The organism is Tahibacter soli, from assembly GCF_025717065.2.
Lineage (GTDB): Bacteria > Pseudomonadota > Gammaproteobacteria > Xanthomonadales > Rhodanobacteraceae > Tahibacter > Tahibacter soli.
Window position 1 is genome coordinate 454,349 of record NZ_JAOVZO020000003.1, and the last position, 230,686, is coordinate 685,034.

General features: G+C 68.0%; 198 protein-coding genes, 2 tRNA genes and 2 pseudogenes (1 of these 202 only partly in view). 112 read left to right on the forward strand and 90 right to left on the reverse strand.

Features of this window, described 5'->3' with window-relative positions:
• The 6 genes from OD750_RS04475 to OD750_RS04500 all read left to right on the forward strand — a co-directional run.
• On the forward strand, positions 1–5 hold the 3' portion of the coding sequence (locus OD750_RS04475; protein ID WP_263545096.1) for a PadR family transcriptional regulator. 361 nt of this gene lie to the left of the window's left edge; only the last 5 of its 366 coding nucleotides appear in the window; its start codon lies beyond the left edge, outside the window; the stop codon is at positions 3–5.
• On the forward strand, positions 2–895 hold the full coding sequence (locus tag OD750_RS04480; RefSeq protein WP_263545097.1) for a sensor domain-containing protein: 894 nt from the start codon (positions 2–4) through the stop codon (positions 893–895). Before OD750_RS04475 ends, OD750_RS04480 begins: the two co-directional genes overlap by 4 nt.
• Before the next feature lie 60 nt (positions 896–955).
• Positions 956–2,272 carry an MFS transporter gene (locus tag OD750_RS04485; RefSeq protein WP_263545098.1) on the forward strand — a complete coding sequence of 439 codons (1,317 nt, stop codon included), beginning with the start codon at positions 956–958 and terminating at the stop codon, positions 2,270–2,272.
• A 109-nt stretch (positions 2,273–2,381) separates the two neighbouring features.
• Entirely contained in the window at positions 2,382–4,847 is a 2,466-nt protein-coding gene (locus OD750_RS04490; RefSeq protein WP_263545099.1) for a TonB-dependent receptor plug domain-containing protein, read from the forward strand.
• Positions 4,848–4,902: 55 nt separating this feature from the next.
• The gene (locus OD750_RS04495; protein ID WP_263545100.1) at positions 4,903–5,256 is read left to right on the forward strand and encodes a hypothetical protein; all 354 of its coding nucleotides are present in this window, start codon (positions 4,903–4,905) and stop codon (positions 5,254–5,256) included.
• A 54-nt stretch (positions 5,257–5,310) separates the two neighbouring features.
• Positions 5,311–6,258, forward strand: coding sequence for a peptidylprolyl isomerase (locus OD750_RS04500; protein ID WP_263545101.1), 948 nt, complete (start codon positions 5,311–5,313; stop codon positions 6,256–6,258).
• Between the two features lie 12 nt (positions 6,259–6,270).
• On the opposite strand, the gene OD750_RS04505 is transcribed toward OD750_RS04500, so the two are convergent.
• The 3 genes from OD750_RS04505 to OD750_RS04515 all read right to left on the reverse strand — a co-directional run bounded on the left by OD750_RS04505 (position 6,271) and on the right by OD750_RS04515 (position 10,894).
• Positions 6,271–8,661, reverse strand: a complete 2,391-nt coding sequence (locus tag OD750_RS04505) for an ATP-binding protein (RefSeq protein WP_263545102.1) — start codon at positions 8,659–8,661, stop codon at positions 6,271–6,273.
• A 206-nt stretch (positions 8,662–8,867) separates the two neighbouring features.
• Positions 8,868–10,112 (reverse strand): polyhydroxyalkanoate depolymerase, encoded by a 1,245-nt coding sequence (locus tag OD750_RS04510; RefSeq protein ID WP_263545103.1) that lies wholly within the window; start codon positions 10,110–10,112, stop codon positions 8,868–8,870.
• A 140-nt stretch (positions 10,113–10,252) separates the two neighbouring features.
• Positions 10,253–10,894 (reverse strand): TetR/AcrR family transcriptional regulator, encoded by a 642-nt coding sequence (locus OD750_RS04515; protein WP_263545104.1) that lies wholly within the window; start codon positions 10,892–10,894, stop codon positions 10,253–10,255.
• 114 nt (positions 10,895–11,008) lie between these two features.
• Between OD750_RS04515 and OD750_RS04520 the strand changes: the two genes are divergently transcribed.
• A complete protein-coding gene (locus OD750_RS04520) occupies positions 11,009–11,413 on the forward strand; it encodes a VOC family protein (protein WP_336407548.1) in 405 nt (134 codons plus the stop codon).
• 51 nt (positions 11,414–11,464) lie between these two features.
• Here OD750_RS04520 and OD750_RS04525 read toward each other — a convergent pair whose 3' ends face one another.
• From OD750_RS04525 to OD750_RS04535, 3 genes are all read right to left on the reverse strand, one after another.
• Positions 11,465–12,928, reverse strand: coding sequence for an FAD/NAD(P)-binding protein (locus OD750_RS04525; protein ID WP_263545105.1), 1,464 nt, complete (start codon positions 12,926–12,928; stop codon positions 11,465–11,467).
• 188 nt (positions 12,929–13,116) lie between these two features.
• On the reverse strand, positions 13,117–15,477 hold the full coding sequence (locus OD750_RS04530) for an ABC transporter permease (protein ID WP_263545106.1): 2,361 nt from the start codon (positions 15,475–15,477) through the stop codon (positions 13,117–13,119).
• A complete protein-coding gene (locus OD750_RS04535; protein WP_263545107.1) occupies positions 15,470–16,165 on the reverse strand; it encodes an ABC transporter ATP-binding protein in 696 nt (231 codons plus the stop codon). Before OD750_RS04535 ends, OD750_RS04530 begins: the two co-directional genes overlap by 8 nt.
• A 211-nt stretch (positions 16,166–16,376) precedes the next feature.
• Between OD750_RS04535 and OD750_RS04540 the strand changes: the two genes are divergently transcribed.
• From OD750_RS04540 to OD750_RS04555, 4 genes are read left to right on the forward strand one after another with little or no spacing between them, the layout of a single operon-like run.
• The gene (locus OD750_RS04540) at positions 16,377–16,940 is read left to right on the forward strand and encodes a hypothetical protein (protein ID WP_263545108.1); all 564 of its coding nucleotides are present in this window, start codon (positions 16,377–16,379) and stop codon (positions 16,938–16,940) included.
• Positions 16,937–17,980 carry a sensor histidine kinase gene (locus OD750_RS04545; RefSeq protein ID WP_263545109.1) on the forward strand — a complete coding sequence of 348 codons (1,044 nt, stop codon included), beginning with the start codon at positions 16,937–16,939 and terminating at the stop codon, positions 17,978–17,980. The genes OD750_RS04540 and OD750_RS04545 overlap by 4 nt, the downstream gene beginning before the upstream one ends.
• Complete coding sequence (locus OD750_RS04550) at positions 17,977–18,717, forward strand: LytR/AlgR family response regulator transcription factor (protein WP_263545110.1); 741 nt, start codon at positions 17,977–17,979, stop codon at positions 18,715–18,717. Before OD750_RS04545 ends, OD750_RS04550 begins: the two co-directional genes overlap by 4 nt.
• Before the next feature lie 50 nt (positions 18,718–18,767).
• Positions 18,768–19,646, forward strand: coding sequence for a hypothetical protein (locus OD750_RS04555; protein ID WP_272841786.1), 879 nt, complete (start codon positions 18,768–18,770; stop codon positions 19,644–19,646).
• A 19-nt stretch (positions 19,647–19,665) separates the two neighbouring features.
• Here the strand turns inward: OD750_RS04555 and OD750_RS04560 are convergent, their stop codons facing one another.
• From OD750_RS04560 to OD750_RS04580, 5 genes are all read right to left on the reverse strand, one after another.
• The gene (locus tag OD750_RS04560; RefSeq protein ID WP_263545112.1) at positions 19,666–22,293 is read right to left on the reverse strand and encodes a serine/threonine-protein kinase; all 2,628 of its coding nucleotides are present in this window, start codon (positions 22,291–22,293) and stop codon (positions 19,666–19,668) included.
• 221 nt (positions 22,294–22,514) lie between these two features.
• Positions 22,515–22,691 (reverse strand): hypothetical protein, encoded by a 177-nt coding sequence (locus OD750_RS04565; protein ID WP_263545113.1) that lies wholly within the window; start codon positions 22,689–22,691, stop codon positions 22,515–22,517.
• A 177-nt stretch (positions 22,692–22,868) separates the two neighbouring features.
• Positions 22,869–23,099: a hypothetical protein gene (locus OD750_RS04570; protein ID WP_263545114.1), complete on the reverse strand. Its 231-nt coding sequence runs from the start codon at positions 23,097–23,099 to the stop codon at positions 22,869–22,871.
• A gap of 81 nt (positions 23,100–23,180) precedes the next feature.
• Positions 23,181–23,585 carry a hypothetical protein gene (locus tag OD750_RS04575; RefSeq protein WP_263545115.1) on the reverse strand — a complete coding sequence of 135 codons (405 nt, stop codon included), beginning with the start codon at positions 23,583–23,585 and terminating at the stop codon, positions 23,181–23,183.
• Between the two features lie 86 nt (positions 23,586–23,671).
• Positions 23,672–23,992, reverse strand: coding sequence for a hypothetical protein (locus OD750_RS04580; RefSeq protein ID WP_263545116.1), 321 nt, complete (start codon positions 23,990–23,992; stop codon positions 23,672–23,674).
• A 423-nt stretch (positions 23,993–24,415) separates the two neighbouring features.
• Between OD750_RS04580 and OD750_RS04585 the strand changes: the two genes are divergently transcribed.
• Complete coding sequence (locus OD750_RS04585) at positions 24,416–24,916, forward strand: hypothetical protein (protein WP_263545117.1); 501 nt, start codon at positions 24,416–24,418, stop codon at positions 24,914–24,916.
• Positions 24,917–24,973: 57 nt separating this feature from the next.
• Positions 24,974–25,495 carry a hypothetical protein gene (locus OD750_RS04590; RefSeq protein WP_263545118.1) on the forward strand — a complete coding sequence of 174 codons (522 nt, stop codon included), beginning with the start codon at positions 24,974–24,976 and terminating at the stop codon, positions 25,493–25,495.
• A 148-nt stretch (positions 25,496–25,643) separates the two neighbouring features.
• Here the strand turns inward: OD750_RS04590 and OD750_RS04595 are convergent, their stop codons facing one another.
• Complete coding sequence (locus tag OD750_RS04595) at positions 25,644–26,165, reverse strand: EF-hand domain-containing protein (RefSeq protein WP_263545119.1); 522 nt, start codon at positions 26,163–26,165, stop codon at positions 25,644–25,646.
• Between the two features lie 642 nt (positions 26,166–26,807).
• Here OD750_RS04595 and OD750_RS04600 point away from each other — a divergent pair.
• Positions 26,808–27,026, forward strand: coding sequence for a SymE family type I addiction module toxin (locus OD750_RS04600; protein ID WP_263545120.1), 219 nt, complete (start codon positions 26,808–26,810; stop codon positions 27,024–27,026).
• A 686-nt stretch (positions 27,027–27,712) separates the two neighbouring features.
• Here OD750_RS04600 and OD750_RS04605 read toward each other — a convergent pair.
• From OD750_RS04605 to OD750_RS04655, 11 genes and pseudogenes are all read right to left on the reverse strand, one after another.
• Positions 27,713–27,931 carry a SymE family type I addiction module toxin gene (locus OD750_RS04605; protein WP_263543094.1) on the reverse strand — a complete coding sequence of 73 codons (219 nt, stop codon included), beginning with the start codon at positions 27,929–27,931 and terminating at the stop codon, positions 27,713–27,715.
• Between the two features lie 353 nt (positions 27,932–28,284).
• Positions 28,285–30,003, reverse strand: a complete 1,719-nt coding sequence (locus tag OD750_RS04610; RefSeq protein WP_263543095.1) for an AIPR family protein — start codon at positions 30,001–30,003, stop codon at positions 28,285–28,287.
• Between the two features lie 256 nt (positions 30,004–30,259).
• The gene (gene cydC / locus OD750_RS04615; protein ID WP_272841788.1) at positions 30,260–31,756 is read right to left on the reverse strand and encodes a thiol reductant ABC exporter subunit CydC; all 1,497 of its coding nucleotides are present in this window, start codon (positions 31,754–31,756) and stop codon (positions 30,260–30,262) included.
• Complete coding sequence (gene cydD, locus OD750_RS04620; protein ID WP_263543096.1) at positions 31,753–34,089, reverse strand: thiol reductant ABC exporter subunit CydD; 2,337 nt, start codon at positions 34,087–34,089, stop codon at positions 31,753–31,755. Before cydD ends, cydC begins: the two co-directional genes overlap by 4 nt.
• Before the next feature lie 28 nt (positions 34,090–34,117).
• Positions 34,118–34,234, reverse strand: coding sequence for a cytochrome bd-I oxidase subunit CydX (cydX, locus tag OD750_RS04625; RefSeq protein ID WP_263543097.1), 117 nt, complete (start codon positions 34,232–34,234; stop codon positions 34,118–34,120).
• Positions 34,235–34,246: 12 nt separating this feature from the next.
• Positions 34,247–35,401 (reverse strand): cytochrome d ubiquinol oxidase subunit II, encoded by a 1,155-nt coding sequence (gene cydB, locus OD750_RS04630; protein WP_263543098.1) that lies wholly within the window; start codon positions 35,399–35,401, stop codon positions 34,247–34,249.
• Between the two features lie 10 nt (positions 35,402–35,411).
• Complete coding sequence (locus OD750_RS04635; protein WP_263543099.1) at positions 35,412–36,965, reverse strand: cytochrome ubiquinol oxidase subunit I; 1,554 nt, start codon at positions 36,963–36,965, stop codon at positions 35,412–35,414.
• 479 nt (positions 36,966–37,444) lie between these two features.
• Positions 37,445–38,203 carry a hypothetical protein gene (locus OD750_RS04640; protein WP_263543100.1) on the reverse strand — a complete coding sequence of 253 codons (759 nt, stop codon included), beginning with the start codon at positions 38,201–38,203 and terminating at the stop codon, positions 37,445–37,447.
• Between the two features lie 316 nt (positions 38,204–38,519).
• Positions 38,520–38,966, reverse strand: a complete 447-nt coding sequence (locus OD750_RS04645; protein ID WP_263543101.1) for a hypothetical protein — start codon at positions 38,964–38,966, stop codon at positions 38,520–38,522.
• Between the two features lie 85 nt (positions 38,967–39,051).
• Positions 39,052–39,348 carry an EF-hand domain-containing protein gene (locus OD750_RS04650; RefSeq protein WP_263543102.1) on the reverse strand — a complete coding sequence of 99 codons (297 nt, stop codon included), beginning with the start codon at positions 39,346–39,348 and terminating at the stop codon, positions 39,052–39,054.
• Between the two features lie 193 nt (positions 39,349–39,541).
• A pseudogene (locus tag OD750_RS04655) lies at positions 39,542–41,636 on the reverse strand (DEAD/DEAH box helicase).
• Positions 41,637–41,809: 173 nt separating this feature from the next.
• On the opposite strand from OD750_RS04655, the gene OD750_RS04660 reads away from it, so the two are divergent.
• The gene (locus OD750_RS04660; protein WP_263543103.1) at positions 41,810–42,736 is read left to right on the forward strand and encodes a lipase family protein; all 927 of its coding nucleotides are present in this window, start codon (positions 41,810–41,812) and stop codon (positions 42,734–42,736) included.
• 202 nt (positions 42,737–42,938) lie between these two features.
• Here the strand turns inward: OD750_RS04660 and OD750_RS04665 are convergent, their stop codons facing one another.
• Both OD750_RS04665 and OD750_RS04670 read right to left on the reverse strand, forming a co-directional pair.
• A complete protein-coding gene (locus OD750_RS04665; RefSeq protein ID WP_263543104.1) occupies positions 42,939–43,313 on the reverse strand; it encodes a hypothetical protein in 375 nt (124 codons plus the stop codon).
• Between the two features lie 26 nt (positions 43,314–43,339).
• Positions 43,340–44,035, reverse strand: a complete 696-nt coding sequence (locus OD750_RS04670; RefSeq protein ID WP_263543105.1) for a phosphatase PAP2 family protein — start codon at positions 44,033–44,035, stop codon at positions 43,340–43,342.
• Between the two features lie 39 nt (positions 44,036–44,074).
• Between OD750_RS04670 and OD750_RS04675 the strand changes: the two genes are divergently transcribed.
• Positions 44,075–45,310, forward strand: coding sequence for a winged helix-turn-helix domain-containing protein (locus tag OD750_RS04675; protein WP_263543106.1), 1,236 nt, complete (start codon positions 44,075–44,077; stop codon positions 45,308–45,310).
• Here the strand turns inward: OD750_RS04675 and OD750_RS04680 are convergent.
• Entirely contained in the window at positions 45,307–45,759 is a 453-nt protein-coding gene (locus OD750_RS04680; protein ID WP_263543107.1) for a hypothetical protein, read from the reverse strand. The genes OD750_RS04675 and OD750_RS04680 overlap by 4 nt on opposite strands.
• Positions 45,760–45,872: 113 nt before the next feature.
• Between OD750_RS04680 and OD750_RS04685 the strand changes: the two genes are divergently transcribed.
• Positions 45,873–46,433: a hypothetical protein gene (locus OD750_RS04685; protein ID WP_263543108.1), complete on the forward strand. Its 561-nt coding sequence runs from the start codon at positions 45,873–45,875 to the stop codon at positions 46,431–46,433.
• Positions 46,434–46,443: 10 nt separating this feature from the next.
• On the opposite strand, the gene OD750_RS04690 is transcribed toward OD750_RS04685, so the two are convergent.
• The gene (locus tag OD750_RS04690) at positions 46,444–46,887 is read right to left on the reverse strand and encodes a DUF6265 family protein (protein ID WP_263543109.1); all 444 of its coding nucleotides are present in this window, start codon (positions 46,885–46,887) and stop codon (positions 46,444–46,446) included.
• Positions 46,888–47,018: 131 nt separating this feature from the next.
• Here OD750_RS04690 and OD750_RS04695 point away from each other — a divergent pair, with 131 nt between their 5' ends.
• The 4 genes from OD750_RS04695 (at position 47,019) to OD750_RS04710 (ending at position 49,313) form a co-directional block, all read left to right on the forward strand.
• Positions 47,019–47,549, forward strand: a complete 531-nt coding sequence (locus OD750_RS04695) for a YkvA family protein (RefSeq protein ID WP_263543110.1) — start codon at positions 47,019–47,021, stop codon at positions 47,547–47,549.
• Between the two features lie 63 nt (positions 47,550–47,612).
• A complete protein-coding gene (locus tag OD750_RS04700) occupies positions 47,613–48,182 on the forward strand; it encodes a GNAT family N-acetyltransferase (RefSeq protein ID WP_263543111.1) in 570 nt (189 codons plus the stop codon).
• Between the two features lie 74 nt (positions 48,183–48,256).
• Positions 48,257–48,745, forward strand: coding sequence for an FKBP-type peptidyl-prolyl cis-trans isomerase (locus tag OD750_RS04705; protein ID WP_263543112.1), 489 nt, complete (start codon positions 48,257–48,259; stop codon positions 48,743–48,745).
• 13 nt (positions 48,746–48,758) lie between these two features.
• The gene (locus OD750_RS04710; RefSeq protein WP_263543113.1) at positions 48,759–49,313 is read left to right on the forward strand and encodes an NADPH-dependent FMN reductase; all 555 of its coding nucleotides are present in this window, start codon (positions 48,759–48,761) and stop codon (positions 49,311–49,313) included.
• 231 nt (positions 49,314–49,544) lie between these two features.
• On the opposite strand, the gene OD750_RS04715 is transcribed toward OD750_RS04710, so the two are convergent.
• Together OD750_RS04715 and OD750_RS04720 are read right to left on the reverse strand one after the other, a co-directional pair.
• Positions 49,545–50,027, reverse strand: a complete 483-nt coding sequence (locus tag OD750_RS04715) for a C40 family peptidase (protein ID WP_263543114.1) — start codon at positions 50,025–50,027, stop codon at positions 49,545–49,547.
• Positions 50,024–50,590 (reverse strand): N-acetylmuramoyl-L-alanine amidase, encoded by a 567-nt coding sequence (locus tag OD750_RS04720; protein ID WP_263543115.1) that lies wholly within the window; start codon positions 50,588–50,590, stop codon positions 50,024–50,026. Before OD750_RS04720 ends, OD750_RS04715 begins: the two co-directional genes overlap by 4 nt.
• A gap of 75 nt (positions 50,591–50,665) precedes the next feature.
• On the opposite strand from OD750_RS04720, the gene OD750_RS04725 reads away from it, so the two are divergent.
• From OD750_RS04725 to OD750_RS04735, 3 genes are all read left to right on the forward strand, one after another.
• The gene (locus OD750_RS04725) at positions 50,666–51,217 is read left to right on the forward strand and encodes an alpha/beta hydrolase (RefSeq protein WP_263543116.1); all 552 of its coding nucleotides are present in this window, start codon (positions 50,666–50,668) and stop codon (positions 51,215–51,217) included.
• Complete coding sequence (gene rlmKL / locus OD750_RS04730; RefSeq protein WP_263543117.1) at positions 51,214–53,346, forward strand: bifunctional 23S rRNA (guanine(2069)-N(7))-methyltransferase RlmK/23S rRNA (guanine(2445)-N(2))-methyltransferase RlmL; 2,133 nt, start codon at positions 51,214–51,216, stop codon at positions 53,344–53,346. The genes OD750_RS04725 and rlmKL overlap by 4 nt, the downstream gene beginning before the upstream one ends.
• Positions 53,347–53,449: 103 nt before the next feature.
• Positions 53,450–53,857 carry a hypothetical protein gene (locus OD750_RS04735; RefSeq protein ID WP_263543118.1) on the forward strand — a complete coding sequence of 136 codons (408 nt, stop codon included), beginning with the start codon at positions 53,450–53,452 and terminating at the stop codon, positions 53,855–53,857.
• 110 nt (positions 53,858–53,967) lie between these two features.
• On the opposite strand, the gene OD750_RS04740 is transcribed toward OD750_RS04735, so the two are convergent.
• Entirely contained in the window at positions 53,968–54,339 is a 372-nt protein-coding gene (locus OD750_RS04740; RefSeq protein WP_263543119.1) for a DUF6491 family protein, read from the reverse strand.
• A gap of 105 nt (positions 54,340–54,444) precedes the next feature.
• Here OD750_RS04740 and OD750_RS04745 point away from each other — a divergent pair, with 105 nt between their 5' ends.
• Positions 54,445–55,095, forward strand: a complete 651-nt coding sequence (locus OD750_RS04745) for a class I SAM-dependent methyltransferase (RefSeq protein ID WP_263543120.1) — start codon at positions 54,445–54,447, stop codon at positions 55,093–55,095.
• On the opposite strand, the gene OD750_RS04750 is transcribed toward OD750_RS04745, so the two are convergent.
• The 5 genes from OD750_RS04750 to OD750_RS04770 form a co-directional block, all read right to left on the reverse strand.
• Positions 55,092–55,505: a hypothetical protein gene (locus OD750_RS04750; protein WP_263543515.1), complete on the reverse strand. Its 414-nt coding sequence runs from the start codon at positions 55,503–55,505 to the stop codon at positions 55,092–55,094. The two genes, OD750_RS04745 and OD750_RS04750, sit on opposite strands and share 4 nt — an antisense overlap.
• Positions 55,506–55,569: 64 nt before the next feature.
• Positions 55,570–55,851, reverse strand: a complete 282-nt coding sequence (gene minE / locus OD750_RS04755) for a cell division topological specificity factor MinE (protein ID WP_263543121.1) — start codon at positions 55,849–55,851, stop codon at positions 55,570–55,572.
• A gap of 2 nt (positions 55,852–55,853) precedes the next feature.
• Positions 55,854–56,666, reverse strand: a complete 813-nt coding sequence (minD, locus tag OD750_RS04760; protein WP_263543122.1) for a septum site-determining protein MinD — start codon at positions 56,664–56,666, stop codon at positions 55,854–55,856.
• Between the two features lie 40 nt (positions 56,667–56,706).
• Positions 56,707–57,477 carry a septum site-determining protein MinC gene (minC, locus tag OD750_RS04765; RefSeq protein ID WP_263543123.1) on the reverse strand — a complete coding sequence of 257 codons (771 nt, stop codon included), beginning with the start codon at positions 57,475–57,477 and terminating at the stop codon, positions 56,707–56,709.
• Between the two features lie 4 nt (positions 57,478–57,481).
• Entirely contained in the window at positions 57,482–58,096 is a 615-nt protein-coding gene (locus OD750_RS04770; protein WP_263543124.1) for a GNAT family N-acetyltransferase, read from the reverse strand.
• A gap of 201 nt (positions 58,097–58,297) precedes the next feature.
• On the opposite strand from OD750_RS04770, the gene OD750_RS04775 reads away from it, so the two are divergent.
• From OD750_RS04775 to OD750_RS04825, 11 genes are all read left to right on the forward strand, one after another.
• On the forward strand, positions 58,298–59,464 hold the full coding sequence (locus tag OD750_RS04775) for a sensor histidine kinase (RefSeq protein ID WP_263543125.1): 1,167 nt from the start codon (positions 58,298–58,300) through the stop codon (positions 59,462–59,464).
• The gene (locus OD750_RS04780; RefSeq protein WP_263543126.1) at positions 59,461–60,102 is read left to right on the forward strand and encodes a response regulator; all 642 of its coding nucleotides are present in this window, start codon (positions 59,461–59,463) and stop codon (positions 60,100–60,102) included. Before OD750_RS04775 ends, OD750_RS04780 begins: the two co-directional genes overlap by 4 nt.
• A 374-nt stretch (positions 60,103–60,476) precedes the next feature.
• Positions 60,477–61,730 carry an SRPBCC family protein gene (locus OD750_RS04785; RefSeq protein WP_263543127.1) on the forward strand — a complete coding sequence of 418 codons (1,254 nt, stop codon included), beginning with the start codon at positions 60,477–60,479 and terminating at the stop codon, positions 61,728–61,730.
• A gap of 292 nt (positions 61,731–62,022) precedes the next feature.
• Positions 62,023–62,961, forward strand: a complete 939-nt coding sequence (locus OD750_RS04790) for an ABC transporter ATP-binding protein (protein ID WP_263543128.1) — start codon at positions 62,023–62,025, stop codon at positions 62,959–62,961.
• A complete protein-coding gene (locus OD750_RS04795; RefSeq protein ID WP_263543129.1) occupies positions 62,958–63,692 on the forward strand; it encodes an ABC transporter permease in 735 nt (244 codons plus the stop codon). The genes OD750_RS04790 and OD750_RS04795 overlap by 4 nt, the downstream gene beginning before the upstream one ends.
• 11 nt (positions 63,693–63,703) lie before the next feature.
• Complete coding sequence (locus OD750_RS04800; protein ID WP_263543130.1) at positions 63,704–65,551, forward strand: Gldg family protein; 1,848 nt, start codon at positions 63,704–63,706, stop codon at positions 65,549–65,551.
• A gap of 16 nt (positions 65,552–65,567) precedes the next feature.
• Positions 65,568–66,767 carry a DUF4340 domain-containing protein gene (locus OD750_RS04805; protein WP_263543131.1) on the forward strand — a complete coding sequence of 400 codons (1,200 nt, stop codon included), beginning with the start codon at positions 65,568–65,570 and terminating at the stop codon, positions 66,765–66,767.
• A 175-nt stretch (positions 66,768–66,942) separates the two neighbouring features.
• Positions 66,943–67,320 carry a DUF423 domain-containing protein gene (locus OD750_RS04810; RefSeq protein ID WP_263543132.1) on the forward strand — a complete coding sequence of 126 codons (378 nt, stop codon included), beginning with the start codon at positions 66,943–66,945 and terminating at the stop codon, positions 67,318–67,320.
• Positions 67,321–67,491: 171 nt separating this feature from the next.
• Entirely contained in the window at positions 67,492–70,353 is a 2,862-nt protein-coding gene (locus OD750_RS04815; RefSeq protein ID WP_263543133.1) for a penicillin acylase family protein, read from the forward strand.
• 78 nt (positions 70,354–70,431) lie between these two features.
• The gene (locus OD750_RS04820; RefSeq protein ID WP_263543134.1) at positions 70,432–71,112 is read left to right on the forward strand and encodes a DNA-3-methyladenine glycosylase family protein; all 681 of its coding nucleotides are present in this window, start codon (positions 70,432–70,434) and stop codon (positions 71,110–71,112) included.
• Positions 71,113–71,276: 164 nt separating this feature from the next.
• On the forward strand, positions 71,277–72,887 hold the full coding sequence (locus tag OD750_RS04825) for a tetratricopeptide repeat-containing sulfotransferase family protein (protein ID WP_263543135.1): 1,611 nt from the start codon (positions 71,277–71,279) through the stop codon (positions 72,885–72,887).
• A gap of 35 nt (positions 72,888–72,922) precedes the next feature.
• On the opposite strand, the gene OD750_RS04830 is transcribed toward OD750_RS04825, so the two are convergent.
• Positions 72,923–74,545, reverse strand: a complete 1,623-nt coding sequence (locus OD750_RS04830; protein WP_263543136.1) for an insecticidal delta-endotoxin Cry8Ea1 family protein — start codon at positions 74,543–74,545, stop codon at positions 72,923–72,925.
• Between the two features lie 111 nt (positions 74,546–74,656).
• Complete coding sequence (locus tag OD750_RS04835; RefSeq protein ID WP_263543137.1) at positions 74,657–75,247, reverse strand: M15 family metallopeptidase; 591 nt, start codon at positions 75,245–75,247, stop codon at positions 74,657–74,659.
• A 115-nt stretch (positions 75,248–75,362) separates the two neighbouring features.
• On the opposite strand from OD750_RS04835, the gene OD750_RS04840 reads away from it, so the two are divergent.
• Together OD750_RS04840 and OD750_RS04845 are read left to right on the forward strand one after the other, a co-directional pair.
• The gene (locus OD750_RS04840) at positions 75,363–78,185 is read left to right on the forward strand and encodes a TonB-dependent receptor (RefSeq protein WP_263543138.1); all 2,823 of its coding nucleotides are present in this window, start codon (positions 75,363–75,365) and stop codon (positions 78,183–78,185) included.
• Between the two features lie 14 nt (positions 78,186–78,199).
• Positions 78,200–79,276, forward strand: coding sequence for a phytase (locus OD750_RS04845; protein ID WP_263543139.1), 1,077 nt, complete (start codon positions 78,200–78,202; stop codon positions 79,274–79,276).
• Here OD750_RS04845 and OD750_RS04850 read toward each other — a convergent pair.
• The 4 genes from OD750_RS04850 to OD750_RS04865 form a co-directional block, all read right to left on the reverse strand.
• Positions 79,273–79,659 carry a hypothetical protein gene (locus tag OD750_RS04850; protein ID WP_263543140.1) on the reverse strand — a complete coding sequence of 129 codons (387 nt, stop codon included), beginning with the start codon at positions 79,657–79,659 and terminating at the stop codon, positions 79,273–79,275. The two genes, OD750_RS04845 and OD750_RS04850, sit on opposite strands and share 4 nt — an antisense overlap.
• A 28-nt stretch (positions 79,660–79,687) precedes the next feature.
• Entirely contained in the window at positions 79,688–80,416 is a 729-nt protein-coding gene (locus tag OD750_RS04855) for a hypothetical protein (RefSeq protein WP_263543141.1), read from the reverse strand.
• An 81-nt stretch (positions 80,417–80,497) separates the two neighbouring features.
• Entirely contained in the window at positions 80,498–80,677 is a 180-nt protein-coding gene (locus OD750_RS04860; protein ID WP_263543142.1) for a type II toxin-antitoxin system antitoxin, read from the reverse strand.
• 7 nt (positions 80,678–80,684) lie between these two features.
• Positions 80,685–81,551 (reverse strand): SPFH domain-containing protein, encoded by an 867-nt coding sequence (locus OD750_RS04865; protein WP_263543143.1) that lies wholly within the window; start codon positions 81,549–81,551, stop codon positions 80,685–80,687.
• A 133-nt stretch (positions 81,552–81,684) separates the two neighbouring features.
• On the opposite strand from OD750_RS04865, the gene OD750_RS04870 reads away from it, so the two are divergent.
• From OD750_RS04870 to OD750_RS04880, 3 genes are read left to right on the forward strand one after another with little or no spacing between them, the layout of a single operon-like run.
• On the forward strand, positions 81,685–81,939 hold the full coding sequence (locus tag OD750_RS04870) for a hypothetical protein (protein ID WP_263543144.1): 255 nt from the start codon (positions 81,685–81,687) through the stop codon (positions 81,937–81,939).
• Positions 81,936–82,223 carry a type II toxin-antitoxin system RelE/ParE family toxin gene (locus OD750_RS04875; protein WP_263543145.1) on the forward strand — a complete coding sequence of 96 codons (288 nt, stop codon included), beginning with the start codon at positions 81,936–81,938 and terminating at the stop codon, positions 82,221–82,223. Before OD750_RS04870 ends, OD750_RS04875 begins: the two co-directional genes overlap by 4 nt.
• Positions 82,190–83,365, forward strand: coding sequence for an NAD(P)/FAD-dependent oxidoreductase (locus tag OD750_RS04880; protein ID WP_263543146.1), 1,176 nt, complete (start codon positions 82,190–82,192; stop codon positions 83,363–83,365). The genes OD750_RS04875 and OD750_RS04880 overlap by 34 nt, the downstream gene beginning before the upstream one ends.
• Here OD750_RS04880 and OD750_RS04885 read toward each other — a convergent pair.
• Together OD750_RS04885 and OD750_RS04890 are read right to left on the reverse strand one after the other, a co-directional pair.
• Positions 83,326–84,282 carry a hypothetical protein gene (locus OD750_RS04885; RefSeq protein ID WP_263543147.1) on the reverse strand — a complete coding sequence of 319 codons (957 nt, stop codon included), beginning with the start codon at positions 84,280–84,282 and terminating at the stop codon, positions 83,326–83,328. The two genes, OD750_RS04880 and OD750_RS04885, sit on opposite strands and share 40 nt — an antisense overlap.
• Positions 84,279–85,718 (reverse strand): transglutaminase-like domain-containing protein, encoded by a 1,440-nt coding sequence (locus OD750_RS04890; RefSeq protein ID WP_263543148.1) that lies wholly within the window; start codon positions 85,716–85,718, stop codon positions 84,279–84,281. Before OD750_RS04890 ends, OD750_RS04885 begins: the two co-directional genes overlap by 4 nt.
• 120 nt (positions 85,719–85,838) lie before the next feature.
• Here OD750_RS04890 and purT point away from each other — a divergent pair, with 120 nt between their 5' ends.
• Genes purT through OD750_RS04905 form a run of 3 tightly spaced genes read left to right on the forward strand, consistent with a single transcriptional unit; the run spans position 85,839 to position 88,826 of the window.
• The gene (purT, locus tag OD750_RS04895) at positions 85,839–87,020 is read left to right on the forward strand and encodes a formate-dependent phosphoribosylglycinamide formyltransferase (protein ID WP_263543149.1); all 1,182 of its coding nucleotides are present in this window, start codon (positions 85,839–85,841) and stop codon (positions 87,018–87,020) included.
• Positions 87,021–87,045: 25 nt separating this feature from the next.
• Positions 87,046–88,557, forward strand: a complete 1,512-nt coding sequence (locus OD750_RS04900) for an FMN-binding glutamate synthase family protein (RefSeq protein ID WP_263543150.1) — start codon at positions 87,046–87,048, stop codon at positions 88,555–88,557.
• Positions 88,554–88,826, forward strand: a complete 273-nt coding sequence (locus OD750_RS04905; protein WP_263543151.1) for a hypothetical protein — start codon at positions 88,554–88,556, stop codon at positions 88,824–88,826. Before OD750_RS04900 ends, OD750_RS04905 begins: the two co-directional genes overlap by 4 nt.
• Before the next feature lie 308 nt (positions 88,827–89,134).
• On the opposite strand, the gene OD750_RS04910 is transcribed toward OD750_RS04905, so the two are convergent.
• The 7 genes from OD750_RS04910 to OD750_RS04940 all read right to left on the reverse strand — a co-directional run bounded on the left by OD750_RS04910 (position 89,135) and on the right by OD750_RS04940 (position 95,147).
• Entirely contained in the window at positions 89,135–89,419 is a 285-nt protein-coding gene (locus OD750_RS04910; RefSeq protein WP_263543152.1) for a hypothetical protein, read from the reverse strand.
• A gap of 75 nt (positions 89,420–89,494) precedes the next feature.
• Complete coding sequence (locus OD750_RS04915) at positions 89,495–90,229, reverse strand: arginyltransferase (RefSeq protein ID WP_263543153.1); 735 nt, start codon at positions 90,227–90,229, stop codon at positions 89,495–89,497.
• A gap of 35 nt (positions 90,230–90,264) precedes the next feature.
• Positions 90,265–90,747: a DUF421 domain-containing protein gene (locus OD750_RS04920; protein WP_263543154.1), complete on the reverse strand. Its 483-nt coding sequence runs from the start codon at positions 90,745–90,747 to the stop codon at positions 90,265–90,267.
• 19 nt (positions 90,748–90,766) lie between these two features.
• Positions 90,767–91,219 carry a hypothetical protein gene (locus OD750_RS04925; RefSeq protein WP_263543155.1) on the reverse strand — a complete coding sequence of 151 codons (453 nt, stop codon included), beginning with the start codon at positions 91,217–91,219 and terminating at the stop codon, positions 90,767–90,769.
• Positions 91,216–92,097, reverse strand: coding sequence for an acyl-CoA thioesterase II (gene tesB / locus OD750_RS04930; RefSeq protein ID WP_263543156.1), 882 nt, complete (start codon positions 92,095–92,097; stop codon positions 91,216–91,218). Before tesB ends, OD750_RS04925 begins: the two co-directional genes overlap by 4 nt.
• A gap of 49 nt (positions 92,098–92,146) precedes the next feature.
• Positions 92,147–92,806, reverse strand: a complete 660-nt coding sequence (locus tag OD750_RS04935) for a DUF502 domain-containing protein (RefSeq protein ID WP_263543157.1) — start codon at positions 92,804–92,806, stop codon at positions 92,147–92,149.
• Positions 92,807–92,828: 22 nt separating this feature from the next.
• A complete protein-coding gene (locus OD750_RS04940) occupies positions 92,829–95,147 on the reverse strand; it encodes a bifunctional serine/threonine-protein kinase/formylglycine-generating enzyme family protein (protein WP_263543158.1) in 2,319 nt (772 codons plus the stop codon).
• 165 nt (positions 95,148–95,312) lie between these two features.
• Here OD750_RS04940 and OD750_RS04945 point away from each other — a divergent pair, with 165 nt between their 5' ends.
• Complete coding sequence (locus OD750_RS04945) at positions 95,313–95,933, forward strand: P-loop nucleotide/nucleoside kinase family protein (protein WP_263543159.1); 621 nt, start codon at positions 95,313–95,315, stop codon at positions 95,931–95,933.
• Positions 95,934–95,956: 23 nt separating this feature from the next.
• On the opposite strand, the gene OD750_RS04950 is transcribed toward OD750_RS04945, so the two are convergent.
• The 4 genes from OD750_RS04950 to trxA all read right to left on the reverse strand — a co-directional run bounded on the left by OD750_RS04950 (position 95,957) and on the right by trxA (position 101,495).
• Entirely contained in the window at positions 95,957–98,689 is a 2,733-nt protein-coding gene (locus OD750_RS04950; protein WP_263543160.1) for an Ig-like domain repeat protein, read from the reverse strand.
• Positions 98,690–98,732: 43 nt separating this feature from the next.
• Positions 98,733–100,019 (reverse strand): TolB family protein, encoded by a 1,287-nt coding sequence (locus OD750_RS04955; protein ID WP_263543161.1) that lies wholly within the window; start codon positions 100,017–100,019, stop codon positions 98,733–98,735.
• Between the two features lie 80 nt (positions 100,020–100,099).
• Positions 100,100–100,549: a DUF4442 domain-containing protein gene (locus OD750_RS04960; RefSeq protein WP_263543162.1), complete on the reverse strand. Its 450-nt coding sequence runs from the start codon at positions 100,547–100,549 to the stop codon at positions 100,100–100,102.
• Positions 100,550–100,637: 88 nt separating this feature from the next.
• Complete coding sequence (gene trxA / locus OD750_RS04965; protein WP_263543163.1) at positions 100,638–101,495, reverse strand: thioredoxin; 858 nt, start codon at positions 101,493–101,495, stop codon at positions 100,638–100,640.
• A 304-nt stretch (positions 101,496–101,799) separates the two neighbouring features.
• Here trxA and OD750_RS04970 point away from each other — a divergent pair, with 304 nt between their 5' ends.
• Together OD750_RS04970 and OD750_RS04975 are read left to right on the forward strand one after the other, a co-directional pair.
• Positions 101,800–102,426: a hypothetical protein gene (locus OD750_RS04970; protein ID WP_263543164.1), complete on the forward strand. Its 627-nt coding sequence runs from the start codon at positions 101,800–101,802 to the stop codon at positions 102,424–102,426.
• Positions 102,423–102,635 (forward strand): helix-turn-helix transcriptional regulator, encoded by a 213-nt coding sequence (locus OD750_RS04975; protein ID WP_425508207.1) that lies wholly within the window; start codon positions 102,423–102,425, stop codon positions 102,633–102,635. Before OD750_RS04970 ends, OD750_RS04975 begins: the two co-directional genes overlap by 4 nt.
• Positions 102,636–102,643: 8 nt before the next feature.
• Here the strand turns inward: OD750_RS04975 and OD750_RS04980 are convergent, their stop codons facing one another.
• From OD750_RS04980 to OD750_RS04990, 3 genes are all read right to left on the reverse strand, one after another.
• Positions 102,644–102,934 (reverse strand): type II toxin-antitoxin system RelE/ParE family toxin, encoded by a 291-nt coding sequence (locus tag OD750_RS04980; RefSeq protein WP_263543165.1) that lies wholly within the window; start codon positions 102,932–102,934, stop codon positions 102,644–102,646.
• 15 nt (positions 102,935–102,949) lie between these two features.
• Positions 102,950–103,219, reverse strand: a complete 270-nt coding sequence (locus tag OD750_RS04985; protein ID WP_263543166.1) for a type II toxin-antitoxin system ParD family antitoxin — start codon at positions 103,217–103,219, stop codon at positions 102,950–102,952.
• A 110-nt stretch (positions 103,220–103,329) separates the two neighbouring features.
• On the reverse strand, positions 103,330–104,628 hold the full coding sequence (locus OD750_RS04990) for a metal-dependent hydrolase family protein (RefSeq protein ID WP_263543167.1): 1,299 nt from the start codon (positions 104,626–104,628) through the stop codon (positions 103,330–103,332).
• Between the two features lie 205 nt (positions 104,629–104,833).
• Between OD750_RS04990 and leuS the strand changes: the two genes are divergently transcribed.
• The 11 genes from leuS (at position 104,834) to tldD (ending at position 120,141) form a co-directional block, all read left to right on the forward strand.
• Positions 104,834–107,575: a leucine--tRNA ligase gene (leuS, locus tag OD750_RS04995; protein WP_263543168.1), complete on the forward strand. Its 2,742-nt coding sequence runs from the start codon at positions 104,834–104,836 to the stop codon at positions 107,573–107,575.
• Between the two features lie 11 nt (positions 107,576–107,586).
• Positions 107,587–108,075: an LPS-assembly lipoprotein LptE gene (locus tag OD750_RS05000; protein ID WP_263543169.1), complete on the forward strand. Its 489-nt coding sequence runs from the start codon at positions 107,587–107,589 to the stop codon at positions 108,073–108,075.
• 169 nt (positions 108,076–108,244) lie between these two features.
• Positions 108,245–109,264 carry a DNA polymerase III subunit delta gene (holA, locus tag OD750_RS05005; RefSeq protein ID WP_263543170.1) on the forward strand — a complete coding sequence of 340 codons (1,020 nt, stop codon included), beginning with the start codon at positions 108,245–108,247 and terminating at the stop codon, positions 109,262–109,264.
• Positions 109,265–109,268: 4 nt separating this feature from the next.
• Positions 109,269–109,904 (forward strand): nicotinate-nucleotide adenylyltransferase, encoded by a 636-nt coding sequence (nadD, locus tag OD750_RS05010; protein ID WP_263543171.1) that lies wholly within the window; start codon positions 109,269–109,271, stop codon positions 109,902–109,904.
• A 486-nt stretch (positions 109,905–110,390) separates the two neighbouring features.
• On the forward strand, positions 110,391–110,753 hold the full coding sequence (rsfS, locus tag OD750_RS05015) for a ribosome silencing factor (protein ID WP_263543517.1): 363 nt from the start codon (positions 110,391–110,393) through the stop codon (positions 110,751–110,753).
• Positions 110,754–110,799: 46 nt separating this feature from the next.
• Complete coding sequence (rlmH, locus tag OD750_RS05020) at positions 110,800–111,270, forward strand: 23S rRNA (pseudouridine(1915)-N(3))-methyltransferase RlmH (RefSeq protein WP_263543172.1); 471 nt, start codon at positions 110,800–110,802, stop codon at positions 111,268–111,270.
• Between the two features lie 26 nt (positions 111,271–111,296).
• The gene (locus OD750_RS05025; RefSeq protein WP_263543173.1) at positions 111,297–111,866 is read left to right on the forward strand and encodes a Maf family protein; all 570 of its coding nucleotides are present in this window, start codon (positions 111,297–111,299) and stop codon (positions 111,864–111,866) included.
• A 330-nt stretch (positions 111,867–112,196) separates the two neighbouring features.
• A complete protein-coding gene (gene rng / locus OD750_RS05030) occupies positions 112,197–113,684 on the forward strand; it encodes a ribonuclease G (protein ID WP_263543174.1) in 1,488 nt (495 codons plus the stop codon).
• Between the two features lie 27 nt (positions 113,685–113,711).
• Entirely contained in the window at positions 113,712–117,560 is a 3,849-nt protein-coding gene (locus OD750_RS05035) for a YhdP family protein (protein WP_263543175.1), read from the forward strand.
• Between the two features lie 181 nt (positions 117,561–117,741).
• Positions 117,742–118,566 (forward strand): spherulation-specific family 4 protein, encoded by an 825-nt coding sequence (locus tag OD750_RS05040; protein WP_263543176.1) that lies wholly within the window; start codon positions 117,742–117,744, stop codon positions 118,564–118,566.
• A gap of 132 nt (positions 118,567–118,698) precedes the next feature.
• The gene (gene tldD, locus OD750_RS05045; protein WP_263543177.1) at positions 118,699–120,141 is read left to right on the forward strand and encodes a metalloprotease TldD; all 1,443 of its coding nucleotides are present in this window, start codon (positions 118,699–118,701) and stop codon (positions 120,139–120,141) included.
• A 9-nt stretch (positions 120,142–120,150) separates the two neighbouring features.
• On the opposite strand, the gene yjgA is transcribed toward tldD, so the two are convergent.
• Positions 120,151–120,690 carry a ribosome biogenesis factor YjgA gene (gene yjgA, locus OD750_RS05050; RefSeq protein ID WP_263543178.1) on the reverse strand — a complete coding sequence of 180 codons (540 nt, stop codon included), beginning with the start codon at positions 120,688–120,690 and terminating at the stop codon, positions 120,151–120,153.
• A gap of 37 nt (positions 120,691–120,727) precedes the next feature.
• Between yjgA and pmbA the strand changes: the two genes are divergently transcribed.
• Both pmbA and OD750_RS05060 read left to right on the forward strand, forming a co-directional pair.
• Positions 120,728–122,080 (forward strand): metalloprotease PmbA, encoded by a 1,353-nt coding sequence (gene pmbA, locus OD750_RS05055; protein WP_263543179.1) that lies wholly within the window; start codon positions 120,728–120,730, stop codon positions 122,078–122,080.
• Positions 122,081–122,259: 179 nt separating this feature from the next.
• Complete coding sequence (locus tag OD750_RS05060; RefSeq protein WP_263543180.1) at positions 122,260–122,748, forward strand: transcriptional repressor; 489 nt, start codon at positions 122,260–122,262, stop codon at positions 122,746–122,748.
• 54 nt (positions 122,749–122,802) lie between these two features.
• Here the strand turns inward: OD750_RS05060 and OD750_RS05065 are convergent, their stop codons facing one another.
• Complete coding sequence (locus tag OD750_RS05065) at positions 122,803–123,576, reverse strand: hypothetical protein (RefSeq protein WP_263543181.1); 774 nt, start codon at positions 123,574–123,576, stop codon at positions 122,803–122,805.
• Between the two features lie 113 nt (positions 123,577–123,689).
• Here OD750_RS05065 and OD750_RS05070 point away from each other — a divergent pair, with 113 nt between their 5' ends.
• Entirely contained in the window at positions 123,690–127,583 is a 3,894-nt protein-coding gene (locus OD750_RS05070) for an EAL domain-containing protein (RefSeq protein ID WP_263543182.1), read from the forward strand.
• 157 nt (positions 127,584–127,740) lie between these two features.
• Here OD750_RS05070 and OD750_RS05075 read toward each other — a convergent pair whose 3' ends face one another.
• Entirely contained in the window at positions 127,741–129,756 is a 2,016-nt protein-coding gene (locus OD750_RS05075; protein ID WP_263543183.1) for a TonB-dependent receptor, read from the reverse strand.
• A 120-nt stretch (positions 129,757–129,876) separates the two neighbouring features.
• On the opposite strand from OD750_RS05075, the gene OD750_RS05080 reads away from it, so the two are divergent.
• The 4 genes from OD750_RS05080 (at position 129,877) to OD750_RS05095 (ending at position 132,467) form a co-directional block, all read left to right on the forward strand.
• Positions 129,877–130,344 (forward strand): MerC domain-containing protein, encoded by a 468-nt coding sequence (locus OD750_RS05080; protein ID WP_263543184.1) that lies wholly within the window; start codon positions 129,877–129,879, stop codon positions 130,342–130,344.
• A 124-nt stretch (positions 130,345–130,468) separates the two neighbouring features.
• Complete coding sequence (locus OD750_RS05085) at positions 130,469–131,089, forward strand: class I SAM-dependent methyltransferase (RefSeq protein ID WP_263543185.1); 621 nt, start codon at positions 130,469–130,471, stop codon at positions 131,087–131,089.
• 58 nt (positions 131,090–131,147) lie between these two features.
• On the forward strand, positions 131,148–132,194 hold the full coding sequence (locus tag OD750_RS05090; protein WP_272841794.1) for a cation diffusion facilitator family transporter: 1,047 nt from the start codon (positions 131,148–131,150) through the stop codon (positions 132,192–132,194).
• A gap of 84 nt (positions 132,195–132,278) precedes the next feature.
• Positions 132,279–132,467: a 30S ribosomal protein THX gene (locus OD750_RS05095; RefSeq protein ID WP_263543187.1), complete on the forward strand. Its 189-nt coding sequence runs from the start codon at positions 132,279–132,281 to the stop codon at positions 132,465–132,467.
• A gap of 79 nt (positions 132,468–132,546) precedes the next feature.
• Here the strand turns inward: OD750_RS05095 and hutI are convergent, their stop codons facing one another.
• Positions 132,547–133,776 carry an imidazolonepropionase gene (gene hutI / locus OD750_RS05100; RefSeq protein WP_263543188.1) on the reverse strand — a complete coding sequence of 410 codons (1,230 nt, stop codon included), beginning with the start codon at positions 133,774–133,776 and terminating at the stop codon, positions 132,547–132,549.
• Between the two features lie 104 nt (positions 133,777–133,880).
• Here hutI and OD750_RS05105 point away from each other — a divergent pair, with 104 nt between their 5' ends.
• The gene (locus tag OD750_RS05105) at positions 133,881–135,248 is read left to right on the forward strand and encodes a formimidoylglutamate deiminase (RefSeq protein ID WP_263543189.1); all 1,368 of its coding nucleotides are present in this window, start codon (positions 133,881–133,883) and stop codon (positions 135,246–135,248) included.
• Between the two features lie 3 nt (positions 135,249–135,251).
• Here the strand turns inward: OD750_RS05105 and OD750_RS05110 are convergent, their stop codons facing one another.
• Entirely contained in the window at positions 135,252–136,529 is a 1,278-nt protein-coding gene (locus OD750_RS05110; protein ID WP_263543190.1) for an alkaline phosphatase family protein, read from the reverse strand.
• A gap of 107 nt (positions 136,530–136,636) precedes the next feature.
• On the opposite strand from OD750_RS05110, the gene hutU reads away from it, so the two are divergent.
• Positions 136,637–138,307: a urocanate hydratase gene (gene hutU, locus OD750_RS05115; RefSeq protein ID WP_263543191.1), complete on the forward strand. Its 1,671-nt coding sequence runs from the start codon at positions 136,637–136,639 to the stop codon at positions 138,305–138,307.
• Positions 138,308–138,367: 60 nt separating this feature from the next.
• Here hutU and metH read toward each other — a convergent pair whose 3' ends face one another.
• From metH to OD750_RS05130, 3 genes are all read right to left on the reverse strand, one after another.
• Entirely contained in the window at positions 138,368–141,037 is a 2,670-nt protein-coding gene (metH, locus tag OD750_RS05120) for a methionine synthase (protein WP_425508217.1), read from the reverse strand.
• A 176-nt stretch (positions 141,038–141,213) separates the two neighbouring features.
• Positions 141,214–142,305 carry a homocysteine S-methyltransferase family protein gene (locus OD750_RS05125; protein WP_263543192.1) on the reverse strand — a complete coding sequence of 364 codons (1,092 nt, stop codon included), beginning with the start codon at positions 142,303–142,305 and terminating at the stop codon, positions 141,214–141,216.
• Between the two features lie 17 nt (positions 142,306–142,322).
• Entirely contained in the window at positions 142,323–143,249 is a 927-nt protein-coding gene (locus tag OD750_RS05130; protein ID WP_263543193.1) for an ArsR/SmtB family transcription factor, read from the reverse strand.
• Between the two features lie 117 nt (positions 143,250–143,366).
• On the opposite strand from OD750_RS05130, the gene OD750_RS05135 reads away from it, so the two are divergent.
• Positions 143,367–144,122: a carboxylesterase family protein gene (locus tag OD750_RS05135; protein ID WP_263543194.1), complete on the forward strand. Its 756-nt coding sequence runs from the start codon at positions 143,367–143,369 to the stop codon at positions 144,120–144,122.
• A 90-nt stretch (positions 144,123–144,212) separates the two neighbouring features.
• The gene (locus OD750_RS05140) at positions 144,213–145,373 is read left to right on the forward strand and encodes an acyl-CoA dehydrogenase family protein (protein WP_263543195.1); all 1,161 of its coding nucleotides are present in this window, start codon (positions 144,213–144,215) and stop codon (positions 145,371–145,373) included.
• 65 nt (positions 145,374–145,438) lie between these two features.
• On the opposite strand, the gene OD750_RS05145 is transcribed toward OD750_RS05140, so the two are convergent.
• A complete protein-coding gene (locus tag OD750_RS05145) occupies positions 145,439–149,134 on the reverse strand; it encodes a hypothetical protein (RefSeq protein ID WP_263543196.1) in 3,696 nt (1,231 codons plus the stop codon).
• Positions 149,135–149,487: 353 nt separating this feature from the next.
• Here OD750_RS05145 and OD750_RS05150 point away from each other — a divergent pair, with 353 nt between their 5' ends.
• Positions 149,488–150,663: a low temperature requirement protein A gene (locus tag OD750_RS05150; RefSeq protein WP_263543197.1), complete on the forward strand. Its 1,176-nt coding sequence runs from the start codon at positions 149,488–149,490 to the stop codon at positions 150,661–150,663.
• 128 nt (positions 150,664–150,791) lie between these two features.
• On the opposite strand, the gene OD750_RS05155 is transcribed toward OD750_RS05150, so the two are convergent.
• Genes OD750_RS05155 through OD750_RS05165 form a run of 3 tightly spaced genes read right to left on the reverse strand, consistent with a single transcriptional unit; the run spans position 150,792 to position 156,047 of the window.
• Positions 150,792–153,941, reverse strand: a complete 3,150-nt coding sequence (locus OD750_RS05155; protein WP_263543198.1) for a multidrug efflux RND transporter permease subunit — start codon at positions 153,939–153,941, stop codon at positions 150,792–150,794.
• A gap of 10 nt (positions 153,942–153,951) precedes the next feature.
• Positions 153,952–155,121, reverse strand: a complete 1,170-nt coding sequence (locus OD750_RS05160; protein WP_263543199.1) for an efflux RND transporter periplasmic adaptor subunit — start codon at positions 155,119–155,121, stop codon at positions 153,952–153,954.
• Positions 155,118–156,047 carry a TetR/AcrR family transcriptional regulator gene (locus OD750_RS05165; RefSeq protein WP_263543200.1) on the reverse strand — a complete coding sequence of 310 codons (930 nt, stop codon included), beginning with the start codon at positions 156,045–156,047 and terminating at the stop codon, positions 155,118–155,120. The genes OD750_RS05160 and OD750_RS05165 overlap by 4 nt, the downstream gene beginning before the upstream one ends.
• Positions 156,048–156,054: 7 nt before the next feature.
• Here OD750_RS05165 and OD750_RS05170 point away from each other — a divergent pair, with 7 nt between their 5' ends.
• From OD750_RS05170 to OD750_RS05220, 11 genes are all read left to right on the forward strand, one after another.
• A complete protein-coding gene (locus OD750_RS05170) occupies positions 156,055–156,471 on the forward strand; it encodes a hypothetical protein (RefSeq protein ID WP_263543201.1) in 417 nt (138 codons plus the stop codon).
• A 112-nt stretch (positions 156,472–156,583) separates the two neighbouring features.
• On the forward strand, positions 156,584–161,539 hold the full coding sequence (locus OD750_RS05175) for an NAD-glutamate dehydrogenase (RefSeq protein WP_263543202.1): 4,956 nt from the start codon (positions 156,584–156,586) through the stop codon (positions 161,537–161,539).
• Between the two features lie 136 nt (positions 161,540–161,675).
• The gene (locus OD750_RS05180) at positions 161,676–162,440 is read left to right on the forward strand and encodes an NAD kinase (RefSeq protein WP_263543203.1); all 765 of its coding nucleotides are present in this window, start codon (positions 161,676–161,678) and stop codon (positions 162,438–162,440) included.
• Between the two features lie 152 nt (positions 162,441–162,592).
• On the forward strand, positions 162,593–164,089 hold the full coding sequence (locus tag OD750_RS05185) for a S8 family serine peptidase (protein WP_263543204.1): 1,497 nt from the start codon (positions 162,593–162,595) through the stop codon (positions 164,087–164,089).
• Positions 164,090–164,279: 190 nt separating this feature from the next.
• Positions 164,280–165,776, forward strand: a complete 1,497-nt coding sequence (locus OD750_RS05190; protein WP_263543205.1) for a S8 family serine peptidase — start codon at positions 164,280–164,282, stop codon at positions 165,774–165,776.
• 89 nt (positions 165,777–165,865) lie between these two features.
• Complete coding sequence (locus tag OD750_RS05195; protein WP_263543206.1) at positions 165,866–166,792, forward strand: 5'-nucleotidase; 927 nt, start codon at positions 165,866–165,868, stop codon at positions 166,790–166,792.
• A 7-nt stretch (positions 166,793–166,799) separates the two neighbouring features.
• Positions 166,800–167,777: an SEL1-like repeat protein gene (locus OD750_RS05200; RefSeq protein WP_263543207.1), complete on the forward strand. Its 978-nt coding sequence runs from the start codon at positions 166,800–166,802 to the stop codon at positions 167,775–167,777.
• Positions 167,774–168,667, forward strand: coding sequence for a hypothetical protein (locus OD750_RS05205; RefSeq protein WP_263543208.1), 894 nt, complete (start codon positions 167,774–167,776; stop codon positions 168,665–168,667). The genes OD750_RS05200 and OD750_RS05205 overlap by 4 nt, the downstream gene beginning before the upstream one ends.
• A 10-nt stretch (positions 168,668–168,677) precedes the next feature.
• Positions 168,678–169,715 (forward strand): hypothetical protein, encoded by a 1,038-nt coding sequence (locus OD750_RS05210; protein ID WP_263543209.1) that lies wholly within the window; start codon positions 168,678–168,680, stop codon positions 169,713–169,715.
• 69 nt (positions 169,716–169,784) lie between these two features.
• On the forward strand, positions 169,785–170,285 hold the full coding sequence (locus tag OD750_RS05215) for a hypothetical protein (protein WP_263543210.1): 501 nt from the start codon (positions 169,785–169,787) through the stop codon (positions 170,283–170,285).
• Positions 170,286–170,295: 10 nt separating this feature from the next.
• Entirely contained in the window at positions 170,296–170,799 is a 504-nt protein-coding gene (locus tag OD750_RS05220) for a hypothetical protein (protein WP_263543211.1), read from the forward strand.
• Positions 170,800–170,809: 10 nt separating this feature from the next.
• Here the strand turns inward: OD750_RS05220 and OD750_RS05225 are convergent, their stop codons facing one another.
• The gene (locus OD750_RS05225) at positions 170,810–171,637 is read right to left on the reverse strand and encodes a polysaccharide deacetylase family protein (protein ID WP_263543212.1); all 828 of its coding nucleotides are present in this window, start codon (positions 171,635–171,637) and stop codon (positions 170,810–170,812) included.
• Positions 171,638–171,785: 148 nt separating this feature from the next.
• Between OD750_RS05225 and OD750_RS05230 the strand changes: the two genes are divergently transcribed.
• From OD750_RS05230 to OD750_RS05255, 6 genes are all read left to right on the forward strand, one after another.
• Complete coding sequence (locus OD750_RS05230) at positions 171,786–172,958, forward strand: acyl-CoA dehydrogenase family protein (protein WP_263543213.1); 1,173 nt, start codon at positions 171,786–171,788, stop codon at positions 172,956–172,958.
• 37 nt (positions 172,959–172,995) lie between these two features.
• Positions 172,996–174,063: a hypothetical protein gene (locus OD750_RS05235; protein WP_263543214.1), complete on the forward strand. Its 1,068-nt coding sequence runs from the start codon at positions 172,996–172,998 to the stop codon at positions 174,061–174,063.
• A 31-nt stretch (positions 174,064–174,094) separates the two neighbouring features.
• Positions 174,095–174,634, forward strand: a complete 540-nt coding sequence (locus OD750_RS05240; protein ID WP_263543215.1) for a GNAT family N-acetyltransferase — start codon at positions 174,095–174,097, stop codon at positions 174,632–174,634.
• Between the two features lie 11 nt (positions 174,635–174,645).
• Positions 174,646–175,251 carry a glutathione S-transferase family protein gene (locus tag OD750_RS05245; RefSeq protein ID WP_263543216.1) on the forward strand — a complete coding sequence of 202 codons (606 nt, stop codon included), beginning with the start codon at positions 174,646–174,648 and terminating at the stop codon, positions 175,249–175,251.
• A gap of 166 nt (positions 175,252–175,417) precedes the next feature.
• The gene (locus OD750_RS05250) at positions 175,418–177,682 is read left to right on the forward strand and encodes a thiamine pyrophosphate-dependent enzyme (RefSeq protein ID WP_263543217.1); all 2,265 of its coding nucleotides are present in this window, start codon (positions 175,418–175,420) and stop codon (positions 177,680–177,682) included.
• A gap of 126 nt (positions 177,683–177,808) precedes the next feature.
• Entirely contained in the window at positions 177,809–178,711 is a 903-nt protein-coding gene (locus tag OD750_RS05255) for an adenylate/guanylate cyclase domain-containing protein (protein ID WP_263543218.1), read from the forward strand.
• 150 nt (positions 178,712–178,861) lie between these two features.
• Here OD750_RS05255 and ybeY read toward each other — a convergent pair whose 3' ends face one another.
• The 5 genes from ybeY to OD750_RS05280 all read right to left on the reverse strand — a co-directional run bounded on the left by ybeY (position 178,862) and on the right by OD750_RS05280 (position 182,574).
• Entirely contained in the window at positions 178,862–179,323 is a 462-nt protein-coding gene (ybeY, locus tag OD750_RS05260) for an rRNA maturation RNase YbeY (protein ID WP_263543219.1), read from the reverse strand.
• A complete protein-coding gene (locus OD750_RS05265; RefSeq protein ID WP_263543220.1) occupies positions 179,323–180,183 on the reverse strand; it encodes an SMP-30/gluconolactonase/LRE family protein in 861 nt (286 codons plus the stop codon). The genes ybeY and OD750_RS05265 overlap by 1 nt, the downstream gene beginning before the upstream one ends.
• A 3-nt stretch (positions 180,184–180,186) precedes the next feature.
• Positions 180,187–181,158: a PhoH family protein gene (locus tag OD750_RS05270; RefSeq protein ID WP_263543221.1), complete on the reverse strand. Its 972-nt coding sequence runs from the start codon at positions 181,156–181,158 to the stop codon at positions 180,187–180,189.
• Between the two features lie 47 nt (positions 181,159–181,205).
• Positions 181,206–181,778, reverse strand: a complete 573-nt coding sequence (locus tag OD750_RS05275) for a porin family protein (RefSeq protein WP_263543222.1) — start codon at positions 181,776–181,778, stop codon at positions 181,206–181,208.
• A gap of 238 nt (positions 181,779–182,016) precedes the next feature.
• Positions 182,017–182,574 (reverse strand): porin family protein, encoded by a 558-nt coding sequence (locus tag OD750_RS05280; RefSeq protein ID WP_263543223.1) that lies wholly within the window; start codon positions 182,572–182,574, stop codon positions 182,017–182,019.
• 308 nt (positions 182,575–182,882) lie between these two features.
• Here OD750_RS05280 and OD750_RS05285 point away from each other — a divergent pair, with 308 nt between their 5' ends.
• Together OD750_RS05285 and OD750_RS05290 are read left to right on the forward strand one after the other, a co-directional pair.
• Positions 182,883–183,656 (forward strand): ABC transporter ATP-binding protein, encoded by a 774-nt coding sequence (locus tag OD750_RS05285; RefSeq protein WP_263543224.1) that lies wholly within the window; start codon positions 182,883–182,885, stop codon positions 183,654–183,656.
• A pseudogene (locus OD750_RS05290) lies at positions 183,653–184,288 on the forward strand (ABC transporter permease); the annotation flags it as partial. The gene OD750_RS05285 and the pseudogene OD750_RS05290, both read left to right, overlap by 4 nt.
• Before the next feature lie 374 nt (positions 184,289–184,662).
• Here the strand turns inward: OD750_RS05290 and OD750_RS05295 are convergent.
• Genes OD750_RS05295 through OD750_RS05305 form a run of 3 tightly spaced genes read right to left on the reverse strand, consistent with a single transcriptional unit; the run spans position 184,663 to position 188,176 of the window.
• Entirely contained in the window at positions 184,663–186,081 is a 1,419-nt protein-coding gene (locus OD750_RS05295; protein WP_263543226.1) for a right-handed parallel beta-helix repeat-containing protein, read from the reverse strand.
• Positions 186,082–186,092: 11 nt separating this feature from the next.
• Positions 186,093–187,637 (reverse strand): hypothetical protein, encoded by a 1,545-nt coding sequence (locus OD750_RS05300; RefSeq protein WP_263543227.1) that lies wholly within the window; start codon positions 187,635–187,637, stop codon positions 186,093–186,095.
• 5 nt (positions 187,638–187,642) lie between these two features.
• Positions 187,643–188,176: a hypothetical protein gene (locus tag OD750_RS05305; RefSeq protein ID WP_263543228.1), complete on the reverse strand. Its 534-nt coding sequence runs from the start codon at positions 188,174–188,176 to the stop codon at positions 187,643–187,645.
• A 128-nt stretch (positions 188,177–188,304) separates the two neighbouring features.
• Between OD750_RS05305 and OD750_RS05310 the strand changes: the two genes are divergently transcribed.
• On the forward strand, positions 188,305–188,868 hold the full coding sequence (locus OD750_RS05310; RefSeq protein ID WP_263543229.1) for an ECF-type sigma factor: 564 nt from the start codon (positions 188,305–188,307) through the stop codon (positions 188,866–188,868).
• Between the two features lie 68 nt (positions 188,869–188,936).
• Positions 188,937–191,228, forward strand: a complete 2,292-nt coding sequence (locus OD750_RS05315; RefSeq protein WP_263543230.1) for a serine/threonine-protein kinase — start codon at positions 188,937–188,939, stop codon at positions 191,226–191,228.
• On the opposite strand, the gene miaB is transcribed toward OD750_RS05315, so the two are convergent.
• Positions 191,225–192,556, reverse strand: a complete 1,332-nt coding sequence (gene miaB, locus OD750_RS05320; protein WP_263543231.1) for a tRNA (N6-isopentenyl adenosine(37)-C2)-methylthiotransferase MiaB — start codon at positions 192,554–192,556, stop codon at positions 191,225–191,227. The two genes, OD750_RS05315 and miaB, sit on opposite strands and share 4 nt — an antisense overlap.
• A gap of 316 nt (positions 192,557–192,872) precedes the next feature.
• On the opposite strand from miaB, the gene OD750_RS05325 reads away from it, so the two are divergent.
• Complete coding sequence (locus OD750_RS05325; protein ID WP_263543232.1) at positions 192,873–193,829, forward strand: lytic transglycosylase domain-containing protein; 957 nt, start codon at positions 192,873–192,875, stop codon at positions 193,827–193,829.
• Between the two features lie 54 nt (positions 193,830–193,883).
• Here the strand turns inward: OD750_RS05325 and OD750_RS05330 are convergent, their stop codons facing one another.
• Positions 193,884–195,059 (reverse strand): S1C family serine protease, encoded by a 1,176-nt coding sequence (locus tag OD750_RS05330; protein ID WP_263543233.1) that lies wholly within the window; start codon positions 195,057–195,059, stop codon positions 193,884–193,886.
• 290 nt (positions 195,060–195,349) lie between these two features.
• Here OD750_RS05330 and petA point away from each other — a divergent pair, with 290 nt between their 5' ends.
• From petA to OD750_RS05355, 5 genes are all read left to right on the forward strand, one after another.
• Complete coding sequence (gene petA, locus OD750_RS05335; protein ID WP_263543234.1) at positions 195,350–195,952, forward strand: ubiquinol-cytochrome c reductase iron-sulfur subunit; 603 nt, start codon at positions 195,350–195,352, stop codon at positions 195,950–195,952.
• The gene (locus OD750_RS05340) at positions 195,952–197,199 is read left to right on the forward strand and encodes a cytochrome b (RefSeq protein ID WP_263543235.1); all 1,248 of its coding nucleotides are present in this window, start codon (positions 195,952–195,954) and stop codon (positions 197,197–197,199) included. Before petA ends, OD750_RS05340 begins: the two co-directional genes overlap by 1 nt.
• 7 nt (positions 197,200–197,206) lie before the next feature.
• On the forward strand, positions 197,207–198,028 hold the full coding sequence (locus tag OD750_RS05345; protein ID WP_425508218.1) for a cytochrome c1: 822 nt from the start codon (positions 197,207–197,209) through the stop codon (positions 198,026–198,028).
• Between the two features lie 136 nt (positions 198,029–198,164).
• Positions 198,165–198,788 carry a glutathione S-transferase N-terminal domain-containing protein gene (locus OD750_RS05350; protein WP_263543237.1) on the forward strand — a complete coding sequence of 208 codons (624 nt, stop codon included), beginning with the start codon at positions 198,165–198,167 and terminating at the stop codon, positions 198,786–198,788.
• On the forward strand, positions 198,781–199,200 hold the full coding sequence (locus OD750_RS05355) for a ClpXP protease specificity-enhancing factor (protein ID WP_425508208.1): 420 nt from the start codon (positions 198,781–198,783) through the stop codon (positions 199,198–199,200). The genes OD750_RS05350 and OD750_RS05355 overlap by 8 nt, the downstream gene beginning before the upstream one ends.
• Before the next feature lie 8 nt (positions 199,201–199,208).
• Here OD750_RS05355 and OD750_RS05360 read toward each other — a convergent pair whose 3' ends face one another.
• Positions 199,209–199,568 carry a DUF3301 domain-containing protein gene (locus OD750_RS05360; protein WP_263543238.1) on the reverse strand — a complete coding sequence of 120 codons (360 nt, stop codon included), beginning with the start codon at positions 199,566–199,568 and terminating at the stop codon, positions 199,209–199,211.
• A 144-nt stretch (positions 199,569–199,712) separates the two neighbouring features.
• Between OD750_RS05360 and OD750_RS05365 the strand changes: the two genes are divergently transcribed.
• The gene (locus OD750_RS05365; RefSeq protein ID WP_263543239.1) at positions 199,713–202,283 is read left to right on the forward strand and encodes a bifunctional serine/threonine-protein kinase/formylglycine-generating enzyme family protein; all 2,571 of its coding nucleotides are present in this window, start codon (positions 199,713–199,715) and stop codon (positions 202,281–202,283) included.
• Between the two features lie 166 nt (positions 202,284–202,449).
• A complete protein-coding gene (locus OD750_RS05370; protein ID WP_263543240.1) occupies positions 202,450–203,253 on the forward strand; it encodes an FHA domain-containing protein in 804 nt (267 codons plus the stop codon).
• 102 nt (positions 203,254–203,355) lie between these two features.
• Here OD750_RS05370 and nadC read toward each other — a convergent pair whose 3' ends face one another.
• From nadC to OD750_RS05385, 3 genes are all read right to left on the reverse strand, one after another.
• Positions 203,356–204,213 (reverse strand): carboxylating nicotinate-nucleotide diphosphorylase, encoded by an 858-nt coding sequence (gene nadC, locus OD750_RS05375; protein WP_263543241.1) that lies wholly within the window; start codon positions 204,211–204,213, stop codon positions 203,356–203,358.
• 25 nt (positions 204,214–204,238) lie between these two features.
• On the reverse strand, positions 204,239–206,611 hold the full coding sequence (locus OD750_RS05380) for a DUF1631 domain-containing protein (RefSeq protein ID WP_263543242.1): 2,373 nt from the start codon (positions 206,609–206,611) through the stop codon (positions 204,239–204,241).
• Positions 206,612–206,878: 267 nt separating this feature from the next.
• On the reverse strand, positions 206,879–207,145 hold the full coding sequence (locus OD750_RS05385) for a Trm112 family protein (protein ID WP_263543243.1): 267 nt from the start codon (positions 207,143–207,145) through the stop codon (positions 206,879–206,881).
• A 63-nt stretch (positions 207,146–207,208) separates the two neighbouring features.
• On the opposite strand from OD750_RS05385, the gene purE reads away from it, so the two are divergent.
• Both purE and OD750_RS05395 read left to right on the forward strand, forming a co-directional pair.
• Positions 207,209–207,715 carry a 5-(carboxyamino)imidazole ribonucleotide mutase gene (gene purE, locus OD750_RS05390; protein ID WP_263543244.1) on the forward strand — a complete coding sequence of 169 codons (507 nt, stop codon included), beginning with the start codon at positions 207,209–207,211 and terminating at the stop codon, positions 207,713–207,715.
• Positions 207,712–208,836 carry a 5-(carboxyamino)imidazole ribonucleotide synthase gene (locus OD750_RS05395; RefSeq protein WP_263543245.1) on the forward strand — a complete coding sequence of 375 codons (1,125 nt, stop codon included), beginning with the start codon at positions 207,712–207,714 and terminating at the stop codon, positions 208,834–208,836. Before purE ends, OD750_RS05395 begins: the two co-directional genes overlap by 4 nt.
• A gap of 49 nt (positions 208,837–208,885) precedes the next feature.
• Here the strand turns inward: OD750_RS05395 and sodB are convergent, their stop codons facing one another.
• Positions 208,886–209,464, reverse strand: a complete 579-nt coding sequence (sodB, locus tag OD750_RS05400; protein ID WP_263543246.1) for a superoxide dismutase [Fe] — start codon at positions 209,462–209,464, stop codon at positions 208,886–208,888.
• Between the two features lie 127 nt (positions 209,465–209,591).
• Here sodB and grxD point away from each other — a divergent pair, with 127 nt between their 5' ends.
• From grxD to OD750_RS05435, 7 genes are all read left to right on the forward strand, one after another.
• Positions 209,592–209,909 (forward strand): Grx4 family monothiol glutaredoxin, encoded by a 318-nt coding sequence (gene grxD / locus OD750_RS05405; RefSeq protein ID WP_263543247.1) that lies wholly within the window; start codon positions 209,592–209,594, stop codon positions 209,907–209,909.
• A gap of 1 nt (position 209,910) precedes the next feature.
• Positions 209,911–210,672 carry an SDR family NAD(P)-dependent oxidoreductase gene (locus tag OD750_RS05410; protein ID WP_263543248.1) on the forward strand — a complete coding sequence of 254 codons (762 nt, stop codon included), beginning with the start codon at positions 209,911–209,913 and terminating at the stop codon, positions 210,670–210,672.
• 28 nt (positions 210,673–210,700) lie between these two features.
• Positions 210,701–211,303, forward strand: a complete 603-nt coding sequence (locus OD750_RS05415; protein ID WP_263543519.1) for a YhgN family NAAT transporter — start codon at positions 210,701–210,703, stop codon at positions 211,301–211,303.
• A gap of 111 nt (positions 211,304–211,414) precedes the next feature.
• Complete coding sequence (gene olsF / locus OD750_RS05420) at positions 211,415–213,139, forward strand: bifunctional ornithine lipid synthase OlsF (RefSeq protein ID WP_263543249.1); 1,725 nt, start codon at positions 211,415–211,417, stop codon at positions 213,137–213,139.
• Between the two features lie 281 nt (positions 213,140–213,420).
• Entirely contained in the window at positions 213,421–216,588 is a 3,168-nt protein-coding gene (locus OD750_RS05425; RefSeq protein ID WP_263543250.1) for a TonB-dependent receptor, read from the forward strand.
• A gap of 262 nt (positions 216,589–216,850) precedes the next feature.
• A complete protein-coding gene (gene ppnN, locus OD750_RS05430) occupies positions 216,851–218,248 on the forward strand; it encodes a nucleotide 5'-monophosphate nucleosidase PpnN (RefSeq protein ID WP_263543251.1) in 1,398 nt (465 codons plus the stop codon).
• 91 nt (positions 218,249–218,339) lie between these two features.
• A tRNA-Asn gene (locus tag OD750_RS05435) sits at positions 218,340–218,415 on the forward strand.
• Positions 218,416–218,546: 131 nt separating this feature from the next.
• Here the strand turns inward: OD750_RS05435 and OD750_RS05440 are convergent.
• Positions 218,547–219,101, reverse strand: a complete 555-nt coding sequence (locus OD750_RS05440; RefSeq protein WP_263543252.1) for a GspH/FimT family pseudopilin — start codon at positions 219,099–219,101, stop codon at positions 218,547–218,549.
• Positions 219,102–219,297: 196 nt separating this feature from the next.
• On the opposite strand from OD750_RS05440, the gene uvrB reads away from it, so the two are divergent.
• On the forward strand, positions 219,298–221,328 hold the full coding sequence (gene uvrB / locus OD750_RS05445; RefSeq protein WP_263543253.1) for an excinuclease ABC subunit UvrB: 2,031 nt from the start codon (positions 219,298–219,300) through the stop codon (positions 221,326–221,328).
• Between the two features lie 150 nt (positions 221,329–221,478).
• Here uvrB and OD750_RS05450 read toward each other — a convergent pair whose 3' ends face one another.
• The 3 genes from OD750_RS05450 to OD750_RS05460 form a co-directional block, all read right to left on the reverse strand.
• The gene (locus tag OD750_RS05450; protein ID WP_263543254.1) at positions 221,479–222,495 is read right to left on the reverse strand and encodes a hypothetical protein; all 1,017 of its coding nucleotides are present in this window, start codon (positions 222,493–222,495) and stop codon (positions 221,479–221,481) included.
• A gap of 1 nt (position 222,496) precedes the next feature.
• On the reverse strand, positions 222,497–223,921 hold the full coding sequence (locus OD750_RS05455; protein ID WP_263543255.1) for an MBOAT family O-acyltransferase: 1,425 nt from the start codon (positions 223,919–223,921) through the stop codon (positions 222,497–222,499).
• Positions 223,922–223,994: 73 nt separating this feature from the next.
• Positions 223,995–224,069: transfer RNA gene (locus OD750_RS05460), tRNA-Val, on the reverse strand.
• Between the two features lie 231 nt (positions 224,070–224,300).
• On the opposite strand from OD750_RS05460, the gene OD750_RS05465 reads away from it, so the two are divergent.
• Positions 224,301–226,430, forward strand: coding sequence for a TonB-dependent receptor plug domain-containing protein (locus tag OD750_RS05465; RefSeq protein ID WP_263543256.1), 2,130 nt, complete (start codon positions 224,301–224,303; stop codon positions 226,428–226,430).
• 37 nt (positions 226,431–226,467) lie between these two features.
• On the opposite strand, the gene OD750_RS05470 is transcribed toward OD750_RS05465, so the two are convergent.
• Positions 226,468–227,616 carry an alpha/beta hydrolase-fold protein gene (locus OD750_RS05470; RefSeq protein ID WP_263543257.1) on the reverse strand — a complete coding sequence of 383 codons (1,149 nt, stop codon included), beginning with the start codon at positions 227,614–227,616 and terminating at the stop codon, positions 226,468–226,470.
• 316 nt (positions 227,617–227,932) lie between these two features.
• Here OD750_RS05470 and thrS point away from each other — a divergent pair, with 316 nt between their 5' ends.
• Both thrS and infC read left to right on the forward strand, forming a co-directional pair.
• Positions 227,933–229,837, forward strand: a complete 1,905-nt coding sequence (gene thrS / locus OD750_RS05475) for a threonine--tRNA ligase (protein WP_263543258.1) — start codon at positions 227,933–227,935, stop codon at positions 229,835–229,837.
• A gap of 44 nt (positions 229,838–229,881) precedes the next feature.
• A complete protein-coding gene (gene infC / locus OD750_RS05480; protein WP_263543520.1) occupies positions 229,882–230,418 on the forward strand; it encodes a translation initiation factor IF-3 in 537 nt (178 codons plus the stop codon).
• Positions 230,419–230,686 lie beyond the last annotated feature (268 nt).

A 230,686-nucleotide genomic window follows, 5' to 3' on the forward strand; every position in this document is an offset into this window, starting at 1 on the left:
CATGACCCGCCCCACGCCGCGCACCATCGACGAATACCTGGACGATCTGCGTGCCGCGCTGCGCGGCGAGGATCCGGCGCTGATCCAGGACGCGCTGTACGACGCCGAAGAACACCTGCGCGCCGAGTTCGCCGAAAACCCCGGCGTCGATCCGGCCGAACTGCTCGCGAAAATCTCCACGAGCTACGGCGCGCCGGACGAAGTCGCCGAGATCTACCGCGACAAGGAGATCGTCGTCGAACGCGCGCTGCGGCCGCCGCCGCCGGTGCCGCGCACGTCGGCGCTTGGCCGCTTCTTCGGCGTCGCGACCGATCCGCGCGCGTGGTCGGCGCTGTTCTACATGCTGCTGGCGCTGCCGACCGGCATCTTCTATTTCGTCTGGACGGTCACCGGCCTGTCGCTGTCGTTCGGCCTGATGATCCTCATCATCGGCATTCCGTTCGCCGCGCTGTTCCTCGCGACCGTGCGCGCGCTGTCGCTCGTGGAGGGCCGCATCGTCGAGGTCATGCTCGGCGAGCGCATGCCGCGGCGTCCGCTGTACGTGCAGCGCAACGTGCCGTTCGTCGAACGCGTCAAGACGATGTTCACCGACCCGCGCACGTGGAGCACGATGCTGTACATGCTGCTGCAGCTGCCGCTCGGCATCTTCTACTTCGTGCTGTTCGTCACGATGCTGTCGGTGGGCCTCGCGCTGGCGTTGAACCCCATCGTCTACGCGACGGTCGGCTTCGGGCTGATCGACATCAACGGCCAGTTCTGGGTGCCGCCGCTCGCGCTGATGCCGTTCACGATCGCGCTCGGCATCGCCATGCTGTTCGGCCTGCTGCATCTTGCGCGCGGCATCGCGAAGTTCCAGGGCGCGCTCGCGAAAAGCCTGCTGGTGCCGGCGGGGTAGGGCTTGTGGGGGTGCCACGCGTCGCGGCAATCTAACGAATTGCCGCGACGCGAGGTTCTCGTGGATTCCAGCCCGACCGCTCCCGCCGACATCGGCACCGCACGCCGCCTGCGTTCGATCTTTTCCGGTTCCGTCGGCAATCTCGTCGAGTGGTACGACTGGTACGTCTACGCGACGTTCTCGTTGTATTTCGCGCCGGCGTTCTTTCCGCAGGCTGACGCGACCGCGCAGCTCATGAGCAGCGCCGCGGTTTTCGCGGTCGGGTTCTTCATGCGGCCGATCGGCGCGCTCGTGCTCGGCTACTACGCCGACCGCCACGGCCGCAAATCCGCGCTCGTGCTGTCGGTGCTGATGATGTGCGGCGGCTCGCTGATGATCGCGCTCACGCCGGGCTACGCGACGATCGGCGTCGCAGCGCCCGCGCTGCTGCTCGTCGCGCGCCTGCTGCAAGGCCTGTCGGTCGGCGGCGAGTACGGCACGTCGGCGACGTATCTGTCGGAGATGGCGACGAGCCGGCATCGCGGCTTCTGGTCGAGCTTCCAGTACGTCACGCTGATCATGGGGCAACTGCTCGCCCTCGCGGTGCTGATCGCGCTGCAGCACGTATTTCTGACCGAGCGGCAGTTGCACGACTGGGGCTGGCGCGTTCCGTTCGTGATCGGCGCGATCGCGGCGCTCGTATCGCTGTATCTGCGGCGCAGCATGCTCGAAACCGAATCGTTCGAGGCGGCCCAGCGCGCACGCACGCAGCGCCCCGACCTGCTGCGCGAACTCTTCAAGCATCCGCGCGAAATCGCGACGGTCGTCGGCCTGACGATGGGCGGCACGCTCGCGTTCTACACGTACACCACGTACATGCTGAAGTTTCTCGTCAACACCGCGGGTTTCGCCAAGGACGTCGCTTCGCTCGTGTCGGCGGCCAGTTTGTTTATTTTTATGCTTTTGCAGCCGGTGGTCGGCGCGTTGTCCGATCGTATCGGCCGGCGACCGCTGCTGATCGCGTTCGGCGTGCTCGGCACGCTCTGTACGGTGCCGATCTTCCATCTGCTGGCCGACGGCGCGACGCCGTTCGAAGCGTTCGCGCTGATCCTGATCTCGCTCGTGATCGTCAGCGGCTATACCTCGATCAACGCGGTGGTCAAGGCCGAGCTGTTTCCGGTCGGCGTACGTGCGCTCGGCGTCGGTCTGCCGTACGCGCTGGCCGTTTCGCTGTTCGGCGCGACGGCCGAGTACTTCGCGCTGTGGTTCAAGCAAAGCGACAACGAGGCCGGTTTCTACTGGTACGTCACCGCGTGCATCGCGGTTTCGCTGCTCGTGTACCTGTGGATGCCCGACACGCGGCGCACCTCGCGCATCGACCGCGACGCGCGCACCTGAACCGGCCGTACGCCCGATCTGCGACCGCGTTCGCTTCCTCCGTCCTCGCGCGTTCAAGGCCGTTCACGATAAGCTAACAAAGTTTTAATCAATCGGAGGAGGACCGATCATGGGAAAGTCACGTTTGTGGTTGGCGCTGGCTGCAGCCGGCGCGTTCGGGGGAATCGCGTTCGCGTCGGGCGCGCACGCCGCGGAAGCGGCGGCGGATGTCGCGGCGGACGTCGCAGCGCAGGATCAGGCCGGGTCGAAAGGGGAAACGACCGAGCTTGAGGCGGTGTCGATCGTCGGTTCGCGCCGCTACGGCCGCACGTCGGAAACCGAAACGCCGGTGCCGGTCGACGTCATTCCGATGGAGAAGGCGTCGACGCAGGGTCCGCAGTTCGATCTCGCGCAGACGCTGCAATACGTCGCGCCGTCGTTCAATTCGACGCGCCAGACCGGCGCCGACAACGCCGACCTGATCGACTCGGCCGCGCTGCGCGGCCTGGGTTCCGACCAGACGCTCGTACTCGTCAACGGCAAGCGCCACCACACGACCGCGCTCGTGAACCTGTTCGGCGCGCGCAACCGCGGCAATACCGGCACCGACCTCAACACGATTCCGCTGCTCGCGATCGAGCGCGTGGAAATCCTGCGCGACGGCGCCGCCGCGCAGTACGGCTCCGATGCGATCGCCGGCGTCATGAACCTCGCGCTGAAGAAGAACGCCGGCTGCGAAGGCGTCGCCGGCTACGGCCAGTACTCGCGCGGCGACGGCGACAACTACCAGCTGTCGAGCTACTGCGGCTTCGAAACCGGCAACGGCGGCTCGATCGGCATCACGGGCGAATGGCTCAAGCGCGGCCGTTCCGACCGCTCCGAAAAAGACAGCCCGCGCATCATTGGCGATACCAAGGTGGACAATCGCACTTTGTTCATCAATGGCGAAGTGCCGCTCGGCGAGGCCGCGAACTTCTACTTCACCGGCGGCCTGCAGAATCGCGACGCGTCGTCGGCCGCGTTCGCGCGCGGCGGCATCGGGTCGGACGACATCCCGTCGCGCAACTCGGCCGCGATGTACCCCGACGGCTACGTGCCGTTCATCAACGGCGAAATCGAAGACCGCTACGCGATCGTCGGCGCCTGGGGCAAGCTCGGCGAGTGGCGCGCCGATCTTTCGCAGACCTACGGTTACAACGAGCTCAACAACGACATCAGCAACACGATGAACGCGTCGATCGCGAACCAGGACCGCATCGACGGCGGCCCGGGCATCAGCGCGACGAAGTTCTACGCCGGCGGCTTCTCGTTCCGCCAGTACACGACGAACCTCGATTTCACGCGCTACTTCGATTCGATCATGGCCGGCACGAACGTCGCGTTCGGCGCCGAGCGGCGCAACGAGAACTACCGCATCTTCGAAGGCGAGCGCGGCTCGTGGGTCGACGAGGACGGCGCCGGCGACGAATTCGGCAACAACGGCAATGCCGGCAGCCAGGGTTTCCCGGGTTTCCAGCCGGGCGACGTGACCGACAAGAGCCGCAACAGCTGGGCGGTCTACGGCGACGTCGAAGTGAACTGGACCGACCGCTTCATGACCGACATGGCCGTGCGCTACGAGGACTACAGCGACTTCGGCAAGACGACGACCGGCAAGATCGCCGCGTCGTTCCGCGCGACCGACACGTTCCTGCTGCGCGGCTCGGCCTCGACCGGCTTCCGCGCGCCGTCGCTGCAGCAGCGCTATTTCTCGTCGACGTTCACCGACTTCATCAGCGGCCAGCCGGTCGACGTGGTGCTCGCGCCGAACGGCGGCGAACTCGCGAACCTCGCCGGCATTCCGGCGCTCAAGGAAGAAACGTCGACGAGCTACACGCTCGGCTTCACCTGGAACCCGATCGAGAATCTCACGCTGACGCTCGACGGCTACCGCATCCTGATCGACGACCGCATCGTCCTGTCGGGCCGCTTCGATTCGGAAGATCCGGAGATCGATCCGGCGCTCGCGGCGGCGCTGCGCAGGCTCAACGTCGGCCAGGCGCAGTTCTTCGTCAACTCGGTCGACACGCGCACGCAGGGCGTCGACCTCACGCTAGCGCACAATACCGAAGTCGGCGGCGGCGAGCTGACGACGTATCTCGCGCTCAACCACGGCTCGACCAAGGTCACCGCGATCCATGCGCCGCCGGTGTTCGCGGGCCGCGAGGACATCCTCCTGTCCGAGCGCGAGCGCCTCTTCATCGAAGAAGGCGCGCCGAGCACGAAGGCCACGCTCGCGTTCGACTACACGATCGGCAAGTGGAATCCGAACCTCAAGATCATCCACTTCGGATCGCAGACGCTCGGAACGTTCACGGGCAGCGCCGGCCCGGACGGCATCCCGAACGCGCACTACGCGCCGAAGACGTCGGCCGACGTCGCGCTGACCTACAACTTCACCGAAAACGCGAAGCTCACGGTCGGCGCGGCGAACATCTTCGACGTGTTCCCGACGCGGCAGAACCCGGACGAAACCGACAACGGCTTCCGCTACGACAGCGTGCAGTTCGGCTTGAACGGCACGTCATACTTCGCGCGGTTCTGGATGAAGTTCTGAGTTTCGCCCGCGTCTTCCCGTTCGGACGGGAAGGCGCGGGTTCCTGGAGACGACGATGACGGATACCACGGAGCCCGGATCGCCCGAACCGTCGCGATCCCACCTGGCGGGCTTGAGTTTTCTGAGCCTCGTCATTCCGTTGTGGATGGGCTCCCTGTTCGGCCTGTTCTGGCTCGGCCTGCCGACGCTCGTATTGGCGATCGCGCACCGCGTGCTCGCGTCGAAGCGTTGGATCGGCGACAAGACGCACTGGACGTTCGTCGCGACCGCATGGCTGTCGCAGCTCGTGCCGCTGGCGATCGGTTTCGCGACGGTCAATCCGATCGGCAGCTTCATCGTCTGGCCCGCGGCGTCGTTGATCGTCGTCGGCATCGGTGCGGCGGTCGCGATGCATCTCGACGACGAGTGATCGCGCCGCGCGCGCGGCATACACTCACCGCTCCCGACCGAGCGGAGCGAAACGATGTCGATCAAGGCGCGCCCACTTCCCCTGATGCTGGCGCTCGCGCTCGCGGGTGCCGCGCACGCGGCCGACGAACCCGCGGCCAAGCCGAAGACGATGGCCGACATCGTCGCCGAATCCAAGCCCGGCGACTGGCGCGCGCTCGACCCGCAGAACGTGCTGTACGTCGACTTCGAAGGTCTCAAGCGCGTCGTGATCGAACTGGCGCCCGCGTTCGCGCCGAAGCATGTCGAGAACATCCGCGCGCTGGCGCGCGAGTCGTACTTCGACGGCCTCGCGCTCGTGCGCGAGCAGGACAACTACGTCGCGCAATGGGGCGATCCGGACGGCGAAGATCCGGCCAAGGTCAAGCCGATCAAGACCGCCAAGAGCAAGCTCGACGCCGAATTCGCGCGCAGCGACCGCGACCTGCCGTTCGCCGTGCTGGCCGACGGCGACGTGTACGCGCCGGAAGTCGGCTTCTCCGGCGGCTTTCCGACCGCGCGCGACGCGAAGAACGGGCAGGCCTGGCTCGCGCACTGCTACGGCATGGTCGGCGCGGGCCGCGGCGACACCGCCGACAGCGGCAACGGCGGCGAACTCTACGTCGTGATCGGCCATTCGCCGCGCCACCTCGATCGCAACGTCACGCTCGTCGGCCGCGTGGTGCAGGGCATCGACCAGCTCTCGTCGCTGCCGCGCGGCACCGGCGCGCTCGGATTCTACGAAGCGCCGGCGAAAGGCCCGACGCTGACGCGCGTACGGCTCGCGGCCGACGTGCCTGCGGCCGAACGCGTCGACTACGAGGCGCTGCGCACCGACACCGACACGTTCAAGGCGCTCGTCGACTCGCGCCGCAACCGGCGCGAATCGTGGTTCCTGACCCCGGTCGGAAAAATAGAACTGTGCAATGTGCCGCTGATCGTGCGCGAGAAGGCGAAGGCGGCGGCGAAGGACGCGAAAAAGTAGGACTGACGCAGCTCAGCTCGCGACGGTCGCCGCAGGCGTCGTCGCGCTGCCGTCGCGTGCTTGCGCCGCGACCGGCCGCGCGGTACTGCCGAGCAGCGCGCCGAGTTCGTTGAGCGGCATCGGCTTGCGCACCCATTCCACCTGCCAGTCCGGCGGCGGGCGGTCGTGCGGGCCGTACGGCGCCGAGGCGCTGTGGATCAGGCAGCGCGGCAGCGGCAGTTCGAGCGCCTCGCACGACTCCCGCACGCGGCGGATCAGGTCGATGCCCGATTCGCGCTCCAGGTGCAGGTCGACCAGGAGCGTATCGGGCGCGAAATCGCGCCACGCCTCATACGCCTCGTCGACCGTCGCGGCCACGCGGTGCTCGACGCCGAGCGACTCGAGCTGCATGCCGAGCAGGTCGCGTATCGTCTCGTCGTCGTCGACGAGCAGCACACGCACGAACGCGTTGCCGGCGGTCGCGGACGGAACGACCGGCGCCGGCGCCGGCGCGAATTCCAGCGAAAACGAGAAACGGCTGCCTTGCCCCGGTTGCGTATCGAGCGACAGGCGTCCGCCGAGCTTGTCGACGAGCTGGCTCGCGATCGCGAGGCCGAGGCCCGCGCCGCGCCGGCCGGTTTCGGTGTCGCCGCGCTCGAACGGCTTCAGCACCCGCGCGATGTCCGCGGCGTCGATGCCGGGGCCCGAGTCGCTGACCGCGAAATGGATGCGGCCGTCGCCGCCGGTGTGCGCGTCGAGCCGCACGTGGCCCGCGGCGGTGAACTTGACGGCGTTGCCGAGCAGGTTCGCCAGCACCTGATGCAGGCGCGCCGCGTCGCCCACGACCCAGGTCGGCAGGCGCGGATCGCCGTGCAGCGTGAGGCTCACCGGACGGCCCGCGACTTCCGCCTGGAACAGGCACACGACGTTGGACAGCAGATGCGGCAGGTCGAACGGCAGCGCGCGCAGTTCGACGCGGTCGAGCGCGAGCCGCGCATGGTCGAGATAGTCGTCGGCCGTGCGTACGAGGCCTTCGCTTGTCGTACGCGCGGTTTCGAGCAGACCGCGCAGGCGCGGATTGGCGATGTGCGGCAGCGTCATGTCGATCAGGCCGCAGACCGCCGCGAGCGGATTGCGCACCTCGTGCGCGGCCATCGCGAGCATGTCGGCGCGCGCGCGCGACAGCGCCGACAGCGCGCCGTTCAGGCGCTTGAGCCAGCGCAGACGCAGCCAGATCACCGCGACGAGCAGCGCGGCCATCGCCAGCGACGCGACGAGCGCCAGCGCGTACAGGCGCGTGCGCGACTGCGCGTGGGCCTGCGCCGACTCGGCCGCGACCAGGCGCAGATTGGTCAGTTCGCCGTCCTGCTTGAGTTCGTGGATTTCGCGTTCGCGCACTTCCGCGCCGTACTGCGCTTCGAGTTCGGCGACCGCGCGCGCGACTTCGACGCCCGACAGCCGCGCGTTGAGCGCGATGAGTTCGCGCGACGCGGCGAGCGCGAGCGCCGTGTTGCCGGCTTCTTCGGCGATGCGCGCCTTCGCGTCGAGCAGTTGCGCGGTGAGACGGCCGAGTTCGAGACGGCGGCTGTCGCCGAGCGCGTGGTCGAGTTCGCGCAGCGCCTCGTCGCGCCGGCCGAGCGCGGCCAACGCGCGCGCGATGTGGTGGCGCGAGGAGATCGTCGCGGTCAGCTTGCCCGCCGCGACCTCGTGCGCGAGCGCGCCGCGCGCCGCGGCCAGCGCGTGCGTCGCGTCGCCGCCGTCGAGATAGAGCGAACTCAACGCGTCGTCTAGCAGCGCCACGCCGCCGTCGCTGCCGAGCGTCGCGAGGCGGGCCCGCGCCGACTGCGCGAGCGCGATCGCCTCGGTGCGGCGGCCGAGTTCGCGGTACAGCCATTGCATGAGGTATTCGCCGTGCGCGCGGTCGAACTCGCGGCCGAGCGCAGGCCACGCGGCGTACGCGCGCTCGCAGTGCGCCTGCGCCTGCGGCGCGCTCTGCGCGACGAGCAGCAGCTGGCAGATTTCGCTGTCGGCGAGCGCGCGCCAGTACGGATCGTTCAGCGCGCGCAGACGCGCGGCGGCCGGCTGCGCGAGGTCCAGGCCCTGCTTGACCTGCTCGCGCTCGATCAGCGCGTGCGCGCGCAGGAGGTCGGCGAGCGGCGACGCGCCGGGGAGACCGTCCGCCTGTCCCAGGCGATCGAGTTCGAGCGCGACGTCCTCGACCCGCGGCGACGACAGCGTCAGCGCGGCGCGGCCGGCGTACCACAAGGCGGCCTGCCGCTGCGCCGGGTCGGTCGACGGCGCCGTGCCTCGTTCGAGCGCATCGCGCGGGCGGTCCAGCGCGAGACCTTGCAGCGGCGACGACGGCAGCGGAGCGACCCCGGTCAGGCCGAACAGCAGCATCGTGGCGGCGGCGGTGAGGTTCATTCGCTCCTGGCGTTCGAGGGCGTCAACGTACGCAACGGTGCGGATGAAACGCCGCGCCGTGCCGTTTTGCTAAAAACGCATTTTGCACGCGTTGTAGCGGAAAGTACATTTTTTTGCGTGAGGCGGCGGTGATCCTGGAAAAAGCCGCGTCCTCGCTTAATGCATCTTTGCGCACGAGCGGCGCCGAGCGCCGCTCGTGCGCGGTTCTAGCTATTGTGCGCCGCGATAAACGCGCGCACGTCGGGGTAGACCACGTCGCGCCAGCGCCGGCCGCTGAAGATGCCGTAGTGGCCGGCGCCCTTCACCGTCAGATGCCGCTTGTGCTCGTCCGGCACGCCGCCGCACAGGTCGTGCGCGGCTTCGGTCTGGCCGAGACCCGAGATGTCGTCGAGCTCGCCTTCGATCGTGAACAGCGCGGTCGTCGTGATGTCGGCCGGGCGCACGCGGCTGCCCGCGACGTCCCACTGGCCGCGCGGCAGCAGATGCTGCTGGAAAACGGTCTTGATGGTGTCGAGGTAGTACTCGGCCGGCATGTCGAGCACGGCGTTGTACTCGTCGTAGAACTTGCGGTGCGACTCGGCGTCGTCGAGGTCGCCCTTGAGCAGGTCCTCGTAGAAATCCCAGTGCGAACTCAGGTGCCGGCCCGGGTTCATCGCGATGAACCCCGCGTGCTGCAGGAAGCCCGGATAGACGCGGCGGCCGTGGCCGGGATAGTTCGGCGGCACGTCGTGGATCACGTTCGTTTCGAACCACGACAGCGGCTTGGTCGTCGCGAGGTCGTTCACCTGCGTCGGGCTGCGGCGCGTGTCGATCGGACCGCCCATCATCGTCATCGAGCGCGGCGTGGTTTCGCCGGCCGACGCCATCAGCGAGATCGCCGCGAGCACCGGCACGGTCGGCTGGCACACCGAGATCACGTGCAGGTTCTTCGCGCCGATGTGGCGGATGAACTCCCGGATGTAGGCGACGTAGTCGTCGAGGCGGAACGCGCCCTGTTCGACCGGCACCATGCGCGCGTCGATCCAGTCGGTGATGTAGACCTTGTGATCCTGCAGCAGCGTGCGCACGGTGTCGCGCAGCAGCGTCGAATGGTGACCCGACAGCGGCGCGACCACGAGCACGACCGGGTCGTCCTTGAGGTCGGCGACGGTCGCCGGATCGTCGCTGAAGCGCTTGAAGCGGATCAGGTTGCAGAACGGCTTGGCCAGCGCGCGGTATTCGACGATCGGCACGTTGTGGCCGTGCGCGTTGACGCTGCCGATGCCGAACTGCGGCTTTTCGTAGTCCTTGCCGAGCCGGTAGATCAGCTCGTAGCCCGCCGCGATGCGCGGCGCGCCCGGAAACTGCGACAGCATGCTGCCCTTGGCGCTCCACATCTTGGCGCCGGCTTCGGCGAAATACACCAGCGGGCTCATGAGCGAACGCTGGAATTCGTGCAGGTGATACAGCATGCGGATACGACTCGTTGTGCGTTGCGGAATTCTAAGTCCAAGCAAGCTTCATACCGTGGTGCCGAACGTCACTTCGTGTGTCATCTCTATGCAAGTACGAAGTTTTTCGACAAATGCCGCCGGAATGTGCGCGCGCTCACTCAACCATTCGTCGAAAGTCCGCGTAAAGCGTCCTTGAAGATGCGCGCGACCGCGGCCGCGTCGAGCGGGGCATGTCCGAGCAGCAAGCGGAAAAACAGGGGGCCGTAGATCAGATCGAGCGCCACGTCGACGTCGAGATCGTCGCGCAGTTCGCCGTCGGCGACGGCCTGCGCGAGCAGCGCGCGGCCTTCCTCGCGCCGCGCCAGCACGAAATGGTTGCGGAACGCCTTGGCGAGTTCGCTGTTCGCGTCGGCCGAGGCGATGAGGCTCGCCGCGCTGCGGCCGGTCGGCGTCGCGAACACGTCGGCCACGTCGGTCAGCTGCCGGCGCAGGCTCGCGAGCGCGGAGCGTTTGCGCGGCGAAGCCGGCGGCGGCGCGGGCTCGCTCATCAGCGCGGCCATCGCGACGGCGTGGCGGTCGGGCCACCAGCGGTACACCGTCGGCTTGCCGACGCCGGCGCGCGCGGCCACCGCTTCCATCGTGACGCCGGAAGGACCGGCTTGCGCGATCAGTTCGCGCGCGGCGCGCAGGATCGCCTCGCGCGCCTGCGTGCTGCGCGGCCGGCCGCGGGCGCGCGGCGGTGTTGCGGCGGCGATCGGTTCGGCGGTGTCGACAGAGGGCGGCTTGACGGGCTTAGGCATTTTTGAAACGATACGTAACGTAATTCAACCGCGACCAGTTTATCCGAGGAGACGAACGATGACTACGCCAAGGGCATTCCCGCCGGCTACCACACGCTGACGCCGTACCTCATCGTGCGCGACGGCGCGCGCGCGATCGACTTCTACGCCGCCGCGTTCGGCGCGAAGGAACTGTTCCGCCTCGCCGACAAGAACGGCAAGGTCGGCCACGCCGAACTCGAACTCGGCGATTCGCGCTTCATGCTGGCCGACGAATTTCCGGACTTCGGCGCGCTCGCGCCGCCGAGCGTCGGCGGCACGCCGGTCTGCCTGCACGTCTACGTCGCCGATGTCGATGCGGCTTTCGCGCGGGCCGTCGCGGCCGGCGCGACCGAACTGCGCGCGGTCGCCGACCAGTTCTACGGCGAGCGCCGCGGCATGCTCGCCGACCCGTTCGGGCACAAGTGGTCGCTCGCGACGGCGGTGCGCGACGTGTCGCCGGAAGAAATGCAGAAGATCTGGAGCGAGACGACGGCCTAGCCGTCGCAGCAGCCGCAGCCGCCGCGCCGTTGCGGCGCGGCGGCGCAAGACTCATTGCGCGTAGGTCACCGGCTCGCTCGACCGCGACGCCCACCGCGAAACGAGACGCGACGTGCGCTCGGTTTCGGCCTGCGCCGCGCAATGCTGAAACACCTGCACGGCGATGCGGCGCGCCTGCTGGCGGATTTCCGGAATGGCCGTCGACTCCCAGTCGCGGCCGCGGCACAGCGCGCCGAGCGTCCACAGCGCCTCGCGCGGCGACAGGCGGCCCTGCGCGTCGGTGACGAGGCCGAGGCCGAGCGTATCGGGCGCGGCGAGACCGCCGTCGACGAGCGAGCGCACGAGCGGATGGCGCGTCGCGCGCGTGTCGGTGTCGAGTCCGACCGCCTGCAGCACGAGATCGAAGCTTTCGACCTTCGGCGCTTCGGCGTCGTGCGTCGGGCCGGTCGTGTACGCGAGGATCGGCCGCTTGTTCTTGCCGACGTGGAACGAGGCGATGCGGCCGGCGCGCACCTCGATGCGGCGATCGGCGATGAGTTCGACCATGCGCCGCGCGACCTGCGGCGGCATGCGATGGCGCCCGCCGTCCCAGATGCCGCGCAGGTGGCGCAGGAAGCGGCGGCGGTCGCCGGCGTCGAGCAGGCGCCACAGCTCGGGCGTCGTATGGCGCAGGCTGTCGACGACCGTGCGCCAGTCGTCCGCCTCGTCGCAATGCTCGCGCACGAGCCGCGCCCAGCGGCGCAGATTCGGGTCGGCGCGCAGTTCGTCGACGAGCCCTTCGAGCCCTTCGGTCGGCGCCTTCGCTTCGCCGGTGTGCGCGGCCGGCAGCCGGCCGCGGCGCGACAGCAGCGTCACGCGCACCTGCGGCCAGCGCTCGGTGACGCTGAGCGCGAGATCGACTGCCGAAAGGCCGGAGCCGACAATCAATACTTTGCGCAAACGTTCAAAAGACAGCGTATTGCCGGACAGCCACTGCCACGGATCGAGCACGTAGCGGCCCGCGTCGATCAGTTCGTCGCGCGCCTGCGGCAGCGGGCGGCTCGGCAGCGCGCCGGTGGCGACGACGACGACGTCGGCGCGCGTGGGATAGCCGGTCGTGTCGGTGAGGCGGTAGCCGCCTTCCGGATCGGCGGTCACGCGCTCGATCTCGGTGCGCAGGCGCGATACGCGGATGCCGCGAAACGACGCGCCTTCGAGCGCGCGCGACACGCGCGCCTCGAGATAGTCGCCGTAGAGGCGGCGCGGCAGGAAATCGCCGGCGCGCGCGTCGGGCAGGTGCTGGCGCGCGAACTCGAGAAACTCGGTGGGCTCGGGGGAGTTGAGGCCCATCGCGGTCGCGCGCACGTTGAGCAGGTGCTCGTCGACCGGAGTTCCGTAGGCGACGCCGCGCGTGCCGCCGCGCGTACCGGAATACCAGTTCAGCTCGGCGGGCATGCCGACGCCATGCTCGAGCAGTTCGGTGATGACGAAGGCGGCGGCGGCGCCGCCGCCGATGATGGCGACTGTCGTTCCCACGGGTAGATCCTCTCGGATGGCTGGTGTGGCTCGGTGGTCGTCGACGCGGGTGTCCGCGTCGGTGCTACGACACCATTCGCCCGGTTAAACGGTTGCTAAATGTCGGCGAGACACCGGCGGCACGGTCATGGCGCGTATTTGTTTCGATATGACGTTTCGGTCGGTCGCGCCGCATTGTCCCGTCGCGGCTAGGCGTGGCCGAGCGCGCGCGCCGCCGGCATCCGCACCGCGCGCCGCGCCGGCCAGGCGCACGCGACGATCGACACGACGCCGAGCATCGCCGCCCACGCGAACGCGCCGTCCGCGTTCGGCCACGCGCGCATCGGCACCGCGAACATCACACGGCCGAACGCGTCGGCGAGCGCGTAGCCGATCGGCATCGACAGCGCGAGCGACGCGAGCCACGCGAGTGCGCAGACAACGAGGCCTTCGGCCTGCACGAGGGTCATGATCGCGCGGTCCGACGCGCCGATCGCACGCATCACGCCGATTTCGCGCGTGCGTTCGAGCACGCCGAGGCTCATCGTCGACGCAAGACCGATGCCGCCGATCGCGATCATCGCCCACGCCATGACGCCGAGAAACTGCACGACCATCAGCAGGTGATCTTCGAACACGCGCCGCGTCTCGCGCATGACCTCGCTGCCGGCGACCGCGAAGCCCGCGCCGTCGAGCGCCGCGCGCAGGCGCAGTATCGTGTCGAGCTGCGCCGCCGGTTCGCTCGACGCGAGCTTCACGAGCAGCGTCGAGGCGAGAACGCCGCCGCGTGCGGCATCGAGCGCCGCGGCGGGCGCGTACGCGAGCGCCTGCGGGCCCGCGTCGACGACGCCGACGACGCGCCAGCGCGTCGGCTTGCCGTCGATCTGCAGTTCGACCTCGGCATCGAGTTGAATCAAAGGCTCGTTTTTCAGCAGTCGGCGGCTCACGACGAGCGCGTTGCCGTCGGTCGCGCCCAAGCCACGGCCGCGCTCGACCGACAGCGCGAGCAGCGGCGATTCGGCCGGCAGGCCGACGAGCGCGAACGCGTCGCCGTCGAGGCCGTCGGCGTGCCGCAGCACGCCGCGCGCCTTCGCGAGCGCCTGCACGCCGGCGACGCCCGGCACGGTCGCGGCGGCGGCTTCGAGCCGCGCCGCTTCCGCGTCGTCGACGAGGCGCAGCGACGCGTCGTAGCGATGGCCGGCGAACAGGTGCGCGACCGACGCACGCACGCCGCTCGCGAGATTGGCGGCGCCGAGGTACACCGCGCCGCCGGCCGCGAGCGCGAGGACCGTCAGCACCATGCGCGCGCGGCGGCGAAACGCGTTGCCGATCGAGAGGCGCAGCGGCCGTCCGACGAACGGCAGCGCGAAACGGCGCCGCACGACGCCGCCGTCGGCGGCGATGCCGGCGTCGCGCAACGCGTCGGCGGCGCGCATCCGGCTCGCGCGGGCGACCGGCAGCGCCGCGGCCGCGACCGGCAGCAGGCAGCCCGCGGCGAACTGCAGCGCGAGCGCCCACGCGGGAATCGCCGTATCGCCGAGCGGAAAATTCAACATGTCGAGTTTCATCGCCGCGTACGGCCGCGCGATCGCGACCGCGAGCGGCAGCGCGACGAGCGATGCGGCAACGCCGAGCGCGAGCGCGAAGCCGGCGTACAGCGCGGCGATGTCGCCGGGCGACGCGCCGAGCACCTTCATCACGCCGATCTCGCGCGTCTGCGCGGCGAGCATCGCCGCGACGAGATTGACGACGAGCAGCGCGCAGACGACGAGCGTCAGCACCGCGAACGCGCCCTGCGTCAGCGCCAGCGAGTCCATCTGCGCCGCGTGCGCGTGCTCGCCGGGCACCGGCACGTCGATGCCGGTCACGCGGCCGCCGGCCGCTTCGATCGACGCCTTCGCGGCGACCGCGACGCGGCGCACGGCGTCGCGATCGAGCGCGTCGCGCACGACGAACTGCACCTCGTCGAAGGTCGCCGGCACGCGCAGCCGCGCGAGCGTCGCCGGCGTCGCGAACGCGTACACGACGTGATCCATCCAGCCCGGCGGCAGGCTCACGTCGCGCACGATGCCGGCGACGGGCAGCGCGACCGCGTCGTTGCCGCCCGCGGAGAGCCGCAGTGTACCGCCGAGCGCGGCGCCGGAGAATTCGAGCGACGAGCGTTCGAGCACGATTTCGCCGTCGCGCGGCGGCCACGCGCCCTCGTCGGGCAGCAGCCGGCCGATGCCGGACGCGTGCCAGTCCGACAGCGCGAACACCTGCGCGCGCGTGCGCCGTCCGTTCGCGTCGGCCGTCGCGAAGACGACGCGCCGCGCGCGCACGGCGGCGATCGCGGGCAGGTCGCGCACGCGCGCCAGCAGCGCGTCGTCCACGCGCTCGACGCGCAGCGTCGCCGACACCGGACGGCTCGCGAGGAACGTCTGCGCGGTCACGCGCTGCACGAGCGCCCACGACGCGAGCAGCGCGCCAGCGCCGGCGAGGCCGACGACCATCGCGACGATCGCGAGTGCCGTGCGCGCCTTGTGCAGCGACGCGTCGCGCAGCATCTTGCGCCAGCGCGGGCTAAGCATCGATGCGTTCCTCGCGCACGATGCGGCCGTCGGCGAGCGAGACCGAACGCGTCGCGTAGGCGATCGCGCGCGGTTCGTGCGTGACCATCACAACGGTCAGACCGTCGCGTACGAGGCCGGCGAGCCCTTCGAGCAGCGACTGCGCGGTGCGCGAATCGAGATTGCCGGTCGGTTCGTCGGCGAGCAGCAGCGGCGGATCGTTCGCCAGCGCGCGAGCGACCGCGACGCGCTGCTGCTGGCCGCCCGACAGCGCCTGCGGCAGCTTGTCGGCCTGATCGGCCACGCCGAGCCGGTCGAGCAGCGCGAGCGCGCGGTCGCGACGCGCGGGCGACGTGCCGCGGCGCGCGAAGTCCATCGGCAGCATCACGTTCTCGAGCGCGGTCAGCGTCGGCAGCAATTGGAAGAACTGAAAAACGATACCGACGCCGCGGCCGCGCCAGGCGGTCAGCGCGCGTTCGCTCGCGGCGCCGAGATCGTGCCCGTCGACGACGATGCGTCCGCGCGTGGCGCGGTCGATGCCGCCGAGGAGATTGAGCAGCGTCGACTTGCCGCTGCCCGACGCGCCGACGACGGCGACGAAGTCGCCGCGGTCGATCGCAAGGTCGATGTCGGCGAGCGCGTGGAAGTCGCCGGCGGGGGCGGGGTAGGTCTTGCCGATGTTTTCGAGGGTGATGAGGGGCGTGGGCATGGGGTTTCCGCGGCGAGTTTTCTGTCTTTGCCCTTGCTCGTCATCCCAGCGAACGCTGGGATGACGAGCGAGGGAAGCGAGCATCAGCCTAAGCCCCGCCGCACACCCCCGCGCGCCATTCGCACCCCCCATGCGACCATTCGGCGAAACCGCGCGGCACGCCGCAACGCCGCTGGCATCCTCGCGCCGTCACCCTCGACGGAGCGCCCGCATGCGCCGCCTCTTCGCATTCCTGCTGTGCCTGTTCGCCCCGCTCGCCGCCTGCGCGCAGTCGCCCGCGCCCACGAACGCGCCCGCCAATGGTTTCGACTTCCTGATCGGCGAATGGTCGCTCGACGTGCGCGTGAAGGTGTCGGGCCTCGCCGCGTGGATCCACGGCACGCCGAAGCTCACCGGCACGCTGCGCGCCTGGCGCACCGCCGACGGCATCGACGACGAGCTGCGCATCGTGGACGCCTCGGGCAATCCGCGCTCGACGACGCGCTCGCGCCGCACGTTCGACGCGGCGACCGCGCGCTGGAGCATCGCGAGCCTCGACCCCTATGATGCGCGCGACGGCGCCGCGAGCGCCCGGCTGGAGGACGGCGAGATGCGCGTGGAAGGCAGCTATCGGAAGGGCGACGCGCGAACGCTGACGCGAACGCGCTACTACGCGATCGCGCCCGATGCGTTCCGCCTGCGCCAGGATCGCTCGACCGACGACGGCGCGACCTGGGACGAAGGCGCGTTCGAATACGACGCGAAGCGCATCGCGCCGGCGGCGGCGCCGCGTTGAACGAGCTGCCGCGCGGCTGGGTGTGGCTGCACCTCGCGGTCGCGTGGCTGCCGATGTGGGCGCTGTTCACCGCGCTCATCATGAGCGCGCACGATCTTCCGGTCGTACCCGCGGCGATCGGCTCGCTGCGCATGATCGTGCCGGGTGCCGCGCTCGGCATCGCCGTCTACCGCTTCACACTGCGCACGCCGTGGCCGCATCCGTTCCGCCTGCGTTTTCTCGGCCTGCATCTGGTCGCGGCGCTCGTCTATTCCGGCGTGTGGTTCGCGCTCGTCGTCGCGATCGACAGCCTCGTCGCGCACCACGTGACGCTGAGCGGCCCCGGCCCCGCCGCGTTCCTGATCGTCGGCGTGTGGCTCTACCTCGTCGTCGCCGGCGTCGCCTACGCGAACCGCGCCGCGCAGCGCGCGGCACAGCTCGAAGCGTACGCCGCGCGCGGGCAGCTCGCGCAATTGCGCGCGCAGCTGCATCCGCATTTTTTGTTCAACACGCTGCATACGATCGTGCATCTCATTCCCACCGCGCCGCGCGACGCGTCGCGCGCCGCCGAAAAACTCGCCGACGCGCTGCGCGCCGTGATCGAGGAAGACCGCGACGTCGTGCCGCTCGCCGACGAACTCGCGTTCGTCGAGCGCTACCTCGACATCGAACGCGTGCGCTTCGGCGACCGGTTGCGCGTCGATCGCGACATCGACGCCGCCGCGCTGCCCGCGCTCGTGCCGTCGTTCGCCGCGCAGACGCTCGTCGAAAACGCCGTGCGCCACGGCGCCGCGCCGAACGTCGGCGCGACGACGATTCGCATCCTTGCGCGTGCGACGAAGACGACGCTGACGCTCGACGTGTACGACGACGGCGCCGGCGCGCACCCCGACGACGTCGCGAACGCGAGCGGCACCGGCATCCGGCGTCTGCGCGAACGCCTGCGCTGGACGTTCGGCGAACGCGCGCGCCTCGATGTTGCCGGCGCGCCGGGCGCGGGCTTTCGCGCGACGCTCGTGCTGCCGCTCGTCGTCGACGCCGATGCGTTGGAGCGCGCGTGAACGACGCGCGCGTCACCGCGCTCGTCGCCGACGACGAAGCCGTCGCGCGTGCGGGTCTTTCGCGCCTGCTCGACGAGATCGACTGGCTGCGAGTGATCGGCGAGGCGGCGAACGGCATCGATGCCGCGAACGCGATCGACGTGTTGAAACCCGACCTCGTTTTTCTCGACATCCAGATGCCGGGCCTGCTCGGCACCGACGTGCTGCGGCGCGTGCGCCACCGGCCGCACGTCGTGTTCACGACCGCGTACGCGCAGCACGCCGTGACCGCGTTCGAACTCGGCGCGCTCGACTATCTGTTGAAGCCGTTCGGCGAGGAACGCCTCGGCGCGACGCTCGAGCGCGTGCGCGCGGCGTTCGGCGAACCGCACACGGCGTTCGACCGCCTCGGCGAAGCGCTCGGCCGGGCGCCGATGACGCGCTTGTTCGTGCGCAACGGCCGCGCGATCGCGCCGCTCGCGGTGAGCGCGATCGTGCGCTTTGAAGCGGTCGGCGACTACATCGCCGTGCACGCCGGCGGCGCGCCGCATCTCGTGCACCTGTCGCTCGGCCAGCTCGAAGAACGCCTCGATCCGTCGCGTTTTTTGCGCATTCATCGCGCGCATCTCGTCAATCTCGACCACGTCGCCGCGTTTCGCCGCGGCGCCGACGGACAGGTGCGCGCCGAACTGCGCGACGGCACGCAGCTGCCGGTCAGCCGCGCGAAAGCGCGCGAGCTGCGCGATCTGGCCCGATAGCGTCAAGGCCGTCGACCCGACGTGGCCCTGTTTTTCGCCGAATTGCGATAATGACGGGTTGCGGCAATCGGCCGCAGCTTCAGGGGAAGCAAATGCATCGTTCTTTGATGGGCATGTTCTTGTTCACGGCACTGGCCGCGTCGCAGCTCGCGCAGGCGGCCGACTATTGCGACGTCAGCCTGGACGATTGGTCCGGGAGCGGAATCGAGTGTCACCAGTCGCGGGCGTCGCTGGCAGCGCCGCCGACGGACGGCGGGCCGGCGGGTCAGCGCGTTCCGGGCCTGCCGAACTACGCCGATCTCGACCTGTCGCCGTATCAGGCGGGCCGGTTCTCGCAGCTGCGGTTCGAGCTCGACTTCGAATGGCTCGGCCTGCAGCCGCCAAGCGACAATACGCGCTACGACTACACCCGCATCGACGTGCTGGAGTTCGGCGTCAGGTCGGAAAGCTTTTTGCCCGGCGAACCCGTGGACTATCGCGTGCTGGTCGTGAGCATGGTGCGTCCGTTCGGTTCCAATGCGTATACGCTGGAGTTCTCGTGGCGCGATCCGGCGGCTGCCGACGCGATCAATACCACCGGCGAAGTGAACGCGGCGGTGGCGCAGCTCAACGGCACGGAAAGCAAGATCACGGTGCAGATCGACCCGCTCGTCGACGAGAGCGACTGGTCGAGCCTGAACCTCCGGGTCTGGGCCCGGCAACCGGGCGTCGACCCGGTCTCGAACGTCGGCTTGCTGCCCGGCAGCGACGATCGCTACGTCGAGCCGGTCTACGACAACCCGGCAGGCTTCGTCATGCCCGAGAGGCCGCTGCTGTCGCTCGTGCGCCCATGGAACCTGCGCAGCGGCGTGATCGGCGGCGACATCCGCCGCGCAGGCATGCGGACGGATTTCATTTTCTACCTGCCGTACGTCGATCAGGGCGAGTGAGCCGCGCAGGCGCGGCGCGTCAGCGGCCTTTGCATTCGTTCAGGCGCTGCGCCTGCGGCAGCTCCCTGGCGACGCGGTCGGTCACGGCGATCGCCGCGTCGAGCCGTTCGCGCGCGCCCGGCCGGCCGAGCGCGAGCGCGACGCAGGCCAGTTCGCCGCGCGTCAGCGCGATGTCGATGCCGCGCGGCGCGGCGATCGCCTCGAACGCGGGCAGCGCGAGTTCGAGCGCGGCCCGGGCTTCGGCGTAGCGGCCGGCATCGCGTAGCGCCGATCCGAGCACGAGCCGGTAGTTCGCCAGATTGACGTGGCCCGGCGGCAGCAGCTTGACCGAGACGTCGACCGCGCGCGCGAAATGCGCGCGCGCGGCTTCGGGCTTCTTCAACCGCAGCAGCAGCAGCAGGCCGACGTTGTAGTGCGCCGCCGCAGCCTGCGCGCTGTCGTCGCCGAACACGGCGCGCCGCACCGCGAGCACGCCTTCGAACAGCGACAGCGCCCGGTCGTATTCGCCCTGCGCCTGAACGATCGTCGCGAGCGTGTTCATCGCGTTGGCCGTCTGCGTCGCGCGTTCGCCGTAGATCTTGCGGTAGAGATCCAGCGCCTCGGCGGCGTACGTCTCGGCGCGCGCGTAGTCGCGTTTGTTGCGCGCGATCAGCGCAAGACCGTTGAGCGTCTCGCCGACGATGGGGTCGTCCGGCGCGAAGCGCTGCCGTTCGCGCGGCAGGTTGTCGAGCATCACGCGCTCGGCTTCGTCGACGTCGCCCAGCACGCGCAGGTTGCCGGCGATCCGCGACGCGAGCCGCAGCGTGCGGACGTCGTCGGGTCCGGCCGCAGCCGACTGCAGCGCGAGCGCCTCGCGCCACAGCGGCAGCGATTCTTTCGGCCGCGCAAGCCCGTTGAGTGCCGTGGCCCGGACGCCGAGCAGCGCGATACGCGCGTCGCCGTCCGGTGCGAGCGCCTGCGCGCGGTCGGCCAGCTTCATCGCCTCGTCGTACCGCGTGCGCCGGGTCTCGATCGTCGCGAGCTGGATCAGACTTGCCGCACGTTCGGCGTCCGATGCCGGCGGCGCCGCTTCGCGCAAGTCCGACGCCTCGTGCGCCGCCGCCTCGGCGCCGTCCATGTCGTCGAGCGCGAGCGCCGCTTCGGCGATCGCGGCGAGCAGTGCGGCCTTGAGCGGCGGCTGTTCGCCGAGCGCGCCGCGCAACTGCTCGCGACCGCGCTGCAGGAGTTCGCGCGCCGTCACGTCGCGTCCGCGCGCCTGCTCGGGCATCGACGATTTGAACAGGCCGATCATGAAGTCGGTCACCTGCTGGGCGCGCGCGCGTTCGAACTGTGCCTGACGCTCGCGCTGCTGCGCCACGTCGCGTTCGTGCGCCAGCCGTTCGTTCTGCCGCAGCGTGACCGCCGCGAAACCGACGATCAGCGCCAGAATTGCCGAAGTGAACAATGCGGCAAGCGCGTTGCGCAGCAGGAACCGCGCGGCGCGATAGCCGCGTTCACCGCGCCGCGCGTCGACCGGCTGCAGTGCGAGATGACGCGCGACGTCGGCGTCGAGCTGTTCGACCGATGCGTAGCGTTGCTGCGGCGATTTTTGCAGCGCGCGTGCCGCGATCGCGTCGATGTCGCCGCGCACGCGGCGTCGCAGCGCGGCGGCGGACAGTCCGCCGCGGCGTTTCGCCGCGTCGTCGTCGATCGCATCGCCCGGCAGCAGCGGCGGGTCTTCGAGCACCTGGCGCCGCAGCGCGGTCAGATCGCCGGGCGCGGCCTCGAACGGCAGCCTGCCGCCGGCGAGTTCGCACAGCAGCACGCCGAGCGCGTACACGTCGGTCGCGACGCCGCCCGATTGCCCGAGAAACTGTTCCGGCGCGGCCGACTGCGGCGACAGAAACCGGCTCTCGCCGGTCGCCGCGTCGGCATCGAGCGTCGTGGCGATGCCGAAGTCGAGCAGCTTCGGCAGGCCACCCTCGGTCATGAGGATGTTGGCGCTCTTGAGGTCGCAGTGAACGATCAGGTTCGCATGCGCGTACTGCACCGCGGCGCACACCTCGCGAAACAGCGCAAGGCGCGCGGCGAGCGGCAGCGCGCGGCGGTCGCAGTACGCGACGAGCGGCTCGCCGCGCACGTATTCCATCGCGAAATACGGAATGCCCGACGCGTCTTCGCCGGCATCGATGAGGCGCGCGATGTTCGGATGTTCGAGCGCCGCGAGCAGGCGGCGTTCGCGCGCGAGACGCGCCGACGCCTCGGCGTCGAGATGGCCGTGCGCGACGAGCTTGAGCGCCACGCGCTGCGACACCGTGCCGTCGTCGCGTTCGGCGAGATACACGACGCCCATGCCGCCGCGGCCGATTTCCTCGACGACCGCGAACGCGCCGAAGCGCTGCCCCGGCTTCACCTCGGGCATCAGCCGGACGATCGCCTCGCCGAAGCTGCGCGCGAACGGATCGTTCTGCGTATCGGGCAGCGCGTCGCTCGCCGCGAGCAGCGCGTCGACCGCGCGGCGCAGCGCGGCATCGTCGCCGCAGCGCGCGTCGAGCAGCGCGGCGCGCTCGGCGGCGGGCAGCGCGACGGCGGCGTCGAACAGCTCGCGCGCGCGCCACCACAGCGCGGTGCTCGTGGAAGAGAGGGAAGGGGCGGGCGGTGTCGACATCGGCGGCTCGGCGGTGCGCGTGCGGCCGTGAGGCGGGCCGGCTCGGGGTGGCGCAGATTTAGCGAACGCGTCGGTGGATTGCAAGGTTCGGTACGGGCGCCGCTCGTGCGTCGCAATTTGTGCGGATTCGCCGTGCCGCCGGGCAAAAACGCGAACGGCGCGGGGTTCCGCGCCGTTCGCCGGTCACGCCGCGTGGCGCCGGCGTCGATCGCGGCCGGGCGCTACAACCCTCGCACGCGGCAGGCGACGAGCAGGAGGCCGAAGCCGACGATCCACGACCACGTGGCCGCCGGCTGCGGCACGCGCACGACGCCGAACTGCGCCACGAGCGCGACGATGAACAGAACGAGACAGATGATCCAGACGATCAAGGTAGGTGCGTTGCCGACATTGCGCATGGTGTTCCCCTGTGGAATGGACAGCGACGACCGTCGCGGCGGCGATGCCGCAAACGGGACAATGCGATAAGCGCGGCGCGTGCCTGACGGCCCCCTGCGCCGCGTCGGATGGTCTGCCTGCCGCTCGACCCTGTCAATTCGCGCCGCGACATGATCGACCGGCCGCGCCCGGCGAGTTCAGTCGATGATCCACAATGAGAAAATATCGTTGGTATCGGCGATCGTATTGTTCGTCAGCGCCTCGAGCGTGATCGTGTGCGGGCCGGGGCCGAGGTCGACCGGGAAACTCGCCGGCAGCGCCAGATGCTGGCTCACGTTGTTGAAAAACAGCGGCACGTCGCCGAGCAGGTTGCCGTCGAGGTAGACGTTGACGCCGGCGAAGCCGGGGCTGTTGCTCCGGGCTTTCATTCGATTCTCCGTCGATGGCCGATCGCGATGCAGGGTCGGATTCGATCGAGCGCAAACCGGGCCGCGAAAAGCTCGCGGTTGTCACTTGTCCCAATTGCCCTCACGCTCGACGATTTCGATACCGCCGATCGCGCGAACGGCGCTTTCGAGTGCCCTGGCGAGTTTGAGCGTTTCGGCGTCTTCGGGCTGGCCGGTCAGGCGTGCCCACAGGCCCCGTTTCGACGCGATGCTGGCCGTCCACAACGCCTCGCGCGGAACCTTGCTGGGTACGGTGACAAATACGGTGATGACCGGCCCTTTCGGCCGTGCCGAAACCTGGATGTCCCATAGCGGCGACAGGTCGACCACCTTGACGTGGGCGTAGCCGACCTTGCGCAGTTCCGCGGCGATATCTTCCGCGAGCGGTCGGCCGGGCAGCACGTCGCCGTTGCCCGCATCGACGTCGGCGGGGTGCTTCGCCGATCGCAGCGTCAGTTCGTAGTCCACGAGCACCTCGTTGATATATCCCGCACCGCAGTCTTGTCGACGGCGTCGCGGCATTCAAGAGGGTGCGTCGTGAGCGATCGTTCGGCTCAGTCCTCGCGCCAGACCACGACGTAGTCGCTGTCGTCGGCCGCGTCGAGCTGCGCGCGCCATTCGCGACGTGCGCCGGGCAGGCGCTCGACGATCGTGTCCATCGCCGCGTCGAATCCGGCGAATCCGGCGTCGAGCCCGAGCACGTGCCCCGACTGGTGCTCGACGTCGATGCGCACCGACTGGTGCGTCACGTAGTCGACCCGGTACGCGACGATGCCGACGATTTCGCTCCACGGCATCCACATGCGCCGGCCGTCGTGCAGATGAACCCAGACTTCGCGCGCATTCGCGCCGGTCGTCGTCGTTGCGTCGGACATGGCGTTCTCTCGTCGAGCGATGCGTCGCCATTGTCGAGCGGCGAGGCGACGGCGCGGGATCGTCGAGCGAGCGTTGCGGATACGACGGTTGCGGATTCGCTGAGATCGGCGCGGTCGCCAAGGCGCATGACGGACAAGATCCGGCCTTGGCGGAGCCCTGTCGTCGATCGCCATCCCGACGAGCCAGCAACCAGCATCCCAATCGCGCAATCAGTCCGGTCGCGAGTATTCATACGACGTTCCAGCCGAGGGAGGAGGCACCCAGAGGATGTCCGTCCAGCAGCAAACCATGGATAGTAGTCACCCGGGGCAACCACACTGGGAGGCTGGCGCAGTAAAAACGGACCCTGCTACGGGCGCGGCGCGAACAAACAAGCATGGTCGTCCGATGTTGAAGAACGGGAAATCCAAGGTTGACTACTAATGACGTCCGAATCTCTCGCACAAAAACTGCGGCGCAACCTCCATCTAAAGGAGTATCTCGCCGAACTGGGCGCGCTGACGGGAAGAACAGTTTACGAGCGCGAGCTGAGCGGCATCGAAGAAGTTGTCGCAACACGTGAAGCGGCACAAAAGTTTCGTATCCAGCAGTCTGATCGTGTCGAAATTCCATTCTCGGGCAGGCGTTCGGAGCGGTTTGACGCGTTCGTTCGACAATTGTACGAAGCAAATCCGCGTCGGGTTTCGATATGGACCCCCCGGACGATCGATTGCGGAATGATCTTCGCGCCGTCCATCGCATCTATAAATTTCGATTTCGATTTTTCGATCAACGATGACGGAATCATCTCGTTCTTGACAGAAGATATTGCCGATTATCTCTTGCTTGAATTCTCGGAGTCGAGCGACGGTGGAAAAATTCTTCAAGTCGAGACTGGCGGGGCTCATTGGTCGCCGGTCGCCTTCGAAGAGTCCAATTTATGACCGAAATTCTACTTGGCATCCAGTGGTCGATGCTGCGCCGCTGACCGGAAGGCAGTCTTGGCGATGGAAGCCATGACTGAGCGAAGATCGCGATTATTGAAAGAGCGGGAACTCGCTCGGCTTCGCGATGTTCATGGCACACGGCTGGTGTCGCTGCTCTCGCAGGGCTTGCGAATGCCGTTTTCGTTGGATGACTTCCGTCTTGGCATTTCACCGCCCTGGACTGCATTCTGGTCGGGAAGAACCGAGGACACGCCCGGCCTGGTGGCTGCATATATCGACAGGGGCACCGCGATTCGGCTGCTATCGTGCATGGAGAGAAGCGAAATAGAAAAGAGGGGGTGTCTGGGGATTCTGAACAACGAATATATTGGTATTTGTGAGGTGTCGGAAATCAACCTGGTCGATCTGTTGAGTGCTGCCGACTTGACCAACGAGTCCGTTGCTTTTTATCCCGCCGATGCCGAAGGCGCGATCATCGTGGATTGTTATCGAAGTGGAGCCGGCGAACCGTACAGCGTTCTGGTCCAGGGGCCGGATATGACGGTGAGCCTGCGAAATTGTTTCCGGCTGAAATGACCGCATGCGTTCGAGTCTGGCTCGAATCTCCGAAGAGAAGTGACGTAGCGGGCGACAACGGAACAGCGGGCGCTGATCGGGTGCTCGGAACCCGGCAAAGCAAAGCCCCGCCGTAGCGGGGCCTTGTTGACGTAGCACGGGCGATACGTCAGCGCTGCGCCGTTGCCTTCGGCGCGTCGGCGAGGCTGCGGTCGACCTCGCCCGGTTCGATCTTGCCGTTGCCGTTCGTGTCGGCCTTCTTGAAGCCTTCGCGGACCTGCTTCTGCGTCATGCCTTTCTTCGCCGTCTTCGCCCACGCCTGCGTTTCGGCGAGCGAGACCGTGCCGTTGTGGTTCTTGTCGATCGTGTCGAACTTCGCGCGCCACGCCTCCGCCTCGGACTGTGCGGGCGGCGCGGCGCTCGTCGCGCGCAGCGCTTCGGTCAGCGCGTTGCCGGTGAGCGTGCCGCAGCTCGGGTCGCCATTGCCGCCGGAGGGCGGCCGGCGGCAGCCGCCGTCGCAATTGCCGCAGAACACGTTGCACGGGCCGTAGCCGCAGCATGGCGTGCCGCTCGTGCAGTCGGCGCAGTAGCCCCACGCGTTGGCCTCGCACTGCGCCGCTGCATTGCCCGGCGCGAACAGAAATACCGCGGCGATCCAAGCGATCGCGCGGAGGTAGCGTTGCAGGTTCATGAGTCATCCCCCCAGGAGTTGTCGTCTGATGCCGTCCCGCGCGGCATCGCCGTTGCCGGTCGTTCGCCGCCATCGCGGCCGGTCGGCAATGGTGCCTATCGGAATTTGCTGGGGGAGACTGTCAGCGGGGTGGGGCAGGCATTCGCACGCCCTCCCGTTGGTCAAGAACGGCGTACCCCTTCGCTGCGCGAGTCCCTGCTGTCGCCTTTGCCCTGCTGCGCTCTCGCTCGTCATCCCAGCGAAAGCTGGGATCCAGCCCTTGTTTTCGACGCCTAAAAGCTGGATTCCAGCTTTCGCTGGAATGACGAGCTGTTGCGTGGCCTGTCGACAGAGCCGTCATACCGGCGGAGGCCGGTATCCAGCTTCTATGCCTCGTACGAAGCCAAAGCTCGCAGCGTGTCGGTCAATACCGTTGTTCGCTGCGGTCGTCGCAGTGTAGCCCCGTGCTCGGTTCGTCAAGGACTGCGCAAGTTCGCTGCGCGAATCCTTGACGAACCTGCGCGCGGGGCTCTGAAAGGTCGCCCGCAGCGACCAATCGCCGAAAGCTACAAAGCAAGAAGCGGTGATCGCTCGGGCAAGCGCGAACGGCGCGGCACCACCCGCGCCGTTCGCTAACCAAAACCCACTGAAAGGAAGTGGATCATGGCCAAGCCCAAGCCTACCGCAGCCCATCCCATACGCATGAGCCTGCACGTCTCGGCGCTGTACTACCCGCCGCTCGCCCACAAGCCCTACGCCGACGCCCGCTACGTGCCCTACATCCGCCTGCGCGGCCACTGGCTCGCCGCCGCCGGCTTCTCGCCCGCCGACACGCTCGACGTCGTCGTCACGCCCGGCAAGATCGTCATCACGCGCGTCTAGCGCCACCGCACCGGCAGCCCCGTTCGCGGGGCTGCCTGCGCGTGCGTCTTCCGCACGCCGCAACACCAAACGTCGCCGTATCTCGGCGTGTTTCGCCGCCAAAACCTTGCGTTGAGCGGCTATCACATTCCGTTGAGTGAAAATCAGCGATCGTCGAGCAGTCGATCACGCACCCTCGGCTGACAATCAGTCACGCGCGGGTAATCGCCGGTCGACCGCCGCCAGATGCTGCATGACGCGTCGGGTGATTTTTGCCGGGCGTCGGGAAGTTTTCACTCACGCGCCATTGCCGACCGCTCGCGCGCCGCCGCGCCGCGCTCACGGCCGGGTGATGCGCCACGCAATGGAAAGTGAAAATCACGCAGCGATGACTGCTGGTCGGTCAACGCTGTTTTTCGACGCGAAAAGGCTTGCCGGGCGACGCGAAAAGGTTGGCCGGGTAGCGGCAGGACATCGTACGGGGGCGGAAGCCTTGGATCGACGGATGGCGGCAGAGGCTGTGCGGTGGGCATCGGTCTCGAACCGTTCGCTTGTCCTGTCCGTGCCGAACGGGTCGGAGACCGATGCGCGGGGCGCGATAGCTGCCAACGCGACGTGCGACACGATCGTTCGCTCGTCGCCTGCGATCGAAGGCATCGATGCGCCGAAAAGACGCCGGCCGCGCGAGGCGGCCGGCGGTACGGCGGCTAGGCGCGGGTCAGGACGATGCGGCCCGACTCGACGCGAACGGCGAGGCGGTCGTGCGGCGAGAAGCCGGCCGCGGACAGCCAGAGGCCGCGCAGGCGGATATACGGAACGAGACGCGGCGGGGCGTACAACGCGCGGTCGAGGGCGGGGTAGCAGAGCGTACTGACGTGAATGTGCTTCGGTGCGGCGGCGGGTGCCGTAAGCTTGCGCTTGGTCATAATCCACCTGTGGAGTAAGTGGGTTGTGATTAGCGAACGGCGTGGTTGCTGCCGCGCCGTTCGCGCTTACCCAAGCGGCGCTTTTTGCTTTCAGCTATTGATCTGAAGCTTTCGAGCGATTGGTCGCTGTGGGCGACCTTTCAGAGCACCGAGCGGAGGCCTGTCAAGGATTCGCGTAGCGAACTTGCGCAGTCCTTGACAGGCCGAGCACGGTGCTAGCCTGGGACGACCGCAGCGAGCAATTTCTATTGCGGCATGAGAACTGTTTCGCTCTCACCCTGTGTTGAAGTTCGGTATGTCCAGGAGGTATGCCAAATAATTCTAGAGACACTCGCCATCTGATAAAGAATGAGTCAAGACACTCCAACGGTTTGCAGCTTTGCGAGCTTCCACGTTGAAACCTTTGTCATGCGCAGGGCTAAAATTCTTTTGAGCTTGTCAAGGAATGGCTTCGCACGAAGGACATTTCTCGGGCTCGCTGCTGCGTCATCTGTAGTTACGATATTTACGGCTATTTCGGAATATAGTTCCATCGCTTTTTTTGCATATTTGACAATGGAGTTTCTAAATTCCTCCCCGTCCATCCGTTTCAGATTCAGCTTGCTAAGGTCTGAGCCGGATTGTTCAACAATGGTATTGGCGACAAAGATGCCCCAGGGTGTTCCGTGAATTCCCAGTATGGCTTTCATGGTCGGATCAATAGTGGCATCACATGCTTCAAGAAGGGCGGCGCGTTCTAGTTCAACTTCCTGCGCCAGCAGCCAAGCAAGCAGCACTCTTTCGGGCTTCAGGCCGCGTGGGAAGATCGTCTTGTATGATCGATCGAAGAGCTCGGCTTTCTTGGCGACAGCTTCAAGAACTGTGTCTTCTGACATGGCTGCGAGATATTGAGTAATTCTGTCTAGATCGATTCTCTTTGGGTTCTTAAGAACTTTGGCGCCCTCTTGTTTTGGAGCGTAAGAATATCCAATTGCGGAGAATGCACTTCTTAGGCCTTCTTGAATGGGGTCGAGCAGTCTAACTGCAGATAGTTTCACTGGGTTCTGCGTATTGTTGAATCTGACTATGTCGGTTAGTAGTGCCTTCTTGGCGCCTACGACGCGAACGAGCACTTGAGCTAGCCCGGCATCCTTCATTGCGTCAATTGCACGTGAAAGACTTACTGTGGTTTGACAGCCATTTACGACCGAAAAGCGACGGATGAGGTAGGTCGTGTCGGATACCCACTCAAAGCTATCGGCTACGATTGTTATGCCGTTGTTGAGCGCCCAAAAGTCACCAGGCCTCGCTTGAGCAGTTTCAACTATTTTTTCGTTAATGCCGCCCTTTCGTTGTCCAATAAAAAGTCGAACGTTGCCCTCAAAAAGACGGTTCTGATACGTGCTGTGCAGTCGGGCTAGTTCAAACGCTGAAACAGCGCCGACAATAGCTTGGCCAAAGCTGCCTTTGACTTCTGCGACAGCTCCGCTGAACGAAATTTGGTCTTCCGGGACATTTCGATCTGCGGCTCGAGCAATAAGAAACTTGTCATAAAGCGATTCTTGTGTTTCGTAGAAGAACGTTGATTCGGAGCCGTAGGTTTTCGATCGAACTGTTGCTTCCCGTTGCCGCGCAATTTGATCTGACCTAGCCGCAAGTGTAACCAAGCCAAAAACCAACGAGTAACCGCTGGGTGTCACCTCTACGAGCCGTTCGTAGATATCGGTTCGGCCCGCGTGTTTGAAGGATATTGGGTCCTTAACATTCGCTACGGCGGCAATAAGAGCATTCCATTTCTTAATGCCAGCGCTTCTTTCCGCTCGATCAGATACGTATCCCTGCAAAACATATATGATCTCTTGGTCGTCATCGACGTGGATGAAATCACATCCGCCGTCTTCGGGGCCATCGACTGACGCAGCGTCAATAGCTTCGTCTTCGTCTATTCCCAGTAAGGCTGTGGCGTACCAAGCAGCAATGGCGCGGTCGCGAGTTATGCCGCTACGCTTTGCTATTGCGTCGATCGCTACGAGTAGCTCCTTTCGAGGATCGCTCCCAATGGGTTTTTCTGAGGTGAGAGAGGCAGTGGTCATTTCGATTCTATCCTCATCTGCTGGCGAAGAAATTCACGGCTGTTGGTCTTGGGTTCTAGGGTCGCACGCGCCGTTTTTGAGCGAGGGATGAGTCATTGTTGAAAAACTGCGCGTTCGATATTGAATTTTTACCATACGCCAATTGTTTCGTGGCTGGAAAAACCGTCGATGGATAAATGACTAAAGACGATTGCTGTCCTGACCCACGCCTCTACTCCGTACGTCACAAAGTTCCGTGTTACATCATCCAAGCCGGCTAGCGGTTCGTCGAGAATGCAAACTGACGGTGGACGCAATAACGTCCTCGCCAACGCCACCCTCCGCGCCTCCCCCCGGAAAGTCCCAAGCCATACTCCCCAATCACCGTCTCAAACCCCTCCGGCAGCCTTTCAAACCACTCATCCAACGCCACAGCTGCCAGCACCGCCCGCAACCTCTCATCGTCCGCCTCCGGATCGCCAAGCTTGAGGTTCTCCCGTAGCGTCGCCGCGAACAAATGCGGTCTTTGCGGCAGGTACGCGATGCGCTTGCGCAGTTCCGCTTCCGGGTAGTCGCGCAGGTCCATGCCGTCGAGTTCGATCGTCCCTTCGTCCGGGTCGCGCTCTCGCACCAGCAGCGACGCCAGCGTGCTTTTGCCGATGCCTGATCGCCCCGTGATCGTCACGCGGCTGCCCGGCGCGATTGTCACGGTGAGGTTGTCGATCACCACGCCTCGGCCCGGGTACGAGAACGTCACGCCTTTCAGCCGGATTTCGCCGCGCGGTTCTGGTAGCGGTTTCGTCGCCGTGGCCGGGAACGTCACCGCCGGCGGCGTGTCGAGCAGCGTCTGCAATCGGTTGCCCGCGGCTTTCGCGCGGTGCCAAGCGATCCATGCGCCCGTTGCTGGCGCGAGGGCTTCGAGTGTTGCGAGCGCGCCGAGGACGACCGCCACGCGCCACATCGGCGGTATGTCGGCGCCGCCGAATGTCAGCGCCGCCCACGCCGACATGCCGACCAGTGCGACGACGATCGCCTGGCCGAACGATTCGCGCAGGCGCTGGCGGAATTCGGCGTCGACCACGGCGCGGTCCTGCCGTTGCCAGTCCTCGCGCCAGCGCGGCCACGCGCCGGTCAGCGACAGCGTCGTGAGGCCGCGCAGTGCATCGACCAAGCCGTCGCGGCGTTGTGCCGCCGCGGCGAGCAGCGCGGTGCTGTCGGCGGCGGCGCGCCTCGCCGTGAGCATCGGCGCGAGCACCGCGGCGGCGATCAGCGGCGGGGCGACGAGCGTCGCGTAGCCGCCGCCGGCGATGGCGGCGACCGTGATCGCGCCCGTGGCGACGACCGCGCTGCCGACCAGCGGCAGGCCGGCGCGCAGCGGCGATTCGTTGAGCGTGTCGACGTCGCGCACGATGCGTTGCAGCAGGTCGCCGTCGCGCCAGCGGGCGAGGGGTTCGGGGGCGAGGGCGGTGAGTCGTCGGTACACGGCCACGCGCACGTCGGCGGCGATGCGCAGCACGGCGTCGTGCGCGACGAGGCGTTCGCCGTAGCGCGCGACGATGCGCACCAGCGCGAACGCGCGGATGATCGCGCCGGGGCGGAAGATTTCGAAGGTGGCGGCGGTGCCGGCGATTCCCGCGATGGCGGTGGACGTGATGAAGGCGCCGGAGTAGGCGATCAGGGCCCAGCTGGCGCCTAGGCCCAGGGCGGTGAGTAGCGCCGCGAGGGCGAGCATGCGGGCGTGGCGGTGGATCAGCGGGGCGAGGCGGAGCGTCATGGGTTGTGGCGCTCGCGCGGCTCGGTGAGGCGGCCTTGGACCAGGACGAGTTCGCGGTCGATCCAGGCTGGGGTTTCGGCGTGGGTGGCTAGGAGGACGGTGATGCCGTGAGTTGTCATCTCGGCGGATGCCGGGGGCTGATTGGCTTGGCGAGCTGCGACTTGCTTGCGGTGAACGCGGATGATTTTGGATGCGGCGAAAACCGAGACTCGACGCGATCCCGTGCGTCGCCCCCTCATCCCAGCCTTCTCCCCCAACGCGGTTGGGGGAGAAGGAGTCGAGGGTTTCTGCGTTGCGTCGTACGGCCCCTCTGAGGCGAAAACCGAGACTCGACGCGACCTCGCGCGTTGCCCCCTCATTCCGGCCTTCTCCCCCGACGCGGTTGGGGGAGAAGGAGTCGAGGGTTTCGGCGTTGCGTCGTACGGCCCCTCTGAGGCGAGAACCGAGACTCGACGCGACCTCGCGCGTTGCCCCCTCATTCCGGCCTTCTCCCCCAACGCGGTTGGGGGAGAAGGAGTCGAGGGTTTCTGCGTTGCGTCGTACGGCCCCTCTGCGGCGAGAACCGAGACTCGACGCGATCCTGCGCGCCGCCCTCTCATTCCAGCCTTCTCCCCCAACGTGGTTGGGGGAGAAGGCGTCGAGGGTTTCGGCGTTGCGTCGCTCAAGCCCTCTCCCCCAAGCTCGCTTGGGGGAGAGGGTTGGGTGAGGGGGCGGCGTCGAAGTCTTCGTTGCGGCCGGGGTGACGAGCAAGCACCCAGCGTCGCAACGAGCGTCTCCGCCGTCTCCGCATCCAGATGCGCCGTCGGCTCATCGAGCAGCCATACATCGGCATCGCGCACCAGCGCTCTTGCGAGCGCCACGCGTTGCAGTTGCCCGCCCGACAGCGAGCCGTCCGCTTCGCCGATCACGCCGTCGGCGCCGCGTGGCAATGCGGCGATCACTTCCGCCAGTCCCGCGCGTTCGATCGCCGTCTCGAAGCGCGACGCATCGACGTCGGCGCCGAGCAGCACGTTTTCGCGGATCGACCGCCGGAACCATTCCGGCCGCTGGTCGAGCCACCCGAGCCGCCGCCACCACGCCGCGCGGTCGAGCTGCGCGAGGTCGACGCCGTCGATGCGCACCGTGCCCGACGTCGGCCTCGCAAAGCCCGCGAGCAGCGCGAGGACCGAGCTCTTGCCCGCGCCGCTCGCGCCGCGCAGCGCCACGCGTTCGCCGCGCGTGATGCGGAAGCTCACGCCGTCGAGCGCGACGCGGCCGTCGGCGTGCCTCAGCGTGACGTTGTCGAATTCGATCGCCGGTGCGTCGTCGCGCGGCGTCGCCGTTGCCGCGCCTTGCGGCCTTGGCGGCGCCGCGGCGAGCGCCGCGCCGATCGCGTCGGCGGCGGCCACGGCGTCGGCGCGCGCGTGGTAGTCGGCGCCGAGTTGTCGCAGCGGCGCGTAGAACTCCGGCGCGAGCAGCAAAATGAACAATGCGCTGCGCAGGTCGATCGCGCCGTAGTGGCCCGTGTCGAACCGCCCGAGCAGCGCGAGGCCGAGGTACAGCGCGACCATCGCGATCGCCGCCGACGCGAAGAATTCGAGCACCGACGACGACAGGAACGCGAGCCGCAGCACGCGCAGCATGCGGCTGCGGTATTCGTTCGCGCCGTCGGCGAGGCGCTGCACGCCGACGTCGGCCGCCGCGAGCAGGCGCAGTGTCGGCAGGCCGCGCACGAGGTCGAGAAAGCGTCCGCCGAGCCGCGCGAGCGCGTCGGCCTGTTCGCGGCTCGCGGCGGCGGCGCCGTAGCCCACGAGCGTCATGAACAGCGGAATCAGCGGCGCGGTGAGCGTCAGCAGCAACGCGGCGAGCCAGCTGTGCGGCAGCACGAGCGCGACGATCGCGAGCGGCACGACGACGGCCACGATGCGTTGCGGCGCGTAGCGCGCGACGTAGCCATCGAGCGCGTCGACCTGTTCGATCGCGAGCGTCGCGAGTGCGCCGTCGTCGCCGAGCCGCGCGCGCAGCGGGCCGAGGCGTTCGAGCGCGTCGAGCACTTCGGCGCGGGCGTTCGCGCGCACGACGATCGCGGCGCGCGCGCCGGCCCAGTCGCGCGTCGCATGGCACGCGCCGCGTGCGAGCACGGCGGCGAGGGCGAGCCATGGCGTCGATGCGGCGATGTCGTTGCCGGCAATCCATGCCTGCGCCGCTTGCGCGACGAGGTACGCGAACGCCGCATACGACAGCGAGGCGGTGACGCCCGCGACGATCGCGAGCCACGACCACTCGCGCACGGCATGAAGATGGCGGCGCAGCCAGCGCGCGGCGGCGGCGTCGCGGTCGGCGGCGGCGCTCATCGCGCGCCGCGCCGGGTAGTGCGATCGGTCACTTCGGCGGCGTTTCTTCGTCGGCCGGATAACCCTGGAACTCCAGCCACATCGCATTGATGATCGCCGCGAACGACGCCATCAGCACGCCCAGTATCCACGCGAAATACCACATCGTCGCGACTCCTCAGTAATGGGTATGCGAACCGCGCACGTCTTCGATCGTGACCGGCCCGCGCATCACGCGGAACACCCAGCTCGTGTACGCGATGATCAGCGGCAGGAAGATCACGGTCATCCAGAACATCCAGCGCAGCGTGAGCTGGCTCGACGTCGCGTCCCACACGGTGAGGCTGTGGCTCGGGTTGAAGCTCGACGGCATCAGGAACGGGAACATCGCGACGCCGGCCGTGGCGATCGTCATCGCGACCGACGTGGCCGTCGCGATGAACGCGCGGCCGGGGCGCTTGTCGGCCCAGCGCCAGCCGAGGAACGCACCGGCGAAGCCGAGCGCGGGAATGACCCACAACAGCGGCATCGCGCGGTAGTTCGTGAACCACGCGCCGGCTTCGCGCACGGCGGTTTTCGCGAGCGGGTTCGACGCGCCTTCGGGGCCGGCGAACTGCGTGATGCGATAGCCGTCGATGCCGAAGGCGAGCCACACGCCGGCGAGCGCGAACGCGACGGCGTAGACGAGCGCCGCGATGCCGAGCCAGCGCCGCGCGCGGTCGCGCACGACGCCGACGGTCTTCAATTGCAGGAACGTCGCGCCGTGCATCACGAGCATGGCAAGGCTCACGACGCCGCACAGCAGGCCGAAGGGATTGAGCAGCCCGAAGAAGCCGCCGTCGTAGTGCACGCGCAGGTCGTCGGCGTAGTGCAGCGGCACGCCCTGCAGCAGATTGCCGAACGCGACGCCGAACACCAGCGACGGTACGAAGCCGGCGATGAAGAGGCACCAGTCCCACGTGCCGCGCCAGCGCGGATCGGGTAGCTTGCTGCGGTAGTCGAAGCCGACCGGGCGCAGGATCAGCGCGAACAGCACGAGGATCAGCGCGACGAAAAATCCGGAAAACGCGGCGGAATACACGAGTGGAAACGCCGCGAAGATCGCGCCGCCGCCGAGGATGAACCACACCTGGTTGCCTTCCCAGGTCGGGCCGACCGCGTTGATCGCGACGCGGCGCTCGTCGTCGTCGTGCGCGATGAACGGCAGCAAGGTGCCGACGCCGAGGTCGAAGCCGTCCATCACGGCGAAGCCGATCAGCAGCACACCGAGAAACAGCCACCAGATCACGCGCAGCGTGTCGTAGCTCATGAGGTACGCGAAGAGTTCGGTCATGGCGGTGTCCTCAATACGCCGCGGCGGGGGCGGTGTGGCCGGCCGGCGCTTCGTCCGGGCCTTTGCGCGCGAACTTCACCATCAGGTACATCTCGACGACGAGCAGCGCGGTGTACAGCAGCACGAAGCCGGTGAGACTGAAGATCAGATCGCCGACCGTCAGCGACGACACGCTCATCCACGTCGGCAGCACTTCGGCGACGGTCCACGGCTGGCGCCCGAGTTCGGCGACGAGCCAGCCCATTTCCGAGGCGATCCACGGCAGCGGCGTCATCAGCACCGCGAGCTTGAGCACCCAGCGCTGGCGCATGATCGCGCGGCGCGACGCCGACACCAGCGCGATGACGAATCCGACGAGCATCAGCACGCCGCAGCCGACCATGATGCGGAACGCCCAGAACAGCGGGGCGACGGGCGGAATGGCGTCTTTTACCGCTTTCTGGATTTGTTCCTCGGTCGCGTCGACGACGTTCGGCGCGTGGCGCTTGAGCAGGAGGCCGTAGCCGAGATCGTCCTGCACGGCCTTGAACGCTTCCTTCGCGGCCGCGTCGGCCGGGTTCGCGCGCAGGTGTTGCAAGGCGGCGTAGGCCTTCATGCCGCCGCGGATGCGCGTTTCGTGTTCGTTCGACAGGTCTTTGAGGCCCGTCACCTTCTCGTCGAGCGAGCGCGTGGCGATGAGGCCCATCATCCACGGGATTTCGATCGCGTGGGTGGTGCGCATGTTGTCCTGGTCGATCGCACCGACGAGCGTGAACGGCGCCGGCGGCGGATGCGTTTCCCACATTGCCTCGATCGCGGCGAGCTTCACCTTCTGCACGTGGCCGAGTTCGTAGCCGCTTTCGTCGCCGAGCGTGATGACCGACAAGGTGGAGGCGAGGCCGAACGCCGCGGCGATCGCGAACGAGCGCTGCGCGAACGCGACGTGGCGCTTCCTGAGCAGGTACCACGCACTGATGCCGAGCACGAAGCACGAGCCGGTGACGTAGCCCGCCGACACCGTGTGCACGAACTTCACCTGCGCGACGGGGCTGAAGAACACTTCGGCGAAGCTCGTCAGTTCCATGCGCAGCGTTTCGTGGTTGAACTCCGCGCCGACCGGATACTGCATCCAGCCGTTCGCGACGAGTATCCACAATGCGGAAAAGTTCGATCCGAGCGCGACGAGCCAGGTGACCATCAGGTGCTTGACCTTGGACAGTCGATCCCAGCCGAAGAAGAAGAGGCCGACGAACGTCGATTCGAGGAAGAAGGCCATGAGGCCTTCGATCGCGAGCGGCGTGCCGAAGATGTCGCCGACGTATTGCGAGTAGTACGACCAGTTCGTGCCGAACTGGAATTCCATCGTGATGCCGGTGGCGACGCCGAGCGCGAAGTTGATGCCGAACAGCTTGCCCCAGAACTTCGTCATCTCGCGGTAGATGGGGTTGCCGGTCATGACGTAGACCGATTCCATGATCGCGAGCAGGAACGAAAGGCCGAGCGTCAGCGGCACGAACAGGAAGTGGTACAGCACGGTGACGGCGAACTGCAGGCGGGACAGATCGACGAGCGTGTCGGAGATCATCGGCGGGCGCCTCCGGGCGGGTATTCGAGTGCGGCCGGCGGACCGCGCGGCCCGTCGGGAAAGTGCGCACTCGTACAATTAGCACCGCGTGAAGACGATGTCGATGCGTTGCGACGTTTCGCCACGTTTGGGGGAGGCGGAGACGGCACGTTTCGGGAGCGACGGGGTGTCCGGACGAAGACATTGCGTCGATCAAGACGTCGAGTCGATGAAGACGTCGCGCCGTCTACGAAGCCGTCATCCCAGCGCAAGCTGGGATCCAGCCTTTGCCCTCGCTCGTCATTCCGTCGGAGGCCGGACTGCGTAGGCATGGATGCGAAGCGAACATTCGCGTAGCGAATGGGCCGGAGGCCGAACCGCGGAAGCGGTGAGTAATTCAGCTTCCAGCGTTCGGTGTTTACTGAAGCCGAAAAGGTGGATCCCAGCTTTCGCTGGGATGACGGGCAAAAAAACAGGCAAAACAGCCGGGCAGAAAGAAGCTACGCGACGACCGCCCACCCCGCGGCATCCAGCGCCGCATTGACGATCCGCGTCGTCACGCGCGCCCGGTTCATCAGAATGTCGGCGAACAGCAGCGCGACGATCGCGAGCCACGCCGCGTACGCGAAGCCGAGGAAGTCGTTGAAGACGATCGTGTGCAGCCAGTTCTGCTTGAACAGATACAGCGAGCCGACGATGACGACGGCGCCGACGATCGCGATCGCCGGCAATACCGTCTGCAACGCCGCACGGCGCCGCGCGACCGCCGTCAGGGCGAGCAGCGCGAACGCGACGGCGTTCGTGCCGGTGAAGATGCGGAATTCGCGCATGAGGCTCGCCGACACGTGCGCATACGTCGATTCGAGCAGGCTTGCGAGCCGTGTGCGCACTTGCAGGAGCGAGGCGAGGTGTTCGTTCGCGGACGCGCGCAGGTAGTCGGCGATGCGCTTGCGGCATGCGCAGTCCGGGTCGAGCATGTTGGCGACGATGCCGGCGATTTTCGCGGGCACCTCGTCGCGCAGCGCGCGGCGCGCCTCGTCGACGTCGACGTCGGTTTTCGCGAGCGCGCGTTCGGCGAATGCCCCGATGCGCGAGTTCGTCAGTGCGTCGATCTTCTGCCCGACACGGCGTTCGATTTCGAGCCGCACGATGTCGCGCGCGCCGCGTTCGATCGCGAGCGGGTTCGCGTACGACAGCGCGAAGAGGCCGCCGAACAGCGCGGCGCAGACGAGGCCGACGATCAGGATGAGGCGGTGCATGCGCGACGTTCCCCGGATTGGTCCGATGCAGGGATGCGCGGGGGATGCTCGGGGTTCAAACGGACGAGTGTCAAACGCGGACGAAAACCAGAACTCGACGCGATCGTGCGCGCCGCCCCCTCAACCCAACCTTCTCCCAACGCGGTTGGGGGAGAAGGAGCCGAGGATTCGGACGTCGCGCCGCTTGAGCCCTCTCCTCCAAGCTCGCTTGCGGGAGAGGGTTGGGTGAGGGGGCGACGCCGAACTCTTCGTTGTGTCGTCGGAAAATTCGATCGCCAGCGCTGCGCGCATGACGAGTAAAACGGTATCGATCGCGTCAGATCATCGTCTGCGCCGGATAGATCAACCGCTCGATCGCCAGCGGCAGGTAGCGCCGCGCGAAGATCGGATGGTGGCGCTTGATCACCGCCATGATGCGCTGGCAGTCGTCGTCGGTCGGCGCGTGCGCGAACAGGAACGCGCCGCCGCGCCGCGCGAGCTTGAGGTCGTCGTCGATGTAGCCCGCTTCGGTGCCGATCGACTTGGCGAGGTGCATCTTGAAGCGTTCGAACAGGCCCGCGTCGTCGACCGACTCGAGCCGGTTGACCACGAAGCTGCCGGAGGCCGCGCGCACTTCGTCCGGCGCGATGCCGTGTTCGACCAGCGCGGCTTCGGTCGCTTCGGCGTGATCGAGATTGTCGAAGCCGGCCACGATGTAGTGGCGCGGATAGAACATGCCGAACGACGTGTCCGATTCCTTGAAAAAATCCCAATGGGCTTTCATGGCGGTCTCCACGTTGCGCGCCCGCGCCAGCGGGCGAGGGGCCGCGGCGCCGGCGCGCCGCGGCAGCGGGTCAAAGTCTACTCGCTCAGCGTTTCTCGTCGGTGTACTTCTTGAACTCGTCGCCCGAGAGCTTGCCGTCGCTGTTCTGGTCGAATCGCGCGAACTTGCCCTGCAGTTCGTGGCCCTGCGGGATTTCGCTCTTGTCGACGAAGCCGTCCTGGTTGCGGTCGAGCTGCGCGAGCGAGACGAACGCGTCGGGCTCGACCGGCGGATCGAGCTTCGCCGGCGGCGGCGTGGCCGCCTGCGCGAGCGCGCCGCCGGCCGCCGCGGCGAAAGCGATTGCGATGATGACGTTGCGTAGCGTTGTCGGTCGGGTGCGCATGGCGGTACCTCTCGTCGGAGTCGGTATCGGTCATGACGCAGGGGACATGCCAGAACGCGGCGCCGTCGGCGCGACCGTCCGCAAACGCCCGCTGCGCCTGGTTTTCGGCGCCCGCGTGTCGTGCGCGGTCATACCGCGTCGCTCGCTCACCGTGCAACGGTGCGCGAGCGTGTCGGGCAGGTTGCCCGGACGGTCAGCGCTGCTTCGGCGGCGGCTTGCGGCCGCCCTGTGGGCGCGGCCGATCGCCTTGCGGACGCGGCCGATCGCCCGACGGACGCGGCCGGTCGCCCTGCGGCTTGAAGCGCGGCACGAACTTGTCGCGGTGCTGCGCGTCGGGTTCCTCGCCGGCGCGCGTGATGCGCAGCTGCTGGCCCGACACCCACACCTTCTTGAGGTGCTTGAACACGTCGCCCGGCATGCCCTGGGGCAGGTCGATCATGCTGTGGTCGTCGCGGATGTCGATGCGGCCGATGTTCGCGCTGTCGAGCCCGGCTTCGTTCGCGATCGCGCCGACGATGTTCGCCGGCTTCACGCCGTGCGCATGGCCGACTTCGATGCGGAACGTCTCCATGCCCTGTTCCTGCCGGCGCGGGCGCTCCGGACGATCGGAACGCTCCGGTCGCTCGGCGCGTTCCGGACGCGGCGCGCGTTCGCGCGGCGGCGCTTCGCGCTGTGCGGGCGCGGGCACGTCGAGGCGCTCGATGCGATGCGCCGGTTCGCGCGGCGCTTCGGCGCGCGGCTCGTGACGCGGCTCGTGGTGCTGCGGCGCGGGTGCCGGTTCGGCGCGTGCCGGCGCTTGCACTTGCGGCTGCCAGGTCGGGCGCGGCGTCGCGGCGTTCGAGCCGTCGCGCTGGCGGTCGGGGCGGCGGTCGTCGCGCGGCGCACGCGGGCGGTCGTCGCGCTCGCGCCGCTCGCTCCACTTTTCGCGTTCGTTGCGCTCGAATTTCTTTTCCGGCTCGAGCAGGAGCGGCACGTCGCCCTGCGCGAGCTTCGCGAGCGCGGCGGCGATTTCGAGCGCCGGCACGTCGTGGTCCTGCTCGTACTGTTCGATCAGCTGCTGGAAGAACTCCAGGCCGCCGCCGGCGCGCGCGTCGGAGATGCGCTGCTTGAACTTCGCGATGCGCTGGTCGTTCACCGCCTCGACGGTCGGCAGCGTCATCTGCTCGATCGGCTGGCGCGTCGCGCGCTCGATCGCGCGCAGCATGCCGCGTTCGCGCGGCGACACGAACAGGATCGCCTCGCCGCTGCGACCCGCGCGGCCGGTGCGGCCGATGCGGTGCACGTAGGCCTCGGTGTCGTACGGGATGTCGTAGTTGAGCACGTGGCTGATGCGCTCGACGTCGAGGCCGCGCGCGGCGACGTCGGTCGCCACGAGGATGTCGACCTGGCCGTCCTTGAGGCGCGCGATCGTGCGCTCGCGCTGCTGCTGCGGAATGTCGCCGTTGATCGCGGCGGCCGAAACCCCTCGCGGCGAGCTTTTCGGCGAGTTCTTCGGTGGCCTGCTTGGTACGCGCGAATACGATCATCGCGTCGAAGGTCTCGGCTTCGAGGATGCGCGTCAGCGCGTCGAGCTTGTGCACGCCGCTGACGCCCCAGTAGCGCTGGCGGATGTTCGCGGCGGTCTGCGTCTTGCCCTTGATCGTGACTTCGGCGGGGTCTTTGAGGTGGTTCTGCGCGATGCGGCGGATCGGCGCCGGCATCGTCGCGGAGAACAGCGCGACCTGGCGCGTCGGCGGCGTCTTTTCGAGCACGGCCTCGACGTCGTCCACAAATCCCATGCGCAGCATCTCGTCGGCTTCGTCGAGCACGAGCACGGCGAGCTCGGACAGGTCGAGCGTGCCGCGGTTCAAGTGGTCGATCACGCGGCCCGGCGTGCCGACGATCACCTGCACGCCGCGCTTGAGCGCATGCAGCTGCGGGCCGTAGCCCTGGCCGCCGTAGATCGGCAGGATCGTGAAGTTCGGCAGGTGCACGGCGTACTTCGTGAACGCTTCGGCCACCTGGATGGCGAGTTCGCGGGTCGGCGCCAGCACCAGCGCCTGCGGCAGGCGCTTGTTCGGATCGAGCCGGGCGAGCACGGGCAGCGCGAACGCGGCGGTCTTGCCGGTGCCGGTCTGGGCCTGGCCGAGCACGTCGCGGCCGGCGAGCAGCGGCGGGATCGTGGCGGCCTGGATCGGCGACGGCGACTCGTAGCCGACGTCGTCGAGCGCGCGGATCAGCGCCTCGGGCAGCGCCATTTCGCGGAAGGTCGGTTGAGCCGGCGCGGGGTTTTCGGTTTCGTCGTTCATGGGCAGGCTCGGAAGGAATGGGGTCTATTGTCGCACGCCGCCCCTCAAACCCGTATTCCGCGGTCTTCACGCGGCCCATGGCGTCTCACAAAGGAACAATGCGGCGCTGCTATAGTCGCGCGGCTGCCGTACGCGGGGCGGCGGCTTCCCCACGTCAACAAAGGAAGCTCACGATGACTCTCGTCTTCACTCCGGGCGGCGATGCCGTCGCCGCGGTCGGCGTCACGCTCGCGTCGATGGCCTACGCGGCCGATCGCGAAACGATCGCGAACCTGCTCGCCGACGCGTCGCTGTCGACCGGCGGCGCCTGGTCGCTCGCGTGGTACGCGGCGGATTCGGCGAACCAGGTGTACGTCGCGCAGGACGCGTCGACCGGCCAGTACGCGATCGCGATCCGCGGCTCGATCACCGATCCGCACAGCGAGGCGTTCTGGGACGACTGGTTCAAGCAGGACCTGCGCGTGTTCAAGATGACCGACTGGACCTACGGCGGAGCGCCGGACGGCGCGAAGATCTCGAACGGTTCGAACGACGGCCTTGCGAGCCTGATCGGCCTCGTCGACACCTCGCTCAACCAGACGCTGCAGCAGTTTTTCGCGGCGAACGCGCCGACGCAGATCACGGCGGTCGTCGGCCACAGCCTCGGCGGCGCGCTCGCGACGGTGCTCGCGCCGTGGCTGCAGCAGCAGTTTTCGTCGGCGCCGATGTTCTGGCCGGTGACGTACGCGGGACCGACCGCCGGCAACGCGGTGTTCGCCGGCTGGCTCGAAAGCGACTATGCGATGACGACGAACCGCTACTTCAACGTCAACGACGTGGTGCCGCACGGCTGGTGGGACGTCGACTGGATCAAGTCGTCGTTCCAGTCGACCGGACCGTATTTTCCGCTCGAGCTGGTGCCGTTCGTCGATGCGATCAACGAACTGCTGATCCATGACGGCGACGACTACACGCAGCCGGGCGCGGGCACGGCGTTGACGAATCCGGTCGTGGTCAACATCAGCTGGTTCGCCGATGCCGGCGACCAGCATTCGTGCAGCGGCACCTACGTGCCGCTGTGCGGGGCGGTGAGTTTCAACAACGGGTCGAGCGGGAACTGAGGCGATAGAAGTTGCCTCGCCCGCAACGAAGATCTCGACGTCGCCCCCTCACCCAGCCCTCTCCCCCAACGCGGTTGGGGGAGAGGGCTCAAGCAGCGGCGTCGGTGCTTTGCTCCCTCTCTCCCAAGCTTGCTTGGGGGAGAGGGCCGGGGTGAGGGGGATGCGCGAACGATCGCCTCGTGCCCGGCTTTTCGCGAGTGCGCTACGGCCGCGACGACAGCGTCAACGCCACCGCGCCGGCGAGGAGCAAAGCTTCGAGCGCCGCGACGCCGAGGATCGTGCCGCTGACCGGCCAGTGCATCGCCATGCCGATCGCGCGGAACAGCACGAGCCCCGCGTACAGGCACAGCGAAAACATCAGCGCGACGCGCTGCGCCTGCGGGCTCGCATAGGCCGCCCACGCGTAGAACGCCGCGACGCCGAGCTCGAGGCCGGCGTAGACCGTGAAGAACTCGACCTTGCCCGAGGCGTCGCCCGACAAGCCCAGCGATGCCGCGATCTTTGCCGGCGCGACGGCCGACATGACGCCGAACACCGCATAGATCACCGCATTCGCCCACAGGTACACGACGAGCATTGCGTTCTCCACGAGTGGAAACGTCGTCAGTGTATCCCGGCCTCGCGCAGTTCGCGTTGCGCGGCCGTGAAATCGGCGCGGAACGCCGCGTCCGCCTGCAGCCGCTGTGCGATCAGCGTGCCGGCGATCGCGCCGGCCGTGACGTCGGTCGGGTAGTGCACGCCGTTGACGACGCGGTTCCAGGCGAAGCGGTCGGCGCGCGCGAAGATCGCGTCGCGCCGGCCCGGCAGGAGATCGGCGAGCACGATCGCGTACAGCCGCGCGAGCGTGCCGTGGCCGCTCGGATACGTATCGCCGTCGGGCCGCGACAGCGGTTCGACCGCGCTCGACGCGACGAACGGCCGCGCGCGGTGCCAGTGTTCCTTGGCCGGGTTGACGACCGGACCGATCGATTTCGTCAACCGGCCGAACAGGCGCGCGGTGAGCGGCAGCCTGTCGGCCGCGAAGCCGTCGCCCAGCACATCGGCGAAGCGGAACACGGTGGCTTCGGCGTCGGCCTGCGCCGATGCGGCTTCGGCGGCGCTGCGTGCGCGCTGCGTTGCGAGCACCGCGTCGAGATCGGCCTTGCCGGCCGGGGTGTCGGGCGCGGGCGGCGGCGGCAGCAGGCGGGTGAGTTCGATGCCGCCCTGCACCACGTACGGCTCGGGCGCATCGCGTGCGGCGGCGGGCGCGGCAGCGAGCAGCAGGCAAACGAAATAGGACAAAAATGGGCGCTTGAACATGGCACGATTCCGGTTCGATCCTCACCAATGCATGCACTTATGACCGAACTGTCGCTGTCGCTCAAGCAGGCCCGCCTCGTGCACCTCGCGGCGCAAGGTCTGCTCGCGAAACCGCGCGGCGCGACGCGCGCCAAGCTCGTCGACGCGATCGCGCGCATGCAGCTCTTGCAGATCGACACGATCCACGTCGTCGCGCGCAGCCCGTATCTGACGCTGTTCTCGCGCCTGGGCGCCTACCCGAACGCGTGGCTCGACGAGGCGCTCGCGCGCGGTCAACTCTTCGAGACGTGGTCGCACGAGGCGTGTTTCGCGCCGATCGGCGACTACGCGCTGCATCGCGACCATCGTCCGGCGCGCGCGGGCCACTGGGCGATGCGCCACGCGCAGCGCGTGCGCGACGAGCATCGCCAGGAAACCGACGCGCTGCTCGCGCGCATCGCCGAGCAGGGGCCGGTGAAGTCGTCCGACTTCGAGCGCCCCGAAGGCGCGACCGGCGGCGGCTGGTGGGGCTGGAAGGCCGAAAAGAAGTGGCTCGAAGCGCTGTTCGGCGTCGGCGAGCTGATGATCGCGCGGCGCGAGCGGTTTCATCGCGTGTACGACCTGCGCGAACGCGTGCTCGCGGCGGCCGGCGTCGACGATGCGGCGCTGCCGGCGCGTTCGACCGGCGCGATCAGGCGCGAGCTGATCGCGCGTTCGGTGATGGCGCTCGGCGTCGCACCGGCGCGCTGGATCGCCGACTACTACCGGCTCGGCAAGCAGATCGCCGAGGCCGAACTCGCGCCGCTCGTCGAGGCGGGCGAACTCGAGCGCGTGACGGTCGAGGGCTGGGACAAACCCGGCTACGTGCATCGGGCGAACCGCGAAACCGCGCAGCGCGCGGCCGACGGGCGCCTGCGCGCGACGCACACGACGCTGCTGTCGCCGTTCGATCCGGTGGTGTGGGATCGCGACCGCGCGCTCGCGTTCTTCGATTTCGACTACCGCATCGAGTGCTACACGCCGGAACCGAAACGGCGCTACGGCTATTTCGTGCTGCCGATCCTGGATCGCGGCCGGCTCGTCGGCCGGCTCGACGCGAAGGCGCATCGCAAGGACGCGGTGTTCGAGTTGAAGGCGATCTTTCTCGAAGACGGCGTGCGCGTCGACGACGCGCTCGTCGGCGCCGTCGCGACCGCGATCGCCGAATGCGCGCAGTGGCACGCGACGCCGGCGGTGCGCATCGCGCGCAGCGAGCCGCGCGAACTGGCGGCGGCGCTGCGCTCGGCGTTGCGCTAGAAGAGATCGAACGTCAGACCTTCGCGTTCGTTATCCCAGATCGTGCTGAAGACCCACCAGCGCGCGCCGTCGTGGAACAGCTGTATCGAGTTCGCGCCGCGCTTGATCACGTGCGGCGAGTCGGGCGACGTGCGCGCCTCGTAGCGGCTCCACACGTGCGCGACCTGGCCGAAGCGCTCGACGCGCTGCGCCGTTTCGATCTCGTGGAAATCGTTCGCGGCGAAGAACGGCGCGACGTTCTCGATGTAGGTGTCGTTGTCGAACACCTGCGCCTCGATGCGGCCGTCTTCGTGCACGACGGTGCGCAGGCTGCGCGCGCCGGGCCAGTGCAGGAAGCGGAAGCGCTCCCAGTCGCGCGGCGCGCCGGCCGCGCCGGAGATGCAGGCGTAGATCGCCGGGATGAGGGTTTCGATGCGTTCGGCGTCGCGTTGCCAGTCGGCTCGGGTCATGACGGTTCTCGGCGCGGATGGAGGGCCGAGTCTGCGAGTCGCGACGCCGCCGCCGCCTGTGCGGAAAGTCGCGGACGTGCGACGATGACGCGATCGGACCACCGGAGCGGGCGATGAACGCATTGTGCAGAATGCTGGTTTTTGCAGGGCTCGTCGCCGCATGCGCCGCGGCCGTCGCGGCGGAGCCGGAACTGAAGAAGCTGCGCATTCCGGCAACCGCGCGCGTCGGCAGCGACGAGGTCGGCGCGCCGGCCCAGTTCGAACTCGTGTGCCACGGCGCGAAGAACGGCGCGCTGAGCCTCGCGCTGATCCTGTCGTCGCCCGATGCGATCAAGACGTTTCCGCTGCCCGACTTCGAAGGCCCGGACGGCATCGGCGAATCGAACGACGTCGCGCGCTGGGGCGTCGATACGCGCGGCGACGCGGTGCAGGCGTCGGGTTCGATCGGCGGCTGGTACGGCGTCGACGGCGACGGTTTTTTGCTGTCGCGCTCGGAGCGCGCGCACAAGGCGACGCCGCTCGCGACGATCGTCGCGGCGATGGGCAAGCCCGAGGCGAAGCGGCTGCGGTTGTCGGTGGCCTCGCCCAAGGGCGGCGAAGCGCTGCAGGCGCAGGCGTCGCTCGACGGGCATCAGGCCGATCTGGCGGCGACCGCCAAGGCTTGCCTGCCGTAGAACGGCCGCGCTATTTCGCGCGCTCGTAGTGCCAGTCCTCGCCCTGGAGCTTGCCGTCGACGGTGCCTTCGGTGCGCGCGTCGAGACGATCGGCGCCGGCGCGGCGATAGATCACGCGCTGCGGAAAGTCGTGCTGCGGGTTTTCGAACGTGACACTGTCGGCCTCGACCTTGATCGCGGCGAACTCGGTCGGCGCCGCGCCGCGCGGCTGCGCGACGAACACCAGCGCGTCGCCGCGCGCCTCGATGCGCAGGAATTCGAAGAACGGCTTCCTGCCGCCGACCGTGCGGCCGGCGCCGACCATGAGCCCGTCGGCCGGCGCGAGCCAGATTTCCTCGGTCGTGGTTTTGCCGTTCGAGGTCTTCCAGTGGCCGGCGAGCCACGCCGGCAGCTCGGCCGCGTTCGCGGCGATACCGGCAAGGAGGAGGGCGATAGCTGCGGCAGTGCGGATCATGGCGGCCCCGGCGATGTCGAAACGCGCGGCGATTATGCGCCGTCGCCGCGCCCGACGGGCCGATGGCCGCTCCGACCCCCGGCCTTTGACGCGGCGCAACGTGCCGCGTAGCCTCGCGCGCCGGGGACATCATGCGCATCACTTTCGAACTCGAACCGACCGACATCGCCCGTTTCCACGAAGCGCTCGCGCGCGCCGAACGCCTGGCGCACACGATGGACGAATGCGACATCGTCGAAACGGCCAAGGACGCGCTCAACGCGCTGCCGATCGGCGGCGCGCCGAGCTACGTGCGCGTGCGCCTGACGGCCGTGCAGCGCATGATCCTGATGCTCGAGGACGAGGAGTGGGGCCTGCCGTCCGCCGAGCGCGGCGAGGTGCTGCGCACGCTCGTCTACTTCGCCGATCCCGAGGACATGATTCCCGACCACGTCGAGGTGATCGGCCTGCTCGACGATGCGATCATGCTCGAACTGTTGCTGCGGCGGCTCAAGCACGTGCTGCAGGCGTACGACGATTTCTGCGCGTTCCGGCGCGCGTACGCTCAGGCGACCGACGCTGCCGCGCGGCACGAGCGCGGCACCGCCCTGGCGCGCAAACGCGACGCGCTGCGCGTTCGCATGCGCCGCAGGCTCGAAAAAATCGAGGCCGCGCGTCCGTAAGCGGTGCCTCGTTGCGTTGTAACGTCCAGGCTGCGATCCCCTGCGCACCGAACCTGGCCGACCATGAGCGATAACGATACGTCCGAGCGCCGCGACGCGGCCGCGCGCTACACCATCCGCGCGGCGCGCGAAGACGAGGCGCAGCGCCTGTCGACGCTGATGCGCGCCTGTTTTCTTGCCGCCTACCGCGATTCGGCGACGCCGGAAAACATCGCCGCGCACCTGGATCGCAGCTACCGCACCGATCTGCAGGCCGCCGAGCTCGCGCGGCCGCAGCGGCGCACGCTCGTCGCGGAAGCCGACGGCGCCTGGGCCGGCTACGCGCAGGTCGATTTCGCGACCGACCCGCCGGTGCCGCTCGACGTTTCCGGCGCCGTGCAGCTGTCGCGCATTTACCTCTTGCCCGAGCACCACGGCACGGGCCTCGCCGCGCGCCTGCTCGGCGCGGTACGCGACCTCGCGGCCGGCCAGGGCGCCGGCGCGTGGTGGCTCACGGTGTGGAAGGAATCGCCGCGCGCGATCGCGTTCTACCGGGCGCAGGGCTTTCGCGAGGTCGGCGAATGCACGTTCCTGATCGGCGACGACCCGCAGGTCGACTACGTCATGGTCGGGCCGATCAGGCCGGCGGGCTGAGCCCGCCCGGCGCGTCGGATGACGCGGCGGGCCGGGGCCGCTAACATTCGCGCCCCGAATTGAAGGCAACGTCCATGATCGCCGAGAAAGACAAGATCGTCAGCTTCCACTATTCGCTTACCGACGAGAGCGGCGAAGTGGTCGACTCCTCGCAGACGCGCGGCGTGCCGCTGTCGGTGCTGCTCGGCCACGGCAACATCATCCCGGCCATGGACAAGGCGCTCGTCGGCAAGACCGCCGGCGACAAGTTCGAAGTGGTCGCGGCGCCGGACGAGGCCTACGGTCCGCGCAACGACGACGCGAAGCAGCGCGTGCCGAAGAAGTACTTCCAGAACGGCGCGAAGCTCAAGGCCGGCGACGTGACGGTGCTGGCGTTGAAGCAGGGCGGCCAGCGCGTCGTGACCGTGCTGAAGGTCGGCATGACCGCGATCGACGTGGATCTCAACCATCCGCTCGCGGGCCAGACGCTGAAGTTCGACGTCGAGGTGGTGTCGGTGCGCGATCCGGACGAGAGCGAGCTCGCTCACGGTCACGCGCATGGCGACGGCGGCGCAGGGCATTGACGGGAGAAATCGCATGAGCACGATCCGCGTACTCGGCATCTGCGGCAGTCTGCGCAAGGGTTCGTACAACCGCATGCTGCTCAAGGCGGCCGGCGAGGAACTGCCCGAAGGCATGACCCTGACGACGGCCGACATCGCCGGCATTCCGGCGTACGACACCGACGTCGAGGGCAATCCGCCCGAATCGGTGAAAAAGCTCAAGGCGCAGATCCGCGAGGCCGACGCGCTGCTGATCGTTTCTCCGGAGTATAACTATTCCATTCCGGGACATTTGAAGAACGCGATCGACTGGGCGTCGCGTCCGCCGCAGGAAAGTCCGTTCCGCGACAAGCCGCTGGCGATCATGGGCGCAAGCATCAGCGCGCTCGGCACCGCGCGCATGCAGTATCACCTGCGCCAGGTCGCGGTGTTCCTCGACATGCACGTGCTGAACAAGCCCGAGGTCATGGTGGCCGGCGCGCAGGACAAGTTCGACGCCGACGGCAAGCTGACCGACGCCAAGACGCGCGAAATCGTGCACAAGGCGATGGTCGCGCTCGGCGAGTGGACGAAGCGGTTGAAGGTTTGACGTCGCGCTGAAAGCTGACGCTCCCTCTCCCCCGCAGGCTTGCGGGGGAGAGGGCCGGGGTGAGGGGGAGAGCGCTGCGCATTTCGTCGAGTTCGAGGAAGTGCCTGGCGTCACCCCCTCACCTGACGTACATGGATGTACTAATGCCGCGGGCGCAGGATGCGCACGAGCGGCCAACCCTCTCCCCCAAGCGAGCTTGGGGGAGAGGGCTTTGAAAGCATGTCGCGACTTTCAACGAAAAAGTCGTTTCGCCCCGTCGTAGTGCTGGCGCCAGTAATCCCCGTCCAGCGCATCGAGCCGCACCGTGCCGCCGCTGTTCGGCGCATGCACGAATCGCCCTTCGCCGATGTAGATGCCGACGTGGCTGACGCTGCCGCCGTCGCGGAAGAACACGAGATCGCCCGGCATCAGCTTGCCGCGGCTGATCTTGGGCGCCTTGAGTTCGCTGATCGCCTCGGCACTGCGCGGCAGCTTGACGCCGGCGACGTCGGCGAAGATGTAGCCGATCAGGCCGCTGCAGTCGAAGCCGGTCTGCGGCGTGTTGCCGCCGTAGCGGTACGGCGTGCCGACGAGGCTGATCGCGCGGAACAGCACTTCGTTCGCCGTCGCCTCCTGCGCCGGCGTATAGCCTTCGAACTTGACCGCCTTGCGTCCGCACGCGGCGAGGAGGCTCGCGGCGAGCGCCAGCGCGCACCAGCGCAGGATCGTCGTCACGGCACGGGGCTCAGGCGTTCGAGTCCGCTCGGTGCCAGGCGCGGCCACGGAAAGAGCGGACCCGGATCGCGCTTGCGCCTGACCGTCACGGCGGCGTCGTCGCTCGCCGGCACGTCGGCGGTGTCGAGATCTTCGTGGCCGGCGACGTAGCGCAGGTTCGGCAGGTCGCGGCGCAGCTGTCCGATCAGCGCGAGCAGCGCGCCGATCTGCGCCTCGGTGTACGGCTCGGTCATCGCCTGCCGGCGCGAGTCGAACCAGTCGGGCCAGCGGCCGCGGTTGACGAGTTCGACGCCGATCGAGCGTTCGTTGTAGCCGCGCGTGTGATGCGCGATGCGCGTCGGCGCGACGTAGCGATACAGCGCGCCGTCGCGATCGATGTAGTAGTGGCCGCTGTTGCCGCCGCCCGATTCGTACAGCACGCGCTCGCCGTACTCGCGCGCGGTGGCGAGGTCGGGCAGCTCGGTGCAATGGATGACCAGGAGGTCGACGGCGGCGGCGGGACGTGCGGCGAGCCGTGCTTCGTACGGCAGCGGGGCGGCGTGGATCGGCAGGTCGACGGGCATGCGTGCGAGTCTCGCAGATGGCCGCGGCGCTGCCAACGCGCTAGCATGCGCCCGCTTCGCCTCGCGGAAACCCCCATGAAAGGCCACGTCATCCTCTCGCACGGCTCCGACAGCGGCCCGGACGCGACGAAAGTGTCGGCGCTCGCGCAGGTCGCCGAAAGCTGCGGCTGGCGCGCGAGCCGGCCGGACTATCGCGATCTCGACGCGCGCGGCATGGTCGCCTGCGTCGCGCCGCGCATCGCACGCCTGCGCCACAAGGTGCGGCCCGGCGAGCGCACGGTGTTCGCCGGTTCGAGCATGGGTTCGTTCGTGTCGGGTCTCGCGTCGCTCGAAACGACGATCGACGCGCTGTTCCTGCTCGCGCTGCCGTTGGAGATCCCCGGCTACGGCGCGTTCGACGCCTCGCGCGTGCCGACGTGGATCGTGCACGGCTGGAGCGACGAGCTGTGCCCCGCGTCCGAGGTCGTGACGTTCGCGCGCCAGCGCCGCGCCAATCTCCTGATGCTGGCCGATACGCATCGCCTGGCCGATCACCTCGAGCTGATCGGCGACCATTTCCGCGCGTTCCTGCGCGCCGTCGAAGCCGAGCCCGATCTCGCTTCGCTGCCGGATATCGAACAGACGTGAATTTTTTCGCCACCTGCCCGAAAGGGCTCGAATACCTGTTGCGCGACGAACTCGCCGCGCTCGGCGCGAGCGACGCGCGCGAAGCCCTGGCCGGCGTGCATTTCGCCGGCGATCTCGCCGTCGCTTATCGCGCGCTGCTCTGGTCGCGCCTGGCCAGCCGGATACTGATGCCGATCGCGCAGTTCGACGCGCCGGACGGCGAAGCGCTGTACGAAGGCGTCGCCGCGGTCGATTTTTCCGCGCACCTGGGCGAGACCGCGACGTTCGCCGTCGACGCGAACGGTTCGACCAAGGGCATCACGCACACGCACTACGCGGTGCAGCGCGTGAAGGACGCCGTGGTCGACCAGTTCCGCCGCCGCTCGGGCGAGCGGCCGGCGATCGACACGGAACGGCCGGCGGTGCGCCTGAACCTGCTGCTGCGCCGCGAGCGCGGCACGCTGTCGCTCGATCTTTCCGGCGCGCCGCTGCACCAGCGCGGCTGGCGCGACGGACACGGCAAGGCGTCGCTCAAGGAAAACCTCGCGAGCGCGATGCTCGTGCGCGCGCACTGGCCGAAGATCGCCGCGGACGGCGGCCCGCTGGTCGATCCGATGTGCGGCTCGGGCACGCTGCTCGTCGAAGGCGCGTGGATGGCCGCCGACGTGGCCCCCGGCTGGAAGCGCGAGTACTACGGTGTCGCCGGCTGGCTCGGCCACGATGCGGCGTTGTGGAAGACGCTGCGCGACGAGGTCGACGAGCGCGCGCAGACGGGCCTGGCGAAGCTCGACGCGCGGTTCTTCGGCTTCGACCAGGACCCGGCGGTGCTCAACGAGGCGCGTCACAACGCGCAGCGCGCGGGCGTGGCCGGCTTTCTGCACCTGGGCCGGCAGTCGCTGTCGCATCTGAAGCGCACGCAGGAATGCGTGCGGCCGGGCCTCGTCATCGTCAATCCGCCCTACGGGCAGCGCCTGGGCGAGCGCGACGCGCTCGTGCCGCTGTATCGCGAACTCGGCGAGAAGCTCGCGGGCGAGTTCGCCGGCTGGCGCGCGAGCGCGATCACGTCCGAGCCCGATCTCGGCCGCGCGATCGGGCTGCGCGCCGAGAAAAAGTACGCGCTGTACAACGGCGCGATCGAGTGCCAGTTGTTGAATTTCGATCTTACGGTTCAAGAGCCAACGGAGCCGCGCGTGCCGAAGCCGCTGTCGCCCGGCGCGCAGATGCTGAAGAACCGCATCGAGAAGAACCGCAAGCACCTGAAGAAGCGCGTCGAGCGCGACGGCGTCGAATGCTATCGCCTGTACGATGCCGACCTGCCCGAATACGCCGCCGCGATCGACGTCTACGGCGAGTATCTGCACATCCAGGAATACCAGGCGCCGTCGAGCATTCCCGAAGAAACCGCGCGCACCCGCTGGCGCGAGATCGTGCGCGTCGCCGGCGAAACGCTCGGCGTGCCGCGCGAGAAGATCGCGCTCAAGCAGCGCTATCGCGCGAAGGGCGGCGAGAAATACGGCCGCATGGACCAGCGCGGCGAATTCGTCGAAGTCGGGGAGGGCGGTCTGCGCTTTCTCGTGAACCTGTGGGACTACCTCGACACCGGTCTGTTTCTCGATCACCGGCCGCTGCGCGCCCGGGTGCGCGAACTCGCGCGCGGCAAGCGATTTCTGAACCTCTTCTGCTACACCGGTTCGGTCAGCGTCTACGCCGCGGCCGGCGGCGCGGCGGCGACGACGAGCGTCGATCTGTCGAATACGTATCTCGAATGGGCGTCGAGCAATCTCACGCTGAACGGGTATGCCGGACCGCCGCACCGGCTCGTGCAGGCGGACGCGCAGGCGTTCGTCGACCACGATCGCGGCGTCTACGATCTCATCTTCGTCGACCCGCCGACGTTCTCCAATTCCAAGCGCGCCGACGATTTCGACGTCCAGCGCGACCACGTGCGCCTGCTCCTGGCCTGCGCGCGGCGGCTGGCGCCGGGCGGCCTGATCCTTTTTTCGAACAATTACCGGCGCTTCGAGCTCGATGCCGTGGCGCTGTCGTCGCTCGCGGTGCGCGACATCAGCGCGGCGACGATCCCGTTCGATTTCGAGCGCGACGCGAAAATCCACCGCGCATGGGAACTGCGTCACGCGTCCGGGGCGTAGCGGTCCGCAAATCTGAACGAAACTCGCCGCCTGACGGACCCCGTAAGCGGCGATTCAGCCGCGCGACCGCAGCATGGACTCGCAACTTCCGCAGGCCACGACCATGAATGCCACTACTCGCAAACTTCTCATCGCCGTTTTCGCCGTCGTCGCGTTCGCGCTGACGCCGTCCGCCTTCGCTCGCGACCATTATTCGATCTCGATCGGCGGCCCGGGCTACGGCGTCAGTTACTCCAACCACCACGGTGGTCACTGGGGCGGTTGGGTGTCGGGCGGTTATGGCTACTACGACGGTCCGTACCGCTATTCGTCGTACTACGCACCGGTCTACTACCCGGCGTATCGACCGTATCCGCGATACCGCACGGTGGTCTACGAACGGCCGGTCTACCGCTACTACGATCGTTACGATCGCTATGACCGCTACGACCACCGCGATCATCGCCGTCACGACCGCTACTACGATCGCGACCGCCACTACAGCCACCGCGATCGGTACTACGACCGCTAAAGGTTCAACGGTCCCACGCCGGCGGACTCGCCCCTTCCCCTTGGGCACCGCCGGTAACCGGAACCCCGCCGCCTTTCCCCTGAGGCGGCGGGGTTCTTCTTTTCCGAGGTTTACTTTTTCGCGTCGCGCGCGGCCCGTTCCGCGTCGCGGAACGCCTCCTTGTCGATGACGTCGATGCGCGCGATCGGACACGGCACGCCGTCGTCGCCGACGATCGCCTCGTTCGCGTCGCCGCAGGCGCGGTCGAGCGCGTTGTTGAGCCGGAAATGCAGCGCCGCGCCCTTGCCGAAACGCGGACATTGCGCGCTGGCCATCGTCACGCGGTAGTAGTAGCGGTCGGCGCGCAGCACGAGGCCGTCGGCGCCCGTCGCGTACCACTCACCGACGCGGTCGGGCCGCAGGCATTGCGCGTACGGCAGGCGCTCGGACGCGCGGGCCGGGGCGGCGACGAGTGCGAGCAGCGCGATAACGAGCGTTTTCATGGGGATGCTCCGTCAAAGGAAGAACAAGACGGCACGGCCCGTCAAGCCGTCGCGCCGCCGCCGCCCGCCATGGTACAAAGGGCGCCGCTCCTGCCGGACCCTCGCATGCACGACCGCGCCAAACCCGCACGCGGACCGAACGGTCCGTCGCCGACGCTGACCTTCTTCAAGCAATGGTTGAAGAATCCGCTGTCGGTAGCGGCGTTGTCGCCGTCGAGCCGCCAATTGGCGCGCCTGATGGTGCGCGAGCTGCCGAAGGATGCCGAACGCGTGGTCGAACTCGGCGGCGGTACGGGCGTCTTCACGCAGGCAATGCTCGAACACGGCATCGAGCCCCAGCGGCTGATGGTCGTCGAACTGAACGCGGAACTGCATCAGTTCCTGCACCAGCGCTTTCCGGACGTCCGCGTCGTCTGCGGCGACGCGCGGCAGCTGCCGGCGCTGGTCGACGAGCACCGCTTCGGCGACAGCCCGGTCGACGCGATCGTGAGCGGCCTGGGCCTCCTGTCGATGCCCAAATCGCTGCAGCGCGAGATTCTCGAAGGCGCGTTCGCGGTACTGCCGCCGGAAGGCCGCTACATCCAGTTCACGTACGGTCCGGTGAGCCCGGTCGGGCGCGAGATCCTCGACGATCTCGGCCTCGTCGTGCGCCGCGGCGGCTTCGCGTGGTGGAACATCCCGCCGGCCTCGGTGTTCGTCTACACCCGTTCGCGCTCGAAGCCGATTCATCCGGTGCGCGCGAAGGACAAAACCTAAAGCAATCCTCGCTCGACCAGCCACGCGCGCGCGTCTTCCGCGTCGCGCTCGAACCACGCGCGCGTCGAACCGAGGCGGTAGGTGTAGCCCCAGGCGTCCATGTCGCGCATCAGCCGATCGCTGCCGACGTCCGGCAGCTCACCCGCCAGCACGATCTGCAGATAGCACGTGGCGTCCTCCTCGGCGACCGAATCGGTCGCGTCGGTGTGCACGAGTGCGCGCCGCTCCGGCGGCAGCACGATGAGATGACAGGCCTCGTGCAGCAGCGAGTGCACCGGCGTGTCGCCGCGCGCGTAGACGGTCGTGCCGATGATGCCGGCCTCAGGCTCGCCCCAGAAGCTGCCGGGTATCGGCGCGCCGTCGGGCACGATCCGAAGCGCCAGCGCGTGCCGCCCGAGCAGCGCCGCGATCGCGGCAAGATCGGTCTGCGCGAGCGTCGTTACCGCCGCCGCGTCGTGCGCCTCGCCCACGCGTTCACACTTCGCCGGCGGCCGCGGGCGCCTGGCTCTTGTCCGGCAGCGTCACGGTGAGTTCGAGCACGTCGTGTTCGCCTTCGTGTTCGACCTTGATGTCCACCGCGTCCTGATCGACGTTGACGTACTTGCGGATCACTTCGAGCAGTTCGCGGCGCAGCAGCGGCAGGTAGTCGGGGCTGCCGCGCGCGCTGCGCTCCTGCGCGACGATGATGCGCAGGCGCTCCTTGGCGATCGTCGCGGTGTTCTTCGGGCGGGCGCGCAGGAAATCGAAAATACCCATGCTCAGCTCCCGAACAGTCGAGACAGGATGCCCTTCTTCGGTACGTCGAGGAATCGCATCGGACGTTCCTGGCCGAGCAGGCGCGCAACCGCGTCGTCGTAGGCGAGGCCCGCGTGCGAGGTCTCGTCGAGAATCACCGGCACGCCGGCGTTGGACGCGGCGAGCACGCCTTCCGATTCGGGAATGATGCCGAGCACTTCGATGCCGAGAATTTCCTTGACGTCCTCGATGCTCATCATGTCGCCGCTGGCCACGCGCGCCGGGTTGTAGCGCGTCAGCAGCAGGTGCTGCTTGACCGGATCGCCGCCGGCCTCGGCGCGGCGCGTCTTGGACGACAGGAGGCCCAGAATGCGGTCGGAGTCGCGCACCGACGACACTTCGGGATTGACCACGACGATCGCGCGATCGGCGAAATACATCGCCAGGAACGCGCCTTTTTCGATGCCGGCCGGCGAATCGCAGACGACGTAGTCGAAGCCTTCGTCCCGGAACTCGTTGAGCACGCGCTCGACGCCGTCCTTGGTCAGCGCGTCCTTGTCGCGCGTCTGCGACGCGGCGAGCACATGCAGATTTTCGAAGCGCTTGTCCTTGATCAGCGCCTGCTTGAGCGTGCATTCGGCGTGGATCACGTTGACGAAGTCGTACACGACCCGGCGCTCGCAACCCATGATGAGGTCGAGATTGCGCAGGCCGACGTCGAAGTCGATGACCGCGACCTTCTTGCCGTGCCGGGCCAGGCCGACCGCGATCGACGCGCTGGTGGTGGTTTTGCCGACTCCGCCCTTGCCGGAAGTGACGACGATGAACTCAGTCAATGCTCTCTCTCCGTGTGGCTCTTGATGACGCTCCGCACCCTTAGCCGAGCCTGGCCAGGTGCAGTTTCTCCCCCTCCAGCCACGCCTGCACGGGCTTGCCGCGCAGATCCGCCGGAATGTCTTCGAAGACGCGATAGTGGCCGGCGATCGACACCAGTTCGGCCTGGAAATCCTGGCAATAGATGCGCGCGGTCGCGTCGCCCTGCGCGCCGGCGATCACCTTGCCGCGCAGCGGCGCGTAGACGTGCACCGAGCCGTCGGCGATCACTTCGGCGCCGTTGCCGACCATCGCGGTGATGACGAGGTCGGTGCCGCGCGCGTAGATCTGCTGTCCCGAGCGCACCGGCTGCGACTGGTGCTGACCGGCCGCGTTGCCCGTGCCGCGCGACGGCGGAGGCGGCGTACGGCGCTCCTCGCGCGGCGCGCGCGATTCGGGCGGCGGCGTCGGCGCGTGCGCGGCGTCGCCCGGCTCGTACGCCGCGCGGAATTTCGCGAACAGCGGCAGATCGAGCGACTGCGCCAGGTTTTCGTTCTCGCTCGTGCCGTAGGCGAGGCCGACCGGCAGCATGCCCGCGTCGCGGATCGTCGCGAGCACGGCGCGGACGGTTTCGACGGGCGGCAGCGCGGGCAGATGCGACAGGTCGAGCACGACCGGGGCGCGGCGGAACAGCTGCGGAGCGGTGTCGACCTTGTGCGCGAGTTCCTGCGCGAGCGCGGCGAGGTCCAGGTGCTTGATGCGCAGGTTGGCGATGCCGACCTGTCCGAACTTCAGTTCGCCGACCGGCTCGGCCGCGGGCATCACCTTGGCCATGCGGTCACTGACCGCCTGCCGCGCGGCGCGGCGACGGCGGGCCGCTGCGCGGGCGCTCGGCCAGCCACGGCTGGTTCGGCAGCTGCCCCGTCGGGCCGTTCAGGTAGGTGTCGCGGACATAGGCGTAGCTGGGAAGATCCTTCGCCAGCAGGCTCACGCGCTTGCCGACGCCCGGCATGATCTGCTGCCCCACCTCGTGGAAGCCGTAGGTGCCGTGGAACAGCACCGAGACGTCGTCGCGCGGCTCCAGGAACACCTCGCACGAGAGCACCGGCACGCGCACTTCGGCGTAGCTCGTGGCGTCGGCGTAGAACACGCGGCCGAGGCCGAGGCCGCGGTACGGCTTGGCCACGACGATGCGGTCGATGTACACGAACGCCGGATAGCGTTCGCGAAACCAGAGGAAATTCGCGCTTTCGTAGTCGTTGTTTTCGCGCAGTGCGATCAGGAAGCCGGCGATGTGGCCGTCGACTTCGGCGACCCGGAAATATTCCGCATTGTCGAAAAAGCGACTGACCTTCGCGGTGTCCAGCGGCAGAATCGTGGGGCCGGCGGCGTTATTCAATGCAAGGACGTGATCCAGCTCGTGCTCGCGCACGTCGCGGATGGCGATGGCCATTCGTTGCTCCAGCGGTATTGCGGGGCGGCCCGGTTCGGCGCCCACCGATCGGCGGATTATCGCACGGGGGCAGGGCTCAAGCCATTGCGCGGCGCGGCAGATCGGGTTAAGGAATCGTAAGCGCCGCGCCCGCCGCCCGTTGCCCGCGCCGGATGACTTTCAACAGTTGCCCTTGGCGCCGGCGCGCCTATGATCGGGGCCATGCCGATTTCCCAGTTCAACCACATCCGCCTGCTGCGCTACGCGGGGCTGTTCACGTATCTGTGCGTCGGCGTGCCGCTGTTGCGCTACAACACGCTGCTCGACGAGATGTTCGAACGGCAGCGGCCGCCGGCCTATCTCGTCTACTGGCTGCTGTGCTACCTCGTGTTCGGCGTCGTCTACTGGCTCCTGACGCACCGCCTGGGCAGCGCGCGCGTGTCGCCGCTGAAGATCGCGCTGCTCGCGGTCGTCGTCGCGGCGGCCGTCGCGGTCGGCTGGTTCAGCCAGAGCGGCCTGTCGGCGCTGCTGCTGGTGGTCGTCGCGGGCCTCTTGCCGTGGATCTTGCCGCTGCGCGTCGCGATGATCTGGGCGATATTGCAAAATTATCTTTTGGTGCCCGGCTTCGCGAGCATTCCCGGCTGGACGGTGACCGAGGCGCTGCTGCAGGCGAGCATGTACCTGGGCCTTTCGGTGATGACGTTCTTTACGTCGGTGGTCGCCAAGCAGCAGGCAGAGGCGCGCGACGAGCAGCGCCGGCTCAACTCCGAACTGCGCGCGACGCGCGCGCTCCTGGCCGAATCGAGCCGCATCGCCGAGCGCCTGCGCATCGCGCGCGAGCTGCACGATCTCGTCGGCCATCACCTCACCGCGCTGAGCCTCAATCTTGAAGTGGCGAGCCACCTCGTGCACCAGCCGGCCCAGGAACACGTGCGCAAGGCGCAGTCGGTCGCCAAGCTCTTGCTGACCGACGTGCGCGAAGTGGTCAGCCAGATGCGCGAGGACGACGCGATCGACCTCACGCAGGCGCTGCAGACGCTGATCGAGGGCGTGCCGCAGCTCGACATCCGGCTCGAACTTCCGCCGCGCTTCTCGGTCGACGATCCGCGCCGCGCGCAGGTGCTCTTGCGTTGCGCGCAGGAGATCATCACCAATACTGTTCGCCATTCGGGCGCCGACACCTTGTGGCTGCGCTTCGAACTGGCCGACGGCACAGCGGTCATCCGCTCGCGCGACGACGGTCGCGGCGCGGAAGGCCTCAAACCGGGCAACGGACTTTCCGGCATGCGCGAACGTCTTGCGCAGTTCGGCGGTCGCCTCGACATCAACACCGCACGGGACCAGGGGTTCGCACTGAACGCCTGGCTGCCGCTGGAGACGACGACATGATTTCGGTTTTGCTGGTGGACGATCAAACGCTGGTGCGGCAGGGTATCCGGAGCCTGCTCGAGCTTTCCGACGACATCCGCGTGATCGCCGAGGCCGCCGACGGCGCGCAGGCGGTGCAGATGATTCCGCAGGCCAAGCCCGACGTCGTGCTGCTCGACCTGCGCATGCCCGGCATGAGCGGCATCGACGTGCTCAACACCTTGTCGCAGAGCAACCAGCTGCCGGCGACGATCATCCTGACGACGTTCGACGACGACCAGCTCGTGCTGGCCGGACTGAAAGCCGGCGCGCGCGGCTATCTGCTCAAGGACGTCTCGCTCGACCAGCTCGTCGACGCGGTCAAGGCCGTCGCCGCGGGCGGATCGCTCGTCGCGCCGGTGGTGACGCAGCGTCTGCTGTCGGGCCTCGAGCGCATGCACAACGAGTTCGTCAGCCTCGACCGGCCCGATCCCCTGACCGAGCGCGAGACGGAAATCCTGCGCCTGATGGCCGGCGGCTACAGCAACAAGGAAATCGCCAATTCGCTCGGCGTCGCCGAGGGCACGGTGAAAAATCACGTGTCAAATATTCTTTCCAAGCTCGGCGTGCGCGACCGGACCCGCGCGGTGCTCAAGGCGTTCGAGCTCGGCATCGTCTGATCGACTTCTTCCAGGCGGGGCGCGTCGCGCCCCCGACGAAAGTCCGGCGTTGCCGCGATTGCGGACCCGCGCGGGCGCCCGGGCGCCGCGCGGACGAACGTTTTTCGCCCCCTTGCGGGTTTTGGTTGCGCATCAGCCACTTGGCGCCGCCGCGTCGGCGCCGTCGCGTTCCGCGGCGCCCCAAATAACGATCCGTTCAGGCCGTGGTAAGTGATAGCCAATGCCTTACGGAGCAAGTACCATGCGCGACTCGGCGTCGCCTGTGCGCCGCGTCTGCGTGCGCGTCACGGGCGAGCTTTCTGATTCAGCCATCGATAGCGGCGACGGTCCGTCGGGCCGGCTTTGCGAAGAAGTAAGTCCTGGAGACATCTGGAATGACGCGTATTCTTGAATTCATTGTCGCCGCGGTCATCGTGTTCGTGCTGGCGGTCGTTTTCGGCCTGCTGCTGCCGTCGCACGGGCACGTCGAACGTTCGATCGACGTGAGCCACAACATCCGCCACGTCAACGACATGCTGATGAATTTCCGCCGCTTCCCGGAATGGGGTGCGCTGCGCCTGATGGACCCGCGCACGCAGTTCACGCCGGAAGGCCCGGATTTCGGCGTCGGCGCGAAGCTCGGCTTCCGCAGCGCCGAAGAATCGATCGGCACCGGCAGCTATGAAATCGTGTCGAACGAACCCGACTCCAAGATCGTGTGGAACATCACGAACGACTGGAAGGGCACGAACAAGGCCTACACGATCACGCTCGAGCCGCAGAAGAACGGCCGTATCGTCAAGGTCACCTGGGCCTACGACGTCGACTTCGGCAACGACCTGATCGCGCGCTATTCCGGCCTGTACCTGCACGGCGCGCCGGACCGCCAGATCCAGGCCAACCTCGGCAGCCTGCAGTCGCAGCTCGCGGTGATCCCGAACGTCGACTACACCCAGACCGACATCTTCATCGCCGACGTCGCCGCGCAGCCCGCGCTCGTCGTGCAGACCACGTCGCCGCGTTCGCTCGACGAGGTCGACTTCGCCACGTCCAAGGCGATGGAAGAAATGCAGGCGTACATGAAGAAGAACGGCCTGACCGCCGCCGGCCCGCGCAGCGTCGTGACGGTCGAGTGGGGCGACGAGAACTACACCTTCGACGTCGTGCAGCCGATCGACAAGGGCACCCTGACGATCGACAAGAAGGACTACACGATCGGACCGGCCGTGCCGCCGCCGGCCACGCCCGAACCGGAGATCGCGCCGGCCGAAGGCAGCGCGCCGCCGCCGCCGCCGCCGGAACTCAAGCCCGGCGAGCTCGACAAGAAGGGCAACCTCATCGTCGCCGGCAACATCCGCGCGCGCACCACGTACGCCGGCAAGGCGCTCGTGACGACGTGGGTCGGCAGCCCGGCCGGCCTGCCGCTGATGCGTCTTGCGCTCAAGGCCTTCGCGCTGTCGCGCGGCTACAAGTTCAACGACAACGTCAACAAATACTACGACCAGCTGCTGACCGACCCGGCGACCACCGCGCAGGACGAGCAGCAGTTCAAGGTGTTCCTGCCGATCACCGACAACGTCGCGGCGAACGAACCGCCGCCGCAGCCGGCCGCCGAACAGGTGCCCGCCGCCGCCGGCGGCGCGCACTGACGCGACGCCCCACGCGCATGGAAAAAACCCCCGCACCGCGGGGGTTTTTTTGCCCGAACGCCCGGGTTCGCGCAAACGCCGGAGTCCGGGAACTTATTCTTAACTTTGCTGTACATTCCGACGCGCTCCCGTTCGCCCGCGCAAGGCCAGCCGCCTTGCGCCGCGCGTGGCGGGGTTCTCGCACCGGCCGCGGATCCGGCCGGTTTCAAACGTCGCCGTTCCTCGCCGCGCATGCTGTTGCAGCGCGCGCGGCGGAGCGGCTTGCACCTTAAGACGTACCGGTGAAGAGACGATGATCGAAACCACACAACTGACGAAGCGCTACGGCAACCTGACTGCCGTCGACGGCATTTCGTTCAAGGTCGAGCCGGGGCAGGTGCTCGGCTTTCTCGGCCCGAACGGCGCCGGCAAATCCACCACGATGAAGATGATCGCGGGCTTTCTCGCGCCGACCTCCGGCGGCGCGAAGGTCTGCGGCTACGACGTCGAGAGCCAGCCGATCGAAGCGAAGCGCTCGCTCGGCTACCTGCCGGAAGGCGCGCCGAGCTACGGCGAAATGACGCCGCGCGCGTTCCTCGAATTCATCGCCGACGTGCGCGGCATCGCCGGCGACGCGCGCAAGCGGCGCCTCGACGACGTGATCGGACGCCTGCAGCTCGAAGGCGTGCTCGCGCAGCCGATCGACACGCTGTCGAAAGGCTTCAAGCGGCGCGTCGGACTCGCACAGGCGATCCTGCACGATCCGCCGGTGCTGATTCTCGACGAGCCGACCGACGGCCTCGATCCGAACCAGAAGCACGAAGTGCGCGCGCTGATCAACGCGATGTCGCACGACAAGATCATCGTCATCTCCACGCACATCCTCGAAGAAGTGCACGCGGTGTGCACGCGCGCGGTGATCATCGCCGGCGGCAAGCTGCTCGCCGACGCGACGCCGGCCGAACTCGAAACGCGCTCGCGCTACCACGGGGCCGTGTCGCTCACGGCGACGAACACCGGCGAGGCGCGCGCCGCGCTCGCGCGCGTGGCCGACATCGAGTCGATCGAGATCGACCCGCAGGATCACCGCATCACCGCGTTTCCGAAGAAGGGCCGGGCGATCTTCGTCGCGGTCAGCGACGCGCTCAAGGCGCAGAACGTGACGGTCAGCGAACTGGCGCTCGAAGCGGGCCGCCTCGACGAAGTGTTCCGCACCATCACGCAGCCGCAGATCAAGGGAGGCCGCGCATGAATCCGATCGCCACCGTGTTCCGGCGCGAACTGAAAGGCTATTTCGCGACGCCGGTCGCCTACGTGTTCATCGTGATCTTCCTGATACTCGCCGGTTCGCTGACGTTCTACTTCGGCGGCTTCTACGAACGTGGACAAGCGGATTTGTCGGCGTTCTTCATTTATCACCCGTGGCTGTACCTGTTCCTCGTGCCGGCGATCGCGATGCGTCTGTGGGCCGAGGAGCGCAAAAGCGGCACGATCGAGCTGCTGCTCACCCTGCCCATCACGATGTTCCAGGCCGTGCTCGCGAAGTTTCTCGCCGCGTGGGCGTTCGTCGGCATCGCGCTGGCGCTGACGTTTCCGATCTGGATCACCGTCAACTATCTCGGCGATCCCGACAACGGTGTGATCTTCACCGGCTACGTCGGCAGCTTTCTGATGGCCGGCGCGTTCCTCGCGATCGGCTCGTGCCTGTCGGCCGCCACGCGCAACCAGGTGGTCGCGTTCATCCTGACCGTCGTTGCGTGTTTCCTGCTGCTGCTCGCGGGCTTTCCGCTCGTGCTCGGCTTCTTCCAGACGATCCTCCCCCAGGGCGTCGTCGACGCGATTTCCGGGCTGTCGCTCTACGCGCACTTCGACGCGATTTCCAAAGGCGTGCTCGACCTGCGCGACATCGTCTACTTCGTGCTCACGATCGGCGCCTGGCTGTACGCGACCGCGATCGTGATCGATTTGAAGAAGGCCGACTAAGGAGCGCTCCCATGGCATTGAACCGCAAAACCCTGACCGGCAGCGCCCTCTTCATCCTCGCCCTGCTGTTCGTCGCCGTCCTGCTCGTGAGCAACGCGCTCTTGCGCGGCGCGCGCGTGGATCTCACGCAGAACCGGCTGTACACGCTGTCGGAAGGCACGCGCAACATCCTCACCAAGCTCGACGAGCCGGTAAACCTGTACTTGTACTATTCCGACAAGGCGACGCAGAACCTGCCGCAGCTGCGCGCGTACTACCAGCGCGTGCGCGAACTGCTCGAGGAAATGGCCGCGCGTTCGAACGGCAACCTGCGCCTGTCGGTGATCGACCCGCTGCCGTTCTCCGAAGAGGAAGACGCCGCCGCCGGCTACGGCCTGCAGGCCGTGCCGATCGACGCGAACGGCGAGAAGGCGTTCTTCGGACTCGCCGGCACCAACTCGACCAAGGGCCAGGCGATCATTCCGTTCTTCCGCCCGGACAAGGAAGCGTTCCTCGAGTACGACATCGCCAAGCTCGTGCACGACCTCAACACGACGAAGAAACCCGCGATCGGCCTGTTGTCGAGCCTGCCGCTGGCCGCCGGCTTCGATCCGGCCACGCGCCAGATGCGCGAGCCCTGGGCCGTGTACCAGGAACTGTCGCAGCTGTTCGAGGTGCGAGCGTTGAACGCGGCGCAGCTCAAATCGATCGACAAGGACATCGACGTCCTCATCGTCGTGCAGCCGAAGGATCTCTCCGACGACGCGCAGTACGCGCTCGACCAGTTCGTGCTGCGCGGCGGCCATCTCATGGTGTTCGTCGACCCGAGCGCGGAGCTGGACGATTCGGGCGCCGATCCGCAGAACCCGCAAGCCGCGATGATGGCCGACAAATCGTCCGACCTGCCGAAACTGTTCAAGGCGTGGGGCGTCGACTACGCGCGCGACAAGGTCGTGCTCGACCGCGCGCGCGCGCTGCAGATCAGCGGCCCGGACGGCGCGCCGGTGCGTCATCCGGGCATCCTCGGACTGACCAAGGCCGACCTCAGCCGCGACGACGTCATCACCGCGAATCTCGAGACGATCAACGTATCGAGCGCGGGCTATTTCGAGCTCGCGAAGGAGTCGACCGCCAAGCTCGTGCCGTTGATCCAGTCGAGCACCGATTCGGCGACCACCGGCGCCGACCGGCTCAAGTTCATGCCCGATCCGGCGACGCTGCTCAACGGCTTTGCGCCGACCGGCACGCCGTTCGTCGTCGCCGGCAGGCTCGAGGGCAAGTTCAAGACCGCGTTCCCGGAACGCAAGGACGAGGGGCATCTCGCCGAGGCGAAGGAAGCGAACGCGATCCTGCTCGTCGCCGACACCGACGTGCTGTCCGATCGACTGTGGGCACAGTCGACGAATTTCATGGGGCAGCGCCTCCTGACCGCGTTCGCGAACAACGGCGATCTCTTCATCAACGCCGTGGACAACCTCACCGGCGACACCGATCTGATCTCGATCCGCGGTCGCGCGACGTCGCAGCGGCCGTTCACGAAGGTCGAAGAGCTCAAGCGCTCGGCCGACATCGCGATGCGTTCGCAGGAGCAGAAGCTGCAGGGCGAACTGTCCGAGACCGAGCGCAAGCTGACCGAGCTGCAGAGCGCCAAGAGCCAGGACCAGCAGATGGTGCTCAGCCCCGAGCAGAAGGCCGAACTCGACAAGTTCATGAAGCGCAAAGTGGAAATCCGCAAGGAACTGCGCGAAGTGCGGCGGCGGCTCGACGCCGACATCGAGTCGCTCGGCACGCGGCTGAAGTTCTACAACATCCTCCTGATCCCGATCCTGCTCGTCCTCGGCGCGCTCGGTTTCGCGGCATGGAAGCGGCGCGCGGCCTGACGCGCAAGGAGCACTCATGAATCACATGAACCAGAAAACCGTTCTCGGCCTCGGTGTGGCGGCCCTCGCCGCGATCGCGATCGCCGCGGCGATCACCAGCGCGCGCAAGCCGGCGAGCGAAGCGACGCGCCCGGCCGACGCCTACGCGCTGCCGGAACTGCGCGATCATCTGAACGACGTGAAATCGCTGAGCGTGACCGGTGCGGGCAACCAGCTCGTCGTCACGGTCGAGAAGGGCGACAAGGGCTGGACGGTCAAGGAGCGCGGCGGCTACGCGGCCGACGTCGGCAAGGTGCGCGAGTACCTCACCAAGCTGTCCGAGGCGAAGCTCGTCGAGGCCAAGACGTCGAACGACAAGCGCTACGACGACCTCGGCGTCGGCGACGTCGGCGAGGCGGGCGCGAAGGGCATGCTCGTCGCGCTCGACGGGCTCGGCAAGCCGGTGCAGCTGATCGTCGGTTCGATCGCCACGCGCGGCGACGCGACGTTCGTGCGTCGCGCCGGCGACAAGCAGAGCTGGCTGGCGCGCGGCGCGCTCGTGCCGGACAAGAACACCGCGATGTGGCTGGCGAAGACGATCGCCGACGTGCCGGCGACGCGCGTGAAGGAAGTGACCCTGACGCGTCCGGACGGCAAGCGGCTGCGCGTGTACAAGGACGGGGAGGGCGACGCGAACTTCAAGGTGGCCGACGTGCCGAAAGGCCGCGAGCTGTCGTCGGAGTTCGCCGCGAACAGCGTCGGCACGACGCTCGCGGGGCTCAACCTCGAAGACGTGACGCCCGCCGCCCAGGCCGCACCGCCCGCAGACGGCAAAGTGAACAAGGCGAGTTTTGTCACATTCGACGGCGTGAGCGTCGCGATCGAGGCGTGGAAGGACGGCGAGAAGCACTACGCGCGCATCGTGCCGTCGTTCGACGCGGCCGCGGCGGACGCCGCGATCGCCGCGGCGCAGGCGAAAGCGAAGGCCGAGTTCGACGCAAAGCCCGCGCCGGCCGAGGGCGCTGCCAAGCCGGAGCCGCCGCTCGCGGTGTCCGACCCGGCCAGGGACAAGGAACAGCGGCTCAAGGCGCTCGGCGACGAAGTGGCGCAGATCAATGCACGCACCGAAGGCTGGACGATCGTGCTGCCGCAGTACAAGTTCGCCAATATCGACAAGTCGGTGGACGATCTGCTCAAGCCTTTGGAAGAGAAGAAGGCCGAGGCGAAGAAGAAGTAGTCGCACGGGCGGGCGCCGTACCTGCGGCGCCCGCTTTTGTCCTGCCTGCTTTTTGCTCGCTTTTTTGCTCGTCATTCCAGCGCAAGCTGGAATCCAGCTTCTGACTTTGTAGGCCGAAGAGCAAAGGCTGGATTCCAGCTTGCGCTGGAATGACGGCAATGGGAGACATCGCGTCATGTTCGAATCGCCACATAAGACGCTCGGCGCCATCGCCGCCATGCTCGGCGCCATCGCCGTCGCCCTCGGCGCCTTCGGCGCGCACGCCTTGCGCGGCACGCTCGACCCCGCCGCGCTCGCGATCTGGCAGACGGCCGTCAGTTATCTGTTCTGGCACGTGCTCGCCGCGCTCGCCGCGCTGCATGCGGGCGACGCGGCGAAGGCCGCCCGCATCGCCGCCGCGCTGCTCCTCGCCGGCGCGATCGTCTTCAGCGGATCGCTGTTCGCGCTCGCGCTCGGTGCGCCGCGTTGGTTCGGCGCGATCACGCCGGTCGGCGGCACGCTGCTCATTGCAGGCTGGATCGCGCTCGCGGCGCATTATCTGCGACGCGCATAAAGGCGTTATCGGATTATCGAATCGCGTTCGCCGCCGATCACGCAAAAAGACGGCGTTTAAAGCGCTTTCGCCGGTACTTTCGTCCTATCCCGAATTCCTTTCCGTACGGGTATAGAATCCCGTTACGCCGCAACTCCAATTACATAAGCGGCTCAATCAGGAGGGAATATCATGCAGCACGCGTGTACTCCGCGCGGCCGTTCCGGCCGTCTCGCTCTGGCCCTTGGCATCGCGCTCGCTGGCGCGGCCGTCCAGGCCGCCGAACCGATCAAGATTCCGCAGCTCAAAGGGCCGGCCAGCATCGCCTACGACGCCGAAGGCATACCGCTGATCAAGGCGTCGAACGAATACGACCTGGCGTTCCTGCAAGGCGTCGCGCACGCGCGCGACCGGTTCTTCGAGATGGACTTCAATCGCCGCGGCGCCAGCGGCACCGTCGCCGAACTCGTCGGCCAGAGCGCGCTCGCCAACGACGTGCAGACGCGCACGCTCGGCCTGCGCCGCGCCGCGTGGGCGACGTGGCAGGCCGCGAACGCCGACACGCGCGGCTGGCTCAAGGCCTACGCCGACGGCGTGAACTGGTGGCTGTCGACGACGCCCGCGCTGCCGCCCGAATACGCCGCGCTCGAAATCACGAAGGTCGAGCCGTGGTCGCCCGTCGACACGCTCGTAATCGGCAAGGCGCTCGCGTTCCAGCTGTCGTTCGACCTCGACATCCAGCAGACGCTCGAAGTCGGCGGCTACCAGCAGGCCGGTCAGGCCGCCGGTTTCGACGGCTCGGTGCTGTACTTCGGCGATACGCATCGCTTCGCGCCGCCGGACGATCGCGTGACGATCGCCAACGCCGCGCAGAACGCGGCGGAGTCGCCCGAGATCGCCAAGTCCGGCAGCGGATTCGGCATGCCGGCGATCGACGCCGAAACGCTCGAGCTCGCACGCGCCTATCGCGACAAGATCGCCGACCATCCGCTGATCGCGCCGCACCTCAAAGCGCGCGAGAACCGCGCCGGCAGCAACGAATGGGTGGTCGCGGGCTCGCTCACGCAGTCGGGCAAGGCGATCCTGTCGAACGATCCGCATCTGTCGCTCGCGCTGCCGTCGGTGTTCGTCGAACAGCACATCGTGAGCGAAAGCCCCGCGATCAACGCGACCGGCGTCACCGTGCCCGGCGCGCCGGGCGTCATCCAGGGCTGCAACGACCGCATCTGCTGGGGCACGACGACCAATCCGCTCGACGTCACCGACGTGTTCAAGGAGACGCTCAAACTCAACACCTACGGCCTGCCTTACGCGATCGTGCGCAGCAACGGCGCCGAGGAGCCGGTCGACTGGGTGTTCCAGAATTTCTATGTGAACAAAGTCGGCGACGGCCAGGCGGACAATCTCGCGCGCGACAACTCCATCGGCTACACGAACGGCGCGGTCACCGTGATCGTTCCGCGCCGCAACAACGGCCCGATCGTGCAGCTGTCGGGCAACACCGGCCTGTCGGTCGCGTACACGGGCTGGGGGGCGACGTTCGAACTCGAGTCGTTCCGCCGCATCAACCGTTCGCAGAATCGCGCCGAGTTCGAAGACGCGCTGACGTATTTCGACGTCGGCTCGCAGAACTTCGCCTACGCCGACGTCGACGGCAACATCGCCTACTACACGAGCGCCGAAGCGCCGGTGCGCACCGACCTGCAGACCGGCAACGCGCCGGGCGGAGGCATTCCGCCGTGGCTGATCCGCGACGGCACGGGCGCGCTCAAGCACGACTGGCTGCCGGTCGCGAACCGCCAGCCGAACCAGGCCGTGCCGTTCGAAGTGCTGCCGATCGCGGAAATGCCGCACATCGTGAATCCGGCGTCGGGCTATGTCGCGAATGCGAACAACGACCCGATCGGCACGACGCTCGACAACAACCCGCTCAACCAGGTGCGCCCGGGCGGCGGCCTGTACTACCTCAACTTCAACTACTCCGCCTATCGCATGGGTCGCATCGACCGCGTGCTCGACGACTATCGCTCGCGCGGACAGAAGGTCACGCCGGCCGACATGCAGAAGCTGCAGGCCAACAACCAGCTGATGGACGCCGAACTCGTCGCGCCGCATCTCGTGCACGCGCTCGAACGCGGAACGGCCGGTGGCGCGTGGGCGCCGCTTGCGGCACTCGCGAACGACGCGGCGGTCGAACAGGCCGTCAAGCGCATCGAGGAATGGAACTACGCCACGCCGACCGGCATCGCGCAGGGCTACGATCCGGGCGACAACCCGGCGTCGCTGCCGCAACCGACCCAGGCCGATATCGACGCGAGCGTCGCGGCGAGCCTGTTCGCCGTGTGGCGCGGGCAGGCGATCAAGAACACGGTCGATGCGACGCTGACGAAGGTCGGTCTCGGCAGCGCGCTGCCGGGCGGCGACGATGCGTATGCGTCGCTCAAGTTCCTGTTGGATAACTTTCAACTTCTGCGCGGCAAGGGGCTTTCGGGCGTGAACTTCTTCGCCGTGCCCGCGTCGGTCGGCACGCCGCCGACGCCCGAAGACGCGCGCGATTTCCTGCTGCTCAAGAGCATGCAGGACGGCCTCGCGCGCTTCGCGAGCGACGACTTCGCGCCGGCGTTCGGCAAGTCGACGAACCAGGAGGACTACCGCTGGGGCAAGCTGCATCGCATCACGTTCCGCCATCCGCTGGGCGGACCGTTCAACCTGCCGGGCGCCAATCCCTACGGCTTCGCCGATCTCGGCCCCGGCCTGCCGGGCGTCGCGCGTTCGGGCGGCTTCGATGCGGTCGACGCTTCGAGCCACAACGCGCGCGCGAGCGGTCTCAACGACTTCACCTTCGGCAGCGGCCCGGCTCGGCGCTTCGTCGGCGAAATGCAGACGAAGATCGCGGCGTCGGAGATCATCCCGGGCGGGCAGAGCGCGGTGCTCGGCAGTCCGTTGTACGCGAGCCAGCTCGGCCGCTGGCTGACGAACAACTACCATCCGCTGATCGTCAACCAGGCCGACGCGACGGCCGCTTCGCCGAACGTCACCAACTACGTTCCGTGATCGCTGCAACGCGGCGCGCGGACTTTCCGCGCGCCGCGTTGCACAATGGCGCCTGTTTCTCCACGTGCGTCGCCCGGCATGCCTCTGATTCCCCGCGGCTTCGACATCGCCGCCGCACGACGGCACCTGCGCCGTCGCGATCCCGCGCTCGGCGGCTGGATGCGCCGCATCGGTCCTCTCGAACACGATTTCGAACGCCGCTTCGATCCGGTCGACGCGTTGGCGCGCGCGATCCTGTACCAGCAGCTGTCGGGCCACGTCGCCGGCGCGATCGTCGCGCGCGTCGAGGCGCGCATGCCGCGCGCGGGCGTGCTCGACGCCGACGGCATCGCCGCGCTCGCCGACGACGATCTGCGCGCGTGCGGCGTGTCGCGCAACAAGATCGCCGCGATGAAGGATCTCGCCGAGAAGGCGCAGGCCGGCGTCGTGCCGACGTCGCGCAGGCTCGGCTATCTCGACGACGAGGCGATCGTGGAATCGCTGACGCAGGTGCGCGGCATCGGACGCTGGACCGTGCAGATGCTCCTGATGTCGCGCCTGGGCCGGCCCGACGTGCTGCCGGTGCACGATCTGGGCATTCGCAAGGGCGCGCAGATCCTGCGCGAACTCGATACGATGCCGACGCCCGACGAGACGCTCGCGATCGGCGAGGCATGGGCGCCTTATCGCAGCCTCGCGAGTTTTTATCTGTGGCGCATCGTGTCGACCGCGCAGGCCGACGCGAAACCGGCGAAGGCCGTGAAGCGCTCGCAGGACTGATGCTCCCTCTCCCCCAAGCTCGCTTGGGGGAGAGGGCCGGGGTGAGGGGGCGACGCATCGCACTTCGTCGAGATCGGCGCAGCGCACGGCGTCGCCCCCTCACCCAACCCTCTCCCCGCGCGAGCGCGGGGGAGAGGGCTTACGATCGACGACGCGAATATCGGATGACAATACCCGCACATCAACTCGACGCCGCGATCGGCGAACTGAAGACCGCGCTCGCGGCCGGCCATGTCGCGCCGGCCGTGCAGCGCATCGTCGCGTTTCTCGACGACGGCGGCGCGGATGCGCAGCAGTGGATGCTCGGCGCGCACGAAGTCTCGCGTTTCGTGCAGCCGCTGGCCGCCGCGCACGTGCTCGAACGCGGGCTCGTCCGCTGGCCCGCGTCGACGGACATGCGCTACCTGCTCGGCAACGCGCTGCGCGCCGGCGGTCGCACGCGCGAGGCCGAACAGGCGCTGCGCGCCGTGATCGCGGCCGAGCCCGCGCATGCCGACGCGCCGGTGTCGCTGGCGTTCCTGTTGCGCGAGCAGGGACGGCTGTCGGCTGCCGCGCAGACGATCGTGACTTTGTGGAAACGGCAGCCGCGCACGCGCGACGGCGACTATCGCGCCGTCAAGTTTCTGCAGGAATGCCACCGGCACGCCGACGCGGAAGAACTCGCCGAGCCGATTCTGGCCGCGCATCCGCGCGACGCCGAACTCCTCGCGCTGCTCGGCGAGAACGCGCTCCTGCTCGGCCGCTTCGGCAGCGCGCAGCGCCGCCTGCGTGCGGCGGTCGAGATCGATCCGCAGCAAGCGGCGGCGTGGCTGCGGCTGGCGCACACGCATCGCTTCGCCGCGGGCGACGACGACGATCTGGCACTGCTGCGCGCCGCGCAGGCGCGCGGCGACCTTGCCGACGAGGCGCGTGTCTGCGTCGAATTCGCGCTCGGCAAGGCATACGACGATCTCGCCGAACGCGAAGAGGCCGTGCGCGCGTGGCGCGCGGCGAACGCGCGCCGGCGCGCCGCGAGGCCGTGGGACGCCTACGGCTGGGCGCGTTTCGTCGACGCCCAGCGCAGCGCGCCGCCGCTGCCGGCCGTCGCCGCCGATCCGTCGACGACGCCGGTGTTCATCGTCGGCATGCCGCGTTCGGGCACGACGCTCGTGGCGAGCCTGCTCGGCCGCAACCGCGACGTGAAAAACCGCAACGAACTGAACTGGATCGCCGCGCTCGCGGCGAATCTCGGCGCGACGCCGGCGCCCGCCGCGCTCGCATCGGCCGGCGCGCTGTATCGCGCGCACCTCGTGCAGGACGACGAGCCCGCACGCTGCCACGTCGACAAGAATCCGCTGAACTTCCGGCATCTGCGCCTCGTCGCGGCGATGCTGCCTAACGCGAAGATCATCCACTGCCGCCGCGATCCGCTCGACACGGCGCTGTCGCTGTGGAGCCAGCACTTCGCGCACGACGACATGCGCTGGGCGTACGACTTCGGCGACATCGCGGCCTACTGGCGCGGCTATCAGGCGCTGATGGGGCATTGGCACGAAACGCTCGCCGTGCCGGTCTTCGATCTCGACTACGAGGCGATGGTCGCCGACTCCGGCGCGACGCTCGCGCGGCTCGCGGCGTTTCTCGGCATCGGCGACGCGCAGCGCGATGCGGCGGCCGGCGAGGCGATCGCCACCGCGAGCGTGTGGCAGGCGCGCCAGGCGGTGTACGCAAGTTCGGTCGGGCGCTGGCGCGCGTACGAGGCGCTGCTGCCGGAGCTGTCGCTCGCGTTCGGCTGACGCGGCCGCCGCGCGCGACGGCCGCGTCGAATGTTTCAGGCTTTGTTCAACCGCTCGTAGTAGTCCGCGAGCGGCGTGAACGCGACGTACATTTCCGACATGCGGTTCGACAGCCGCACCGCGCCGACGCGGTGGTCGGGGTAACTCGCGTATTGGCGGATCTCGCCGGGACCGTGCTTGCCGAATTCGTGCTGCTGGCCGTTCGACAGGTGCAGGCGGATCGCGAACAGGTCGAAGTTCCACCACGTCTCGATCGCTTGAAGATGCACGCCGTCGGGAATCGTCACGACGTGCTCGGTGCCGCCCTGCGTATTGCCGAACCAGCGACCGCCGTCGCGATCGAATTCGAAGCACAGCGCGTCGATGCGGTCGTGCGAGCGCACGCGCACGGCGCGCAGCTTGCCGGGACCCTGGCGTTCGGAATCGCCGAACGCCATATCGTGTTCGTTGCCGACCATGTACGACAGGCCCGCGTAGGGGCCGGTCCACACCACGCGGTCGAGCGCGATCGGCTTGTCGTTCTCGCGGCCCGGATACATGCGCGACCAGAGTAGCGCCGGATCGTACGCCTGCGCGAGCATCTCGCGCTCGTAGGCGCTTCTCGCCTGCGCCTGGTAGAAGTCGACGCAGACCTTCGCCGGTCCCTGTTTGATCTGGCTGCGGCCGGTGTAGCTGAAGGAATGTACTTCGCGCGTGACGAGATCCTTCAGGTAGTAACCGTAGGTTCGGCCGCTGTGACCGAGTTCCTCGAGCTGTTGCTGCTCGGCGCGCCACTTCAGTTCGCCCGGTATCGCGATCGCGCCGACGAAATTCTGGTACTCCTTGATCTGCGCGTCGAGGTTGGCGAGAAAACGCGCCTTGCCCGCTTCGTCGCCGTAGATTTCCTTCGTGAACACCGCGCGCTCGCGCAACAGGCTCAGGTGCATCGTGGCGAGGTCGATCGCGAACGTCAGCGTGCCGGGCGTGTAGGTCGACTTGATGAAGCGGTCGACCACCGCGTTGAAGTCGTGCACGGCGTTGTCCATCGCGCGTTCGCGCAGCTTCGGCGTTTCGGCCTTCTGGTATTCGACGAGGTTGCGGCGAACGCCGGCGAGCGTGTCGGCGAGCGTGCGCAGGTCGTACGAATCGATGACGCCCTGCACCCAGCGGCGCATGCGATCTTCCGATTCGCGCAGCAGCGCCTCGGGCGAGCGCTTATCGTCGGGCCACAAGAGGCCGAGCACGAATTCGACCGCGCCGCCGACCGTCGGAATCTTGCCGGCGGCGGTCATGAAGATCGTGCGGATGATCATGTTGTCGCTCATGCGGCCGGCGTGCGAGTCGAGGAACGTCGCGGCGTCGGCGCCTTTCTTGCGGAACTCGTCGGCCGGGCCGATCACGAGCTTCTTGTCGTTCGTCACCGTCGCCGAACGCGCGGTCTCGACGACTTCGGGCTCGGTGAAGCGCGTGCCGCCGAAGCCCAGCGTCGGCAGCGACTCCCAGAAGCCGAGCTTGAGCTTGGCTTCCGGCACGTCGACGTCGACCGACTTGCCGGATTCGATCTCGCCTTCGAGATCGCGCAGGCAGCTGCGACACAGGTTGTCGTTGGTGTTGTACGCGGCCCAGAAGAGTTTCTTCGTCGACTGGTTCTTGATGCTCCACATGACCTTGCTGCGCATGCTCGCTCTCCTCGTGATGGGACGGGAGAACGCGCGCGACGATCCGACCCGCGCAGCGAAACCGCGGGCGTCCCCCCGAGAGATAAAAGCGAAAAATCTACCTTGCGCGAATCACACGCGCCGGCGGTGCCAGCACCAGTGCCACGGCTCGTAGGCGATGGCGTGCGGGTTGCCGCGCGGATACGACAGGGCGAAGCCGTAGCCGCCGGCATGGCGCACGAGCCACGCGAACGCCGGCGAGCGCTCGAACTCCTCTTCGAGCACGGCGAAGCCCGGTGTCGTGACGTCGAGCGCGCGACCGCTGTGATGTTCGCTGTAGCCTGGCGCCGCGCTCACCTTGAGGATGTCGGCCATCGCAAGGCCGCGCGCGACCTTTCGTTCGATGATGCCCACCTGGTATTCGACCGAGCGGAACGCGGAGACGACCTGCAGTTCGACGAGTCCTTTCGCGGCGTCGGCGCGCATCGCGAACCACGCGCGCGCGGCGTCCGGGATGAGCCATTGTGGACGTTGGGAAATGTCGTAGCCGATGAACGCGAGCGTCCGCGGTTCGGCGACGATCCGCAATCCTCGCTCGCGGCCGTAGCCGCGCGGCACGCCCATCTGCCGCGACCGCGCGACGAGTTCGCGGCGCCGCGCCGTATCGGCGGTCGCGGGCGGCGCGACGTCGGCGGGCGGGGCGGGCAGGTGTACGCGTTTCATCGCGCGAGCGTAGCAGAGCGCGGTCCCGTCGGGTCCGCCGCGTGTGCAATGCGCGTGTCACGAGAGCTTCATGCGCACGGCCTAGCTTCCTCCGCCTTTATGCCCGGGGGTTGCCATGAATCGTTCCGTCGCCGCGCGTCGTCCGCGCCGCCGCGTGTTGTGCCTGTCCGTCGTGCTCGCCCTGGCCTGCGCCGCGCCGGCGTTCGCGGCGACCGTCAGCGGCCGCGTCACCGACGCGAGCGGCGACGTCGGCTTCAAGGGCGCGCGCGTGCGCCTCGTCGAACTCGGCCGCGACGCCGCGACCGGTCGCGACGGCCGCTTCTCGTTCGACGGCGTCGCGCCCGGGCGCTACGAGCTGACGGTCGAATACGTCGGCGCGCCGCCGCACCGGCAGACGATCGAGGTCGGCGGCGACGAGGCGAATCTCGGCCTCGTGCGCGTCGGTGCCGACGTCGCGCGGCTCGACAACATCCTCGTCGTCGGCCAGGCCGCGGGACAGGCGTCCGCGATCAACCAGCAGCGCGCCGCGGACACGATCAGGAACGTCGTGTCGGCCGACGCGATCGGGCAGTTGCCCGACCAGAACGTCACCGAGGCGCTGCAGCGCATCCCCGGCGTCTCGATCACGCGCGACCAGGGCGAGGGCCGCTACGTCGTCGTGCGCGGCGTCGATCCGAATCTCAACGCGGTCAGCATCGGCGGCGTGCGCGTGCCGGGTCCGGAAGGCGATGGCCGACAGATCCAGCTCGACGTGGTTCCGTCGGAACTGCTCGCCGCGATCGACGTCGACAAGACCGTGACGCCCGACATGGACGCCGACGCGCTCGGCGGCTCGATCGATATCAAGACGGTGTCGGCGTTCGACCGCGCGGGCGACTCGCTCAAGGTCAAGGTCGAAGGCGGCTGGAACGACAACGCGGAAAAAGGGAGCCCGAAGGCGTCGGTCGGCGGCACCCGGCTGTTCAGCGTCGGCGACGGCGAACGCAACTTCGGCGTCGCGTTCGCGGCGAACTTCAATCGCAGGCACCTCGCGACCGACAACGTCGAAACCGACGGCGGCTGGAGCGAATACGAAGCCGCCGACGGCAGCACCGGTCTTGCGCCGGAGACGATCGAGCAGCGCGCGTACACGTCGATCACGCGCACGCGCGAGGCGTACGCGCTGAACCTCGACTACCAGGCGGGCGACACGACGACGCTGTACCTGCGCACGCTGTATTCGGCGTTCAAGGACCAGGAGGAACGTCAGGCGAACGCCTACGTGTTCGACGACGGCGAGGCGCTGTCGTCGGCGAACGGCGGCGCGCTGTTCGGCGACGGCGCGCGCATCGACAAGACGCTGAAGCTGCGCAGCGAAACCGCGCGCATCCGTTCGTACGACTTCGGCGGACGTACCGAGACGGGTCCCTGGGCGCTCGACTACGGCGTCGCGTTCTCGTCGTCGGACGAGCACGAGCCCGACCGCATCGACGCGACGTTCGAAGGCGAGGAGACGGACGTCGGCTTCGCCGGCGCCTCGCATCCGACGCCTTTCCTGTATGCGCGAGATCCGTCGTTCGCCGCCGACGCGGGCAACTACACGCTCGACGAACTGACGATCGAGCGCAACTACACGCACGACGAGGAGCGCCAGTTTCGCGTCAACGTGCGCCGCGAATTCGACGCCGGCGCGCCGGCGTGGATCAAGTTCGGCGCGAAGGCGCGCCATCGCGAGAAGAGCGGCGACACGAACGCGAGCACGTACGAAGGCTTCGGCGACGACGACGTGACGCTCGCGCAGCTCGCGCGCGCCGGCATCGTCTCGCCGTTCGGCGCGTTCGGCCCCGGCATCGCGCCGCGCGGCCTGCGCGATCTCATTCGCGCGTCGGGCGGCGGTTTCGAACTCGACGAAGCGGCGACGCTCGAGGATTCGCGCGGCGGCGACTTCACGCTGCGCGAAAACGTCGACGCGACCTACCTCATGGGCGGCGTCGATCTCGGCGACGCGCGGCTCGTCGGCGGCGTGCGCGGCGAGCGCACGCGCTTTCGCGCGCTCGGCAACCGCGTGCTGATCGACGACGACGCCGACCTGCCGACGATCGTGCCGCAGACGTTCTCGCGCAGCTATACCGACTGGCTGCCGAACCTCAATCTGCGCTACGCGCTCGACGACGAATGGCTGCTGCGCGCGGCGTACACGCAGAACGTCGTGCGCGCGAACTTCGCCGACCTCGCGCCGGCGGCGGTCGTGGAGATCGAGCACGACGGCGACGAGATCGAGCGTCAGGGCGAGTTCGGCAACCCCGCGCTCGATCCGTACCGTTCGCGCAATCTCGACGTGTCGATCGAGTGGTATCCGGACGACGCGCTCGGCGTATTCACGGTCGGCGCATACGCGAAACGGATTCGCGATTTCGTCGTGCGCGCCGATCTCGCCGGCAGCGGCGACTATGCCGACTACGACGAGGCGATCGTGCCGATCAACGGCGATACCGCGAAACTCTCCGGCATCGAATTCGGCTGGACGCGTCGTCTCGGCGACGTCGCACCGTGGCTCGACGGTCTTCTGATATCCGCGAACGCGTCGTTCTCGCACAGCGAGGCGCAGCTCGCCGGCCGCGACGGCGACCTGCAGCTGCCGAACCAGTCCGACCGCAACGCCAATCTCGTGCTCGGCTACGAACGTCGCGGGCTCGACCTGCGACTCGCCGCCGCGTACATCGGCAAGCGGCTCGTGCGCGTCGACCACATCGCCGACGAGTCGCTCGACGTGTTCGAAGCGCCGCATTTCCAGGTCGATTTCACGGCGAAGTATCGCTTCGACCCGCAGTGGCAGGCCTACCTCGACGTCGCGAACGTCACCGACCGGCCGCTGCGCGAGGCGTATCGCAACGGACTGCTGTCGCGCTACGAGCGCTACGGGCGTACCGTGCAGGTCGGCGTCGAGGCGGAGTTCTGACGATGGGCGGCGGAATGAAAAAAATCGCGTTGTCAACAATGCTGCTGCTCGGTGCGTGCGCGGGCCATGCGCCTCGCACCGCGGCGCCCCGCGCGGTCGAACCCGTCGTCGCCGAAGCGTGGATGAGCGCGGCCAGGCTCGCCGACAACATCGACTCGGTGGCCGTGTGGCACGCGCCGGACGGCGCGGTGCGCGTCTACGCGAGCGCGAAGAAGACCGACCGCGTCGTCGTGTTCGACGCGGCGGACGGCCGCGAGATCGGTTCGATCGGCGCGAGCGGCGCGGCGCCGGGGCAGCTGTCGCGGCCGAACGGCGTTGCGATCGTCGACGACCGCCTGTACGTCGTCGAGCGCGACAACCGTCGCGTGCAGGCGTTCGCGCTGCCGGGCGGCGAGCCGATCGGCCATTTCGGCGGCGGCGATCTCGTCAAACCCTATGGCGTGTGGATCGATGCGCGCGGCGAGCGCCTGCGCGTCTACGTGACCGACAACTACGAAACCGCGGCGGAAACGACGCCGCCGCCGGCCGAGCTCGGACGGCGCGTGCGCGTGTACGACGTCGCGCGCCGCAATGCGTTCGACGCGAAACTCGTGCAATCGTTCGGCGCGACGTCGGGCGATGCGATCCTGCGCGTCGTCGAATCGATCGCGGGCGACCCGGCGTACGATCATCTCCTGATCGCCGACGAGGAACTCGCCGGCGGCAGCTTTACGCAATTGTATACGTTGCGCGGCGAGCCCGCGCAGCGCAAGCTCGGCGTCGAGGCGTACCGGCACCAGGCCGAAGGGCTCGCGCTGTACGCGTGCGACGACGGCGACGGCGTGTGGATCGCGTCCGACCAGGACCCGCGCGAACAGCGGTTTCTGGCGTTCGATCGCAGGACGCTCGCGTTTCGCGGCGCGTTCAAGCCTGCGAAGACGCGCACGACCGACGGTATCGCGATCGACCGGCGCGCGAGCGCGCGCTTCCCGGCCGGCGCGCTGTACGCGCAGCACGACAATCGCGCGGTGGCGGCGTTCGACTGGCGCGACGTCGCGCGCGCGCTCGGCGTGCGCGACGACTGCGTGGCCGCCGCACGAGAGCGTCTTTAGCCGAGAGGCGGCGTCATGTACACCGTGACGCCGCCGCAGGACTGGGCTGCTTCGGGTGCGGCTTCGATGACCACGAAATAGCGCTCGTGCTGGAGCTGCACGAATTCGCCGGTGCCGGCGCCCGACGCGTCGAGGTACTGGCAACGCGTCAGCGGTCCGGGCGGCTCGTTGCAGATGGCTACGACGATGTCGAAGCCCGCCACCGGCTGGAATACGTAGTTCGCCCACTGTGTCGGCGCGGACGACCGGTCGACCTCGAACACGACGTCGTCGGACGCGAGCCGTATCGCGCCGGCGTCGAGTTCCGTGACGGTGTTCGTGCCGCAGGTGTCATAGTGCTGGACGGTCTGCCCGTTTGCGGCGGATGCGACCAGTAAAAGCATGCAGGCGATCAAGCGCATGTCGGTGGTCTCAATCGAAATGGTCCCAGAACAGGTATTCGTCGACGCGGATGTCGGTGAACACGATGTCGCGATCGCCTTGCCGCGTGTTGAACGGCGCGGTACTGGAGAATTCGCCGAGCGCGATGCCCGCAATCGCCTGCCATGGCGCGTTGTCGACCGCGAGCGAGCCTGTAGGAGGATCGTCGAAGCCCGCATTGATCCAGTAGCGCACGATGCCCGACGCGCCGACGATCGCTTCGAGCGCTACGTCGATCGAGCGCGACGACAGTATGCCGCTTCGATGCAGCAACAGATCCTCGTTGGCGGCTCTGCTCGCGACCAGCGCAGCGGTCTCGCTCGACCCCGGGTTGGACCAGGCAATCCCGAATCGCGCGATCGCCGCCGTTTGCAAAGGCTCGTCGGGTGCAGCGGAGGCAACGAGGCTCAAGAGCGTCGTGGACTGCAGCGGCGTCATGGCGTCGAGGCCGGAAAAATCGACATGGAAACTGGCCCGCATTCGCTTGCGCGGTTCGGCGACGATGCCTGCCGCATAGGCGCCGCTCGCCGAGCGACCGCTGTTGTCGATACGCGTGCGCAGGCCGCAGTTCGTGCCGGCCGCACCGGTCCACTCGCTGAAACCCTGGACGTTGCCGAGATAGGACAACGGCGCCGGCAGCGTGCACGTTTGTGCAATCGCGGAAATAGGAGCCAGAAGCAGCGCGGCGAAAACCGTTCGTAGCAAAGCGGTCGAAGTCATCGGTGCCATACCCTGAATGGCGTCGCGTCGATTCTTCGTCGCATGGCATGGCGCTGTCAATGTACAGACGGCGCACTTTGTCTAGTCTTTCGTCGCGGATTTTGTGGATTCGGCCTTGATCCGCCCGTTCTTGCGCAGCGCCTCGCGCAGCACGTACTCGATCTGCGCGTTGAGCGAACGCAGTTCGTCGTCCGCCCAGCGCTGCATCGCGTCGAGCACCGGCGCGCTGATGCGCAGCGGGTAGGCCTTCTTGTCGTTCACGCCGGCCTCAGTGGTGCAGCGTGCCGGTGTTGACGACCGGCTGGGTCGAGCGCTCGCCGCACAGCACGACGAGGAGGTTCGACACCATCGCCGCCTTGCGCTCTTCGTCGAGCGTGACGACGCCGCGCTTGCTCAACTGGTCGAGCGCCATCTCGACCATGCTGACCGCGCCCTCGACGATGCGCGACCGCGCCGCGATGATCGCGCCGGCCTGCTGACGCTGCAGCATCGCCTGCGCGATTTCCTGCGCGTAGGCGAGATGGCTGATGCGCGCCTCGACCACGTCGACGCCGGCCCGGGCCAGACGCTCCTGGATCTCGTCGCGCAGATGCGCGTTCACTTCCTTGCCGTGGCTGCGCAGCGACGGCGAATCGGTGTCGTGGGAATCGTACGGATAGCGCGTGGCCATCTGGCGCAGCGCCGCTTCCGACTGGATGTGCACGAAGTTTTCGTAGTCGTCGACCTGGAACACGGCCTCGGCGGTGTCGACCACCTGCCAGACGACGACCGCGGCGATCTCGATCGGATTGCCGTCGTTGTCGTTGACCTTGAGCTTCGACGATTCGAAGTTGCGCACGCGCAGCGATACGTCGCGCTTGGCGTAGAACGGGTTGGTCCAGCGCAGCCCTTCTTCGCGCACGGTACCGACGTAGCGGCCGAACAGCTGCATCACCTTGGCCCGGTTCGGCTGTACCTGGAAGAAGCCCTTGCTCAGGAACGCCAGCAGCACGAACAAGGCAATGCCGAGCAGGGGGCCGCCCGGCGCGCGGCTGCGGGCGCCGTCGATGAACAGCCAGATCGCGAACGCGTAGGCGGCGATGAGCGCGAACAGCAGCGGAATGCCGGACAGGGATCGGGAGATTCTTTCGTTCATGGGGGCGGCTCCGTGGTGTGTGTAAGAACGATATCAATTTGATATCAGATTTGGAAGCGCGCCCGGACGCCGGCGAATAGACGACGCGGGAAAAACAATGGAGTGCGATGCGCCCGGCAACAGGAGTCCTGCGATGGCCGGCCGAGCCCTGAAGAACGAAATCAACGCGATCGTCGACGCGCTGCCGGAAACGGCGACGCTCGCCGACGTCGTCGAAACGCTGCAGGCGCGTCAGATCGTGGCGGTCGAAGACCGCGACCTCGCCGCGCAGGAGCGCGATCCGGAATCGGCGCTCAATGCCGCGCTGCTCAAGGCCGTACAGGCGCTCGACGCGGGCCTCGGCATCTCCCACAACGACGTGCTGCGTCGGTACGCGCTTACTGCATGACGCTTCTGTGGTCGCCACCGGCACTGGGCGACCTCGAAGCGATCCGCAACTACCACCTCCAGCAACATTCGGTACCCACTGCCGAGCGCGTCGTCGCTCGGATCGTCAATCAGGCCACGCGCCTCGTGGTGTTGCCGCAGGCCGGCCAGCGTGTGCGCTCGCCGGTGGTGGTCGACTTACGGCGCATGCCGGTAAAGCCTTACTGGATCTACTATCGTCACTTTCTCGACGACGTGGAAATCCTGCGGATATGGCACTACCGCAAGCATCTGCTGATTCTCTGAACGCATCGGGCGATCCGGTCTGGCGCGATCCGCAGGCGGCGCGGCTGCCGGCGCTCGATGCCGACATCGACGCCGACGCCTGCGTCGTGGGTCTCGGCGGCAGCGGCCTCGCCGCCATCGAGACGTTCGTCGACGCGGGCCTCGATGTCGTCGGCATCGATCGCGACGACATCGCCGCCGGCGCGGCCGGCGCGAACGGCGGATTCCTGCTGGCCGGCCTCGCACAATTCCATCACGACGCGGTGCGCCGCTTCGGCCGCGAGCGCGCGCTCGGCATCTACCGCCTGACCTGTGCCGAACTCGAGCGCGTGTACGCCGCGTATCCGTCGTCGACGCGCCGCACCGGTTCGCTGCGCATCGCCGCCGACGCGGCCGAAGAAAGCGATTGCGCGACGCAGATCGACGCGATGCTCGCCGACGGCCTGGCGGTCTCGGCGTACGACGGCCCGGACGGTCGCGGCCTCGTCGTTCCCGGCGACGGCGCTTTCCAGCCGGCGCTGCACTGGCGGGCGGTCGCACGAAGCCTCGCCGTGCGCGGCGCGCGGCTGTTCGGCGATGCGGCGATGACGTCGGTCGAAGCCGGCCTCGTACATACGCGACAGGCGCGCGTGCGCGCGCCGATCGTCGTGATCGCCATCGACGGCGGGCTCGAGGCCGCGCTGCCGTCGCTGGCCGGCCGCGTGCGTTCCGTGCGGCTGCAGATGCTTGCGACGGACGCCGCTCTGGAATGTTCCATTTCGCAACCTGTGTACTTTCGCCACGGCCACGACTATTGGCAGCAGCTGCCGGACGGGCGCATCGCGCTGGGCGGCGGCCGGGACGTCGGCGGCGACGGGGAATGGCAGGCCGGACCCGGTGTGTCGACGCCGGTGCAGCGGCATCTGGAGACGCTGCTGCGCGAACGTCTCGGCGCGCGCGCGCCGATCGCGCATCGCTGGTCGGCGGCGGTCGCCTTCACGGCCGATGGCCTGCCGGCGTTCGGCGAGCATCTGCCCGGCGTGTTCGTGACCGGTGCGTACAACGGCACGGGGAACATCTTCGGCGGACTATGCGGTCGCGCGCTCGCGCATCTGGCGCTCGGCGAGCGCACGCAGCTGGCCGACTATCTGCTCGAAGGTCGCGCGACCGATTTCCAGTCGTAGCGGATCAGCGGCGCGGGCCAGCGTTCGCCGGTGACGTACAGGTGCGTGCCGCTCGCGTCGAAACCGATCGCTTCGCCCTGCGGCAGTCCGGCGATCGGCAGCACCTGCGGTTCGGTCGCGAACGCCTGCGCCCAGCTTTGCCCCGGCGCGCGCGCGTACAGCCAGACCGCGCGATACGTCAGCACCGCGGCCTGCGAGCCCGTCCGGTCGATCGACAGCCCGGTCGGCTGACGCGGGCGCACGCGCAGGCTCGCCGGCGGTTCGGGCTCGTTCGACGCGGGAACGCGCAGCGGGCCGAGCGCGACGGCGGTCGCTTCGCCGTCGCTGCGCAGCGGCACGCGCCACAACATCGGCGGGTACGTGCGCTTGGTGACGATCAGCGCCTGCCCGGCGTCGGCGTCGATCGCGAGCGCTTCGGCGTCGTGCGGCGCGTCGGCGTAGCGAAAGCGCGTGCGCCACGCGATCTGCGCGCGCCGCTCGACCGGCGCCTGCGCGGTCGCGCCGGCGATATCCGGTTCTTCGATCACGACGATCTCGACGCGCGGGCGCACGCCGCCGTTGTCGCCGATGTCGCCGATCGCGAGATACGCCTTGCCGTTCTCTTCGAAACTCGCGACGTCTTCCCAGTCGACGGGCTTCTTCGTGCCTTTGACGGCGTACCCGTCGACCATGACGCGCGCGACGACGGCGCCGGTCGAATCGATCGCGAACAATTCGGCGCGATCGCCCGAGTCGTTGTGCACCCAGTAGCGGTCGGCCGCGCGGCGCGACGCCGTCAGGCCGCTGATTTCCGCGAGCCGCGCATCGCGCACCAGCCCCGCGATCTGCGGCATCTCGCCGAACGTCGCCGCCACGGCGGGCATGGCGGCCAAGCTTGCGCCGGCGACCACGGCGCGCGCGATCGTCGCCCGGTTCACGGCGTGGCTTCGACGCTCTGCAGTTCGAGATTGCCGAGCGTCGAGACGCCCGCGTAGAAGCGCCACGGATCGCCGTCGCCGGCGCCGAGCGCGATGTGGCCGGCGTCGAAGCCGTTGAGCGCCGCATCGAAACTCTGCCAGCGATCGCCGATCCACGCCGTGACCCACGCGTGCGGCACGAACACGCGGTCGGCGCCGCCGAAGCTCGACGTGTAGGCGAGCCCGTCGACGACGCGCGTCGGAATGCCGAGCGAGCGGCCGAGCGCGGCGAGCAGCAGCGCGTGCTCGGTGCAGTCGCCTTCGCGCGTCTTGAGCGTTTCGAGCGCCGACGCGTAGCCGACCGAGAGGTTCTTGTCGTCGATGTAGCCGCGCACGTACGACTCGAGCTGCCGCATGCGCTCGACGTCGGTCTTCGCGCCCTGCGTCGCGGTTTTCGCGAGCGCGACGATTTCCGGCGCGTCCGACTGCAGCCACGCGTTCGGCGCGCGGTCGGCCGCGACGGGTTTGGCGTTGCCGCCCGCGGCCGGTTTCGCCGCGATCGTCACTTCGATGCGCTCGCCGTTGCGCGCGACGCGCTGCTCGTCGGTCGTCGGCAGCTCGAGCTTGCGCGTCTTGTCGCGCGGTGCGAGCGTGTAGCGCAGTCCCGACTTGAGCGCGTCCGGTTCGAGCGCGCGCGGCGCCTTGAGCAGCGCGTTCGTCAGAAGGTCGGCGCTCTGGTTCGGCGCCTGCGCGCAGGCCTTGTCGCACGCGAGCATTTCGAGCTTCATGCCGAGCAGCGGCATGACCATCTTTTGCACATTGTACTTTTCATCAATCCACGACACCGCGCTGATCGGCATGCCGGGCACGGCCATGTCCTGTTCGACGCGCACGAGTTCGCGGCGGCCGCCGGGCAGGTCGACGCTTTCGCGCCGGCCGATGCGCTTGGACACTTCGATCGCCTGCAGTCCCGACGGCTGGAACGCCAGATCCTTGTACGTCGTGCCGGGCGCGATGCCGCGCTTGAGCGCGACGAGGCGCAGGCCTTCGACGAGCAGCGCGCCCTTCGGCCACGGAACGGTCTTTTCCTGGTTCGCGCCGCCGACCTGGCTCACGACCTTGATCGCGTCGCCGTCGATCTTGCCCTGCGTGACGGTTTCGATGCCCGAGAGTTTCGACGCCGAACGGAACGACAGCGGCTTGCCGTCGGCGCTTTCGGTCACGCTTTCGGTCGTGACGATGCCGATGCCGATGCCGCCGCGGTCGATGCGCACGTCGAGCGTCTGCGTCGTGACGACGCTGCCGTCGCGCTCTTCGCGCAGGTTGTTCATCGAGCCGATCTTGCGGCCTTCGAGCGTGACGCTCATCCAGGTTTCTTCGCGGGGCGCCGCCTGCACCGATACGGTGTGTGTCAGGCCCGCGGCGGCGAGCAGGGCGACGATGAGATACGAGCGCATGAAGATCCCTTGCGTGAGTTCGCTGCGGCGACCTTACCGAGGTTCGCCGATCGAAGTCGAGCGACCGGCGGGCGATTCGCGAAGTTCCCGTACAATGCCCGCTTCGTTTCGGAGGACCGCATGAAACCGTTTGGAACGCCGCATACCGCGGGCGCGGTGCGCCTGATGCTGCTCGGCTCGGGCGAACTCGGCAAGGAAGTCGCGATCGAGGCGCAGCGCTACGCCGTCGAAGTGATCGCGGTCGACCGCTACGCGAACGCGCCGGCGATGCAGGTCGCGCATCGCAGCCATGTCATCAACATGCTCGACGGCGACGCGCTGCGCGCATTGATCGAACGCGAGCAGCCCGACCTCGTCGTGCCCGAGATCGAAGCGATCCACACGCCGACGCTGGTCGAGCTCGAAGCGAACGGCCTGCGCGTGATTCCGACCGCGCGCGCGGCGTGGCTGACGATGGACCGAGAAGGCATCCGTCGTCTCGCGGCCGAAACGCTCGCGCTGCCGACCTCGCCGTACCGGTTCTGCTCGACGCACGATGAATTTCGCGACGCGGTCGCCGCGCTCGGCGTTCCGTGCGTCGTCAAGCCGGTGATGAGTTCGTCGGGCAAGGGCCAGAGCGTGATCCGCCACGATGCCGACGTCGACGCCGCGTGGGACTACGCACAGTCCGGCGGCCGAGCGGGGCAGGGGCGCGTGATCGTCGAAGGCTTCGTCGAATTCGACTACGAAATCACGCTGCTGACCGTGCGCCACCGCGACGGCACGGGCTTCTGCGAGCCGATCGGGCATCTGCAGGTGGACGGCGACTATCGCGAGTCGTGGCAGCCGCAACCGATGTCGGCGCTCGCGCTCGATCGCGCGCGGCACATCGCGCGCGTCGTCACCGACAACCTCGGCGGCCACGGCGTGTTCGGCGTGGAACTCTTCGTGCGGGGCGACGAAGTGATCTTCTCGGAAGTGAGTCCGCGCCCGCACGACACCGGCCTCGTCACGCTGATTTCGCAGGAGCTGAGCCAGTTTGCGCTGCATGCGCGCGCGATACTCGGCCTGCCGGTGCCGGCGATCCGCCAGCTCGGGCCGTCGGCGTCGTGCGCGGTGCTCGTCGAGGGCGACGGCGCGGGTCCGACGTATCGCGGCGTCGCCGAGGCGCTCGCCGAGCCCGACACGATGCTGCGCCTGTTCGGCAAGCCGGAGGTGCGCGGCCGGCGCCGCATGGCGGTGACGCTCGCGCGCGACGCCGACGTCGACGCGGCGCGCGCGAAGGCGAGGCGTGCGGCACAAAAAATCATTGTGGATATTTGAAGCGGCGCTGCGGAGGCATTGACCGATGCAAGCAGGACTCTCGGGGTGGGTGCTCGGCACGATCGAGCTGATGTCGGCGCTGTTCCTGCTCGTGGTCGGCACGGTCGTGCTGGCGACGCTCGTGTTCTTCGTCGTCGACCGCAATCAGACGCGCAGCGCCGTGCTGCGCAACTATCCGGTCATCGGCCGCTTTCGCTACTGGTTCGAGCACCTCGGCGAATTCTTCCGCCAGTATTTCTTCGCGATGGACCGCGAGGAGCTGCCGTTCAACCGCGCGCAGCGGCAGTGGGTCTATCGCGCCGCGAAGGACGTCGACAACACGCGCGCGTTCGGCTCGACGCGCGATCTGAAGCCCGAAGGCACGGTGTTCTTCATCAACACGGCGTTTCCGACGCTCGATGAGGATGCGGTCGAGCCCGAGCCGCTCGTGATCGGTCCCTACGCGCGCGAGCCGTATCGGCACGCGGCGTTCTTCAACGTGTCGGCGATGAGCTTCGGCGCGATCTCGGCGCCGGCCGTGCGCGCGCTGACGCGCGGTGCGAAGATGGCCGGCGTGTGGGTCGACACCGGCGAGGGCGGCCTCGCGCCGTACCACCTGGAAGGCGGCTGCGACATCGTGTTCGAGATCGGCACGGCGAAATACGGCGTGCGCACCGACGACGGCCGGCTCGACGACGCCAGGCTGCGTGCGGTCGCGGCGCATCCGCAGGTGAAGATGATCAACGTCAAACTCGGACAGGGCGCCAAGCCGGGCAAGGGCGGCGTGCTGCCGGGCGCGAAGGTGACGCCGGAAATCGCGGCGATCCGCGGCATTCCGGTCGGCGCCGACTCGATCAGCCCGAACCGGCATCCGGAAATCGCGAACGTCGGCGAGCTGCTCGACATGATCGCGCACATCCGCGACGTCACCGGCAAGCCGACCGGCTTCAAGGCGCCGCTCGGCGACGTCGACTGGATTGCGCAACTTTGCGACGAAGTGCACAAGCGCGGCATCGAGAGCGCGCCGGACTTCATCGTCGTCGACGGTTCGGAAGGCGGCACCGGCGCGGCGCCGCAGTCGCTGATGGACGGCGTCGGCCTGCCGCTGCGCGAGGCGCTGCCGCTGCTCGTCGATACGCTGATCCGCGCGAACTTGCGCGAACGCATCCGCGTCGTGTGTTCGGGCAAGTGCATCACGCCGTACGAAGTGGCGTGGGCGCTCGCGATGGGCGCCGACTTCGTCAATTCGGCGCGCGGCTTCATGTTCGCGCTGGGCTGCATCCAGGCGCTGCAGTGCAACCGCAACACGTGTCCGACCGGCATCACGACGCACGATCCGCGGCTGCAGCGCGGCCTCGTGGTGACCGACAAGGCCGAGCGCGTCGGCCACTACGCGGCGAACCTGATGCGCGAGGTCGGCATCATCGCGCACGCGTGCGGCGTGCGCGAACCGCGGCAGCTGCGGCGCTGGCATGCGCGCGTGGTCGGCGACGACGGCCTTTCGCGTAGACTCGACGAACTCTATCCGTATCCGCCGAGCGCCGGAGCCTCGCAGTGACCGAAACGTCGTCCTATGCCGTCTACCTTTTTCCGCAGGCGCTCGAAGCGCTCGGCGAACCGATCAAGCCGTACGTGCAGGAAGGTCCGGGTGGCACACATATCGTCTGCGCCGAAATCGACGTATCGGGACCGCTGTTCGGCCTGACCCTGACCGGCCGCGATGCGCAGGGGCGCTCGAGCGAACTCGAAATCATGATCCCGCACGCGATGGTGAAGCTCGTGATGTCGATCCACAGCGAGCACGGCTTCGGGTTCAAGCAGGCGTGAGCCGGCGGCCCGGTTTTCGGGGTTTCCGAATCTGAAAAACGGCGACGCAGGCCGCCCCCCGGCAAGCCTGCGTCGTGATGTTCCCCGCCCGCTGTTCCTGGGTCGCACTCGAAAGGTCTGGCGAGAGAGGGCGCCGCCCTCTTCCATGCCGGGGTCAGGCGCGGTCCCGAACGACACCCTCTCACGCCAGACCTTTCGACGGGCGCTCCTCGCCCGTCGGTTACCCAGAACGTAAAAGGGCGCCGAAAACGAACACGGCAGGTACAGTGTTTCGGTTTCGTTCAGGTTGGCCCGCCCGAATGGCGTGCTTACGGCATTGCCGCGGCGTCGATGCGATCGAGCTGAACGACGATGCGGCCGTATTCCTGGCTCTTGAGCTCCACCGTCTTGTTCGACGTGCAGCCGACGACGAGACCGCCGATCTTTTCGCCGTTCACGAACAGCGTGACGCCTTTCTTCGAATCGTGGCTCTGTTTGAGGATCGACGCCCACGCGCCGCCGCACTGGTCGATCGCGGGTTCTTCGGCGGCGTGCGCGACGGGTACGGCGGCGGCAACGAGAACGAAAAGGGTTGTGCGCAACGGTCGGTTCATGGCGGCTCCAAGGATGTCGGAACGACAAACGGCGGGCGACCGGCGGACCGAACACGCTATCGGGCCGCGCGGCGATCAGTCTTCCGCCACCGCCGTTTCGGCGTCGTCCGCCAGATCGACCCATTGCCCGCCGCGCACGACCTGCAACGGCCGGTACAGCCGCTTGTAGTCCATTTTGGGGTGCCCGGCGATCCAGTAGCCGAGATACAGGTGCGCAAGACCCGCGCGCCGCGCCCAGGCGAGCTGCTGCAGGATCGCGAACGTGCCGAGTCCGCGCGCGGTCTCCGCCGGATCGTAGAACGTGTACACGGCCGACAGGCCTTCGGCGCAGACGTCGGTGACGGCGACGCCGAGCAGCCGGCCGTCCTTGCGCAGCTCGAGAAACCGCGTCGGGCTCCAGTGCGTGTAGAGAAACCGCGCGAAGTCGTCGGGCGCGGGATGGTCCATGCCGCCGTCGGCGTGGCGCGCGTCGAGGTAGCGGCGGTACAAATGGAAGTATTCGGCCGTATAGGCGGCCGGAACGTCGGCGACCGCGAGGTCGGCGTTGCGCGCCAGACACCGGCGCTGGCTGCGGTTCGGCACGAACGCGGCGGCCGGCACGCGGCACGGCACGCAGGCGCGGCACTGCGCGCAGTGCGGGTGGTAGACGTGGCCGCCGGCGCGACGAAAGCCGCGCGTCAGCGCAAGGCCGTAGATTGCCGCGAGATTCGGCGCGCTCGGATCGATCACGAGGTTCTGCGCGCTGCGGTCGGCGTAGTAGCCGCAGTCGTGCGGCAACGTCTGGAAGAGGCGTACGACCTCGGATTTCATGCGCGCAGATTACGACAGTTCGCGTAGTCGTGCCGTCAGCGCGGCGCCGGCGCCGCGTCGCGCTTTTTGACCGAGATCGCGCCGTTGGTTTCGAGCACCGCCAGCTCGATCTCGTCGACGCCGAAACAGCCCGCGCGGCGCAGCGCGGCGTGCAGCTCGGCGTCGGAAATCTGGTTCTTGGCGAGCGCCTCGTGCAGCACGCGCCCGTGCAGCACCAGGAGTTCCGGGCTGCCTTCGATCACGCGCTCGATGCGCGGGCTGTAGAGGCTCAGGGCGCCGAACAGGTAATTCCAGCCGACCAGTACCGCCGCAACGATGAGTCCGCCCAGGAGCGAGTTGTCCGGCCCGAGCATCGCGTTCTGCACGGCGTTGGAGATGATGAGGAGCAGCAGGAGATCGAACGGCGTGAGCTGGCCGACCTGGCGCCGGCCGATCAGGCGGATCATCGCGAACAGCGCGAGAAACACGACGCTGCCGCGAATCACGAGCTCCCACCACGGCACGGACAGGGTCCACATGGCGCGCTCCTCGTCGGCGTTACTGCACCTTGACCGGGATGACCTCGCGCTTGGGCGGCTGCGGCTTGTCGCCGTACACCTGGCAGCTCTTGAGCGCGAGCATGACCGACATGATACCGACCACGGCGAGCGCGGCCATGCGCGCGCGGCTCGCGACCGAGCGGTGGCGCGCCGGGCCGTAGGGGCGCGTGGTTTCTTCGCGCAGCGTGGGAATCTCGTCGCTGTAGCGCGTCGGCGGCTCGATGCCGGCTTCGCGCAGAAGCTCGCGCGCGCGCGTCTGGTCGTTCGCGTTGACCACCCACACCTGCGGCCACGACGCGACGTCCGGCCGCTGGCTGTAGCTGAACTTCTTCCAGTCGGCACCCTTGTACGAGCTGCGATTGGATACCGTGGTTTCGATGGCGTGCGTGTTCAGAAGCTCGACCACGCGGTCGATGTTCTCGTTGCGCAGCGAGGTGTAGACCTGTCTCATGCTTTGCGTGGCTCCACCGGCGCGAGCCGGATCAGTCCTTCCTGCGCGGTGCTCGCGACGAGCACGCCCTCGCGCGTGTAGATCATGCCGCGCGACAGGCCGCGCGCGTTCTGCGCGCTCGGGCTGTCGCACGAATACAGCAGCCAGTCGTCGACGCGGAACGCGCGATGGAACCACAGCGCGTGGTCGAGGCTCGCCATCTGCACGTTCGGCTGGAAGTACGAGATGCCGTGCGGAAACGTCGCGGTGCCGACCAGATGAAAATCGGACGCGTAGGCGAGCATCGCGCGGTGCAGGTCGGGCGCGTCCGGCGCGCGGTCGGACAGGCGAAACCACACCTGCTGATACGGCGGCCGTTTCGGCGGGTTGAACTCGTTGCGCGGATACACCGGCCGGAACTCGAACGGACCTTTCATGCCGAGCCAGCGTTGCAATTTGACCGGAATCTTCGCGAACTCCTCCGGCGGTATCGGCTCGGGCGGATGCAGGTCTTCGGGCATCGGCACCTCGGGCATCGACAGCTGGTGCTCGACGCCCGGTTCTTCGATCTGGAACGACACGGTGCACACGAAAATCGGCTGGCCGTGCTGGACCGCGACGACGCGGCGCACCGAAAAGCTGCTGCCGTCGCGCGTGCGTTCGACCGAATAGACGATCGGCGCGTCGATGTCGCCGGCACGCAGAAAATACGCGTGCAGCGAATGCGCGTAGCGCGGGCCGTCGACGGTTTTCTGCGCGGCCGACAGCGCCTGGCCGAGCACCTGGCCGCCGAAGACGTACTTCGTGCCGATGTCGCGGCTCTGGCCGCGGAACAGATTGTCCTCGAGCCGTTCGAGCGCGAGGAGGTCGATCAGTTCGTGAACGACGGGGCTGGTCATGGGCGGTTTCAAACGAAAGGGCCGCGCATTATACGGGCGAGTATCGCCGTCAGGGCTTGGCGGCGTCGCCGTCGATGCCGGGCAGCGGGGTCTCCGGCGCCACGGCGCCGACCGACAGCACGAACGCCATCGCCTGATCGACGCTCCAGTCGGTCGCGGTGAGCTTCGCCAGCGGTACGATCTCAAGATAGCCGCCGGTCGGATTCGGCGTCGTCGGCACGTAGACAGCGGCCATTTCGCGGCCGTCGGCGTCCGCGAACACGCGCGTGACGAAGCCGATCGTTTTCAATTCCGGCGACGGAAAGTCGATCAGCACGACACGCTGCGTGCCGTTCGGCTTGTTCTGCAGCATCGCCATCAGTTTCTTGGTGCCGCCGTAGACCGAGTGCACGAGCGGGATGCGCTCCATCATGCGGTCGAACGCGGCGAGCAGGCGCTGGCCGATCACGCGGTTGGCGACGAGGCCGACGACGTACAGGGTCACGATCGTCGCGACGAAGCCGATGATCGAGATCACCCACGGCGAATCGAACACCGCGGCGGCGCGCGGGAAGATCGCGCCGAGTCCGAGCAGCATCGGTTTGATGATCGGCGTGCCGAATTCCGACAGCAGCGAGACGACGAAGCGGAATACGAGAAACGTGATCCACAACGGAACAATGGTAAGAATTCCGGTGATCAGGTAACGCTGCAGATAAAGCGGGCGCATAAGTCCTTGCCGGTTTTGCGTATCAGCGCGTCGATGCGGTCATCGTCGCCGGAAAGCTCTCGGCGGTGACTTCGCGCAGCACGCGAAAGCCGATCGTCGTATAGCCGATATCGGGGTTGCCGGCGCCGCGGCGCGTGAGCGCCTCGTCGTCGGGACCGTCGCGCCACGACGTGCCGCGGAAGATGCGTTCGGGGCAGGCGTCGGCCTGCATCAGCCGCGCGACCGGCGCGCCGACGCCGCAGTCGAGCGTCCACTCGCCGACGTTGCCGGCGAGGTCGTAGATGCCGAGCTGGCTCGGATGGTAGCGGCCGACCGGCGCGGTATGCGGAAATCCGTCGCTGCACTTGTAGCGGCTCGTGAACGCGATCAGGCGCGAGCCCATGCTCGCGTCGGCGACGTTGCCGAGCTTGCACGCGTCGCCGCGGCCGATGCCCTGCGCCGCGTGCAGCCACTCGGTTTCGGTCGGCAGGCGGTACGTGGCGCCGGTTTCCTTGCTGAGCCAGCGCGCGTAGGCGTGCGCGTCGAGCCAGCTGACGCAGACGGCCGGTTCGTCGTCGCCCTGGCTGAAATCGGGATCGCGCCAACTCAGGCTCTTGAGCCGCGACAACGGCCGCATCGGCTCGCGGCAGCGCGCTTCGGGGCGGCCGGTCGCCCGCGCGAACGCGGCGTATTGCGCCTTCGTCACCTCGACGCGGCCGATCGCGAACGGATGGTCGAGCAGACGGCTGCCGTAGCTCGCCGGCACGAAGACGAGCGCGGGGCCGCCGGCATCGGACACCGGTGCGCCTTCGTTCGGCAGCGCCGAGAGCTGCGTTTCGGCGTCGCGCCACGCGGCGAGCAGTTCGGGCTGGTCGGCGCCGAGCGCCTCGGCGTACGGTTGCAGCGCGGCGACGGTGCCGCGGTCGAGCGCCTTGCGCGCGGTGTCGAGCCGCGTGTCGAACGCGGCGCGTCGCGCGACGAGGAAGTCGTTCCATGCGGGCGTGCCGACGAGCGATGCGCGTTCGGCGAGCATGCGCGCCTGCTGCTGACCTTCGCGCACGGCGTCGAGATTGTTCTTGCGCAGCGCGGTGTCGACGTTTTCGCCGAGCGACTTGACGATGTCGGCGACGCCTTGCGCCGCGGCCGGATTGGCCGGTTCGAGCGCGAGCACCGCGAGATAGTCTTCGGCCGCGTTGTCGCCGGCCGGCGCGATCAGCTTCGCGGCCTTGGCGCGCGCGGCTGCCGATTCGAGCTTCGCGGCGATCTCCTTGGCGCGCTGCTCGGCCGCATCGGGGCCGGCGGGCGGGGCGGCGGGCGGCGGCGTCGCGGCGGCCGGTTCGTCGTCGCGGATCAGGCGCTGCAGCAGGCTCGACGGCGCGGCGGCGGCGGTCGGATCGGCGGGGTTCTGTGCGGCGGGCCACAACAGCATGCCGAGGAGTACCGCTGTGCCGGCGACGGCGCTGACGCCGACCCACAGGCTGGCCGGCACCGCCGCGAGCTTTTCGCGCCAGCCGGCTTCGGGCGGCGGACGGCGCTTGCGGCCGTCGAGTTCGTCCTCGACCTCGTCGAGCGCGGCGAGCATCGCGTCGGCGTTCTGGAAGCGGTCGTTCGGGTCTTTCGCCAGCGCGCGGTCGACGAGCGACTGCCATGCGCGCCGCTTCGGCGGCAGGCGCGGCACGTCCTGCTCGACGTGCGCGAGCGCGACCGAGAGCGCGTCCGGGCCGTGGAACGGCAGATCGCCGGTCAGCATCTCGTAGGCCATCACGCCGAGGCTGTAGAGGTCGGAGCGCCCGTCGATCGCAAGACCGCGCGCCTGCTCCGGGCTCATATAGCCGGTCGAACCGAGCGTCGCGCCTTCGCGCGTCATGCGGATGTCGCTGTGACGCGCAAGCGCGATGCCGAAGTCGGCCAGCAGCGGGCGGTCGAGCTTGTCGAACAGCACGTTTTCGGGCTTGACGTCGCGATGCACGATGCCCTGTTCGTGCGCGTAGGCGAGCGCCTGCGCGAGGCAGCGCAGCACGTTCAGCGCGCCGCGCTGGTCTTCGGCGAATCGCCGCGCCGAAAGGTCGCCGTTGGGTAGATAGGGAAGTGTGTAATAAAGCTGGCCGGTCGAGGCGCGGCCCACTTCGTAGATGCTGACGATGTGCGGATGGTCGAGCCGCGCGATCGTGCGCGTTTCGTTTTCGAAGCGCCGGATCAGCTCTTCGCTCGGCGTGCGCTCGGCGGCGAGCACCTTGACGGCCACCTGCCGGCCGAGCGACGTCTGCGTCGCCAGATACACGGTGGCCATGCCGCCCTGGCCTATCTGGCGCACGATGCGGTAGCCGGGAATGTCGAACGGGGTGCCCGCTGCGGCGGCCATCGGTGTCGATTCGGGTCGAGTTGGCTGCGTATTCTATCGGAAGCGCAGCTGAACGCCGTGCGCAACGTTCGATATATGGCCGATCGCGATGACGCGCGAGGCGCAAGCGATTCGTTGTGAACCCGTTCGCTGGCGAACGCAACCGCCGCGTGGCAGGCTAGGCCAATGACCATGCCGACGCCCGTGCCCCAATCGCGCTCGATCACCGCGCCGCCGCCGTCCCGTGCCGTCGCGCCGGGCCGGCGTCTCGTGGTGGCGCTGATCGGCCTGCCCGGCGCCGGCAAGAGCGTCGTGGCGCGTGCGATCGCCGACCAGCTCGGCCTGCGCCGCGTCGACCGCGACGCGATACGCCACGCGATGTTTCCGCGCTGCAGTTATAGCTTCGTGGAAAAGCGCGCATCGTTCCGCGCGCTGCTGCTGGCGCTCGAGATGAACTGCATGCTCGGCGAATCGACCGTGATCGACGGCTGCACGTTCTCGCGCCGCTCCGATCTTGAGCGCGTCGACCAGATCGTGCGCGCCCAGGGTTTCCAGGCGATACCGGTGTTTCTCGACTGCCCCTCCGACGTCGCGCGCGCGCGCATCGAACGCGACGTCGCCGAAAACCGGCATCTCGCGCGCGACCGCACGCCGGACGTCGTCGCCGAAGTGCTCGCGCGCATGGAACCGCCGCCGCCGGGTTCGCTGACGATCGACGCGACGCTGCCGGCCGCCGAAGTGTGCCGGCTCGCGGTCGAGTCGGTCGCCGCGCTCGCCGGCATGGCGCTGCCGCGCAGGCCGGCCTAGGCCCGCGCGGCACGCGGCACGCCTCAGCGCGTGCGTTCCACCGCGAACGCCGGATCGAAATACAGCGACTGCGGATTCGCCGTGACGACGCCGCTCGCGACCGACGTGTCGCGCCAGACCAGCGCCTCGCCGTTCACGGTGTCGCGCCAGACGAGCTGGCCCGAGCCGTAGTCGGCGTTGCCGCGACGGCCGAACTGCACCGCGCCCGGCGTCGTCCAGTCCGGTGCCGGCAGCGCGCCGCGGATGTCGCGCACGATCCGGCCCGAGTCCATCACGCCGATGACGACCGACCCGCTCGCGACGTCGAGCCAGACGAGATCGTCGTAGCCGTCGGCGCCGATGTCGGCCGCCGCGACGAGCGCATGGCCGGCCGGCGGCTTCACGCGATAGCGCGCGAGCGGCTTGACGTCGTCGCCCATCAGCCAGATCTCGACCTCGTTCGCGCCGGGATCGAGCCAGGCGAGATCCGCGTGGCCGTCGCCGTTGAATTCGCCGGACAGAATGAAACGGTATTCGGGATTGACGTCGATCGCCTCGCGGCGCTCGCATACGTCGACGACGAAGATGCAGCGCACGAGCGCGTAGCGCAGGTTCGCGTCGCGCACGATCGCGTCGGCGCGGCCGTCGGCGTCGAACTGCAGCAGATCGAGGATCGCAGCGCCGGCGCCGACGGCCGACGACGTCGCCGTGCTGCGCGCGCCGAGCCCGTCGACGAGCACGTACGCGCCGCCGCGGTCGCGCACGAGCACGCGGTCGAGCCGGTCGCCGCCGAAGCGGTCGGCGTCGATCCACGTATCGTCCGTATTGGCCGGGAAGCGCCGCCAGGTGCGCATCGGCGCGACGTAGTGCTCGCGATCGCCGCTCGCGAGATCGCGCCGCACCGGCGCCGAGATTTCCGGATCGAACAGCGCGACCGCCGGGCGGAACACCACGACCGTCTGCACCACGGAACTCGCCGGCGTGTGGAAGCGGTCGCCGGAATATTCCGCGACGATCGCGTAGCGGCCCGCGTTGACGAACCAGCCCGGCGGCGGCGTCGGCAGCGACGCCTGGCCGGACTGCAGCGCGACGCGGCCGAGCGTCTGCCGGCCGGCGGCCGTGTCGACGCTGAACGTCACCTCGCCGGTCGGCACGCGCGAGCCGTTGCCCGTCACCGTGGCTTCGATGCGCAGCGACGTGTCCATCGCCGGAATCGGCGAGACGTATTTCGGCATCTTGACGTCCGGCACGATGGCGGCCTGGAGCGTCGCGCAGTTGGCGAGTTCCGACGTGTTGCCGGTGGCGGTGTTCGTCGCCGTCGCGCTGACCACGTCGCCGGGTCTGAGGCCGCCGAACGGCGCGTTCTGCACGCCGGCCGAGAACGCCGCGTGGCCGGAACCGTCGGTGCGAATCGTCGTGCGGCCGAGCGGGAACTCCGCGACGCCGCCCGCGGGCCGGCAGGCCGCGCCGAGAAAAAATTCGATCGTATATTCGTTGTCGGGCTCGGAGTCGAGCACGCCTTCGATGCCGCCGGCGGTGGAGGCGAAGGCGAGCTGCGGCTTGTTCTGCAGCGCGTTCGGGCCGGCGTCCCGGTCGAGCGGATCGTTCGCGAGCGGCGCGAAATTCGCGTTCGCGTCGAGCCCGATCGCTGCATACGCCACCTCGTAGAAGAGGTTGCCGGACATGAGATTGCCTTCGCCCGCGAGCGTCGGCGCGGACGACCGCGCGTCGCCGAGCAGGATGCCCGCGTTCGCGCGGTGCACGAGGTTGTCGCGGATGCGGTTGCGCGACGCGTCGCGGCTCAGGCGGATCGCGACGTCGACGTAGGGCAGTGACGTCATCCACACGTCGCGGCCGAAGATGTTGCGGTCGATCGCGTTGTTCACGGTGGGGTTGCTGGTGCCGAGGAGCACGATCGCCTCCTCGAGCGTGTGCGCGAACAGGTTGTCGGCGATCGTCGAATCGCGCAGACCCAGGAACGACTTCTGCACCGCCGCGCTGTACATCGCCAGGAGGCCCTGCGGCGGGTTGAACGCGATCGCGCCGGAGATCAGGCCGTTGCCGATGATCGCGGAATTGAGGTCGCCGATGCCGTCGCGCGTCATGCCGATCCAGTTGTTGCGCACGACGTGCCCGGTGCCGACGATCATGATCGCGCTGGCGGTGGTGCCGTTGATGACGTTGCCGTCGGACGACGCGGCGCCGCCGATGGTGACCTTGTCGCACGCGAGCGCGGCGATGCCGACGCCGTCGTAGCGCTCGGGCGTGCCGTCGGCGTGCAGGCCGATCAGGTTCGCGGCGACGCGCACGTCGTTGGCGAGCACCCAGATCGCGGGCTGCGGCGACGACGTGCCCTGGCCGCCGGTGATCGCAAGGCCGCTCACGGCGCTGCGTTCCGAGCCGCGGATGAACAGCAGCGCGCGCTCCGCCTTCGGCGCGACGTTGATCTCGATCTTGTAGGTGCCGTTGCCGACCGCCGTCGGCCCCACGGCGCCGCGCTGCGTGAAGCCGCGGATGATCACCGGCGTCGCGATGTTCGGCAGCGGCGTGGCGAGCGGGATCGTGAACGGGCCGGTGCCGGCCGACGCCGGAATGGCGAAGTCGATCGTGGTGCGATCGGCGTTCGCGTTGGCCGCGTCGATGGCCGCGCGCAGCGTGCCGGGCCCGCTGTCCGCGGCGGACGTCACCACGACGCGGCTTTGCGCGTATGCGCCGGCCGATGCGAACAGGACGGCGAGCGCACAGGCTCGCGCGACCCTGCGAAGAAAAGTGGACATCTGGAATCCTCCCTGGTGAGTGCTAGTAGCCTGTAACGGGCCACTATTCGAAGTCGTCGAAAAAAATGCGGTCGTTGCCCGGCGTGCCGAACCAGAACACGTCGGCGACGCCGTTGCCGTCGCCGGCGACGAGGTTGGCGGCCTGCGACTCGAACGCGATCACGGTGCCGTCCGCGCCGATGCCGATGCCGCCGCCGCTCGCGCCGGCGCCGGGCACAGCGGGGTTCTGCGCATCGCGGCTGAGCAGTTCCGGCGCCGTGGCGCCCGACGGCCAGCGCCACGCCTGCGCGGGCGTCGGCGCGGTCATGTCGCAGATCATCACGACGTCGCCGGTGTCCGCGATCTTCGGCGCGCGGCACCCCGTCGCGTTCGGCGCGAGCGGGCGCGGCACGGCGACGAGCGCGCCGTTCGTGCGGTCGAGGCGGAACACGCGGCTCGTCGCGCCGGTCACGAGGTTCGACGCGAACGAACGGAAGACGACGTAGCGGCCGTTCGACGAAATCGCGGCCTGATCGGACGGACCGGTTCCCGCCGCACCGCTCGCGTTGCGGCTCACGAGCGACGTCGTTGCGGTGCCTCGGTCGCGCAGATAGACCTGCTGCACGCCGCCGGCAAGGCCCGCGACCATGTTCGACGCGGCGCTCGCGAACGCGACGTAGCGCGCGTCGTCGCTCAGCGCCTGATTCGACAGCGCGACCGCGTTGTCGTCGGCGAACGCGCCCGACGCGTTGCGGCTGGCGACGTCGAGCGAACCGGTTTGCATGTCCTTGACGAAGATGTCGGCGCGGTCGTTGTCGTCGCCGGTGACGAGCGCGTTGGCGAACGACTGGAACGCGACGTAGCGGCCGTCTGCCGACATCGACGGAAATCGCGACTGGTCGCCGCCCGGCGTGCCGCTCGCGCTCTGGCTTGCGCGCGCGACCGCGCCGGTCGCGCGGTCGACGCGCAGGATCTGCAGGCCGGCGGGCGACGGTCCGAGATTGCCGGCAAGGCTTTCGAACGCGACGTAGCGCCCGTCGCGCGACGCGACGGGCAGGAAGCAGTTGCCGTCGGCGACGGTGCCGGTCGTCGGATTGCGGCTGACGAGCCGGATCACGGCGCCGTCGGGGTCGTACGCGTAGACGTTCAGCGCCGCACCGGCTGCCGCGCCGAGATTGTTCGCCGTGGTGGTGAAGACGAGGAGGCCGCCGTTCGCCGCGACGGCAGGGTCGCGCAGCAGCGCGTTCGGTTCGGCGCCGCCCGCGCCGAGTACGCGATGCGGGGTTTGCGCATCGGCCGCGTTTGCGGCAAATGCGACGATCGCGACAAACGCGCGAAAGTGTCGCTGCACGGTATTCTCCGGGCCGCATCAGGGAGCGGCCTGCACTGACGACCCATTACGCAGTGCGGCGGAAAAAACCCGAATCGATGCTAGCTTTCCTTCTTGCGGCGCACGTAGAGCTGCTTGCGCACGCGCGCGACGACGGTGCCGTCGGCGGTTTTCACGTCGACGTCGAACCAGCGCAGATACTTTTCGCCGCTCGCGGTCGCGGCGCGCAGTTCGTCGAGCACGGCGTCGTCGACGCGAAATTCGGCGTACACGTCGGCGCGGCCCGGCGATACGAAGTCGATCGTGCCGGCCTTGTCCCAGACGATGTAGTCGCGGCCGAGGCAGTGCATCACGAGGATCATCCAGAACGGATCGGTCATCGAGAACAGGTTGCCGCCGAAGTGCGTGCCGACGTAGTTGCGGTTGTAGCGGGCGAGCTTCAGGCGCACCCGCGCATAGCGCCAGTCCGGCGCGATTTCCTGTACGCGGATGCCGGCGAACAGGAACGGCGGCCAGACATTGAAGAAGCGGCGTAGCGTGGAGGCTTTCATGGGCGGGCGAGGGCTTGCGATCGCGCGGCATGCGCCGCGCGATCATGCGTTCGTCGAGGCGAGCAGATGCTCTATCGCGACGGGGCGATCAGAACAGCACCGACGCCATCTTGCGGCGGTACGCGCCGACGAGATCGGCGTCGTCGAGCACGTTGAACGCCGCGATCAGGCGCTTCTTCGCCTGACCTTCGTTCCAGTCGCGCTGCGCCTTGAGGATGTGCAGGAATGCGTCGAGCCCGCCTGCGGCGTCGCCGCCGAGCAGCAGGCGAACGCCGAGCAGGTCGCGGGCGGCATGGTCGCCGGCGTCGCGCGCGATGCGTTCGCGCAGTTCGGCGAGCGGCGGCGCGCCGTCGAGCGCGCGTGCGAGGTCGAGCTGGCTGCGCAGGCGCGTCGCCTTCGAATCGGTCGCGTATTTCGGCGGCAGGTTGTCGAGTTCGGCTTCGGCCGCCGCGGCGTTGCCGGCCTGCATCAGCGCGAGGGCGAGGTCGAGCTTGAGCTCGCCGTTGTCGGGTTCGGCGGCGATGGCCTGCTGCAGACGCGCGATCGCTTCGACCGGCGTTTCGTCGTCGAGCGGTTCGGGTTCGTCGGCGGGCGGCTCGCCGGCGGCGATGCCGTTGCGCTTCAGGAATTCGCGCACCTGCGATTCGGGCAGCGCGCCGGAAAAGCCGTCGACGAGCTGGCCGTCCTTGACGAGCACGACCGTCGGCAGCGACCGGATGCCGAAGATGCTCGCGATCTGACCTTCCGCGTCGGTGTCGACCTTGGCCAGGCGAAAGCCGCCGGCGAATTCGTCGGCGAGCTTTTCGAGCACGGGACCGAGCTGGCGGCACGGCGCGCACCACGCGGCCCAGAAATCGACCAGCACCGGCTGCGTCAGCGACGCCTTGATCACGTCGGATTCGAAATTGGTCTGGGTCGCGTCGAAAACGTAGGGGGACTCGGCCATGTATTGCTCCTGGGAGAGATTGCCGCGAGATAGATGCGGAAGGTTACGCGATCAAGGCGGCCGGGAGCGCGAGGTCGCGATCCTGGGTGTCCCGAACTCTCGCGACGTCGCGATCCTGGGTGTCCCGAACTCTCGGGTGTCCAGTTTTGGCGGGGTGTCCCGAGATTCCGGATGTCCGTTTTTGGCATCCAGGTTCGGCGGGGCCGGAATCTTGGCTGTCCAGTTTCGTCCGTTGTCCGCTTTACACGACTAAATGCAATGTGTAGATTACATTTAGTTCGCTGAAACTGACATGGAGAGCGCCGTGCCGACCGCAAAGAACCGCATCGTTGCGTTGATCCTGCTCGCGCCGATCGCGCTCGGGCTGATGTTCGTCGGTCCGTCGCAGGTGCTCGGTATCGATACGGGCCTCTTCGGCGGCACGCTCGTGCTCGCCGTCGGGTGGGCGACGCTGTACGGCTGGTGGCGCGTCGCCGACGAGGCCGACCGGCTGTTCTCGCGCAGCGAACTGTTCGCCGGCATCGGTTTCACGTTCACGCTGGCGATCGCCGTGGTGTTCTTCTGGAAATTCCGTGCGCTCGGCTGGAACGTCGAGTCGTTTTCGGAGGCCGGGCGCTCGCTCGGCCGCGCGATGGTCATGCTGCTGATCGCCTGGGCCGTGTTCCGCTCGGTGATCGAACAGCGGCGCGGCGCGCAGGTCGAACGCGACGAGCGCGACCGCCAGATCCAGGCGAGCGCGCAGTCGCACTCGCATACCGCGCTCGTGGTGCTCGTGATCGCGCTGATTCTCCACCTCGGGCTGTTTCCCGAGCGCTTCGTCTCGCCGGTCACCGGCCCGAACGTCGCGCACTGGCTGATCGGCGCGCTGATCGTCGCCTCGCTCGCCGAATACGTATCGACGCTGCTGCAGTACCTGCGCGACCGCGCATGAGCGCCGGCGCGATCCGCAACGACATCCGCCGGCTGCGCTTCGAACACGGCGAGATGACGCAGGAGGAACTCGCGAAGCGCTGCGGCGTCACGCGGCAGACCGTGATCGCGCTGGAAGCGGGGCGCTACGCGCCGTCGCTGGAGCTGGCGTTTCGTATCGCGCGGGCGTTCGGGGTGGGGGTCGAGGGCGTGTTTCGCTGGGAGGAGTAGGCGGCTCGCTATTCGAAGAATTCGTCGACATCGCGAGCGCCATGCACCACGCGTACGATCTGGACACCGCCGTCCAGATGCCGGTGCAATACCTGGTACGCCCCGACCGGCCAACTTCGTACGCCCTCGCCGATTTCGGGGCGCGCAAAGCTGATGCCGGGAAACTCCGCGAGCCGCTCGCAACTGGCGGCGATCTCGCGCAGCTGCCGGTTCGCGGCCTGCGGGTTGTCTTCCGCGATGTAGTTCCAGATTTCCTGTAGATCAGCTTCGGCACGGTGCGTAATGAACACCTTGGCCATGTCGCCGTCCTTGCGTCATTCCTTCTTCAGCGCCTCACTCGCGCGTTTGATCACGGTTTCGATATCCAGCTCCCCGGCGGAGCCGCTCGCGATGCCCTCGTCCCACAGCTGACGCAGGCGATCGAGCGCCGCCTGCTTCTTTGCTTCGCGTTCCTGCCACAGGCGCATTGCGTCGCGTACGACTTCGCTCTGCGTCGCGTAAGCGCCGCTCGCGACGGCGCTGCGCATCGCGCTGGCGTGCTCCGGTGTCAGGACTACGGTGGTTTTTTCGACGCGGGTAGCCATCGACGTGACCTCCTGCTGCAGTGGTAGGCATTATGCATACCGGCAGCAGGCCAGACAATCGCCGCGCGCAAACTTCTTGGCCGGTCACGTGCAGGCGTGCGGCGGTCGTTTTACAGCGACTTGTAAACCACCCCGTCCTTCATCACGAAGCTCACGCGCTTCATCGCGGTGATGTCGTCGACCGGATTGCCCGGCACCGCCACGACGTCGGCGTACTTGCCGGCTTCGAGCGTGCCGAGGTCGGCGCTGACGCCGAGGAGTTCGGCCGCGTGCGTCGTCGCGGCCTGCAGCGTGAACATCGCCGGCATGCCGGCTTCGACCATCAGCTCGAATTCGCGCGCGTTCTGACCGTGCGGAAACACGGCGGCGTCGGTGCCGAACGCGATCTTGACGCCGGCCTTGTACGCCGCGCCGGCCGTGCCCTTGATTTTCGGACCGATCGCGAGCGCCTTGGGCCGCACGATGGCGGGGTAGTAGTCCGGCTCGGCGCTCGCCTTTTCGCTGACGAACGTGCCGGCGCTGATCGTCGGCACGTACCACGTGCCGTTCTTCTTCATCAGCGGAAACAGCTCGGCGTCCATGTAGGTGCCGTGCTCGATCGACGTCACGCCGCCGAGGATCGCGCGGCGCATGCCTTCCTTGCCGTGCGCGTGCGCGGCGACGATGAAGCCGTAGTCCTTCGCGGTGTCGACGATCGCCTTAACCTCTTCGATCGTGAACTGCGGGTTGTCGCTGCTTTTCGCGTACGACAGCACGCCGCCGGTCGCCGTGATCTTGATCAGGTCCGAGCCGTCCTTGTAGCGCGCCCGCACGGCCTTGCGCGCGTCGTCGACGCTGTTGACCACGCCGTCGTCCGGACCCGGATCGGGCAGGAGCCCGTGGCGCGCGCCGTTGGTCGGATCGCCGTGACCGCCGGTGCTCGCGATCGACTTGCCGGCCGTGAAGATGCGCGGCCCCTTGAGCAGGCCCTGGTTGACCGCGTTGCGCAGCGAGATCGACACGCCGTCGGTGTCGCCGAGGTCGCGCACGGTCGTGAAGCCCGCGAGCAGCGTGCGCTCGGCGAACACGCCCGACTTGAATGCGATGTCGGCGTCGTTGAGCCGGAAACCCTCGGCGTACGAGTCGCGGCTCGTTTCCGACGTCAGGTGCGTATGCATGTCCATCAGGCCCGGCAGGCACGTTGCGCCGGGCAGGTCGACCGTCTTTGCACCGTCCACCGCAACGCGGCCCGGTTTGACTTCCCGGATGCGCCGCCCTTCGACGACGACCGTATGCGCGCCGAGCACCTTGCCCGCGGCCGTATCGACGAGATTGGCGCAGTACAGCGCCGTGACGGGATCGGCCGCGAAAACGGGCGCGGCGGCGAAGGCGCTGGCGGCGAGGACGCAACGGACGAACGGCTGGCGCATGGCGACGGACTCCGGGGGGATTCGCCGATCATGGCACGGCGTTTGGATCGTGCATCTGTGCCTTTAGGCACGGTTCGAACCCGTCCGGCGCATGACCCGGCGGCGGCGCCCGGCTTGGCGTACATGCTGCGCTGCGGTAGTCTCGCGCGCCTATCCTTATGATCTTGCGGCGCCGATTCGCGGCCCGCGGCCGACTGCCCATCCCATGCACGAAACCTACGAACCCGCAGCGGTCGAAGCCGCAGCGCAGAAATTCTGGACCGACACCCGCGCCTTCGAGGTGAAGGAAGATCCGTCCAAGCCGAAATACTACTGCCTGTCGATGCTGCCGTATCCGTCCGGCGCGCTGCACATGGGCCACGTGCGCAACTACACGATCGGCGACGTCATCAGCCGCTATCAGCGCATGCAGGGCAAGAACGTGCTGCAGCCGATGGGCTGGGACGCGTTCGGCCTGCCCGCCGAGAACGCCGCGATCAAGAACAACACCGCGCCGGCGAAGTGGACCTACGCGAACATCGAGCACATGAAGGCGCAGCTCGGCCGCATCGGCTTCGCCTACGACTGGTCGCGCGAAGTCGCCACGTGCAAGCCCGAGTACTACCGCTGGGAACAGCAGATGTTCACGCGGCTGTTCAAGCAGGGCCTCGTGTACCGCAAGAACAGCGTGGTCAACTGGGACCCGGTGGACCACACCGTGCTCGCGAACGAGCAGGTCATCGACGGCCGCGGCTGGCGTTCGGGCGCCATTGTGGAAAAGCGCGAAATTCCGCAGTGGTTCCTGAAGATCACGGCGTACGCCGACGAGCTGCTGAACGAGCTCGACCGCCTGCCGGGTTGGCCGGACATGGTCAAGACGATGCAGCGCAACTGGATCGGCCGGTCCGAGGGTCTCGAAATCCAGTTCGGCGTCGACGGCGAAGCCGAGCCGCTCACGGTGTTCACGACGCGGCCCGACACGCTGATGGGCGCGACGTTCGTCTCCGTCGCGGCCGAGCATCCGCTCGCGCTGAAAGCCGCCGCGAACAATCCCGAACTCGCCGCGTTCATCGAGGAATGCCGCCACGGCGGCACGGCCGAGGCCGAACTCGAAACGCAGGAAAAGAAGGGCGTGTTCACCGGCATCTTCGCCAAACACCCGGTCACCGGCGACGACGTGCCGGTATGGGCCGCGAACTTCGTGCTGATGGGTTACGGCACCGGCGCGGTCATGGCGGTGCCGGGCCACGACGAGCGCGATTGGGAATTTGCGAAAAAGTACGATCTGCCGATCGCGATGGTCGTCGTCAACGACGACGTGCACGACGCGATCCTGGAACTGAAGCGCGACGTCGCCGCCGGCGGCGACGCGATGAGCGCGGCCCTGGGCGGCAGCGGTGCGCGCGACGTGTACGAGCCGGGCGCGGCCGTGCAGATGATCGAAGAATTCCAGCGCCGCCTCGCCGAAGAGGGCGCGTATACCGAGCGCGGATTCCTCGTGAACTCGGGCGAATACGACGGCATGGACTACGACCAGGCGTTCGCCGCTCTGGCCGAGCGCTTCGAGCGCGAAGGGCGCGGCGCGCGGCGCGTCAACTATCGCCTGCGCGACTGGGGCGTGAGCCGCCAGCGCTACTGGGGCTGTCCGATTCCGATCGTGTACTGCGCGCATTGCGACGCCGTGCCGGTGCCGGAGGACCAGTTGCCGGTCGTGCTGCCCGAAGACGTCGCGTTCTCGGGCGTGCAGTCGCCGATCAAGGCCGATCCGGAGTGGCGCAAGACGACGTGTCCGCAGTGCGGCGGCCCGGCCGAACGCGAAACCGACACCTTCGACACGTTCATGGAGTCGAGCTGGTACTACGCGCGCTACACGAGCCCCGGCGCGAACGCGCAGGTCGACGAGCGCGCCAACTACTGGCTGCCGGTCGACCAGTACATCGGCGGCATCGAGCACGCGATCCTGCACCTTCTGTACTTCCGCTTCTATCACAAGCTGATGCGCGACGCGGGCCTCGTGCAGTCGGACGAACCCGCGACGAACCTCCTGTGCCAGGGCATGGTCGTCGCCGAAACGTTCTTCCGCACCGCAGGCGACGGCAATCGCACGTGGTTCAATCCGGCCGACGTCGCCATCGCGCGCGACGAGCGCGCGCGCGTCGTCGGCGCGGTCGCCTCCGACGGCCTGCCGGTCGAGATCGGCGGCATCGAGAAGATGTCGAAGTCGAAGAACAACGGCGTCGACCCGACCGCGATGATCGCGCTGTACGGCGCCGACACGCTGCGTCTGTTCTCGATGTTCGCGTCGCCGCCGGACCAGTCGCTCGAATGGAACGAGGCCGGCGTCGAAGGCATGGCGCGCTTCCTGCGCCGCGTCTGGGCGCAGGTGGGCAAGCACGTCGCCGCGGGCGACGTCCGCGAATCGCAGCGGCTCGCCGCGTCCCTGCGTGCCGGCGACATCGCGCTGACGGCCGAGCAGAAGGCCGTGCGCCGCAAGCTGCACGAGACGATCGAAAAGACGTCCGACGACATCGGCCGCCGTCACGCGTTCAACACGGCGATCGCGTCGGTCATGGAGCTTCTGAACATGCTGGCGAAGTTCGACGAGGCCGGCGACGCCGCGCGCGCCGTGCGCCACGAGGCGTGGGAAGCGGTGACGCTCGTGCTCAACCCGATCACGCCGCATTTCAGCCATGCGCTGTGGCAGGCGCTCGGCCACGGCGAGACGCTGATCGAAGACCAGCGCTGGCCGGCGGTCGATCGCGAAGCGCTCAGGAAGGACGCGCTCGTGCTCGCGGTGCAGGTCAACGGCAAGCTGCGCGGCCAGATCGAAGTGGCCGTCGAAGCGAGCCGCGAAGACTGCGAAAAGGCCGCGCTGGCCGAACCGTCGGTCGTGCGTTTCCTCGAGGGCCAGACGGTGAAGAAGGTCATCGTCGTGCCGGGCAAGATCGTCAACATCGTGGCGGGATGAACATGCGAACAATGCTGCGTTGTATCCTCATCGCGTCGCTGCTGCTGCTCGGCGCCTGCGGCTTCCATCTGCGCGAGCAGGCGAACGTGCCCGAGGCGCTCAAGCGCGTGCGGCTGGAAATCGCCGATCCGGGCACGACGCTCCATCGCGACCTGCCGCCGGCGTTGAAGCGCGCGGGCGCGACGGTCGTCGACGCCCCCGACGGCGTCGCCGTGCTGCGCATTCCGGTGTCGACGCTCGGCCCCGATGCGCTCTCGGTCGGCCAGACGGCGCGCGTACGCGAATACACGATGCGTTTTCGCGTCGAGATCGAAGCGGTGGACGCGGCCGGCGCGGTCGTCATGCCGCGCCAGCAGATCGAACTGACGCGCGACTACACGTTCGACGAAACGCAGGCGCTCGGTGTCGCCGCGCAGGAAGACCAGTTGCGCAAGCAGTTGCAGCGCGACATGGTGCAGGCGATCCTGCGGCGGCTCGAAGCGGTCGGCAAGACGCAGTAGCCTTCAAAGCCCTCTCCCCCGAGCTCGCTGGGGGAGACGGTTGGGTGAGGGAGCGACGCTTCGCACTTCCTCGAACCCGACGCGGTGCTGAACGCAACCCCCTCACCCCAGCCCTCTCCCCAAGCAAGCTTGGGGGAGAGGGAGCAAAGAGAAGGCGGCGCGGGTTTCAATGGCCTTGACGCTCTCCCAGTTCCACCAGCAACTCGCCGGCCCGGCCTTGAAGCCGGTGTATTTCCTCGCCGGCGAAGAGCACCTGCTGCTGATCGAAGCGGCCGACGCGCTGCGTGCGCGCGCTCGCGCGCTCGGCTACGTCGAGCGCGACATCCTCGATGCCGAAAGCGGCTTCGACTGGGACGATCTGGCGCGCTCGTCGGCCGGCATGTCGCTGTTCGCGACGCGCAAGCTGATCGACCTGCGCCTGCCGACCGGCAAGCCCGGCAAGGAGGGCGCCGCCGCGATCGTCGAATACTGCGAGCGGCCGTCGCCGGACAACGTGCTGCTCATCACCTCGACGCAATGGAGCAAGCAGCACGCCGCCGCGTGGGTCGACACGGTCGAAGCGGCCGGCGTGTTCGTGCCGATCTGGCCGCAGCGCCCGAACGAGCTGTTCGACTGGGTCGCGCAGCGCATGGCGTCGCGCGGCGTGAAAGCCGGGCGCGACGCGATCGCCGCGCTCGTCGAGCGCATCGAAGGCAACCTGCTCGCCGCGGCGCAGGAAATCGACAAGCTGGCGCTCCTCGCCGGCGACCGCGTGCTCGACGCCGCGACGCTCGAAGACCTCGTCGCCGACAGCGCGCGCTTCGACGCGGGCAAGCTCACCGACGCCGCGCTCGGCGGCGACGCGTCGCGCGCGCTGCGCATCGTCGCGGGCCTGCGCGGCGAGGGCGAGCAGGTGCCGGCACTGATGGGACTCGTGCTGTACCAGCTGCAACTGATGGTGCGGCTCGCGGCCGCGCCGAATCCGGCGCAGGCGTTCCGCAACGAGCGCATCTGGCCGGCGCGCGAGGCGGTGTACAAGAAGGCGCTGCAACGTGGAAATCTGGCACATTGGGAATTGTGTCTCGCGCAGGCCGCGCGCATCGACCGCATCAGCAAGGGACGCGGCGCCGGCGACGCCTGGCTCGAGCTCGAACGCCTGCTGACCGCGATGGCGCTGCCGCGCACGACGCACCTGATCAAGGCGGGCTGACGCCGTGCGCGCGCTGGCCCTGTTCGGCGGCACGTTCGATCCGGTCCACTACGGCCATCTGCGCTCGGCGTGGGAAGCGGCCGAACTCCTCGACGCCGACGTCGCGCTGATGCCCGCGAGCGTGCCGCCGCACCGGCCGCAGCCGTTCGCGCCGGCCGGTGCGCGCGTGGAAATGCTCGAAGCGGCGCTCGCCGGCCAGTCGCGCCTCACGGTGGACGAGCGAGAGCTGCGCCGCGATGGCCCGTCGTACACGGTCGACACGCTGCGCGAACTGCGCGGCGAAGTCGGACCGCGGCGCGCGCTCGTGCTGATCGTCGGCATCGACGCGTTCGCCGGCCTGCCGACGTGGCACGAATGGCGCGCGCTGTTCGACCTTGCGCATATCGCGGTGCTTGCGCGGCCCGGTCACGAGCCCGCCTTCACGGCGGAACTCGACGCGGAATTCGCGCGCCGCCGCGCCGCGCCCGACTCGGCGTGGCGCGAGTCGCCGGCCGGCGCGATCGTGCCGCTCGCCGTGACGCCGCTGGAAATCTCGGCCACCGATATCCGTCGCCGCATCGGTGCCGGCGAAGAACCGCGCTTTCTGTTGCCCGAGGCGGTCTGGGCACGGATCCGGGCACAGGGCTGGTACCGGCGCTGACGGCGGCACGGCGGTATACTGCGACCGCCCGGTTGCCGGGTTCCCCCCGCCACACGAGGTAACGCACGCTTGGCTACGACCAAAAAACCGACTTCCGCCGCCACCCGCATACCGAAAAAGACCGCCAGCGCCGCCACGAGCAGGCCGGCCGCCGCGAAATCGACCACCGCGAAATCGACCACCGCGAAATCGACGACCACGAAATCGGCCTCGGCCAAGCCGGCCGCGCGCAAGACGTTCGGCAAGCCCGTCGAATGGACCCCCACCAAGCGTGCCGCAACGACCGACGTCAAGCCGGCCGCCAGGTCTGCCGCGAAGAAGCCCGCCGCCAAGAAGCCGGTAACGCAGGGCGAGGCGAACAGGGCCGCCGCGAAGAAGGCCGCCGCCAAGCCGGCAGCCGCACGTCCCGCCGCCAAGGGCGCGAAGGCGCGTCCGGCCGACGTCGCCGCTGCGCCGAAGCAGCGCAAGACGGCCAAGGCCGGCAACGTGCCGACCGACATCGTCGAGCGGCTGCGCGGCGAAGTGAAGCGCGCGCTCGAAGAACTCAAAGCCAAGGACGTCGTCGAGATCGACGTGCGCGGCCGTACCAGCATCGCCGACTACATCGTCGTCGCGAGCGGCACGTCGACGCGCCACGTCAAGTCGGTCGCCGACGAGGTCGTGAAGTACGCGAAGAAGACCGGCGTCATGCCGCTGGGCGTCGAAGGCCAGCGCGAAGCCGAGTGGGTGCTCGTCGACCTCGGCGACATCGTCGTCCACGTCATGCTGCCGCGCGTGCGCGAGTTCTACGGCCTCGAGCGCCTGTGGACCGTCGGCGGCGAGGACGAGCGCGAAGCCGCGTTCGGCTGATAACAGTGTTTCGTTCCGCTCACGCTGCTCACGGAACGCAACACTCGTGCGCGCGCGCCTGATATCGGTCGGCGAACGCATGCCGGCCTGGGTCGCCGACGGCTACGCGGAGTATCAAAAGCGACTTTCGCGCGATTTGCCGCTCGAGCTCGTCGAACTCAAGCTCGGCGAGCGCGGCAAGGGCCGCGATCTCAAACGCGCGCTCGACGACGAGGGCGCCGCAATGCTCGCGGCGATTCCGCGCGATGCGCACGTCGTCGCGCTCGACGGCCGCGGCAAGACGTGGTCGAGCGAGCAGCTCGCCGAGGAGCTTGCCGGCTGGCGCATGCAGGGCCGCGATCTGGCGTTTCTGATCGGCGGTCCCGACGGCCTGGCCGCCGCGGCGCTCGCCCGCGCGAACCAGCGCTTTTCGCTCGGCGCGTTGACGCTGCCGCACATGCTCGTGCGGCTGATCCTCGCCGAGCAGCTGTATCGTGCGACGAGCCTGTTGTCCAACCATCCTTACCACCGCGCATGACAGCGCAGCGCCGACCGGGAGTCGCCATGCTGTACCTCGCCTCGCAATCGCCGCGCCGGCGCCAACTGCTCGAACAGCTCGGCTTGGCGTTCGGCGTGCTCGACGTCGACGTGCCCGAAGTGCGCCGTGTCGGCGAACCGGCCGAGGACTACGTCAGCCGCGTCGCGCGCGAAAAGGCCGGTGCCGGTCTCATGAGCGTCGCGGCCGTGCCGGGCGCGGTCGTCATCGGCGCCGATACCGAGGTGGTGCTCGACGGCGAAGTGTTCGGCAAGCCGGCCGACGCGGCCGCGGCGGCGGCGATGCTCGCGCGCCTGGCCGGTCGTACGCATCGCGTGATTTCGGCGGTTTGGGCGGTCAGCGCCGGACGCGAGGATCACGCCGTGAGCGTTTCCGACGTCGGCATCGCGGCGCTCGACGCGACGGCGATCGACCGCTACGTCGAAACCGGCGAGCCTTACGGCAAGGCCGGCGCCTACGCGATCCAGGGTCGCGCCGCGGCGTTCATCGATCGTCTGTCCGGCAGCTACTCCGGCGTGATGGGATTGCCGCTGCACGAAACCGCGACGCTGCTGCGCCGCTTCGGCGTCTCGATTTGAGCGGCCTTGCGTTGCGCGAATGCGCCGTTCGCATCGACAAGCGCGCGGTGCGGCGGCTATAAACCGTCGAGGCAACGCGCCGGGTGCGTTCACACCGGCACAAAGGTTTACCGCCCCGAATATTTGCGGCTGCCGTCGTTCAGGCGCCGAATGACAAGGTGTCCGAGTGGCCCGCAACTGTCGAATCGCTGGCGTCCGGCTTGTTCTGCGAACGTCTGGCTTGGTCTTCACTCATCCGACAGTGGGTACTATCGGATTAGCTCCAGACCGGCGCCATCCGTCCGCGGCACTGCGCCGGCCATCTACCGCTTCAACAGTTACGGGCCACTAGTGAGCGAAGAAATCCTGATCAACGTCACCCCGCGCGAAACCCGCGTCGCGGTGGTCGAAAACGGCATGCTGCAGGAAGTGCACATCGAGCGTGCGCTGCGCCGCGGCTATGTCGGCAATATCTACAAAGGCAAGGTCAGCCGCGTCATGCCCGGCATGCAGGCGGCGTTCGTCGAAATCGGCCTCGAGCGCGCGGCGTTCCTGCACGCGTCGGACATCGTGCGCGCGGCGCCCTCGCTCGTCGGCGACGCCGGCGAAAACGGCGGCGGGCAGCCGGCCGCCACGCCGCCGATCCTCGATCTCGTGCGCGAAGGCCACGAAGTGGTCGTGCAGGTGGTCAAGGATCCGATCGGCGGCAAGGGCGCGCGCCTGACGACGCACTTGTCGATCCCGTCGCGCTATCTCGTGCTGCTGCCGTATTCGCGCATGGTCGGCGTATCGGTGCGCATCGAGGACGACGGCGAGCGCGCGCGCCTGAAGGAAACGCTGCAGGCGCTCGGCCGCGACAGCCAGCTCGGCTATATCGTGCGCACGAACGCCGACGGGCAGAGCGACGAGGCGCTGGCCGAGGACGTCGACTATCTCGGCCGCCTGTGGCAGGCGGTGCAGGAAGGCATCGCTGCGGCGAAGGTCGGCGAGCGCATCTACGAGGATCTGCCGCTGTCGATGCGCGCGCTGCGCGACCTCATGCGGCGCGACATCGAGAAGGTGCGCGTCGATTCGCGCGAAACCTTCGACAAGACGCTGCATTTCGCACAGCAGTTCATGCCCGAACTCGTCGAGCGCATCGAACACTATCCCGGCGAACGGCCGATCTTCGACCTGTACGGCGTCGAGGACGAAATCCAGCGCGCGCTGAAAAAGGAAGTGCCGCTCAAATCCGGAGGCTATCTCATCGTCGACCAGACCGAAGCGATGACGACGGTCGACGTCAACACCGGCGGCTTCCTCGGCCATCGCAACCTCGAGGAAACCGTCTACAAGACGAACCTCGAAGCGGCGCAGGCGGCCGCGCGCCAGCTGCGCCTGCGCAATCTCGGCGGCATCATCATCATCGATTTCATCGACATGACCGACGAGGAGCACAAACGCCAGGTTCTGCGCACTTTGGAAAAAGCGCTATCGCGCGACCACGCCAAGACGACGGTCTACGACATGTCGCCGCTCGGCCTCGTCGAAATGACCCGCAAGCGCACCATGGAAAGCCTGGAGCGCCAGCTGTGCGAGCCGTGCCCCGAGTGCGGCGGTCGCGGCAGCCTGAAGACCGCCGAGACCGTGACCTACGAAATCTTCCGCGAGATCACGCGCGCGGTGCGCCAGTTCGACGCCGAGAAGCTGCTCGTGCTGGCCGCGCCGAAGGTCGTCAGCCGCATCCTCGACGAAGAATCGGCCGCCGTCGCCGAACTCGAGGAGTTCGTGCGCAAGACGATCCGCTTCCAGCCCGAAGAGCACTACTCGCAGGAGCAGTTCGATGTCGTCCTCCTGTAGCCGCCTCGCGGCGACGGAGCGGCGGCGGTGACGCCCTGGCGCCGCCGGCTGCGACGCCTGCGGCTGGCGCTGACGTTCACGTGCGCGACGCTGATCATCGTCGCGGCGGTCGTCGTCGCGCTCGTGCAGGCGCTGCTGCCGCATATCGCGGCGCATCCCGAGCGTGTCGCTGCGTTCCTGAGCGAGCGGCTGCAGCGTCCGGTCAGCATCGACGAAGTACACGGCGAATGGGCCGGCGTCGGTCCGGTGCTGCGCCTGGAGGGCGTGCACATCGCCGCCGTCGACGTGGCGTCGCCGCCGCTGGTGATTCCCCAAGCCGAGATCGCGCTCGACTTTTCGGCCTGGGCGCGCAGTAACCGGCGCTTCAGCGAGTTCCGTCTGATCGGCCTCGACCTTTCGCTCACGCGCGGCGACGACGGCCGCTGGAACGTCTCCGGCCTGACCGGCGGCGACGCGGCGGCGAGCGAGGGCGACAATCCGTTGCTGATGCTCGGTGCGCTCGTCGTGCGCAACGCGCGCGTGCGCGTGGTCGATTCGTCGCAGTCGCTCGACGTCGTCGTGCGCGCCGACGAATTGCGCCTGTTGAACTGGGGCGAGCGCCATCGACTGCTCGGCCTCGTGCGCCGCGACGGCAGCACCGGTCGCCCGCTCGAAGTGATTGCCGACTACGACGCCGCCGGACAGTCCGGCCGCGCGTATCTCGGTGCGCGCGATACCGATTTCGCCGCGCTGCTCGACGGCTTCTCGGCGCGCGACCTGCGCCTGGGCGGCGGCAGCGGCCGCGTGCAGGTGTGGGCCGATCTGCGCGCCGGGGCGATCGATTCGGCGCAAGTGTCGTTCGACGTCGCGGGCCTCGACGTCGTCCCCGACGCTGCCGCGCGCGACGCACCGGCGCCGCTCGCGACCGGCCTTGCGCGCGTGTCCGGCATCGCCAGCTGGCGCCGCGCCGCGAACGGCTGGCGCTTCGACGTGGCGAAACTGCGCGCCGCGCGCGACGCGCGCGAGCCGCCGGAGACGCAGGCGAGCGTCGTCGCCGGTACCGATGCCGCGGGCGCGCCGGAGTATCGGTTCACATCGCAACAACTGGATTTATCGACGCTGGCGGCGCTGGCCGCGCTGCCGGGCCTCGCCTCCGACGGATTGCGCGAATGGCTCGCCGAGGCGTCGCCGCGCGGACAGATACTCGACGCCGCCGCGCGCTGCGGCGGCGCGTGCGACGGCGGCGACTTCGACCTCTCGGCGAAGCTCGCGGGCCTGTCGCTCGCGTCGGTCGGCAAGAAGCCCGGCGTCGACCGGCTCGACGCGCAGATCATGGGCGACGCCGGCGCGATCGTCCTGCACGTGCCGGAGCAGGCGGCCGTCGTGCGGTATCCGCGCAAATTCCGCGAGCCGTTCTTGCTGTCGCGCTTCGGCGGCGACATCGCGGCATTTCGCATCGACGGCGCCTGGCGCGTGGAGACCGACGCGCTCGATCTCGAAGGCAACGGCTACGCGCTGCAGGCGCGCGGCGGCATCGAGCTGCCCGACGACGGCACCAAGCCGCTGCTCGATCTGTATGCGCTGGTCGCCTATGCCGACGTGCGGGCCGCGCATTATTTTCTGCCGATCGGCGATCTTGGCCCGAACACGACGAAGTGGCTCGAGCAAGGGCTCATCGCGGGCACGATCGACAACGCGCGCGCCACGGTGCGCGGCGATCTCGACGACTGGCCGTTCCGCGACCTCGGCGGCCGCTTCGACGCGCGCGTGGAGATCTCCGGACTCACGCTCGACTACAGCCCCGGCAAGTGGCCGCGCGCCGAAGGCGTCGCCACGGTCGCCGAGTTCGTCAACAACGGCCTGCGCGCGCAAGCGAGCGGCAACGTGCTCGGCGCGCATGCGAGCAGCGCCGTCGCGGTGATTCCCGACTTCAAGGACGCGGTGCTCGAACTCGACGTCGAAGGCGAGGGCGGCGGGCCCGAACTGCTCGACGTGCTGCACGCATCGCCGCTCGGCGAGCGCTACGCCGACGAGCTCAAGGGCATCGCGATCGGCGGACGCGGCGCGCTGAAGTTCCGCCTCGACCTGCCGCTCAAACCCGAAGTGCCCGGCAAGATCCACGGCGAGGTCGACCTCACCGACGCGCGGATGGAAGCGAAAAAGTGGAACGTCGATTTCGCCGGCGCCACCGGCAAACTCAAGTTCGACGACGGCGGCTTCGTCGGCGGGCCGTTCGCGATCCGCTACCGCGACGTGCCGGCGCGCTTCACGGTCGCCGTCGGCGACGGCACGGTCGAACGGAGCAACGCGGTCGAGGCGAAGCTCGAAGGTAATCTGCCGATGTCGGTCGTGTTTGCCGACTTCCAGACGCTCAAGGCCTGGTGGCCGAAATTCCCGGGCAGTTCCGACTGGACCGCGGAGGTCGCGATTCCGCGCCCCGGCGCGGCCGACAAGGCGACGACGCTGCGGCTGCGCTCGGAACTGCGCGGCACGGCGATCCAACTGCCGGCGCCGCTCGACAAGCTCGAGGGCGACGCGATGCCGATCGACATCGCGTTGAACCTGCCCGTCGAGGGCAGTCCGATCACGATCGCGCTTGGCGACGTCGCGCGCCTGCGCGGACGGCTGCCGTCGCCGAGCCGCTCGACGTTCGCCGCGACACTCGCGCTCGGCGATGCGATGCCGCAGACCGTGCCGAACGACGGCATCGCGGTCAGCGGGCACGCGTCGCTGATCGACCTTTCTGGCTGGACCGGCGTCGGCTTCGGTGCGGGGCCTGATCTCATCACGAGCGTCGATCTCAGCGCGGACCGCGCGCGCATCGGCGGCGGCGAGTTCCGCGACGTCGGCTTCAAGATCGACGACCGGCCCGACGGGGTCGGTTTCGTCTTCACCGGCCCGACGATCGCGGGCACGGTGCACGTGCCGAAGGCCGACATCGTCAAGAGCGGAATCACCGTGCAGCTCGACCGGCTGCACTGGCCCGAGTCGCCGAAGCCGGCGCCGGGCGCGGCGCAGACCGATCCGCTCGACGGGGTCGCGCCGTCCACCATTCCTCCTTTGCACGTCGCGATCGGCGACTTTCGTCTGGGCACGGCGGTGTTCGGCGAAACGCGCCTGGAAAGCGTGCCGGCCGGCAACGGCATGCGCATCGACCAGTTCGACACGCGCTCGCCGTCGCTGCAGATGCACGCGCGCGGCGAGTGGACCGGCGACGGGCGCACGCACAAGACGGCGATCGACATGGACCTGACCGCCGAAGACATCGGCCGCATGCTCTCGTCGCTCGGCTTCTCGGGCCTGTTCGACGGCGGCCAGACGCTCGCGCACATCGACGCGAGCTGGGCCGGATCGCCCGCGACGTTTTCGCCGTCGCGGCTCGACGGAAAACTCAAGCTCAACGTCAACGAAGGCCGCGTGCTCGACGTCGAGCCCGGCGTCGGGCGCATCTTCGGCCTGTTCTCGGTGCGCGAGATTCCGCGCCGCCTGGCGCTCGACTTCGGCGACTTCTTCAAGACCGGCATGAGCTTCACGTCGATCGCCGGCGAATTCGACCTGCGCGACGGCAGCGCGTACACGCAGAACCTGCACATCGCGAGCCCCGCCGCCGACATCCGCATCAGCGGCCGCACGGGCCTGAAGGCGAAGGACTACGACCAGCAGATGGTCGTCACGCCGCGCGTGGGCGGCACGTTCACGGTCGTCGGCGCGCTCGCCGGCGGCCCCGCCGGCGCGGCGGCGGGGCTCGCGGTGCAGACGCTGTTCAACAAGGCGATCAACCAGGTGACGAGCGCGCGCTACCACGTCGGCGGCAGCTGGGACAAACCCGACATCAAGCTCATCTCCAAGGAGCGCGCGCGCAAGTCGAAGGCTGCCGAGCAGCCGGTCAAGAAGTGACGCCTTGACGCGTATCCGGCGCGCGCGGATGATCGATCGCGACCGGGGGTAGAAATCAAGTAGTTCACTTCCTGGCGCGCGTTGCAGCCGCGCGCTCCGATGCCCATTGGAGCGCGTCATGACCGGTCACGTTCGAGCTGTGTTTTTGTCTTGTGTATTTGTCTTTTCGTCGGCCCCGGCCGTGGCGCAGAACGCCGCGCCGCTGCGCTGGCTCGTTCCTGCCTACGAAAATCCCTGCTGCCGGGCCGGGCCGGCGATGTGGTCGACGCTGATCGCGGCGGCGCAGGCGCGGCCGGACGAACTGGCGGTGATCTTCAATCCGCACAACGGGCCGGGTGCCTCGCCGATCGATCCGAACTACGTCGGCACGAACGGGCAGGGGCCGCTGCGCACGCTGCTGCAGACGCAGGCGCGCGTCGTCGGCTACGTCTACACGGCCGACGCGACGCGCGATCCCGCGCTCGTGCGCGCCGACATCGCGCGCTACTACAGCGGCGCGTACTGGCGCGGCCTCGCGCTGCGGCCCGACGGCGTGTTCTTCGACAACGTCTCGCCGGACCTCGCGAACGTCGGCTACTACCGCGGCCTCGTCGCCTACCTGCGCACCTTCGACGCGAACGCCGTCGCGATCGGCAATCCCGGCGTCGCCGGTACGACCAATCCGACGAACCAGACGACCTACACCGCAGCCGACTACGGCGCCGCGTTCGACGTCATGGTCGCGCGCGAGGACTACGACACGCCGTTCAACCACGGCTACGTCGCGCCCGTCTGGCTCGGCGCGCCGAACGCCGCGGCGCTCGGCTTCATCGCGCACGGCGCGACGACGCCGATGCGCATCCGCGTGTCGATGAGCCGCGCGTTCGCGCGCGGCGCGCAATGGTTGTACGTCACCGACGACGTGCGTGCGCACGCGCAGGACAATCCGTACGACGTGCTGTCGACGTACTGGTCGACGCAGGTCGCGCTCGTCGGCGATCTGCTCTTCGCCGACCATTTCGACTGAGCGCCCCGGTGTTTTTCGCAGCACGATCGGGCACTTGCGCAAGCCGGCGGTCGCCGGCTTGCCTCGCGCGGGGGTTGTGGCCTACCGTTCCGCCCCTATTTCACCCGCATCGCACCGTCCGGAAAACCCCGAATGAATTCTCTGATCGCGCAGGCCAGCGACCGTTTGTTGCGCCCCGGCGGCCTCGATACCGGCCAGCTCGACCGCGTCTTCGCGCGCATCATGGGGCCCGGCGTCGACGCCGCGGACCTGTATTTCCAGCACTCCCGGTCCGAGTACTGGATGCTCGAAGACGGCATCGTCAAGGAAGGCAGCCATTCGATCGAACAGGGCGTCGGCGTGCGCGCGCTCTCGGGCGAGAAGACCGGCTTTGCGTATTCCGACGACATCGTGCTGCCGCAGCTGCTCGACGCGGCCGGCGCGGCGCGCGCGGTCGCCAAGGCCGGCGCGAACGGCGTCGGCAAGGCGCTCGCGCTCGCTTCGGGGCGCTCGCTGTATCGACCGGTCGATCCCGTCGACAGCCTCGGCAACGCCGACAAGATCGCCGTGCTGCGCAAAATCGACGCGTACGCGCGTTCGCTCGATCCGCGCGTGACGCAGGTCGTCGTCAGCCTGTCGGCGGCGCTCGACACCGTGCTCGTGGCCGCGGCCGACGGCACGCTCGGCGCCGACGTGCGCCCGCTCGTGCGCTTCAACGTGCAGGTGATCGCCGAACAGAACGGCCGGCGCGAACAGGGCCATGCCGGCGGCGGCGGTCGCTACGACTACGCCGAACTCCTGGCCGAAGGCCGCGCGCACGCCTGGGCGCGCGAAGCGGTGCGACTGGCGCTCGTCAATCTCGACGCGGTGGACGCGCCGGCCGGCAGCATGACCGTCGTGCTCGGCCCGGGCTGGCCCGGCGTGCTGCTGCACGAAGCGATCGGCCACGGCCTCGAAGGCGACTTCAACCGCAAGGGCACGTCCGCGTTCTCCGGCCGCATGGGCGAGCGCGTCGCGGCACCCGGCGTTACCGTTGTGGACGACGGTACTTTGTCGAGCCGCCGCGGTTCGCTCAGCATCGACGACGAAGGCGTGCCGACCGAGCGCACCGTGCTGATCGAAGACGGCATCCTGAAGGGCTACATGCAGGACAAGCTCAACGCGCGCCTGATGGGCCAGCGTCCGACCGGCAACGGCCGGCGCGAGTCGTTCGCGCACCTGCCGATGCCGCGCATGACGAACACCTACATGCTCGCGGGAGAACGCGATCCGGCCGAGATCATCGCGTCGGTCAAGCGCGGCCTGTACGCGGTGAACTTCGGCGGCGGCCAGGTCGACATCACCAACGGCAAGTTCGTGTTCTCGGCGAGCGAGGCGTACCTCATCGAAGACGGCAAGGTGACGCGTCCGGTCAAGGGCGCGACGCTGATCGGCTCGGGGCCCGAAGTGCTCACGCGCGTGTCGATGATCGGCAACGACCTGCACCTCGACGAAGGCGTCGGCGTGTGCGGCAAGGACGGCCAGAGCGTGCCGGTCGGCGTCGGTCAGCCGACGCTGCGCATCGACGCGATGACCGTCGGTGGCACGGCGGCTTGAGCGGCTTGCTTATTCCTGCTCGTCGTTCACCGCGAACAGTTCGCGCAGCTCGCGAAACAGCTCGCGGAACGCGTGCGGCGGACGGTTCTCGTTGCGCTCGACGCGCGCCTGGCGCGCCAGCGTGCGCAGGTGCTGCCGGTCGGCGTGGGGAAACAGTTCCAGAAGTGCGGAAAGCGCATCGTCGCCCTGTTCGATCAGGCGTTCGCGCCAGTCTTCCAGGCGATGCAGTTCGGCGGTTTCGCGGCGCGACAGATCGCGGTCGTGATCGAGGGCGGCGCGCAGCGCTTCGAGTTCTTCGTCTTCGCGCCGGCGCATCTGCTTGGCGAGGAACTGGATCTCGCGCTTGCGCGCGATGTGCTGCGTGATGCGGCGCGTGTGCATGATCGCCGCGCGCAGATCGTCGTCGAGCGGCAGGTGCGCCAGCTGCGTCTCGGACAGATTGACCAGGCGCTCGGCGAGGTCGAACACGGCCAGCGCCTCGCGCCGGCGCTGGCTGCGGCTCGGCTCGTCGTGCGCGGCGTCGTCGGTGTCGAAATCCGGATCGCTCATGGATCGTCTCAGTGAATCAAGATTCGAAGGATAGGCTGTGAACCCGCAAATCGCCAATCAAGACGCGAGCCAGGTCGAACTCGACCGCCTCGCCGAACTCTCGCAGGACGTGATCCGCCGCTGCATCGCCGCGGGCGCGAGCGAAGCGGAAGTCGGTGCGAGCGTCGATAGCGGCCTCGCCGCCAGCGTGCGCCTCGGCGAGACCGAAACGATCGAACACACGCGCGACCGCTCGTTCGGCGTGACCGTGTATTTCGGCAAGCGCAAGGGCTCGGCGAGCACCGCCGACCTCAAGCCCGAGTCGATCGCGCAGACGATCGAGCAGGCGTGCGCGATCGCGCGCTACACCGAGGAAGACCCCGCCGCCGGCCTCGCCGACCGCGAGCGCATGGCGCGCGAGTTTCCCGACCTCGACCTGTGGCATCCGTGGGACGTGAGCGTCGAGCGCGCGCTGGAACTCGGCCTTGCGATCGAAGACGCCGGCCGCGCGGTGGCGGGCATCACCAATTCCGAAGGCGCGTCGGTCGAGGTCGGTTCGACGCTGTCGGTGTACGCCAATTCGCACGGCTTCGTCGGCCGCGAGCGCGGCACGCGCCACATGCTGTCGGTCGCGCTGCTCGCCGAAGACGACGCCGGCATGCAGCGCGACTATTGGTACGACGCGGTGCGCTCGGCAGCCGATTTCATGCCGGCCGCCGAACTCGGCCGCAAGGCCGCCGAACGCACGCTCGCGCGCCTGGGCGCGCAGCCGCTGACGACGCGGCAGTGCCCGGTGCTGTTCGCGCCCGAAGTCGCGCGCGGCCTGATCGGCCATCTCGTGTCGGCCGTCAGCGGCGGTGCGCTGTATCGCAAGGCCAGCTTTCTCGTCGACGCGAAAGGCAAGCGCGTGCTGCCCGAATTCGTCGACATCGTGGAAGATCCGTTCCTGCGCCGCGGCCACGGTTCGGCGTCGTTCGACGCCGAGGGCGTCGCGACGACGAAGAGCGCGCTGGTCGAAGGCGGCGTGCTGCAGCGCTACGTGCTGTCGAGCTATTCGGCGCGCAAGCTCGGCCTCGCCTCGACCGGCAACTGCGGCGGCATCCACAACCTCATCGTCAGCACCGGCGACGATGATTTTGCCGCAATGTTGAAAAAGCTCGGCACCGGCCTCCTCGTCACCGAAATGATGGGGCAGGGCGTCAACACCGTGACCGGCGACTACTCGCGCGGCGCCGCCGGCTTCTGGGTCGAGAACGGTGCGATCGTGCATCCGGTCGAGGAAATCACGATCGCGTCGAACCTCAAGGACATGTACGCGAACATCGTCGCGATCGGCAGCGACATCGATCCGCGCTCGCACATCAAGGTGGGTTCGATCCTGATCGAACGCATGACGGTCGCCGGAGCGTAGTGGCCTGCAACAGACAAATCGAAAGCAGCTCGCTCGTCCCGGCCGCGCAGAACTTGCTGCTCACTCGGCCGATAGCGGGTGCTATCGGCGTCGCTCCGCAGCGGCGTCCTGCACGATGCGTCCTTCGCGATCCCTCTTCCGATTCATCTGTTACAGGCCACTAGCGTATGATCCCGGCCATGACGGCGCACGCGCACCCCAAGCACAAACACGGCCCGCACCAGCATCGGCACGATGCGCGGGGCTTCGTGCGCGCCGTGGCCGAGGCGTGTGAAAGCCGCGGCCTGCGGCTGACGCCGCTGCGCCTGCGCGTGCTCGAGCTGATCGCCGACAACGGCAAGCCGGTCAAGGCGTACGATCTGCTCGACAAGCTCAAGGACGAACGCGCGGGCGCGGCGCCGCCGACGGTCTATCGCGCGCTCGACTTTCTGCTCGAAAATAGCTTTATCCACAAGCTCGAATCGATCAACGCGTACGTCTCGTGCCACCACCCCGAGGAATCGCACCAGGTGCCGTTTCTGATCTGTGACGAGTGCGCGAGCGCCGTGGAGATCTGCGACGAGGGCGTGGCCAGGCTCCTCGGCGAGCAGGCGCGCGAGCACGGGTTCAAGCCGCGCGCGCAGACGCTCGAAGTGCACGGCGTCTGCGCCGACTGCGCGAAGGCGTGACCTGAGAACACGCGATCCTGCGGCGGGTGCCGGTCGGCGCCCGCCGCGCCCGCGTTACGGCGTCACGCGGATACTGTGGATGAAACGCCGCATCCCGCTCGCCCCGAAGTGCCAGTTCAGGCAGGCCGGAATGCCGACCGGCGACGACTGGCGCAGTTCGATGCCGACGATGTCGTCGCGCGGTCCCGGCGGAAACACGAACGTCGTTTCTTCGCCGCCGCTGCACAACCCGGAACCGAGCGCGATTTCCGCGCCGGACGCGCGCAGGAGAAACGCATCGAACGCGTCGCCGGAGCGCAACAGCAGGAGCCGGCCGTAGGCCGCGCAGTTCTGCGCCGGCGTCAGCGTCAGCCGGAACTTGCCGGTGACGGGACCGCCGGGTTCGTCGAACATGTCGTAGAAGTTGAAGTCGTCGTACGGCGAGACGCGGCCCGGGCGCGGCAGTCCGTTGTCGTAGTACACCGTGTACGGCGTCGTGCGATTGATGACCGGCACGAAGCTCGCGCGCCGGTCGATGCCGTCCTCGAAGTCCGCGACGACGCCGTTCGCGACGACGTAGATCGTGCGCTTGTCGCCGATCGCGCGCGGAACGTCGCCGGCGACGGCGCCTGCATGCCGTTCTCGGTTGCGCACGTCGTCCTCGAACAGCGTGTGATCGTCCGGACCGCGCAGACCGGCCAGCGTCAGCGTGTGAGCGCCGGCGCTCAGCAGCAGCGCGTCGAACGTATGGGTGCGGAAGGTTTTGCGGCATCGCGTATAGGTATACAATGATCGTCGCGGTATCTGGTTCGTCGACGGCGACTGCGGCCGGTTGCGGGGCTGGCCCATCCGTTCCGGTGCACCGGTTCGCGTTCCGCATCCGATTCGGCGACAAGCCGGCGGAACGCCCGGCGCACTCCGGAGAGGGAGGGCGCGTGCAAGAACAGCGAACGACGGCCCCTGTGGCCGAACCCGAATACCGCGACCTGTTCGACGCGGCGCCGGGTCTGTACCTCGTGCTCGATCCCGAGCTGCGCATCGTTGCGGTCAATCGCGCCTACGCGCGCGCGACGAAGACGCGGCGCGAGGACATCGTCGGACGCGGCATCTTCGACGTGTTTCCGGACAATCCCGACGATCCAGGGGCCGAAGGCGTGCGCAACCTGCGCGCCTCGCTCGTGCGCGTGCTGCAGACGCGCCGGCCCGACGCCATGCCGGTGCAGAAGTACGACATCCGCAAGCCGCCGGAAGAGGGTGGCGGCTTCGAATCGCGCTACTGGAGCCCGCTCAACACGCCCGTGCTCGCCGACGACGGACGGCTCGACTACATCATCCATCGCGTCGAGGACGTGACCGAGTTCGTGCAGCTCAAGCAGCAGGGGATCGAGGAAACGCGCATCAACGACGCGCTGCGGCAGCAGGCGTTGCGGATGGAAACCGAAGTGTTCGCGCGAGCGAACGAAGTTGCCGAGACGAGCGCGCAGCTCAAGCGCGCGAACGACGAACTCGACCGGCTGTACCGCAGGACGCGCGAGCTCGACGAGCTCAAGACGCGCTTCTTCGCCAACGTGAGCCACGAGCTGCGCACGCCGCTGACGCTGATCCTCGGACCGATGACGCAGCTCTTCGCGTCGCCGCGGCTCGACGACGCGGCGCGGCGCCAGCTGCAGGTGATGCAGCGCAACGCGCGCCTCCTGCATCGCCAGGTCGACAATCTGCTCGACGTCGCCAAGCTCGACGCCGGGCACATGTCGCTGCGATACGTGCGGGTCGACTTCGCGCGGCTCGTGCGCCTGCTCGCCTCGCACTTCGACACCGTCTCGGCGGATCGGCGCGTCCGCTATCGGATCGACGCGCCCGCCGCGCTCGTCGCCGAAGTCGACGCCGAGAAGTGCGAGCGCGTCATGCTCAACCTGCTGTCGAACGCGTTCAAGTTCGTGCCGGACGGCGGCGACGTCGTGGTGACGCTGCGGCACGAAGACGCCGAGGCGGACTCGGCGGGGCACGTCGTGCTGACGGTCTCGGACAGCGGGCCGGGCGTGCCGCTCGCGCTGCGCGAAACGGTCTTCGAGCGCTTCCGGCAAGTCGAAGACGGCGCCGAACGACGCAGCGGCGGCACCGGGCTCGGTCTTGCGATCGTCAGGGAGTTCGTGCAGTTGCAGCACGGCGACGTGACCCTGTCGCAGGCGCACGAAGGCGGGGCGCTGTTCACGGTACGGCTGCCGCTGCAGGCGCCGCCCGATATCGACGTGGCGCCGGCGGCACCGGACGCTGTCGCAAGCGCGATGCGGCACCTGCCGCGGGACGTCATCGGGCAAGACGACGTGCCCGTTGCGGAAATACCCGCGAGCGCTCCGGCCGACGCGCCGCTCGTACTCGTCGTCGAAGACAATCGCGACATGAGCGCGTTCATCGTCTCGTCCCTGGCGGAACGCTATCGCGTCGCGACCGCTTTCGACGGCATCGCGGCGTTGCAGGCGGCCATCGCGCTGCGTCCGGCGCTGATCCTGTCGGACGTGATGATGCCGGGCATGAGCGGCGACCGGTTCGTCGCGGCCGTGCGGCAGCGGCCCGAACTCGACGACACGCCGATCGTCATGCTGACGGCGAAGGCCGACGACGAACTGCGCGCGCAGCTGTTGCGGCACAGCGTGCAGGACTACGTGCAGAAGCCTTTTTCCGTCGACGAACTGCTCGCGCGCATCGCCGGGCTGCTCAAGGAGCGTCGTCGCGTCGGGCGGCGCCTGTACAGCGTCGAGGAGCGCTTCCGCGCGACGTTCGAGCAGGCGGCCGTCGGCATCGCGCACGTCGCGCCGGACGGTCGCTGGCTGTGCGTGAACCGCAAGCTGTGCGACATCGTCGGCTACCCGCACGACGAACTGCTGAAGCTTTCCCTGCGGGACATCACGCATCCCGACGACCTCGCGACCGATGCGCAGCACGCGAGCCGCATGCTGGATGGAGAAATACAGAGCTACACACTGGAAAAGCGATACGTCCGGAAGGACCGCAGCCTCGTCTGGATCCAGCTGACCGTCTCGCTCGTGCGCGACGAGGACGGCAGGCCCGACTATTTCATTGCCGTGATCGAAGACATCGACGCGCGCAAGACCGCCGAGCAGGCGTTGCGTCAGGCCGCAACGGTGTTCGAGAGCGCGAGCGAGGGCGTGATCATCTGCGACACCGACGGCAACATGCTGGCCGTGAATCGCGCGTTCACGCAGATCACCGGCTACGCCGAAGCCGAAGCGCTCGGCCGCAATCCGCGCATGCTGCGCTCCGACCGGCACGGACGCGAATTCTTCCAGAGCCTGTGGGCGAGCCTGACCGTCGGCGGGCAGTGGCTCGGCGAGGTGTGGAACCGGCGCAAGAACGGCGAGATCCATCCGTGCTGGGTGACGATCTCGTGCGTGTTCGACGAACGCCGGCAGCCGACGCACTACGTCGCCTTGCTGACCGACCTCAGTCAGGTGCGCCGCAGCGAGGAGCAGCTCGCCCGCCTCGCGCACTACGATCCGCTGACCGAACTGCCGAACCGCCTGCTGCTGCAGTCGCGGCTGGAGCACGCGCTCGACAAGGCTCGCGGCAGCGAGCGCCGCGTCGCCGTGTTGTTCGTCAATCTCGACCGCTTCCGGACGGTCAACGGCAGCCTCGGCCATACGGTCGGCGACGACCTGCTGGTCGACGTCGCGCGCCGTCTGCGCACGTGCCTGCGCGGCGAGGACACGCTCGGCCGCTTCGGCAGCGACGAGTTCCTGCTCGTTCTCGAATCGCCCGGCCTCGACACCGTCGCCGAAACCGCGCAACGGGTGCTGACCGAACTTGCGATTCCGTTTCGCATCGCCAGCGGCGCGGAACTGTTTCTCGGCGCGAGCATCGGCATTGCGACGTTCCCGGAGGACGGCGATACCGCGGCCGAACTTCTGCGCGACGCCGATACCGCGCTGCGCCAGGCCAAGAACCAGGGCCGCAACCGATTCTGCTTCTATACCGCGTCGATGAACGTCGAGGCGCTCGCCCGGCTGGAAATGGACGGCGCGCTGCGACGCGCGGTCGAACGCGGCGAGTTCGTCCTGCACTACCAGCCGAAGATCGACCTGCGCACCGGCGAGGTATGCGGCGCCGAGGCGCTGATCCGCTGGCGGCGCGAGGCCGGCCGTCTGGAATTGCCGGACCGTTTCATTCCGCTGGCCGAATCCACCGGGCTGATCGTGCCGATCGGCGCGTGGGTCGTCGACGAAGTGTGCCGCCAGTTGCGCGCGTGGAGCGACGAGGAGGAGTGGCCGGCCTGTCGTATCGCCTTGAACGTGTCGGCGCGGCAGTTTCACGCGAGCGACCTCGCGGCCGTCGTCGAGCAGGCGCTCGCGCGACACCGGATACCGGCCGACCGGGTCGAACTCGAGCTGACCGAGAGCATGCTGATGGACGATCTGGAGCGCACGACGCGCGTCCTGCAGGCACTCAAATCGCTCGGCGTGCAGTTGTCGCTCGACGACTTCGGAACGGGCTATTCGAGCTTCGGATACCTCGGCCGGTTTCCGATCGACGCGCTGAAGATCGACCAGTCGTTCGTGCGCAACATCGACACGGAACGCGAATCGGCGCTGATCGCGGTCTCGATCATCGAACTTGCGCATCGCATGGGGCTCAAGGTCGTCGCGGAAGGCATCGAAACGCAGGCCGAGCTTGCATACCTGCGCGCGCAGGGGTGCGACGTGATGCAGGGCTACCGCTTCTCGCGGCCTTTGCCCGCGCGCGAATTCGCGCAGCTGATGCGCCTCGGCACGCGTCTGCACGACGGGCATGCGGGCGACACGCGGCCCGACGGCGACGACACGCAGTTGCGGCTCGAGTAGATATCAAAGAGAAAGGGCTCCGCCGGCGGATGCCAGGGAGCCCTTTCGATCCGGCACGCCACTCGGAGGGGTGTGGAGCCCGGAATTCCTGCGTCGAGCGGAAGGCGGCGCGCGCCGTCGGTACGCGCGCCGCCTTCGTCCCGCTATCGACCTTGCCTCAGAAGAACGCGCGCACGCCGAAAGCCACCGCGCGGCCGGGCAGCGGCGCCTTGTCCTTGATGTACGAGGTCGCGAGGCGCGCCGTCTGGTTCGTCAGGTTCGTGCCGTCGGCGAACAGCTCCCAGCTCGTCGTGTCGGTCGTATCGAACGTGTAGCTCACGTGCGCGTTGACGAGCGTGAAGCCGTCGGTCGGCGTTTCGAACTGCGCGGTCTTGTCCTGCTTCATGTAGCGCGCGGCGCCGACGCTCGCGCGCCATGCGTCGGCCGACCATTTGAGATCGACGCCGACGCGTCCCGGCGCGATGCGCGGCAGGTTGCCGCCGTCGTCGAGCTTCGCGCGCACCGTATCGCCCCACAGGCGCAGGTCGTAGTGGCCCGTCGCGCCTTCCGACAGCTTGAACAGCGCTTCGCCTTCGTAGCCGCGGAACTTCGCGTCGCCCTGCGACCACTGGCGCACCGGCAGGTCGTCTTCGACTTCGCCGGTGTCGACGAGATAAATGTAATCTTTGAACTTGTTCTGGTACGCGGAAAGCTTCGCTTCGAGCCAGTCGCTGTGATAGTGCAGGCCGATTTCGAGCTGGTTCGACGTTTCCTTCGTCGCGTCCGGCAGGCCGATCTCGAACGATTCGGTCGCCACGTGCGGGCCGTTCGCGAACAGTTCTTCTTCGGCCGGCGCGCGCTGCGCGCGGTCGGCGTTCAAGTTCAGGTGCCAGTCGTCGGCGAGCTTGAACGCAAGGCCGATCGACGCGCTGAACGGCGAGAAGCTGCGCTTGACGCCGTCGACCGGGTCGCTCGACTGCTTGTCGGCGCGTGCGCCGAGATCGAGCTTGAAGCGATCCCATTCGCGCTGCTCCATCGCGAACACGCCGTAGCCGCGCGTGAGCGTTTGCGGCACGAACGCTTCTTCGCCGATCGCCTGGAAGTCGCGCCGCAGGAACTGCATGCCGAACGCGCCGCGCCAGCCGGCGAGTTCGCTCTGCACGAGTTCCACTCTTCCCTCGTTGGATTTGGAGAGAAATACCGTACCGATTTCGTCGCCCTCGAATTCGGTGTGGCTGTAGTCGGTGTGGCTGAAATTGAAGCGGATCGCGTCGACGCCGTTGAACGGGTTGTTGAGGCCGCCCTTGACGTCGTAGCGCGTCTGCGCGAGCTGCAGCGTGACCGGGCCTTCGCCCTCCGCCGGATCGCCCGGTTCGGCCGGGTTGCCGTAGTGATCGAGAAAGCGCGAGACGGCAAGCCCGATGAAGCCGGCGTCGCCGATCCACGAGCCGCCGAACGAACCCGATTTCGTGGTCAGGAAACTGTTCTTGATCTTGCCGTCCGGACCGTCGTAGTCGTCGGTGTCGCGATACGTGCCGTCGGCGTGCAGCGCGAAGCTGCCGGCACCGATGTCGACGCGCGCCATGCCGGTGCGCTCGTTCGCGCCGTCGTTGCCGCGCAGCTCGGCGCGGCCCGAGAACGCCCGGTCGGGCAGCTTGTCCGGAATGCGGCCGTCGACGACGTTGACCACGCCGCCGATCGCGCCCGAGCCGAACAGCAGCGTCGCCGGTCCCTTGAGCACTTCGATCTGGTCGGCGAGAAACGGTTCGATCGCGACCGCGTGATCCTGGCTTACCGTCGACACGTCGCCCGAACTCGCGCCGTTCGACAGCACGCCGACGCGCGCGCCGTCGAGGCCGCGAATCACCGGGCGGCCGACGCCGGGTCCGAAATACGTGGTCTGCACGCCGGGCTGCTTGGCGACCGTTTCGCCGATCGTGCCGGCCTTCGCGTCGTCGAGCGCCGCGCCCGTGAGCACGGTGACCGGCGCGATCACTTCGTCGGCGGTCTGCTTGATCGGCAGCGCGGTGACCTCAACTTCGTCGAGCTTGTGCGCTTCCTGCGGCGAGTTGCGCGTGCCGCCGTCTTCGGCGGGCCCGGCGGCGTCGGCCGGCGCGGCGTCGGCCCGGGCTTCGCCGGCCGCAACCGCGCCGAGCAGGGTGCCGACGGCCAGCGCAAGCAGTGTCTTGTTCATGAAAACTCCGAGTTACGGGAACGGATACGGGTTAGCGATAGCTATGTTATACTGTATCAAATCGCATGCGCGACAGTCTGTCGGAAGTCATGCTCCATCCCGCCGCCGATACGAACGGTCATGTCATCTGAAGCCGCCTGCGTGAATTCGAACGACTCCCTGCCGACCTCGACCGGGGCCGGTGCGACCCCGCCCCGCCGTTTCGCGGCGCTCGCCGATCGTTTCGGCGCGACCGCCTCGTTCCTGTGCGCCGTGCATTGCGCGCTGCTGCCGTTCGTGATCGCGATCCTGCCGGCGCTGGGCCTCGGCTTTCTCGCCGACCATGCGATCGAGCGCGGTTTCGTCGTGTTCGCGTGCACGCTCGCGACGACGATGCTCGTGCTCGGCTTTCGCCGCCACGGCAGCGGCAAGGCGCTGGCGCTGCTGTTTCCCGGCGTCGCGTTGCTGCTTGCCGGCGTGCTCGTCGATTTCGAGCGCGCGACCACGCTGCATGCCGCGCTGGTCACCTGCGGCGGCACGCTCGTCGCGCTCGCGCATATCGTCAATCTGCGCCTGTCGCATCGCCACGACGAAAACTGCCGGCACTGACGGCTCCGCAATAAATGTAAACATCGCGCGGTACGGCTCCGTAGCGCGCTTGGCAAACCCTGCCGGGCTGCCGATACTGCCGGCGGACCGTGCTTGCCGGTCGGCGCCGACAGGGATTTGCCGGATGAGCCAGATCTCGCAGCAGAACCTGATTCGCACGTATCGCTGCTATGCGCCGCTCTACGATTTCGTGTTCGGCGCCATCCTGGAGCCGGGCCGCCGGCGCCTGGCCGAGGCCGTCAATGCGCAGCGGCCGCGACGCCTGCTCGAAGTCGGCGTCGGCACCGGACTGACGCTGTCGCGCTACGCGCGCGAAATCTCGGTGGTCGGCATCGACGTTTCCGACGACATGCTGCGGCGCGCGCACGCGCGCGTCGCGGCGCTCGACGGCGCGCAGATCGCGCTGCAGCGCATGGACGGCGAACGCATGGCGTTCGCCGACGGCGCGTTCGACTGCGTCGCGGTGCCGTACACGTATTCGGTCACGCCCAATCCCGCGGCGCTCGTCGGCGAGCTGCGCCGCGTCTGCGCGAAAGGCGGCACGATCATCCTGCTCAACCACTTCGGCGGCAGCCGCTACTGGTCGTTCATGGACAGGGCGTTTCGCGCGTTCGCCGACCGGATCGGCTTTCGTTCCGATTTTTCGTACGAGGCGCAGGTGCTCGCGCACGACTGGCGCGTGCGCTCGGTCGCCGACGTGAATTTTCTCGGGCTCTCCAAGCTCGTCGTCATCGAGAATCGGTAACCCGAGGCAACGCCCCAGTGATTGTGTAACCGCGCCATCGCTGCCTAGCATGCGCGGCATGAGTCATTCGCACAGCCACGACCACGCGCACGGTCACCGTCACGATCACGGCGGTCACGATCACGACCGCGGCGATGCGCACGGCCACAGCCACCCCGAACTCGACGACGAGGCGCGCGCGCATACCGGCGGCTACGCCGACGATCCCGGACGCACGCGCAAGCTGCTGCTCGCGTTCGTACTGACCACCGTCACGCTCGTCGCCGAAGCGGTGGGCGGCTGGATTTCCGGTTCGCTCGCCCTGCTCGCCGACGCGGGGCACATGCTCGTCGACGCGCTCGCGCTGCTGTTCGCGTGGCTCGGCGCGCACTACGCGCGGCTGCCGGCCGACGCCAGGCGCAGCTTCGGCTACGCGCGGCTCGAAGTGCTGGTCGGCTACACCAATGCGCTGACGCAGTTCATCCTCGTCGCGTGGATCGTGTACGAGGCGATCGGGCGCATCTTCTCGCCGCAGCCGATCCTGTCGGGCACGATGCTGCTCGTCGCGATCGGCGGCCTCGTGGTGAACCTCCTCGTGCTGCGCACGCTCGGCGGGCACGATCACGACGATCTCAACACCGCCGGCGCGCGCCTGCACGTGATCGGCGATCTGCTCGGCTCGCTCGGCGCGGTCGGCGCGGCGCTCGTCGTGCGCTATTTCGGCTGGCTCTGGGCCGATCCGGCGATTTCGGTCTTCGTGTCGCTGCTGATTCTCTTCAGCGCGTGGCGCCTGTTGAAGCGTTCGGCGCACATCCTGCTCGAAGGCGTGCCCGAAGGCGTGGAAGTCGATGCGATCGTCGGCACGCTCGAACGCGACGCGCCGGACGTGCGCGACGTGCATCACGTGCACGTGTGGCAGCTCGCCGGCGGCGTGCGGGTCGCGACGCTGCACGCACGCCTGGCCGGCGGTGTCGAACCGGATGCGGCGATTCTCGCCGTCGGGCGCGTGCTGCGCGAGCGCTTCGGCATCGAGCACGTCACCGTGCAGCTCGACGGCGTCAGCTGCAACGAGCCGCGCTGCGCGCCGCCGAAGGGCGACGCCCACGGGCACGGCCACGCGCATTGAGGGCTCGCGGGCCGTCCGTTTTGCGCTGCGGCCGGGCGCTGGTAAGCTACGCAGCCAACACGTTTTTTTCGGAGTGATACTCGAATGGGCAAGGGCGACAAGAAGACGCGCAAGGGCAAGACCTACGCCGGCAGCTACGGCAACGTGCGTCCGCACCGCATCAAGGCGGAAGCCGCGACCAAGGCCGTGACAGCCAAGCCGGCCGCCGCCAAGAAGGCGCCGGCCGCCGCGCCGGCCGCCAAGAAGGCCGCCGCGAAGAAGCCGGCCGCCTGATCCGCTGACGCCATCGTCGCGACGAACCCCCGCCACGCGGGGGTTTTTTTATGGCCCGGCGCCGGACCAGGGCCGTTCGTCAGCCCGCAACCTTTTCGCCGCCGGCGTAGACCGACCGCGCGAACGTGCCGCCGAGCCAGTAGCAAAGCTCGGCCGGATGCGCGATGTCCCACACCACGAGATCGGCGCGCAGCCCCGGCGCGAGCCGGCCGCGATCGTCGAGGCCGAGCGCGCGCGCGCCGTTGACGGTCGCACCGCGCAGCGCCTCTTCGGGCGTCAGCCGGAACAGCGTGCACGCGAGGCTCATCGTCAGGCGCATCGACACGAGCGGCGACGTGCCGGGATTGAGGTCGGTCGCGATCGCGATCGGCACGCGGTGTTCGCGCAGCAGCGCGATCGGCGGCAGCTTCGTCTCGCGCAGCACGTGGAACGCGCCGGGCAGCAGCACGGCGACCGTGCCGGCCTGCGCCATCGCGCGCACGCCCGGCGTCGTCGTGTGCTCGATGTGGTCGGCCGACAGCGCGCCGAAGCTCGCCGCGAGCGCGGCGCCGTCGAGGTCGCTCAGCTGGTCGGCGTGCAGCTTCACGGGCAGGCCCAGGCCGCGCGCGGTTTCGAATACGCGCCGCGTTTCGCTCGGCGTGAACGCGATCTTTTCGCAGAACGCGTCGACCGCGTCGGCGAGACCGGCATGCGCGATCGCCGGCAGCATGTGGATGCACACTTCGTCGACGTAGGCCGACTGGCGCCCGGCGAATTCCGCCGGCACCGCGTGCGCGCCGAGAAACGTGGTGCGCACGGTGATGCCGAGGTCGCGGCCGATGCGCCGCGCCACGTCGAGCATCTTCGTTTCGTTGGGCAGATCCAGGCCGTAGCCCGACTTGATCTCGATCGTGGTGACGCCGTCGGCGACCAGCGCGCGCGCGCGCGGCACCGACTGCGCGTACAGCGCCTCGGCGCTCGCCGCCCGCGTGCGCGTGACGGTCGAATTGATGCCGCCGCCGGCGCGCGCGATTTCTTCGTAGCCGACGCCGTTCAGGCGCTGCTCGAACTCCTCGGCGCGGTCGCCGCCGAACACGAGATGCGTGTGGCAGTCGACGAGACCCGGCGTGATCCAGGCGTTGCCGGCCGAAACGACGTCGCGCGCGAGCGATTCCGGCGGACCCGGCAATTCGTGCGCGGCACCGGCGAACGTGATGAGTCCGTCCTTCCAGCCGATCGCCGCGCGCTCGATCGCGCCGTAGGCGTTGCCGTTGTCGGTCAGCGTCGCCAGGCGGCAGTCGACGATGAGGGTGTCCCAGAGCGTATCCATGCGCCGATGGTAGCAGCGCCGGCGTGCCGTTCGCGCGACGCGGGACTTGGCGCGGCGAGCGCAAAGCCGCACCATGCGCGCCTCGCGCGAGCAAGGAGAACACGATGACCCGCTACTTCGCCGACCAGGCATGGCTGCCGCAGGGCTGGGAGGCCGGCGTCGCGCTCGACGTGCGCGACGGCCGCTACGCGCAGATCGACATCGACGCCGACGCGGGCGGCGGCGAGCGCCTCGGCCGCTACGTCGTGCCGGGCATGCCGAACCTGCACTCGCACGCGTTCCAGCGCGCGATGGCGGGCCTCGCCGAACGTCAGACGAATCCCGAAGACAGCTTCTGGACGTGGCGCGAAACGATGTATGCGTTCGCCGGCCGCGTCGGCCCCGACGAACTGCAGGCGATCGCCGCGCAGCTCTATGCCGAAATGCTCGAGTCGGGCTATACGCAAGTGTGCGAATTCCACTATTTGCACCACCGCCCCGACGCGCAGCCCTACGCCGACCCCGCCGCGATGTCGCTCGCGCTCGTCGAGGCCGCGCGCGAAACCGGCATCGGCCTGACGCTGCTGCCGACGCTCTACCAGACCGGCGGCTTCGACGGCCGGCCGCTCGGCGAGCGCCAGCGCCGCTTCGGACACGCGACCGACGCATACCTGCGACTGGTCGAACGCCTGCGCGGCCTGGAACATTCGACGCTGCGTGTCGGCGTCGCGCTGCATTCGCTGCGCGCGGTGCCGCCCGATGCGTTGAACGCGGTGCTCGCGAGCGGTCTCGTCGACGACGCGCCGATCCACATCCACATCGCCGAGCAGATCGGCGAGGTGCAGGACTGCCTCGCGCTGCGCAACGCGCGGCCGGTCGAGTGGCTGCTCGATCACGCGCCGGTCGATCCGCGCTGGACGCTCGTGCACGCCACGCATCTGACCGACGACGAAACGCGGCGCCTCGCCGCGACCGGCGCGGTCGCCGGCCTGTGTCCGACGACCGAGGCGAATCTCGGCGACGGCCTGTTTCCGCTCAAGGCGTATCTCGATGCCGGCGGCGTGTTCGGCATCGGTTCGGACAGTCACATCTCGGTGTCGCCGATCGAGGAACTGCGCTGGCTCGAATACGGCCAGCGCCTCGCCACGCGTCACCGCAACATCGCCGTGTCGAGCTCGAGTTCGAGCGTCGGCGAAACGCTGTGGGGCGACGCGCTCTACGGCGGCGCGCTGTCGGCCGGGCAGGCGATCGGCGCGATCGCAGGTTCCGATGAAGCCGCGCGCGCCGATCTCGTCGTGCTCGACGACGCCGCGCCGCAGTTCGCCGGCCGCACGAGCGAGCACCTGATCGACACGCTGATCTTCTCGGGCAACCGCAACCTCGTGCGCGACGTCATGGTGAACGGGCAGTGGCGCGTGAAGGACGGCCGCCACGTCGAGCGCGAACGCATCGCGCAACGGTATCGCGAGGTCGTGGAAAAACTCGCGGGCTGAACGCTACGGCGTCGCGAGCATCGCGCGCATCGTCGCCGGATCGCCGTCGTTCGCGCCCGGCCGGATGCCGAGCAGGTGTGCGAGCAATGGGTAAACGTCCACATTGTCGAACGGCGGTACGACGGCGCCGTGCCTGAACGCGGGGCCGTGCGCGACGAACAGCGCGGCCATCCGCGGATCGGCGTTGTCGTAGCCGTGCTCGCCGGCGGGCACGCGGTCGTTGCGGTTCGCCAGGTACTCGCGCGTCGTCAGGATCCAGCCCGGATCGGCGAGGCAGACGATCGCCGGCACGCGCGCGTGCGAGCCGTAGCGGAACCGTGCCGGCACGTCCTTCTTGCGCCAGCACTGCATATGCGGTCGCGGTGCCAGCAGCGTCGCGTCGGCGTAGCGCGACTGTCCCTGCTGTGGTTCGAAGCCGGCCGCGACGCCGAGATTGACCGCGCGGATGCGGTCGAGATCGACGAAATCCTCGACGAAGATCAGGCGGTCGCGCGAGGTCTCGATCATGCCGTGATCGGAAACGATCACGAGGTTCGTCGACGCGTCGAGCCGCTTTTGCGCGAGCCCGTCGACGAGGCGGCCGAGCGCCGCGTCGATCGCCGCGAGCGCGGCGGCGAGCTCGTCCGAATCGGGGCCGTAATCGTGGCCGGCCTTGTCGACCTGCTCGAAATACAGCGTGACGAAGCGCGGTCGCTCCGCGGCCGGCAGCGCGAGCCAGCCGAGCACGGCGTCGACGCGATCGGTCGGCGACACGTTCTTGTCGAACGCGCGCCACTGCCACGGGCGCGTGTCGCGGATGACGACGTCCGAGCCGGGCCAGAACATCGTCGCGGTGCGCACGCCCTGTCGCTGCGCGCCGACCCAGATCGGCTCGCCGCCGTTCCACCAGCGCGGGTCGCCGACGGTTTCGGGCTTGTTGTAGACGAAGCGGCCGGGTAGCTGCGGGTCTTCGACGACATTGTGGACTATGCCGTGATGGTCGGGCGTCAGGCCCGTCACGAGCGTGTAGTGATTCGGAAACGTCAGCGACGGAAACGACGGCCGCATCGCCTGCGCCCGCACGCCGGACGCCGCGAGCGCGGACAGGCGCGGGGTCAGGCCGCGATCGAGGTAGTCGGTGCGAAAGCCGTCGATCGACACGAGGATCAGCGTGTCGCGTTCGGCCGGCGCTTGCTGCGCGGTGCGGGCCGGAGCGCCGCCGCAGGCGGCGAGGGCGAGAGCGACGAAGGCGACGAGCGCCGCGCGCGCAACGGTGCGCGCGAAGAAGGAAAGGCCGGTCATCGGCCAAGTATGCCAGCGTTGCGTGACGGCGTTCCAACGCGCTAGCACAGTGAATCCGCGCCGCGCGACGAGCGCCTATAATCGCCGCCTGCCTTACGGAGACCGCCATGAACGCCCCGACCCGCATCGACACCACGCGCGTCATCCGCGCGCCGCGCGGCACCGCGCTTTCCTGCAAGAGCTGGCTCAGCGAAGCGGCGTTCCGCATGCTGCAGAACAATCTCGATCCGGAAGTGGCCGAGAACCCGGCCGAACTCGTGGTGTACGGCGGCATCGGCCGCGCCGCGCGCAACTGGGAATGCTTCGACGCGATCCTGCGCGCGCTGCGCGATCTGAACGACGACGAGACGCTGCTGATCCAGTCCGGCAAGCCGGTCGGCGTATTCCCGACGCACGCCGACGCGCCGCGCGTGCTGCTGGCCAATTCCAATCTCGTTCCGGCCTGGTCCAATTGGGAACATTTCAATGAATTGGACAAAAAGGGCCTCATGATGTACGGCCAGATGACGGCCGGCTCGTGGATCTACATCGGCAGCCAGGGCATCGTGCAGGGTACGTACGAAACGTTCGTCGAGATGGGCCGCCAGCACTACGGCGGCAGCCTCAAGGGGCGATGGATCCTCACCGCGGGCCTGGGCGGCATGGGCGGCGCGCAGCCGCTCGCGGCAAGCCTCGCGGGCGCGTCGTCGCTGACGATCGAATGCCAGCAGAGCCGCATCGATTTCCGCCTCAAGACGCGCTACGTCGACGAGCAGGCGACCGACCTCGACGACGCGCTCGCGCGTCTGGCGCGCTACGGCGTCGAAGGCAAGGCGGTATCGGTCGCGCTGCTCGGCAACGCCGCCGAAATCCTGCCCGAGATGGTGCGCCGCGGCGTGCGTCCCGATGCGGTGACCGACCAGACGAGCGCGCACGATCCCGTCAACGGCTATCTGCCGATCGGCTGGACGGTCGACGAATGGTTCGAACGCCGCAAGAGCGATCCGAACGGCACGCGCGACGCGGCGAAGCGCTCGATGCGCGTGCACGTCGACGCGATGCTCGCGTTCCAGAAGATGGGCGTGCCGACGTTCGACTACGGCAACAACATCCGCCAGATGGCGAAGGACGAGGGCTGCGTCGACGCGTTCGACTTTCCGGGCTTCGTGCCGGCCTACGTGCGGCCGCTGTTCTGCCGCGGCGTCGGTCCGTTCCGCTGGGTCGCGCTGTCGGGCGATCCGGAAGACATCTATAAAACCGATCAAAAGGTAAAAGAGCTGATCCCCGACGATCCGCACCTGCACAACTGGCTCGACATGGCGCGCGAGCGCATCCGCTTCCAGGGCCTGCCGGCGCGCATCTGCTGGGTCGGCCTCGGCCAGCGCCACAAGCTCGGCCTCGCGTTCAACGAAATGGTGCGCAACGGAGAACTGAAGGCGCCGGTCGTGATCGGCCGCGATCACCTCGACTCCGGTTCGGTCGCGAGCCCCAACCGCGAAACCGAGGCGATGCGCGACGGCAGCGACGCGGTGTCCGACTGGCCGCTGCTCAACGCGCTGCTCAACACCGCCGGCGGCGCGACGTGGGTGAGCCTGCACCACGGCGGCGGCGTCGGCATGGGGTACAGCCAGCATTCGGGCGTCGTGATCGTCTGCGACGGCAGCGAAGCCGCCGACAGGCGCCTCGCACGCGTGCTGTGGAACGATCCCGGCACCGGCGTGATGCGCCATGCCGACGCGGGCTACGAGATCGCGCAGCAGTGCGCGCGCGAGCAGGGTCTGAAGCTGCCGATGCTGTAACGAACCGCGCTGTAGCGAACTGCGCGCTCCCCGAGTTGCCTCGGGGAGCGCGACGCGGCGTCAGTCCGGATCGTAGTCGAGCAGCGGCGCGAGCCAGCGCTCCGCCGTTTCGACGGTCCAGCTCTTGCGCTTCGCGTAGTCCTCGACCTGTTCCTTCGTCACGCGGCCGACGACGAAATACTGGCTGTCCGGGTGCGAAAAGTACCAGCCCGACACGGCCGCCGCCGGATACATCGCATAGCTGTCGGTCAGGCTGATTCCGGTGTTCGTTTCGGCATCGAGCAGGTCGAACAGCGTGCCTTTTTCGCTGTGCTCGGGGCAGGCGGGATAGCCCGGCGCCGGCCGGATGCCGCGGTATTTTTCGGCGATCAGCGCGTCGTTCGGCAGCGCCTCGTCGGTCGCGTATCCCCAGAACTCGCGCCGCACGCGTTCGTGCAGGCGTTCGGCGAACGCTTCGGCGAGGCGGTCGGCCAACGCTTTCAACAGGATCGACGAATAGTCGTCGTGGTCGGCTTCGAAGCGCTCCAGATGCGGTTCGATGCCGATGCCGGCCGTCACCGCGAAGCCGCCGACCCAGTCGGCGACGCCGGTCGCCTTCGGCGCGACGAAGTCGGCGAGGCAGAAGTCGGGACGTTCGGCCGGCTTGTCGACCTGCTGGCGCAAAAAGCGCAGCGTCGCGAGCGGCTTGCCCGGTTCGTTCGCGTACACCTCGACGTCGTCGCCGACCGCGTTCGCGCGCCACAGGCCGATCACCGCGCGTGCGCGCAGCCAGCGCTCGTCGATGATTTTCTTCAGCATCGCCTGCGCGTCGCGGAACAGCTCGCGCGCCTGCGTGCCGACCACGGCGTCGTCGAGGATCGCCGGGTAGTGGCCGGCGAGTTCCCACGTCGAGAAGAACGGCGTCCAGTCGATGTACTGCGCGAGTTCCGCGAGCGAATAGTCGTCGAACACGGTGATGCCCGGGGTGTTCGGCGTCGGCGGCACGTAGTCGTTCCAGCGTCCGTCGAAGCGTTGGCCGCGCGCGTGGGCGAGCGACACGAGCTTCTTGCCGGGGCCGCGATCCTTGTGGCGTTCGCGGATCTCGGCGTATTCGTGGCGGATCTTCGCCATGAATTCGTCGACGAGGTCTTTCGAGATCAGCGACTGCGCGACGCCGACCGCGCGCGAGGCGTCCTTCACCCATACGGTCGGCGCCTTGTGGTGCGGCTCGATCTTGAGCGCGGTATGCGCGCGCGACGTCGTCGCGCCGCCGATCAGCAGCGGCATCGCCAGGCCCTGGCGGTGCATTTCCTTGGCGACGTGGCTCATTTCCTCGAGCGACGGCGTGATCAGGCCCGACAGGCCGATCATGTCGGCGTTCTCTTCGCGCGCGGCGTCGAGAATCTTCTGCGTCGGCACCATCACGCCGAGGTCGACCACGTCGAAGTTGTTGCAGCGGAGCACCACGCCGACGATGTTCTTGCCGATGTCGTGCACGTCGCCCTTGACGGTCGCGATCACGATCTTGCCGTTGCTCTTGCCGGCGTCGCCGGTGCGCAGCTTTTCTTCCTCGATGAACGGCAGCAGGTACGCGACGGCCTTCTTCATCACGCGCGCGGACTTGACCACCTGCGGCAGAAACATCTTGCCGGCGCCGAACAGGTCGCCGACGACGTTCATGCCGTCCATCAGCGGGCCTTCGATCACGTCGAGCGGGCGCGTGGAAAGCTGGCGCACTTCTTCGGTGTCGCCTTCGATGTACTGGTCGATGCCGTGCACGAGCGCGTGCTTCAGGCGTTCGCGCACCGGCTGCTCGCGCCATGCCTGCGTCTCGACCGCGGCCTCGCCCTTTTTGGACTTGTAGCGTTCGGCGATTTCGAGCAGGCGTTCGGTCGCGTCGCTGCGGCGGTTGAGCACGACGTCTTCGACGCGCTCGCGCAGGTCAGGGTCGAGATCGTCGACGATCGGCAGGCCGCCGGCGTTGACGATGCCCATGTCCATGCCGGCCCTGATCGCGTGATACAGGAACACCGCGTGGATCGCCTGGCGCACCGGCTCGTTGCCGCGGAACGAGAACGACACGTTCGACACGCCGCCCGAGATATGGCAGTGCGGCAGCGTCGCCTTGATGATGCGCGTGGCTTCGATGAAATCGACCGCGTAGTTGTTGTGTTCCTCGATGCCGGTCGCGATGGCGAAGACGTTCGGGTCGAAGATGATGTCTTCGGGCGGAAAGCCGACCTCGTCGACGAGGATGCGGTAGGCGCGGGTGCAGATTTCCACCTTGCGCTCGCAGGTGTCGGCCTGGCCGACTTCGTCGAACGCCATGACGACCACGGCGGCGCCGTAGCGAAGCACCTTGCGCGCCTGTTCGACGAACGTTTCGACGCCTTCCTTCATCGAGATCGAGTTGACGACGCCCTTGCCCTGCAGGCACTGCAGGCCGGCTTCGATGACGCTCCACTTCGACGAGTCGACCATGACCGGCACGCGCGCGATGTCGGGCTCGGACATGATGAGGTTCAGGTACCGCACCATCGCGAACTCGGAATCGATCAGGCCTTCGTCCATGTTGACGTCGATGATCTGCGCGCCGTTGGCGACCTGCTGGCGCGCGACGTCGACGGCCTCTTCGTAGCGGCCTTCCTTGATCAGCTTCTTGAACTGCGCGCTGCCGGTGACGTTGGTGCGTTCGCCGACGTTGACGAACAAGAGCTCGGGCGTGAGCACGAGCGGTTCGAGGCCGGACAGTCGGGTGTAGCGGGGGAGGTGGTCATGTTTCCGTTGCTTTGATGTTTTTTGCTTTGCTCGTCTTCGCTCGTCATCCCAGCGAAAGCTGGGATCCAGCCTTTGACTTTCGACGCCTGAAAAGCTGGATTCCAGCTTTCGCTGGAATGACGAGCGTGGAGCGACGAGCGGAAGAATCGTCAGGCCGCCGCATTCACCGGATACGTCACCGGCACCCGCGGCTTGAGTCCCGCCACCGCCTCGGCGATCGCCCGGATATGCGCCGGCGACGTGCCGCAGCAGCCGCCGACGAGGTTGAGGAATCCCGCTTCGGCGAATTCGCGGATCGTCGCGGCCATTTCCTCCGGCGTTTCGTCGTACTCGCCGAACGCGTTCGGCAGGCCGGCGTTCGGATGCGTCGACACGTAGCAGTCGGCGATCTGCGCCATCGTTTCCACGTGCGGACGCAGGTCTTTCGCGCCGAGCGCGCAGTTGAGCCCGATCGACAGCGGCCGGCTGTGGCGCATCGAATAGAAGAACGCCTCGGCCGTCTGGCCCGACAGCGTGCGGCCCGAACGGTCGGTGATCGTGCCCGAAATCATCACCGGCAGGCGCGAGCCTCGCTCCTCGAACACTTCTTCGATCGCGTACAGCGCGGCCTTCGCGTTCAACGTGTCGAAGATCGTCTCGACCATGACGACGTCGGCGCCGCCGTCGATCAGGCCGTGCACCGCTTCGCGATACGTCTTGGCGAGCTCCGCGTACGTGACGTTGCGAAAGCCCGGGTCGTTCACGTCCGGGCTGATCGACGCCGTGCGGCTCGTCGGGCCGAGCACGCCGATGACGAAGCGCGGCTTGTCGGGCGTCTTCGCTTCAATCGCATCGCAGCACTCGCGGGCCGCGCGCGCGCCTTCCTTGTTCAGCTCGTACACGAGGTGTTCGAGGTGGTAGTCGGCCTGGCTGATCGATGTCGCGTTGAACGTGTTGGTTTCGAGGAGATCCGCGCCGGCCTCGAGGTACTGCGTGTGCACGGCCTTGATGATCTCGGGCTGCGTGAGCAGCAACAGGTCGTTGTTGCCCTTGAGATCGCAGACGTGATGGCTGTGGTCGTGCACGTGCTGGTGGCGCGCGTCGAAGCCTTGCGCGAAGCGCTCGCCGCGATAGCCGGCCTCGTCGAGCTTGTAGCCCTGCAGCATCGTGCCCATCGCGCCGTCGATGATGAGGATGCGCTGCGCGAGCGCGTCGATGAGCTTTTGCGCACGGTCCGGGTTGAGCCAGGGTAGCGTTTTCATGGCGGTTTCCTTTGCGCTCACGGTTTCTTCGCGAGCAGCGTCAGCACTTCGAAATGCGGCGGCCGGCGTTCCTTCGTCGCGCGTTCGCACGCGACGACGTCGAGGCCGGCCTTGCGCGCAAACTCGCGCAGTTCGTCCGGTTTGAAGCCGAGATTGCGATGGTCGAACGGCTCGACCGCGTTGCGGTGCGCGTGGCGGCCGAGCGTCGCGGCGAGCACGCGCCCGCCGGGCTTGAGCAGACGCGCCGCTTCGGCGACAACCGCGCCGGGCCGGTCGGTATAGGTGAGGGCGTGCATCAGCAAAACCAGGTCGAAGCGGCGCGCGCCGAGGTCGAGCGCGTGCATGTCGCCGGCGACCACTTCGACGTTTTTCCAGTTGTTCAGGCGCGCGCGTGCCGCCTGCACGACGCGTTCGGACGCGTCGACGCAGACGATCGAACGCGCGCGCGGCGCGAGCAGTTCGGCGAGCACGCCGTCGCCCGAGGCCACGTCGAGCACGTCGCCGACGTCTACCAGCTGCATCATCGCGCGGGCGAGCGCTTCCCACGTGCGGCCCGGCGAATAGTGGCGTTCCATGTCGCCGGCGACCGAATCGGCCCAGCCCTCGGCCCGCGCGCGCTGCGCGAGCACGGCGGGCAGGCGTTCGTCGTCCTCGCGCAGCATCGCGTCGTCGACGCTCGCCTCGAGCGCGCGCAGCAGCGCTTCCTCGCGCGGCGGCAGCTCGGCGTTGCGGCGGTAGTAGGCCGACACGCCGGCGCGGCGGTCGCGCACGAGATCGGCCTCCTTGAGTTTGGCCAGATGCGTGGACACGCGCGGCTGCGCCAGGCGCAACACCGCCGACAGCTCGGCCACGGTCAGCTCCTCGCGTTCGAGCAGCGCCAGGAGGCGCACGCGCGTCGGATCGGACAACAGGCGCAGGAGGGCCGACGTCGCGGCGAGATCCACAATCTATCCTTTCATCTTGATTGAGAGATGGACGGCTAGCGTAGCGGCGGCGCGGTTCAGCGTCAACGCGCGTGTCGGTATATTCGGCCGCTCGCGGCAGGCACGGACGACGACGCAATGCGGCTTTACGGATCGATCGCGGGCTTTCTTTTCGCGCTGGCGGCGCCGGGCGCGGTGCGCGCCGTGGACGACGCCGCGCTGGCCGCTTTTACGGCCGCGCCGGGCAACGACTATCGCGCGATCGAAACGCCGGGTCGACGCAACGGCGAGCGCCTGCCGCTGATCGTGTTCCTGCACGGCGACGGTCAGGACGGCACCGACAACGTCTCGCAGCTCGAAGGCTACGGCAACGGGTCGATGGAGCTGATCGACACGGCGCTCGCCGGCCGCATTCCGCTCGTCTACGTCGCACCGCAGACGACCGGCGCGTACTGGCCGCCGACGCGCGTCGCCGCGGTCGTCGCCGATGCGTTGAAACGTTTTCCGATCGACCGGCGCCGCATCGTGCTGACGGGCCTTTCCAGCGGCGCGACCGGCGTGTGGGACGCGTTGAAGCTCAAGCCCGACTGCTACGCGGCCGGCGTGCCGATGTCCGGCGCGACGAACGTCACGGGCCTCGCGCCGCTCGTCGGCGTGCCGCTGTGGCTGTTCCACGGCGAAAAGGACGACGATACCGACGTGGAAACCGGCGACGGCGGCGATCTCGTCGGTTCGCGCGCGATCGTGCGCGCGCTGCGCGCGATGGGCGCCGCGCCGCGCTATACCGAATACCCGAACGAACGGCACGTGATCTGGCATCGCGCGTACGCCGAAGACGCGCTGCTGCCGTGGATGCTCGATGCGCGTTCGCGGCGCGCCTGCGCCTTTCCGTAGGCGCAATTTGTGCGTCGCAAGCACGAAAGCGGCGGAATCGATAAAATCGCGGGCTTTCGAAAACGACGCAGCCAACCAGGAGCTACGCCCATGGACTTCCGATTTACCGAAGATCAGCTGTCGATCCAGGCCATCGCGCGCGATTTCGCGCAGAAGCGCATCGCGCCGGTCGCGGCCGAATTCGACCACAAGGGCGAATTTCCGCTCGACAACATCCGCGAAATGGGCGCGATGGGCCTCATGGGCATCGAAGTGCCGACCGAATACGGCGGCGCCGGCCTCGATTCGATCTCCTACGTGCTCGCGATGATCGAAATCGCCGCGGCCGACTGCGCGCATTCGACGATCATGTCGGTCAACAACACGCTGTACTGCAACGGCCTGTTGAAATTCGCGACGCACGAACAAAAGCTGCGCTACGTCGCGCCGATCGCGTCGGGCGAGGCGATCGGCGCGTTCGCGCTGACCGAGCCGCAGTCGGGCTCCGACGCCACCGCGATGCGCTGCAAGGCCGCCAAGCAGGCCGACGGCAGCTTCGTCATCAACGGCAAGAAGAGCTGGATCACGTCCGGCCCGGTCGCCAAGTACATTCTGCTGTTCGCGATCAGCGACGCGACCAAGGGCGCGCGCGGCATCACTGCGTTCATCGTCGACACCGGGCGCGAAGGCTTTCATCGCGGCAAGACCGAGCCGAAGCTCGGCATCCGCGCCTCCGCGACGTGCGAAATCGAATTCACCGACTATCGCGTCGGCCCCGAAGACGTGATCGGCGAAGAAGGCCATGGCTTCAAGATCGCGATGGGCGTGCTCGACGCCGGCCGCATCGGCATCGCGTCGCAGGCCGTGGGTCTCGCGCGCGCCGCGTACGAGGCGACGATCGCGTATTCGCAGGAGCGCAAGGCGTTCGGCCAGCCGATCGGCAGCTTCCAGATGACGCAGGCGAAGATCGCCGACATGAAGTGCAGGCTCGACGCGTCGTATTTCCTGACCTTGCGCGCCGCGTGGGCGAAGCAGCAGGCGCAGGAATCGGGCGGCCGTTTCTCGACCGAGGCGGCGGTGGCCAAGCTCACGGCGTCCGAGTCGGCGATGTGGATTACGCACCAGGCGGTACAAATCCACGGCGGCATGGGCTACTCGAAGGAAATGCCGCTCGAGCGCTATTTCCGCGACGCGAAGATCACCGAGATCTACGAAGGCACGAGCGAGATCCAGCGCATGGTGATCGCGCGCAACGAGACCGGGCTGCGCTGACGTTTTCGCTTCCCGCATGAAAAAACGGAGCCGTCGCCGGCTCCGTTTTTTTGCCTTCGCCGCGGTTACGGCGTTTCGAACGTATCGCCGAAGATGCGATCGACGCAGTTGACGACGACGCCGGTGACCGGCCCGCTGCCGACCGTGCCGCTGGCGCCGGCGATCGTGCAGACGTCGCTCGGGTTCGTCGGCTGCGCGGCGATCGTCACGGTGTACGGCGCGCCGCTCGCGACGGCGTTCGGGAACGTGAAGCCGCCGTTGGCGTTCAGCACGAAGTTCGCGCCGCCGTTGAGCGACAGCGCAAGACCCGTGCCGGTCATGCCGGCGACCGTGCCGCCGACCGCGAACGTGTTCGTCGTGCACGACACGCCGACGTTCACGACGTTGGCGCTGCCGACGGTGCCGGTCGCATTGGTCAGCGTGCAGGTCTGGCTCGGCGCGGTCGGCTGCGACGCGACGGTCACCGTGTACGCGGTGCCGCTCGCGAGGTTCGTCGGGAACGTGAACGTCGCGGCGCCGGCCGCGACCGGCAACGCGGCGCCGCCGTTGAGCGACAGCGCGAGGCCGGAACCTGCGATGCCGGTCGCGGTGCCGCCGACGCTGTAGGTGGCCGCCGCCGAGGTCTTGGGCTCGAGGCACCACTGCGTGACCGTGCCGGTGTCGCCGCTCGCGACGTCGACCGCCTTGAGCGTCCAGGTGCCGCCGAACGCGCCGCCGCCGAACGTCGCGTCGAGCGGATTGTTCGGCTTGGCCGTGCCGCCGAGCGCCGGCGACGTCGCGCTGCACAGGCTTTCGACCGTCGTCGTCGCCGCGTCGTCGAGCGTCACGTCGATGTTCGGCTTGTCGCAGCCGTTCGCCGATGCGGGCGCGCCGGGGCGGTCGATCACGATCGAACTCGCCGCGCCGCGCGCGAGCGTGAAGCGCAGGTCGCCGACGTAGGTGTGCGTCGCCTTGAGCTTGAGCCTGACGCCGGTGATCGCCGTGGCGTCGGTGAAGGTGAGCGTGCTCGTCGCGCCGTTCGTGTTGTTGTCGGGAATCGCAAGATTCGGCGAACTGCACACGAGGTTCGACGTCGTGAACGAACGCGCGACGGCATTCGCGCCGGCGCCGCAGGTGCCGGTCGCGCGCACGCGCCACCAGTACGTCGTCGACGGCGATACGCCCGTCACGTTCCAGCTCGTGCCGGTGAGCGTCTGCGTCGCGACGATCGTCGCGAAGCCGGCGTCGCTCGCGACTTCTACGGTGTACGACGTCGCGCCGGGCACCGCGGCCCAGGTCAGCGCCGAACCCGGATCGACGCCCGTCGCGCCGTCCGCCGGCGCGGTGAGCGCGGGCGCGGCCGGCGCGCCGACCGCGACGTCTAGCTGCGCGGTCGCGCTGTGGCCCGGGCTGCCGGTCGCCGTGCCGCTGAACGTCAGCGTGCCGCTGGTCGTGCCGGCCGCGCCGGTCGTGTCGACGGTCGCGACGGCGCTGCCGCCCGGCGTCACGGGATTCGGCGCGAACGTCACCGTCGTGCCGGGCGGATTGCCGCTCGCCGACAGCGTTACCGGCGCGCTGAAACCGAGGTCGCTCGCGACGTTGAGATTGAACGTCGCGCTCGTCGGCGCGCACACGTTCTGCGGCGAGTTCGTCACCGCGAGGCGGAAGTCCGGCGTATCGCCCGAGCAGACCGGGCGCGTGCCGCACGCGATGCCGTGCGCGTCGAACGCGTCGAAGATGCGGCACGCGTTCGGCGTGCCGTTCGCGAGATTGCCGTCGTCGTCGTCGGCCGCGAGAAACACGGTGTACCAGTTCGTCGCGCCGCAGCCGTTGACGACCGCCGAGGTGTTGCACTGGCCGCCCGAGGCGACCTGGTACGCGCTCTTGGACGGCGTCAGGCTCGCGTACCAGATGCGGTCCATCTTGCCCCAGCCGTCGTTGCCGAACTTCGCGATCAGCGACTGCGCCAGATCCCAGTTCGCGCCGCTCGCGATATAGCTTTCGCAATGGCCCTCGTAGCCCATCGGGCCGCGGTACGGCACGCCGGCGGTCGGGTGCACGTACGGGCACGCGACGCCGCCCTGGCCGATGTAGCGGTCGCAGTTCGGGCCGGCGTCGTTCGTGATGTTGGCCGGGCTCGCGCGCTTGGCCGCGGGCGCCGACACGCCGAAGTCGCCGACGTCGCGCACGCCGGTGCAGGCGACGCAGTTGGCGCAGTCGACGCCGGGCTTGAAGTTCTGGCCGATGCACGAGTCGCGCGTTTCGAGGAACGCGAACGTGTCGCCGACCGCTTCGCCGCTGCCGTTCTCGCTCGCCGCGCCGCCGGTGTTCGTGTCGAGGCCGTGGCCCCACTCGTGCAGGAACACCGCGGCGATTTCGCCGGTGTTCGAGCAGCCGCCGCCGGAGCGGTAGAAGTTCAGCGACGTGCCGTTCCACGACGCGTTGCACGTCGCGACGATGTTCATGTTCGCCGTGACCTTGCTCTGCAGCCAGGTGTTCGACGGAAAGAACGTGCGTCCTTTCTGGTTGATCTTCGTCAGGTGGTAGAAGCCCGAGCGCGACGCGTGCGTGTTGCCCGCGCCGCCCACGCCCGGCGTGATGCAGTCGGTGCCCGCGCTCTGGCCGAATGCGAGATTGCCGTCGGTCGTGTTGGACAGCGAAATCGAACCGCAGTTGTCGGACATGCGGAAGTACTTGCCGTCGAGCGCCGACGTCGCGGTGCCGCCGGAGTAGTCGTAGATGCCGAGCGCGTCGGTCACCTTCGCGGTGGTGTTGGTGACCGCGGCGAACGGAAAGTCGACGACGATCTCGGTGTCGCTGTTCGTCGTCGGATAGATGCCGCCGGACACCTTCGCGTCGACGTTGACCGCGAGGTCGCGCACTTCGATCACGCGGTTCGTGTTCGCGTCGACGAGCACCTGCCACGTCGCCTCGTCGTCGCCGGCGATGCGGAACACGTAGCGCCACGCGAGCACGTGCGCGTAGCCGCCGCCCGGTGCGCCGCGATACGTTTCGCCGGCCGTGTCGCCGTCGCGCAACGCGGGATAGATGCGCAGTTCGCCGCGTTCGAGAAACTCGCCGACAGCCGCATCGGCCGGAAACGCCAGTTCGTCCCAGGCGCGTTGAAAGGCGGCTTCCCGCGTCAACGCCGGCGTCGTGTCGATCGCGACGTCGGCGACGCGTTCGGCGCCGAACTGCACGACGTTGCCCTGCGCGATGCGCACGTAGACGAACGCGCCGTCGACGCGCACGCCGTTCTTGTGCTGGCCGAACTCGACGAACCACACCGGCGAGTCGCCGCCGACGACGACGCTGCGGTCGGCGTCGAGCTTCAATTCCAGATTGCCGGCGGCGAGGAGGTCTGCCGCCGAATCGACGAACTCGCGCGCCTTCGCGGCCACCGCGCCGAGATTCAGATCGGTCTCGCGCGCGACGCCGAACGCCTGCGGCGAGAGCGCGTTGCCGCGGCCCGGAATCAGCGGCACGCCGCTGCCCTGCACGACGTTCGGGCGGTCGCCGCGATCGTCCCAGCGCACTTCCCACGTGCCGCCGTAGCGCGCCTGGAACGGCGCGAGGCGCGACGCCAGGCGCGGATCGGACGCCGCGTCGCGCAGCGACGGCAGCGCGTCGAGCGACGGCGCGACGAACGGGCGCGCCGGAACCTTCGCCACGGATTCGGTACGCGGGCCGCTGTCGGCGGCCGGCTGGATCGCGAGCGCGGGCGCGCCGGCGAGCAACGTCATGAGGCCGGCCAGGACGCCGGTTCTAACGCGGTGATGCATCGGGTGACTCTCCTCGACGGACAAGGCGTGGCGACGGCGACCTCGCGAACGCCGCCACGGCGATCGCGCGTGTTGTCCCTGTCGATTCGAGCCTTCGTCGAGGCGAGTGCGCACGCACGCAGACCTGCCGCGATGCGGCATTGCGTGGCTGTGTCGATGCTCGTTCCGGCGCGCAGCGCCGGCATCCCCGCGGATGTGCCTCCATGCGGCCCCACACATCCGTCGTCGATTATGCACGCGCCCGCCGGCTTTGCCGTGGTCCGGCGGCAGGAGCGCAACTCATGCCGCCGGCCGAGTTCGCGGGCCGGCGCCGGGCCTGTAGCATGGCGCGACGCCCATGACGGAGAGCGACGATGCAGCACGATCGCGGCCTGTTGCGCGAGCACGGCCACGGACACGGCAAGGTCACGACGGTCGAGCTGTTCTTCGATCTCGTCTTCGTGTTCGCGGTGACGCAGCTGTCGCATCACCTGATGCTGCACTTCACGCCGGTCGGCGCGATCGAGACGCTGCTGCTGACGCTCGGCGTGTGGTGGGTGTGGATCTACACGTCATGGGTGACGAACTGGCTCGACCCCGAGAAGGTGCCGACGCGCGTGCTGCTGCTCGTCATGATGTTCGCCGGCCTCGTGCTGTCGGCGTCGCTGCCGCAGGCGTTCGGCGAGCGCGCGTGGGGTTTCGCCGGCGCGTACGTCTGCATGCAGGTCGGGCGCACCGCGTACGTTCTGTGGGCTGTCGCCGGTCATACGAACATGGTGCGGAATTTTCAACGCATCCTCGCCTGGCTCGTCCTGTCGGCGGCGTTCTGGTTCGCCGGCGCGACGTTCGGCGAATGGCGCCTGCCGCTGTGGATCGCGGCGCTGGCGATCGAGGTCGCGTCGCCGTCGCTCGGCTTCTACGTCCCCGGCCTCGGCCGTTCGCTCACGCGCGATTGGAACGTCGAGGGCGGGCATCTGTCCGAGCGCTGCGCGCTGTTCGTGATCATCGCGCTCGGCGAATCGATCCTGGTGACCGGCGCGACGTTCGCGCAAGGCGAGTGGAACGCGACGGCGCTCGCGGCGTTCGCCGTGTCGTTCGCCGGCAGCGTCGCGATGTGGTGGATCTACTTCGACGCGGCGGCCGATGCCGGCACCGCGCGCATCGTCGAATCGGACGACCCGGGCCGTATCGCGCGGATCGCCTACACGTACATGCACGTCGCGATCGTCGCGGGCATCATCGTCAGCGCCGTCGGCGACGAATTCGTGCTCGCGCATCCGGCCGGTCACGGCGATGCGAAGACGGCGCTCGCGGTGCTCGGCGGCGCGGCGCTGTACCTCGCCGGCAACGCGGCGTTTCGCTGGACGATCACGCGCCGGCTCGCGGCGTCGCACGTCGGCGGCGTCGCGGCGCTCGCGCTCGTCGCGCCGGTGTCGACGCGGCTTTCGCCGCTCGCGCTGTCGGGCGCGTGCGCGCTCGTGCTCGTCGCGGTCGCCGTGCGCGACGCGTACGCGAATCGCGCCGCGGCAAGCGGAGCCCGTAACACGTAGCTTGGGATTCGCCGGCCGTTCGCCGGGCGCCAACGTCGGCGCGGCGCGTAGGTGCGTTTCGGCGGCCGCCACAAAGGAAAGGGCGGCAATCGCCGCCCTTTCGTATCGCTGTCGCATTGTCGCGAGTGCTATGCCTTCTTGTCGGCCGCCTCGTCGGTGCGATCGCCGAGCAGACGCCGGATGGCGACGTAGAAGATCGGCACGAACAAGAGGCCCAGGAACGTCGCGAAGATCATGCCGCCGATCACGCCCGTGCCGATCGCATGGCGCGCATTGGCGCCGGCGCCGGACGAGATCGCCAGCGGCAGCACGCCGAGGATGAACGCGAACGACGTCATCAGGATCGGCCGCATGCGCAGACGGCCCGCTTCGAGCACGGCCTCGCGCAGCGACTTGCCGTGCTGCTGCGCCTCGACCGCGAATTCGACGATCAGAATCGCGTTCTTCGCGGCGAGACCGATGATCGTGATCAGGCCGATCTTGAAGTAGATGTCGTCGGGCAGTCCGCGCAGCAGCGAGAACACGACCGCGCCGAGCACGCCGAGCGGCACGATCAGCATCACCGACACCGGAATCGACCAGCTTTCGTACAGCGCCGCCAGGCACAGGAACACGACGATGATCGACAGCGCGAACAAGAGCGGCGCCTGGCTGCCGGAGATGAGTTCCTGCAGCGACTGGCCGGCCCAGTCGTAGCCGAAGCCTTGCGGCAGGTCGTTCGTGATGATGTCCTGCATCGCCTTCATCGCGTCGCCCGAACTCTTGCCGGGCACCGGCGAGCCGTTCATCTGGATCGCCGAATAGCCGTTGAAGCGGTTGAGCGCGGGCGGCCCCATGATCCATTGCGAATGCACGACGCTCGAGAGCGGAATCATGTTCGGCGTCGCCGAGCCCGAACCCGCGCCCGATGCGGCGGTCGGCTGCGAACTCGGCAGGAAGAACCGGCTGAACGCATCCGGGTTCATGCGGAACGGCGCGTCGGCCTGCAGCACCACGCGCAGCACGCGGCCCTGGTAGAAGAAGTCGTTCGCGTACACCGGCGCGAGCATCAGCTGGATCGCGCTGAACACGTCGGTGACGGAAAGCCCCATCGATTCGGCCTGCACGCGATCGACGTCGATCTTGAGCTGCGGCGCCTCCGGCAGCACGTTCGGACGCACGCCCTGCAGGATGTCCTTCTCCTGCGCCGCCTTGCCGAGGAGCTGATTCTGCGCCGCGACGAGCGCGTCGTGTCCGGCGCCGCTGCGATCCTGCAGGTACATCTCGAAGCCGCCGAACTGCGACAGGCCCTGGATGGTCGGCAGGTTGACGACGAACGCGGTGGCGTCCTTGAGGCCCATGAACAGCGCGCCGTTCGCCTGCTGGATGAACTGCGCGGCGGTGGTCTTGCGGTCCTCCCACGGCTTCAGGCGCACGAACGCCATGCCGACGTTGTCGGCCTGGCCGACGAACGAGAAGCCGGTCACCTGCAGCACCGCTTCGACCGCCTCGTTCTTCGAGAGGATCTCGTTGACCGTCTCCATCACCTTGTTGGTGCGATCGAACGACGCGCCGGGCGGCAGCTGGATCAGCGCGAGCGTATAGCCCTGGTCTTCCTCGGGCACGAAGCTCGACGGCATGCGCGTGTACAGGAAGCCGCACAGCACGACGACGACGGCGAACAGCGCCATCCAGCGGCGCGGACGCCTGACCGCGTGTTCGGTCTGTCGCGTATACGTGTTGAGCGTGCGGTCGAAGACGCGGTTGAACCAGCGGAAGAACGCGTTCGGTTCCGGGTGCGTGGGCTTCAACATCGTCGCGCACAGCGCCGGCGTGAACGACAGCGCGAGGAACGCCGAGAAGCCCATCGAGATCGCGATCGTCAGCGCGAACTGGCGGTAGATCGCGCCGGCCGAGCCGCCCTGCATCGCGCTCGGAATGAATACCGCGGCGAGCACCACGGTGATCGCGACCACCGCGCCGGTGATCTGCGTCATCGCCTTCTTCGTCGCTTCCTTCGGCGTCAGATGTTCCTCGCTCATGATGCGTTCGACGTTTTCGATAACGACGATCGCGTCGTCCACGACGATGCCGATCGCGAGCACCATGCCGAACAGCGACAGCTGGTTGATCGTGAAGCCGATGAAGTACATGCCGAGGAACGTGCCCATCAGCGCGACCGGAATCACGAGCGTCGGGATGATCGTCGCGCGCAGGTTCTGCAGGAACACCAGCATGACGACGAACACGAGCACGACCGCGATGGCGAGCGTTTCGGCGACTTCGAAAATCGACCGCTTGACGAACGTCGTGCTGTCGTACGGTACGAACCACGTCACGCCGGGCGGAAAGCTCGGCTGCATCTGCGCCATCTTCGCCTTGACGTCGTTGGCGACCTGCAGCGCGTTCGCGCCGGGCAGGAGCTGCACCGCGAAGCCCGCGATCGCCTTCTTGCCGTAGTGCGTTTCGCGGCCGTAGCTGTACGGGCCGAGCGTCACGCGGCCGACGTCCTTGATGCGCACCGCGGTGCCGTCGGGCAGCGTGCGCAGGCGGATCGCCTCGAACTGCTCGGGCGTGGAGAATCGCCCTTCGGCCATGACCGTGGCCGACACGCCCTGCTTGTCGACCGACGGCGTCGTGCCGATCGAGCCCGCGGCGAACTGCACGTTCTGGCCGCGCACGGCGGTGAGCACCGAGGTCGGCGACAGGCCGTAGCCCTGCAGCTTGTCGGGATCGAGCCAGATGCGCATCGCGTACTCGGAACCGAACTGGGTGGCGCTGCCGACGCCCGGCACGCGCTGGATCTGGTCGAGGATGCGCGAGGAGACGATGTTGTTGAGCGCGTAGGAATCCTGCGAGCCGTCTTCGGACTGCAGCGCCGCGACCATCAGGAAGCCGGCGTTCGCCTTGGCGACGACGACGCCCTGCTGCGTCACTTCCGACGGCAGGCGCGGCAGCGCGAGCGACACGCGGTTCTGCGTCTGCACCTGCGCGATGTCGGCGTTCGTGCCGCTGTTGAACGTCAGCGTGATCGACGACGAGCCGTTGGAGTTCGACGACGACGAGAAGTAGAGCAGGTTGTCGATGCCGTTCAACTGCTGCTCGATGACCTGCGTGACGGTTTTTTCGACGGTCTCGGCGCTCGCGCCGGCGTAGGTGGCGTTGACGATGACCTGCGGCGGCGCGATCTGCGGATACGACTCGATGCCGAGCCGCGAGATCGTGAGCGCGCCGCCCAGGGTGATCAGAATCGCGATCACCCACGCGAAGATCGGACGTTCGATGAAAAATTGGGGCACGACGCTCTCCTTACGCCTTCGGCGCCGCTGCCGGCGGGGCGGCTTGTGCCTTGTCGAGTTCTTCCTGCGGCGTGGCCTTGACCGGCTTGTCCGGCGCCGCCTTCGGCAGGCCGGTGACGATCACGCGATCGCCGTCGGCGAGGCCGTCGGTGACGATCCAGTCGGCGCCGCGCATCTCGCCGAGCGTGACGTGTTTCTGCTGCGCCTTCTCGCCGTCGCCGACGGCCATCACGTAGGCGCCCTTCGCGTCGCGCAGCACCGACTTCTGCGGCACGACGAACGCCTTGGCGAGTTCGCCCTGCACGAGCTTGACCTTGACGAACATGCCCGGCAGCAGCGTGCGCTCGCCGTTCGGGAACGTCGCGCGCAGCGACACGGTGCCGGTCGTCGCGTCGACCGCGAGATCGGAGAAGCTCAGCGTGCCGCTCTCACCGTACGGCGTGCCGTCGGGCAGCGCGAGCTGCACTTCCACCTGGTCGGACGCGGCGAGCTTGAGTTTGCCGGCGGCCTGCGCGCGGCGCAGGTCGGCCGTTTCGGCGGCCGACTGGCTGAAGTCGGCGTAGATCGGATCGATCTGTTCGACCAGCGTCAGCGGCGTGACTTCGCCCTGGCCGACCAGCGCGCCCTCGGTCACCAGCGCGCGGCCCGCGCGGCCGGCGATCGGCGCGACGACCGACGCGTAGCCGAGGTTCAGCCGCGAGGTTTCGACGTTCGCCTGCGCGGCCTTGACGCTCGCGTCGGCCGTGCGCTGCGCGGCGATCGCGTCGTCGAGATCCTGCTTGGCGAGCACGCCCCGGGCCGCGAGATCCTGGTAGCGCTTGGCCTTCGCATCGGCGTTCGCGGCGTTCGCGCGCGCTTGAACGAGCGAGGCCTGGCTTGCGTTGAGCGCTGCCTTCAGCTGCGCCGGATCTATCTGGAACAGCGGCTGGCCGGCGGCGACGTCGCTGCCTTCGGTGTAGAGGCGACGCTCGACGATGCCCGGCACGCGTGCGCGAACCTCGGCGGTGCGCGTCGCGGCGAGGCGGCCGACGAATTCGCGTGTCAGCGGCACGCTCGAGGCCTTCACGCTGATCACGCCGACTTCGGGCGGCGGCGGGGCGGCCGGGGCGGCCTGCTGCTTGTTGCAGGCGGCGACGGCGAGCGTCGCGGCGGCGGCGAGGGCAAGACGCGGTAGTTTCATGGTGACGTCCTTGGAACGGTTGAATTTTTATCGTTGTGTCCGGCGGCCGGACCGGGTGTTGCCGAGTGTGCGCCGGCCGGCCCGCGATCGCCGCCGGCCGTTGACGAATCGTTGCCGTGAGCCCGCAAAAAGGCCGTGACGACACGATCGACCCACGCCTGCCGCGCCCGAGCCGTATCGCGCCCCGGCAGGCCGACGCGGCGGCGGTCGACGTCGAACCCGACCAGCATGCCGAGCAGCATTTCGGCGAGCGCCGACGGATCGTCGCGGACGAGTTCGCCGCGCTCCATGGCACGGGCGAAGCTCGCGGCGAGCCGCGTTCGCATCGACTCGAAACCGGCTTCGAACAAGGCGCGCGCATCGTCGGGATAACGCGCGAGGTCGGCCGAGAACATACGCACGGCGGCGATCGTCCGCGGCTGCGCGAGGTGTTCCTGGTGGGCGAGCGCGAAGGCGCGCAGCGCCGACGCGAAATCGGTGCCGCCGTCCTCGAGCGACGCGCCGATCGGCGCGGCGACGTCGTTGACGACGCTGCGGAACAGCCCTTCCTTGCTGCCGAAATGGCGATACACCGTCTGCTTGGAACAGCCGGCGCGCTGCGCCACGGCGTCCATGCTCACGGCATAGCCCATTTCGAACAGCAGCTCGATCGCGGCGTCGCGCATGCGCTGCTGGCGCCGGTCGGCGGGGGAGCGGTTGGTCGTTTCCTGCATGGGTGAGACTGGACCGTCCAGTACAGTAATGGCGCGCATTCTAAATGACGCACCGCGACAATGAACAACCCGTGTCGACGAAAGTCGTGAAGGTTTGTTTAGGTTCGCTTCAGTCCGAAGCGGCCTCATGGTGTTGTGCCGCGCGGCCCGCTCGCGCGACGATTCGCGCCGCCGCCGCTGCCGTTCCGATCGCATGCTCAGACCGTTGGCCATTGTCGTGATGCTGTTTTCTGCCGGCCCCGGCGCCGCCGCGCCGGGCTGGCTCGCGCATGCCGAACATCGCGCCGTGTTCACGCTGCGCGGTGCGATCGAATGCGCGCCGGCCTGCGACGGCGGCGACGCCGACGTGACGCTCGTCGATGCGGGCGATCTCGACAACTCGCGCGCGCGCCGGCGCGAGGCGTTCGGTCACGCGAACGTGCGCACCAACGCGCGGTTCCGCTTTTCGGTCGCGCACGAGTGGGGCCGCGACGAAGTGGCCGGCGAAGGCGCGTCGCTGTCGGCGTTCGTCGTCACCGTCGAGCGGGAGGGTTGCGAGCCGTTCGAGCGCGAGTTTCGTTTTCGTCTCGAACGCTCGGAGGAACTGAGCTTCAATCTCGGCGCCGTGCACCTCGACTGCCGGCGCGGCCGACGCTGAACGACACCGGTGGTACGAGCTTAAACGTCCGTTTCTCCGAGGTTTTCGTCTGGATTCGACGTAAGGCGAAGCGTATCCTTCCGCGCTTCCTACACCGCTTCCAGGGAAGCTCATGTCCGCCAAGAGCGAGATTGCGCAGGCGCCGGCCGTCGAGGCCGTGCTGACGGAACTCAAGACCAAACTGACTTCGGCGCGTCTGAAGGAGGCGCAGACCTTCGCCTCACACCTCTTGAAGCGCGTCGGCGCCGAGGATCTCGCGGCCCGGCCGGCGGCGCAGTGGGCGGCGATGGCGCAGGACATGCTCGACTTCGTGCGCGTGCGCAAGGCCGGACAGCCGAACGTGCGCGTGTTCAATCCGACGCTCGACGAACACGGCTACGAATCGACCCACAGCGTGCTCGAAGTGTGCACCGACGATTCGCCGTTCCTCGTCGACTCCGTCGGCATGGCGATCAACGCCGCGGGCCTCCTCGTGCACGCGATCGTGCATCCGGTGTTCACGGTCGAACGCGACGCCGGCGGCCACGTGCTGTCGCTCGCCGTCGACGGCGACGGCGGCAAGGGCCGCAGCGAATCGGTGATGCATTTCGAGATCACGCGAATCGCGGAGGCCGAAGAAATCAAGCGCGTGCGCGACAGCGTGGCGCGCGCGCTCAACGACGTGCGCTGCGCCGTCGGCGACTGGCAGTCGATGCGCGGCAAGATGCTCGCGCTCGCCGACGACCTCGCCACGCGCAAGCTGCCGGTCGACGCGGCCGGCGTCGCCGAGGCGCAGGAATTCCTGCGCTTCGTCGCGGAAGACCATTTCACTTTCCTGGGTTATCGCGAGTACGCGGTCGACCGGCATGGCGGCGAAGACGTGCTGGCGACGGTCGCGGGTTCCGGCCTCGGCATCCTGCGCGGCGACGACCATGCCGGGCCGCGTCCGCTCAAGACGCTCGCCGCGCGCGACCTGCCGCAGTCGGGCTCGATGGACGCGATCATCCTGACCAAGACGAATTCGCGCGCGACCGTGCATCGTCCGGGCTACATGGACTACATCAGCGTGCTCGGCTTCAACGACGCCGGCGTGCCGGTGACCGAGCAGCGCTTCCTGGGCCTGTTCACGTCGGGCGCGTACATGCGCCGCCCGCAGGACGTGCCGCTCGTGCGCCAGAAGTTCGAGTCGGTGATGACGCGTTCGGGCCTGCGCCGCGAGTCGCACTCGGGCAAGGCGCTGCGCCACATCCTCGAAACCCTGCCGCGCGACGAGCTGTTCCAGGCGACCGAGGACGAACTCTACGCGACCGCGACCGGCATCCTGTCGCTGCAGGAACGTACGCGTACGCGCCTGTTCGTGCGCCGCGACAAGTACGGCCGCTTCTTCTCGTGCCTCGTGTTCATTCCGCGCGACCGCTTCGACGCCGCGACGCAGAAGCGCATCGAGGAAATGTTGAAGCGCACGCTGCACGGCGATCGCGTCGACTCGACCGCGCAGGTCGGCGAATCGGCGCTCGCGCGCCTGCACCTCGTGATTCGCCCGAAGGCCGGCGAGAAGCCGCGCTACGACGTCGCCGAGATCGAGCAGAAGCTCGCCGCGCTCGTGCGCAACTGGGCCGACGAACTGCGCGACGCGCTCGTGCAGAAGCACGGCGAAGACAAGGGCATCAAGCTCGCCAACCGCTACGGCCGCGCGCTGCCCGCCTCGTACATCGAGGAAGTGACGCCGCACGTCGCCGTCGGCGACGTCGAAGCCGCCGCCAGCCTGCGCGGCCAGGACGACATCCGCCTGTCGCTGTACCGCTCGCGCAAGAAGGGCGAGGGCCTGCGCTTCAAGCTGTTCCGCTACGGCACGCCGATCACGCTGTCCGAAGCGCTGCCGATGCTCGAGAACATGGGCCTGCGCATCATCTCCGAGCACCCGTACGAAATGGATCTCGGCGAATCGACGATCGCGATCCAGGACTTCGACGTGCAGCCGGCCGCGCGCTGCGAGTTCGACATCGACGAAATTCGCGACGCGTTCCAGAACGCGTTCGAGCGCATCTGGCGCGGCCAGGCCGAGAACGACGGCTTCAACAAGCTGATCCTCGGCGCTCAGATGGAATGGCGCCAGGTCGCGATGCTGCGCGGCTACTGCAAGTACCTCCTGCAGACCGGCGTGCCGTTCTCGCAGGCGTACATGGAAGAAACGCTCAATCACTATCCGGCGATCGCGGGCCTGCTCGTCGAGCTGTTCGAAATCAAGTTCGACCCCGCGCGCGAGAATCTGTCGAAGGCCGCGCTCGATCACGCGAAGAAGCGCCTCGCCAAGGAGCTCGAAGCGCTCGTCCCCGAAGACGTGCGCACGACGAGCGCCGCGACGTTCGACGCGCTGTACGCCTCGCGCGGCGAATCGCGCGACGCGCAGGCCGAAGCCACGATCGCGACGATCCGCGTGCTGCTCGACCGCGTCGCGAGCCTCGACGAAGACCGCATCCTGCGCAGCTTCATGGCCGTGATCCGCGCGACGCTGCGCACCGGCTACTACCAGACCGCCGGCGGCAAGCCGAAGGACTACATCAGCTTCAAGTTCGATCCGGCCCAGGTGCCCGACCTGCCCAAGCCGCGTCCGTACCGCGAAATCTTCGTGTACTCGCCGCGCGTGGAAGGCGTGCATCTGCGCTTCGGTCCGGTCGCGCGCGGCGGCCTGCGCTGGTCCGACCGCCGCGAAGACTTCCGCACCGAAGTGCTCGGCCTCGTCAAGGCGCAGATGGTCAAGAACACCGTGATCGTGCCGGTCGGCGCGAAGGGCGGCTTCTTCGTCAAGCGTCCGCCGGCCGGCGGCGACCGCGACGCCGTGTTCGCCGAAGGCATCGCGTGCTATCGCATGTTCATCAACGGCCTGCTCGACATCACCGACAACCTCGTCGACGGCAAGGTGGTGCATCCGCAGAACGTCGTGCGCCATGACGCGGACGATCCGTATCTCGTCGTCGCCGCGGACAAGGGCACGGCCACTTTTTCCGATATCGCCAATTCCATTTCCGCCGATCACGGCTTCTGGCTCGACGACGCGTTCGCGTCGGGCGGCTCGGTCGGCTACGACCACAAGGGCATGGGCATCACGGCGAAGGGCGGCTGGGAGTCGGTCAAGCGCCACTTCCGCGCGCTCGGCCGCGACAGCCAGAGCGAAGACTTCACCTGCGTCGGCATCGGCGACATGTCCGGCGACGTGTTCGGCAACGGCATGCTGCTGTCCAGGCACATCCGCCTGCTCGCCGCGTTCGACCACCGCCACATCTTCCTCGACCCGAACCCCGATGCCGCGACGTCGTTCGTCGAGCGCGAGCGCATGTTCGCGCTGCCGCGCTCGTCGTGGGCCGACTACGACACGAAGCTCATTTCGGCCGGCGGCGGCATCTATCCGCGCGGCGCGAAGACGATTCCGGTATCGCGCGAAGTGCGCGCGGCGCTCGGCATCGAGGGCGACGCCGACTCGCTGCCGCCGAACGACCTGATGCGCGCGATCCTGAAGGCGCCGGTCGACCTGTTGTGGAACGGCGGCATCGGCACGTACGTGAAATCGGAGGGCGAAACGAACGCCGAAGTCGGCGACCGCGCGAACAACGCGCTGCGCATCAACGGCAGCGAACTGCGCGCAAAGCTCGTCGGCGAAGGCGGCAACCTCGGCATGACGCAGCGCGGCCGTATCGAGGCTGCGTTGAACGGCGTGCTGCTCAATACCGACTTCATCGACAACTCGGCCGGCGTCGACACGTCCGACCACGAGGTCAACATCAAGATTCTGCTCGGCGACGCGGTCAAGCGCGACGAGCTGACGCTCGAGGCGCGCAACAAGCTGCTCGCCGACATGACCGACGAAGTCGAGCGTCTGGTGCTGATCGACAACTACCGCCAGAACCAGGCGATCAGCGTGATGGAGCGCATGTCGGTCAGCCGCCTGGGCGCCAAGCAGCATTTCGTGCGCACGCTCGAATCGCAGGGGCTGCTCGACCGCCAGCTCGAATACCTGCCGAGCGACGCCGAATTCGCCGAGCGCAAGGCGCGCGGCCTGGGCCTGACGCGTCCGGAGCTGTCGATCCTCCTGTCGTACTCCAAGATCGTGCTGTTCCAGCAACTGCTCGATTCGGACGTGCCCGAAGACGCGTACCTGTCGCGCGAACTCAAGCGCTACTTCCCGGGCCCGCTGCAGACGAAGTACGCCGAGCACATGGAGCGGCATCGCCTGAAACGCGAGATCATCGCCACGGCGGTGACGAACTCGATGATCAACCGCATGGGCGCGACGTTCGTGCTGCGCATGCAGGAGGACACGGGGCAGGCGCCGGCGCCGGTCGCCAAGGCGTACACGATCGCGCGCGAAGTGCTCGACGCGCGCGCGCTGTGGAGCGAGATCGAAGCGCTCGACGGCAAGGTCAACGGCAACGCGCAGATCGACGCGCTGCTGGTGATCTGGCAGCTGTTGCGCAACATGACGCGCTGGCTGCTCAACCACCCCGGCGAGTCGCTCGACATCGCCAAGGCCGTGGCGCGCTACGAGCCGGGCATGCTCGAGCTCAAGAAGTCGCTCAAGGACGTGATCTCGCCGACCGAACGCGCGACGTACGAAGCGGCGCGCGAGCGCTGGATCGGCCAGGGCTTTCCGGCCGGCCTCGCCGAACAGCTCGCCGGCGTGCCGGCGCTCGGTTCGGCGCTCGACATCATCCACGTCGGCGAAGAGTCGAAGTTGAAGATTGCGCAAGTTGCCGAAGTGTACTATTCGCTCGGCGAGGCGCTGCACCTGAAGTGGCTGATGGGCAAGATCGAGGAGCTCGCGGTCGAGAGCCGCTGGCACGCGCACGCGCGCGGTTCGCTGCGCGACGAACTGTACGTGCAGCATCGCGCGCTCGCGGCGCAAGTGCTGGCCAAGGGCGGCAAGGCGAAGGGCGGCGAGCTCGTCGACGCGTGGCTCAACCGCGACGATCAGTCGCTGAAGTTCACGCTCGGCATGTTCGCCGACATGCGCACGCAGGTGATCACCGACTATCCGATCGTGTCGGTCGCGGTGCGCCGCCTCGCGCAGCTGGTGCAGGCCGGCGCGCGCTGAGCGCCATGCGGTAATGTGAAAACGTCGCCCGGCCGCAACGGCCGGGCGACGCCGCGGCAACGAGCGCGCGATGCGTCATTGCCGATCGGTCCGCGTCGGATACACTCGGCCCCCGGCCAGCCGAGCTTTCGTCGCCATGAACCAGCGGGTCCATTTCGCCGCCAGCAAGACCGAAGACGCCCAGGCCGCGCTTGCGCTGATGCGAGAACGCTACGGCGAGACGCCGATCGACGAGGCGGAAGTGATCGTTGCGCTCGGCGGCGACGGCTTCATGCTGCAGACGCTGCACCGCCACCATGCGCGCGCCCTGCCGGTGTACGGCATGAAGCTCGGTTCGGTCGGGTTTCTGATGAACCAGTACCGTCCCGACGAGCTCGCCGATCGCGTTGCGCGCGCGGTGCCGACGATGCTGCGTCCGCTCGTGATGGACGTGCAGACCGAATCGGGTTCGAGCGTCACCGCGCTTGCGTTCAACGAGGTGTCTCTGCTGCGCCAGACGAAGCAGGCCGCGCACGTGCGCGTGTCGCTCAACGGCGCGACGAAGCTCGAAGAACTCGTCTGCGACGGCATCCTCGTGTCGACGCCGGCCGGTTCCACCGCGTACAACCTGTCGGCGCACGGGCCGATCCTGCCGCTCGGCACGAACGTGCTGGCGATGACGCCGATCAGCCCGTTCCGCCCGCGCCGCTGGCGCGGCGCGATCCTGCCCGCGACGACCGAAGTGAAATTCGAGATTCTCGACCCGTACAAGCGGCCGGTCAGCGCGACCGCCGATTCGTACGAGGTGCGCGACATCGTCGAGGTGACCGTACGGGAATCGTGCGAGCGCACGGTGAGCCTTCTGTTCGATCCCGAACACAATCTCGAGGACCGCATCTTGAACGAGCAGTTCGAGATTTGAGGGACGGTACACCGCGAGCCGTGCCGATCGGACCGGTAGCTGCCGTCCGTCGCGCCAGCGCCCACCAGGTTGTCACGGACGACGCGATTTGTTCGGTGTGGCGTTGCGAAAATTGCGCTAAAGTCGGTCGCTGATCTCTGCCGGAAACGCCGATGCGCCTTGCCACGACCCTGTTGCGCCTAACGCCGCTCGCCATCGCCTGCGCGAGTTTCGGCGCGTCCGCCGCCGCGATCGACCCGCCGCTCGCGCGCGCCCTCGCGGCCGGCGGCACCGTCGAGGCGATCGTCGCGTTCGACGACCGCGCCGTTCCGGCGCTCGTCGACCCCAACGCCGACGTCGTCGCACGGCGCACCGCCTGGATCGCGATGCTGCGCGCCACCGCCGAGCGCTCGCAGTCGGCGCTGCTGGCGCGTCTTCGCGACGACGGCGTCGAGCATCGCGCGTACTGGATCAACAACACTGTCTGGGTGCGCGCCGACGCGGCGACGATCGCGGCGATCGCGCAGCGCGACGACGTCGCCGCCGTCTACGCCAACGCGCCGATGCGCCAGTCGCTGCCCCCGCTCGAAGGCGCGCCGTCGAACGAGGCCGCGCTCGCGGTCGAATGGGGCGTGGCGAAGATCCGCGCGCCTGAAGTCTGGGCCGCCGGCTTCACGGGGCAGGGCGTCGTCGTGTCGGGGCAGGACACCGGCTACCAGTGGGATCATCCGGCGCTGAAGGCCAAGTACCGCGGCTGGAACGGCGCGACCGCCGACCACAACTACAACTGGCACGACGGCATCCATTCGGGCGGCGTCGCGACGTGCCCGGCGAATTCGCCGGCGCCGTGCGACGACAACAGCCACGGCACCCACACGATGGGCACGATCGTGGGTGCCGACGGCGCCAACCAGATCGGCGTGGCGCCCGACGCGCGATGGATCGGCTGCCGCAACATGAATTCGGGCACCGGCACGCCGCAAACCTACATCGACTGCATGCAGTGGCTGCTCGCGCCGACCGATCTTGCCGGCGGCAATCCCGACCCGGCGAAGGCGCCCGACGTCATCAACAATTCGTGGGGCTGCCCCGAGGCGCCGCCGCCGACCGGCGAAAACTGCACGCCGACGACGATCCTGCAGTCGGCCGTCGATGCGCTCGTGGACGGCGGCATCTTCTTCGTCGCCTCGGCCGGCAACGGCGGCTCGTCGTGCTCGACGATCACCGATCCGCCGGCGATCTACGCCAAGTCGTTCGTCGTGGGCTCAACCACGTCGACCGACGCGATGTCGAGCTTCTCCAGCCGCGGCCCGGTCGCGGGCGTAGCCGACAAGCCCGACGTATCGGCGCCCGGTTCGAACGTGCGCTCGAGCGTTCCGGGCAACGGCTACGGCGCCAAGAGCGGCACCAGCATGGCGGGCCCGCACGTCGCGGGCGCCGCGGCGCTCGTGCTGTCGGCGGCGCCCTCGCTGCGCGGCCATCCCGACCAGATCGCGGCGATTCTGCGCGCGACGTCGGTGCACATCACCAGCACCCAGGTCTGCGGCGGCGTGGCGGCGACCACGTTCCCCAATCCCGTGCAGGGCTACGGCCGCATCGACGCCTACGCGGCCGTGCAGGCCGCCATCGCCGCTTCCGACGCGATTTACGAGGACGGCTTCGAGCCCTGACGTTTTTGCGTTTTTACAATTCTGACAGGTATTTTTTGTCGGTAGTGGAATAGTGCGCGCAGGCTTGGCGCGCTATAGTCGGCGACGCAGAATCGCCGGCGCCCGCTGCGGGTGCTTCAGGGCGGCGATCGAAAGGCTCGCGGATCGACGATCCGCGTTTTTCGTGTTCGCCGACCTGGAGGGATTACCGATGCACGCTCGCAATCTCGTCGTACGCACGCTTGCCCTGGCGCTCGCCTGCGCCGTCGCGCCGGCCTGGGCCGCCTGGCCGAAGCTCGACCCGGCGCTCGACCAGGCCGTCGCCGCGCGCGGCAGGGCCGTTCCGGTCGGAGCCATGATCGAAATGAACCATCGTGCCGACGCGCTGCTGCTCGATCGCGGCGCCGACCCGGTCGTGCGCCGCCGCGCCTGGATCACGATGCTGACGGCCCATGCGAAACACAGCCAGGCCGACCTCGTCGACCAGCTCAAGGCCGAAGGCGCGCAGTTCCAGTCGTTCTGGATCAACAACACGCTGTGGGTACGCGCGCGGCCGGACGTGTTGAGGCGCGTCTCGCAACGCAGCGACGTGAACTACGTCTATGCGAACACGCCGCTCGTCGAACGGCTGCCGCAACCCGAACGCGACGCCGGCCCGGTGACCGAAGCCGTGCTCGCGATCGAATGGGGCGTCAACAAGATCCGCGCGCCGCAGGTGTGGGCCGCGGGCTTCCGCGGCGCGGGCGTCGTCGTCGCGGGACAGGATACCGGCGTGCGCTGGGACCACGCGGCGCTCAAGGCCAAGTACCGCGGCTGGAACGGCACGACCGCGAACCACAACTACAACTGGCACGATTCGGTGCACAGCGGCGGCATCGCGTCGTGCCCGGCGAATTCCACGGTGCCTTGCGACGACCACAACCACGGCACGCACACGGTCGGCACGATCGTCGGCGCGGCCGGCTCGAACCAGATCGGCGTCGCGCCCGACGCGAAATGGATCGCCTGCCGCAACATGAACTCGGGCGCCGGCACGCCGGCGACGTATACCGAGTGCATGCAGTGGTTCCTCGCGCCGACCAACCTCGCCGGCGGCAGTCCCGATCCGTCGAAGGCGCCGGACATCATCAACAACTCGTGGGGCTGTCCGACGAGCGAAGGCTGCACGCCGAAGTCGATCCTGCAGTCGGCGGTCAACGCGCTCGTCGACGGCGGCATCTTCTTCGTCGTATCGGCCGGCAACGACGGATCGGGCTGCGGTTCGCTCGTCGATCCGCCGGCGATCTACGCCAAGTCGTTCACCATCGGCTCGACGACGTCGACCGATGCGATGTCGTCGTTCTCCAGCCGCGGTCCGGTATCGGGCGCGGCGTTCAACAAGCCCGACGCCGTCGCGCCGGGTTCGAACGTGCGCTCGGCGCTCAAGAACGGCAGCTACGGTTCGATGAGCGGCACGAGCATGGCCGGTCCGCACGTCGCCGGTGCCGCGGCGCTGCTGATCTCGGCGTATCCGGCGCTGCGCGGGCAGCCCGAGCAGATCGCCGATCTGTTGCGCGCGAGCGCCGTGCACATTTCCAGCACGCAGGTCTGCGGCGGCATTCCGGCGACGAGCTTCCCGAATCCGGTGCAGGGCGACGGCCGCATCGACGTGTACGCGGCGTATCAACAGGCCGCGCTGCTGTTCGCGCAGGACGCCGCCGGCGAGTGACCGTGTCGTGACGAAACGCCTGCCCCGCGTCGCGCGGGGCAGGCTACACTTGCGGCGCGAGCCGACCGGATGCGGCTCAGGTTGCCGCAATGAAAGACCCCACGCCGACTCCCAAGACCGATTCCGTCGACAACCGCCTCGTCGTCGCGATTTCTTCGCGCGCGCTGTTCGACCTCGGCGAAAGCCACGAGCTGTTCGAGCGCGAAGGCATCGACGCCTATCGCCGCTACCAGATCGCGCACGAGAACGACCTGCTCGAACCCGGCATCGCGTTCCCGCTCGTGCAGAAGCTCCTGCGCCTGAACCGCATCGGCGCGAACGCGCCGCGCATCGAGGTGATTCTCCTGTCGCGCAATTCGGCCGACACCGGCCTGCGCATCTTCAATTCGATCGAACACCACGGCCTCGGCATCGAGCGCGCCGCGTTCACGAACGGCGCGCCGACGCACGCCTACGTGCATCCGTTCGGCGCCGACGTGTTTCTGTCGGCGCATCCGGAAGACGTCGCGCACGCGCTGGCGGCCGGCGTCGCCGCTGCCACGATCCTGCCGTCGAAGGCGCCCACGCTCGCGTCGGCGCAGCTGCGCATCGCGTTCGACGGCGACGCGGTGCTGTTCGGCGACGAGTCCGAGCGCGTGTCGCAGGAGCAGGGGCTCGAAGCGTTCCACCGCTACGAAACCGACAACGCCGGCCGGCCGCTGCCGGGCGGCCCGTTCCGCGGTTTTCTCGACGCGCTGCACCGCATCCAGAGCGCGTTTCCGATGGACGCCTCGCCGATCCGCACGGCGCTCGTCACCGCGCGTTCGGCGCCGGCGCACAAGCGCGTGATTCTCACGCTGCGCGCGTGGGGCGTGCGCATCGACGAGGCGCTGTTCCTCGGCGGTCGCGACAAGGGACCGTTCCTCGAAGCGTTCGGCGCCGACATCTTCTTCGACGATTCGCGCACCAATGTGGAATCGGCGAGAAAGCACGTCGCGACCGGGCACGTGCCGCACGGCGTGTCGAACGAGCGCTGACGACGCCATGAGGCGCGGCATTCGGGCGTTCGTCGCGATCGCGCTGGTTGCGCTCGTTGCCGTCGCGGGCGAACGCGCATGGCGCGGCGACGGCGCATCGGCCCCGCCGCAGGCGCCCGACCGCGACGACGCGCCGGTGCGCCTGCCGAAGGCCGTCGAACCGGCGCCCAAGCCGGTCGCGGCGGCGCACGACGACGGTCCGCTCGGCGAAACCATCGAGCGCCTGAAGGCGCAGCAGCAGGCCGGGCCGGACGACGATTTCCGCGCCCGGCGCGAAGCGCTCGAGCGCCGCACCGCCGCGGGCGACGTCGGTGCTTCGGCCGAGCTCGGCAAGCTGATGCTCTCGTGCGAATTCTTTTTCGATCTCGGCGAAGACGACGTCGAGGCGGTCCTCGTCGAAGGCATCGCACGGTTCGGCAAGGAGGCGCTCGAGCTGCCCGAATCGATACCGCTGGACGCCGCGGTCGACTCGGCCAAGCGCGTGCTCGACGAGCAGCGCAAGCTCTGCCGCGGCGCGAGCGGCCTGGAACTGTCGACGGACGAACGTCGCCGCGCGCTCGATCTGCTGCGGCAGGGCGCGCGCGCCGGCGACGCAGGCGCGATGGCGACGTTCGGCCTGCACGCGTTCGCCGACTTCGCCGATCGCCGCGCGATGATCGCCGACCCGCAGGCCGTGCGCGACCGCAAGCGCGAGGCGCTGCGGTATCTCGAGCGCGCGATCGAGGCGGGTCATCTCGACGCGCTGTGGATCATGGCGGATGCGTATGCCGAAGGCGCCATCGTCGACAAAAGTCATTTTCTTGCCTATGCGCACTATTACGCCTATGGGCAGGCGAGCGTCCGCGGCGGCGCCGACGCGCGCCCGCTCGATACCGACCTCCTGCTGTACGCGGCCGAGCTGACGCCGGAACAGATCGCCGACGCGCGCCGTCGCGGCGACGCGATCGACGCCGCGTGCTGCCGGCCCGGGGACGGCGGATCGTGACGCGGGTTCGCATCGCGGCGCTTGCCGGCGCGGCCGTCATTGCAGCCGTCGCCGCGGCCGTGCTGCTGCGCGCGCCCGTGCCGCCGGCTGCGACGCCGCCGGCCGTGCCGGAAGCGGTCGCGTCGCGCGCAACGATCGATTCCGTGCCGTCGCCACCCGTCGTGCCGGCGCCCGACGTCGCCGCGGCGGCACCGTCGTTCGCGCCGAAGTTCGCGGAGCCGCCCGAGGCGCTTGTCGATTTGCTGGCGCGCGCGGGGGCCGGTGACGTCGAGGCGATGGTCGATCTCGGCATGTCCCTGCAGGAATGCCGCGCGGACAAACTGGCCGATCTCGACAAACGCATACGCCGGCTTGAAACCCGCGAAAGCAAGCTCGTGGAGGTTCGCCCGGACGGCGGTGAAGTCGATCAGCGCGAAGTGCTCGTTGCCGGCATGCGTCATACGATCGCGCGCTGCGAATCGGTACCGCCCGAAGAACGCAACCGCGCGTTCGCGTGGATCGAGCGGGCCGCCGCCGCCGGCGACCTGGATGCGCGCGAGATGTTCTTCACGCAGGCGCTCGACGACTTCCCGGACGAGGCCGCCGTCATCGCGAACATCGACGAGGTGGAACGCCGCCGCGACGTCGCGCGCCGCTTCGCGAGGGAAGACATCGCGGCCTGCGTCGACGGCGTGTTCGACACGCAAAGCCGCGCGTTCGACGTGCTCGGCATGGCCGATCCGGTCGAACGAATGGCCATTCTTCATGCCGCGTTTCTGATGCAGCCCCGCGGCGGCAACTCGGCGCAGAAGACCGAAATGTTCGACGCGGAAGCGCAAGCGGTCGACGAGTTCGCGCTGATCGAAGCCAGGCGCCGCGGCGTCGCGCTCTACGCGCATTGCGCACCGTAGAGGACGGCCGATGGCGTTGTGGGATCCGAAGAAAAAAACGTCGCGCCGCCTTTTCTCCACGCGGCATCTCATCGAACGCGAGCACACGAAGTCGAGCTGGCGCGAACTGCGGGTCGTGCTCGTTCTGGCTGCCATCGTCGTTCCGTTCGCGTGGTGGATACACGGCCCGCCGCGGCTCGTGTTTGCCGACGGATCGACATGGCCGGCGCGGAAAGACGCAACGCCTTTGCCCGCGCATGCCGCTGACGCGCCGGTCGCGCGGCCGGCCGCGACACGAACCGTCGCGGCAACCGCCGAGCGCATGCCGGTTGCCGCCGCGCCGGCCGCGGCGCCGCCGGCATTCGGCGGACGCCTCGCGGAACTCGAACGGCGCGCGCTCGCCGGCGACGGCAAGGCCGCGTTGCAGCTCGCGCGCGCGCTGCTCGAATGTCGCAGCTACGTGCCGATCAGCGACGCTGCGGTTGAAGACAATGTCATCGACGGTCTCGCAAGCGTCGACGCGGCGCCGACCGCGCTCGACGGCACACCGATCGCGCCGGTCGAGATTCTCGAGGCGATACGCGCACGCGTCGCGGAGCGGCGTGCGGTCTGCGAGGGCATCGGCCCGGGCGACCTTGCGAACGTCGACGGACGCGCAGGCCTTTCGTGGCTGATCCGCGCGGCCGACGCCGGCGAGACTGCGGCGATGGTGGCCTACGCGCGCCACGCGTTCGCCGGCTACGATACGTTCGATCCGCATGCGCCGCAGATCGTTGCGGAAGTGCCCCGCGTGCGCGACTACCTGTCGCGCGCGCTCGCGCTCGGCGATCCGGCGGCGCTCGGCGCCTACGGCGACGCCTACAGCCTCGGTATCGTTTTCGACGCCGACCCGCTCGCGGCGTACGCGTACTACTACGCGTACGTGCAGGTCGACTCTCCCGACGCGCGCATGTACGACGCCGTGCTCGTCAATCTCGAGCGCGCGCTCGCATCCGGCGACATCGCGCAGGCGCGCGAGCGCGGCCTTGCGATGTTCGCGGCGTGCTGCGGCCCTTCCTCGAAGCCCTGAAGCGCGGCCGGCGTTGTTGCCGGCGCGGTTCTCTGCGACGATCGCGCTCTCTCGGCCGTTTCGACCCGCATGTCCGACACCATCGACGATTTCATCGTAGTGACCGAAGTCGAGCACGGCCCGGCGTTCGCCGATCCGCTGTTCCAACGCAAGTACAAGACGTCGGCGCCGGATTTTCCGCACCACGTCGTCGCGTTCTGGAAACGGCCCGACGGCGCGTTCGTACCGGCGAGCTACGTGCATTTCACCGACTGTGGCGACATCTTTCTCGCCGGGGGCGCTGCGACCGACGGCGCGGTGCTGCGCGCGATGAGCGAGCGCGAACAGGCCGCGCTGCACGAATACGGCGCGCTGATGCTCGCCACGTTGCGCTACGGATTCGCGCGCTGGGGCGGGCGCTGCGACGCGATCTTCACCTGCTGCGGCGACGCGCGCGCACTCGAGACGACGCCGAAGCTCGGCTTCGCGCCGACGGGCGTCGAATACCTGCTCGTGCACTGGCAGCGCGAACTGTCCGCGCGGCGCAAACACGAACTCACGGCGAAAGCGAAAAGCTTCATGCCGTTCTGACGGAGTGGCAATGTCCCATTCGCAAAAACCGCACTTCCTGCTGACGACCGCGCTCGACGACGCCACCGCCGAATTCGGCGCGCTGTTCGAGCGCAAGTTCGGCCATGCGCTGCCGGAATGGCCGCACCACGTCGTGTCGTTCTACCGCCGCGGCGACGGCGCGCTGGTGCCGCTGTCGTATTCGAAGTTCTTCCGTTTCCAGAACGTGATGCTCGTCGGCGGCTGCTGCACCGACGGCCGCGCGTACGCGGCGATGACCGACGCCGACCGCGACGCGCTCGCCGCGAGCGGCGGCTCGATGGTGCACGTGCTGCGCCACGGCTTTGCGCGTTTCGCCGGCGAATGCGAAGCGTATTTCGGCTACTGCGGCGATCCGCGCGCGTGGGAAGTCGACATCGCCGCGGGCTTCGAAGCGGCCGGACCGGACAAGCTGCTGGTGCACTGGCACAAGGAGCAAAGCCCGACGGCGAAGCGCTCGCTGATCGCGATGGTCGAGGCGATGGGGCCGTTCTAGCCGCGGCGCGTTACTTCGCCGCGTCGCGCAGGATCTGCGCGAGCCCTTCCGGCGACTTCCAATGCCAGCCGCAGATGTAGCGCGGCACGTTCCAGCGGTCCGTATCGACCGTCGCCGGCGTCGCGCCGTCGCCGAACGCGGCGTCGAGGCCGAGCGCCGCGCCGCGCCGCGGCAGCCAGTCGGCGCGCAGGAAGTCGTTCACGTGTCCGAACGGATAGCAGAACAGCGACGGCCGCCGCTCGATGCGCGACGCGATGTAGTCCTGCGCCTGCGCGATTTCGAACTCGGCCTTGGCCTCGTCGCCGACGTCGTGGAAGTCGCCGCGCACGAGACCCGCGGGGCCGGGGCTGGTCAGGCACGGGTGGTTGTGGTCCCAGCTGTGGTTTTCGATCGCGACGAGGCCGCTCGCCTGCGCCGCGCGCCACCAGTCCTCGCGCATCCAGTCGCGGCCGACGAGGCAGAGCCGGTCCATCGCGTCGCGCGCGGCGGGCTCGGCGATGACGAACGACGTCAGGTGCAGGTCGGGCTGCGCGTGCGCGCCGTGCCGCGCGCGAAAGTCGAGCAGTGCGTTATAGAAACTCTTCTGGCGACCGTGCTGCGGATGGTCGAGATCGTGGTAGTCGAAATTGCTGCCGTCGTCGCAGGTGAGCGCGACGCAGCGCGCAAGGTCGCGCGTCGCGCGGCCGAGCACTGCATCGACGACCCATGCGACCGGTACGATGCGCAGGCCGAGCGCGTGGATCGCATCGAGGTCGGCGGCGAACGCGACGTGGTCGTTCGTGGCATAGTCGTTTCCGGCGATGTTCACGCCGTGGTAGGTCAGGATCGGTACGCGCATCGCGCGATGATAACCGGTCGCGGCGCTGGCTCCGCCAGGGAGCCGATCGAACGCGTTTGCATGGGGCCATTGCGCGCGTCGATGCAGTTCGCGCAGGCGCTGGCTAGAATTGCGGGCTTCCTCGTCGCCGCGCTAATCCGGGAAAACCATGGCCGCCAGCACACTCAATCCGTACGACCTCTACGACGTCCGCTCGATGCTCACCGAAGAAGAGGCCATGGTGCAGGACACCGTCGCGCGCTTCACCGACGAGCGCGTGCTGCCGATCATCGGCGAGTGCTTCGACAAGGGCGTGTTTCCGCGCGACCTGATTCCGGAAATGGCCGAGCTGGGCCTGCTCGGCTCGTCGCTGCCGACCGAATACGGCTGCGCCGGCATGAACGCGGTCAGCTACGGCCTGATCTGCCAGGAACTCGAGCGCGGCGATTCGGGCATCCGCAGCTTCGCCTCGGTGCAATCGTCGCTGTGCATGTATCCGATCTACGCCTACGGCAGCGAAGAACAGCGCCGCCGCTGGCTGCCGGACATGGCCGCGGGCAAGGTGATCGGCTGCTTCGGCCTGACCGAGCCGCACGGCGGCTCCGATCCGGCGAACATGAAGACCAACGCCAAGCGCGACGGCGGCGACTGGATCATCAACGGCGCCAAGATGTGGATCACGAACGGCAATCTCGCCCACATCGCGATCGTCTGGGCGCAGACCGAGGAAGGCATCCAGGGCTTCATCGTCGAGAAGGACATGCCCGGCTTCGCCGCGCAGGAAATCCACAAGAAGATGAGCCTGCGCGCGTCGGTGACGTCGGGCCTGTTCTTCGACAACGTGCGCGTGCCCGACGCGAACCGCCTGCCCAACGTGAAGGGCCTCAAGGGGCCGCTCGGCTGTCTCACGCAGGCGCGCTACGGCATCACCTGGGGCCCGATCGGCGCGGCCATCGCGTGCCTTTCCGAAGCGACCGAATATTCGAAGACGCGCGTGCTGTTCAACCGTCCGATCGCCGCGACGCAGGCCGTGCAGCTGAAGCTCGCCGACATGGCGCGCCGCATCACGCAGGCGCAGCTGTTGTCGCTGCAGCTCGGCCGTCTCAAAGACGCCGGCAGGATGCAGCCGACGCAGGTGTCGCTGGCGAAGTGGAACAACGTGCGCATGGCGCTCGACATCGCGCGCGAGTCGCGCGACATCCTCGGCGGCGCCGGCATCACGACCGAATACGGCGCGATCCGCCACGCGCTGAACCTCGAATCCGTGATCACGTACGAAGGCACGGAAACCGTGCACCAGCTCGTCGTCGGCCGCGAACTGACCGGCATCAACGCGTTCTGACGCCGCGCGCCGTTGCGGCGCGAAGACAGGGGTAGCCATGACGATGAGGCGGTCGGGCGGTATCGGCGCGTTCGTGCGCGCGGCCTTCGTGGCGGCGCTAGCCGCCGTCGCCATCGATGGCGCGCAGGCGGCATCGCTGAGCGGTCGCGTCGTCGTTCCCGACGGCGCGACGTTCTCGCCCGCGGGGCTCCTGCTCCAGCGCCGCTCGTCGAACGGACTGTTCTGGGAAAATCCCGGCTACGTGCCGCAGATCGTCGGCACCGACGGATATCTCTATTCGTCGATAGCGGCGGGCACGTATCGCATGTGCTACGACGACAACGTTCTGCTGCGGCAATGCTTCGACGGACGCAACGAAACGGCGTTCGCCGGCTTCGACTTCACGCCGATCGCGCTCGCGGCCGGCGACGAGCGCCAGGAAGTGAATCTCACGCCGCAGCCCGGCGACGAACTGCGCGGACGCGTAACGGACGCCTACGACGCGACGACGACGATCTCGTGGTTCCTCGTCACCGTCTACGACGAGAACGGCAACGCGTTCGCAGACTGGTACGACCTGCAGCCCGACCCGGCCGGCAACTGGGTCATCGGCGGCGTCGCGCCCGGGCGCTACTACGTTTCGGGCCACATCGAAACGTTCGTCACGCAGTTCTGGCCGGGCGACGAATGCGTCGACGTCTGCGCGCCGCCGGAGTACGGCCAGCTGGTGACCGTGCCCGCCGGCGGCGCCGCGTCGAACATCGATTTCGCGATGAAGCCGTTTTCGGTCGTGCGCGTGCGCGTGCTCGACAGCGCCACGGGCGTGGAGATTCCGCAGCCGTCGGTCGGCGGCTGGTCGAGCATCATGGGACCGGCGCTGTTGCGGCCGGCGCGCTACGACGCGGCGAGCGGCGAGCACGTGCAGTATCTCGGCCCGTCCGGCGACCGCGTCGCCGCGTACGCGCCGAACTACGTCACTCGATTCGTCACGCGCGGCAACTGCTACAGCATGGTCGACTGCCTGTTCGTGTATCCGCCGCTCGTACTCGCGCGCGACGAAGTGCGCCGCGTCACGCTGCGCCTCGCGTTGCGCGACGGATATATTTTCGCCCACGATTTCGAATGATCGCGACGTGACGACCGCAGCGAAGAACCGAATGAGCGACCACCGCACGATAGAAACGCCGCGCCTGATCCTGCGCCCGCCGGTGCTCGCCGATTTCGACGGCTTCGCCGCGTTCCAGGCCGATGCCGAAACGATGCGCTTTCTCGGCGGCGTGCAGCCGCGTTCGCTCGCGTGGCGCGGCTTCATGACGATGGCCGGCGCGTGGTCGCTGCAGGGCTACGCGATGTTCTGCGTCATCGAGAAGGCGAGCGGACGCTGGATCGGCCGCCTCGGTCCGTGGATGCCCGAAGGCTGGCCCGGCACCGAGGTCGGCTGGGGCATCGCGCGCGAGTTCGCCGGGCGCGGCTACGCGACCGAAGGCGCGAGCGCGGCGATCGACTGGGCGTTCGAGCATCTCGGGTGGACGCAGGTCATCCACACGATCGACCCGCTCAACGTCGGCTCGCGCGTGGTCGCGCAGAAGCTCGGTTCGCGCCTGCTCGGCCCCACGCGCCTGCCGGCGCCGTACGAGCACGAAAACGTCGAGGCGTGGGGCCAGTCGCGCGAAGAATGGTTCGCGCGGCGGCGTTGAGGACGCACGCCATGCTCACCGTCTACGGCATGAAGTCGTCCGGCAATTGCTACAAGGTGCAATTGTTGCTCGAACGGCTCGGCCGGCCGTACCGCTGGAACGAGGTGAACATCCTCGCCGGCGAATCGCGCACGCCGGAATACCTCGCGATGAACGCGAACGGCCGCGTGCCGCTGCTGCGCGACGAGGAAGGGCGGTATCTCGCCGAGTCGAACGCGATCCTGTGCTATCTCGCCGACGGATCGCCGCTCTTGCCCGAGGATCGCTGGCAGCGCGCGCAGGTGCTGCAATGGCTGTTCTTCGAGCAGTACAGCCACGAACCGTACATCGCCGTCGCGCGCTTCATCCGCACGATGCTGCCGGCCGACACGCCGCGGCGCGCCGAACTGCCGCGGCTCGTCGAGCGCGGCAACCAGGCGCTGGCGGTGATGGAGCGACATTTGTCGCGAGCCGCGTACTTTGCCGGCGATGCGTACACGATCGCCGACATCGCCTTGTTCGCGTACACGCACGCGGCGGCCGACGGCGGGTTCGATCTTTCCGCGTATCCGGCCGTCGGCGCGTGGCTCGATCGCGTGCGCGCGCAACCGGGGCACGTGGCGATGACGCCGGCGTAGCCGATCCTCGCTGGTGCCATTCCCGCGCGGTTGCGGCGGGCCATTGGCTTGCTGCACCGCGTCAGATTTCAAACCCGTCGCGCGCGCCGTTATCCTTGCGCTCCCTTTGTCTTGCGCCTGCAACGCCGACGTGCGTGTGCCGGTGCGCCGCATACAGGCCTCGCCCATGTCCGTCGTCGCTCCGATTCCCGCTCGCCAGAAGAACGTCAACCGCGCCGAGGTCTGCGATCAGAACTTTCTCGAGTTCGTGCGCGGCTGGAGCGCGGCGCCGCATGCGCGTCCGGCGGCCGACCAGCCGGTGCTGCCGGGCAGCCTGTGCACCGCGCGCGACTTCGACGAGCTGCTCGAATCGCAGCTGATCAGCCGGCACCTCGATCTCATGGCGCGCGTGCTGCGCGTCAAGAACAAGGTGTTCTACACGATCGGCTCGTCCGGCCACGAAGGCAACGCGATGGTCGCGCGCCTGACGCGCCATACCGACCCCGCGTTCCTGCACTACCGTTCCGGCGGCTTCATGGCCGAGCGCTTCCGCAAGCTGCCGGGCATGGATCCGATCATGGATTCGGCGCTGTCGTTCGCCGCGAGCAAGGACGACCCGGCGTCCGGCGGCCGCCACAAGGTGTGGGGCTCCAAGCCGCTGTGGGTGCTGCCGCAGACCTCGACGATCGCCTCGCACCTGCCCAAGGCGCTTGGTACCGCCGTCGCGATCGAACAGGCGCGCCGCATCGGCCATAAGCTGCCGGTGCCCGACGATTCGATCGCGGTCTGTTCGTTCGGCGACGCGTCGGCGAACCACGCGACCGCGCAGACCGCGTTCAACGCGGCCGGCTGGACCGCGTACCAGAAGCTGCCGGCGCCGGTATTGTTCGTGTGCGAGGACAACGGCATCGGCATTTCGGTGAAGACGCCGACCGACTGGATTTCCGCGAGTTTCAGCCAGCGCCGCGATCTGGACTATTTCTACGCCGACGGCCTCGACCTCGCGAACGGCTACGAACAAGTGGCGCGCGCCGTCTACCACTGCCGCACGACGCGCCGGCCGACGTTCCTGCACCTGCGCACGACGCGCATCATGGGCCACGCCGGCACCGACTTCGAAATCGAATGGCGCAGCGTCGACGAACTGATGGCCGTCGAGGCGACCGACCCGCTGCTGCGCTCGGCGCAGATCGCGCTCGCGTCGGGGCTGTATTCGAAGGACACGCTGCTGGCGAAATACGAGGCGATTCGCGCGAAGTGCTTCGCCGCGGCCGAAGAGGCCGACCGCCGGCCGAAGCTGACCGATCTCGCCGAAGTGATCGCGCCGCTCGCGCCGTATCACCCGAACCAGGTCAACGTCGAAGCCAAGCGCGCCGACTTCGCCGAAAAGCGCGCCGCGGTGTTCGGCGGCGAGGAAAAGCTGCCCGAGAAGCAGGCGCCGCGGCATCTGGCGATCCAGATCAACAACGCGCTGCACGATCTGTTCTGCAAATACCCCGAGGCGCTGCTGTTCGGCGAGGACGTCGCGCAAAAGGGCGGCGTGTACACCGTGACGAAGGGGCTGCACAAGGCGTTCAAGAGCCAGCGCGTGTTCAACACCCTGCTCGACGAGACGATGATTCTCGGGCTCGCGCAGGGCTATTCGAACATGGGCATGCTGCCGCTGCCCGAGATCCAGTACCTCGCGTATTTCCACAACGCGTGCGACCAGATCCGCGGCGAGGCGTGCTCGCTGCAGTTCTTCTCGAACGGCCAGTACCGCAACCCGATGGTCATGCGCATCGCGTCGCTGGGCTACCAGCGCGGCTTCGGCGGCCATTTCCACAACGATACGTCGATCACCGCGCTGCGCGACATTCCCGGCCTCGTGGTCGGCTGCCCGAGCCGCGGCGACGACGCGGCGATGATGCTGCGCACGCTGACGGCGCTGGCCAAGGTGGACGGCCGCGTCTGTGCTTTCCTCGAACCGATCGCGCTGTACATGACGAAGGACCTGTACGAACCCGGCGACGGCGGCTGGCTCACGGCGTACCCGGCGCCCGACCAGCACATTCCGCTCGGCGAAGAGCGCGTCTACGCACCGAACGCCACCGATCTCGTCGTGTTCTGCTACGGCAACACGGTGCCGATGGCGCTGCGTGCCGCGCGCACGCTCGAGGCGCGGCACGGCTGGAAGGTGCGCACGGTCGACCTGCGCTGGCTGCAGCCGCTCAACGAGCCGGCGATCGCGCGGCATGCGGGCGAGTGCAGGCGCATCCTCGTCGTCGATGAAGGCCGCCGTTCGGCCGGCGTCAGCGAAGGCGTGATGACCGCGATCGTCGAGGCCGGGCACGGCGGCAAGCCGACGCGGCGCGTGGTCGGCGTCGACACGTATACGCCGCTGGCGGGCGCGGCGTTTCTCGTGCTGCCGAGCGACGACGACATCGTCGCGGCGGCCGAATCGATCAAGTAAGGCGCCGTCGCGGGGCGCCCCGCCCGGCGTCCCGCGAGATATCCGGCGCACTGCCATCACTGCTTGTCGTACCGGGTTCCGACGGTTCTGGAGCCCGCCGACCGAATCGCCTATGATCGCGCGCAGATGAGTCAACGCCAGCCACTAACCATCCTTTTTGCCGATGTTTCCGGCAGCACCAAGCTGTTCGAGACGCGTGGCGACGAAACGGCACGGCGCATCGTCGCGGCCGTGCTCGACGCGCTCGGCGAAGTGACGCAGCGGCACGGCGGCAAGGTCATCAAGACCATCGGCGACGAGGTGATGTGCACGTTTCCGGGGCCGCTCAACGGGCTGCTCGCGGCTACCGACATGCAAAAACGCGTCTCGAGCGATCCGTCGTTCGTGCGCGACAGTCTCGCGATCCGCATCGGGCTGCATCACGGCGACACGCTGGTCGAAGCGGCCGACGTCTACGGCGACGCGGTGAACACCGCGGCGCGCATGGCGTCGCTGGCCAAGCGCGAGCAGATCATCACCACGGCGTCGACCGTCACCGGCGTGACCAACGTCGGCCCGCTGCGCACGCGCTCGGTCGGCACGGCGCGCGTGTCGGGCAAGCTGCTGCCGATCGAAATCGTCGACGTGATGTGGCAGGACGACACATCCAACGTCACGACCGTGCAGCGCGTGGTCAAGCTCGCCGAAGCCGAGCAGCGCAAGGCGCGGCTGATGCTGCGCTACAAGAGCCAGGCGTTCGAGATCGACGAACTCGCGCCGCCGTTCTCGCTCGGCCGCGAGGCGAGCAACAACCTCATGATCGACGCCGAGTGGGTGTCGCGCACGCACGCGACGATCGAATACAAGCGCGGTCACTGGGTGCTCGGCGACCGTTCGACGAACGGCACGTGGGTGAAAGTCGGCGACGGCGACGAGTTGCGCCTGCATCGCGACGAGCTGCACCTGCGCAAGGCCGGCACGATCAGCCTCGGCCAGGAAACGTCGTTGAACCCGGATTTCGTGCTGATTTTTCAGTGCGTGGAAGCTTAGAACCCTCTCCCCCAAAGCGCGCAGCGCTTTGGGGGAGAGGGCAGGGTGAGGGGGCGACGCTGCGCACTTCCTCGATCTTGACGAAGATTCCTGCGTCGCCCCCTCACCCCGACCCTCTCCCCCAAGCAAGCTTGGGGGAGAGGGAGTCTTTCAAACGTACGGGTCGGCAATCCCCAGCCCCGCCAGCGCCTTGCGCTCCAGCGCCTCCATGCGTTCGGCGTCGGCCTCTTCGATGTGATCGTGGCCGATCAGATGCAGCACGCCGTGCACGGTCATGTGCGCGTAGTGGTGTTTGACCGGCTTGTTCTGTTCGGCCGCCTCTCGCGCGACCACCGGCACGCAGATCACGAGATCGCCCAGGAGCGGCAGCACGACGCCGGGCGGCAGTTCCGCCGGAAACGACAGCACGTTCGTCGCGTAGTCGCGACCGCGGTACTGGCGGTTCAACGCGCGGCCTTCGTCGGCGTCGACGAGCCGTATCGACAGTTCCGCCGCGCGCCGCCGCCGCGCGACCGACAGCGCCGCGTCGACCCACGCCGTGAAACTCGTACGCGCCGGCACGCCGCGGCGCGCCACGCCCGGCGCGTAGGACAAATGCAGGTCCAAAGCCATCAGCGCTCGAAATCGTCGGCGAACAGCACGCCGCCGCAGCCGGTGGGCACGAGCGTGACGCGGTTGCCGCCCGATTCCGGTATCGCGATGTCGCCGGTGAACTTGCCGTAGTCGATATCGGCCGGGCTCGACAGCGCGCCGCCCACGGCGGTCGACGGCGAGGTGGTCGAGAACGGCGGATCGAAGCGGCGCAGGCAGCCGCCGCCGCCGGGGCAGGTCCACGGCGTGACGTAGATCGCGCCACGGCAGTCGAGCGCGATGCCGTCGATATTGTTGAGCGGCGTGTTCGGCGCGGCGGTATCGATCAGGATCGTCGGCGTGCCGCCGCCCGTGGCGAGCGCGAGAACCTTCGCGTTGCTGCCCCAGGTCGCGATCAGCAGGCGCTGGTTTTCCGCGTCGAAGACGATGCCGTTGGGCGTCTGCGTCGTCGTCGCGAGCGGCGTCTGCACCGGCGCGGCGAGGTTCGCTATGTTGAGCGCCGTCACTTTCTTTGCGCTGAAGTCGGTGACGTACAGCGTGTCGAGGCCGTTCGACGTGATGCCGTTCAAGAAGCTCGCGCCGGCGATCGGTTCGTTGAGCACGCGCACCGCAGTGTCGATGTCGTAGCCGCGCACGCTGCCCGAGTCGAGGACGTAGAGCACGCCGCCGAGCAGTTCGATGCCGTACGGCGACGTCGGATCGTCGGTGAACACCGACAGCGTGCCGTCGGTCGCGCGCACCAGGATCTGGCCCGCGTTCTTGTTGCTGACGAAGACGCGTCCGGTGCGCGCGTGCACTTCGGTGCTTTCCGGGCCGTTCAGGGTTTGCGCGGTCGCCGCGGAAGCGGCGAAGAGTACGGCGGCGGCAAGCAGAACGCGCATCGATCAATCCTTCGGTTTCGCCTCGCGGGCTTCGTAGGCGCGAACGATACGCTGTACCAGCGGATGGCGCACGACGTCTTTCGACGTGAAGAACGTGAAGCTGATGCCGTCGACGTTGCGCAGCACCTCGATCGCGTCGCGCAGGCCCGACTGCACGTGCTTGGGCAGGTCGATCTGCGTGACGTCGCCGGTCACGACCGCCACCGAGCCGAAGCCGATGCGCGTCAGGAACATCTTCATCTGCTCGACCGTCGTGTTCTGCGCCTCGTCGAGGATCACGAACGAATCGTTCAGCGTGCGGCCGCGCATGTACGCGAGCGGCGCGATCTCGATCACGTTGCGCTCGATCAGTTTGGCCACTTTTTCAAAACCAAGCATTTCATACAATGCATCATAGAGCGGGCGCAGGTACGGATCGACCTTTTGCGTCAGATCGCCGGGCAGGAAGCCGAGCTTCTCGCCGGCCTCGACCGCGGGACGTACCAGGATCAGCCGCTGCACGCGGTTGTCCTCGAGCGCGTCGACTGCGCTCGCTACCGCGAGATAGGTCTTGCCGGTGCCAGCGGGGCCGACGCCGAAATTGATGTCGTTCGTCGCGATCGCGTGCAGATAGCGCGCCTGGTTCGCGCCGCGGCCCTTGATCGTGCCGCGCTTGACGCGAATGACGACGTCCTGCGCCTCGCCGGCGTCGCGCTCGGCGAGCGCTTCGATGCCCGACTCCTGCAGGTGCAGATTGATCGCATGGCCGTCGAGCGTTTCGGTTTCGGTCGCGTCGTACAGCGCGTGCAGCAGTTTCGCGGCGAGCGCAACGCTGCGTTCGTCGCCGATCACGCGATACTGGTTGCCGCGATTGTTGATTTCCACGCCGAGGCGCAACTCGATCTGGCGCAGATGCGCGTCGAGCGGCCCGGCGAGATTCGCCAGGCGCTCGTTGTTTTCCGGTTCGAGGATGAGGTCGCGATAAGAGGCTGTCATAACCGGCGAGGTTAGCGCGCCCCCTTCCGGCGAGCCAGTGACAAGCGTCAGAAGCCGTATTCGGCCTGCAGCGTCAGGCGGTTCGTCGTGTATTCGAGGAATCGTCCCTGCGCCTTCAGATAGTCCGCGGACAGGCCGACGCCGAAGCGCTCGCTGACGCGATAGCCGATGCCGACGCCGCCGTACCAGTCGGTGCCGTTGTCGCGGTACGTCTCGCGCGGCTCTCCGACGGGGCCATAGGCATAGGCGGTCTTCCAGCGGAACAGGCCGAGCCGCGCGGTGACGTACCAGCGCGCGTCGAGCGCGATGCGGTCGTTGAAGCCGATGCTCGAACCCGACAGGTCGATGTCGTGGCGGTGTACCGTCGTCGCGCCGCCGGCGGTGACCGGGATGTCGCGGCCGAACGTGCCGAAGTCGTTCCATCCGGCTTCGATGCCGAAGCCGTTCCAGCGCCAGCCGGCGTTGAAATTCCACGCCGACGCGGTGCCCATGCCGGGGCGTTCGATGCTCGCCGCGCCGACGCCGGCGCTGACGTACGGGCCGTTGAGGTCGGCGTGCGCGGCCGACGCCGCGCCGAGGCCGAGCGCGAGCGCCAGCGGCGTCAGGATGCTCTGGTTCATGACGATTCCATTAGTCTAATTGTGGAACAAGAAAGTCCGTCGCCGCGCGTTTTTCGGTACGCGAGGAGGGAGGTGCAGTGCGTTTGCGTGACGGCCGGCGCGTCGTGCGCTGTGCGACCGGCCGCTGCTGTGGAGTCGAAACGCCCGCCGGAAGTTCCGCGGCGCGCGCAAAAGCAAACGGGCCGCGGCGCATCCATGCGCCGCGGCCCGTCGGGGAGAGAACTTCCGGGGCTGAAACTTAGAAGCGGTATTCCGCCGTGACCGAGGTGCGGTTCGTCGTGTACTCGGCAACCTTGCCGTCGGCCTTGAAGCGGTCGAACGCGAGGCCGACGCCGAAGTTCTGGTTCACGTCGTAGCCGACGCCGACGCCGGCATACCAGTCGGTACCCTTCTCGTCGCGACGCGTACGGGGGCCGGCGGCGAGACCGAAGTCGGTATCGGCGTCCCAGCGAAACACGCCGGCGCGGCCCGAGACGTACCAGTTTTCGGCGAAGTTCACCTTGCCGTTGACGCCGAGGTTCCAGCCGGTCAGGTCGATCTTGTCGCGCACGGCGCCGCTGATCGTCGAGTACTTGTCTTCCAGGCTGCCGAAGTCGTTGTAGCCGGCTTCGAGGCCGAACGCGCCCCAGCGATAGCCGCCGTTGATCGCGAACGCGGTGTCCTTGTCGTAGTCGCCTTTCTTGAGGTCCGACTGGCCGACGTTGCCGCTGATGAACAGGCCGTCCGCCATCGCCGCCGGCAGAGCGGTCACACCGGCCAGACCCAGAGCGAGAGCCAACACCATTTTGGTTTTCATGATTTAGTTCCGAACTGTAGTTGTGGATGCATGTTGCGTCACGCCGAAACATTCCCGGTCCGTCGTGCCGTCGGGGGCAAATATTCGGGCTCAGCCGCTGAACACAAGGGCACACCGAAACTGAATGCTTTAACCGCGATTCATCGTGCGAGCGCCGGTCGATGAACATTGCCGGATAGTTTCAAGAGGTGCCTCGACCAATGTCTAAGGCGCATATGCCGAAAGTCCCGCCCGCGCCTCCGTCGTTTGGCGCATGCGTTCCGCACGTGGCACTATTCGCGCCCGCCGAACGTTCATCAGGACACGCCGTGAGCGAAGCCCCCGACGATGCCGCGCCGCTCGTGCTGTCGGTAGAGCGCCTGCGCAAGACCTACGGCGACACGGCCGCCGTCGAGGACGTGTCGTTCGCGGTGCGCCGGCACGAACTCGTGGGTCTGCTCGGCCCGAACGGCGCCGGCAAGACCACGACGATCAATATGGTGCTCGGCGTGCTCGAACCCAGCGCCGGATCGATCGCGATCGACGGCATCGACCTTGCGCGCGACCGCGCCCGCGCGCTGGCGCGCACGAATTTCGCGGCGGTCTACGCGCCGCTGCCGGGCAATCTCACGGTGCTGCAGAACCTGCGCTTCTTCGGGCGCATCTACGCGGTCGACGCGCTCGAGTCGCGCATCGAGCGACTGCTCGAACGCTTCCGCATCGCGCAGTTCCGGCACACCAAATGCGGCCTCCTGTCGTCCGGCGAACAGACGCGCGTGAGCCTCGCCAAGGCGCTGCTGAACGATCCTACGCTGCTGCTGCTCGACGAGCCGACCGCGTCGCTCGATCCGGCGACCGCGCAGGATCTGCGCGAAGCGATCCGTGCGATCGCGCGCGAGACGAACGGCGGCATCCTGTGGACCTCGCACAACATGTACGAGGTGGAAGAGGTGTGCGATCGCGTGCTGTTCCTGTCGCATGGACGCATCCTGCTCGAGGGCGACCCGCGCGAGTTGCCTGCGCAGCACGGCGCGGCGTCGCTGGAAGAACTCTTCATCCGCGTCGCGCGCGAGCCGCTCGACTTCAATACGGGTGTCCGATGAACCTGACCCGCGTCGGCGCCATCGTGGTGCGCCAGTTCTACCTCATGCGTTCGAGCCCGACGCGCGTCGTGCCGCTGTTCGCCTGGGTCGCGATCGACATCGTGCTGTGGGGCTTCATCGCGCGCTATCTCGACGGCGCGACGAAAGGCGGGCCCAACTTCGTCACGAGTCTGCTCGGCGCGGTGCTGCTGTGGGATTTCTTCACGCGCATCATGCACGGGCTGATCACGGCGTTTCTCGAAGACGTCTGGTCGCGCAATTTCCTCAACGTGTTCGCGACGCCGCTGACGATCACCGAGTACGTCGCGGGTCTCGTCGTCACCAGCGTGCTGACGAGCCTCGTCGGCCTCGTAGCGATGCTGGCGCTGGCCGGCGGCGTGTTCGGCCTGCCGTTCGCGACCTACGGCGCGGCGTTCGTGCCCTTCATCTCGATCCTGTTTCTGTTCGGGATCGCGCTCGGCATCTTCGCGAGCGCGTGCGTGCTGCGGTTCGGCCCCGCCGCGGAATGGCTCGCATGGCCGCTGCCGGCGCTGCTGTCGCCGTTCGCGGCGGTGTTCTATCCGCTGTCGGTGCTGCCGTCGTGGATGCAGTGGATCGCGCACGCGATGCCGCCGGCGTACGCGTTCGAGAACATGCGGGCGATCGTCGCGGGCAACGCCGCGTCGCCGGGCGGGCTCGCCATCGGCCTTGCGCTCGCGGTCGGCTACATCGCGCTCGCGTTCGCGTTCTTCGTGCGCATTCACAAGTCGGCCGTGCGCAGCGGCCTTCTCGCGCGCTACAGCGCCGAAAGCGCCGGATAGTGCCGGTTCGCCGAAAAGCGAGAGCGGACGCCGGAGTCCCGCGTCACCCTGCTTCCTTGCATGCCTCAACGACGCCGCTCTCGACGCGAACCGTTGCTCGTGCATCGATCGTCCGACGGTATGTGTAAATAGTCAAGTTGTAAACTCTGACAGCCGAACGCGTGACGGCGGCGTGAAGCACCCTCGTTTCTTCTGGATCCGTCGCGTCATTCGAAACCGTTCGTGAAGATCGCGTCGACGCGCGCCTCGTCGGCACCGATGTCGTACGCGCCGGCGCGCGCGTCGCGGTCGATGTCGTCGACGACCGACGCGAGCGCCTCGCCGCGATCGATCGCGGGGCTTCCCGCGGGCAGCCGGCAGTTCGCGTCGACGACGAATGCGGCGGCGAGGCTGTTCGTGTCGGCGTTCACGGCCGCGCGCCATTGCGCGAGCGTGCCGCCGCCGTCGATCGGGCTGCCGGGACGTGCGTCGACGAATTCGCAGACGCCCGTCGTGTCGCGAAAACCGTTCCAGTCGCTGCCGGGATTGCCGGCGAGGCCCGACAGGCCGCCGAGTTCGTCCGAATGGCGAATCGCGATGCAGCGACCGCCGTTCTGCACGACGAGGTTGTTGCGCAGCTGCGTGCCGACGCTCGCCGGGCGGCCCGCTTGCGGATCGTAGTCCTGAAAAGTGACGCCGAAATACAGCGCCGCGTGGCCTAGATTGGCCGTGTCGACGATCGTATTGTTCGCGACGATCGCGTTCTGCGCGGCGTACAGACCGATGCCGGCGTAGTTCGCGCCGCGCACGCAGTTGTTGCGCACGATGCCGCGAATCGCCTCGTAGTATCCGGGGTTGAGCGTCGTGTCGAAGAACTCGGGGCTCGTGTCGAAGCCGACGAGAATGCCCGCGACGCCGGCGTTCTCGATGCGGTTGCGTTCGATCACGACGTCGGCGGCGCCGCCCTTGAAGTACACGCCGGTCGTCGCGGTGTCGTGGATGTAGCTGTCCTGCACGATCATGCGCGCGCCGTTGACGTTGTCGATGCCTTCGGCGTTCTTGTCGTCGAGCGGCGTGCCGGGCGGATAGCCCGCGCCGGAGTTCCAGATCTCGGTGCGGCGAATCGTCACGTCGTCGCACTTGGGCGTGATCTTGATCGCGTCGCGGCCGGTGTCGTGAATCTTGCAATCTTCCACAATGACGTTCGACGCGCCGGTGCCGCTCGGATTGCCCTGCGAGTCCCAGTCGGTCTGCAGGAATACGCCGTAGTACCAGCCGCCCGATATCTCCAGCCGCGACAGGCGGCTGCCCGACGCCTCGGGGTCGATCTGCACGCACACGGTGTCGGGCACGTCGAGCGGGCAGGCGATATGCGCCCATTCGCCGGCGCGCGAGCGCAGCGTCAGCGGCACGCGCAGGCGCACCTCGACTTCGTTGTAGACGTTCGCGCCGGGCAGGCCGCGCAGCGTAACCGTGTCGCCGGCCGAAACGATGTCGTTCGCCGGATCGAGTACGTGCGAGAGCGTGCGAAACGGCAGCGCGAGCGAGCCGTTGCCGTTCGCGTCGCTGCCGGCGGTGGAGACGAACCACTCGGCGCCGTGCGCGGCGGGCGCGAGCGAGGCGAGTACGACGAACGCGATGCGCATCGGCGTCTCCATCAGTAGTCGAACGGATCGGTGAAGATCGCGTCGCGCGACGCGATCTCGCTCGTGTTGCCGTCGGCGTCGGTCGCGACCAGTACGAGTGCGCCGCCGGCGAGCGCCGCCGTCGGCAGCGTCACGGTCTTGGGCGCCTGCGCCTCGGCCGCGGTGTACGCGAACGACGCGGCGAGGTTCTGCGGCTGTCCGCCGGCGCCGGTCGCGACGTCGATCGCGAGCGGATACGCCGCGTTCGCGGGCAGCGTGTCGACGCGGAACGTCAGCGTGGCCGTCGTGCCCGTGGTCGTCAGCGCTTCGACGACCGGCGCGTTCTGCAGGCGGTTGCTGCCGGCGTCGGCGTCGCCCGCGTCGTTCGGCGTGACGCCGTCGGCGAACGAACCCGTCGCAAGGTCGAGCGCCAACCCGCGGTTGTACGCGTAGCGATTGCGGCCGGCATCGACATTGCGGCAGCCGATGACCGCGACGCCGGCGCCGCGGTTGTAGGCGATCGTGTTGCCGGCGATCGCGATATCGCAGGTGTCGTTGCCGGCGATGCTCACGGCCGGCTGCGGGCTGCCGGGCGTGCCGCCGTTCGACAATGGCCGCATGCCGGTGACGTCGGTGCCGATCGCGTTGCCTTCGATGCGCGTGCCGGCGTAGGCGGCGGCGCCGGTCGTGTTCAATGCGATCGCGCCGAGCGGGTTGCCGGAAATCACGTTGCGCGCGCCGGGCTGCGTGCCGCCGATGCGCGCGTTGGTCAGGCGCGCGGAGGTATAGATCGCGGGGAAGCTCGTATGGCCGATCGCCTGCGTGCCGCTGCGATCGGTGCCGATGAGGTTGCCCTGCACGGCAAGGCCGTTGCCGTCGCGCTGCAGCACGATCGCGCCGAACATCCCGCTGATGAGGTTGCGCGCGGCGGGCGCCGTGCCGCCGACGACGTATGCGCCCGTGGCGTAGGTGACGATGCCGTAGCCGCGGCCGCCCGACGTGTTCACGGCGGCGACGGTGCCGTCGATGTCGGTGCCGAGAAAGCAGCCTTCGATGCGATGCGCCGCCGTGCCCCACAGCTGGAACTGCTGCGCGAAGCGGCTGACCGCGAGGCCGCGAAACGCGCTGGCGCCCTGCGACGGAAAGTTCGGCGAAATTTCAAAGCCGTTCTGTTGCGTGCCGAACGCGGTGCCGGGCGTCACTTCGATTTTCAGGATCGTGTCGAGCCCGCCCGTGTCGGCGGAGATGGTGTTCGGCGCGGCGCCCGGCTGCGTATAGCCGTCGATCTCGACGGCGTTGTCGATGCGCGGCAGCGAGGTTGCGCCGACCGCGATGCGCCAGTGGCCGGTCGCGGCCTGATAGCTCGCGTCGCTCGCCGGTATCGCGAATTCGATGCGGTCGGGCGCGGGATTCAGGTTGGCGTTTTCCATCGCGCCGCGCAGCGAACAGTCGCCGGGCGTCGCGCCGTCGCAGGCGACGAGCGAGGCGTCGCTGCCGGTGTCGACGACGAAGGTTGCGGCGGACGCGTCGCCGGCGGCGCATAGCGCGGCGAATACCAGGGCAGGGAAGCTCTTCATGGGATTCACTCGCTGTAGCGGAAGCGGCCGTCGGCGACGACGACGGTCGCGCCGTCGTTCGCGGTCAGCGTGCCGGAGAAGCGCGCGTCGATGCGCGTCGGGTTCCTGGCCAGCACGTCGACGTCGACGGTGACGTCGAACCCGAGCGCGCCGCCGACGAGATAGCGTTCGCGCGAAAGGTTGGCGACTTGCGCGGCGTTGCCGACCGACGCCTCGCGCGTGCGCACGACGTAGCGGCCGGGTTTGTCGACGCCGGCCACGTTGAGGTTGAACGTCTGCTCGTTCGCGTCCTTCGGGCCGAACGAGCCCGCCATGATCAGCCGGCGCGCCATGCCCGGCGGGTCGAACGCGCCGAAGATCTCGCGGTCGGCCTTCCACGGCTTGCCGTCGAGCGTCATCGTCAGCACGTTGCCGGCGGCGGCGGGCGGCGGCGCGGGCGCTGCGGCGGCGGGCGCCGTCGTGACCGGCGGCGGCACCGCGGCATCGTTGGAGCAGCCGGCGGCGAGCGCGGCGCACAGCAACACGACGAGGCGCCTCACGGGGCGACGCCGTCGGCGAAGAACGAATCGGGGCATGTCGGACTCCAGGGTGGACATATCCGGACATACGCCGTCCGCGCCCGGACCTGACACGACACCTTCTGTAGACTGCATGCGGGAGGGGCGGCATGACCCAGACGGATACCGAGGTGACGCGACTGCTCAGGCAGTGGCGCGACGGCGACGAGGCGTCGCTCGACGCGCTGCTGCCGCACGTCTACGACGAGCTGCGCCGGCTGGCCGCACACGAGCTGCGCGGCCAGCACGGCCACGACACGCTGCAGCCGACCGCGCTCGTCAACGACGTGTTCGTGCGGCTGCTCGGCGCCGCGCGCGTCGACATCTCCAACCGCAAGCACCTGTTCGCCACGGCAGCGAAGCTGATGCGCCAGATCCTGATCGATCGCGCGCGCGCCCAGTCGCGCGAAAAACGCGGCGGCGGGCACTGGCAGCGCGCCGACCTCGTCGAGGCGATCGGCCTGCCGATCGAGGAGAACACGTCGCTGCCGGCGCTCGACGAAGCGCTGCGCGCGCTCGAGGCGCTCGATCCGCGCATGGCGCAGATCGTCGAGCTGCGCTACTTCGGCGGACTGGAAGTGTCCGAAGTTGCACATTTGCTCGAAGTGGACGAGCGCACCGTCTACCGCGACTGGGCGATGGCGCGCGCGTGGCTGCGCGAACGGCTGGACTGACGATGTCAGCCGGCGGCGCGAATGCGCGTATGGGCGAGAACCAGCCAGAGACGCACCGGGGTGATCGCTTGCCGGTCGAGAACATGACGCCGCAGCGCTTCGGCGAACTGCGCACGCAGTTTCACGCGTTGATGGAGCTGGCGCCCGAGCGTCGCGCGGAGCGTTTGGCCGCCATCGGCGAACACGACGCCGGCCTGCGCGCGGCGCTCGAACGCCTGCTTGCGAACCTGCACGCGCCCGATCTCGATCCGCCGCAGCCGTCCGGGTCGCACGACGCGCTGCCGGCATCGCGGATCATCGGCGCGTTTCGCCTCGTCGAACGCATCGGCCGCGGCGGGATGGGCGAGGTGTATCTCGCCGAGCGCGTCGACGGCGGCTTCGAGCAGCGCGTGGCGTTGAAGCTCGTGCGCGGCGGCGCGCTGTCGCGCGATCTCGCGCGGCGCTTCGCGCGCGAGCGGCAGCTGCTGGCGCGCCTCGCGCATCCGAATATCGCGCGGCTGATCGACGGCGGCGTGACGGGAGACGCGCGGCCATGGCTGGCGATGGAATACGTCGACGGGCGTTCGATCGCGCGCTACGCGACCGACGAGGCGCTCGATCTGGCCCGGCGCGTCGCGCTCGTGCGGCGCGTCTGCGCGGCGGTCGCGTTCGCGCACGGCCACCTCGTCGTGCATCGCGACATCAAGCCGGCGAACATCCTCGTCGGCGCCGACGGCGAACCGAAACTGCTCGACTTCGGCATCGCCAAGCTCGTGGACGACGATGTCGAGGCGACGCGTACCGTGCTGCCGGCGCTGACCGTGCGCTACGCGGCGCCCGAGCAGATCGCCGGCGACCGCACGACGACGGCGACCGACGTCTACGCGCTCGGCGTGCTGCTGTTCGAACTCGCCGCCGGCCGCTCGCCGTATGCGCGCGCGCAGGCCGGCGACAGCGACTGGACGCAGGCCGTGATCGGCGAGGCGCCGACGCGACTGTCCGACGCGCTCGCGCCGGGGCCGGACCGGCGCCGCGCGCGCGGCGATCTCGATCGCATCGTCGAGAAGGCGCTCGCGAAAGCCCCTGGCGAACGCTATGCCGGCGCCGCCGCGTTCGGCGACGACCTCGACGACTGGCTCGCCGGCCGCGCGCTGCGCAGCGGCATCGGCGGCACGCGCGCGCTGACGCGGCAGATGCTGCGCCGCTGGCGCTGGCCGCTCGCATTGGTCGGCGCGACGGTGCTCGCGCTCGGTGTCGGCGCGGTCGTCGCGATCGGCCAGGCGCGGCGCGCCCAGGAGCAGGCGGCGATCGCCCAGGCGAACCTCGATGCGATGCTCGGCGTGCTCTCGGCGGCCAATCCGCACAAGTTCGCCGGTCGCGAACCGAACGCGAGCGAGTTTCTGAAAACCGCGGCGGCAACGCTCGAAGCGGAGTATGCGCAGCAGCCGGCGCTGATCGGCAACGCGCTCGGCGAGATCGGCCACGGCCTGATCAACCTCGGCCGCGCGCGCGACGCCGAGCCGGTGCTCGTCGCGGCGGTCGCGGCGATCGAGCGCGATCCCGGCGCGAGCGCGGCGCGCAAGCTCGGCACGTACAAGCTGCTCGTGTTCTCGCAGGACTACGCCGACGCCGCGCCGCGCGCGCTAGCGACGGCGCGGCGCATCGAGGCGCTCGCGGGCGAGCCGGACGCCGATCCCTCGCACGCGCTCGACGCGCTCGGCAGCGCGGCCGGCGTCTTGTCCAAAAGGGGATATTTCGACGAGGCGGCGCACCTCTTCGCGCGCGGCGACGCGCTCGCGTTTCGGGGCCTCAGCGCCGCGGCGCGCGAAAACTACTGGCGGCAGCGCGCGTGGGTCGCGCTGCGGGCGGCGGATTCGACGGCGGCATCCGACGCGATCGCGCGCTCGCTGTCGGCACAGGGCGAGGATGCCGCGGATTTCACGGCGCTGCGCCGCGCCGAAGCGCATGCGCTCGCCGCGGAAATCGCGCTGGCGGCCGGCGACGAAAAACGGGCGGGCGAATCACTGGCGCTCGCCGCGCCGGCGCTGCTCGACGAATATCCGGCCGGCCATGCGCAGCGCGCGGCGTTCGATGTGCTGAGGGCGCGGTATCGATTGCAGAACGGCGACGCCGCCGGCGCGAGCGAACTGGCGCAGTCGGCGGTCGCGGCGCTCGGCGACGCCGATGACGCGGCGAAGGATCGCCTGCAGGCGCGCTGCACGATCGCGCGAAGCCATGCGGCGCTCGGGGCGTGCGATGCGTCTCGCGCGGCGCTGGCGCTGGCAAAGGCGGAGCGCGACGCGCTGCAACCGCTGCTGCCGCGCGAGCGTGCGGCGTTCGATGCGGCGAGCGCCGCGGTCGAAAAGAACTGCGCGCGTTAAGCGTCGACCGCCACGCGTCCGCGCAGCGAATTCGCCATCGCCTCGGTGACGATCACGTCGACGAACGTGCCGATCAGGCGCGCCGGTGCGGCAAAGTTCACATAGCGCATGTTTTCGGTGCGGCCGGTCAGCTCGTTCGGATCCTTGCGGCTCGGGCCTTCGACCAGCACGGTCTGGCGCGTGCCGACCATCGACTGGCTGATCTTCATCGCGTTCGCGGTGACGGCCGCCTGCAGGCGCGCCAGGCGCTCGCTCTTGACCGCCGCCGGCGTGTCGTCGTCGAGGTTCGACGCGGGCGTGCCGGGACGCTTGGAGTAGATGAAGCTGAAGCTCTGGTCGAAGCCCACGTCTTCGATCAGCTTCATCGTCTTGTCGAAATCGGCGTCGGTTTCGCCGGGAAAGCCGACGATGAAATCGGACGAAACGGAAATGTCCGGGCGCACCGCGCGCAGCTTGCGGATCTTCTGCTTGAACTCGAGCGCGGTGTAGCCGCGCTTCATCGCCGCGAGAATGCGGTCGGAACCCGCCTGCACCGGCAGGTGCAGGTAGTTGGCCAGCTGCGGCACGCTCGCGTACGCCTCGACCAGCGAGTCGGAGAACTCGAGCGGGTGCGAGGTGGTGAAGCGGATGCGGCCGATGCCGTCGATCTGCGCGATCGCGTGGATCAGGAGCGCAAGGTCGGCGACGCCGCCGTCGTGCATCGCGCCGCGATACGCGTTGACGTTCTGGCCGAGCAGGTTGATTTCGCGCACGTTCTGTTCGGCGAGCGCCGCCACTTCGGCGACGACGTCGTCGAACGGCCGGCTGACCTCGTCGCCGCGCGTGTACGGCACGACACAGAACGTGCAGTACTTGGAGCAGCCTTCCATGATCGACACGAACGCCGTCGGACCTTCGGCACGCGGCTCCGGCAGCTTGTCGAACTTTTCGATTTCCGGAAACGAGATGTCGACCTGCGGCTTGCCGCTGGAGCGGCGCGCTTCGATCATCTCGGGCAGGCGATGCAGCGTCTGCGGGCCGAACACGAGATCGACGAACGGCGCGCGCTTGACGATCGCGTCGCCTTCCTGCGACGCGACGCAGCCCCCGACGCCGATCACGACGTTCTTGTTCGCCTTTTTCAGTTCGCGCCAGCGTCCGAGCTGCGAGAACACCTTCTCCTGCGCCTTTTCGCGCACCGAGCAGGTATTGATCAGGATGACGTCGGCCTCGGCCTCGTTCTGGGTCAGTTCGAGGCCGTGGGCGGCGGCGAGCACGTCGGCCATCTTGGACGAGTCGTACTCGTTCATCTGGCATCCGTGGGTCTTGATGTACAGCTTGCCGGACATGGGCGGTCGCAAAAACTTGAGTGAGCGCGGCAGTTTACGCGTCCGGCGCCTGCGGCGCCATCGGCCTGGCCATGGCGGGGCCCGGCGATTTCGTGGCGCCGCGCCCGTTTCGGCAACGCCGGACTTGCCCGGACCTTCCCAAATATCAGAAACTTGGGCGACCGACCTGAATCGCTCGTGAAGTTGTCGGTACGCGCAGGGGAGCGAAAGCGCGGAGCTTTTCCCGCCTTGACGGAGTCAAGAACGGGCTGCTGTCGCACGGCGTCAGCAGTTGGACAGGAAAATCCGTCGCCTTCGCACGCAGTCGCAACGAACCATGCCCGATATCCGTACCCGCCGCCGTCCCCGTTCCGCCTGGCTCTGCGCCGCGGCGCTGCTGTTGCTCGCGCCGCAGGCTTTCGCCGGCGGCCTGTTCCGCTGCAGCGGCAAGAACGGCGAGCTCGCCTACACGAACCGGCCGGCCGGCTACGCCAACTGCACGCAGGTCTCGAGCTATTCCGAGCCGCCGCCGAAGGCGCCGGTCGCCACGGCCGCGACCGCAGCGCCGGCGTCGATGCCGAACGCGCCGGTGCCCGAACGCACGGCGGCCGTGAAGTCGACGCAGCCGCAATGGCACTACAACGATGCGGCCGGCAGCAAGACGCCCGCGGTCGCCGCCGCCGGCGCGGCCACGGCGACGCCGGCCGAGGGCGACAAGAAGGCCGACAACAAGGTGCTGCGCGGCGCGGTGTACAAGATCAGCAAGGCGAACGGCATCACCGAGTACACGAACATCCGCCCGTCCGGCCGTCGATACCAGGTGCTGTTCACGTACATCTCCACCTGCTACGCCTGCGACATCCGCTCGAAGGTCAATTTCACGACGACGCGCCTGAACCGCGATGCGTACCGCGCCGAAATCGCCGCCGCGGCGATCGAGTTCAGCGTCGACGAAGCGCTGCTGCGCGCGGTCGTGCATGCCGAGTCGGCGTTCAATCCGAACGCGCTGTCGAACAAGGGCGCGCAGGGCCTGATGCAGCTGATGCCGGGCACCGCCGACGACATGGGCGTCGACAACCCGTTTGACGCCACGCAGAACATCCGCGGCGGCGCGCAGTACCTTGCGTACCTGCTCAAGAACTTCCAGGGCGACGAACGTCTCGCGGTGGCCGCGTACAACGCAGGCCCCGGCAACGTGCAGAAGTACGGCGGCGTGCCGCCGTTCGACGAGACGCGCGTCTACGTCTCGCGCGTGCATACGCTGCGCGACCGTTACCGCGAAACGAGCCTGTAGCCGGGAATCGCTTCCGCTTCCGGCGACGCAGTTCGATTCGCGGCGCGCTTCCCGCTACGGGTTCGGCACCTGGCCCTGGCGATTGAGCACGGGCCGCTGCACGAGCGTCACCTGCGCCTCGAACGCGATGCCGGCGCGCAAGCCCTCGATCTTGACCGTGGTGTCGGGCGGCGTCGCCGCTTCGCGCTTGCGCAGGTCGACCGCGTCGAGGATGTCGGCGCCGTCGAACTTCAGCACGATGTCGGCCGGCTGCAGGCCGGCAAGCGCGGCCGGACTCTGCGGGTAGACGTCGTAGACCTGCGCCCCGCGCGCGGCGGCGGGCAGGCCGGAATTTGCCGCGACGGACACGCGGCCGTATTCGATGCCGATCCAGCCGCGTACGACGATGCCCTTGGCGACGATCTGGTCGAGCACCTCTTTGGCCGTCGCCACCGGAATCGCGAAGCCGATGCCCTCGGCGCCGTACTGCTGCGGCAGGTTCGCGGTGTTGATGCCGACGAGATCGCCGTAGGCGTTGATCAGCGCGCCGCCGGAGTTGCCGACGTTGATCGCCGCGTCGGTCTGGATGAAATCTTCGTAGGTCCACTGGTTGAGCTGCCGGCCGACGGCGCTCACGACGCCCATCGTCACCGTCTTGCCGAAGCCGAACGGATTGCCGATCGCGAGCACCACGTCGCCGACGGCCGGCGTCGGGCTGTCGGTCAGCTTCATGGTCGGCAGGTCGGTCGCGGCGATCTTGAGCACGGCGAGGTCGGTGTCCTCGTCGCCGCCGACGAGGCGCGCGGCGGCGAAACGGCCGTCGGACAGCAGCACCTGGATGTCGTTGGAGCGCGCGATGACGTGGTTGTTGGTCAGCACGTAGCCGTCCGAGCCCACGATCACGCCGGAGCCGAGGCTCTGCTGGCGGCGCTGGTAGGCCGGCCCCACGCTGATGCCGAACAGCTTCTGCGTAACGGGATCGGGGTACAGCACCTGCTGGCGCTCGGTGATCACCTTGTTCGCGTAGATGCTGACGACGGCCGGGGCGGCCTTGGCCACGGCGTCGGCGTACGAAACCTGGCCGACGCTGCGCGAGCCCGCAGGCGCGACCGGCGCGTCGGCCGACGCCGGCGCGTCGCCGCGCAGCCACCCGCCGGCGTCGGGCCACAGGCGCGTGATCACGAACGCGACGGCGAGGCCTATCGTGGCGAATTGCAACAGGAACGCGAGCGCGCGCAACGCAGGTTTCATCGGTCGTCCAGGTGGCTTTGCGGCGCAATGGTGCTGCGTCCGCGGCAAGGCGGGATGAGCCGCAGGTTTGATTGTGCGCTGCCGGCTCACTCGCTAAACTAACACGATTTTTGGGGCCAGCCGTCACCCTCGCCGGCGCAACCGGCAGTCGTGTTCAGCCGAGAAAGGCATCGTTGAGCGGCACGTCGACGCAGCGGTTTGCGCGGCGTGCGTGTTGCTTTTGGCGAAGCCGGAACGTCGCGGACGGCCCCGAAGAAACGTATTCCCAGAGTATTGAACCGGAGATCCGGATGGCGAACGAAGGCGTCAATCATGGCCGCCGCCGCTTCCTCACGGCCACGACGGCAGTCGTCGGCGGTGTGGGCGCGATATCGGCGGCAGTGCCTTTCATCAAGTATTGGTTGCCGAGCGCGCGCGCGAAGACCGCGGGCGCTCCGGTGCAGCAGGACATTTCGAAGATCGAAGAAGGGCAGATGATCATCACCGAGTGGCGCGGCCAGCCGGTGTGGGTCGTGCGCCGTTCCAAGGCGCAGCTCGATGCGCTCAAGTCGCAGGATTCCCGCCTGCGCGATCCGAAGTCCGAGAACGCCGACCAGCAGCCGAAGTTCGCGCAGAACGAGTACCGCTCGATCAAGCCGGAACTGCTCGTGATGGTGGGCGTGTGCACGCACCTGGGCTGCTCGCCCAAGTTCCACGGCGAGATCAAGCCCGAGCCGTTCGACGCAGAGTGGAAGGGTGGCTTTTTCTGCCCTTGCCACAAGTCGCGTTTCGACATGGCCGGCCGCGTCTACCAGGGCGTTCCCGCGCCGACGAATTTGAAGGTCCCGCCGTACACCTTCGCGGACGGCGACAAGACGCTGATCATCGGCGTCATGCCTGAGGGAGCCGCGTAATGGCGAACAAGCTCACGCGCGCCGTCGCCGGCGTGCAGGAATGGTTCAACTACCGTACCCCGGGCCTGCTGCCTGCGTATCGCAAGCACATGTCCGAGTACTGGGCGCCGAAGAACTTCAACCTCTGGTACTACTTCGGCTCGCTCGCGCTGCTCGTGCTCGTCAACCAGATCGTGACGGGCATCTTCCTGACGATGAACTTCAAGCCCAGCGCGGCCGAAGCGTTCGCGTCGGTCGAGTACATCATGCGCGACGTGGAGTGGGGCTGGCTGATCCGCTACATGCATTCGACGGGCGCCTCGGCGTTCTTCATCGTCGTGTATCTGCACATGTTCCGCGGCCTGCTGTACGGCTCGGCGCAGAAGCCGCGCGAGCTCGTGTGGATCCTCGGCATGCTGATCTACCTCGTGCTGATGGCCGAGGCGTTCATGGGCTACGTGCTGCCGTGGGGCCAGATGTCGTTCTGGGGCGCCAAGGTGATCATCTCGCTGTTCGGCGCGATCCCGATGATCGGCGACACGCTGGTCGAGTGGATCATGGGCGACTACCTGCCGGCCGACGCGACGCTCAACCGCTTCTTCGCGCTGCACGTCATCGCGCTGCCTCTGGTGCTGCTGCTGCTCGTGGTGCTGCACATCGCCGCGCTGCACGAAGTGGGCTCGAACAACCCGGACGGCGTCGACATCAAGAAGACGAAAGACGCCCGCGGCCGGCCGCTCGACGGCATCGCGTTCCATCCGTATTACACGGTCAAGGACATCTTCGGCTGCCTGTTCTTCCTGACGATCTGCGCGTTCGTGCTGTTCTTCGAACCGACGTTCGGCGGCTGGTTCCTCGAGCACGACAACTTCGTCGCGGCGAACAAGCTCGTGACGCCGGAGCACATCAAGCCGGTGTGGTACTACACGCCGTACTACGCGATGCTGCGCGTGGTTCCGGACAAGCTGTTCGGCGTGCTGACGATGTTCGGCGCGATCGCGATCCTGTTTTTCGTCCCGTGGCTCGACCGCAGCCCGGTCAAGTCGTATCGCTATCGCGGCTGGATGTCGAAAGTGCTGCTCGGTCTGTTCGCGTTCTCGTTCGTCTGGCTCGGCAAGATCGGCGCCGGCCCCGGTACCGATCCGGTCGAGACGATCGTCGGCCGCGTGCTGACCCTCTACTACTTCGCCTTCTTCTTCACGATGCCGTTCTGGACGGCGGCCGACGCGACCAAGCAGGTTCCGGAACGGGTGACGATGCATGATTAAGCAAGCCATGACCAAGCTCGGTCTCGCCACTGTCGTCGCGCTGGTTGCCGCGTCGCCGCTCGCGCTCGCCTCGTCGGGCGGCGCGGCGCTCAAGCCGGCCAATACGCGCGTCGACAACGTCGCCTCGCTGCAGCGTGGCGCGCACTTGTATTTCAACTACTGCATCGGCTGTCACTCGATCGAGTTCATGCGCTATTCGCGCATCGGCGAAGACCTGAAGCTGACCGAAGATCAGGTGATGAAGAACCTGAACTTCACCGGCGGCAAGTACGGCGAAACGATCCACTCGTCGATGCCGGCGGCCGACGCCGCGCGCTGGTTCGGCAAGGCGCCGCCCGACCTGTCGCTCGAAGCGCGCGCGAAGGGTCCGGACTGGATCTACAACTACCTGAAGTCGTTCTACGTCGATCCGGCGCGCCCGGTCGGCTGGAACAACACGGTGTTCCCGGGCGCCTCGATGCCGAACGTGCTGTGGGAGCTGCAGGGCGTGCAGCATGCGACGTTCGAGCCGAAGGAAAAGAAGCAGGAGTCGTGCTCGGGCGAAGGCGAGGGCTGCAAGAACGGCCAGCGCGAAGTCGAACACTGCAAGGACGGTACGACCGAGATCGACGGCAAGTGCCTCGTGCACCTGGAAGTGTCGACGCCGGGCAAGCTGTCGGCGCAGGAATACGACGAGGCCGCGCGCGACCTGACCGCGTTTCTGCAGTACGTCGCCGAGCCGGCGGCCCTCAAGCGCCAGAGCATCGGCGTGTGGGTGGTGCTCTACCTCGCGTTCTTCACGTTCCTGGCCTGGCTCCTCAAGAAGGAATACTGGAAGGACGTGCACTGACGGGTCCGGGCGGCGGAGCTTTGCTTCCGCCGCCCGACCGCTCCCTCGCGCCGGACGGCTATGCGTAGCGAAAAGTGCGTAGTAGATTCGCGCGAGGCGACCATACCGGGTCGTCGCATCGTGGCGGGGGAGAGGCATGGCCTTGAGCACACGTTCGCGCACGGTACTAACGCTGTATTCGGCCCGCGATAGCGTCCATTGCCATCGCGTCAGGCTGGTTCTCGCCGCCAAGGGCGTCAGCTACGATCTCGTGCTTGTCGATCCGGCCAAGCCGCCCGAGGACCTGTCCGACCTGAACCCCTACAACAACGTACCGACGCTGGTCGATCGCGACCTCGTGCTGTACGAGACCGGTGTGATCAGCGAGTACCTCGACGAGCGGTATCCGCATCCGCCGCTGATGCCGATCGATCCGCTGTCGCGCGCACGGCTGCGCCTGGCCATGGTTCGCCTCGAACGCGACTGGCTGCCGCTCGCCGAGCAGTCGGCCGGCACGTCGAAGACGGCGGAAGCGTCGCGCAAGCGCCTGCGCGAGAATCTCGTTTCGGCGCTGCCGCTGTTCAAGGCGTCGAAGTTTTTCCTGAACCCGGAAATGAGTCTGGCCGACTGCGCGCTCGCGCCGCTGATCTGGCGCCTGCCGAGCATCGGCGTCGCGTTGCCGCGCGAGGCGCACGCGATCGTCGACTACGGCGAACGCATCTTCCGCAATCCCGGATTCACCCGCAGCCTTACCGCCGAAGAGAAGCTACTGCGTGACTGACGACAAGACCGGCGCGGCCGGCATGACCTCGAACCGCCCGTACCTGTTGCGCGCGATCTACGACTGGATCGGCGACAACGGCATGACGCCGTATCTGCTCGTCGACGCGGCGTGGCCCGGCGTGCTCGTCCCGCCGCAGGCCGCGAAAGACGGCCGCGTCGTTTTGAACATCGCGATGCGCGCCGTGGTCGGGCTCGATCTCGGCAAAGAGTGGGTGCGATTCAACGCGCGCTTCGGCGGCGTCAGTCATGCGGTCGAAGTGCCGGTCGGCGCCGTGCTCGCGATCTACGCGCAGGAAAACGGGCAGGGCATGATGTTCCCGGCCGAGGGCGCGCCGCCGCCGTCCCCGCCGTCGCCCGCGCCGACGGCCGACGCCGACGCGCCGCCGAAAAAGGCGGACACCTTCGCGTGATCAAGTAGCTACGGAATCCGCGGCGCGAGGTACGTGACGTTGCCGACCGTCGATGTCGGCGGCGGCTGGCGCAGCGGCAGACTGAAGTTTTCGAGTTTGCCGGCGCGCAGCACGAGCGTTCCGCGGTGGCGGTCGTGACCGTCGGTGCTGACGTCGAACCCGTACTCGCGGCGCAACCCCGGCTGGCCGTTCTGGGCGCGCACGAAGCGGATGCGGCGCAGGCCGACCGACTGGTCCAGCAGCTGCAGGTCGGCGCGCGCGCACAGCTGGCGCGCGACGTTGGCGGCGCGGTCGCGCGAACGCACGGCGTCGTGCCAGATCAGCGCTACGGCGGAAACGAGGACGAGCAGGATCAGCGATTCGAGCATCGCGCCAGTTTGGAGTCCGTCGCGGGCGAACTCAAGTCGTGAACCGTTCGCGGCGGTTACTGTGCGCCGGTTGACGGCCAAGTGCCGTGCCGCATCGTCTAGAATGGGCGCTTGTTGCGGCAGTTACAGGGGAATGTGGTCGCCGTGATCGAAATACCGGGTTATCTCATCAAGCGCGAGATCGGACAGGGCGGAATGGCCAGCGTCTATCTCGCGATCCAAAGTTCGCTCGAACGTCAGGTCGCGCTGAAGGTGATGGCGCCGGCGCTCGCCGCCGACCCGACGTTCACCCGCCGCTTCCTGCAGGAGGCGCGCACGCTCGCGTCGCTGGCGCACCCGAACATCGTGCAGGTGTTCGACGTCGGCGTGACGCCGAACCAGCAGCACTATTTTTCGATGCAGTACCTGCCGGGCGGCGATTTCGTCTCGCGCGTGCAGCGCAATCTCGACGAGGTGGAGCTCAAGCGCATCCTGACCGGCGTCGCGCGCGCGCTCGGCTACGCGCACCAGCGCGGCTACGTGCATCGCGACGTCGCGCCCGGCAACATCCTGTTCGACCCGGCCGACAACCCCGTGCTGACCGATTTCGGCATCGCGCTCGCCGCGAGCCAGTCGACGCGCATCACGAGCGCGGGTTTTTCGGTCGGCACCAGCCACTACATGAGTCCCGAGCAGGCGCGCGGCGGCGACATCGACGCGCGCTCGGACATCTACAGCCTCGCCGTGCTCGGCTGGTACGGCCTCACCGGCAAGCCGCCGTTCGACGGCGCCGACGGTTTCGCCGTGGCCTACGCGCACGTGTTCGAGGCCGTGCCGCGACTGCCGGAGCACCAGGCGCACTGGCAGGAACTGTTCGACCGCGCGCTGGCGAAGGATGCGAAGGACCGCTACGCCGACACCGAGCAGCTGCTGGCCGCGATCGAGGCGATTCCGGCGAGGGAGCCCGAACCGATCGAGGGCGGGGCGCCGAAGTCCGCGCCCGCACCCGCGGTGCGCTCGCCCGACACGGCCGCCGCCGTCGCCGCGGCGCGGCAGTCCGCGCCGACCGTCGCGCAGCCGCGTCCGGCCGCCGTCAAAAAAGCCGTCGAATCGAAACCCGCCGCGCCCGCCCCGAAACCGGCCGCGCGTTCCGGCAGCGGCGCCGGCCTGTGGCTGGCCATCGCGGTGCTGAGCCTGGTCGGCTTCGGCGCGCTCGGCGCGTACTTCTGGCCGCGCAGCAATGTTGCCGCGACCCCGGCGTCGACCGTGCCGGCGGCGACGCCGCCCGCGCCGGCTCCGGCACCGCCGCCGGCCAGCGAGCCGGTAGCCGCAACCACGCCGGCAGTCGAACCGCCGCCCGCGCCGCCGCCGACGGAAACGCCGGCCGGCACGCCGACCGAAACACCGGTCGAAGTCGCTCCGGCCGGAACCGCGCCGACCGATCCGCTCGCGGCCGACCCGTCGGCGACCGCCGCCGATCCGAACGCGGCACCGGGCGCCGAGCCGATCGATCCGGTCGCGAACCCGGCCGCGTTCCTGGCGAGCCTGCCGACCGTCGAAGACCCCGTCGTCAAGCTCGTGCGGCTCGGCAAGGGCGATCTCGCCGCGCAGCGCTACACGTCGCCGCCGAATTCGAACGCGCTCGACCGCTTCAAGCTCGCGCTGCGCATCGACGGCCGCGACAAGAACGCCAGGCAAGGCATCGTCGACACCGCGCGCGCGTATCTCGCGCTCGCCGACAAGTCGCAGGCCGCGAACGACCTGACGCTCACGCGCAGCCACTTCGAGCGTGCCGTCGAGATCGCGACCGTCGTGCCGGCCGAAGGCAAGCCGGTGATCGACGAAGTCGCGCAGCGGCGCGCGAAGCTTGCCGGGCCGTTCCTCGACGACGCGCGCAAGGCCGCGGCCGTGTGGGACAAGGAAGGCGCCAAGGCCGCCTACGACAAGGCGCTCGCGATCGACCCGAAAAACGCCGTGGCGCAGGAAGGCCTGCGCAAGCTGCCGTCGATCGGCAGCGCCGGCTACGTGTTTCGCGACCGCGCCGGCGACGGCGCGCAGGGCCCCGAGCTCGTCGTGCTGCCGGGGGCGAAGATTGCCGCCGGACGCACCGAAGTGACGCGCGGCGAGTTCAAGCGCTACTGGGCCGCGGCCGGTTCGCGCGCGTTCGCGGGCAAGGAACCCTCGTGCCGCGACCGCGAATCGTTCTTCCGCAGTTCGCGCAAGCGCACGTGGCAGGCCGCCGACATCACGCAGGACGACAGCCATCCGGTGGTCTGCGTCAGCTGGGACGAGGCGGCGGGCTATGCGCGCTGGCTGTCCGAGCAGACCGGCCGTACGTATCGGCTGCTGTCGAACGCGGAGTTCGACCAGCTGGCGCGCGAAGTCGGCAGCGGCGGCTGCACCGGCGCGAATCTTGCTGATGCGTCGTTCAACAAGGCGTACGACACGCGCACGGGTGCGTCGTGCGACGACGGCTACGCGGCGACGTCGCCGGCCGGCAAGTTTCCGCCGACCGCGTCGGGCGTGTTCGATGTCGACGGCAATGCGCGCGAATGGGTCAACGCCTGTGCGAACGGCGTGCCGGGTGCCGGCTGCCGCGAACACCGCGTGCGCGGTCGCAGCTGGTACTCGCCGCCGGACAAGGAAACGGCGGCGTTCACGGACAATGTCGCGTCCGACGTCTCTTCCAACAATATCGGTTTTCGCATCGTGCGCGAGCTGGGTGATCGGTTGTAGGCGTCTCGTTCGTTGATACACCGGTGTCACGCTGAACGCCGACGGTTGCGGCAGTGCCGTTGGTCACGCGTCAACTTGCGCGGCATGCGGCCGCGCACCTAAGCTGCGACGACTTGCGCACGGAGGCGGCCGGGCGCTCATAACAACGATCAGGGGTCACGATCGAATGAAGCTCATTTTTCCGAACGGCGAACACGAACCGGTCAATCTGTCCGAAGGCATCACGGCGATCGGCACCGGGGCGGAATGTCTCGTGGTTCTTGCCGCACCCGGCATCGCGCTGCGCCACGCCGAAGTGCATCTGCGCAACGGGCAGGCGCTGATCCGCGTGCCCGATCCGCGCAACGTGGTCGTGCTCAACGGCCGACAGGTGACGACCGACGTCACGATCAAGCCCGGCGACCTGCTGCTGTTCGCGAAGGTCGGCTGCCAGGTGCTCGCGCCGGACCGCGTCGCGGCGCCGACGACGCCCGCGCCGCGCCCGGCGGGTGCGAGCGACGACAACGACGGGCGCACGCGCATCCGGCAGGCGTTGCCGAAGTTCATGCTGCGCGGCGTTTCGGGTTCGACGTTCGGCAAGACGTTCGCGCTGGTCGGTTCGATGACGATCGGCCGCCAGGCCGATTGCGACATCTCGATTCCCGGCGACGAAATCTCGCGCCATCACGCGAAGCTGCAGGTGCTGCCCGACGGTGTGATGGTCGAAGACATGGGGTCGGCGAACGGCACGTTCATCAACGACAAGCGCGTGCATTCGGGCGTGCTCAAGCCCGGCGAGGAACTGCGCCTGGACACCGTGCGCTTTCTCCTGATGTCGCCCGGCATGGAAGTGGCCAAGCCGGCGCCGGCACCGGTCGCGGCGGCGCCCGAGCCCGCGGCGAAGTCGAATACGGGGCTGTGGATCGGCGTGCTGGTCGCGGCGCTGGCGATCGCGGCCGCGGGGGCGACGAAGGTGCTGGGGTACTGGTAAGTCTTTTGTTCGTCATCCCGGCGAAAGCCGGGATCCAGCCTTTGGCCGGGCTCGAAAGAGCAACCGCTGGATTCCAGCTTGCGCTGGAATGACGAGCCGAAGCTACGCGTGCCTGACGCTCACCCGCATCGACAGATCCACCGCGCGTACATGCTTCGTCAGCGCGCCGATCGAGACGAAATCGACGCCGGTGCGCGCGATCTGCGCCAGGCGCGCGAGGTCGACGCCGCCCGATACTTCGAGTTCGACGCGACCGCCGACTTCGGCGACCGCGCGGGCGAGGTCGGCGTCGGAAAACTCGTCGAGCATGATGCGATCGACGCGCGCGGCCAGCGCAAGATGCAGTTCGGTAAAATTCTCGACTTCCACTTCGAGCAGCAGCTGCGGATGCTTCGTGCGCGCCGCTGCGACCGCGCCGGCGAGCGAACCCGCCGCCGCGATATGGTTTTCCTTGATCAGGATCGCGTCGTACAGGCCGATGCGGTGATTGGTGCCGCCGCCGCAGCGCACCGCGTATTTCTGCGCGAGACGCAGGCCCGGCAGCGTCTTGCGCGTGTCGAGCACGCGCGTGCGCGTGCCTTGCACCGCTTCGACGTGCCGCGCCGTGACGGTGGCCGTGCCCGACAACGTCTGCACGAAGTTCAGCGCGCAGCGCTCGGCGCCGACCAGCGCGCGCGCGTTGCCGCGCAGGCTGACGAGGCGCTGGTCGGGCGCGAGCGCGTCGCCGTCGGCCGCGTGCCAGTCGATCTCGACCTGCGGATCGAGCTCGCGGAAGCACGCGTCGAACCAGGCGCGCCCGCACAGCACCGCGGCTTCGCGCGTGATCACGAACGCCTCGGCGGCGGCCGTGGCGGGAAGCAGGTCGGCGGTCGCGTCGCCCGGGCCGATGTCTTCGGCGAGCGCGCGGCGTACGTCGGCGAGGACGACGTCCTCGCCGGGCGGATCGAATCGATGGCTCATGGGATCTTCCGCGACGTTCGCCGCTTCACGACGCGGCCGGCTGCTGCGAGGCTTCGTCGGCCGTCGCCGTCGGACTCTTCGCCGCGTGCGCGGCCTTGAGGCGTTCGACGATCGCGTCGAGCGCGCGGTCGAACAGCGGCACTTCCTCGAGCACGGTGACGTGCCCGGCCGCGAGATCGGCCGCAAGCTGCGCGGCGGTGCGATCGGCGACCTTGAGGCCCTTGCGGTTGACGAACAGATATTTCGAGCTGATCGGGCTGATCCACGACAGCTTCGCGCGTTCTTTCGCGCCGTTCGCGTCGAGGAACTCGATCCAGGTGCCCACTTTCAGTTCGCGCACCGCCTGGACCCAGTTTTCGGTCGGCGGTTCGGCCGGTTGCGGATCGGGTTCTTCCTCGATCGACGCCATGACGCTGTCGCCGGCGTCCTGGTTCGCCAGCGGCATGGGATCGGTGAGTTCGAGCGGCGGCGCTTCGGTCACCTGCGTCGGTTCTGCCGGCTGCAGCAGGCTCTGGTAGACGACGTTGAGCTGTTGCATCAACCGCCGCACGTCGTTTTCGTCGAACGCGACGGTCGCCAGACCGTGCCGCAGCGTTTTTTCGAGCTGCGGCAGGATCGCCTGCAGCCGTTCGCGCTCGGCGGCGTTGTGCTTGGGCTGCACGCTCCAGATCAGCTCGTCGGCGAAGCGCAGCGCGTGGCGCCATTCGTTCGACGTGTCGCCCTGGCGCAGCATCACGAGCACGAGATAGTTCGCCCACGGCCGCGACAGGAGGTTCTTGATCAGCTCGGGAACGGGGCGGTTCTCGATGCGCTGCATGATTTCGCGCGCGGCCGTGCGGCGCGCGTCGAGCAGTTTTTCGCGACCGCGCGTGGCTTCGCTCGCGCGCTGTTCGGCGAGGTCGGCGCGGCGCTTGTTCGTTTCGACGAACGCTTCGAAGTCGATGCGCACGCGGTCGAAGATGCCGAGATCGTCTTCGAAATCCTTGAGCAGCGATTCGACGATTTCCTTGACCTTGTCGTGCAGGCGCCGATCGCGGTCCGATTCTTCGGACCAGCCGACGCACGCCTGCGCGAGACTGTCGAGCAGCACGCGCGCCGGGTGCGTGCGGCGGGCGAACAGGTGCTTGTCGAGCAGCGCCACTTTCAGGAACGGAATCTGCAAGCGGCCGAGCATCGCCTGCATTTCGGCCGGCAGGTTGCGATCCTGCAGGATGTATTCGAACAGAAGGCCCACGAGGTCGATCGTGTCCTCGTCGGCGCCCGAGACGTTCGCGCCGGTTTCGCCGCGCAGCTTGCCGGCCTGGCCGAGGAGTTCCTCCTTGACCTTGAGCGCGACCTGCGCCGATTCCGCCGCGCTCTGCGCCGACAGGTTCTGGTTCTGCAGGATCGTCAGCGCCGACAGCAGCTCGGGAATATTGAGCGGCGCGACGTTCGGATTGTAGTTCACGGTCGTGTAGCCGGTCGGGATGCCGGCCGCGGTCGCGCCGTCGATGTCGGTGCGCCGGTTCGCGAGCATCGCGCGCAGCGAGCTGTAGAGGTTCGCCTGCAGTTCGGCCGCCGCCGCGTCGACGGGCAGGTAGCCCGCGCCCGCGCCGCCGTCGAAGCCGTCGGGCATCTGCTGGGGCATCGGCGCGCCGGGTACGGCGGGTGCGCCGGGCGCACGCGGCGGCGGTGCCGGCGCGCCGGGCCGGCGCTGCACGGTCGCCCGCATCTGCGGCAGCACGCCGGCGTGCACGAGCAGCGCGTTCAACTCGTCGTAGAACGCGTCGAGCCCGCCCATGACGTAGCGGTCGAAAAGTTTGTAGATGATCAGGCGCACCGGCAGCTCGACCTCGAGCTCGCCGCTGGCTTGGCGGAACGCCTGGCCGACGGCCGTCGGTCCGATCGGGCTGTTGGCGTCCTCGACGCGCTGGTTCGTGATGTGCGAAAGACGCTGGTTCAGCGCGAACAGCACGCGCTGCAGACGGTTTTCGGTTTTCGCGACCATGCTCGCGACGGCGAGCGATTCTTCGAGTTCGGTGTTGTCGACGAGCGACAGCGACAGCTCGCCGGTCGCATTCGTTTCGGGTTTGCCGCCGATGCCGCGGCCGGCGACGAAGTCGATGAACTGGCGCGCGAGCTGTTCCTGGAAGCGCAGCTCGATCTGCTGGCGCTTCTTGCGCACCTCGCGCATGCCGTCGAAATACGTCGCCTGCACGGCGTTGCTGTCGGCCTTGCTCGCAAGGTCGAACAGCGCGTCGTCGGCGTTCTCGAACAGCGTCGTGGCGAGCGCCGTCAGACGCTTGAGCGCGTGCGTGCGCACCTGGCCGAAGGCTTCGGCAGGGCGTTCGCCGAGCGCCGCGGCGGTCGTGCGCTGATTCAGATCCACCACTTTGGGATTGTTGTCGTTGGAACTCATAGGCCGCATGACAATCGGTTCTCAGCGAGCAAGCCAGTTTAGTGTTGTGTTCCGCAAATAAGTCGAAGAATTCCGGCGTCTTTCGCCGCAATCCTTCGTTGCTGCTCGTCGTCGTACTGCCTGTACGCCTCCTCGCAGCGCCTCGTCTTGCGACGAAATCCAGCCGGAATTACTTTTCGACGTATTTGCGAAACACAACACTGGTGCGCACATCGAAGCTTTCAAAACACCCTCGCAGCCCGGTGAGAACTGCGTCACATTTCCGGTTCAGGCCGGAAGGGCGGTCAACTGGGTAGTGCCAATGGCCTCGTCGGCGAGCATCACCGGGATGTCGTCGTCGATGCGGTAGATCACCTTGCCGTCGGTCGTGATCAATCCCGCTGCAAGCGGCGTGCCGACTGCCGCGCCCGCGACCGTTCGTACCATGCCGTCGGCGATCGCCGCGTTCAAGGCGTCGAGCTGCGCTTTCGACAGGAGCGTCAGCGGACTTTTGGACGTCGGGCAGCACAGGATGTCGATCAGGCGCTTGTCCATTGCGCGGTTCCTTCGGAGGATTTGCCTCTACAATACCGCTTTTGCCGAAGGCGGACCAAGAAGATGAGCGGTAGCGATGGCGCGCCCCTGGTGGGCGTGGTGATGGGCTCTCGTTCCGATTGGGAAACGATGCAGCACTGCGCCGACACGCTCGCCCGGCTCGGCGTGCCGCACGAGGTGCGCGTCGTGTCGGCGCACCGCACGCCCGATCTTCTGTTTCGCTATGCCGAAGAAGCGCCCGCGCGCGGCCTGCGCGTGATCGTCGCCGGCGCCGGCGGCGCGGCGCACCTGCCGGGCATGCTCGCCGCGAAAACCGCGTTGCCGGTGCTCGGCGTGCCGGTGCAGTCGCATGCGCTCAACGGCCTGGATTCGCTGCTGTCGATCGTGCAGATGCCGGCCGGCATCCCGGTCGGCACGCTGGCGATCGGCCGCGCCGGCGCGATCAACGCGGCGCTCTTGTCCGCCGCGATGCTGCAGTACGCGCATCCGGAAATCGGCGCGGCGCTCGCGCAGTTTCGCGCCGAACAGACCGATACCGTTCTCGACCGGCCGGACCCGCGCGTCCCATGAGCACGGTCGGCATACTCGGCGGCGGGCAGCTCGCCCGCATGCTCGCGCTTTCCGGCGCGCCGCTCGGCGTGCGTTTTCTCGTCGTCGACAGCCTGGCCGATGCCTGTGCCTCGCAGGTCGCGCCGCTGCTCCTGGCGGACTGGCGCGATTTCGACGCGCTCGAAGAGTTCGCGCGCCGTATCGACGTCGCGACGTTCGATTTCGAGAACGTGCCGGCCGAAACCGCGCAGTGGCTGACCGAACACACCACCGTCTATCCGAATCCGCGCGCGCTGTCGGTCGCGCAGGACCGCCTCGCCGAGAAGACGCTGTTTCGCGAAGTGGGTCTGGCGACGCCGGCGTTCGCCGCGATCGACAGCCTCGCCGATCTCGAACGCGCACTTGTAGAAGTCGGCTATCCGGCCGTGCTCAAGACGCGCCGGCTCGGCTACGACGGCAAGGGCCAGTACCGCATCAAGTCGCCGGCCGACGTCGCGCCCGCGTGGGACGCGCTCGGCCGCGTGCCGCTGATTCTCGAAGCGTTCGTGCCGTTCGAGCGCGAGGTGTCGGTGATCGCCGTGCGTTCGCGCGACGGCGAGTTCCGCACGTATCCGCTGACGCAGAACTGGCACGCCGACGGCATCCTGTCGATGAGCCTCGCGCCGGCGCCCGATTCGGACGCGCTCGCGCCGCGGGCGTTCGACTACGCGCGGCGCGTCGCCGAGGCGCTCGACTACGTCGGCGCGTTCGCGCTCGAGCTCTTCGTGCACGAAGGCCGGCTGCTCGGCAACGAGATGGCGCCGCGCGTGCACAACTCCGGGCACTGGACGATCGAAGGCGCGCCGGCCAGCCAGTTCGAAAACCACGTGCGCGCGGTGCTCGGGCTGCCGCTCGGCGACACCGCGTCGCTCGGCGTCAACGTGATGTTCAACTGGATCGGCGAGCTGCCGCAGGCCGCGCCGGTGCTCGCCGAGCCGCGCGCGCACTGGCACGACTACGGCAAGGAACCGCGCGCCGGCCGCAAGGTGGGGCATGCGACGCTATGCGCGTTCACCGCCGAGGAAATGCGCGAACGTCTCGTGCGCGTGGCGCGCGCGCTCGGCCGCGAGGCGCAGGCGGCGCCGGTGCTCGCGGCGCTGTAAAGAACGAGGCCGCCTTGCGGCGGCCTCGTCGGGTATCGCGTCTGCGGGCTTACGCCATCTGCTTGGCGACAAAATCCCAATTGACCAAATTCCAGAACGCCTCGACGTACTTCGGCCGCGCGTTGCGGTAGTCGACGTAGTACGCGTGCTCCCACACGTCGCAGGTCAGGAGCGGCGTGTCGGTGCCGGTCAGCGGCGTGGCCGCGTTCGACGTCGAGACGAGCGCGAGCGATCCGTCCGGACGCTGCACGAGCCACGCCCAGCCCGAGCCGAACGTGCCGATCGCGGTCTTCGTGAACTGCTCCTTGAACGCCGCGAACGAGCCGAACGCCGCGTTGATCGCGTCGGCGAGCTTGCCGGACGGTTCGCCGCCGCCGTTCGGGGCGAGGCAGTTCCAGTAGAACGTGTGGTTCCAGATTTGCGCGGCGTTGTTGAACACGCCGCCGGACGACTTCCTGACGATCTCTTCGAGCGACAGGTTTTCGAACTCGGTGCCCGGGATCAGGTTGTTGAGGTTGGTCACGTACGTCTGGTGATGCTTGCCGTAGTGATAGTCGATCGTCTCGGCCGAGATGTGCGGCGCAAGCGCGTCGCGGGCGTAGGGAAGCGGGGGAAGCTCGATCGCCATGAGGCTACTCCTTGCTGATGGGCTGGGGTCGCGCAGTATACGTGGACTGCAAGGCCCGACTGGAATGACGCTGCTGGTACAATCGCGGGCATCGCGCCGACGGGCGCCGAAGCCTCCTGAGGAAATAATGGACGTTCTTGAACGCATCAAGGCCACGGTCGAAGCCAGTCCGATCGTTCTTTTCATGAAGGGCACGCCGCAGTTCCCGATGTGCGGCTTCTCCAGCCGCACCGCGCAGGCGCTCAAGGCGGTCAACGCCGACTACGCGTCGGTCAACGTGCTCGAAGATCCCGAAGTGCGCGCCAACCTGCCGCGCTACTCGAACTGGCCGACGTTTCCGCAGCTGTTCATCAACGGCGAACTGATCGGCGGCTGCGACATCACGCTCGAACTGTACGAATCGGGCGAGCTCGAGCGGATGGTCCGGGAAACGCGGAAAGGCTGATATGACGAGCCTACCCGCGGGCTGGACGCCCGCCGCAGACACGCTCGCGGGGCGCACGATCCTCGTGACCGGCGCGACCGGCGGCCTCGGCCGCGCGAGTGCGCTCGCGTGCGCGCGGGCGGGCGCGACCGTCGTGCTGCTCGGCCGCAAGGTGAGCACGCTCGAAAAACTCTACGACGAGATCGAAGCGCTCGGCGCGCCGAAGCCCGCGATCTATCCGATGAACCTCGAAGGCGCCACGCCGCGCGACTTCGAGGAACTCGCCGACACGATCGAACGCGAATGCGGCGCGCTGCACGGCGTCGTGCACGCCGCGGCGCATTTCGCCGGGCTGCAGCCGGCGACCGAGATCAAGCCGGAAGAATGGATGCGCGTGCTGCAGGTCAACCTCAACGCGCCGTTTCTCCTGACGCAGGCGCTGATTCCGCTGCTCAAGGCGCAGGACGACGCGAGCGTCGTGTTCGTGCTCGACGACGAGCGTCGCGTGCGCAAGTCGTTCTGGGGCGCCTACGGCGTCGCGAAAGCGGCGCTCGCGGGCATGGTGGCGATCCTGCACGACGAAACCGACAACAGCTCGCTGCGCGTGCAGGCGCTCTTGCCCGCGCCGATGCGCACGGCGCTGCGGCGCATGGCCTATTTCGGCGAAAACACGCTCGAACAGCCCGAGCCCGACGCGAGTGCGCAAGCGGTGACCTATCTCCTGAGCGCCGACGGACGTCCGGCGCGCGGCGGCGTGCTCGATCTGCGCCCGACGACGAACTGACCGCAAGGGGAAACGCGTGGACGCGCAGATGAGCACGGTGTCGGCGGGAATCCTGCTGTTCCTGATCATGGACCCGCTCGGCAACATCCCGGTGTTTCTGAGCCTGCTCAAGACCGTGGCGCCGGAACGCCGGCGCGCGGTGCTGCTGCGCGAACTCATGATCGCCCTGGTCGTGCTGTTCGCGTTCCTGCTCGGCGGCCAGTACATCCTGAAGGTGCTGCAGCTCAAGCAGGAGTCGGTCAGCATCGCCGGCGGCATCATTCTCTTTCTGATCGGCGTGAAGATGGTGTTTCCGCCGAAGGACGGCGGCATCTTCGGCCACAGCGACGGCGGCGAGCCGTTCATCGTGCCGATGGCGATACCGGGCGTCGCAGGCCCGTCGGCGATGGCCGCCCTGCTGCTCTTGACCAATACGCAGCCGGGCAAGCTCGCGCAGTGGAGCCTCGCGTTGTTCGCGGCCTGGGCCGCGACCGCGATCATCCTGCTGTCGGCAACCTACCTCTTCAAGGTGCTCGGCGAAAGCGTGCTGACGGCGCTCGAACGCCTGATGGGCATGATTCTGATCGCGCTGTCGGTGCAGATGCTGCTCGACGGCATCGCCGGCTATCTCAAGACCGCGCCGTTGCATTGACCCGCGCCTGCCGCGGTTCCGGCGGGCGTTCAGAATCTCGGCTGCGAACTCTATTCAAACGCTTGTAACATCGGCAACCGAGCATTGCAGTACCGGAATGGGGAGCATCCCGTGATCAGCGTCGAACGCAGCCTCTACGAGAAATTTCCGCGGCTGGCCGAAGGCGTGGCGCGCAGTTTCTCGCAGCCCGTCGTGGACCTGCTGCGCAAGGTCGTTTGCGAAGACCGCATCAATTTCATGCTCACGGAGTTCGGCAAATACCCGGGCTTCGAGTTCATCGAGCACGCGCTCAACTATCTGGAAGTGAGCTACAGCGTCGCCAACACCGACCGCGAGAACATCCCGGTCGACGGCGGCGTGCTGATCGTGTCGAACCATCCGCTCGGCGCGCTCGACGCGATGACCCTCCTGCAGATGGTCGGCAGCGTGCGCCGCGACGTGCGCATCCTCGCCAACGACGTGCTGATGCACCTCGATCCGATGAAGCCGCTGCTGCTGCCGATCAACGTCTTCGGCGGCGACGGACCCGTGCAGAACGGCATGCGCATGGCGTACCGCGCGCTCGAGGAAGGGCAGGCGATCATCGTTTTCCCGGCCGGCGAAGTGTCGCGCATGCGCCCCAACGGCGTTCGCGACGGCCGCTGGTCGTCCGGTTTCGTGCGCATGGCGAAGAAAACCGGCGTGCCGGTGCTGCCGGTGCACGTCGCCGCGCACAATTCGCCGATGTTCTACGGCGTCTCGATGCTGGCCAAGCCGCTCGCGACGCTGTTGCTCGCGCGCGAAATCTTCGGCGCCACGCGCACGCGCGTCGGCATCAGCATCGGCCAGGCCGTCGCCGCGAGCGAACTCGAACGCAACGGCAGCACGCCCGAGCAGGTCGCCAAGGCGATGCGCCGGCACGTCTACCAGCTCGCCAGGCGCCGCCCGACGGTCTTTACGACGTCGACCGCGATCGCCCATCCCGAATCGCCGCTCGCGGTGCGGCGCGCGCTCAAGCAGCGCGCCGAAGTACTCGGCGAAACGACCGACGGCAAGCGCATCCTGCTGATCGATTCGCAGCCCGACTGCCCGGTCATGCGCGAAATCGGCCGGTTGCGCGAAGTCGCGTTCCGCAAGGTCGGCGAGGGCACCGGCATGCGCCGCGACCTCGACCGCTTCGACGATCACTACCGCCACCTCGTGCTGTGGGACGAAGAACAGCTCGCCGTCGTCGGCGCCTACCGCCTCGGCGAAGCGGGCCGCATCCTCGAGCAGCGGGGCATGGACGGCCTGTATTCGGCGACGCTGTTCGACTACGCGCCGGCCGCGAAGGAGTTTCTCGTCGACGCCGTCGAGCTCGGCCGCAGCTTCATCCAGCCGGCGTACTGGGGCTCGCGCAGCCTCGACTATCTGTGGCAGGGCATCGGCGCGTACCTGCGCGCCCGTCCGCAGGTGCGCTGGCTGTTCGGGCCGGTCAGCCTGTCGGCGACGCTGCCGCAGACCGTGCGCGAACTGATCGTGCACACGCACGGACGTTTCTTCGCCGATCCCGACCGGCTCGCGACCTCTCGCAATCCGTTCCGCGTCTCGCCGGCGATCGCGCGCGAAGCCGACGCGGCGCTCGACGGCAAGGATGCGAAAGCCGCGCTGAGCCTTCTGAAACAGCAGCTTGCGGTGTCCGACAGCGCGATTCCGACGCTCTACCGCCAATACGTCGACCTGTGCGAACCGGACGGCGTGCGGTTTCTCGCGTTCGGCGTCGATCCGCAGTTCGGCGGCTGCGTCGACGGCCTGATCCGTCTCGACCTGCACCGGCTCAAGCCCGCCAAGCGCGCGCGCTACATCGACACCGAGTAAGTCGGGCGAAGCAGGCGGGCACCGCCTTTCGAAGTCCCGTACGGGGTGTGCGGGACTTATACAAAACTGTCATGTGTTGCTGTTAAACTGCCGTTAATGGCTTCGCCTGCGTACGGACGCGCAGGGTCTGGGTCCGGGGAAAAAACCGAAAGTCATCCTGGCCGCGCTCCTGATGGGGACCATCGGCGCGGCTTTTGGCGTGACTCGACGCTGTAACAATTGCAAGCAAACCGAAGGGTGAAACGATGAACAAGCGACTCCGTGTCCGAGTCCTACCGCTGATGCTCGCCTCGCTCCTGGCTTCCTCGCCGAGCTTTGCGCAGAACACCTCCGCCGCGATGAGCGGCCGCGTCACCGACGCGAGTGGCAAGCCGGTCGCGGGCGCGACCGTCGATATCATCCACGTGCCGTCCAACACCACCAAGCAGGTGACGACGGACGCGGAAGGCCGGTTCAACGTGCGCGGTCTGCGCGTCGGCGGCCCGTTCATCGTCGACGCCGAGAAGTCCGGCCTTTCCAAGGCCGAGCGCAAGGACGTCTACCTCAAGCTCGCCGAAGACACCACGATCGACCTGACCATGGGCGCGGACGCCGCGACCCTGGAAGCGGTCGAAGTCACCGCGACCGCCGCGTCGTCGGTGTTCCTGGCCGACAACAAGGGCTTGTCGACCAACGTCACGAACGAACAGATCCAGGCGTTCCCGTCGATCTCGCGCTCGATCCAGGACTACGTCCGCCTCGACTCGCGCATCGTGCAGACCGACAAGGAGCGCGGCGAAATCTCGGCCGTCGGCCAGAACTCGCGCTACAACAACATCAAGATCGACGCCGTCTCGACCAACGACGAATACGGCCTGGAAGCGACCGGCCTGCCGTCGCAGTCGGGCACGCAGCCGATCTCGATCGATACGATTGAAGAATTCAACATCTCCACCGCCAACTACGACGTGACGAATTCGCGCGCGGTCGGTGCGTCGATCAACGCCGTGACGAAGAGCGGTACGAACGAGTTCAAGGGTTCGGTGTACTTCACGTACCGCGACCCGGACATGATCGGCGAGAACGAGCAGGGCGCCGATTTCACCGGCTTCGGCAAGCAGACCAACAAGGGCTTCACGCTCGGCGGTCCGATCATCAAGGACACGCTGTTCTTCTTCATCAACTATGAAGAATTCGAACGCACCAACGTGGCGCCGGACGTCGGCGTGCGCGGCTCGGGCGCGACGAACGAAGCCGGCATCACGCAGGCGCAGCTCGACGACATCGTGCGCATCGCGCGCGACCGCTGGGGCTTCGACGCCGGTTCGCTCAACCCGAGCGGCGACCTGACCGACAAGAAGTACCTCGCCAAGCTCGACTGGAACATCGACGACTACCATCGCGCGTCGTTCCGCTACAACAAGACCGAATCGTCGGTGCCGGTGCTCGAGCGCCTGACCGGCGGCCAGATCTCGCTGTCGTCGTGGTGGTACGACAAGAAGTACGACTTCGAAAACTACGTCGTCAACCTGTACGACGACTGGTCGGAAAACTTCTCGACCGAAACCTCGGTGTCGTACAGCAAGTACTCGAACGAATCGCCGACCAACTCGCGCCTGCCGTCGATGGCGATCGCGGTGGCCGGCCTCAACGGCGCGCCGAACACCAGCGTGTTCCTCGGCACCGAGCGTTCGCGCCAGGCCAACGCGCTCGACGTCAAAACGCTGAACGCCTACTGGGCCGGCGACTACTTCCTCGGCGACCACACGATCAAGTTCGGCGTCGACTACAAGAAGTCGGACACGTTCAACCTGTTCCTGCAGGATCTGTACGGCAACTACTCGTTCGCCAGCATCGCCGACTTCGAAGCGGGCCGTTACTCGCCGCTGCCGTCCGGCTACACCGGCGGCCTGATCGGCGGCAACTCGTACCAGCTCAACGTGCCGATCGGCGGCGATCCGAACAACGCCGCAGCCGACTGGTCGCTCAAGCAGTACGGACTGTTCCTGCAGGATACGTGGCAGATGTCGCCGAACCTGTCGATCCAGTACGGCGTGCGCCTCGACCAGCTCGGCACCGGCGACGTGCCGCTGTACAACCCGGCCGTCCTGCCGGCGTTCAACTACCCGAACAACGCGACGCCGAGCGGTCGCCGCGTGATCCAGCCGCGCTTCAGCTTCAACTACACGTTCGACACCGAGCGCCCGACGCAGCTGCGCGGCGGCCTGGGTCTGTTCCAGGGTTCGAACCCGGGCGTGTGGCTGTCCAACGCCTACAGCACGAACGGCCTGCTCTACACGACGTACCAGGTGGGCAACGCCGGTGGCACGAACTTCTCGCCGGATCCGAACAACCAGCCGACCGGCTCGGCCGTGCCGCGCCAGACGGTGTCGATCACGTCGCCGAACTTCCATGCGCCGTCGGCCTGGAAGGCGTCGCTCGCGTTCGATCACGAGCTGCCGTGGTGGGGCCTGATCGCGTCGGCCGAGTACATCTATCTCGACACGCGCGACGGCGTGATGTTCGAGCACCTGAACCTCGGCGCGCCGACCGGCACGCTGCCGGACGGCCGCAATTCGTACTGGCGCACGCTGGGCGCCACGGCCACGGGTTCGCGCTCGGGTGCGAACGGCCAGTTCGCCGATGTCGTGCTGCTGCGCAATACGCACGAAGGCAAGGCGAGCGCGCTGACGCTGTCGTTGGAAAAGCCGTTCAGCGATTCGTGGACCGGCCGCGTGGGCTGGTCGTACGGCAACTCGACCGAAGCGAACGTCGGTTCGTCGTCGGTCGCGCTGTCGAACTGGAACTCGCTGGCCGTGTACAACGCGAACGAAAACATCGCGCGCACGTCGGCGGCTGAAATCCAGCAGCGCTTCACCGCGTCGCTGAGCTGGCGCCATGCGTTCTTCAGCAACTACAACACGACCGTGTCGGCGTTCTACGAAGGCCGCGCCGGCCGTCCGTTCAGCTACACGTTCTCGAACGACGCGAACGGCGACGGCAACGCCGGAAACGACCTGTTCTACGTGCCGATCGACCAGAACGACGTGATCTTCACGGATGCGACGCAAGCGGCGAACTTCTGGAACTACATCCAGAGCAACGAGTTCCTGAACAGCCACCGCGGCCAGGTCATCAGCCGCAACAGCGCGCGCAGCAAGTGGGTCAACCAGGTCGACCTGCGCTTCTCGCAGGAAGTGCCGGGCTTCTTCGAAGGCAACAAGGGTGAGCTCTGGGTCGACATCCTGAACTTCACCAACCTGCTCAACAAGAAGTGGGGCCACATCGAGGAAGCGCCGTTCAATTCGAACGGCGGCCAGCGCCTCGGCGTCGCGCAGTTCGCCGGTGTCGATCCGACCACGGGCAAGTACATCTACCGCTACCCGCAGGCCGCGCAGTCGTTCGTCACGAAGGACAATATCGGCGAGTCGCGTTGGGCGGTGCAGGTGGGCGTGCGTTACACGTTCTGATCGACGTTTGATCGCGTTACGAAAAACGGCCGGTGCGAACCGGCCGTTTTTTTGCGCGTTACCTGAACTTGACCTGCGCCGACGCTTCCGGAATGCTTGACCGGCTGATTCGTCGCCCTCCCGGGCGCGCGGGGCACGGCGCCCCGCATCCAACCTCCGGTTCCGGCGTCGCGCGGTGCGCGAATGCCCCGAACCGGCCGATTGTGCAAGGCCGTCCCGCAGCGCCACGTGCGCGCCCGCCGGCCGTCTTCGATGGAACGCCATGAAATCAACAGGCAAAGACCTTCCCCGCCACGCCACCGCGTCGGCGCGCATTTCTCCGGCCAACGGCCTCGACGTGCTGTCGCGCAACGAAGTCACGCGCCTGCGCGACGCCTCGCAGCGCGGCCTGCACGCGCTCCTGCGCCGCTGCGCGCTCGCGGTGCTGACGCAAGGCGTCGAAACCGACGACGCGCGCGCGCTGCTCGACCGCTACCCCGATTTCGATATCCAGGTGCTGCAGCAGGATCGCGGCATCAAGCTCGAACTGACGCACGCGCCGGCGCAGGCGTTCGTCGACGGCCGCATCATCCGCGGCGTCAACGAACTGCTGTTCGCCGTGCTGCGCGACATCGTCTACGTCGCGACGCAGATCGAAGCCGGCGGCTTCGATCTCGACGATTCGTCGGGCATCACGCACGCCGTGTTCGAAATCCTGCGCAACGCGCGCGTGCTGCGCCCGCATCTCGACCCGAACCTCGTCGTGTGCTGGGGCGGCCACTCGATCGCGCGCCACGAGTACGACTACACGAAGAAGGTGGGCTACCACCTCGGCCTGCGCGGCCTCGACATCTGCACCGGCTGCGGCCCGGGCGCGATGAAGGGCCCGATGAAGGGCGCGATCATCGGCCACACGAAACAGCGGCGCAAATCGAACCGCTACATCGGCATCACCGAGCCCGGCATCATCGCGGCCGAGTCGCCGAACCCGGCCGTGAACCACCTCATCATCATGCCGGACATCGAAAAGCGCCTCGAAGCGTTCGTGCGCGTGGGCCACGGCATCATCGTCTTTCCCGGCGGCGTCGGCACCGCCGAGGAAATCCTCTACATGCTCGGCATCCTGCTGCACCCGGACAACGCCGGCATTCCGTTCCCGCTGATCTTCACCGGCCCGAGCGAATCGGCCGCGTATTTCCAGCAGATCGACAAGTTCCTGCGTCTGGCGCTCGGCGACGAGGCGGCGAAGCGCTATTCGATCGTGATCGACGATCCGCCGGAAGTCGCGCGCCAGATGCTCAAGGGCATCGACAAGGTGCGCGAATACCGCCTCGACTCGAAAGACGCGTTCTTCTTCAACTGGGCGCTCAAGATCCAGCACGAGTTCCAGGTGCCGTTCCGGCCGACGCACGAAAACATGGCGAGCCTCAACCTGCACCGCAACCAGCCGTCGCACCGGCTCGCGGCCGATCTGCGCCGCGCGTTCTCGGGCATCGTCGCCGGCAACGTCAAAGAGGAAGGGCTGCGCGCGATCGAGCAGCACGGCCTGTTCGAAATCCACGGCGAGCCGGAAATCATGCGCGCGCTCGACGCGCTGCTGCGCAGTTTCGTCGACCAGCACCGCATGAAGCTGCCCGGCGGCAGCGCGTACAAGCCGTGCTACCGCGTCGTCGTCGACTGATTGGGCCGACGAAGGCGGCCGGGCTCGCGATATGCCGCAAAAAGGCTTGACGAGACCCGGCCGAATCTGCAAAATCCCGCGCCTCACGCATTCCCCGATAGCTCAGTCGGTAGAGCAAGTGACTGTTAATCACTGGGTCGGCGGTTCGAGTCCGTCTCGGGGAGCCAGATACGACAAGGCCTGCAGCGATGCAGGCCTTTTTCGTCACCGCGTCGCGCAATCCGGCGTCGAAGCCGGTTCGTGTAATTCCTTTTTCCAGTATTCCCAATAGCCAGATGTGGCGCGAGCCGCGATCGCGTCATTCGACGGCGCCGCACGCCGTCGCGGCATAGCCGGGGTCGACCGCCACGCGGCGCAGGCGGCCCGCGTTGTTCAACGCGAGGGCGCTGGCGCGACTGGCGCCGCGTCGATCGCAGAACGTCAGCGTGACGTTGCTGCCCTCGCTGGTGCCGTCCGCGAGATAACGCACCGAGCGCCTGCCGTTCGACGTCGCGACGGCGACGCCGGGCGGCACGCCGCCGGCGCCGAGCTGCGGTTCGCCGGCGTCGCGCAGGCCGTTGCGATTGCCGTCCTCGAAACTGATCCAGCCGCGTTGCCAGTGGATCGTATCGGCGCAGCCGCCGTCGCCGTTGCCGGGACACACGACGACGTTGCTCGCGCGCACGACGGCCTCGGCACGCGCCTGAGCGAACGCGAGCGTGAGTCCGCTGCGCGCCGTACTCATGCGGTTGCCGGCGACGAGCGACTGCAGCGACGGCAGCCCGGCGCCGAGCGCGACCGACAGCACGACGAAAACCATCACGAGTTCTATCAGGCTCAATCCGCCCTGATTGCGGGGTAAAACGCGATGCATGGCGAGCTCCTGCGATGAAGGAGGCCAGCGTAGGCGTCCGTATCGCGCCGGGGCAGGGCTATCGGGCGCGCCGCCGCGTGGGAGAATTCCGGTTCTCGCCTGCGCGAAGGACGAGTGGATTTCAAACGCCGCTGACACCATATGTCCGCAGAGCCGGCTAACGTAGGCGCGTCCATCGAATGACGAAGGAAACCGCATGACCGACCGCTTTCAACTCGTGGCGCCGTACAGCCCCGCCGGCGACCAGCCGAACGCGATCGCGCGCCTGACGGAAGGTTTCGAGGCCGGTCTTGCGAGCCAGACGCTGCTCGGCGTGACGGGCTCGGGCAAGACCTACACGATCGCGAACGTGATACAGCAGATCCAGAAGCCGACGATCGTACTCGCGCCGAACAAGACGCTCGCCGCGCAGTTGTACGGCGAGTTCAAGGAGTTCTTTCCGCACAACTCGGTCGAGTACTTCGTCAGCTACTACGACTACTACCAGCCCGAGGCCTACGTGCCGTCGAGCGACACGTACATCGAGAAGGATTCGTCGATCAACGAGCACATCGAGCAGATGCGCCTGTCGGCGACGAAGGCGCTCCTGTCGCGCAGCGACGCGCTGATCGTCGCGACCGTGTCGGCGATCTACGGCCTCGGCGATCCCACGCAGTACCTGCAGATGCGCATGCACCTGATGCGCGGCGAGCACACCGACCAGCGCGAGCTGATCCGGCATCTGACGGAGCTGCAGTACACGCGCAACGACCACGAACTGCGCCGCGGCACGTACCGCGTGCGCGGCGAGGTGATCGACGTGTTTCCGGCCGACAGCGAAACCGAAGCGCTGCGCGTGGAGCTGTTCGACGGCGACATCGAAAACCTGTCGATCTTCGATCCGCTGACGGGTTCGATCCTGCGCAAGGTGCCGCGCTTCACCGTGTATCCGAAGACGCACTACGCGACGACGCGCGAGGCGACGCTGCGCGCGGTCGACACGATCAAGGACGAACTGCGCGATCGGCTCGATCTTCTGTACAAGTCCAACAAGCTGCTCGAAGCCCAGCGCCTGCAGCAGCGCACGCAGTTCGATCTCGAAATGATGGTCGAGATCGGCTACTGCCAGGGCATCGAAAACTATTCGCGGCATCTCACGGGGCGCGCGCCGGGCGAGCCGCCGCCGACGCTGTTCGACTATCTGCCGGCCGACGGCCTGCTCGTCGTCGACGAATCGCACGTGACGATTCCGCAGCTCGGCGCGATGTACAAGGGCGACCGCTCGCGCAAGGAAACGCTCGTCGAGTTCGGCTTCCGCCTGCCGTCGGCGCTCGACAACCGGCCGCTCAAGTTCGAGGAGTGGGAAGAACGCGCGCCGCGCACCATCTACGTGTCGGCGACGCCGGCAAAGTACGAACTGAACAAGTCGGTCGACAACATCGTCGAACTCGTCGTGCGTCCGACCGGCCTGATCGATCCGGAAGTCGAAGTGCGGCCGGTGCGCACGCAGGTCGACGATCTGCTCGGCGAGGCGCGCCTGCGCATCGCGATGGGCGATCGCGTGCTGGTCACGACGCTGACCAAGCGCATGGCCGAAAACCTCACCGAGTATCTCGGCGACCACGGCATTCGCGTGCGCTATCTGCATTCGGACATCGAAACGGTCGAGCGCGTCGAGATCATCCGCGACCTGCGCCTGGGCAAGTTCGACGTGCTCGTGGGCATCAACCTGCTGCGTGAAGGTCTCGACATGCCCGAGGTGTCGCTCGTGGCGATCCTCGACGCCGACAAGGAAGGCTTTCTGCGTTCGGAAGGCTCGCTCGTGCAGACGATCGGCCGCGCGGCGCGCAACGTGCGCGGCAAGGCGATCCTGTACGCCGACTCGATCACGCGTTCGATGCGCGCGGCGATGGACGAGACCGACCGGCGCCGCAACAAGCAGGTGGAGTACAACACGGCGCACGGCATCACGCCGCGTTCGATCGTGCGGCGCATCACCGACATCATGGAAGGCGCGCGCAGCGAAGCGGCGAGCGAGAAGTCGCGCGCGGGCGCACGCCGCGACGCGAACCGCAAGGTGGCCGAGGAAGCGGCCGACTACAGCGCGCTGACGCCGGATCAGATCGCATCGCGCATCAAGAAGCTCGAAGCGCAGATGTACAAGCACGCGCAGGATCTGGAATTCGAAGAGGCCGCGCGCGTGCGCGACGAGATCCACAAGCTGCGGACGTTCGGGTTGATCAGCTGACAGGGTTACAGAACCCTCTCCCCCAAGCTTGCTTGGGGGAGAGGGCAGGGTGAGGGGGCGACGCTTCGTACTTTCTCGATCTCGACGAAGACTCCGGCGCCGCCCCCTCACCCCAGCCCTCTCCCCGCGCAAGCGCGGAGGAGAGGGGGGCTATTGAAGCAGTCCCTTCGCCTTCAACACGCCGATCAACGTTCGCGTATACGCCGCCTTGTTGCGATAGTCGATATGCGAATCGTCCGGCAGCGGAAACGCGACGAGTTCCGGGTAGTCGCGCGCCGATACGACCGCGACCGGGCTTTCCGCGGCGAAGCGGTTCCAATACAGCTCGGGCGGATAGACGCGGTCCATGATCTGCCGGTTGAACCCGCTGATCGGGCTTTCGTAGAAGATCACGCGACCGCCGCGCGCTTCGATCGCGCGCGCCTGCTCGAGCACCGGCCGCACTTCGGCGAACCACGATTCCGGCGTGCGCTTGGGCAGGTTCGCGACGTTCGTTTCCGCGACCGCGGCGAAATGGCGTTTCGCGCCTTCCGGATCGGTGAGCGTGTAGTCGATGTCGCCGCTGCGATCGGTGTGGTAGGCGACGTAGTTGCGCGGCGGCGGCGGCGCGCCGGCGAGCGCGCGCCTGAGCATCGCGATCGCACCGAGATCCGGATTCGAAATCGCCGCCGCCTGCTGCCAGACGTCGAGCAGCGCGCGATGCGCGCGCCAGCTCGGCGTCCAATGGCGATGGTAGTAGTCGACATATGGCTGCTGCAGCTCGCGGTATTCGGTCAGGAACGCGTTGCTCTCGACGTCGCAGATCACGGTGCCGCGAAAGTCCGGGTCGTTGGCGAGGTCGCGCAGCACCGCGAGCGGGTAGAGCCCGTTGATCGCGAGCATCACCGGCCGGTAGCCCGGCAGTTCCGCGCGCAGCGTCGGCATGTCGAAGCCGTATTCGGTGCGAGACGCGCCGAGCAGCACGAGCGGGCGCGGGGAGTCGCCGTAGACCTTGTCGCGCTCGGTCGACCACAGCTGCGGCGAATCGAGGACGTTCGGCACCTGGCCGTGCGCGCGCCACCCGCGCTCGACGCCGGCGAGCGCGAGCGCCGCGACGGCGAGCGCGACGATCCACGCGACGAGCCAGCGTCGCGGCGACGTATTCGCGATGTCGGCGTCGTTCGTCATGTCAGAACTGGAAGTAGATGAACGCATGGTTGTTGCCCGGCGACAACACGATCAGGCATAGCATCGCCGCGAGCAACAGGCCGACGACGACGGCGGGCAGGCGGCGGAACGCGCGCTCGGGATCGGTGTTGCGCAAGAGCGCCTGCACGAGCACGAGCAGTCCGAACACCGCGACCGCGAGGCGCTGTTCGAACGTCGTCGCCGCGAGGCCGGCCGACAGGCCGCCGACGTCGACGAGTGCGCGGCTGATCGCCCAGCCGTCGCCGAAGCCGCGCGCGCGGAACCACACCCACGCATACATGACCGCGACGAGCGTGATCGCGCCGTAGGCGAACGCGAGCGCGCGTCCGGCTTGGCGTCCGCCCGGCCACCAGTGCTCGCGCGCGTAGCGCTCGAGCGCGAGATAGCCGCCGTGCAGCGCGCCCCAGGCGACGAACGTCCACGCGGCGCCGTGCCACAGCCCGCCGATCAGCATCGTCAGCATGAGGTTGCGATACGTTTTCCATTCGCCGCCGCGATTACCGCCGAGCGAGACGTACAGATAGTCGCGCAGCCAGCTCGACAGCGAGATGTGCCAGCGCCGCCAGAAGTCCGAAAAGCCGATCGCCGCATACGGGTTGCGGAAGTTGATCGGCAGCCGAAAACCGAGCGCGAGCGCGGCGCCGAGCGCACAGGTCGAGTAGCCGGCGAAGTCGCAGAAGATCTGGCCGCTGAACGCGATCATGCCGATCCATGCGCCGCTCGCGTTCGCATGTGCGGCGTCGTTGAACACGGCGTCTGCGACCGGCGCGAACACGGTGTCGGCGAGCACGATTTTTTCGAACAGGCCGAGCGTCAGAAACGCAAGGCCGAGGCCGAGTCCGTCGGCGCTCGTGCGGCGCGGCGTTTCGATCTGCTCGCGCATCTGCGTGAAGCGCACGATCGGGCCGGCGACGAGTTGCGGAAAGAAGCCGACGTACAGCGCGTAGTCGCGCCAGTCCGGCGTCGGCGCGAATTTGCGGCGATAGACGTCGAAGCAGTACGACAGCGAGTGGAACGTATAGAACGAGATGCCGATCGGCAGCACGATGTCGAGCCTGGGCGGCACGTAGACGACGCCGATCGTCGCGAGCGCCTGCGCGAGGCTGTCGAGCGCGAACGCGCTGTACTTGAAATAGCCCAGCACGACGAGATTGACGACGAGCGTCGCGACGACCCAGCGTTTGCGCGCCGCGGGCGCCTGCGCCGCGTCGATGCGCCGTGCGATCCACCAGTCGAGCGTGGTCGAGGCGATCAGCAGCAAGAGGAACGGCGGATTCCACGCGGCGTAGAACGCGTAGCTCGCGACCAGCAGGAAATTCTTGCGCGCGCCCCAGCCGGGCAACGCGTTGTAGCCGGCCAGGACGGCCGCGAAGAAGACCAGGAACGTGAACGAGTCGAACTGCATCGATCACATGCTCGATTGCGACTCAACGAAAAACGCCGGCTCTTGAGCCGGCGTTTTCGAGGATCTGCAATCCTGGTGGGCGCGACAGGGATCGAACCTGTGACCCCTACCATGTCAAGGTAGTGCTCTACCGCTGAGCTACGCGCCCGGTGAAGGGGCGCGAAGAATAGCGAAGTCGTCTGCGGTGCACAAGCCTGTCGTGCATCGAATCGTCGACGTCGGCGAATTCGCCGTACGCCGACGGTGCGTCCCGATCCCTGCGCCGTCGAATAGGTCTTGAGGCTGATTTCAAATACACGTTCAGACTGATGTCAAATCCTCGCAAGTGCGGACAATCCCCCGGCGCGTTTAAGTCTTTTTTAACGATCGGGGGCCAGCGATGCGTTCGACTTTGTTTACCAGCATTCTTTTTGCGCTTTCCACGCCGGCAATGGCGGATACGTCGGTCGAGGCGGAGCTCGCCGGTGTCGCCACGACGGCGGAGAGCGAATCCGGTCCGGAGGCTGATTCCGCCGGTCCGCGCGGCGAGGCGCCGCTCGAGCAGATTCAGGTCACGGCGACGCGCACCGCGAAGTCGAACTTCGAGGTCGCGACCGCCGTCAGCGTCGTCGGCCGCGACGAGATCCGCGAACTCGCGCCGCTGACCGTCGCCGACTACCTGCGCGCGCAGCCGGGCGCATTCGTGCAGGCGACGACGCCGGGCCAGGCGATTCCGATCATCCGCGGCCTCAAGGGCTCGGAAGTGCTGCACATCGTCGACGGCTTCCGTCTGAACACGGCGTTCTTCCGCAATTCGCCGAACCAGTATTTCGCGCTCGCCGACGCGCAGAACGTCGACCGCCTCGAAGTCGTGCGCGGACCGTCGTCGAGCCTGTACGGTTCGGACGCGATGGGCGGCGTCGTCCAGGTGCTGACGCCGGAAGAACGTTTCGACGGCGGCAGCTGGAGCGGCCGCGGCCGCTTCCGCGCACAGTATACGAGTGGAGATCTCTCCAGCGTCGGCCGCATCCAGGGCGCGGCCGGCAAGGACGGCATTTCGATCGCCGGCGGCGTGACGGTGCAGGACGTCGGCCGGCGCGAACTCGGCGGCGACGGCGGCCGCCTGCCGAACAGCGATTTCAGTTCGCACGCGGCCGACGCGAAGCTGATCTGGTCGCCGGCGGAAGGCCACGAGCTCATGATCTCGGCGCAGTACCTGCAGCAGCCCAAGACCGCGCGCGTCGACGAGCTGATCGCCGGTTTCGGCCAGACGCGTCCGAACTCGGTCGAGTTCTATTTCCAGCCGCAGGACCGCCTGTTCGCGCAGGTGCGCTACACGATCAGCGAAGCGACGAGCTGGTTCGATCGCGCCGAATTCCACGTCGGCTACCAGAAGATCAACGACGACCGCCGCACGCGCGAATTCGGCACCGCGAACCGCGAACTCGAAGAGAACTCGAGCCGTCTGCGCGGCGCGACCGCGACGTTCGACAAGACGGTCGGCAATCACAGCTTCGTCTACGGCGCCGAGGCCTATTACGACACGATCGACAGCTTCCGCGAGCGCCTGAACCTCAATACGAACGTCGTCAGCGCGCGCCCGTCGCGCTTCCCGGACGGCTCGACGATGGATAGCTTCGCCGTGTTCGCGAACGACAGCATCGCGCTCGCGCCGCACTGGCAGCTCGACGTCGGCGGACGCTATTCGAGCTTCGACATCGAAATGCCGACGACGCCGCAAGGGCCGGGCGTCAAGCTCAGCCCCGACGACCTCACCGGCAACGCAGGCCTCACGTTCCGCGCGACCGATACGCTGCACGTCGTGAGCAACGTCGGCCGCGGCTTCCGCGCGCCGAACATCTTCGACCTCGGCGTGTTCGGCGACCGTCCGAGCAACCGCTTCGCCGTGCCGAACATCGACCTCAAGCCCGAAACGGTCGTCACCTGGGACGTCGGCCTCAAGTGGGACCAGCCGGGCGTGCAGGCCGAAGTGTTCCTGTGGAAGTCGAACTACAAGGACAAGATCACGTCGGTCGAAACCGGCGAGATCACGCCGAGCGGACGCATCGTCGTGACGAACCGCAACGTCACCGATCTCGACCTGTGGGGCCTGGAAGCCGGCGCGCGCTGGTACTTCAACGAGAAGAGCCAGGCCTACGGCGTGATCAACTTCACGCGCGGCGAGGAAACCTACGCCGGCGCCACGTACGACGCCGACCGCGTGCCGCCGATCAACGGCCGTCTCGGCTTTCTGCATTATCTCAACGAAACGGTCAGCATCGACGCGTGGGCGCTGTACGCCACGCGACAGGATCGCCTGAGTCCGCGCGACCTGACCGACCCGCGCGTGAACCCGCAGGGCACGGCCGGCTGGGCGACCGCGAACGTGCGTCTCGACTGGGAATTCGCGCAGGCCGCGACGCTCGGCCTGCGCCTGGAGAATCTCGGCGACCGCCGCTATCGCGAACACGGTTCGGGTGCCGACGAAATGGGACGCAGCGCGAGCGTGATTCTCGACTGGGCGTTCTGACGCCGATGCGCGCGGTCGCCGTCACGGCGACCGCGCGTCAATTCGACGGCATCGCCTGCACGCGTTTGAGGCGATCGACGTAGTACGACAACGGCGTTTCCTCGTAGCGGTTCGCAAGCTCGAGCGCGCGTTCGGCCGCACGAACGGCATCGTCGCGGCGATCGAGCGACGCGTATGCGCGGGCCAGGCGATCCCACGCGCCCGGCGATTGCGGATCGATGTCGACGCCGCGCCGGACCAGCGCGAGACCTTCTTCTTTCCGGCCGGCCCCGATCGCTTCTTCGCCGAAGTCGGCATACACCTCGCCCGGCACCGGCAAAGCGGTGCCGACGGTTTTCGAGACGTCGGCGTAGTGCTTCTCGGCGTAGGCCAGACCTTTCGGCATCAGGTCCGGGTGATAGCGATAGCCGTCGTAGAGCCGGCGCAGGCCGTCGATCGTCGCGAGCAGCGACATGCCGCGATGCGTCTCGTCGGGGAACGCGCGCTCGTTCCAGCGCAGGCCCTTGGGCGCCTTCTTCAGCACGCCGACGAGCGCGTCGTAGTCGGCGAGCGGTCGGCCCGAGTCGTCGGCGCGCGCGACGTACAGAAATGCATTCGTGGCTTTGTTCGCAGCGAGCGATTTTTCGAGCGCGTGCTGCGGCCAGTTGCCGTCCCAGTCGAGCGACGGCGCGAGCGCGAGATAGGCGCGGAACGGCGACGGTTCGCCGGCGAGGCAGTACAGCGCGAACAGGCCGCCGAGCGAGTGGCCGTGCAGCACGCGAAAGTCGTTCGTGCGCAGGTTGGCCTCGATCGTCGGAATCAGCTCGGCGGCGAGAAACTGCTTGAACCGGCTCGCGCCGCCGCCGCCGACCCAGGCTTCCCAGTCGGTCGGCGTGAAGTCGCGCATGCGCGAGGTGTTGTCGATGCCGACGACGATCAGCTCCGGAATCTCGCCGCTGTCGGACAGATAGTCGACCGTGGCCGTGACGGGCGCGAACTGCGATGGGGCGTCGAGCAGGTACAGCACCGGATAGCGCCGGTTTTCGGCCCAGCGATAGCTCGGCGGCAGATGCACGCGGTACGTGCGTTCTTCCGACAGCACGGTCGAATGGGTCCGGTGCGTCTGCCCGATCACGACCGGATCGGCCGCGACGGCGCGGCCCGCGAGGCAGACGAACAGCAGCAGTGCGGCGATGCGAGCGATCATGCGACGACCTCCCCTGGGTTCGCCCGGAGCCGGGCGACCGCGTCGACATGGTGCGCCGGAACCGCGTTTCAATGACGCCGCCCGCGTTGACAGGGCGGGGCGCGTGCACTAGTTTTGTGCGCGTCTGCGTCGCAGCCGCGACGCGCAACGAACGGGTGGCCCGCGCCAACGCGCCGGTCTAGGGTGTGACATGAGCACGCGAACTTTCTTTATCGGCTGACACTTCGCGCAGGCGCACCTCGATGCAAGGGCGCGCGGCGCCCTTTTTATTGTCCGCGCCGCCGCCATAAGGCGACGCGGAAACGAGAGACGGAACATGGTTCACATCACGCTACCCGACGGCAGCCAGCGCGCGTTCGATCAACCGGTATCGGTGCAGGACGTCGCCGCGTCGATCGGCCCGGGCCTCGCCAAGTCGGCGCTCGCCGGCAAGGTCGACGGCAAGCTCGTCGACACGAGCTATCGCATCGACGCGGACGCCGCGCTCGAAATCGTCACCGAAAAGCACCCCGACGCGCTCGAGGTGATTCGCCACTCGACCGCGCATCTGCTCGCGCAGGCGACGCAGCGCCTGTTTCCCGACACGCAGGTCACGATCGGCCCGGTCGTCGACAACGGCTTCTACTACGACTTCGCGCGCAAGACGCCGTTCACGCCGGACGATCTCGACAAGATCGAAGCCGAAATGAAGAAGATTGCGGCCGAAGGGCTCGCGGTCGAGCGCTCGGTCATGCAGCGCGACGCCGCGGTCGACTTCTTCAAGAACAAAGGCGAGATCTACAAAGCCGAAATCATCGAGTCGATTCCGGCCAATGAAGATCTGTCGCTTTATTCACAGGGCGAGTTCATCGATCTGTGCCGCGGCCCGCACGTGCCGAACACGAGCAGGCTCAAGGCGTTCAAGCTGATGAAGGTCGCCGGCGCGTATTGGCGCGGCGACGCCAAGAACGAGATGCTGCAGCGCGTCTACGGCACCGCGTGGCTCAACGACAAGGATCTCAAGGCGTATTTGACGCAGCTCGAGGAAGCCGAGAAGCGCGATCACCGCAAGATCGGCAAGGCGATGGACCTGTTCCATCTGCAGGAAGAAGCGCCGGGCCTCGTGTTCTGGCATCCGAAGGGCTGGTCGATCTGGCAGGTGGTCGAGCAGTACATCCGCAAGGTGTACCGCGACTCGGGCTACCAGGAAGTGCGCTGCCCGCAGATTCTCGACCAGACCCTGTGGCAGAAGACCGGCCACTGGGAAAACTACCGCGAGAACATGTTCACGACGGCGTCGGAGAACCGCGACTACGCGTTGAAGCCGATGAACTGTCCGGGCCACGTGCAGATCTTCAACCACGGCCTGCACAGCTACAAGGAACTGCCGATCCGCTACGGCGAGTTCGGCGCGTGCCATCGCAACGAGCCGTCGGGCGCGCTGCACGGCATCATGCGCGTGCGCGGCTTCACGCAGGACGACGGCCACATCTTCTGCATGGAATCGCAGATCGAGTCGGAAGTGACCGCGTTCCATCGACAGGCGATGAAGGTGTACGCCGACTTCGGCTTCGCGGACATCGCGCTGAAGATCGCGCTGCGGCCGGACAAGCGCATCGGCTCGGACGAAACCTGGGACAAGGCCGAAAACGCGCTGCGTTCGGCGCTGCGCGCCTGCGGCGTCGAGTGGCAGGAGCTGCCGGGCGAGGGCGCGTTCTACGGCCCGAAGATCGAGTACCACATGAAGGACTCGATCGGGCGCGCGTGGCAGGTCGGTACGATGCAGGTCGACTTCTCGATGCCGGGCCGCCTCGGCGCCGAATACGTCGGCGAGGACTCTGCACGCCACGTGCCGGTGATGCTGCATCGTGCGATCGTCGGCTCGCTCGAGCGCTTCATCGGCGTGCTGATCGAACACCACGCGGGGCTGTTCCCGTCGTGGCTCGCGCCGGTGCAGGCGGTGGTCATGAACATCACGGACGCCCAGGCCGACCACGTCGAGCGCGCCGTGCAAGCCCTTGTTAAGCAAGGTTTCCGCGTAGAGGCGGATTTGCGAAACGAGAAGATCGGCTATAAAATCCGCGAGCACACGTTGCAGAAGGTCCCGTATCTCCTCGTCGTCGGTGACCGCGAGAAGGAGAACGGGGCCGTTTCTGTGCGTCTACGCTCCGGCGAAGACCTCGGGTCGATGACCGTCGATGAGTTCGCCGAGCGTTTAAAAGGTGAGTCGATCAGTGCCTAAGTGCTTGATCGCTCAAATCATTAAACCATTGGGAGGGCGCGCGTATCGCCGCTACCGCTGAAAAAGCAAACCGCCGCAATCACGAAATCCGCGTGCCGCGGGTTCGTGTGATCGGCGCGGACGGAGAGCAGGTCGGGGTCTTGTCGCGTGACGATGCGTTGCGCATGGCCCAGGATCTGGAGCTGGATCTGGTCGAGATCCAGCCGAATGCCGATCCGCCGGTGTGCCGCATCATGGACTTCGGCAAGTTCAAGTTCGAGATGCAGAAAAAGGCCCACGCGGCCAAGAAGAAGCAGAAACAGGTCGAAATCAAGGAACTGAAGTTCCGGCCGACGACCGACGACGGCGACTACGAAGTCAAGATGCGCAATATGAAGCGCTTCCTGGCCGAGGGCGACAAGGTCAAGGTCGTGATTCGCTTCAAGGGCCGCGAAATGGCGCACACCGAGCTCGGCGACGCGATGGTCAAGCGCATCGCAGCCGAAATAGCGGAAGAAGCGGTGGTCGAGCAGTGGCCTCGCATGGAAGGGCGTCTGATGGTCATGATGGTCGCCCCGAAAAAGAAGCAGCCGCAGCCTTAACGATGGCAACCCGCTTCCGTGCAGACGGAAGCGGACGATCGAATCCCGGATCGGGACAGCAAGCCTGCTGTTGCGACCCCGGGGAACGCATCGATCGAGAGTCGATCGCGCAAGCGATCGGCTCTTTCGAGGACGCGCGCAAGCTTTGCTTGCGTCGTTCGAGCGAGAAACAGGCAGGAGTCTGTTTCCCGCCTTGTGTAACGGGAACCCGCCTACGCGTGCGTGGGCTTATTCGCCGATACGAGCAGGAAGGAAAGCGCGGTGAGAG

Excerpts from the sequence above, each read along its gene's own strand:
- OD750_RS05470 (WP_263543257.1), bottom strand. The coding sequence starts at position 227,616 with ATGATCGCTCGCATCGCCGCACTGCTGCTGTTCGTCTGCCTCGCGGGC.
- OD750_RS04980 (WP_263543165.1), bottom strand. The coding sequence starts at position 102,934 with ATGGCCAAGGTGTTCATTACGCACCGTGCCGAAGCTGATCTACAGGAA.
- OD750_RS04555 (WP_272841786.1), top strand. The coding sequence starts at position 18,768 with ATGACGGGTTGCGGCAATCGGCCGCAGCTTCAGGGGAAGCAAATGCAT.
- OD750_RS04685 (WP_263543108.1), top strand. The coding sequence starts at position 45,873 with ATGAACGCATTGTGCAGAATGCTGGTTTTTGCAGGGCTCGTCGCCGCA.
- leuS (WP_263543168.1), top strand. The coding sequence starts at position 104,834 with ATGCACGAAACCTACGAACCCGCAGCGGTCGAAGCCGCAGCGCAGAAA.
- OD750_RS04705 (WP_263543112.1), top strand. The coding sequence starts at position 48,257 with ATGATCGCCGAGAAAGACAAGATCGTCAGCTTCCACTATTCGCTTACC.
- OD750_RS04770 (WP_263543124.1), bottom strand. The coding sequence starts at position 58,096 with ATGGCCATCGCCATCCGCGACGTGCGCGAGCACGAGCTGGATCACGTC.
- OD750_RS04800 (WP_263543130.1), top strand. The coding sequence starts at position 63,704 with ATGGCATTGAACCGCAAAACCCTGACCGGCAGCGCCCTCTTCATCCTC.
- OD750_RS04780 (WP_263543126.1), top strand. The coding sequence starts at position 59,461 with ATGATTTCGGTTTTGCTGGTGGACGATCAAACGCTGGTGCGGCAGGGT.
- OD750_RS04580 (WP_263545116.1), bottom strand. The coding sequence starts at position 23,992 with ATGTCCGACGCAACGACGACGACCGGCGCGAATGCGCGCGAAGTCTGG.
- OD750_RS05255 (WP_263543218.1), top strand. The coding sequence starts at position 177,809 with ATGAGTCAACGCCAGCCACTAACCATCCTTTTTGCCGATGTTTCCGGC.
- tesB (WP_263543156.1), bottom strand. The coding sequence starts at position 92,097 with ATGACCAGCCCCGTCGTTCACGAACTGATCGACCTCCTCGCGCTCGAA.
- OD750_RS05195 (WP_263543206.1), top strand. The coding sequence starts at position 165,866 with ATGAAAGACCCCACGCCGACTCCCAAGACCGATTCCGTCGACAACCGC.
- OD750_RS05080 (WP_263543184.1), top strand. The coding sequence starts at position 129,877 with ATGTCATCTGAAGCCGCCTGCGTGAATTCGAACGACTCCCTGCCGACC.
- OD750_RS05215 (WP_263543210.1), top strand. The coding sequence starts at position 169,785 with ATGTCCGACACCATCGACGATTTCATCGTAGTGACCGAAGTCGAGCAC.
- nadC (WP_263543241.1), bottom strand. The coding sequence starts at position 204,213 with ATGAGCCATCGATTCGATCCGCCCGGCGAGGACGTCGTCCTCGCCGAC.
- OD750_RS05275 (WP_263543222.1), bottom strand. The coding sequence starts at position 181,778 with ATGAACCAGAGCATCCTGACGCCGCTGGCGCTCGCGCTCGGCCTCGGC.
- OD750_RS05385 (WP_263543243.1), bottom strand. The coding sequence starts at position 207,145 with ATGGACAAGCGCCTGATCGACATCCTGTGCTGCCCGACGTCCAAAAGT.
- OD750_RS05440 (WP_263543252.1), bottom strand. The coding sequence starts at position 219,101 with ATGCATCGCGTTTTACCCCGCAATCAGGGCGGATTGAGCCTGATAGAA.
- OD750_RS05000 (WP_263543169.1), top strand. The coding sequence starts at position 107,587 with ATGCTGCGTTGTATCCTCATCGCGTCGCTGCTGCTGCTCGGCGCCTGC.
- OD750_RS05180 (WP_263543203.1), top strand. The coding sequence starts at position 161,676 with ATGAACCAGCGGGTCCATTTCGCCGCCAGCAAGACCGAAGACGCCCAG.
- OD750_RS05450 (WP_263543254.1), bottom strand. The coding sequence starts at position 222,495 with ATGACGAACGACGCCGACATCGCGAATACGTCGCCGCGACGCTGGCTC.
- holA (WP_263543170.1), top strand. The coding sequence starts at position 108,245 with ATGGCCTTGACGCTCTCCCAGTTCCACCAGCAACTCGCCGGCCCGGCC.
- OD750_RS05165 (WP_263543200.1), bottom strand. The coding sequence starts at position 156,047 with ATGGCCAACGGTCTGAGCATGCGATCGGAACGGCAGCGGCGGCGGCGC.
- OD750_RS04645 (WP_263543101.1), bottom strand. The coding sequence starts at position 38,966 with ATGAAAGCCCATTGGGATTTTTTCAAGGAATCGGACACGTCGTTCGGC.
- OD750_RS04985 (WP_263543166.1), bottom strand. The coding sequence starts at position 103,219 with ATGGCTACCCGCGTCGAAAAAACCACCGTAGTCCTGACACCGGAGCAC.
- OD750_RS04695 (WP_263543110.1), top strand. The coding sequence starts at position 47,019 with ATGCGCATCACTTTCGAACTCGAACCGACCGACATCGCCCGTTTCCAC.
- OD750_RS04665 (WP_263543104.1), bottom strand. The coding sequence starts at position 43,313 with ATGCTCGTCGTGTACCTGTGGGCGAATGCGGTGATCTATGCGGTGTTC.
- OD750_RS04915 (WP_263543153.1), bottom strand. The coding sequence starts at position 90,229 with ATGAAATCCGAGGTCGTACGCCTCTTCCAGACGTTGCCGCACGACTGC.
- OD750_RS05065 (WP_263543181.1), bottom strand. The coding sequence starts at position 123,576 with ATGGGCCAGCCCCGCAACCGGCCGCAGTCGCCGTCGACGAACCAGATA.
- OD750_RS04820 (WP_263543134.1), top strand. The coding sequence starts at position 70,432 with ATGCCTCTGATTCCCCGCGGCTTCGACATCGCCGCCGCACGACGGCAC.
- OD750_RS04595 (WP_263545119.1), bottom strand. The coding sequence starts at position 26,165 with ATGAACCTGCAACGCTACCTCCGCGCGATCGCTTGGATCGCCGCGGTA.
- cydB (WP_263543098.1), bottom strand. The coding sequence starts at position 35,401 with ATGACCGAACTCTTCGCGTACCTCATGAGCTACGACACGCTGCGCGTG.
- OD750_RS04700 (WP_263543111.1), top strand. The coding sequence starts at position 47,613 with ATGAGCGATAACGATACGTCCGAGCGCCGCGACGCGGCCGCGCGCTAC.
- OD750_RS04920 (WP_263543154.1), bottom strand. The coding sequence starts at position 90,747 with ATGTGGACCCTGTCCGTGCCGTGGTGGGAGCTCGTGATTCGCGGCAGC.
- purT (WP_263543149.1), top strand. The coding sequence starts at position 85,839 with ATGAAACCGTTTGGAACGCCGCATACCGCGGGCGCGGTGCGCCTGATG.
- OD750_RS05105 (WP_263543189.1), top strand. The coding sequence starts at position 133,881 with ATGACCCGCTACTTCGCCGACCAGGCATGGCTGCCGCAGGGCTGGGAG.
- OD750_RS05225 (WP_263543212.1), bottom strand. The coding sequence starts at position 171,637 with ATGCGCGTACCGATCCTGACCTACCACGGCGTGAACATCGCCGGAAAC.
- thrS (WP_263543258.1), top strand. The coding sequence starts at position 227,933 with ATGGTTCACATCACGCTACCCGACGGCAGCCAGCGCGCGTTCGATCAA.
- hutU (WP_263543191.1), top strand. The coding sequence starts at position 136,637 with ATGAACGCCCCGACCCGCATCGACACCACGCGCGTCATCCGCGCGCCG.
- OD750_RS05060 (WP_263543180.1), top strand. The coding sequence starts at position 122,260 with ATGACGGCGCACGCGCACCCCAAGCACAAACACGGCCCGCACCAGCAT.
- trxA (WP_263543163.1), bottom strand. The coding sequence starts at position 101,495 with ATGGCCGAGTCCCCCTACGTTTTCGACGCGACCCAGACCAATTTCGAA.
- OD750_RS05085 (WP_263543185.1), top strand. The coding sequence starts at position 130,469 with ATGAGCCAGATCTCGCAGCAGAACCTGATTCGCACGTATCGCTGCTAT.
- OD750_RS05410 (WP_263543248.1), top strand. The coding sequence starts at position 209,911 with ATGACGAGCCTACCCGCGGGCTGGACGCCCGCCGCAGACACGCTCGCG.
- OD750_RS05145 (WP_263543196.1), bottom strand. The coding sequence starts at position 149,134 with ATGCATCACCGCGTTAGAACCGGCGTCCTGGCCGGCCTCATGACGTTG.
- OD750_RS04660 (WP_263543103.1), top strand. The coding sequence starts at position 41,810 with ATGACTCTCGTCTTCACTCCGGGCGGCGATGCCGTCGCCGCGGTCGGC.
- OD750_RS05455 (WP_263543255.1), bottom strand. The coding sequence starts at position 223,921 with ATGCAGTTCGACTCGTTCACGTTCCTGGTCTTCTTCGCGGCCGTCCTG.
- minC (WP_263543123.1), bottom strand. The coding sequence starts at position 57,477 with ATGGCCAAGGTGATGCCCGCGGCCGAGCCGGTCGGCGAACTGAAGTTC.
- OD750_RS05200 (WP_263543207.1), top strand. The coding sequence starts at position 166,800 with ATGAGGCGCGGCATTCGGGCGTTCGTCGCGATCGCGCTGGTTGCGCTC.
- OD750_RS05415 (WP_263543519.1), top strand. The coding sequence starts at position 210,701 with ATGAGCACGGTGTCGGCGGGAATCCTGCTGTTCCTGATCATGGACCCG.
- OD750_RS04940 (WP_263543158.1), bottom strand. The coding sequence starts at position 95,147 with ATGGCCGCCGCAGCGGGCACCCCGTTCGACATTCCCGGCTACCGCATC.
- purE (WP_263543244.1), top strand. The coding sequence starts at position 207,209 with ATGAGCGGTAGCGATGGCGCGCCCCTGGTGGGCGTGGTGATGGGCTCT.
- OD750_RS05185 (WP_263543204.1), top strand. The coding sequence starts at position 162,593 with ATGCGCCTTGCCACGACCCTGTTGCGCCTAACGCCGCTCGCCATCGCC.
- OD750_RS04480 (WP_263545097.1), top strand. The coding sequence starts at position 2 with ATGACCCGCCCCACGCCGCGCACCATCGACGAATACCTGGACGATCTG.
- OD750_RS05325 (WP_263543232.1), top strand. The coding sequence starts at position 192,873 with ATGCCCGATATCCGTACCCGCCGCCGTCCCCGTTCCGCCTGGCTCTGC.
- OD750_RS04785 (WP_263543127.1), top strand. The coding sequence starts at position 60,477 with ATGACGCGTATTCTTGAATTCATTGTCGCCGCGGTCATCGTGTTCGTG.
- hutI (WP_263543188.1), bottom strand. The coding sequence starts at position 133,776 with ATGGATACGCTCTGGGACACCCTCATCGTCGACTGCCGCCTGGCGACG.
- OD750_RS04540 (WP_263545108.1), top strand. The coding sequence starts at position 16,377 with ATGCGCCGCCTCTTCGCATTCCTGCTGTGCCTGTTCGCCCCGCTCGCC.
- OD750_RS04500 (WP_263545101.1), top strand. The coding sequence starts at position 5,311 with ATGTCGATCAAGGCGCGCCCACTTCCCCTGATGCTGGCGCTCGCGCTC.
- OD750_RS05230 (WP_263543213.1), top strand. The coding sequence starts at position 171,786 with ATGGCCGCCAGCACACTCAATCCGTACGACCTCTACGACGTCCGCTCG.
- OD750_RS05250 (WP_263543217.1), top strand. The coding sequence starts at position 175,418 with ATGTCCGTCGTCGCTCCGATTCCCGCTCGCCAGAAGAACGTCAACCGC.
- OD750_RS04975 (WP_425508207.1), top strand. The coding sequence starts at position 102,423 with ATGAGCGCCGGCGCGATCCGCAACGACATCCGCCGGCTGCGCTTCGAA.
- OD750_RS04585 (WP_263545117.1), top strand. The coding sequence starts at position 24,416 with ATGACGTCCGAATCTCTCGCACAAAAACTGCGGCGCAACCTCCATCTA.
- OD750_RS04600 (WP_263545120.1), top strand. The coding sequence starts at position 26,808 with ATGGCCAAGCCCAAGCCTACCGCAGCCCATCCCATACGCATGAGCCTG.
- OD750_RS04640 (WP_263543100.1), bottom strand. The coding sequence starts at position 38,203 with ATGCACCGCCTCATCCTGATCGTCGGCCTCGTCTGCGCCGCGCTGTTC.
- OD750_RS04855 (WP_263543141.1), bottom strand. The coding sequence starts at position 80,416 with ATGACTTCGACCGCTTTGCTACGAACGGTTTTCGCCGCGCTGCTTCTG.
- tldD (WP_263543177.1), top strand. The coding sequence starts at position 118,699 with ATGAATTCTCTGATCGCGCAGGCCAGCGACCGTTTGTTGCGCCCCGGC.
- OD750_RS05300 (WP_263543227.1), bottom strand. The coding sequence starts at position 187,637 with ATGAAGAGCTTCCCTGCCCTGGTATTCGCCGCGCTATGCGCCGCCGGC.
- OD750_RS05235 (WP_263543214.1), top strand. The coding sequence starts at position 172,996 with ATGACGATGAGGCGGTCGGGCGGTATCGGCGCGTTCGTGCGCGCGGCC.
- yjgA (WP_263543178.1), bottom strand. The coding sequence starts at position 120,690 with ATGAGCGATCCGGATTTCGACACCGACGACGCCGCGCACGACGAGCCG.
- OD750_RS04945 (WP_263543159.1), top strand. The coding sequence starts at position 95,313 with ATGACCATGCCGACGCCCGTGCCCCAATCGCGCTCGATCACCGCGCCG.
- OD750_RS04875 (WP_263543145.1), top strand. The coding sequence starts at position 81,936 with ATGACGCTTCTGTGGTCGCCACCGGCACTGGGCGACCTCGAAGCGATC.
- grxD (WP_263543247.1), top strand. The coding sequence starts at position 209,592 with ATGGACGTTCTTGAACGCATCAAGGCCACGGTCGAAGCCAGTCCGATC.
- OD750_RS04690 (WP_263543109.1), bottom strand. The coding sequence starts at position 46,887 with ATGATCCGCACTGCCGCAGCTATCGCCCTCCTCCTTGCCGGTATCGCC.
- OD750_RS04650 (WP_263543102.1), bottom strand. The coding sequence starts at position 39,348 with ATGCGCACCCGACCGACAACGCTACGCAACGTCATCATCGCAATCGCT.
- OD750_RS04505 (WP_263545102.1), bottom strand. The coding sequence starts at position 8,661 with ATGAACCTCACCGCCGCCGCCACGATGCTGCTGTTCGGCCTGACCGGG.
- OD750_RS05270 (WP_263543221.1), bottom strand. The coding sequence starts at position 181,158 with ATGACAGCCTCTTATCGCGACCTCATCCTCGAACCGGAAAACAACGAG.
- OD750_RS04910 (WP_263543152.1), bottom strand. The coding sequence starts at position 89,419 with ATGAACCGACCGTTGCGCACAACCCTTTTCGTTCTCGTTGCCGCCGCC.
- OD750_RS05220 (WP_263543211.1), top strand. The coding sequence starts at position 170,296 with ATGTCCCATTCGCAAAAACCGCACTTCCTGCTGACGACCGCGCTCGAC.
- OD750_RS04890 (WP_263543148.1), bottom strand. The coding sequence starts at position 85,718 with ATGCGCTCGTATCTCATCGTCGCCCTGCTCGCCGCCGCGGGCCTGACA.
- OD750_RS05125 (WP_263543192.1), bottom strand. The coding sequence starts at position 142,305 with ATGAAAACGCTACCCTGGCTCAACCCGGACCGTGCGCAAAAGCTCATC.
- petA (WP_263543234.1), top strand. The coding sequence starts at position 195,350 with ATGGCGAACGAAGGCGTCAATCATGGCCGCCGCCGCTTCCTCACGGCC.
- OD750_RS04745 (WP_263543120.1), top strand. The coding sequence starts at position 54,445 with ATGCACGACCGCGCCAAACCCGCACGCGGACCGAACGGTCCGTCGCCG.
- OD750_RS04635 (WP_263543099.1), bottom strand. The coding sequence starts at position 36,965 with ATGATCTCCGACACGCTCGTCGATCTGTCCCGCCTGCAGTTCGCCGTC.
- ppnN (WP_263543251.1), top strand. The coding sequence starts at position 216,851 with ATGAAATCAACAGGCAAAGACCTTCCCCGCCACGCCACCGCGTCGGCG.
- OD750_RS05150 (WP_263543197.1), top strand. The coding sequence starts at position 149,488 with ATGCAGCACGATCGCGGCCTGTTGCGCGAGCACGGCCACGGACACGGC.
- OD750_RS05370 (WP_263543240.1), top strand. The coding sequence starts at position 202,450 with ATGAAGCTCATTTTTCCGAACGGCGAACACGAACCGGTCAATCTGTCC.
- OD750_RS04775 (WP_263543125.1), top strand. The coding sequence starts at position 58,298 with ATGCCGATTTCCCAGTTCAACCACATCCGCCTGCTGCGCTACGCGGGG.
- OD750_RS04735 (WP_263543118.1), top strand. The coding sequence starts at position 53,450 with ATGAATGCCACTACTCGCAAACTTCTCATCGCCGTTTTCGCCGTCGTC.
- OD750_RS04610 (WP_263543095.1), bottom strand. The coding sequence starts at position 30,003 with ATGACCACTGCCTCTCTCACCTCAGAAAAACCCATTGGGAGCGATCCT.
- OD750_RS05360 (WP_263543238.1), bottom strand. The coding sequence starts at position 199,568 with ATGCTCGAATCGCTGATCCTGCTCGTCCTCGTTTCCGCCGTAGCGCTG.
- uvrB (WP_263543253.1), top strand. The coding sequence starts at position 219,298 with ATGACCGACCGCTTTCAACTCGTGGCGCCGTACAGCCCCGCCGGCGAC.
- OD750_RS04790 (WP_263543128.1), top strand. The coding sequence starts at position 62,023 with ATGATCGAAACCACACAACTGACGAAGCGCTACGGCAACCTGACTGCC.
- OD750_RS04825 (WP_263543135.1), top strand. The coding sequence starts at position 71,277 with ATGACAATACCCGCACATCAACTCGACGCCGCGATCGGCGAACTGAAG.
- OD750_RS04830 (WP_263543136.1), bottom strand. The coding sequence starts at position 74,545 with ATGCGCAGCAAGGTCATGTGGAGCATCAAGAACCAGTCGACGAAGAAA.
- OD750_RS04845 (WP_263543139.1), top strand. The coding sequence starts at position 78,200 with ATGAAAAAAATCGCGTTGTCAACAATGCTGCTGCTCGGTGCGTGCGCG.
- miaB (WP_263543231.1), bottom strand. The coding sequence starts at position 192,556 with ATGTCCGGCAAGCTGTACATCAAGACCCACGGATGCCAGATGAACGAG.
- OD750_RS05395 (WP_263543245.1), top strand. The coding sequence starts at position 207,712 with ATGAGCACGGTCGGCATACTCGGCGGCGGGCAGCTCGCCCGCATGCTC.
- OD750_RS04835 (WP_263543137.1), bottom strand. The coding sequence starts at position 75,247 with ATGAAACGCGTACACCTGCCCGCCCCGCCCGCCGACGTCGCGCCGCCC.
- OD750_RS04960 (WP_263543162.1), bottom strand. The coding sequence starts at position 100,549 with ATGAAAGCCTCCACGCTACGCCGCTTCTTCAATGTCTGGCCGCCGTTC.
- OD750_RS05090 (WP_272841794.1), top strand. The coding sequence starts at position 131,148 with ATGAGTCATTCGCACAGCCACGACCACGCGCACGGTCACCGTCACGAT.
- OD750_RS04570 (WP_263545114.1), bottom strand. The coding sequence starts at position 23,099 with ATGAAAGCCCGGAGCAACAGCCCCGGCTTCGCCGGCGTCAACGTCTAC.
- cydX (WP_263543097.1), bottom strand. The coding sequence starts at position 34,234 with ATGTGGTATTTCGCGTGGATACTGGGCGTGCTGATGGCGTCGTTCGCG.
- OD750_RS04950 (WP_263543160.1), bottom strand. The coding sequence starts at position 98,689 with ATGTCCACTTTTCTTCGCAGGGTCGCGCGAGCCTGTGCGCTCGCCGTC.
- OD750_RS04870 (WP_263543144.1), top strand. The coding sequence starts at position 81,685 with ATGGCCGGCCGAGCCCTGAAGAACGAAATCAACGCGATCGTCGACGCG.
- OD750_RS05025 (WP_263543173.1), top strand. The coding sequence starts at position 111,297 with ATGCTGTACCTCGCCTCGCAATCGCCGCGCCGGCGCCAACTGCTCGAA.
- OD750_RS04605 (WP_263543094.1), bottom strand. The coding sequence starts at position 27,931 with ATGACCAAGCGCAAGCTTACGGCACCCGCCGCCGCACCGAAGCACATT.
- OD750_RS05330 (WP_263543233.1), bottom strand. The coding sequence starts at position 195,059 with ATGAAACCTGCGTTGCGCGCGCTCGCGTTCCTGTTGCAATTCGCCACG.
- OD750_RS05265 (WP_263543220.1), bottom strand. The coding sequence starts at position 180,183 with ATGCGCGTTCTGCTTGCCGCCGCCGTACTCTTCGCCGCTTCCGCGGCG.
- OD750_RS05340 (WP_263543235.1), top strand. The coding sequence starts at position 195,952 with ATGGCGAACAAGCTCACGCGCGCCGTCGCCGGCGTGCAGGAATGGTTC.
- OD750_RS05160 (WP_263543199.1), bottom strand. The coding sequence starts at position 155,121 with ATGAAACTACCGCGTCTTGCCCTCGCCGCCGCCGCGACGCTCGCCGTC.
- OD750_RS04865 (WP_263543143.1), bottom strand. The coding sequence starts at position 81,551 with ATGAACGAAAGAATCTCCCGATCCCTGTCCGGCATTCCGCTGCTGTTC.
- ybeY (WP_263543219.1), bottom strand. The coding sequence starts at position 179,323 with ATGGCTTTGGACCTGCATTTGTCCTACGCGCCGGGCGTGGCGCGCCGC.
- OD750_RS05465 (WP_263543256.1), top strand. The coding sequence starts at position 224,301 with ATGCGTTCGACTTTGTTTACCAGCATTCTTTTTGCGCTTTCCACGCCG.
- OD750_RS04490 (WP_263545099.1), top strand. The coding sequence starts at position 2,382 with ATGGGAAAGTCACGTTTGTGGTTGGCGCTGGCTGCAGCCGGCGCGTTC.
- OD750_RS05095 (WP_263543187.1), top strand. The coding sequence starts at position 132,279 with ATGGGCAAGGGCGACAAGAAGACGCGCAAGGGCAAGACCTACGCCGGC.
- OD750_RS04515 (WP_263545104.1), bottom strand. The coding sequence starts at position 10,894 with ATGCCTAAGCCCGTCAAGCCGCCCTCTGTCGACACCGCCGAACCGATC.
- OD750_RS04560 (WP_263545112.1), bottom strand. The coding sequence starts at position 22,293 with ATGTCGACACCGCCCGCCCCTTCCCTCTCTTCCACGAGCACCGCGCTG.
- OD750_RS04710 (WP_263543113.1), top strand. The coding sequence starts at position 48,759 with ATGAGCACGATCCGCGTACTCGGCATCTGCGGCAGTCTGCGCAAGGGT.
- OD750_RS04535 (WP_263545107.1), bottom strand. The coding sequence starts at position 16,165 with ATGCCCACGCCCCTCATCACCCTCGAAAACATCGGCAAGACCTACCCC.
- OD750_RS04510 (WP_263545103.1), bottom strand. The coding sequence starts at position 10,112 with ATGCTGTATCACCTGCACGAATTCCAGCGTTCGCTCATGAGCCCGCTG.
- OD750_RS04925 (WP_263543155.1), bottom strand. The coding sequence starts at position 91,219 with ATGAGACAGGTCTACACCTCGCTGCGCAACGAGAACATCGACCGCGTG.
- OD750_RS05240 (WP_263543215.1), top strand. The coding sequence starts at position 174,095 with ATGAGCGACCACCGCACGATAGAAACGCCGCGCCTGATCCTGCGCCCG.
- OD750_RS04670 (WP_263543105.1), bottom strand. The coding sequence starts at position 44,035 with ATGTTCAAGCGCCCATTTTTGTCCTATTTCGTTTGCCTGCTGCTCGCT.
- OD750_RS04495 (WP_263545100.1), top strand. The coding sequence starts at position 4,903 with ATGACGGATACCACGGAGCCCGGATCGCCCGAACCGTCGCGATCCCAC.
- OD750_RS04815 (WP_263543133.1), top strand. The coding sequence starts at position 67,492 with ATGCAGCACGCGTGTACTCCGCGCGGCCGTTCCGGCCGTCTCGCTCTG.
- OD750_RS04680 (WP_263543107.1), bottom strand. The coding sequence starts at position 45,759 with ATGACCCGAGCCGACTGGCAACGCGACGCCGAACGCATCGAAACCCTC.
- OD750_RS04840 (WP_263543138.1), top strand. The coding sequence starts at position 75,363 with ATGAATCGTTCCGTCGCCGCGCGTCGTCCGCGCCGCCGCGTGTTGTGC.
- OD750_RS04725 (WP_263543116.1), top strand. The coding sequence starts at position 50,666 with ATGAAAGGCCACGTCATCCTCTCGCACGGCTCCGACAGCGGCCCGGAC.
- OD750_RS05350 (WP_263543237.1), top strand. The coding sequence starts at position 198,165 with ATGGCCTTGAGCACACGTTCGCGCACGGTACTAACGCTGTATTCGGCC.
- OD750_RS05345 (WP_425508218.1), top strand. The coding sequence starts at position 197,207 with ATGACCAAGCTCGGTCTCGCCACTGTCGTCGCGCTGGTTGCCGCGTCG.
- sodB (WP_263543246.1), bottom strand. The coding sequence starts at position 209,464 with ATGGCGATCGAGCTTCCCCCGCTTCCCTACGCCCGCGACGCGCTTGCG.
- OD750_RS05175 (WP_263543202.1), top strand. The coding sequence starts at position 156,584 with ATGTCCGCCAAGAGCGAGATTGCGCAGGCGCCGGCCGTCGAGGCCGTG.
- OD750_RS05380 (WP_263543242.1), bottom strand. The coding sequence starts at position 206,611 with ATGAGTTCCAACGACAACAATCCCAAAGTGGTGGATCTGAATCAGCGC.
- cydD (WP_263543096.1), bottom strand. The coding sequence starts at position 34,089 with ATGAGCGCCGCCGCCGACCGCGACGCCGCCGCCGCGCGCTGGCTGCGC.
- OD750_RS05310 (WP_263543229.1), top strand. The coding sequence starts at position 188,305 with ATGACCCAGACGGATACCGAGGTGACGCGACTGCTCAGGCAGTGGCGC.
- OD750_RS05110 (WP_263543190.1), bottom strand. The coding sequence starts at position 136,529 with ATGACCGGCCTTTCCTTCTTCGCGCGCACCGTTGCGCGCGCGGCGCTC.
- OD750_RS04880 (WP_263543146.1), top strand. The coding sequence starts at position 82,190 with ATGGCACTACCGCAAGCATCTGCTGATTCTCTGAACGCATCGGGCGAT.
- OD750_RS05135 (WP_263543194.1), top strand. The coding sequence starts at position 143,367 with ATGCGGCTTTACGGATCGATCGCGGGCTTTCTTTTCGCGCTGGCGGCG.
- OD750_RS04720 (WP_263543115.1), bottom strand. The coding sequence starts at position 50,590 with ATGCCCGTCGACCTGCCGATCCACGCCGCCCCGCTGCCGTACGAAGCA.
- OD750_RS04740 (WP_263543119.1), bottom strand. The coding sequence starts at position 54,339 with ATGAAAACGCTCGTTATCGCGCTGCTCGCACTCGTCGCCGCCCCGGCC.
- OD750_RS05295 (WP_263543226.1), bottom strand. The coding sequence starts at position 186,081 with ATGCGCATCGCGTTCGTCGTACTCGCCTCGCTCGCGCCCGCCGCGCAC.
- OD750_RS04795 (WP_263543129.1), top strand. The coding sequence starts at position 62,958 with ATGAATCCGATCGCCACCGTGTTCCGGCGCGAACTGAAAGGCTATTTC.
- OD750_RS05140 (WP_263543195.1), top strand. The coding sequence starts at position 144,213 with ATGGACTTCCGATTTACCGAAGATCAGCTGTCGATCCAGGCCATCGCG.
- OD750_RS04900 (WP_263543150.1), top strand. The coding sequence starts at position 87,046 with ATGCAAGCAGGACTCTCGGGGTGGGTGCTCGGCACGATCGAGCTGATG.
- OD750_RS05075 (WP_263543183.1), bottom strand. The coding sequence starts at position 129,756 with ATGAACAAGACACTGCTTGCGCTGGCCGTCGGCACCCTGCTCGGCGCG.
- OD750_RS04805 (WP_263543131.1), top strand. The coding sequence starts at position 65,568 with ATGAATCACATGAACCAGAAAACCGTTCTCGGCCTCGGTGTGGCGGCC.
- minE (WP_263543121.1), bottom strand. The coding sequence starts at position 55,851 with ATGGGTATTTTCGATTTCCTGCGCGCCCGCCCGAAGAACACCGCGACG.
- OD750_RS04565 (WP_263545113.1), bottom strand. The coding sequence starts at position 22,691 with ATGCGCAATGTCGGCAACGCACCTACCTTGATCGTCTGGATCATCTGT.
- OD750_RS04935 (WP_263543157.1), bottom strand. The coding sequence starts at position 92,806 with ATGCGCCCGCTTTATCTGCAGCGTTACCTGATCACCGGAATTCTTACC.
- OD750_RS05210 (WP_263543209.1), top strand. The coding sequence starts at position 168,678 with ATGGCGTTGTGGGATCCGAAGAAAAAAACGTCGCGCCGCCTTTTCTCC.
- cydC (WP_272841788.1), bottom strand. The coding sequence starts at position 31,756 with ATGACGCTCCGCCTCGCCCCGCTGATCCACCGCCACGCCCGCATGCTC.
- OD750_RS04850 (WP_263543140.1), bottom strand. The coding sequence starts at position 79,659 with ATGCTTTTACTGGTCGCATCCGCCGCAAACGGGCAGACCGTCCAGCAC.
- OD750_RS05280 (WP_263543223.1), bottom strand. The coding sequence starts at position 182,574 with ATGAAAACCAAAATGGTGTTGGCTCTCGCTCTGGGTCTGGCCGGTGTG.
- OD750_RS04810 (WP_263543132.1), top strand. The coding sequence starts at position 66,943 with ATGTTCGAATCGCCACATAAGACGCTCGGCGCCATCGCCGCCATGCTC.
- OD750_RS04530 (WP_263545106.1), bottom strand. The coding sequence starts at position 15,477 with ATGCTTAGCCCGCGCTGGCGCAAGATGCTGCGCGACGCGTCGCTGCAC.
- OD750_RS05170 (WP_263543201.1), top strand. The coding sequence starts at position 156,055 with ATGCTGTTTTCTGCCGGCCCCGGCGCCGCCGCGCCGGGCTGGCTCGCG.
- OD750_RS05245 (WP_263543216.1), top strand. The coding sequence starts at position 174,646 with ATGCTCACCGTCTACGGCATGAAGTCGTCCGGCAATTGCTACAAGGTG.
- OD750_RS04675 (WP_263543106.1), top strand. The coding sequence starts at position 44,075 with ATGACCGAACTGTCGCTGTCGCTCAAGCAGGCCCGCCTCGTGCACCTC.
- OD750_RS04990 (WP_263543167.1), bottom strand. The coding sequence starts at position 104,628 with ATGCGCCAGCCGTTCGTCCGTTGCGTCCTCGCCGCCAGCGCCTTCGCC.
- OD750_RS05190 (WP_263543205.1), top strand. The coding sequence starts at position 164,280 with ATGCACGCTCGCAATCTCGTCGTACGCACGCTTGCCCTGGCGCTCGCC.
- OD750_RS05425 (WP_263543250.1), top strand. The coding sequence starts at position 213,421 with ATGCTCGCCTCGCTCCTGGCTTCCTCGCCGAGCTTTGCGCAGAACACC.